Origin of the sequence: Pseudoxanthomonas indica (assembly GCF_900167565.1) — a bacterium.
Classification (GTDB): Bacteria; Pseudomonadota; Gammaproteobacteria; order Xanthomonadales; family Xanthomonadaceae; genus Pseudoxanthomonas_A; species Pseudoxanthomonas_A indica.
Genome location: NZ_FUZV01000001.1, coordinates 228493 through 453917, shown reverse-complemented (window position 1 = coordinate 453917; position 225425 = coordinate 228493). Strand labels below are relative to the sequence as shown.

The following is a 225425-nucleotide window of genomic DNA, read 5'->3' as shown; positions in this document are numbered from 1 at the left end:
CAGCGGGAACTTGAAACCCTGCTTGCTGCAGAAGTTGTCGTGCGATTTTACCGAGTCGCGCGAGACGCCCAGCACGCTGGCGTTGTGCTGCTTGAATTTGGCGAGCAGCGCGTTGAAGTCGATGCCTTCGGTGGTGCAGCCGGGCGTGCTGTCCTTGGGATAGAAGTACAGCACCAGCCATTGGCCGGCATAGTCGGCCAGCTTGGCGCTTTCCCCGCCGGACAGCGCCAGCGGCAGTTTCAGGGTCGCTTTGGGCAGGGCCTTGGCTGCGGTTGCCGTCATGTCAGAACTTCATCGGATCCATGATCGCGTCCAGGTTCAGATGGTCGCAGAATTCGAGGAAATCGTCGCGCAGGGCGGCGATGTGCATGTTGGCCGGCACACCGATGGTCACCTGCGCCGAGAACATCTCCGCGCCGGTCTGCATGGCGCGGTAGCGCGTGCTTTGCAGGTTCTCGATGGTGATGCCCTGGCGATCGAAGAAATCGGCCAGCTGGAACAGGATGCCCGGCTTGTCGGCGGCGACCACTTCCACGATGTACGGCAGCAGGTTGGACTGCACGACCTTGGGGCCGGTGCGGTACCAGATCAGCTTCAGGCCTTCCTCGCGCTCCAGCCGGGTCAGCATGGCTTCCAGCTTGGCCACCGAATCCCAGGAGCCGGTGGCCAGCGCGGTCACCGAGACATCGCGGCCCACGGTGGACAGGCGCGCATCCACCAGATTGCAGCCGCTGTCCGCAATCCGGCGCGTCACCGACAAGAGCGGCGACTCCGGATGCGTCGTATAGGCGTTGATCAGGAGGTGGTTTTCGTTCGGCGACGGCCGGGGCGTGGTATCGGTCAAAGCGGCTTCCGGCAGGACGGCGAGGCTGAATGGCGGGCCGGAGAATGGCCTGCGTGGGATTTAGCATACTTGCCCGCGCTTTCAAGCCGCAAGTAACATCACGGGGTGCGCGGCGTTCCGCGCGATTTCCACATATAAAGGCAAGCGCTTGTCTCTCTCCGGCAGTATCACCGCCCTGGCCACGCCGTTTACCGACGCTGGCGAACTCGACCTCGATGCCTGGCGCCGACTGCTCAAACGGCAGTTGGACGGTGGCACCCAGGGCGTGGTGGTGGCCGGTTCCACCGGAGAAGCGGCGGCCTTGTCGGATGACGAGTACGAGCGGCTGATCCGCAGCGCGGTGGAAGTGCTGGGCGGCAAGGTGCGCATTCTGGCCGGCACCGGCCAGATGAATACCGCCAAGACCATCGCCATGACCCGGCGCGCGCAGTCGGCCGGCGCCGAGTTCGCGCTGGTGGTCACGCCTGCCTACGTGCGTCCAACCCAGGCGGGTTTGATTGCGCACTATCGCGCGGTGGCCGAGCAGGGTGGCTTGCCGGTGGTGCTGTACAACGTGCCGGGTCGTACCGGCTGCGACCTGTTGCCGGAGACGGTGGCCCAGCTGGCGCCGCATCCGCACATTGTCGGTATCAAGGAAGCACGCGCCGAACCCGAGCGCATGCAGGCCTTGCTGGCCTTGCGTAGCGAGGGTTTCGCAATTTTCAGCGGCGATGATCCGACCGCCGGGCGGGCCATGCTCGCCGGCGCCGACGGGCTGGTGTCGGTCGGCTCCAATGCCTTGCCGCGCACGTTCCGTCGCCTCTGCGATCAGGCGCGTGCCGGCGACGCGGCCGGCGTAGCCGAACTGGATGGGCAGTTGCAAGACCTTTACGTCTTCCTGGGAGTGGAGTCCAATCCCATCCCGGTCAAGGCGTTGTTGCAGCGCCAGGGCATCGGCCAGGGTCTGCGCCTGCCGCTGCAGGAACTTTCGTCCGCCCACCAGGCCAGCGCCGATGCGCTGGCGACCGTGGCCGGACACCTCGAAGAGCAATCCAGTCGCGTAGAATCCGCGGCCTGAACCCAGGAGATGTCCATGCGTTTGTCCCCTTCGCTTTCGCGTCCGCTTGCCCTCGTGCTGCTGGCCGTTTCTGTCGCCGGCCTCTCGGGCTGCAAGTGGTTCAGCAAGAAGGACGCCAAGGGCGACTACGCGCTGAGCCCGGAAATGCGTCCACTGGAAGTGCCGCCGGATCTCAACCTGCCCTCGTCGGCTGGCGCCATGCAGTTGCCCAACACCGCCTCGCAGGTGCGTCCGAGCCAGGGCGCGCCGACGGCTGCCTCCAACACCGGCTTCAATCTGGCCGGCAGCCGCGATGACGCCTTCACCAAGGTCGGTGACGCGCTGGGTGGCATCGAAGGCGTGACCGTGGCCAGCCGTGCGCAGTTGCTGGGCACCTACGATGTCGACTTTGAAGGCGCCAAGTTCCTAGTGCGCATCGTCGGTGTCGAAGCCGGCGCCTATGTCTCGGCGGTGGACCCGCGTGGCCTGCCGGCCACTGGCGAAGCACCGGTCAAGCTGATTGCGGCACTGAAGTCCAAGCTGGGCGGCAACTGAGTCCAGCCGCCGGCTTCGGCCGGCCACAAAAAAGGCGCCGCAAGGCGCCTTTTTTTGTTCCGGCAGAGTGAGCGCGTGGCGCTCGCCGCTGTCGTTGCAGCAGGCCGATCAGCGCTCCAGCAAGGGCAGCTTGTCGGGCTTGCCGTCCCACTCGGCCGCTTCCGGCAGGGGTTCCTTGCGGGTGGTGATCACCGGCCAGGCCTTGGACAGCTCAGCATTCAAAGCCACGTACGCCTCCTGGCCCGCCGGTACATCGTCTTCCGGATAGATCGCGTTGATCGGGCACTCCGGCTCGCACAAGGTGCAGTCGATGCATTCGTCCGGGTCGATCACCAGGAAATTGGGACCTTCGTGGAAGCAGTCCACCGGACAGACTTCCACGCAGTCGGTGTACTTGCACTTGATGCAGTTCTCGGTGACGACAAAGGGCATGGCACGCGATACGAGACAGGAAACGTGACAAGTTTAAAGGAAGCGCCGATCACGCGCTTGCGACGGGCCGTCGCAAGCGCGCGCGCAGGATCGCGCGCAGGCAGGCAAGGCCGGATCCTGTAGGAGGGGGCTTAACCAGACATGCGTCTGTTTAAAACCAGCCCCGAAGCCAGGAAACTCGGAGAGACCCGATTACCTGCCATTGCAAAGTTCTTATGTCGACCTGGGGACTGAGTGTGGATGTGGAATGCGGCTTGGGTTCCTGGCTTCGGGGCTGGCCTTTAACAGACGCATGTCTGGTCAGCCCCTCCTACAAGGCGAGCCTGGCGTGGCGGAGCATTAGTTTCGCCAGTAGAACAACCTGTGACAGTTCGCCATATTTATCCCGAAAACGAAACAATGGATGATCCTCCCCACGTTTCCACCACTGGAGTCAGCCCCATGATCACCCTGCGCCCCGCCCGCGAACGCGGCCACGCCAACCACGGTTGGCTGGATTCCTGGCACAGCTTTTCCTTCGCCAATTACTTCGACGACCAGCACGTCCACTGGGGACCGCTGCGGGTGATCAACGAGGACAAGGTCGCTGCCGGGCAGGGCTTTGGCCAGCATGGTCACCGCGACATGGAGATCATCAGCTACGTGCTGGAAGGCGCGCTGGGCCACAAGGATTCGATGGGCAACAGTTCCAGCATCGTGCCCGGCGACGTGCAGCGCATGAGCGCCGGCACCGGCGTGCAGCACTCCGAGTTCAACTACAGCCAGGACGGCACCACCCATTTCCTGCAGATCTGGATCATCCCCAATCAGCAGGGCGTGGCGCCGTCGTATGAAGAACGCAAGTTCTCCGCCGAGGAAAAGCAGGGTCGCCTGCGTTTGGTGGCCAGCCCCGATGGTGCCGACGGCTCGGTGAGCATCCACCAGGATGCACGCCTGTATGCCGGCTTGTTCGACGGCGACGAGCAGGCGCAGCTGACGCTGGCCGAGGGCCGGCTGGGCTACGTCCACGTGGCCCGCGGCGAGGTGGAAGTCAACGGCCGCGCCCTGGCCGCCGGCGACGCGCTGCTCTATGACGGCGAACCGCTGGTCACCGTCCGCGCAGGTCGTAGCGCCGAAGTGCTGGTGTTTGATTTGCCGCGGCAGTAGCGTCCGCTGCGTGCCGCCGGTGAGCCTGCGTGAGCCTGGACGGACCCGCGGACCCGCGGACCCGCACGCCGACCGTGCAACCGGGCCGCCAGCATGCGCTGGCCCCAAAACAGAAACGCCGGCCCAGGGCCGGCGTTTCATGTTCCTGCAGACCACCGATGGCGCTCCCTAGGGGGCTCGAACCCCTGTTTTAGCCTTGAGAGGGCCACGTCCTAACCACTAGACGAAGGGAGCGTTTGGGTGTTGTCGGCGAAGCACATTAGTATATGCGTCCACCGTGGCGGCGAGCAATGCCGATCACGGGCGAGCCACACTTCCCTACGGACCCGCCACTATTACCCCGAACATCGCTCTGCGCATCATCCCGCGCGACCAGCACCCGATCTCGCGCAAGGACATCAGTCCAAACGCACTGCGGGTGCTGTACCGCCTGCGTGATTCGGGCTACGCCGGCTATCTGGTAGGCGGAGCGGTTCGCGATCTGCTGGTCGGCGGCCATCCCAAGGACTTCGACGTGGCCACCAACGCCACGCCCGAGCAGGTCAAGCAGCTGTTCCGCAATTGCCGCCTGATCGGCCGGCGCTTCCGCCTGGCCCACGTGGTGTTTGGCAACGAGATCATCGAAGTCGCCACCTTCCGCGCCAACTCCGATGATGGCAGCGGCGATCGCGAACTGGACAACGGCCGGCTGGTGCGTGACAACGTCTACGGCACGATTGAAGACGACGCCGTGCGCCGCGACTTCACCGCCAACGCGCTGTACTACGCCATCGAGGATTTCTCGGTGCGCGACTACACCGGCGGTTTCGAAGACGTGCAGGCGCGCACGCTCAAATTGATTGGCGATCCCGAACAGCGCTATCGCGAAGACCCGGTGCGCATGCTGCGCGCGGTGCGGCTGGCGGCCAAGTTGAACTTCCAGATTGATCCGGCCACCGCCGAACCGATCAAGCCGTTGGCGCCGCTGCTGGGCGATGCCGCGCCGGCGCGGCTGTTCGAGGAAATCCTCAAATTGTTCCTGTCCGGCAACGCCGTGGCCAGTTTCGAAGGCTTGGAGCGCTTTGATTTGTTGCGCGTGCTGTTCCCCGAAACCGCGGCCGCGCTGAAGTCCAACCGCAGCGGCGCCTTGCGGCGGATGTTGCTGGAAGGCCTGGCCGGCACCGACAAGCGCGTGGCGCATGACGAGCCGGTCTCGCCGGCGTTCCTGTTCGCGCTGCTGCTGTGGCCGGCCTACTGCCGCGCGCTGATGAGCCTGCAGGCCGAAGGCGTGCACGCCGAGGAAGCGCAGCGTCGCGCCGCCGATCGGGTCACCCTGCACCAGCTCAACACGGTGGCGCTGCCGCGCCGCTTCTCGCTGCCGATGCAGGAGATCTGGCTGCTGCAGACCCGCTTCGCACAGCGCCAGCGCAAGCGCGTGCTGCGCCTGCTGACCCACCCGCGCTTCCGTGCGGCGTTCGATTTCCTGGTCCTGCGCCTGGCTGCTTCCGGCGAACATGCCGATGACGTCAGCTTCTGGCGCGAAGCGCAGTTGCAGTCACCCGAGGTGCTGGCCACCTCGCTGACCAGCACGGGCGGCGTGGGTGAAGAGGGCGAAGGGGCCACCCGCCGTCGTCGCCGTCGCCGTCGCCGCACGGGCGCCACCTCCGCCGAATGAGCCAGGCCGTCATCGCCTATGTTGGCCTGGGCGCCAACCTGGGCGACCCGGCCGCGACCGTGCGCGCCGCCGCGCAACGCCTGGCCACGCTGGACGACAGCGACCTGCTCGGGCTCTCGCGCCTGTACCGCACGCCGGCCTGGGGCGTGGAAGCGCAGCCGGACTTCATCAATGCCGTGGCCGGCCTGCGTACTTCGCTGGCGCCGCTGGATCTGCTGGCCCGTCTGCTGGACATCGAGCGCGAGTACGGCCGGGATCGCACGCGCGAGCAGCGCTGGGGCCCGCGGACCCTGGACCTGGACCTGCTGCTCTACGGCGATTGCGTACTGGACGTGGCCGGCTTGCAGCTGCCGCATCCGCGCCTGCACGAGCGCGCTTTCGCACTGGTGCCGCTGCTGGATCTGGACGCCGAGGTGTTGATTCCCGGGCAGGGCCGCGCACGGGATGCAGTGTCCGTACTCGAACAGTCGAATATCCAGCCGTTATGAGGGGATAATGCATCCCCATGAGCAGCCACGCCGATAGCAAGCCCTGGACCGTTCCCGCCCTGGCCGAGGCCAAGCGCCAGGGACGCAAACTGGTGATGTTGACCGCCTACGACGCCAGCTTCGCGCGCGTCTTCGACGCCCACGGCGTCGACCTGATCCTGATCGGCGATTCGCTGGGCATGGTCGTTCAAGGCCATGACTCGACCTTGCCGGTCACGGTCGACCACATCGTCTACCACACCGCCGCCGTGGCGCGTTCGTTGAATCGCGCCTTGCTGGTGGCCGACCTGCCGTTCCAGTCCGACGCCACGCCCGAACGCGCGCTGGATGCCTCCATCGCCCTGCTGCAGGCGGGCGCCGAGATGGTCAAGCTGGAAGGCGCCGGACACAAGCTGGAGGTCATCCGCTTCCTCAGCGAGCGCGACATTCCGGTCTGCGCGCATCTGGGCCTGACCCCGCAATCGGTGTTGAAGTTCGGCGGCTACAAGGTGCAGGGTCGAGACGAAGCCGCCGCACGCCAGCTCAAGGCCGATGCCGCTGCCGTCGCTGCGGCCGGCGCCTCGTTGCTGGTACTCGAATGCGTACCCTCGGCGCTGGCCGCCGAGATCACCCAGGCCATCGGCATCCCCACCATCGGCATCGGCGCCGGCCCCGGCTGCGATGGCCAGGTGCTGGTCCAGCATGACTTCCTCGGCATCGACACCGGCCATCGCCGGCCCAAGTTCGTCAAGGATTTCCTGGCCGAGGGTGGTTCCATCGCCGGCGCCGTGCAGGCCTACGCCGCCGCCGTGCGCGATGGCAGCTTTCCCGACGCGGCCCATTCCTATTGAACGCGCTGCGCGACCCGGACACCCACATGCTTGAAACGATCACCGAGCTGGACGATCTGCGCGCGCGCGTGCGCCAGTGGAAGCGCGAAGGCTTGCGCGTGGCGCTGGTGCCGACCATGGGCAACCTGCACGCTGGCCATTACTCGCTGGTGATGCTGGCGCGCCAATACGCCGATCGCGTGGTCTCCAGCGTGTTCGTCAATCCCACCCAGTTCGGTCCCAACGAGGACTTCACCCGCTACCCGCGCACACCCGAAGCCGACATGACCGGCCTGGCCGGCGCCGGCTGCGACGTGCTGTGGCTGCCGACGGTGGAATCGATGTATCCCTACGGCGTCGAACTCGCGGCCAAGGTGCACGTGCCCGGCGTCAGCAGCCTGCTCGAAGGCGCGCATCGCCCTGGCCACTTCGACGGCGTCTGCACGGTGGTCTCGCGCCTGTTCAACCAGGTGCAACCCGACGTCGCCGCCTTCGGCAAGAAGGACTACCAGCAACTGGCGGTCATTCGGCAGATGGTGGCCGACTTGGCATTCCCGATCGAACTGCTGCCCGGCAGCATCGTGCGCGAAGCCGATGGCCTGGCGATGAGCTCGCGCAACCAATACCTGACCACTGACGAACGTCCGCGCGCCGCCGTCATCCGCCGCGTGCTGATCGCCATGCGCGAAGACAGCGTGGCCGGCAAACCGCGCAGCGAGGTCGAAGCCGACGCCCGCCGGCAATTGGGCGAAGTCGGCTTTGACGTGGACTATTCCGTCGTACGCCGCCCGGATTTGAGTGAACCGCAAGACGGCGAAGCCGGCGCACGCGTGGCGCTGATCGCCGCCAAGCTGGGCCGCACGCGCCTGATCGACAATATCGAGTGGTAAGGGTGGGGGGCTGCCCCCACGCGCACGCGTGTCCAAGCGTGTGCCCGTTGCGACCAATTTCAATCCAATCCGGCCAACACACGCAAGCAAACACGCGCTGATAAACTCGCGCATTCCCGACGCTTCCCGTGTAAGCCCCATGCACCTCAGCCTGCTCAAGACCAAGATCCACCGCGCCACCGTCACCCACGCGGAACTGAACTACGAAGGCTCGATCGCCATCGACGGCCTCCTGCTCGACGCCAGCGGCATCCGCGAATTCGAACAGGTGCACATCTGGGACGTCACCAATGGCGCACGCTTCTCCACCTACGCCATCCGCGCCGACGAAGGCAGCGGCATCATTTCGCTCAACGGCGGCGCCGCCCGCCACGTGCAGATTGGCGACCTGATCATCATCGCCGCCTTCGCCGGCATGAGTGAAGCAGAGGCGGACGCGTTCCAGCCCAAGCTGATCTACGTCGATGCGGCCAACCGCATCACCCACACCAACTCCAGCATCCCCAAGCAGGCCGCATGAACAACGCCCCGGGTTTTGACGCACTGCAGTCCCACGCCACGCGCCTGCGCGGCCAGTCCCTGCCGGCCTTGATTGCGCAGGACCCGGCGCGTGCGCGCGACTTCGCCCTGCGCGAAGGCGCGCTGTACTTCAATTTCGCCCGCCAGGCATACGACCGCTCGGCGCTGGAATCCCTGATTGGCCTGGCGCAGGCACGCGATCTGGCCGGCGCTTACCAGCGCCTGTTCGACGGCGAGCAAGTCAACGTCACCGAAGGCCGCGCCGCGCTGCATACCGCCTTGCGCGGTGATCTGTCGACGTCCGCCACCGCTCGCGCCGCGCATGCGCAGGCACTGGAAGTGCAACAGCGCATGGCCGCGCTGATCGCGCAACTGGAAGCCAGCAACGTCACCGATATCGTCAGCGTCGGCATCGGCGGTTCCGATCTGGGCCCGCGGCTGGTGGCCGACGCCCTGCGCGGCCCGCTGCCCGGTCGCTTCCGCGTGCACTTCCTGTCCAACGTCGACGGCGCGGCGGCGCAACGCGTGCTGGCGCCGCTGGATCCCTCGCGTACCGCGGCCATCCTGATCTCCAAGACCTTCGGCACCCAGGAAACCCTGCTCAACGGCGGCATCCTCCGCGACTGGCTCGGCGGCAGCGATCGCCTGTACGCGGTGAGCGCCAATCCGGAACGCGCTGCGGCCGCGTTCTCGATCGATGCCGCACGCGTGCTGCCGATGTGGGACTGGGTGGGCGGACGCTATTCGCTGTGGTCGGCAGTGGGATTGCCGATCGCGCTGGCCATCGGCATGGACGGCTTCCTGGGTCTGCTGGCCGGTGCCGCCGCCTTTGACGCGCATGCCTTGAACGCGCCGCTGGCCGACAACATCGCCGTGCGTCATGCCCTGACCGCCATCTGGAACCGCAATGCGCTCGGCCATGCCGCGCATGGCGTGATGACCTACGACCAGCGCCTGGCCTTGCTGCCGGCGTACCTGCAGCAACTGGTGATGGAAAGCCTGGGCAAGTCGGTACGCCTGGATGGCAGCGCCGTCGGCGTGGACACCGTGCCGGTCTGGTGGGGCGGGGCAGGCACCGATGTGCAGCACAGCTTCTTCCAGGCCCTGCACCAGGGCACCGGCATCGTGCCGCTGGATTTCGTCGGCACCGTGCGCAATGACGATCCGTACGCGGAAAACCATCTGGCGCTGATGTCCAACCTGCTGGCGCAGACCGAAGCGCTGGCCAACGGCCAAGGCAGCGCGGATCCGCATCGCGCCTACGCCGGCGGCCGTCCGAGCACGATGATCCTGCTCGATGCGCTGACGCCGCATTCTTTGGGTGGATTGATCGCCATGTACGAACACAGCGTGTATGCGCAGTCGGTGCTGTGGGGCATCAACGCCTTTGATCAATTTGGCGTGGAGCTGGGCAAGCAGCTGGCCAATGGCTTGTTGCCTGCGCTCAAGGGTGAAGTGGCGGCGACGGATCCGGTGACCCAGGTGTTGCTCGAAGAGCTCCGCGCGCGTAAATGACGCAACCCCTCCTACAATTTCTCCTGCCTCGCGCGTTGCTCGTGCTGGGCGATCGCCCAGGCGACGTGTTCGCGAACGATGTCTGATGGGTCATCGCGACGCGAGGCCAAGGCTGCCTGCACCTCTGGCGTCGTCGGCGCATTCCCCAGCGCCACCGCGATATTTCGCAACCAACGCTCGTGGCCGCTGCGGCGGATCGCCGAGCCTTCGGTGCGGCGCAGGAACTCCGCTTCGTCCCAGGCGAACAGCTGCGGCAGGGTCGCGGTATCCAGGTCATTGCGTGCGCGGAAATCCGGCTCGTCAGTGCGCTGGGCGAACTTGTTCCAGGGGCACACCAGCTGGCAGTCGTCGCAGCCGAAGATGCGGTTGCCGATGGGCACGCGCAGCTCTTCCGGAATCGATCCGGCATGCTCGATGGTCAGGTAGCTGATGCAGCGGCGCGCATCCAGTCGATACGGCGCGGTGATCGCCTGGGTGGGACAGATGTCGATGCAACGCGTGCAGGTGCCGCAGTGCGCACTGGCAGGCGCATCCACCGGCAGCGGCAGGTCGACGTAGATCTCGCCGAGGAAAAACCACGAGCCGCCGTCCTTGTCGATCAGGCAGGTGTGCTTGCCAATCCAGCCCAGGCCGGCATTGCGTGCAAGCGCGCGTTCCAGCACCGGCGCCGAATCGACGAAAACGCGGTGGCCGAACGCACCCACTTCCTGCTGCAGGCGATCGGCGAGCTTCTGCAGGCGGTTGCGCATCAGCTTGTGGTAATCGCGCCCAAGCGCGTAGCGCGCCACGTAGGCGCGGCTGCCATCGGCCAAGGTCTGCCAGGCTTCGTCGCCGTCGTTGCGGCCGTAATCCAGGCCCACTGAAATGACCCGCAGCGTGCCAGGCAGCAACTCATGCGGACGGCTGCGCAGATCGCCATGCCGCGCCATCCAGTCCATCGATCCGTACAGCCCCTGGGTCAGCCAGTCGCGCAGGTGATCTTCGTCCGCGCCCAACTCGATGTCGGCGATGCCGCAGCGCTGGAAGCCGAATTCGGCCGCCAATGCGCGCACCCGCGCGGCGAGCGCGGTGTAGTCGATGGTGGTGGCGAGGGCGGGGGACATGCGGGAAGTATAGAATCCGCCGCATGTCCGGCAGCTTTCCCTTGTACGACACCCTGGCCGCGCGCGGCCTGGATGAGCGCGCCACCGCGCTGGTGGGCGGTGACGCCTTCGAGCTGATGCAGCGCGCCGGCCAGGCGGCCTGGCGCCATCTGCTGGAATCCTGGCCTCACGCGCAACGCATCGTCGTGATCTGCGGGCCCGGCAACAATGGCGGCGATGGCTACGTGCTGGCGCGTGCGGCCCTGCGTTCCGGACGACGGGTGAGCGTGGTGCATCTGCGCGAGCACGTGCCGCGCACGCCATCGGCACAGCGCGCCTGCACCGAATACGTGTCGGCGGGAGGCCATGTCGATCTTTTCGAAGACACCCTGCCGGCGGCGGATCTGCTGGTGGATGCCTTGTTCGGCATCGGCCTGTCGCGTGCGCCGGATGCGGCCACCGCACGCCTGATCGGCGCACTCAATCAGCAGACCGTGCCGGTGCTGGCGCTCGACGTGCCCAGCGGGGTGGACGCGGATCGCGGCCAGGTGCCCGGCGCCGCCGTGCTGGCCACGCGCACCTTGCAGTTCATCGCCGAACATCCGGGCCTGCGCACCGGCGCGGCGCTGGAGTACACCGGCGCGTGCATGCTCGATGATCTGGATGTGCCGCTGGAAGCCTTCGAATTCATCGCGCCCTCCGCCCATGGTTTGCGCCACGAAGCCCTCGCGCGCTGGTTGCTGCCGCGTCGACGCAACACCCACAAGGGCGAATCCGGGCGGGTGCTGTGCATCGGTGGCGACCATGGCAGCGGCGGCGCGATTGCGCTCTGCGCAGAAGCCGCATTGCGCGCCGGATGTGGCTTGCTGCGCGTGGCCACGCGCAGCGATCACGTCGCGCCGATTCTGGCGCGGCGTCCGGAAGCGATGGTGCGCGCGGTCGAATCCGGCGCGGATCTCGAACCCTGGCTGACCCAGAGCGACGTGATTGCAGTGGGGCCCGGCCTGGGTCAGGGCGAGTGGGGGCGTGCGCTGTTCGCACTGGCGCTGCGTGGCAGGCACCGCTTCGTGATCGACGCCGATGGCCTGAACCTGTTGGCCGAATCCAGCGCCGTCGACGTCAGTGGCGCCATCCTCACGCCGCATCCCGGTGAAGCCGCGCGCCTGCTGGGCGTGGACACACAGGATGTGCAGCAGGATCGCTACACCGCCGCACAGGCGCTGGCCAAACAGTTTGATGCGGTGGTGGTGCTCAAGGGCGCCGGCACGATCATCGCCGCGCCCGGTCAGACGCCCAGCGTGATCGACGCAGGCAATCCCGGCATGGCGGTTGGCGGAATGGGCGACGTGCTCACCGGCGTGATCGCTTCGTTGTTGGCGCAAGGTCTGCCGGCGTATGAAGCCGCCTGCGCGGGCGCCTTGCTGCACGCCCTGGCCGGTGACGCCGCCGCGCGCGAGGGCGAACGAGGATTGCTGCCGTCGGATCTGTTGCCGCTGCTGCGCAGGCTGGCCAATCCGTAACGCTCATCCGTCTAGAATGCCGCCATGGACGTGCTGAATTTTTCCCTGCCCGACAGCGATGCCACCGATGCCCTTGGCGCGGCGATGGCGCATACGCGTCCCGCGCGTGCGGTAGTGCATCTGCAAGGCGACCTTGGCGCAGGCAAATCCACGCTGGCACGCGCGCTCTTGCGCGCACTGGATGTGCAGGGCGCGATCCGCAGTCCTACCTACACCCTGGTCGAGCGTTATCCGATTCGCGATGGCGAAGCCTGGCATCTGGATCTGTATCGCATCGGCGACAGCGGCGAACTCGATTTCCTCGGCCTGGACGAAGACAGCGCCACGTTGTGGCTGGTCGAATGGCCGGAGCGCGGCGGCGCGCACCTGCCGGCGCGGGACCTGCTGGTGCGGCTGGAGGTGGTCGGTGCTGGCCGGGAAGCCACGCTGCAGGCCTTCAGCGAGGCTGGACAAGCCTGGTTGCGGGCGCTGGCTACCCGGCCGGTGGAGGCTGGAGCGGCGATCCCCTGATCGCCATTTGCCGGGATCACCTGTCTCCCCGGTGTAGGAAGATCCGCCAGGTCACGGATAAATAAGGGGATCCTTATTGCAATCCTGGCCGGTTGGTGCTTGAATCCGCCGCATGAGCCTGCGGAATGCCCCCCTCCGACCGCTGTTTGCCGCCTGCGTGGCGGGCGCGCTGGCGTCGGCGTGCGCGTTTTCCGCGCTGGCGGGCGAAGTCAGCCAGGTCGAAGTCAGCACCGGCGCCACCGGCACTCGCGCGGAAATCCAGCTGCAGGGCAAGGGCGAGTTCAAGACCCTGAGCCTGCATGGCCCCGAGCGCCTGGTGGTGGACCTGCCCGCATCCTCGGCCGCACGCGGCCTGAAGATGCCTGCGGCCAGCGGTATCGTCACCGCAGTGCGTACCGGCCAACCCAGCCCGGGCACGCTGCGCATCGTGTTTGATCTGGCCGCGCCGATCACCGCGTTGAAGCCGCGGGTGGAAGCGCAGGCCAGTGGCGCGCGTCTGGTCATTGAATGGCCGGGCGATGCGCCCGCAGGCAGCACGGCCAGTCGCACCCCGGCGACCGCGAGCCCCTCATCCGAATCAGCCAGCACCAGCGCGACTCAAGCGCGCGCGCCTGCCTCTGCCAACACGGCGACGGCAAGCCCAGCCGCCACCAATGCGCCGGCGACCGCCAGCGTCGATCCCGCCGAAGCCGCGCGCGCCACCGCCGCACTGACCAACCGTGTGGTCAGCCAGGCGGCGCAACCGACCGCGCAACCCGCTGCCAGCCCTACGGCTGCGCCGGCAAACGCTAGCGGCGCCACGGCCCTGGCCATCCTCAACGGACAAGCGACCAGCGCCGCCGCACCGGCCGCTGTCGCGACGGCGCCCGGCAGCACCGGAGTCACACCTGCGGGCGTGCCCTATACCGTGGCCACCGGCAAACCTGCGGCCAGCGAATCCACCGAACCCGCGCCGGCCACCACCCCGCGCGTGGCCATGCAGAGCGGCATGCGTCCGCTGATCGTGGCCATCGATCCCGGCCATGGTGGACAGGATTCCGGTGCGATTGGCCAGGACGGCACCTACGAAAAAAATGTGGTGCTGGCGATTGCGCGCGAACTGGCCAAACAGATCAACGCCACGCCCGGCATGAAGGCCTATCTGACCCGCGACAGTGACGTGTTCATTCCGCTGCCGCAGCGCGCCCGCCGCGCGCGTTCGGCCAATGCGGACATCTTCGTGTCGATCCACGCAGACGCCGCGGAAAACCGCGGTGCGCGCGGGTCCTCGGTGTACGTGCTGTCACTCAAAGGCGCCTCGTCGCAGCGCGCCCGCTGGCTGGCCGACAAGGAAAACGCCTCCGACCTGATCGGCGGCGTGCCACTGCAGAAGGTCGACAACACCCTCTCCTCGGTGCTGCTGGACCTGGCGCAGAGCGGCCATATGCGGGCCTCGGAAGATGCGGCCAACCACGTGCTGGATGGACTCAAGCGCGTGGGCAACAACCACAAGCCGAACATCGAACGCGCCAACTTCGCGGTGCTGCGCACCTCGGACATGCCGGCCATGCTGGTGGAGACGGCCTTCATCTCCAATCCGGAAGAAGAGCGCCGCCTCAAGGACCCGGCCTACCAGCGCAAGGTGGCCGCGGCCGTGCTGGATGGCGTCAACACCTACTTCACCCGCCAGCCGCCGCCCGGCACGCTGTTCGCCGCGCGTGCCCGCGCTGAAGCCGAAGCCCGCGACCTTGCCGCCAATGGCGGAGCCGCGCCGTAACTTGCTGCGCAAGTTACCCCAAAGTTTGCTTTGCAAACTTCGGGCCCCGGCTATGTGCCTCCATACCCCCATTCGCGGCTGCGCCGCGAATCGCCCCCCCTAACTAAGGGGGCTGGTTCTTGCTCGGTGGGCTCCCCAACGTGGGAGACGTTATTATCGCGACAGTCATTCCTTTGCGACCCTTGTCGATCTTCCGTGCCGATTCGCCCGCTGCCCGACACCTTGATCAACCAGATTGCCGCGGGCGAGGTAGTGGAACGGCCGGCGTCGGTGGTCAAGGAACTGGTGGAGAATGCGCTCGATGCCGGCGCGCGGCGAGTGGACATCGATCTGGAAGAGGGCGGCATCCGCCTGATCCGGATCCGCGATGACGGTTGCGGCATCGCCGCCGAAGAGTTGCCGCTGGCGCTGTCACGGCATGCCACCAGCAAAATCGCCTCGCTGGATGATCTGGAAGCGGTAGCCACCTTGGGATTCCGTGGTGAAGCCTTGCCCTCGATCGCCTCGATCAGTCGCTTCTCGTTGAGCTCGCGCCGCGCCACCGATGCGCATGGCGCGGTGCTGCGCGTGGATGGCGGCAAGGCGGCGGCCGTGGCGCCGGCGGCGCATGCCATCGGCACCACGGTGGAAGTGCGTGACCTGTTCTACAACGTGCCGGCGCGGCGCAAGTTCCTGCGCGCGCCGCGCACCGAACTGGGTCATATCGAAGAGTGGTTGCGCTCGCTGGCGCTGGCGCGCCCGCGTATCGATCTGCGGCTGGCGGTGGATGGCAAGCCCGCACGCCGCTATCGGGCCGAAGCCGACAACCCGGGCGCGCGCGTGGCCGAGGCGCTGGGGCCGGAGTTCTTCGGCCAGTCGTTGCGCATCGAACACAGCGCCAGTGGCCTGCATCTGCACGGCTGGATTGGCGCGCCGCCGTATTCGCGCGCGCTGGGCGATCAGCAGTATCTCTACGTCAATGGCCGCGCCGTGCGCGATCGCCATCTCGGCCATGCCGCCAAGAGCGCCTACAAGGAGGTGCTCTTCCATGGCCGGCAGCCGGCTTACGTGCTGTTCCTGGAACTGGATCCGCTGCGGGTGGACGTGAACGTGCATCCGGCCAAGCACGAAGTGCGGTTTCGCGATGCGCGCCTGATTTACGACTTCGTGCTGGGCGCCTTGCGCGAAGCCCTGGCCGACAGCCGCGCGCAGCACGCCGCGGCCATGGCGATGCCACGCGATCTGCACGCTCACGGCGGCCACGCGTTGCCTGCATTGTCGCCGGGCCGAGTGGAGGACACCCGCGCCTTCTATGTGGCCCTGTACGGCGAGGCCAGCGTCAGTGCGGGGTTACCGGCGCCGCATCCGCCGCGTGCGGACGAATCGCTGCCCCCGCTCGGCCACGCCTTGGCGATCCTGCATGCGCGTTACCTGCTGGCGCAGGATGCCCGCGGCCTGCTCGCCATCGATCTGCACGAGGCGCATCGTCGCGCCAGCCTGCTGCGCCTGCGCACCGCGCATGCCGGCGTCGGCCTGAGCCCACAACCGCTGCTGTTGCCTTTGCCGTTGCGGGTGGATGGCGAACGCGCCGCACGCGCGCAAGCCATGGTCAGCCGGCTGGCCGCCGTCGCGGTGGTGCTGGAGCGCACCGGCGACCAGGAGGTGCAGCTGCGACAGGTACCGGCGTTGCTGATTGACGCCGATCTGCCTGCGCTGATCGATGCGCTGCTGGCACTGCCCGAAGACGCGCCCGAGCAGGCACTATTGCAGACCCTGGCCACGCACCTGCCGCTGCCGCAGCGCGCACTGACGGTGGCCGAAATGAACGCCTGGCTGCGCGATATCGAGCGCAGCGATGCCGACGCGGCCGGGGACGCCGCGCTGGTGCGGCGATGGACCTTGAACGAAATGGATGGGGCAGGCGGATGAGTCGAGCGACAACATCGAGCAGGCGGAAACAGACCACGCTGGCGGTGCTGCTGGTAAGCATCGCCGCGGTACTGGCCGGCTGCGGGCAGGACGACAACAAGCACGCGGAGCAGAAGCCGGCACTGGATCCGGCGTTCCTGGTCGCGCAGAACGACTGGCGCGCGCAACGGCGCGATGATCTGCTGCGGCCGGATGGCTGGACCAGCCTGGTCGGGCTGCACCAGATCCAGCTCAAGGCGCATTACGTCGGCACCGGCCCCGGCAGCGGCATCCGCCTGGCGGTGGGGCCGGACAAGCTCGGCATGATCACCGATGGCGTGGGCCATGTGCGCTTCACTCCGGAAAAGGGTGTGCCAGTGACCTTCAATGGCGAGCCGCTGACCAAGGCGATCGATCTGGCCGATGATCGCCAGCCGACGCCCGGCGTGATTGGCTTCGACGAGGGCAAGGGCCTGCTCAGCGTGATTGAGCGCGGCGATCGCCACTATCTGCGGGTCAAGCATGCCGATGCGCCCAGCCGCCTGCAGTTCACCGGCATCGGCTATTGGGACGCTGACCCGAGCTGGCAGGTGCAGGCCCGTTACATTCCGCATCCGGCCGGCAAGACCTTGCCGATCATGGATATCATCAGCGTGGTCACGCCGTCGCCCAATCCGGGCGCGGTGGAGTTCGAGCGCGACGGCAAGACCTACCGGCTCGAAGCGCTGGGCGAACCCGGCGGCGAGTTGTTCTTCGTGCTGGCCGATCGCACCAGCGGTCACGGCAGCTATCCGGCCGGGCGCTTCCTGGATGCGCCGGCGCCGGTCGATGGCAAGGTGACGCTGGATTTCAACCAGGCCTACAACCCGCCGTGCGCGTTCACGCCGTTCGCCACCTGTCCTTTGCCGCCGCCGGAAAACCGGCTGGACCTGGCCATCACCGCCGGCGAGAAACAATACCTCCCGCCCAAGCAGAAGAAATCCTGAGGAGCCGTTGCCGATGAGCCACACCTGGAAGTGTCGAGTCGCAGGCATGCTGCTGGTCGCGTTGGCCGTGCCGGCCTTCGCACAGGTTCCTGCCGCCAAGGCGGCTGCCACGCAGGCGAAGGCCGCGCAGGCGCAGCAGGCGGCATACGTGCCTCCGGTGCCGTTGCTGTGGAAGGTGTCCGATGCCGACAACGCGGTCTATCTGCTCGGCTCGTTCCACATGCTGCGCGCCACCGACTATCCGTTGTCCAAGGAAGCCGAAGCCGCCTTTGCCGACGCCAGCTCGCTGATGCTGGAAATCTCGCCCGAGGAAGCCGAATCGCCCGAGTTGCGCAAGGCGATAATGGAAGCGGCATTGCGCCGTGACGGCAGCAGCCTGGCCAACGAACTGGGCACCGACACCTGGACGCAGTTGCAGGCCTGGGGTCAACGCAATGCCATGCCGCCCGAAGCACTGTCGATGTTCGAAACCTGGTTCGTCGGCCTGACCATCAGCCTGGTGGAAATGAGCAAGCAGGGCCTGGACCCGAAACTGGGCCTGGATCAGCACTTCATGGACAAGGCGCGCAAGGCCGGCAAGCCTGCGATGGGCCTGGAAAAGGCGGCGGAGCAGATTGGCCTGCTCGACGGCATGGATGCGCAGGAACAGCGCCAGCTGGTCAAGCAGTCGCTGGAGGAAGCGGACAAGGGCCCGGAATACACCGAACGCCTGCACCGCGCCTGGCGCAACGGCGATGCCGATTTCATCTGGCGCGAAACGGCGTTGGAACTCAAGCGTGAATTCCCGCGCCTGTATCAACGCATCAACGTGGATCGCAACAACCACTGGCTGCCGCAGATCGAGCAACGGCTCAAACAACCGGGCCGCGACAACACCCTGGTGGTGGTCGGCGCGTTGCATCTGCTCGGCAGCGATGGCGTGGTGGAAAAGCTGCGCGCCAAGGGATACAAGGTCGAGCGCCTCTGCTCGACCTGCAAGCCCTGAGTCATGAGCCAGGACCCCGCCCGGATCTACCGAGCTTCGGTAGACGCGCTCAACCGGCGCGACTGGGCGGGGGCCTTGCGGCTGGCGCAGCCGCTGTCGGCCGCTTTTCCGCAACATGCCGGCGTGCACTTCGTCGCCGGCGTGGCGGCGCTGCAACTGCGGCGCATGGACGCTGCGCACGCACACCTGGCGCAGGCGACCCGACTCAATCCCGAACGCGCCGACTACGCCGCCCAATTCGCCCGCCTGCTCGCCACCATCCATCGCCAACGCGAAGCCGTGGCCGAAGCTGATCGCGCACTGGCGTTGAGCAACGGCCAGCCTGATGACCCGATGGTGCTCGACATCCTCGGCGTCATCTACACCCAGGCACACGAAGCCGAACGCGCCGCACAAGCCTTCCAACGCGGCGTCGCCAGCCTGCCCAACGAACCGCGCCTGCGCTTCAACCTCGCCGCGACCCTGACCTTCGTTGGCGACGTCGAAGGCGCCGAGCGCGAATACGAAGCCTGCCTGCGCCTGCAGCCGCGCTACTGGAAGGCCTACCTGTCGCTCTCGCAACTGCGCCGGCAGACACCGGCCGACAACCATGTGGCGCGCTGGCAGAACGCACTCGCGCAGATCGGCAATGACGTCGAAGGCGCCTTGTGCGTGAACATGGCGCTGGAGAAGGAGTTCGATGATCTCGGCGACCCGCGCCAGGCATTCGCACACCTGAGCCAGGGCAAGGCGGCGTGGCGCACCCGCCTCAATTACGACAGTGCGCGGGACGCGGCGATGTTCCAGGCCGTGATCGATCAATTCCCCGAGCCGCCGCCCGACACCGACGGCAGCGATTCGGCCGAGCCGATATTCGTCTTCGGCCTGCCGCGCACCGGCACCACGCTGGTGGATCGCATCCTGTCCTCGCACGGCAGCGTGCACTCGGCCGGCGAGTTGAACCATTTCGCCGTGGCCGTGCAGGCGCAAGCCGGCCTGCGCGCGCGTTCGCTGCACGAGGTGCTGCTGCAACTGCGCGGACGCAGCATCGACTGGCGCGCACTCGGCCAGGCTTACCTGGCCAGCACCCGGCCCGGCACCGGCCACACCCCGCACTTCGTCGACAAACTGCCGCACAACTTCCTCTACGCCGGCTTCATTGCGCGTGTGTTTCCAAACGCGCGGATGATCTGCCTGCGCCGGGATCCGATGGACAGCTGCTTCAACAATTTCCGCCAGCTGTTCAACCTGGAATCGCCCAACTACGACTACTCCTTCGACCTGCTCGACTGCGGTCGCTACTACCTGCAGTTCGACCGCCTCATGGCGCACTGGCGACGCGCCCTGCCCGGGCGGATTCTCGAAGTCGCGTACGAGGACATCGTCGAAGCACAGGAAGCCACGACCCGCCAGCTGCTCGCCTTCTGCGGACTGCCCTGGGACGACGCCTGCCTGGCCTTCGAACGCAACACCGCACCCGTGGCCACCGCGAGCGCGGTGCAGGTGCGCTCACCGATTTACCGCAGCTCACTGCACAGATGGAAACGCTACGAAGAACACCTGCAGGCACTCAAGGACCTGTTGCAGGCCGGTGGCATCGAGCTATGGAACAGCCCGTGATGTCAGGTCGGGGCGTGCCAGGGCAGGCTCCATCTCGATGCAATCCACCGGACACGCCGGCACGCACAACTCGCAGCCCGTACACAGCGCATCAATCACCACATGCATGTGCTTGGCCCCGCCGATGATCGCATCCACCGGACAGGCCTGGATGCACTTGGTGCACCCGATGCAATCCGCTTCCACCACCACCGCCACCATCGGCGGCTTGTGCAGCCCGCGCGATCGGTCATAGGCCAGCACCGGCGTACCGAGCACACGCGCCAACGCGCGCGCACCCTCATCACCTCCCGGTGGACAATGGTCCGTGGCGGCTTCACCGCGCGCCATCGCCTCCGCATAGGGCCGACAGCCGTCATAGCCGCATTGCCCGCATTGGGTCTGCGGCAGCAAGCGATCCAGGCGTTCGACGAGGGGCAGGGTGCCGGTGGCCATCGCGCTGGATCGATCAATCACGCGCCGCGATCAGCGAACCGGCATGCCGGGCAGGGCGCTGGCGTCGGCATCCAGCAGCGCCAGCGCGCCGCCGTCGAAACCCGCCGACAGGATCATCCCCTCGCTCAGACCGAAACGCATCTTGCGCGGCGCCAGATTGGCGATGAACACCACCTTGCGACCGACCAGCGTTTCCGGCTCGCCATAGCTGGCGCGGATGCCGGAAAAAATCTGCCGCTTGCCCAACTCGCCGGCATCCAGTTCAAAGCGCAGCAGCTTGTCCGAGCCTTCGACGAACTCGCACACCAGCACCTGGCCGATACGCAGATCCAGCTTGGCGAAGTCGGCGATGTCGATGTACTCGCTGGCGCCCGCGTCCGACTTCGCTTCGGCCTTCGCTTCGGTCTTGACCGGCTTGGCAGCCGTTGCCGGCGTGACGGCGGTGGGTGCGGATTGCAGGGTGTCTTTCGAGGCGTCGGTCATGGCGTCAATCAGTTTCGGGTCGATGCGGGTGAACAAGGCGGAATAGGCGGTGATGTCGATGCTCTGGAACGAGGCGTGCGCACCGATCTTCGCGAACGGCAGTGTCTGCTCGCCCAGCGACAGGAAAGCCAGCGCCTTGCGCGTGGTGACCGGCAGGATGGGCTGCAGCGCAATCGAGATGTCGCGGAACATGCTCAGCGCGGCAAACAGCACGATGCCCAGATCGGCAGCGCGCTCGGGATCCTTGGCCAGCGCCCAGGGGGCGGTGCGCGCGACGAATTCGTTGGCGCTGTCGGCCGCGGCCATCACTTCGCGGCAGACGCGGCCAAAGTCGTTCTGCTCATAGTGCTTGACCGCACGCTGCAGTTGCGCGGCGACGGCGACCAGGGTGGCGATGGCGTCGCCTTCCATGCTGGCTTCGCCCGGCGGCGGCAGGTTCTCGCTCGCCGCAGCCACGGTAGCGGCGATGAGCTGCTGTTGTTGCGGCGTGATGCTCAAGCGGCCGCCGAAATTCTTGCTGGCGATACCGGCACACCGGCTTGCGAGGTTGACGTACTTGCCCACCAGATCCGCATTGACGCGGGCGATGAAGTCGCCCAGGTTCAAATCCAGATCGTCCACGCCGCCCGAGGACTTGGCCGCGTAGTAGTAACGCAGTGCTTCCGGCTCCAGGCCCACGTCCAGGAAGGTCCGCGCCATCACGAAGGTGCCGCGCGACTTGGACATCTTGGCGCCGTCCACGGTCAGGTAGCCATTGACGTGCAGGCGCGTCGGCGCGCGATGGCCGCTGCCGTGCAGCACCGCCGGCCAGAACAGACCATGGAAGTTGACGATGTCCTTGCCGATGAAATGGTGCAGCTCGGCGTCGCTGCCGGCGCGCAGGTAGGCGTCGAAATCGATGCCCTCGCGCTCGCACAGGATCTTGAAGCTGCTCAGGTAACCGATCGGCGCATCCAGCCAGACGTAGAAATACTTGCCGGGCTGGCCGGGGATTTCGAAACCGAAGTAGGGCGCGTCACGCGAGATGTCCCAGGCGCGCAGGCCACCTTCGGCATCCAGCCACTCCATCAGCTTGGCCTTGACGCCGGGCAGCGCCACGTCGCCGGCCAGCCAGCCGCGCAGGAAGCCTTCGAACTGGCCGACTTCGAAGAAGAAATGCTCGGAGTCGCGCATCTCCGGGGTGGTGTTGGACAGCACCGAGCGCGGCTCTTTCAGGTCGGTGGGTGCGTAGGTGGCGCCGCACACTTCGCAGTTGTCGCCGTATTGGTCCGGCGTGCCGCAATTGGGGCAGGTGCCCTTGATGTAGCGGTCGGGCAGGAACATGCCCTTGGCGGCATCATAGAACTGCGCCACGTTGCGGCGACCGATGTGGCCGTTCTTCTCCAGCGCGGTATAGAAGGCCTCGGTCAGCGCGCGATTGGTCGGCGAGTGGGTCGAGTCGTAATGATCGAAGGCTACGCCGAAGGCGGCGAAGTCGCGCTCGTGGCTGGCCTGGGTGCCGGCGATGAAGGCTTCCGGACTGACTCCGGCCTTCTCCGCCGCCAGCATGATCGGCGTGCCGTGGGTGTCATCCGCGCAGACGAAATGGACGGTACGGCCGGCCAGGCGGCGGGCGCGTACCCAGATATCGGCCTGGATGTAGCCCACCAGATGACCCAGGTGCAGCGGGCCGTTGGCGTAGGGCAGGGCGGTGGTGACAAGCGCGGGGTGATTCATGGCAGACCGACTGCGGAAAGACCGGGGATTATCGCATGTGCCAAAAACAAAGCCCCGCGGCGTGGTCCACGCCGCGGGGCTGGTCTGGCACCGGAGGGCGCTGCGCGCTTTATTCCTTCTGCCAGGTCTGCGCGCGGCAGATGAAGGCGATGCAGCCGGACACGTCCAGCTTCTGGCCACCGGCCTGCAGTTCCATCTTCGACTTGTAGGTCTTGCCGTTGGCCGGATCCAGGATGGTGCCGCCGGCCCATTCGTTGGCGCCGTCGGCCTTCAGGCCCCACAGGATCACCATGCCCTTGACCGGCTTGTTCTTGCGCTCGCCATCGCACTTGTCGCAGACCGGATTGGGGCCGCGATCCGAGCTCAGCACTTCCACGACCTTGCCGGCCAGCGAGCCATTGGTGGTGGGGTAGATCTCGACGATAGATTTGACCTTGCCGGTCTTGTCATCGATGGTTTTCCAGCGACCCACCGCAGCATCGGCGGCGGACGCCCCCAGCGAAGCGGCCAGCAGCGGCAGGGCCAGCAGGGCGGTGGTCAGAATCTTGCGCATGTTCCCCTCCCAGGGAGTTTGATTGAATCCGGGCAGGCCCGGGAATGTGATCTTTATACCGCATCCGCTGGAGTATGGAAGGGAGGGGAAGCGTGGCTTCAGCGGCCGGCCTGCATCCGCGCCACCAGCTGACCGGCGATCACCGGATAGCTGAAACGTTGCTCGACAAAGGCGCGGCCGGCGACCGCCATGGCCGCGCGGGCGGCCGGGTCGCACAACGCCAGGATGCCGCGCTTCCAGGCGCGCGCATCGCCCGGCGGCAACAGCAGCCCGCTGCTGCCGGGGATCAGGGTTTCGGGCACCCCGCCGATGTCACTGCCCAGCACCGGGATGCCGCAGGCCTGCGCTTCGATCGATACGCGGCCGAAGGTCTCCGGCGCCAGCGAGGGAAAGGCCAGCATCGAGAAGGCGCTGTAGTAGCGCTCGGTATCGTCGACCAGGCCGGTGAAGCGGTGGCGATCCGCATGCGGCAGGAAGGCGGCGGCCGAGCGCAGCTCACCGCCGCCGTCTTCGCCCACCCACAGGCAATGCACGCGCGGATCGCGCGCCATCGCCAGGGCCGAAGCCTCCAGCAACGTGTAGATGCCCTTGCTGCGCATCCGCCCGCAGTAACCGACGACGATTGCGTCCTGCGGAATATCCAGCTCCGCCAGCACCTGGGCGCGCACCTGTTCGGCATGTTGGAAGCGCCTCACATCCACCGGGTTGTGCAGCACCTGCACGCACTGGGCATCCATGCCGTGGTCGGCATACACAGCACGCGCATAGTGCGAGACCGCGAAATACGAATGCGCCAGCCGCGGCAGCCAGCGGCTGGACAGCGGATTGAGTGCGGTCACGCTGTGGCGGAACAGCGCCACCGGCACCTTGGCCATCCGCCCGGCCAGCACCAACGGCCAGTAGTCCTTGCCGAAATTGCCAATCAAGGCATCAGGCCTGAAGTCGCGGATGGCGCGGTGCAGGCGCGCATGTGCACAGGGATCGATCACATTGCGGAAGCGTCGCCGATGCAGCGGCACGTTGGCACGGGCCAGTTCCGCTGCGATGAAGCCACGCGGATCCACCATCGCTTCCACGCCATGGCCCTGTTCCTGCAGCGCCTGCGCCAGCGCGGTGAAATGCACTTCCGCACCGCCGTGATCCGGCGAGGAACCCACAAACAGGAACTTCATGGGCTATGCCTCAGCTTCGACCGGCTTCGTAATCGGTCAGCACGCGCAAGGCGAAGCTGGGCAACAGGTGGCGATAGCTCACCGGCACGCGCGGCAGCCGCCAGGCGTCATCGCCGCCACGGGCGCGTCCGCGACGGGTGGTGGTGGCGGCGGCGAATCCGGCCGCCTTCACCCGCGCCACCACGCGATCATCGACGTCGCCGTAGGGGTAGCAGAACTGGGTAATCGCACTGCCCAGCAGATCCTGCAGCAGCTCGCGGCCACCGAGGATTTCCTCATCCAGCTGCGCATCGCTGCAGCGGGTCAGATGCGGATGGCGCCGGGTATGCGCGCCCACTTCCATTCCGGCTTCCTGCCAGTGACGCAACTGGGCGATCGTCATCAGCGGCTTGTGCACGCGCAGCAGGCTGGCATCCCAGGTGTTGAAGCGGCCGACCGCGTCGCTGACCACGTAGCAGGTGGCGCTGAAGCCGTGCGCCTGCAGCACGGGCAGTGCGTGTTGCAGGTTGTCGCGGTAACCGTCGTCGAGCGTGATCACCGCCACCCGGCCGTGCAGATCGCCACGCAGGTAGGGCATGGCCCGATCCATCGACATGCCCTGGTAGCCCAGGCGCCGCAGCAGCCACATCTGTCGTGCGAACGAGGATGGCTGCACGTACAGACTGCGGTGCGAGCGCAGCTCGCGCGGTGGCCGCGCGATGTTGTGGTACATCAGGATCGGAATGGCCGTAGCGGGAGGCGTATCGGCGTTGCGCGGCGCGGACATGGACGATGACGGGCGGGAGGAAAGGTCCGCGATGGTCGAATCGCCACGCCGGCCTGACCATGAACCTGCCGCGCGCGTTGTGAGTCGATTTCACAGTCGAACGGCTGAAATCCGCTTGCATTCGGATCCGTGCCTGCATCCGTCATGGCAGGACGGCAGGGCCCGTGCCCATTACGAAACTTGATGAAGTTGAAATGTGAGGTAGTGCCGGGCCGCGATGCCCGCCCCGGCAAGCGCGCCGGGCAGCGGACTGCGCAAAAAGAAACCCCGCCTTGCGGCGGGGTTTCGTCACACTTCGATGGCTTGCCGACCGGGCTTACTGGCCGAACTTGTAGCGCGCTTCCACGAAGAACGAACGACCGTAGGCGTTGTACACATTGCTGTTGTACGGCTCGCTTTCGGTGCCGGGAAAGTTGCTGGCCTGGTTTTCCGGGGTCTTGTCCAGCACGTTGTTGACCATGAAGGAGAACTCCAGGTTGTCCAACGCCGCGTAGTTCACGCTCATGTTGTAGGTGATGTATGGCGCCCACCAGCCGGCCTTGGCGCCCGCGCTGTTGACGAAGTCGAAGCTGCGACCGGTGTAGGCCTGGTAGTTGGGCGTCTTGCCCAGGCGGTTGGCGTAGACGGTGGTGGTCCACTTGTCCTTGGCCCAGGCCACCGACAGGTCCGCACGGGTCTTCGCATACGCGTCGTAGACCCACATGTAGTACGGATCGCGCAGCAGATCGATTTCCGGATCGCCCGGCAGCGGGGTCACGGTGTGGTCCAGCGTGTTGGTGTAGTTGCCGGCGAACGACAGGCTGCCGAAGCTGCCCACGTCCACCATGTAGTTCACGCTGGCGGTGATCGCGCGCAGCTTCTGCTTGGCCACGTTGACCTTGGGCGTGTAGATGCTTTCAATCGCACCGTTGGTGTCACGCGTAATCCAGCTCAGCGCGTTCTGGCAGCTCGGCGAACCGGCATCCAGTTGGCCGCTGTTGCAGTAGTACTCCAGCAGCGACAACTGGTCGGCGCTCTGCAGGTCGACTTCGTTGCGGATGTCCCACGAGAAGTAGTCCAGCGACATCGACAGGTTGCGGGTCGGCGCCCACACCGCGCCCACGTTCCAGACATCGGCGGTGATCGGCTCCAGATCCGGATTGCCCGACTGCGTGCCGAAGAACTGCTCGGAGTCGTAGTCGCACTGGTCGGTATTGCCGGGCAGGAAGCCAGCATCGGCGCAACGGGTGTAGTCGGTGACCGAGTCGTAGTAGCCGCTGATGCCCTGGAAGGTGTCGGACAGGGTCGGTGCGCGGAAGGCCGTGCCGTACTTGCCGCGCAGCAGCAGGCTTTCGACCGGGCGGTATTCCAGGCCGATGCTGTAGGTCGGCTTGTCGACCGTATTGCCATAGGCGTCGAAGGCGTCATAGCGGCCGGACAGCGTGACCGTCAGCGGTTCCCACACCGGCAGGCGCAGTTCGCTGGTCACCGCATAGCGCGTGCGATGGCCGGCGCCGCTGACCGAGGTGGTGCCCCAGACTTCCGATTCCAGCGTGACCGGGTCGGGGATCAGGCGCGGATCCGGCGAGTAGTCCCAGCCCTGGTTGCCGCCTTCCACCACCACCGCCAGGCCGGCGTCGCCGCCCGGCAGGGTGAACAACGCGCTGTTGGTGAACTGCGCGCGCAGCATGTTGTCCCAGGTCTTGCTCTTGGTGTTGGTGAAGCCGGAGAAGCTGGCGAAATCGGCCGGGCTGATCGGCTGGTAGAACGCCGCATAGTCCGGACGGAAGGTCGGGAAGGCGCCATACACCGGATCCGGACCCAGATCCGGGCCCAGCACGTGCTCTTCGAAGTAGGCGTTGATCGGATCGTTCCAGCGCGCCCAGCTGCGTTCCTTCAGGCGGTACTCGGTGCGGCTTGCGCTCAGGTCGTAATCCCACGCGCCCCAGGTGCCCTTGCCACCGAAGGTGATGGAGTAGGAGTCGCTCTTGTCGGTGCTGTTGATGTCGCGGAAGCCCTGGCCACCCACGTCTTCCGGGGCGAAGCCGCGCTGCAGGTTCACCAGCGCGTCCAGATCCGGATCGTAGTAGTAGCCGTACTTGGCGCTGGTGCCCCACCAGGTGTAGCCGGCACCGACGTTGTACTCGGTTTCCTCGTGGCTGTAGAGCAGGTCGCCGTACAGCTGGAAGGTGTCGCTCACGTCAAAGGTGGCGTGGGTGTAAACCTGTGCCGCGTCCTTGCCGTTGGCGATGGTGCGGTAACCCGGGCTCAGGAACGAACCGCAGTACTGGCCAAAGCCGGCACGCTCGCGCAGGCCGGTGCTGCCGCCGAATTGACCGGTGGTGTTGGCGCAGTTGTTGGGATCGGCGAACACATAGCCGTAGTTGTCCGGATTGGCAAAGCCTTCGGCGGCGAAGTTGCTGTAGCCGTTGACCAGGAAGTCGCGGCCGGCCACCGGCGCCGAGTAGCCGTGGGTGTTGTACTGCTTGGTCAGATCCCGCTGGTAACCCCAGATAGGATCCTTGGTCTCGGCCTGGATGCCGGCCAGCACATTCAGGCGACCGTCCATGCCGACGAAACCCTTGGCCAGGCTGACGCGGAAGCTGTCGCCGCCGCCATCGCTGGTGGCGCCGCCGCGCACGCTGAGCGCGCCGCCTTCCATGTTCTTCTTCAGGATGATGTTGATGACGCCGGCGATGGCGTCCGAGCCGTACAGCGAGGACTGTCCACCGGGCAGGATTTCAATCCGCTCGACCAGATCGATCGGAATGCCGCTGATGTTGTTGAAGGTGTCGCTGCCGTTGTACAGGGCCGGATAGTTGGCCATCGGCCGACCATCGATCAGGTACTTGGTATAGCCCGGATCCAGGCCGAACATGCTGACCGTCTCGGCGCCCTGGGTGAACGAGGCCGAGCTCTGGCCGCCCTGCACGCCGCCAGTGGAGAACGAGGACTTCTGCAGCACATCGGCGACGCTGGTGAAACCGCGCGCCTTGATGTCTTCGGCCGAAATGGTGGTGACCGGAGTGAAGTTCTCCAGCTGGGTCTTGGGGATCAGGGAACCGGTGACGGTCACCTTGTCCAGATTCGTGGCGTCTTCGGCGGGGGCCGGGGCGGCGTCCTGGGCGAACGCGGCGGGGGCCAACAACGCGGCCATCAGCGAGACCGCCAGGCGGCTCCGCTTGAGAGTATTGACGTGCATGGGGTACTTCCTGGAAACAGTGTTTTGGCGCGGTCGGAGCGCTGTTCCTTCAGCACGGCCGCATGGCTTTGCATCCGTGAAACGTGAAATTAACATGCGTTTAACTGAACTCGTAATTGACGTTACTAAACAGGGCCAATAGGGTCAGCCAGGATTCAAGAATGTGTTGGTTTCGTTTGCAACTGACTGCTGTGCAAGGGATTTCCGCTTCGCTGGACCAGCGGGGCAGACGCAATCTCCAGGGCTCCGCGTCGCCCAGGACGGCGCCTTCATCGCCGACAGCACGTGCCAACGCTGTGTCTTGAACTCACCTTCGTGGCTGATCCACATCAAAGGCCCGGTGGCGACATCGCCTAAACTGGCGCCCTTGCGCATGTAGTCCGCGCGTTTCGTCTTCCGCCTAAAGCCCCCATGCAAGCCACTTTCCCCAGCGGGCGCGTGCCCGCCCATGCCGTGCAAGGCACGCTTTCCCCGTCACCCCGCGTCCGCAATGTCATCGCCGTCGGTTCCGGCAAGGGCGGGGTGGGCAAATCCACCACCGCGGTCAACCTGGCCCTGGCCCTGCACGCCGAAGGCGCGCGCGTAGGCCTGCTCGATGCCGACGTCTACGGCCCCAGCATTCCTGCCATGCTCGGCCTGTCCGGCCGCCCGGACAGCCCCGACAACAAGTCCATCGAACCCATGCGCGCCTTTGGCGTGGAAGCGATGTCGATCGGCCTGCTGGTGGACCAGGACACGCCGATGATCTGGCGCGGGCCGATGGCCACCTCGGCGGTGATGCAGTTGTTCAACGACACCCTGTGGGGTGATCTGGATTACCTGCTGATCGATCTTCCCCCGGGCACCGGCGACATCCAGCTGACCCTGGCGCAGAAGATTCCGGTCGCCGGCGCGGTCATCGTCACCACCCCGCAGGACATCGCCACGCTGGATGCGCGCAAGGCGCTGAAGATGTTCGAGAAGGTGGAAGTGCCGGTGCTGGGTGTGATCGAGAACATGGCCGTACATACCTGCTCGAACTGCGGCCACAGCGAACACCTGTTCGGCCAGGGCGGCGGCGAACGCATGGCCGCCCAATACGGCGTGGCCCTGCTCGGCGCGCTGCCGCTGGACATCGCCATCCGCGAACAGGGCGACGCCGGCCAGCCAGTGGTGGTGGCGGCGCCGGAATCGGCTGCGGCCCAGGCCTATCGCGCCGCGGCGCGCGCGCTGGCGGTGGAACTGGACAAGCGTCCGCGCGCCAAGTCCTCGATTCTTTCGTCCCTGCTGTGAAGCCCCGCCGCGTCCGGCCCGGTTCCGGGCAGGGCGCGCGCACCCCTACAATACGTCTTTCGGCCGCACCGGCCCTCCAGGAACCCTGCATGAGCATCAAGAGCGACCGTTGGATTCGACGCATGTCCGAGCAGCACGGCATGATTGAGCCGTTCGAGCCCGGGCAGGTCAAATCCGTCAACGGCGAGCGCATCGTCAGCTACGGCACCTCCAGCTACGGCTACGACGTGCGCTGCTCGCGCGAGTTCAAGGTGTTCACCAACATCAACTCGACGATTGTCGATCCCAAGCATTTCGATCCGGGCAGCTTTGTCGACATCGAATCCGATGTCTGCATCATCCCGCCCAACTCGTTTGCGCTGGCGCGCACGGTGGAATACTTCCGCATCCCGCGCGACACCCTGGTGGTCTGCCTGGGCAAGAGCACCTACGCGCGCTGCGGCATCATCGTCAACGTGACCCCGCTCGAGCCGGAGTGGGAAGGCCACGTGACCCTGGAATTCAGCAACACCACGCCGCTGCCGGCGCGCATCTACGCCAACGAAGGCGTGGCGCAGATGCTGTTCTTCCAGTCCGATGAAGTCTGCGAAACCTCGTACAAGGATCGCGGCGGCAAATACCAGGGACAGACCGGCGTTACGCTGCCCAAGACCTGAGTCCGGCGGCGCGGTTGCCCTCATCCGCCCCTGCGGGGCACCTTCCCCCGCAAGCGGGGGAAGGGACTAGCTCCCTTCCGCTCGTGGAAGCCAAGCTTTGCTCCTTCCCCTGCTTGCGGGGGAAGGCTGGGGTGGGGGCAAGACGCTCGCGATAGCCCAACAGAAAAACCGCCAGACCCTTCAGCGCAACGCGATCCGCCAGCGCTCGACTTCTTGGGCCAGCGCCTCACCATCAAACCGCTGCGCACTCCCCGCGCCCCACACAGGTCCCGGCCAGGAAGCATCACCTGCATGCCGGCCGACCAGATGCACATGCAGTTGCCGCACGATGTTGCCGAGCGCGCCGATGTTGAGTTTTTCCACGCCGGCCTGCGCGCGGATCAAGGCGCCGGCCTGGTTGATCTCCGCCAACAGCAGGCGCTGCTGGCCACCGTCCAGATCCAGCCATTCGCTCACGCCGGCCACGCGCGGCACCAGCACCAGCCAGGGGTAACGACGATCATCCATCAGTCGCACCTGCGACAGCGGGCCGTCGGCGATGAACACACTGTCGGTGGCCAGGCGCGGATCCAGTTCGAAGTCGCCGTGGCTCATCGCAACTGCTCCGCGAAGAATTCCAGGCTGCGCGACAAGGCCAGCTTCGCACTCTCGGCATCGTAGATGTCCGGGCTGACATCGCGATTGAACGCGTGTCCGCTGGGGTAGGTGTAGACGGGAGCATCCGGCAGCTTGTCGCGATGCAGCTGCACCACCTCGGGCGGAATCGAAGTGTCGTGATCGCCGAAGTGGAAGATCACCGGCGCCAGCGGTGCGGAACCGGCGGGCATCGCTTCCAGGAAAGGCTTGTTGCGCGCGCCGTAGTAGCTGACGCTGGGCAGGCCCAGCTTGAGCGCCGACAGGAAGGCCACCGAGCCGCCCCAGCAGTAGCCCACGACGCCGACCTTGCCGGCCGAGGCCAGCTCGAGCGCCGCGGTCGAGACCACGTCCAGCGCCGCATCCAGCCCGATTGTGTTGACCAGTTCGCGGCCGCGATCATGGGCGGATTTGTCGTAGGGCAGTTCAGTGCCCGGTTCCAACAAATCGAAAAAGGCCGGCGCCAGCACCGCATAGCCGGCCTCGGCATAGCGGTCCGCCACCGAGCGGATGTGCGGGTTGACCCCGAAAATTTCCTGGACCACCACCAGGCCGCCGCGCGGCGCGCCCTCCGGCAGGGCCTGCCACGCCTGGACGCTGCCGCGTGCGGTATGCAGATCAATCCACTGGCCCATGGGCGGCGGCTCCTTCAAGTCGGGGACGGGCATTGTCGCCCATCGCCGGACGCCGCACCGTCATGAGCGCGCGCCTGAACGCCCGGGTCAGAGCGGGCCGGAGCGGGAGGGTATAATTCGCGCCCCTCGCCAGCGCCGCGTCTTCGCGCCCAGCCCGCCCCATGTCCCTGCAGAACCCCAAAGTGGGCTTCGTCAGCCTCGGCTGCCCGAAAGCCCTGGTCGACTCCGAACGCATCCTCACCCAGCTGCGCGTGGAGGGCTACGACATCGTGCCCACCTACCAGGATGCCGACGTGGTGGTGGTCAACACCTGCGGCTTCATCGATGCGGCGGTGACCGAATCGCTGGATGCGATTGGTGAAGCGTTGGCGGAAAACGGCAAGGTCATCGTCACCGGCTGCCTGGGCAAGCGTCCCGAGCAGATCCGCGAAGCGCATCCGGAGGTGCTGTCGATCAGCGGCCCGCAGGACTACCAGAGCGTGATGGAAGCGGTGCACACCGCGCTGCCGCCCAAGCACGATCCGTTCCTGGACCTGGTGCCGGACTACGGCCTCAAGCTGACCCCGCGTCACTATGCGTATCTGAAGATTTCCGAAGGCTGCAATCATCGTTGCAGCTTCTGCATCATCCCCTCGATGCGTGGCGACCTGGTCTCGCGCCCGGTCGACGAGGTGTTGCGCGAAGCCGAGCGCCTGGTCAAGGGCGGGGTCAAGGAACTGCTGGTGGTCTCGCAGGACACCTCGGCCTACGGCGTGGACCTGAAGTACGCCGAGCGCACCTGGCGTGACCGGACTTACGCCACCCGCATGAAGGCGTTGTGCGAAGGCCTGTCCGAACTGGGCGCGTGGACACGCCTGCATTACGTCTACCCGTATCCGCACGTGGACGACGTGATTCCGCTGATGGCGGAAGGCAAAATCCTGCCGTACCTGGACATCCCGTTCCAGCACGCCAGCCCGCGCATCCTCAAGCTGATGAAGCGTCCGGGTGCGGTCGACAAGACCCTGGAACGCGTGCAGCGCTGGAAAGCCATGTGCCCGGACCTGACCCTCCGCTCGACCTTCATTGTCGGCTTCCCCGGCGAGACCGAAGCCGAGTTCGAATCGTTGCTCGATTTCCTCGACGAGGCGCAGCTGGATCGCGTCGGCGCCTTTGCCTACTCGCCGGTGGACGGTGCGGCCGCCAATGCACTGCCGGATCCGGTGCCGGAAGAAGTGAAGCAGGAGCGCCTGGCCCGCTTCATGGAAAAGCAGGCGGCGATTTCCGCGGCACGCCTGGAAGCCAAGATCGGCACCGTGCAGCGCTGCCTGGTGGACCTGATCGAAGACGATATCGCGGTGGCTCGCTCGTCGGCCGATGCGCCGGAGATCGATGGCCTGGTGCATATCCAGAATGGCGCCGAAGCAGGGCTCAGGCCGGGCCAGTTCGTCGACGTGGAGATCACCGAGAGTGACGAGCACGACTTGTTTGGCGATGCGGTGATCAAGCAGGCGCTGCCGGTCGTTTAAGAGCGCCCTCATCCGCCCCTGCGGGGCACCTTCCCCCGCAAGCGGGGGAAGGGACATGCGGTTATGCGCTTCCTGGCTCCATCCCGGCAAGCGGGGGAAGGGACATGCGGTGATGCGCTTTTTGGCTCCTTCTCCCGCTTGCGGGGGAAGGTTGGGATGGGGGCAGGACGCTCGCGGGATGCATGCGTCAGCTCGTTTCTGAGACGACCGTCAACGCTTCCGCGTGTCGCGTCGTCGTCGCCTCACTTCGCACTCACTGCCCGACGTGGTATGCAGGGGTCTGATTCCCAGCCCGCAAGGGCCGAGGACGGATTCCCACGATGAGAGTACGCGTTGCGCCTCTGGGTGGCGGCTACCTCGTATACGCCGACGACGATGACGGCCATCCGCCAGCCGCCGACGTCAACGTGATCGAGACCGCAGGCATCCGGGGCAAGACGCTCATCGAATCCGCCATCAAAGGCCCGGGCTACCTCCTGCTCGATCGCCGTTCCGGCTATCACCTGCTGCAGCACGTGGGTGCCATCCATCATTCGCATGCGGTCAGGCATGCACGTTCGCGGATGCCGCCATCGTTGCGCGCACGCATCATGCGCAGCCGGCCGGCGGCAGTGCCGCCCGCAGCGGTGATGCTGGATCTGCACGCAGGTGTGGGCAAACCGGCGGAAGGGGACGCCGGACCGGATGAACCGGAGACCCCCGTCGCGATTCAGTACGCGACGTCGACGACGTAGAAGCGGGTCAAACCGCCCGGCAGCTGTGCTTCGAACTCATCGTCAACGCGTTTCTTCAGCATCGCCCGCGCCAGCGGCGAGTCGATGCTGATCCAGCCTTTGCCGGCATCGGTTTCGTCCGGACCGACGATGCGGTACTTCGCGGTTTCGCCGGTGGCGACATTCTCCACCTCCACGCGCGCACCAAAGAACACCGCTTCCGCATCGCTCGGCGCCGCGTCCACCACCCGCAGCGCTTCCAGCCGCTTGCTCAAGTAGCGCACGCGCCGATCGATTTCGCCCAGCTGCTTCTTGCGATACGTGTACTCGGCGTTCTCGGAGCGATCCCCCTCGGCTGCCGCGGCCGCCAGCGCCTTGACCACGTCCGGACGCCGCACGCGCCACAAATCATCCAGTTCCGCCTTCAGCCGGTCATGCCCCTCGCGGGTGATCAACGCCGTGCTCTTCTCACCCGGGGGACGCCAACGCGACATCAAACGACTCCGCTGTTCAACGCTTGCCGCCGAAGATGCTGCCCATGATCCCGCGCAGAATCTGCCGGCCCAGCTGGTTGCCCACCGTGCGCGCGGTCTGCTTGGCCATGGTTTCGACCATGCCCTGGCGACGCTTGGTGCCAAACACCGCGTCCTTGACCGACTGGCCAAAGCCGCCGGCATCGGGATCTTCCTCGGCGGTCTTGGCCTTGGGCGCATTGGCCGCCTGCAAGGTGGCGTCGGCGCGCTTGGCCAGCAGCTCGGCAGCCGATTCGCGATCCACGCGGGTGTCGTATTTGCCGCCGACCGGGCTGTTGCCACGCACCTGCTGGCGCTCGGCATCCTGGATGGCGCCCATCCGGCAACGCGGCGGCGCAATCAGGGTCTGCTGCACCGGCGCCGGCACGCCCTTGTCCTGCAAGGTGGAGACCAGCGCTTCGCCGGTGCCCAGCTGCGAGATCGCCTTGGCCACGTCGAGCTTGGGATTGGGCACGAAGGTTTCCGCCGCTGTTTTCACTGCTTTCTGATCACGCGGGGTGAACGCACGCAGCGCATGCTGCACGCGATTGCCCAGTTGGCCGAGGATGTTGTCCGGCACGTCATCGGGGAACTGCGAGCAGAAGTACACGCCCACGCCCTTGGAACGGATCAGACGCACCACCTGTTCGATGCGCTGCTGCAGCGCGGCCGGCGCGTCGTCGAACAGCAGATGCGCCTCGTCGAACACGAACACCAGTTTGGGTTTGTCCAGATCGCCCACTTCCGGCAGGGTCTCGAACAGCTCCGACAACAGCCACAGCAGGAAGCTGGAGTACAGGCGCGGTTTGAGAATCAGCTGATCCGCGGCGAGGATGTTGATCACCCCGCGGCCATCCAGGCTGGTGCGCATCAGGTCGACCAGTTCCAGCGCGGGCTCGCCGAAGAACTGTTCGCCGCCTTCCTGTTCCAGTCGCAGCAGCGAACGCTGGATGGCGCCAATCGACTGCGCGCTGACCAGGCCGTAGCTGGTGGAAATGTCCTTGCGCTCATCGGCCACAAGGCCGAGCAGGGCGCGCAGGTCTTCCAGATCCAGCAGCAACAGGCCGCGGTCATCGGCCAGCTTGAACACGATGTCGAGCACGCCCGACTGGGTGTCGTTCAATTCCAGGATGCGCGCGAGCAGGGTAGGGCCCATCTCGCTGACCGTGGTGCGCACCGGGTGGCCGCGTTGGCCCCACAGATCCCAGAACACCACCGGGTTGGCTGCCGGCGCGTAGTCGCTCACGCCAATGTCCTGCGCGCGCTGCAGCACCTTCTCGTTGCCGTCGCCGGCCACCGCCAGCCCGGCCACGTCGCCCTTGACGTCGGCCAGGAACACCGGCACGCCCAGGCGCGAGAAGCCTTCGGCCAGGGTCATCAGGGTCACCGTCTTGCCGGTGCCGGTGGCGCCGGCCACCAGCCCGTGGCGGTTGCCGAACTTCGGTTGCAGCACTACCGCCACATCGTCAGTGATGCCCTTGCCCAACAGAATCGGATCCATGTGATTGCCTTGCTCGCGTCGATGGCGCGATTCTAGCGGTGTGAACCGGTGGGCGGAGCGTGACCGGCGTGGCTTGCCCCTGCCTGCATCGGGCCGGTACCCTGCCAGCTTCCCGTTTTCGCCGTGCTGCTTGCTGATGTCCGTATCGAAATCCTGCTTGCTCGTCGGGTCGTTGTCGATCCTGGCGCTGTCCCTGTTGTCCACCGCCCCGGCCTGGGCGCAGCGCGTATCGGCGCGAGACCAGGCCGCCATAGAAGGCCTGAACACGCGCATGGCCGCAGCCGAGAAGCGCTACCGCGACGGCCTGCGCCTGGTGGCCAACAGCGACGTCAAGGGCAAAGCCGAGACCGACGCCGCGCTGGAAGACATGGAGGACGTGCTGGACGCCTGCTACAAGCAGCGCGGCTGCCAGGCGCATACGCTGCTGGCCACCTACAAGCGCCTGCTCAAGGACACCGTCGACGCCAATGACGACGGCATGGGTGATGAAGGCGAGGACGTGTCCGTGGATCCGTTCGACGACGGCAGCGATCACACCCAGGCCGGCGCACAGGCTGCTCCGCAAATTCCCGAAGCCGAACGCGCCGCCTACCTGCTCAATGATCAGCGCCATGCCTTCGACAAGATGGTCGAATACAACCCGGCCGTGCAGGCGGGCATCCGCCGCTGGCTCACCGACATGCGCCCGGCGCTGATCACCAGCTACGAGAACTACCAGAACATGCGCGCCGAGATGTATCCGGACTGGGAGCGCAGCAAACTGCCCGAGGCGCTGTTGTTCGGCATCATGGCCAAGGAATCCAACGGCCGCGTGCACGCCACCTCGCGAGCCGGCGCCGCCGGGCCGCTGCAGTTCATGTACCACACCGGCCGCCGCTTCGGCCTGGGGCCGGATGGCACGGGCTTCGATACGCGCTACGACCCGGGTTCGGCCGGCGAAGCCAGCGCCGCCTACATGAATGAGCGCATGCGCGAACTCAACAACAACATCGAGTTCGCCCTGGCTGCCTACAACGGTGGCGAAGGCCGCGCCGGTCGTGTCTACCGGCAGTATCCGGGCCGCAGCTTCTGGGATGACGTGGTGTACGCGCAGTTCCCCGGCGAAACCCGTGACTACGTGCCGATGGTGATCGCGGCGGCCTGGTTGTTCCTGCATCCCAAGCAGTACGGCCTGGAATTTCCCAAGGTCAATGTGCAGCCGGCCACGCTGCGCTTGAGCCGTGACAGTTCGATTTACGAGCTGACCATCTGCCTGGGCAACGGCGGCACCCGCGATGGCTTCATGCGTACCCTGCGCAACCTCAACCCGCGCTACGAGGCCGAAGCCTGGATTTCCGCCGGCACTTCGCTGCGCGCCAATAACAAGATTGTGGCCCTGTACAACCGCTACTGCGTCAGCGGTCCGCGTGCGGATCTGGCGCGCACCCTGGTACGTGCCGATCCCAACGCGGCGATCAAGCGCAGTGCGCTGCCCGGGGTGGTGGCGGTGGGCGATGTCACCCCGGTCGAAGGCGTGCCGACCACCGTGGCCACCGGTGACCCCAAGCCGGCGCAGCCCAAGGCCAAGCAGGCGCGCGACTATCGCGTCGCCAAGGGCGATACACTCGGCCGCATCTCGCAGCGTTACCAGTGCGATCTCAAGCAACTGGCCAAGAGCAACGGCATCAAGGGACCGGCGTACAACGTCAAGCCGGGACAGCAGATCACCCTGACCAGCTGCAGGAAATAACCCCATGACCGACCTGGCCGCCCGCTCCCGTAAGTTCATGTGGTGGCGGCCCTTGGTCGGCATCAGCGCCTTGCTGGCGATCCTGGGCGCCGAAGCGGTGGGCCTGCTCGGCCTGCACTATCTTTTCAAACCACTCACCACGCTGCTGATTGCGCTGATGGTGTGGCGCTTGCCGGCGCATGAGCCGGTGTATCGCAGGGCCGTGTTGATCGGGCTGCTGCTGTCGCTGCTGGGCGATGTGTTCCTGATGCTGCCCGGGGACTGGTTCGCCTTCGGCCTGGGCAGTTTCCTGCTCGCGCATCTGGCTTATCTGCGTGCGTTGCGCTCGCGCGGGGCGTGGTTCAAGCCGGTGCTGCCGCTGCTGGGTTACGTGCTGATTGCCGGAGGCGTGCTGGCTTATCTGTGGCCGCATGTGCCGGGTGAACTGAAGGCGCCAGTCGCGGTGTATGTCATCGCGCTGGCCGCGATGGCGGCGCAGGCGGCCTGCGTATTCCATGCGCGGCCCGGCATTGCCGCGCGTTCCGCCGCCTGGGGTGGCCTGTTCTTCGTGGTCTCCGATGCCCTGCTGGCCATCGACAGGTTCGCCTCGCCGATCCCGCATGCGGCGGCGTGGGTGCTGGCGACGTACTGGCTGGCGCAGTGGAGCATCGCGCGCTCCGTCAGCGTCACGCGTGACGGGGACTTTGCGCCACCGCCGTAACGTAATAGCCTGCGCGCTGGACCTTGGCTTGGGGGAAGCCAATGAACGAGCAGGATGCCGGCGCGCTGACAGCGCCCGTGGTTACCACCGCCGCACCACGCCCACCGGCTCCCGCCTGGCTGTTGCGCCTGTGCGGCTGGCTGGCCTGTCTGTGCTACGTGGGCGCATCACTGGTGGTGATCGTCTCGCTGGATCTGGCCTTGTCGGCTCGCCAGACCTTCTTCCTCGGCGTGATGGGCCTGCTGGTCATGCTGTGGATCTCCGTGGTCGTGCATGAGGTGGGCCATGCCTGCATGGCTCGATGGACCGGCATGACCCTGCTGCGGATGGCATGGGGACGCATCGACATCCTGTTTCTGCGCCGCGGCTTCAAGCTGCGCTGGGCGCCGCGCACGTCCGGACGGCTCGGCTATGTCTACGCGGCACCGCCGGTTGGCATGCGGTTGGGCGCTCGCCTTCTCTGGGTGCTGGCCGGCGGCGCACTGGCCAACGGCATGGCGGCGCTGCTGGCTTTCGTGCTGGCGCTGGCGGCGGGCGTGGACGAGAGCGCGCTGGGCGCGAGCCTGATGGCGTTCGCCGTGCTCAATGTCTGCCTGGCCGTCGCCAACCTGTTGCCGTACGAGCGGCCCGCCATCAGTGATGGACTGCAAATACTGCAGGTGCTGCGCGCGGACAAGCATGCCTTGCCGGATCCGATTACCCGCACGATCGCCTGTTCCGTTGCCGGCGAAGACTTTCCGCCCGGGCTGGTCGACGAGGTGGCGACGCTGGGACCGCAAGGTCAGCTGCTCGCCTGCCTGCTGCGCATGAAACTGGCGCAGCTGGACGGCGACTGGAATGCGGCGATTGCCCAGGGCGAGCAGCAGGCGCGCATCGAATCGGCCGTGCCGCCGGCAATGCGCAAGAACGTGCACGGGCTGACCTCGTTGCTGCGCTACGAACTGGCGTTTGCCTGGGCCATGCGCGAACGGGATGCGCATTTCGAAATCACGCTGCCGCGCGATCGCGACACCGAATGGACCTCGCCGCAGCTGCGCCCACGCTGTCAGGCGCTGGCGGCGGCGCTGGCGGGTGATGCCACCCGCATGGAGTCGTTGCTGGACCGGGCCCGTCTACTGGCAGAGAACAGCCGGGAACGCTCGGTCGCAATATGCGAAGCCCGTCTGGCCCAGCACATCCGCGCGATGTGCGCGGAGGGGGCAGCGCCTCAATCGACCCGCTTGGCCAGCGCCTGACCCAAGCGCACCGGCGACTCCGCATGCAGGGCCGGGTCCAACTCGGCCACGCCCGGTGGCAGCAGCACGATCACGGTGGAGCCGTAGTTGAAGCGCGCCATCTCGGCGAAGCGCTCCAGGATGATGCCCTTGCCGCGATAATCCTTGCGCTGGATGCGATCACCGTAGGCAGGAATTTCTTCGCCGCTCCACACGGTTTCCACGCCGGAGACCAGCAGCGCGCCGACCATCACCGACACCATCGGGCCGAAGTCGGTGTCGAAATGGCAGACCAGCCGTTCGTTGCGCGCGAACAGGCCGGGCACATGCGCCACCGCGGCGGTGCCGACGCTGAAAAGCCGGCCGGGCACATGCACGGTCTCGCGTAGCGTGCCCGTCCAGGGCATATGCACGCGGTGGTAGTCGCGCGGTGACAGATACACCGTGGCGAACAGGCCATTGCGGAACGGCTCGGCGTCGGCGGCATCGCCCAGCAGTTCGGCGGCGGTGAATCCCTGGCCCTTGGCCTGGAAGATGCGGCCGTCCTGGATCGGTCCGCACTGGCTGATATGGCCGTCGGCCGGCATCAGCAGCGTGCGTGGGTCGGCATCGGCCACGCGCGCGCCCGGCTTGAGCGCGCGGGTAAAGAACGCATTGAAGCTGGGGTAGGCGGTGGGGTCCGGTTGCGCGGCTTCATTCAGATCCACGCCGAAGCGCTTGACCACCGCATCAATCAACCACTGCTTGACCGCCGGCGAGGTGGAATACGCCAGCTTGCGCGCCAGCGAGGACAGCCAGCGATGCGGCAGCACATAGGTCAGTTGGGTCAGCAGACTCATTTGGCGGTGGTCTCGGTCAGCGCCTGCAGATCGGCGGCGATGTCGGCGGGTTTGAACGGCGGCCGGATCATGCCGACCATGCGGCCCTGCGGATCCAGCACGGCGATGTTGGAGGAGTGATCCATGCTGTAGTCGTCGGGATTCTCGTCGAAGTGCTTGCCCGGCACCTTCATGAAGACAAAGCCCAGCGACTTGGCGAAGTTTTCCAGCGTGGGCAGATCCGCCGTGGCGGCCAGCGTGTCCGGATGAAACGCATGCGCGTACTCGCCAATCTTGGCCGGGGTGTCGCGATCCGGGTCCACCGACACGAACAGCACGCGCGGGCGGATCGACTCGGGCATGGCCTGCCACGGCTTCTGTGCCTGCGCCAGCTCGGCCAGCGTGGTCGGGCAGACATCGGGGCAGAAGGTGAAGCCCAGGAACACCAGCGTCCAATGGCCTTTCAGCTCACCGTCGGCCAGTTGCGTGCCATCGGACTGGCGCAACGAGAACGCCGGCAGGGGCCGCGCCTGCGGGAACAGGGTGACCGCGCGCGTGGCCGGCCAAGCCTGCACCGGGGTGGCCGGGCCGAAGAATTTCTGCGCGGCCAGCAGGCCGAGGCCAGCGGCCAGGGCGAGCAGCAGGATGATCCCGACTTTCTTGTTGAACATGGGGGCAGAGGCCTCGAAGAGTGCGGCAGGCTGGCGCGGGGCCAGCATCGCGGACCGGACATGATACCGGCGCGGTCCCTGTTCAGCGCCTATAATCGGCCCCGAATCCAATTCCGCTTCCCCCAAGCTGACCGCCATGACTGCCGACGCAGCCGACGAACTGCACACCCTCATCGACCTGATCCGCTACGGCGCCAGCCGCTTCAACGAAGCCGGGCTGACCTTTGGCCACAGCTACGACAACGCCATCGACGAGGCCACGCACCTGGTGCTGCATACCCTGCACCTGCCGCCGGATCTGGGGCCGGCCTACGGCCAGGCGCGCGTGACCCGTGCCGAGAAGGCCAAGGTGCTGGCGTTGTTCGATCGCCGCGTGGCCGAGCGCGTGCCGGTGGCCTACCTGACTGGCGAAGCCTGGTTTGCCGGCCTCAGCTTCAAGTCCGATGCGCGCGCGCTGGTGCCGCGCTCGCCGATTGCCGAGCTGATCGAAAGCGGCTTCGAGCCCTGGCTGGGCGGCCGCGAGGTCAACCGCGCGCTGGACCTGTGCACCGGTTCGGGCTGCATCGCCATCGCCATGGGCCACTACAACCCGGACTGGCAAGTGGACGGCGTGGACATCAGCGATGACGCGCTGGCGCTGGCCGGCGAGAACAAAATCCGCCTGCACGCCGATAACGTCACCCTGCTCAAGTCGGATCTGTTCGGTAGCCTGAGCGGCCGCCACTACGATCTGATCGTCACCAATCCGCCCTACGTCACCAACGACGAAACCGACGCGCTGCCGCAGGAATATTCCTACGAGCCCGAACTGGGCCTGCGCGCTGGTGACGATGGCCTGGATCTGGTGCTGAAAATCCTGCGCGACGCGCCGCTGCATCTGAGCCAGGAAGGCCTGCTGATCTGCGAAGTCGGCGAATCCGAACACGCACTGGTGCGGCTGCTGCCGGAAGTCGAATTCGCCTGGATCGAATTCAAGGTGGGGCAGATGGGCATCTTCGCGGTCGAATGCGCGGACCTGATCAAGCACAACGCCCGCATCCGCGCTCTGGCCGACGCCCGCCGCTAACAGGAATCCGGACCCACGTGAGCAGCAACAGCTTCGGACAACTCTTCACCGTCACCACCTTTGGCGAGTCGCACGGGCCGGCGATTGGCTGCGTGATTGATGGCTGCCCGCCGGGACTGGCGATCACGCCGGAAGAATTCCGCCACGATCTGGAGCGCCGTGCGACCGGCAAGAGCCGCCATACCTCGGCGCGGCGCGAAGCCGACGAGGTCGAGATCCTCAGCGGCGTGTACGAAGGCCGGACCACCGGCACGCCCATCGCGCTGCTGATCCGCAATACCGATCAGCGCAGCAAGGACTACGCCAACATCGCCCAGCAGTTCCGTCCGGGCCACGCCGACTACAGCTACTGGCAGAAGTACGGCATCCGCGATCCGCGTGGCGGTGGTCGTTCCTCGGCGCGCGAGACCACCATGCGCGTGGCGGCGGGCGTGATCGCCAAGAAGTGGCTGCAGCAGCGTTACGGCGTGCAGGTGCGCGGCTATCTGGCGCAGTTGGGTCCGGTGACGCCGCGCGCTTTCGACTGGGATGCGGTGGAACAGAACCCGTTCTTCTGGCCCTGCGCCGAGCAGGTGCCGGAGCTGGAAAGCTACATGGACGCGCTGCGCAAGAGCGGCGATTCGATCGGCGCGCGGGTCAACGTGGTCGCCGACGGCGTGCCCGCCGGCTGGGGCGAGCCGATCTACGGCAAGCTCGATGGCGAGCTGGCGGCCGCGCTGATGAGCATCAACGCGGTCAAGGGCGTGGAGATTGGCGACGGCTTTGCCGCCGTGACCCAGAAGGGCACCGAGCACCGCGACGAGATGAGCCCGCAAGGCTTTCTCAGCAACCATGCCGGCGGCATCCTCGGCGGCATCGCCACCGGCCAGCAGGTCACCGCGTCGATGGCGCTCAAGCCCACCTCCAGCCTGCGCCTGCCGGGGCAGACCGTGAACGTGGAAGGCCAACCCGTGGAAGTGATCACCACCGGCCGCCATGATCCCTGCGTAGGCATCCGCGCCACCCCGATCGCCGAGGCGATGATGGCGCTGGTGCTGATGGATCAGGCGCTGCGCCATCGCGCGCAGTGCGGCGATGTCGGCGAAGTACCGCCGCATGTCCCCGGAACCCGCGGTGGCTGAGAGCCGCCCGCGCGTCTGGGTATCGCAACCGCTGTTCGATGATGTGATCGGACGGCTGGACGAGTACTTCGACGTGCAGTCCACTGCGCAGGTCAGCGAGTACGCGGCCGGCGAAATCGCCGCGCACCTGCGCCAGGCGCATGGCGCGGTGGTGACCCTCAACGAGCGCATCGGCACGGCTGAAATCGCCGGCGCCGCCCACCTGCGGGCGATCGCCAATGTCGGCGTGGGCTACAACAACCTGGACATCCCGGCGCTGAGCGCGGCCGGCATCATCGCCACCAACACGCCGGACGTATTGACCGAGACCACCGCCGATTTCGGCTTCGCGCTGCTGATGGCCACCGCGCGCCGCATCACCGAGGCCGAACGCTGGCTGCGCGCCGGCCAGTGGCAGCAATGGTCGTTCAGCAGCATGCTCGGCTCGGATCTGCACGGCAGCACGCTCGGCATCCTGGGCATGGGCCGGATCGGCCAGGGCATCGCCCGCCGCGGCGCCGGCTTCGGCATGCGGGTGCTGTACCACAACCGCAGCCGGCTGCCGGCCGCGGTGGAAGGCCAATGCCAGGCCAGTTACGTGGATTTGGACAGCTTGCTGCGGCAATCGGATCATTTGCTGCTGGTGTTGCCGTATTCTCCGGAAGTCCACCACCTGATTGACGCCAGCGCGCTGTCGAAGATGAAGCCCTCCGCCACCCTCGTGAACATTGCCCGCGGCGGCATCGTCGACGAAGTGGCATTGGCCGCGGCGCTGGCGCAGGGTCGCCTGGCGGGCGCAGGCCTGGATGTCTACGAAGGCGAGCCGCAGGTGCGTCCGGAACTGCTGGCGCTGGACAACGTGGTGCTCACCCCGCATATCGCCAGCGCCAGCCTGGCCACCCGCCGCGCCATGGTGACGCTGGCGGTCGACAACCTGATCGCCGCCCTCGGCGAAGGTCCGCAGGCAGGCCGTCCGGCCACGCCCATCAATGCTGACGTCATTACCGGCAAGACCATCGCGACCAAACGATAGGGAGCCTCTGGCCGTGCCTGGAGGTTCCCCGAACACAGCCCCCCATCGCTGTCCGCTGTTTTCATCCACTCATTCGCGAAACTTTCCATGACTTCCCAGAACCGCAGTTTCAACGTCGCTGTCGTCGGTGCCACCGGCGCGGTCGGCGAAACCATGTTGTCCATCCTGGCCGAGCGCGATTTCCCGATCGGCAAGCTGGTGGCCCTGGCCTCCGAGCGTTCGGCCGGTGGCGAGGTCGAATTCAAGGGCGGCAAGATCGCCGTGCAGGACCTGGCCACGTTTGATCCGGCCGGCATCGACATCGCCCTGTTTTCCGCAGGCGGCAGTGTCTCCAAGGAGTACGCGCCCAAGTTCGCCGCCGCCGGTGCGGTGGTGATCGACAACTCCTCGGCCTTCCGCTACGACGATGACGTGCCGCTGGTGGTCAGCGAAGTCAATCCGGAGCAGGTGCAGAACCGTCCGCGCGGGATCATTGCCAACCCCAACTGCTCGACCATGCAGATGCTGGTGGCGCTGGCGCCCATCTACCGCGAGGTGGGCATCGAGCGGATCAACGTGGCCACCTACCAGTCGGTCTCCGGCGCCGGCCGTTCGGCACTGGAAGAGCTTGGCCGCCAGACCGGCGCGCTGCTCGGTTTCCAGGATCCGGATCCGCAATGCTTCCCGGTGCAGATCGCCTTCAACCTGATCCCGCACATTGACGACTTCCTCGACAACGGCTTCACCAAGGAAGAAATGAAGCTGGTCTGGGAGACCCGCAAGATTCTCGGCGACGACAGCATCCAGGTGAATCCCACCGCCGTGCGCGTGCCGGTGTTCTACGGTCATTCCGAAGCGGTGAACGTGGAGACCAAAACCAAGATTACCGCCGACGAAGCGCGTGCGTTGTTGCGCAGCTCGCCCGGTGTGGAAGTGGTGGATGATCGCGAAGCCGGCGGCTATCCCACCCCGGTTACCCATGCCTCGGGCACGGATCCGGTGTACGTGGGTCGCATCCGCGAGGATTTGTCGCACCCGCGCGGCCTCAACCTGTGGATCGTCTCGGACAATATCCGCAAGGGGGCGGCGCTCAACGCGGTGCAGCTGGCCGAACTCGTCGCCAAGAATGGCTGAGCAAGGCGCGGACCCGCTATAGTCCCCGCCATTGCGAGGAGAGGGGTGGGGTGATGCCAAGCAGGCGACATCGTTGGCGTGCCGTGGCCGGGTTGGCACTGATGCTGTTGAGCAGCTCGGTGCTGGCGCTGGGCCTGGGCGAGATCCGGGTGAAGTCCTCACCCGGACAGCCGCTGCTGGCGGAAATCCCGATCATCTCCACCGAGCCGGGCGAGCTGGAGCAGTTGCGCGCCCAGCTCGCTTCGCCGGCCACGTTTGAACGCGTGGGCTTGCCCAGGCCACAAGGCCTGGTCGGCGATCTGGAATTCAATGTCGCCCTGGACGATGCCGGGAGACCGGTCATCCGCGTCACCAGCCAGGCACCGGTGACGGTGTCGGTGGTGAACTTCCTGATTGAAGTAGACTGGGGCCAGGGGCGTCTGGTCCGCGAGTACGCGGCGATGGTGGATGCACCCTCGACCGTGGCCGCGGCCTCGCAACCGGCCATCGAGGCGCCGCAGGTGGCGCGCGACAACGTGATTGAACGTCCCGCCGCAGCGGCGACCAGCGAGCCGCCGAGCGAGCCTGCGCCCGTCGCACCGACGCCGGAAGCGGCGCCCGATGCGCGCGTGGCGAGCGCACCGCCAGCACCGGCGCCAGCCGCACCTGCACCTGCACCGAGCTTTGACGGCGGCGACAGCCTCACTGTCGCTCGCGGCCAGACGCTGTCGCAGATTGCCGCGCAAGTGGCCAGCGGCTACAGCATCGACCAGACGATGATCGCGCTGCTGCGTGCCAATCCCGAAGCGTTCATCCGCGGCAACATCAACCGGCTCAAGCAGGGCGCGGTGTTGCGGGTGCCGCCGTCCGGCGATGTGGCGCAGTTGGGCGAAAGCGAAGCGGCGGCGCTGGTGCGCAGCCAGATTGCCGAATGGCGGCAGGCGCGCCGGCCGATTCCGCAACCGGCGGCGATCGCCAACAACGAACCGACCACCACGGCCGCGCCCCGCGTAGCCGATGCACGTCTTGAAATCGCTCCGCCGTTGGCCAGTGCGGCCACGCGGGCGGGAACACAATCCGGCGTCGACGCCGGCGGCGAGGGCGACATGCTGGCAAACGAACAACTGCAACAGAGCAAGGAAGAGCTGGCTGCGCGCGATGCCGAAGTGCAGGAACTGCGTTCGCAGGTGGCCGAACTGGAAAAACTCAAGCAACAGCAATCCAAGCTGATTGCGATGAAGGACAGCGATCTGGCGGCCGCACAACAGCGACTGGAGCAGAGCAACGGTGCCACCGCCGGCACCCCGATCTGGGTGTGGGCTGGCTGGGGCCTGCTGATCATCGGCGCGCTGGCCTGGATCCTCAGCAGCCGGCGCAAGCGCGTGGCGCCCACGCCGGCCAAGCCGTCCAAGGTGTTCGGTAACGCCGAACTGGCCGCGGCCATGCCGGCCCGCGTCGAGCCCGCCACGGCCACCCCGGCGGCAGCGGCTACGGTCAGCGACGAGCGCGTCGAGCCCGTACTGGCAACCGCGCCGGCGGCAGCGGTCGCGTCCGCATCGGCGGCGGCCGCCAAACCGGCCAAGGCCGCCAAGGCACCTGCCGCGCCGGCCAAGCCGACCTGGCATTCCGGCGATGCCGTCGCCAGCGTGGCGCCGCTCAATTCGTCACCGGCCGGGCGCGAGCGCCTGGAACTGGCGATTGCCTATCTGGATCTGGGCGACACGGTCACCGCGCGCGATCTGTTGAATGAGGTCGTGGCCGGCAACGATGACGTGGCCCGCCAGGAAGCGCTGCAACTGCTGCGCGAGCTGGGTTGATCGGCTTGGGTGATGCGGTCTGATGCGGTACGCACTGGCAGTTGAGTACGACGGCGGTGAATTCCGCGGCTGGCAACGCCTGACGGCTTCGGGCACGCGTGACGATCAGAGCAGCGTGCAGTCGACTCTGGAGAACGCCTTGTCGCGCCTGGCCAATGCGCAGGTCGACACGATCTGCGCCGGTCGCACCGATGCCGGCGTGCATGCGCAATGCCAGGTGGTGCACTTCGACAGCGACGCCGCGCGCGATCCGCGCAGCTGGGTGCTGGGCACCACCGCCAATCTGCCACCCGCGGTATGCGTGCGCTGGTGCCAGCCGATGCCGGAGGATTTCCACGCGCGCTTCTCGGCGCGCGCACGCCGCTACCGTTATCGGCTGGTCAACCGCATGGTCCGCCCGGCGCTGAATCGCCAGACCCTGAGCTGGGAACGCCGACCGCTGGATGCCGACGCGATGCATCGCGCCGCGCAGGCCTTGCTGGGCGAGAACGACTTCAACGCCTTCCGCAGCGTGCAATGCCAGTCACCGCACGGCTTCCGCAACCTGCATTCGATCCGCGTGGTGCGCGAAGGCGAGCAGGTCTACGTGGACGTGCAGGCCAACGCGTTCCTGCATCACATGGTGCGCAACATCGTCGGCTCGCTGCTGGTGATTGGCCGCGGCGACCAACCGGAAAGCTGGATGGCCGAATTGCTCGCCGGCAAGGACCGCACTGTCGCCGGACCCACCGCCCCGCCGGACGGCCTGGTCTTCGTCAGCCCGCTCTATCCCGCGCACTGGAATCTCCCCGCCGAGGTAACGCTGCCGGAAGCTCTGTCCTCCCCATCCCGCTAACCGCGTAAATTCCTCCCAACGACCTGATTTCCCGCCCATGCCCACCCGCATCAAATTCTGTGGCCTCACCCGTGGCGAAGACGTCCGCGCCGCGATTGAACTGGGCGTGGATTACCTGGGCCTGGTGTTTGCCGCACGCAGCCCGCGCCGCCTCTTGATTGGCCAGGCGCGCATGCTGCGCGAGCTGGTGCCGGAAGAAATCGGCGTGGTCGCGTTGGTGATGGACAACGGTCCGATCGAAGTGCAGGGCATCGTCGAGCATGTGCGTCCGGACCTCCTGCAGTTCCATGGCAGCGAGGACGATGGTTTTTGCGCGGGCTTCGGCGTGCCGTACTGGAAAGCCATCGCCATGGGCGGCGCCGAAGGCAACGCGTTTGCCGCGATGGCGGGCTATCCGGGCGCGAGCGGCTTCCTGTTCGATGGCCATGGCGCGGGCGAGCAGGGCGGCAGCGGCAAGCGCTTTGACTGGAAGCAGACCCCGCAAGGCCTGGATCGTCCGTTCCTGCTGGCCGGTGGCCTGTCACCGGAGAACGTAGGCGTGGCCATCTGCACCGCGCATCCGTGGGGCGTGGATGTGTCCAGCGGCATTGAATCGGCGCCGGGCATCAAGGATGCGGAGAAGATGCGCCTGTTCGTCGAAGCCGTGCGTCACGCCGATCAGGGCTGAGCGAGTTCCCGTTGCAGCCATGCGGCCAGGCGCGGAATGCGCGGGTCGGCGTTGCCACGCGCAGCGGCCAGCCACCATTGGCCGGTGGCGTCACTGAAACCCCATGGTGCGACCAACCGGCCTGAGGCCAGGTCGTCGGCCACCAGAGGCTCCGGTGCAATCGCCACGCCCATGCCGGCGATGGCGGCTTCCAGCAGGTAATAAAGATGTTCAAAGCCCGTGCCCAATTGCAGGCGTGCCGGCTCCAGGCCGTGTTGCCGCAGCCAGTTGGGCCAGGCCTGCGGGCGCGAGGTGGTATGCAGCACGGCTTCTTCCAGCAAGCGCGAGGTCGGCGCCTGCGCCAACGCGGCATGGCCGGCGTAACGCGGACTCAGCACCGGACCAATCCGCTCGCTGCCCAGCACATGCACCTTCCACTCGCGCGGCGCCGGCGGCTCGGCCACCAGCAGCGCGGCATCCAGGCCGGTCAGGCCGGCATCGAAGTCGCGCTCCTGCGCCGACAGATGCAGGGTGATGTCGGGCAGATCCCGCGCCAGCCGATCCAGTCGCGGAATCATCCAGCGCGCCAGCACGCTCGCCGGGCAACCCAGCACCAGGGCGCTGGCCTGCGGCCCGCGACGCAGCGCGGCTGCGGTATCGCGCAGGCGCACGAACGCGGCCTGCGCGGCGTCCTGCAACTGGCGACCGGCGTCGGTCAGGCGCAGCCCGCGTCCTTCGCGCACGAACAGGGCCACGCCCAGGTCGTCCTCCAGCAAGCGCAGTTGGCGGCTGACCGCGCCATGGGTGACATGCAACTCGCGCCCGGCCGCGCCCAGGTTGCCCAAGCGGGCCACGGCCTCGAAGGCGCGCAGGGCGTTCAGCGGTGGCAGGTTTCCGACCATGTCCTGTGAGTTTATCTGACAGAACCTTCAGAAAACATCGATATTGGCCGAACAACCTGTGCGTTAAGCTATCGGCTCGTCCCCGCTCCGCCAGTCTCCTGCCATGTCCAGCTCCCTGCGCGACCCCTCCCTCGCCGGCATCACCGATTTCCACGCGTACCCGGATGCGCAGGGGCGCTTTGGCCGGTACGGCGGCCGCTTCGTGGCCGAGACCCTGATCGGCCCGCTGACCGAACTGGCGGCGGCATACGACCAGGCGCGCCAGGATCCGGCCTTCATCGCCGCCTTCGATCATGACCTGAAGCATTACGTCGGCCGCCCCAGCCCGATCTACGAAGCCACCCGCCTGTCACGCGAAGTCGGCGGCGCGCGCATCCTGCTCAAGCGCGAAGACCTGAACCACACCGGCGCGCACAAGATCAACAACACCATCGGCCAGGCCCTGCTGGCCAGCCGCATGGGCAAGCCGCGGATCATTGCCGAAACCGGCGCCGGCCAGCACGGCGTGGCCAGCGCCACGGTGGCGGCGCGGCTGGGCCTGGAATGCGTGGTGTACATGGGCGCGACCGATATCGAGCGGCAGAAGATCAACGTCTACCGGATGAAGCTGCTCGGCGCCACGGTGGTGCCGGTCACCTCCGGCTCGGCCACGCTCAAGGACGCGCTCAACGAGGCCATGCGCGACTGGGTGACCAACGTGCACGACACCTTCTACATCATCGGCACCGTCGCCGGCCCGGACCCGTATCCGCGCATGGTCCGCGACTTCAACGCCATCGTCGGCCGCGAGGCGAGGGCGCAGATGCTGGAGGACTATGGCCGTCTGCCGGACGTCATCACCGCCTGCGTGGGCGGCGGCAGCAACGCCATCGGCCTGTTCCATGCCTTCCTCAATGACCCGCAGGTACGCATCGTCGGCGCCGAAGCGGCGGGCGACGGCATCGAAACCGGCCACCATGCGGCCTCGATTGCCGCTGGCCGGCCGGGCGTGCTGCACGGCAACCGCACCTATGTGCTGTGCGACGACGACGGCCAGATCATCGAGACCCATTCTGTCTCCGCCGGCCTGGACTACCCGGGCGTGGGGCCTGAACACGCCTTCCTGGCCGACAGTGGCCGCGCCAGCTACGTGGGCGTGACCGACGAGGAAGCCCTAGCCGCTTTCCACCAGTTGGCCCGAACCGAGGGTATCCTTGCCGCGCTCGAGTCCAGCCACGCCGTGGCCCAGGCCATCAAGCTCGCCCGGGACCTGCCGCGCGACGCCCTGGTCCTGTGCAACCTGTCCGGACGAGGCGACAAGGATGTGCATACCATCGCCGCGCGCGAGAACCTCAATTTCTAAGGCAGTGCAATGACCGATCAGAACACCCCGCAGCAACCGGCCCAGGCGTCGAACGAGAACACCCTCGATCCGGCCTTCTTCACCTGCGTCAACGAATACCTGGAACTGACCAACAAGCAGTCCAAGGAACAAGGCCTGAAGCGCATCAGCGTGGCCTCGCTGTATGCCGCCGCCCGCTTCAACTCGCACGTCTACCTGTCGTTCGAAGGCGACGCCGCGGGCTCGCGCAAGGATTTCCTCGACTACATGACCAACATGTACCGCCGCATGCTCAACGAGCACCTGGATGCGCTGGGCGCCGAGCGTGGCGTCAACGTCGGCGAATCCGAACTGGCTGCCGAGTACGAAGCGTTCCGCACCCAGGCGGGCAATGCCGGCGAAGAAGACAAGCCCGCATGAGTCGCTTCGATCAGCGCTTTGCGGCTTTGCGCGCCAGCGGACGCAAGGCGCTGATCCCGTTCATCACCGCGGGCGATCCCTCGTTGGAGGCCACCGTCCCGGTGATGCACGCCCTGGTGGAAGCCGGCGCCGATGTCATTGAACTCGGCGTACCGTTTTCCGATCCCATGGCCGACGGTCCGGCGATCCAGCGCAGCTCCGAGCGCGCGCTGGCCCGCGGTGCTGGCCTGCGTTACGTGCTGCAGGTGGTGGCGGAATTCCGCCAGCGCGATGCGGCCACGCCGGTCGTGCTGATGGGGTATCTCAACCCGGTGGAAATCCATGGCAGCGAGCGCTTTGCCGCCGCCGCCGCGGCCGCGGGCGTGGATGGCGTGCTGCTGGTGGACCTGCCGCCGGAAGAGTCCGCCGAGACGCGCGAAATCTTCAACCGCCATGGACTGGCGCTGATCGCGCTGGCCGCGCCGACCACCTCCAACGAACGCCTGGCCATGCTCTGCGATACGGCCCAGGGCTATCTCTACTACGTGAGCTTCGCCGGCGTGACCGGGGCCTCGGATCGGCTGGACCCGGCGGCGGCAAGCGAACGCCTGCGCGCCATCCGCGCCCAGGCCCAGGCACCGGTGGCGGCAGGCTTCGGCATCAAGGACGCGGCCAGCGCTCGCGCCATGTCGGTGGATGCCGACGGCGTGGTGGTCGGCAGCGCCTTGGTGACCACCCTGGCCGATGCCAGCGTGCCCGCCGACGCCGCCGCACGCGCGTCCGGCTTCCTCGCCCCCTTGCGGCAAGCGCTCGACGCAGCCTGATCGCTCCCGTCCGTGGCCCATACGCAGGCCCACGGGGAGAAGCGGAGTGGCCTGCTAAACTGGTCCATCGGCCACTCCGCGGGGATGGGCCTCTGAATGGGATAGTCGAAAACGCATGAGCTGGCTCAGCAAATTGATGCCGTCGGGCATCCGCACCGAGGGCGGTGGCGCCAAAAGCAAACGCAGCGTGCCCGAAGGCCTGTGGGAAAAATGCGACCGTTGCGGCGCCGTCCTGTACCGGCCGGAGCTGGAAGAAAACCTGGAGGTCTGCCCCAAGTGCAACTTCCACATGCCGATCCGCGCACGCGCGCGCCTGGCCGCCCTGTTCGATCCGGGCAGCACCAGCGAAATCGGCGCCGAGTTGGGCCCGGTGGACGTGCTCAAGTTCAAGGACCAGAAAAAGTACGTGGACCGCATCAAGGCCGCGCAGAAGAGCACCGGTGAGCGCGACGCCTTGGTGACCCTGCAGGGCCAGATGAAGGGGCGCGATCTGGTCGCCAGCGCCTTCGACTTTGCCTACATGGGCGGTTCGATGGGCTCGGTGGTCGGCGAGCGCTTCTCGCTGGGCGCCGAACGCGCGCTGGAAATCGGTTCGCCCTTCATCTGCTTCTCTGCCAGCGGCGGTGCGCGCATGCAGGAGAGCCTGTTCTCGCTGATGCAGATGGCCAAGACCTCGGCCGCCCTCGGCCGCCTGCGCGAAGCGGGCCTGCCGTACGTGTCGATCCTGACCCATCCCACCACCGGTGGCGTGTCGGCATCGTTTGCGATGCTGGGCGACATCAACATCGCCGAGCCCGAGGCCCTGATTGGCTTCGCTGGTCCGCGCGTGATCGAACAGACCGTGCGCGAGACCCTGCCGGAAGGTTTCCAGCGTTCGGAGTTCCTGCTGGAACACGGCGCGATCGATCAGATCTGCGACCGTCGCGAACTGCGTGACCGGCTCTCGGACCTGCTCGCGTTGATGATGGGTCAGTCCAAACCCGTGGACAGCCTGGAAGTCACTTCATGACCCGCAAGTATTTCGGCACCGATGGCATCCGTGGACGGGTCGGGCAGAGCCCGATCTCGGCCGACTTCGTGCTGCGCCTGGGCAATGCCCTGGGCCGCGTGCTGGCGCAGGAAGAAGGTCGCCGCCCGACCGTGGTGATTGGCAAGGACACCCGCATTTCCGGCTACATGTTCGAAGCCGCGCTGGAAGCCGGCCTGGTCGCCGCCGGCGCCGACGTGCAGCTGATGGGCCCGATGCCGACGCCGGCCGTGGCCTTCCTGACCCGCACGCTGGGCGCCGATGCCGGCATCGTCATCAGTGCCTCGCACAATCCGCACTACGACAACGGCATCAAGTTCTTCTCGGCCGAAGGCGAAAAGCTCGACGACGCCACCGAGGCGGCGATTGAAGCCGCGCTCGACGGCGAGTTCGTCACCGTCGATTCCGAGCGCCTGGGCAAGGCCATCCGCAGCCGCGACGTGGTTGGCCGTTACATCGAATTCTGCAAGGCCAGCGTGCCGCGTGGCTTTGATCTGCGTGGCCTGAAGATCGTGCTCGATTGTGCGCATGGCGCCACCTACCACATCGCGCCGTTGCTGTTCCGCGAACTGGGCGCCGAGGTGGTGACCATTGGCGCCGAGCCGAACGGCGTCAACATCAATGCCGGCGTGGGTTCGATGCATATCGACAACCTGGCCAGCAAGGTGCGCGAAATCGGCGCCGATCTCGGCATCGCCTTCGACGGCGACGGTGATCGCGTGCTGATGGCCGACGACCAGGGCAATGCGGTCGATGGTGATGATCTGCTGTACGTGCTGGCCAATGCCTGGCAGGCCTCTGGCCGTTTGAAGGGCGCGGTGATCGGCACGCTGATGACCAACTACGGGCTGGAGCGCGCGCTGGCCCAACTGGAAATTCCGTTCCTGCGGGTCAAGGTCGGCGATCGCTACGTCCACCAGGGCCTGGTGGAAGGCGGCGGCGTGCTCGGCGGCGAAACCTCCGGCCACCTGCTGTGCCTGGATCGCGCCACCACCGGCGACGCCATCGTCAGCGCCCTGCAGGTGCTGGAAGTACTGAAGCAGCAGGGCATCTCGCTGCGCCAGGCGCTGTCGGGCCTGTCCAAGGTGCCGCAGAAGACCGTCAACGTGAAGCTCGCCAACGGCGCGCGTCCGACCGAGGCCGCGAGTGTGCAGGCGGCGTTGGCGCATGCGCAGGCGGCGGTGTCCGGCCGCGGCCGCGCCTTCCTGCGTCCGTCCGGTACCGAGCCGGTGGTGAGGGTGACGGTGGAAGCCGATGACGATGCGCTGATGCAGAGCACCCTCGACGCCCTGGCTGATGCCGTGCGCAGCGCCGCTGCGCACTGACGTCCCTCGATGAAGTCCGGGCGTGGGCCGCTGGCCATGCGGACCCGCGCCCCACCTGTTGGAGCAAGACATGAGTTCCCGTATTCCCACCCTCGACATCACCCGCTTCGACACCGACCGCGAAGCCTTTGTCGGCGAACTCGGCGCGGCGTATCGCGAATGGGGCTTTGCCGGCATCCGCAACCACGGTATCGCCCAGGCCGACATCGACGCCGCCTACGACGCGTTCAAGCGCTTCTTTGCCTTGCCCGACGAAGCCAAGCGCAAATACCACGTGCCGGGCAGTGGTGGTGCGCGCGGCTACACGCCGTTCGGCGTGGAGACCGCCAAGGACTCCAAGCACTTCGACTTGAAGGAGTTCTGGCACATCGGTCGCGAGATTCCGGACGACTCCCCGTATCGTCAGTTCATGCCGCCCAATCTGTGGCCGGCGGAAGTACCGGGTTTCCACGAACACGGCTATGGCCTGTACCAGGCACTCGACCAGCTGGGTGCGCGCGTGCTGGCGGCGCTGGCGCTGCATATCGGCCTGCCGGAAGACTACTTCCGCGACAAGACCCACTTCGGCAATTCGATCCTGCGGCCGATCCACTACCCGCCGATCACCGCCGACGACATCCCCAACGTGCGCGCCGGCGCGCATGAGGACATCAACCTGATCACCTTGCTGGTGGGCGCCAGCGCCGCCGGCCTGGAAGTGCGTTCGCAGCAGGGCGAGTGGGTGCCTTTCACCTCCGACGCCGACACCATCGTGGTCAACATCGGCGACATGCTGCAGCGCCTGACCAATCACGTGTATCCGTCGACCACGCATCGTGTGGTCAACCCGCCGGGCGAGCAGGCGCGCCAGCCGCGCTACTCGGTGCCGTTCTTCCTGCACCCCAATCCGGATTTCCTGATCGACGTGCTGCCCTCGACGATCAGCGCCGAGAACCCTTCACGCTATCCCGAGCCGATCACCGCCCAGGGCTACCTCGAAGAACGCCTGCGCGAGATCAAACTCAAATGATTGTGTGAGACCTCCAAATTGCAGGAGGGGCTTTACCAGACATGCGTCTGTTGAAGGCAGCCCCGACAAAAAGGCCCGCGTTGCGGGCCTTTTTGCTGTCTCCGTCCCCGAGCCATAAATCGACCCAAGCCCATCAAGCGCGCCGAATCTTCGAGGAATTCCTCCGCATCAACCCCAGCCGCGCATGATCCGACAGATGCCGCGCCACCCCATGCAGCAGTTTGTAGCGCCACCCCGGCACCACCACCACGCGATTGCCTTCCACCGCGTCCACGCCCGCGCGCGCGACGTGGTCGGCCTGCAGCCACAGGCTGCGCGGCAGGTGCGACATCATCTCGCGGGTGCCGGTGACGTCGTGGAATTCGGAGTAGGTGAAGCCCGGACAGAGCGCGCAGACCTTGAGCCCGCGATCGGCGTTTTCCTGTGCCAATGATTCGCTGAACTTGATCAGGTAGGCCTTGGCGGCGGCGTACAGCGTCTGCCCGTTGGAGCCGGGCGCCAGGCCGGCAAATGAGGCCACGTTGAGGATGCGTCCGTTCGGAAACGCACGCAGCGACGGCAGCAGACGCCAGGTCAGTTCCGACACGGCGTGGATCATTACCTGCAGGAACGCCGCATGCGCGTCCCACGGCTGGCTGGTGTAGCGGCCAATCACGCCGTAGCCGGCGTTGTTGACCAGGATCCGCACCGCAAGCCCGCGTTCGCTGATCGCGTTGCAAAGTTGCGCCGGCGCGTCCGGCTCGGCCAGATCCGCGCGAATGATCTCCACCGGCACCTGCGCGCGCAGTTCGTCAGCCAGGGCCTGCAAGCGATCCTCACGGCGCGCGGTGAGGATCAAGGGCACGCCACGACGCGCGTACTCGCGGGCGATTTCCGCACCGATGCCGCTGGAGGCGCCGGTGATCAATGCGTAGCCATCAGCAGGCGAGGGCATGCGGTTTCCAGGTGTGTGGGCCCGGCGAGTGTCCGGTCGCAGGCTTGCACGCGCAAGCGCTTGGGCTATCCTTGCCGGCCGAATGGACAGGAATTGGTCTTATGCGTCGCAAGATCGTGGCTGGCAACTGGAAGCTGCATGGTGATCGCAAGTTCGCGTATGCCCTGATGGATGAAATTGCCGCCGGCCTGCCCCTGGGCGATGTGCGCATCCTGATCCTTCCGCCCTTGCCCTATCTGGGCGAGCTCACCGAGGACTACGCGCCGCAGGGCATGCTGCTGGGCGCGCAGGACGTGAGCAGCAATGAAAAGGGCGCGTATACAGGCGAGGTCTCGGCCTCGATGCTGGCCGACGTGGGCGCCACCCATGGCCTGGTCGGCCATTCCGAGCGCCGCCAGTACCACCACGAAAGCAACGAGCTGGTGGCGCGCAAGTTCCTGGCCGCACACAACGCCGGCCTGACCCCGGTGCTGTGCGTCGGCGAAACCCTGGAACAGCGCGAAGCCGGCGAGGGCGAAGCGGTGGTCGGCGCGCAGCTGTCGGCGGTGCTGGAGCTGGTGGGCGTGGCGGCCTTCGCCCGCGCCGTGGTGGCCTATGAGCCGGTCTGGGCCATCGGCACCGGCCGCACGGCCAGTCCGGAGCAGGCCCAGGCGATGCACGCCTTCCTGCGTGGCGTTGTGGCGGGGCACGATGCTAGAATCGCCGATTCGCTGCCCATCCTGTACGGGGGCAGTGTCAAGCCCGACAACGCCACGGAACTGTTTTCGCAGCCCGATGTCGATGGAGGGCTGGTAGGCGGCGCGTCGTTGGTGGCGCGCGATTTCCTCGCCATCGCGCAGGCGGCGGCGACGCGGGGCTGACCCGCGGCCCGGCCGGGCCGGGTCGACAAACTGTTTCGGGACGATTTTTCAGATGATGCTGATCCTCAATGTGGTCTACGTGCTGATCGCCATCGCGATCATCGCGCTGGTGCTGATGCAGCGTGGTTCGGGTGCGCAGGCCGGTTCCGGCTTTGGCGCCGGTGCTTCGGGCACGGTGTTCGGCGCGCGCGGCGCGTCCAACTTCCTTTCCAAGAGCACCAAGTGGCTGGCCATTGCCTTCTTCGGCATCACGCTGTTCATGGCCTGGCATGCCGCGCATCGCGCCACGCCGACCCAGCAGCAGCTGCCCAGCCTGATGACCGACGTGACCACGCCGGGCGCTGCCGCGCCTGCCGCCGGTGAATTGCCGGCCCAGACCTCCACCGTGCCCAGCGTGCCGCTGGCCCAGCCGGCACCTGCTGCCGCTGCACCGGCTGCCCCGGTCGCCGCGCCGACCGCGCAGCCGACTGAACAGGCTCCGGTGCCGCCGGCGGACAATGCCGCCAAGCCTGCGAGCCAGGACGACTGATCTCCGGCTACAATGTCGGCCCGCGGGATGTCGTCCCGCGGCAAGTTTCAAAGCCCAGGTGGCGGAATTGGTAGACGCACTACCTTGAGGTGGTAGCGGCGAAAGCTGTAGGGGTTCGAGTCCCCTCTTGGGCACCATATTGGCTGGCGGACGCAACATCGCGTTGACTGCACGGCATGCAATCCAGAAAAGCCCGCGTCAGCGGGCTTTTCTTTTGCGCTGCAACGGCGCGAACGTGAGTAAATCGTTTACTAGCCCATTCATCGAACGGTACAATCCCGCCGATTCATTTACCGCCCAGGTACGAGTGACGGAAGGGGCGGCACCTCCGCCAACCGCGCGTACCACGCGGCTCCCCCAGCGGCATGCAATTGCCCCGCACCAGAGACACGCCCAGCGTGACGATGGTGCAGGGCAGGTAGGACAAGAAGAGAATCGCGAGTGATCGCCAACTATCTGCCGACCCTGTTGTTCCTCCTCGTCGCCACCGGCATTGGCGTCGCGCTGATCGTGGTGGGACGCCTGATTGGCCCCCGTCGCCCCGACGCGCAGAAGCTCTCGCCTTACGAGTGCGGCTTCGAAGCCTTCGAAGATGCGCGCATGAAGTTCGACGTGCGCTACTACCTGATCGCCATCCAGTTCATCGTCTTTGATCTGGAAATCATCTTTATCGTTCCGTGGACCCTGGTCTTCCAGGAGCTTGGCGCACGCGCACTGGTCACGATGGGCCTGTTCGTCGGCATGCTGTTCCTCGGCTTCATTTACGTTTGGAAGAAGGGAGCGCTCGAATGGGAGTGATCCAGACCCTCGATCGCCTGATGACCAACCCGATCCCGGAAGGGCGGGTGGACGACATCCTGCGGCCGGAAGGCGACAACCCGCTGCTCGAAAAGGGCTACGTCACCACCAGCGTCGACGCGCTGATGAACTGGGCCCGCACCGGCTCGATGTGGCCGATGACCTTTGGCCTGGCCTGCTGCGCGGTGGAAATGATGCACGCCGGCGCCTCGCGCCTGGACCTGGATCGCTACGGCGTGGTGTTCCGCCCGTCGCCGCGCCAGTCCGACGTGATGATCGTGGCCGGCACGCTGGTCAACAAGATGGCCCCGGCGCTGCGCAAGGTCTACGACCAGATGCCCGAGCCGAAGTGGGTGATCTCGATGGGTAGCTGCGCCAATGGCGGCGGCTACTACCACTACTCCTATTCGGTGGTGCGCGGCTGTGATCGCATCGTGCCCGTCGACGTCTACGTGCCGGGCTGCCCGCCCACGGCCGAGGCGCTGGTCTACGGCATCCTGCAGTTGCAGAAGAAGATCTGGCGCACGCAGACCATCGCGCGCTGATCCGCAAGCCCGCAGCGCGGCCACATCGCGTTGCGGGAACCCGCTCCAACCGTCCCTACTTTCGAGAGCACGCTACGCCCCATGGCCGAGCAAGCTGCAAACTTCACTGACCAACTGCGCGCGCGTTTCGCTGACGGCGTGGTCACCGTGGCCGAGCCACGCGGCGAAGTGACCCTGGAGGTGCCGTCGGCCTCCTGGCACGACGCCTGCCGCGCACTGCGCGACGAGTTCGGTTTTGAACAGGCCGTGGACGTCTGCGGCGTGGACTACCTGGGCTACGGCAGCGTCGAGTGGGACACCTCCGACGTGTCCTCCGAAGGCTTCAGCCGCGGCGTGGAAGGCTTCGGCCCGGGTCGCTTCAACTGGGAACAGCGCCCGCGCGGCGCCGGCCCGGAACATCGCTTCGCGGTGGTGGTGCACCTGCTGTCGTACCAGCACAACCGTCGCCTGCGCGTGCGCTGCTACGCGCCGAATGACGAACTGCCGGTGGTGCGCTCGCTGACCGATCTGTGGATCGGCGTGAACTGGTTCGAGCGCGAGGCGTTTGATCTGTACGGCATCGTCTTCGAAGGTCATCCGGACCTGCGCCGCATCCTGACTGACTACGGTTTTGTCGGCCATCCGTTCCGCAAGGACTTCCCGCTGATCGGCAATGTCGAAGTCCGCTACGACGAAGAAAAGAAGCGCGTGATCTACGAACCGGTCACCTCGGTGGAGCCACGCGTGGGCGTGCCGCGGGTGATCCGCGACGACGCGCGTTACCAGACCGCCGCCGGCGAGCAGGCCGCGCGCGAGGGCAACAAATGAGCACCGTCCAGCAATCGCACCAGGCGTTCGCGAGCAATCCTGCCGAAGCCAGGCAGGAAATCCGCAACTACACCCTCAACTTCGGTCCCCAGCATCCGGCCGCGCACGGCGTGCTGCGCCTGATCCTGGAGATGGACGGCGAGACCGTGATGCGCGCCGACCCGCATGTGGGCCTGCTGCACCGTGGCACCGAGAAGCTGGCCGAGTCCAAGCCGTTCAACCAGTCGATCGGCTACATGGATCGCCTCGACTACGTGTCGATGATGTGCAACGAGCACGCCTACGTGCGCGGCATCGAGAACCTGATGGGGATCGAGGCGCCGGAACGCGCGCAGTACATCCGCACCATGTTCGACGAGATCACCCGCATCCTGAATCACCTGATGTGGATCGGTTCCAACGCACTCGACCTGGGCGCGATGGCGGTGATGCTGTATGCCTTCCGCGAACGCGAAGAGCTGATGGACTGCTACGAAGCGGTCAGCGGCGCGCGCATGCACGCCACGTACTACCGCCCGGGCGGCGTCTATCGCGATCTGCCGGATCGCATGCCCAAGTACAAGGAATCGCCTTGGCGCAAGGGCGCCGCGCTCAAGCGCATCAATGGTGCGCGCGAAGGTTCGCTGCTCGACTTCCTGGAAGATTTCACCCGCGAATTCCCCAAGCGTGTCGATGAGTACGAAACCCTGCTTACCGACAACCGCATCTGGAAGCAGCGCACCGTCGGCATCGGCGTGGTCTCGCCGGACGACGCGCGCGCCTGGGGCATGACCGGCGCCATGCTGCGCGGCTCGGGCATCGCCTGGGACCTGCGCAAGAAGCAGCCGTACGCCAAGTATGCCGAGATGGATTTCGACATCCCGGTCGGCGTCAACGGCGACTGCTATGACCGCTACCTGGTGCGCGTGGAAGAAATGCGCCAGTCCAACCGCATCATCGCCCAGTGCGTGAAGTGGTTGAAGGCCAACCCGGGCCACGTGATGGTGCAGAACTTCAAGGTCGCCCCGCCCAGCCGCGAGGAAATGAAGGACGACATGGAAGCGCTGATCCATCACTTCAAACTTTTCAGCGAAGGCTATTGCGTGCCCGCCGGTGAAACCTACTCGGCGGTCGAAGCGCCCAAGGGCGAATTCGGCGTCTACCTGATCTCCGACGGCGCCAACAAGCCGTTCCGGGTCAAGCTGCGCGCACCGGGCTTCGCCCATCTTTCGTCGATGGACGCGATCGTCCGTGGACACATGCTGCCGGACGTCGTGGCGATGATTGGTACTTACGATTTGGTATTTGGCGAGGTGGACCGATGAGGGCCACGGGTAATTTCGTAGCGGCGCAGAACGTCGATCCGCTGGTGGCGTTGAGCGACAAGACGCGCGCGCACATCGATCATTGGCTGACCAAGTTCCCGCCGGACCGCAAGCGTTCGGCGGTGCTGCAGGGTCTGCACGCGGCGCAGGAACAGAACGACGGATGGCTCAGCGACGAGCTGATCTCGGCCGTGGCCAAGTACCTGGACCTGCCGCCAGTGTGGGCCTACGAGGTCGCCAGCTTCTATTCGATGTTCGAGACGGAAAAGGTCGGCCGCAACAACGTCGCCTTCTGCACCAACATCAGCTGCTGGCTCAATGGCGCCGAAGACCTGGTCAAGCATGCCGAGAAGAAGCTCGGCTGCAAGCTCGGTGAATCCACCGCCGACGGCCGCGTCTACTTGAAGCGCGAAGAAGAGTGCGTGGCCGCCTGTTGCGGCGCGCCGGTCGTGGTCATCAATGGCCACTACCACGAGAAGCTGACCCCGACGCAGGTCGACGAACTGCTGGACGGGCTGGAGTAAGCCATGGCACATCATCCCCACGCATCCGAAGGCTATGGTCCGGTCGGCCCCGCGCCGAAGGAACACCAGGTCGTCTACACCACGCTGCATTTCGACAAGCCCTGGTCGTACGAGAACTATCTCAAGACCGGCGGCTACAGTGCGCTGCGCAAGATCATCGAAGAGAAGATCCCGCCGGCCGACGTGGTCGAGATGGTCAAGCAGTCCGGCCTGCGCGGCCGTGGCGGCGCTGGCTTCCCGACCGGCCTGAAGTGGAGCTTCATGCCCAAGGGCGACATGCAGAAGTACATCCTCTGCAACTCCGACGAATCCGAGCCGGGCACCGCCAAGGATCGCGACATCCTGCGCTTCAACCCGCACGCGGTGATCGAGGGCATGGCGATTGCCTGCTATGCCACCGGTTCGACCGTGGGCTACAACTACCTGCGCGGTGAGTTCCACCACGAGCCGTTCGAGCACCTGGAAGAAGCCACCGCCGAGGCCTACAAGAACGGCTGGCTGGGCAAGGACATCCTGGGCTCCGGCATCAACATCGACATCTTCAACGCGCTCGGCGCGGGCGCCTACATCTGCGGCGAAGAAACCGCGCTGATGGAGTCGCTGGAAGGCAAGAAGGGCCAGCCGCGCTTCAAGCCGCCGTTCCCGGCCAACTTCGGCCTGTACGGCAAGCCGACCACGATCAACAACACCGAGACCTATGCCTCGGTGCCGGCGATCATCCGCAACGGCGCCGAGTGGTTCCTCAACCTGGGCAAGCCGAACAACGGTGGTCCGAAGATCTTCTCGGTCTCCGGCCATGTCGCGCGTCCGGGCAACTACGAAATCCGCCTGGGCACGCCGTTCTCGGAACTGCTGGAAATGGCCGGCGGCATCCGCAACGGCCACAAGATCAAGGCCGTGATTCCGGGCGGATCCTCGATGCCGGTGCTGCCGGGCGAAGTGATGATGGGCCTGACCATGGACTACGACAGCATCCAGAAGGCTGGCTCCGGCCTGGGTTCGGGTGCGGTGGTGGTGATGGACGAGACCACCTGCATGGTCCGCGCCTGCCAGCGCATCGCGCGCTTCTACTACAAGGAAAGCTGCGGCCAGTGCACGCCGTGCCGCGAAGGCACCGGCTGGATGTACCGCATGCTGACCCGCGTGGTCGACGGTAAGGCGACGCTGGAAGATCTGCAGACCCTGAAGGCGGCGGCCGGCCAGATTGAAGGCCACACCATTTGCGCGTTCGGCGAAGCCGCCGCATGGCCCGTGCAGGGCATGCTGCGTCACTTCTGGCACGAGTTCGAGTACTACATCGTCAACGGTCGCTCGATCGTCGACGGCAAGCTGGAGGCTGCTGCGGCATGAGCGCGCAACCCGTCAATCCCGACCTTCCGCCGGATCACGTCACCGTCTTCATCGACGGCGTGGAAATGGCCGCGCCGAAGGGTTCGATGATCATCCAGGCCGCCGACAAGGCCGGCATCCCGATTCCGCGCTTCTGCTACCACGACAAGCTGGCCATCGCGGCGAACTGCCGCATGTGCCTGGTCGATGTGGAAAAGATGCCCAAGCCGGCGCCCGCCTGTGCCACCCCAGTGATGGACGGCATGAAGGTGCAGACGCGCAGCGAGAAGGCGTTGAAGTCGCAGCGCAACGTGATGGAGTTCCTGCTGATCAACCACCCGCTGGACTGCCCGATCTGCGATCAGGGCGGCGAATGCGAACTGCAGGATCTGTCGCTGGGCTATGGCCGTTCGGTCAGCCGTTTCCAGGAACGCAAGCGCGTGGTGCCGGACGAGGACATCGGTCCGCTGGTCGCCACCGAGATGACCCGCTGCATCCAGTGCACGCGCTGCGTGCGCTTCACCGCGGAAATCGCCGGCACCTACGAGCTGGGCGGCATGTACCGCGGTGAAAACCTGCAGATTGGCACCTACGACGGCAAGCCGCTGACCACCGAGATTTCCGGCAACGTCATCGACGTCTGCCCGGTCGGCGCGCTGACCAACAAGGTGTTCCAGTTCCGCGCCCGCCCGTGGGAACTGATTGCCCGCGAATCGGTCGGCTTCCATGACGCCATGGGTTCCAACCTGTTCCATCATTCGCGTCGCGGCCAGGTGCTGCGTTCGGTGCCGCGTGACAACGAAGCGGTCAACGAATGCTGGCTGTCGGATCGCGATCGCTATTCGCACCAGGGCCTGTACGCCGACGACCGCGCGGTCAAGCCGTTGCAGAAGGTTAACGGCGAATGGAAGGAAGTGTCGTGGGCCGAAGGCCTGGCCGCTGCCGCGGAAATCCTGCGCGCGAATCGCGGCGATGACCTCGGCGTGCTGGTCCACCCGGCCACCTCGAACGAGGAGGGCGGTCTGCTCGCCCGACTCGCCGACGGCCTGGACACCGGCAACCTTGATCACCGCATCAACAACCGCGACTTCTCCGACGGCGCCGTGGCCGAAGCATTTGCTTCGCCGCTGGCCGAGATCGAGAAGGCCGATGTGATCGTGGTGTTCGGCAGCAACATCCGCCACGAACTGCCGCTGCTGCACCAGCGCCTGCGCAAGGCGCAGGGCAAGGGCAGCAAGATCCACGTGGTCAACCCGGTCGATTTCGACTTCGCCTTCGGCATCGCCGGCAAGCACATCGTGGCGCCGTCGAAGCTGGCGGGCGCTTTGAACGATGCGGCGCTGCGCGAGGTCGTGCAGGCCGGTCGCCACACGGTGTTGCTGGTCGGTGGCATCGCTGAAAACCATCCGCAGGCCGCCTCGCTGCGCGCTGCCGCACGCGAATTTGCCGCCGCCACCGGCGCCAAGCTGTGCCGCATTCCGCAGGGCGCCAATGCGCTGGGCCTGACCAGGCATGGCGTGCTGCCGTCGCGTCGCGACGTGGCCGGCATGTTCGCCGAGCCGCGCAAGGCCTATGTCATCTACGGCATCGAAGCCGGTCTGGACTTCGCCGATACGCCGGCCGCCGCGCGCGCACTGACTGCAGCGAAAGTGGTGGCTTTCAGCCACTTCGCCTGCAAGTCGACCCGCGACTTCGCCGATGTGATCCTGCCGATTGGCGCGCTGCCGGAAATCGAGGCCACGCTGACCAATTTGAATGGCGATGAGCAACGCACGCAGGCCGCCGGCAAGTTGCCCGGCGATGCGCGCGAAGGCTGGCGCGTGCTGCGCGCCCTCGGTGGCGAGCTGCAACTGCCGGCATTCGAATTCACCGACCTGGCTGGCGTGCGTGCGCTGATCGGCGCGCGTGCCAGCGTGACCCTGGCGCCGACCGCTGCGGCGACGCAGGACGGGGAAGGCCTGGAACTGGCGGTCAGCGCGGCGATCTACCGTACCGACGGCACGGTCCGACGTGCCGAAGCACTGCAGGCGCACCCGCTCAACGTCGGCGCGCGGGTGGTGTTGAATCCGGCCGATGCACAGTCGCTGGGCGTCAACGAAGGCCAAATGGTCAAGCTTGGCGCCAGCCAGGGTACGGCCACCTTGCCGCTGGTCATCGATGCCCGCGTGGCCGCGGGCGCTGCCTGGATTGAAGGTGGCTACGGCGCAACCGCGCCGCTGGGCGCCGGACGCGTGACGGTGGTGAGCGCATGAACGAGTTGTTGATCAATGCCGTCGGCCCGTTGCACGCCTGGCTGCTGAGCCTGGGCGACATCGGCGTGGTGCTGTGGATCGTGCTGAAGATCCTGGTGATCGCCATGCCGGTGATCATTTCGGTGGCCTTCTACGTGGTCTGGGAGCGCAAGCTGATTGGCTGGATGCACGTGCGCCACGGACCGATGTACGTGGGCATGGGCATCTTCCAGGCCTTCGCCGACGTGTTCAAACTGCTGTTCAAGGAAATCATCCAGCCCAGCAGCGCGCAGAAGACCATGTACGTGCTGGCGCCGCTGATCACCCTGGCGCCGGCGTTCGCCGCCTGGGCAGTGGTGCCGTTCGACGCCAAGCTGGTGCTGTCCAATGCCAACGCCGGCCTGCTGTACCTGCTGGCGATGACCTCGCTCGGCGTGTACGGCATCATCATCGCCGGCTGGGCGTCCAACTCGAAGTACGCCTTCCTGGGTGCGATGCGTTCGGCCGCGCAGGTGGTGAGCTACGAAATCGCGATGGGCTTTGCCCTGGTCGGCGTGCTGATTGCCGCCGGCAGCTTGAACCTGAGCGAGATCGTGATGGCGCAGGCTGGCAACAACGGCTTCCTGGAATGGTTCTGGCTGCCCCTGTTCCCGCTCTTCATCGTCTACTGGGTGTCGGGCGTGGCGGAAACCAACCGTTCGCCGTTCGACGTGGTCGAAGGCGAATCGGAAATCGTCGCCGGCCACATGGTCGAGTATTCGGGTGCGGCGTTCGCGCTGTTCTTCCTGGCCGAATACGCCAACATGATCCTGGTGAGCTTCCTGGTCTCGCTGTTCTTCCTGGGTGGCTGGCTGAGCCCGCTGCAGGGTTGGATCACCGCCGACGTCTCGCCCTGGATCAACTGGATCTGGGTGGGCGGCTGGCCGTGGCTGCTGCTGAAGGTGTTGTTCTTCGCCAGCGCCTACATCTGGTTCCGCGCCAGCTTCCCGCGCTACCGCTATGACCAGATCATGCGGCTGGGCTGGAAGGTCTTCATTCCGTTGACCATCGTGTGGATCGCCGTCACCGCGCTGATGGTGTTCTTTGGCGTGTTCGAGAAGGGTGTCTGAGGCAATGAACAAAGTCGTCCATTACTTCAAGAGCCTGATGCTGCTGGAGCTGCTCCAGGGTCTTGCGCTCACCTTGAAGTACACCTTCAAGCCCAAGTACACCGTGATGTACCCGATGGAGAAGTTCCCGCAGTCGGTGCGCTTCCGCGGCCTGCATGCGCTGCGACGCTATCCGAACGGCGAGGAGCGCTGCATCGCCTGCAAGCTGTGCGAAGCGGTGTGCCCGGCGTTGGCCATTACCATCGACTCGGCCCCGCGCGAAGACGGCACCCGCCGCACCACGCGTTACGACATCGATCTGTTCAAGTGCATCTACTGCGGTTTCTGCGAAGAGAGCTGCCCGGTGGACTCGATTGTCGAAACCCACGTGCTGGAGTACCACTTCGAAAAGCGTGGCCAGAACATCGTCACCAAGCCGCAGCTGCTGGCGCTGGGCGATCGGCTTGAAGCCGAAATCGCCGAACGCCGCGCCGCCGACGCCGCCTTCCGCTGAGGTCAGAAATGGATTGGCTCAATATCGCTTTCTGGATCTTCGCTGGCATCGCCGCCGTCTCGGCGGGTGCGGTCATCAGCGTGCGCAACCCCGTGCATGCGGTGCTGTGCCTGATCCTGACGTTCTTCTCCGTGGCCTGCATCTGGCTGCTGGTCGGCGCCGAGTTCCTCGGCGTGGCCCTGATCCTCGTCTACGTGGGCGCGGTGATGGTGCTGTTCCTGTTCGTGGTGATGATGCTGGACATCGACGTCACCGCGTTGCGTGAGGGCTGGGTGCGTTTCCTGCCGGTCGGCATCGTGGTCGCCGTGGCGATGCTGGTGCAGATGGTGACCCTGATCGGGGTCAAGGCACGCAGCGCCGCCGCCTTCCCGGACAACGCCGCCGCCGCCGCCGCCGAAGTGTCCAACACCGCCTGGCTGGCGCGCACGCTGTTCACCAAGTTCCTGCTGCCGTTCGAGTTCGCTGCGGTGATCCTGACCGTGGCCGTGGTCGCGGCGGTCATGCTGACCCTGCGCAAGCGCGAAGGCACCAAGACCCAGAATCCGTCGGAGCAGTCGCGCGTGAAGGCGAGCGATCGCATCCGCATCATCAAGATGCAGGCCGAGGTGCCGGTGCGCGAAACCGCCACGCCCGAAGCCGGCGAAGGGGAGGCCAAGCCATGATTACCCTGGGTCACTTGCTGGCGCTGGGCGCCGTGCTGTTCTGCATCAGCCTGGCCGGCATCTTCCTCAACCGGAAGAATGTCATCGTGCTGCTGATGTCGATTGAACTGATGCTGCTGTCGGTCAACCTCAACTTCGTCGCCTTCTCGCGCGAACTGGGCGATGCGGCCGGGCAGATCTTCGTGTTCTTCATCCTCACCGTGGCGGCTGCCGAAGCCGCCATCGGCCTGGCCATCCTGGTCACCCTGTTCCGTACCCGGCGCACGATCAACGTGGCCGAAGTCGACACGCTCAAAGGCTGATGATCCCCATGATTGCTGCGGAAACCATCGCCGCTCTGCCGGCCGCCGTCCTGCCAGGCATCTCCATGAAGGTGCTGCTGGCGATCGTGCTGGCCCCGTTGCTGGGCAGCATCATCGCCGGCCTGTTCGGTCGCCAGGTGGGCCGTGCCGGCGCGCACAGCGTGACCATCCTGGGCGTGGCGGTGAGCTGCGCGCTGTCGATCTACGTGCTGTTCCAGCTGGTCGGGCAGGGCGCTTCGCCGTTCAACCAGAACGTCTACACTTTCTTCCAGGTGGGCAACATCAGCGGCCACGTCGGTTTCATGATCGACAAGCTGACCGCGATGATGATGGTGGTGGTGACCTTCGTCTCGCTGCTGGTGCATGTGTACACCATCGGCTACATGGCCGAAGACCCGGGCTACCAGCGCTTCTTCAGCTACATCTCGCTGTTCACCTTCAGCATGCTGATGCTGGTGATGAGCAACAACTTCTTGCAGCTGTTCTTCGGCTGGGAAGCCGTCGGCCTGGTCTCGTACCTGCTGATCGGTTTCTGGTTCAAGCGACCGACCGCGATCTTCGCCAACCTCAAGGCGTTCCTGGTCAACCGCGTCGGCGACTTCGGCTTCCTGCTGGGTATCGCCGCGGTCCTCTTCATGTTCGGCACGCTGGACTACGCCACCGTCTTCGCCAACGCCACCTTGCTGGCCGGCAAGGCGCTGCCGGTGTGGTCGGGCACGCTGCACGTGTTCGGCGTCAGCTACCAGGTGCTGGACGAGCCGATGATCTGGTCGATGGCCACGGTCACCTGCATCTGTTTGTTCATTGGCGCCATGGGCAAGTCGGCGCAGGTGCCGCTGCACGTGTGGCTGCCGGATTCGATGGAAGGTCCGACGCCCATCTCGGCGCTGATCCACGCGGCGACGATGGTCACCGCCGGCATCTTCATGGTCGCGCGCATGTCGCCGCTGTTCGAGCTGTCGCAGACGGCGCTGGACTTCGTGCTGTTCATCGGCGCCACCACCGCCCTGTTCACCGGCCTGATCGGCATCGTGCAGAACGACATCAAGCGGGTGGTCGCCTATTCGACGCTGTCGCAGCTGGGCTACATGACGGTGGCGCTGGGCGTGTCGGCCTATTCGGCCGCGGTCTATCACCTGATGACCCATGCCTTCTTCAAGGCGCTGCTGTTCCTCGCGGCGGGTTCGGTGATCATCGGCATGCATCACGAGCAGGACATGCGCAAGATGGGTGGCCTGCGCAAGTACATGCCGATCACCTGGATCACCAGCCTGATCGGCACGCTGGCGCTGGTCGGCACGCCGTTCTTCTCCGGCTTCTACTCGAAGGACACCATCATCGAAGCGGCCAAGCATCACCACGAACATGCCGGCGAAGTGGCCAAGCAGATTGCCGACATGGGCATGATGGCGCAGAGCTTCAGCGGCCCGAGCGAGTGGGTGGCGTCGTACGGTTACTGGGCGGTGCTGCTGGGCGTGTTCGTCACCAGCTTCTACAGCTTCCGTCTGCTGTACCTGACCTTCCACGGCAAGGAACGCTTCCGCGATGCGCACGCCGCGCATGGCGATGATCACCACCATGGCACCGCGCACGACGAAGCCGAGTCGCACGCCGAACCGGTTGCCGCCGACGCCCATGCGCACGATGACCAGCACGGTCACGACGACCACGGCCATCACGGCGCGCACGAGCCGCACGAGTCGCCTTGGGTGGTCACGCTGCCGCTGATCCTGCTGGCGATCCCGTCGATCTTCATCGGTATCTTCACCATCGGTCCGATGCTGTTCGCCACCGACTGGACCGGCCATCACGAGCGGCTGCCGTTCTTCCTCGGCGCGATCGACTTCATCACGCCGAGCTCGGACACGGTCGGCCAGCTCAAGGAAACCTGGCACGGCCCGTGGCAGTTCGCGCTGCACGGCATGCAGGCAGCGCCGTTCTGGCTGGCACTGGCCGGTTTCGCCGCCGCCACCGTGCTGTACCTGGTGCTGCCCCCGAGCGTACCGGCGCGCATGCGCGCCAGTCCGCTGGGTGCGTTCCTCACCAACATCCTCGACAAGAAGTACTGGGCTGATCACCTGTGGATCGGCGGTTTCGCCGGCGGCGGCGTAAAGCTGGGCAAGGCCTCGCGCGCCATCGACACGCATGTGATCGACGGCGTGGCGGTCAACGGCAGTGCGCGCCTGGTGGACCTGGCGGCCAACCTGTTGCGCCGCACCCAGTCCGGCTTCCTGTACCACTATGCCTTCGCGATGATCCTCGGCCTGATTGCACTGTTGGCCGTGCTGATTCGCTTCTGGCAATGAACACCCTGGCAAAAATCTCCCTGGCGAAGAACTCCCTGGCATTGATTGCCCTGGCGCTGCACTGAACGGATAACACACGTGTCGAATTGGCCTCTGCTAAGCATCCTGATCTGGCTCCCCATCCTGGGTGGCGCCTTGATCCTCGCCCTGGGCAACCAGCGCGCCAGCCTCGCCCGATGGGTGGCGCTGGGCGTGTCGGTGTTGACCCTGGCCGCCAGCGTGCCGCTGCTGACCGGGTTCGACTTCGCCAACCCGGGCATGCAGTTCGTCGAGCGCCATGCCTGGGTGCCGGCGTTCAACATCTGGTATGCGCTGGGTGCGGACGGCATCTCGGTCGCGCTGATCGTGCTGACCACCATCACCACCGTGCTGGCGTTGATTGGCGCCTGGGGCTCGATCGACAAGCGCGTCAGCCAGTACGTGGCCGCCTTCCTGTTCCTGGAAGGCCTGATGATCGGCGTGTTCTGCGCTCTGGACGCGATGCTGTTCTATGTCTTCTTCGAAGGCATGCTGATCCCGATGTTCCTGATCATCGGCGTATGGGGCGGCCCGCGTCGCATCTACGCCTCGATCAAGTTCTTCCTGTACACCTTCCTCGGGTCGGTGTTCATGTTGATCGGCCTGATCTACCTGTACCTGAAGAGCGGCAGCTTCCTGCTGGCCGACTGGTACGCGCTGCCGCTGGGCGCCAAGGAGCAGACCTGGCTGTTCTTCGCCTTCCTGATCGCCTTCGCGGTCAAGGTGCCGATGTTCCCCGTGCATACGTGGTTGCCGGATGCGCACGTGGAAGCGCCAACCGCCGGTTCGGTGATCCTGGCCGCGATCATGTTGAAGATCGGTGGCTACGGCTTCCTGCGCTTCACCTTGCCGATCGTGCCGGACGCCGGCTATGAGTGGGCCACGCTGGTGATCATCCTGTCGCTGATCGCGGTGGTTTACGTGGGCCTGGTGGCGCTGGTGCAGGACGACATGAAGAAGCTGATCGCCTATTCGTCGGTCTCGCACATGGGCTTTGTCACCGTCGGCATCTTCATCGCCTTCGGCCTGATCCGCGACTACGGCAACCTCGACGGCGCCCGCCTGGGCCTGCAGGGCGCGATGGTGCAGATGATTTCGCACGGCTTCGTCTCGGGCGCGATGTTCTCCTGCGTCGGCGTGCTGTACGACCGCATGCACAGCCGCATGATCAAGGACTACGGCGGCGTCGCCAACGTGATGCCCTGGTTCGCGGTGTTCTTCGTGCTGTTCGGCATGGCCAACTCGGGCCTGCCGGGCACCAGCGGTTTCGTCGGCGAGTTCATGGTGATCGTGGCCACCTTCCAGAAGAACCCGGTCTACGCCTTCCTGGCCGCACTGACCCTGATCATCGGCGCGGCGTACACGCTTTGGCTGGTCAAGCGCGTGCTGTACGGCGAAGTGGCCAACTCGCACGTGGCCGAACTCAAGGACATCAACATGCGCGAGACCATCGTGCTGGGCGTGTTTGCCATCGGCGTGCTGGCCATTGGCCTGTATCCCAAGCCGCTGACCGACCTGATGGAACCGTCGATTGCGCAACTGGCGATGCAGCTCGCCAACAGCAAGCTGTAAGGAAGAATGATGACCTCCTCGATGCTCCCCGCCGCCACCGACCTGCTGCCGCTGTTGCCGGAAGTGGTGCTGCTCGCCGGCGCCTTCACGCTGCTGATCCTCGATTTGTTCCTGAGCGAACGCCAGCGCGTGATCACCCACGGCCTGGCGCTGCTGACGATCGCCATCTCCTTCTGCATGCTGCTCACCGACGTCGGCGGCAGCGGCACCGTGTTCAACGGCATGTTCGTACGCGATGCGATGGCCAACCTGACCAAGCTGGCAATCCTGCTGGTCAGCGGCCTGTCGCTGGTCTACGCCTGGCCGTACCTGCGCGAGCGCAAGCTGTATCCGGGCGAAGTGCCGGTGCTGGTGATGTTCGCCACGGTCGGCATGATGATGATGGTCTCGGCCGGCAGCCTGGTGATGGTCTACCTGGGCCTGGAACTGCTGGCGTTGTGCTCGTACGCACTGGTCGCGCTGAACCGCGAAGACGGCCTGTCGTCGGAAGCGGCGATGAAGTACATCGTGCTGGGCTCGCTGGCCTCGGGCCTGCTGCTGTACGGCATGTCGCTGACCTATGGCGCCACCGGCACGCTGGATCTGCCCGGCATCTACGCGGCGGTGGAGACCTCGCCTGACCGCACGTTGCTGCTGACCGGCATGGTGTTCATGGTCGCCGGCGTGGCGTTCAAGCTGGGCGCCGCACCGTTCCACATGTGGCTGCCAGACGTCTATCAGGGCGCGCCGACGCCGATTGCCTTGTTCATCAGCTCCGGCCCCAAGCTGGCGGCGTTCGCGATGGCCTTCCGCATCCTCGAAGACGGCGTGGGTCCGTTGAGTGGGCAGTGGCAGTTGCTGCTGGCGATCCTGGCGGCGGCGTCGATGATCATCGGCAACCTGATCGCCATTGCGCAGACCAACCTCAAGCGCATGCTGGCGTATTCCACGGTCTCGCACGTGGGCTTCCTGCTGGTCGGCTTCGCCGGCGGCGGCGAAACCGGTTATGCCTCGGCGCTTTTCTATGCGATCAGCTACGCGATCATGTCGGTGGCGGCGTTCGGCGCGATCATCGTGCTGTCGCGGCAGGGCTTCGAAGCCGACCAGATCGACGACTTCAAGGGCTTGAACGCACGCAATCCGTGGCAGGCCGGCCTGGTGCTGTGCGTGATGGCCTCGCTGGCCGGCGTGCCGCCGTTCCTGGGTTTCTGGGCCAAGTTGGTGGTGCTGGGTGCGGCGCTGAAGGGGGGCCTGTTGTGGCTGACGATCGTCGGCGTGGTGTGTGCCGTCATCGGTGCGTTCTACTACCTGCGCATCATCAAGGTGATGTACTTCGATGAGCCGGTGGGCGAGCGCCAGGCGCCGCGTGCGGATCGCATCGTGCCGCTGGTGTTCGGCGTCAATGCGCTTGCGTTGTTGGCGTTGGGCATTGCGTGGAGCCCGATCATGGCGTGGTGCCAGCAGGCCTTCGCCGGCTGAAACCTGAGTTTTTGTTGTGGTGATGGTTGCGTTATTTCGGCGCAGCCCTCATAATTCCGCTTCTGCTGCGGGGTGGAGCAGTCTGGCAGCTCGTCGGGCTCATAACCCGAAGGTCGCAGGTTCAAATCCTGCCCCCGCTACCACAGAATGAAGAGTGACCTTTGCTCCGGTCTTCTTCGAAAAAACAGGACGGTGATCTCGGCAACGAGGTCGCCGTTTTTGTTTTGGGCGTTTGCTTTCGGTTCCTGGTTCTTGCGTTCTGGCCGAACCTGCTGATGGGTTGGCTGTTTGAAAAGCAGGGGGGGAGGGTACAGCGAGGTGCCTGGCCCCGCCTGGACACATCGCGGCCCTTCGGTTGTCGAGGGTGCTAGTAAAAAACAGGGTCAGAGTACGATTTCGGGTCCTTCCATCGCTCCGTTCCGGTGAAGCGGGGAGGCTTGGGTGGGCCGCAGCGAAGTGGGTAGCTTTGAGTTCCCGTCTGCGCTCTGCCCCCATCCCAACCTTCCCCCGCAAGCAGGGGAAGGAGCAAAGGCCCACCTTCGTTTTGCCATGCAATCGCATGAAGGGATGCAGGGGAGTGGGAGCAGGCCACGCGAAACAGGGATCGGACCGCTACTAGGCCACCCTGTTTCAGACGAGGGAGCGTTTCCGAGCCCTGTTTCGCGTGGCCTGCTCCCGATCTAACGGAGGCAAGGCTTTTCCGCTCCAATCGCCTCGGGTTTGCACCCCCGCTGTGCAGCGGCTATCATTTGCGGCTTCCGCGGAAGGCAATGCGAACCGGCTCATGGAATCGGGCCAGATCCTGCTTCTGCACCTAGCTTCCCGGGTGGGAAAGCCTTGAAAACAGGCTCTCGCACCCCAAGCTCGGGCTCGCAGCGACGAAGTTTCAGTCGCTGCACCGGAATCCAGCGCATCGGACAAGGGGCCCACCGGGCCCCTTGTTGTTTTTGCACCCTCCCTTTTTTGGGACACCTGGCAAAGGTCATTGCGTGAGCGACAAGTCCACCCAAATCTCGGAACTGCTGAGCCCGACCGTCCAGGCGCTGGGCCTGGAGTTGCTGGGGATCGAATACCTGCCCGCACCGGGCGGCGCCACCGTGCGCCTGTACATCGACGTCCAGGAAGCCGAACGCGAGACCCGCCACGTCAATATCGAGGACTGCGAGGCGGTGAGCCGCGAAGTGTCCGCCCAGTTGGACGTGGAAGACCCGATCACCGGCAACTACACGCTGGAAGTCTCGTCTCCCGGCGTCGACCGCCCCCTGTTCACCCTGGCCCATTTCGTCCGCCACGTGGGCGAGTCGGTCAAGGCCGTGCTGAAGCTGCCGCAGGACGGCCGTCGTCGTCTGCTGGGCAAGATCGTCCGCGTCGATGGGCAGGACATCCTGCTCGATCTCGACGGCCACGATCTGCTGGTGGCGTTCGACAATATCGACAAGGCGCGGCTGGTCCCCGACTGGGCCGCGTTGGGCCTGGCGCCCGAAAAACCCGGAGGCGGCAAGAAGAAGGCCGACTCCAACCCGAGCAGTGCCAAGAAGCCAGCCCCCGGCAAGAAAGCCGCGCGCAAGCCCTCTGGCAACAAAAAACAATCCAACAAACCGGCGGCAAGCAAGCCGCGCGCGGAGTGAATGATGAGTAAGGAACTTTTGCTGGTCGTGGATGCGGTCGCCAATGAGAAGGGCGTGCCGCGCGAAGTGATCTTCGATGCGATCGAAGCCGCATTGGCCTCCGCCGCCAAAAAGCGCTATTTCGATCAGGACGTTTCCGTGCGCGTGTCCATCGATCACAAGGACGGCAGCTACGAGACTTTCCGTCGCTGGGAAGTCGTGGCCGACGACGTGGTGATGGAATCGCCGGATCGCCAGATCCGCATGATGGACGCCGAAGACGAAGCCGAAGGCGCCGAACTGGGCGACTGGATCGAAGAGCAGATCGAAAACCCGGACTTCGGCCGCATCGCCGCCCAGGCCGCCAAGCAGGTGATCGTGCAGCGTGTGCGCGAAGCCGAGCGCCAGCAGGTGGTCGATGCCTGGACCGATCGCGTGGGTGAGCTGGTCACCGGCGTGGTCAAGCGTGCCGAGCGCGGCAACATCTATGTCGACCTGGGCGGCAACGCCGAAGCCTTCATCCCCAAGGACAAGGGCATCCCGCGCGACGTGCTGCGCGCCGGTGACCGCGTGCGTGGCTACCTCTTCGACGTGCGTTCCGAGCCACGTGGCCCGCAGCTGTTCATCAGCCGCGCCGCGCCGGAATTCATGATCGAGCTGTTCAAGCTGGAAGTGCCGGAAGTCGGCCAGGGCCTGGTGGAAATCAAGGCCTGTGCACGCGACCCGGGCGACCGCGCCAAGATCGCCGTGCTAGCGCACGACAACCGCACCGATCCGATCGGCGCCTGCATCGGCATGCGCGGTTCGCGCGTGCAGGCGGTGTCCAACGAACTCAACGGCGAGCGCGTGGACATCGTGTTGTGGAACGACAACCCGGCCACCTTCGTCATCAACGCGATGGCGCCGGCGGAAGTGCAGTCGATCATCGTCGACGAAGAAAAGCATTCGATGGATCTGGCCGTGGCTGAAGATCGCCTGGCCCAGGCGATCGGCAAGGGCGGCCAGAACGTGCGCCTGGCCAGCCGCCTGACCGGTTGGCAGCTCAATGTGATGACCCAGGATCAGGTTGCCGCCAAGTCCGAAGCCGAGCAGGTCGTGGCCCGCCAGCTGTTCATGGACAAGCTGGAAGTGGACGAGGAAATCGCCGCCATCCTGGTCGCCGAAGGCTTCAGCACGGTCGAGGAAATCGCCTACGTGCCGGTCGGCGAACTGCTGGCGGTGGAAGGCTTCGACGAGGACATCGTCGAAGAGCTGCGCGCCCGCGCCCGCGACGCGCTGCTCAACGAAGCGCTGGCCGAAGAAGAAGTGCTGGAAGAGAACCAGCCGGCCGACGACCTGCTGGCCCTGGCCGGCATGGACGAGGAAACCGCTTATGCGTTGGCCAGCCACGGCGTGCGCACCAGCGAAGACCTGTCCGACCTGGCCGCCGATGAAGTGGTCGAGTTCGGCATCGAGGGGTTGGACGGGGAACGCGCCGCCGCGCTGATCCTGGCCGCCCGCGCCGAGGAGATCGCCCGCCTGGAGCGCGGCGAATGATTCGGCGATGAACACCGCCCTGGACTCAGCAGGGCTTAGAATTCCCACCCTTGAAAAGGGGCGTTCCTCTGCAACAGGCGAAGGAGCGCACCACAGAAACTAGGACTCGAATGTCGCAGCAAACCACCATCCGCAAGCTCGCTGAACTGGTCAACACGCCGGTCGAGAAACTGCTGGAACAGCTCGCCGAAGCCGGCATGAGCTTCAGCGGTCCCGACCAGGTCGTGACCAGTACCGAAAAGATGAAGCTGCTGGGCTTCCTTCGCCGTACTCACGGCAAGACCGAAAAGCCGGCAGAAGAAGTCGACGCGCCCAAGAAGATCACCCTGAATCGCCGCAAGGTGCAGGAAGTGACCGTGGCTGCCGGACGCAGCAAGACCACGGTGAACGTGGAAGTGCGCCAGAAGCGCACCTACGTCAAGCCGTCGGAAGTGGATACCAGCCCTGCGGCATCCGCGGCCGAGCCGGATCCGGAACGCGCCGAAATCCTGCGCAAGCTGGAAGCGTCCAAGCAGCGCAACCTGAGCGAACAGCAGCGCCTGGCCGAGACGGATCGCCGTCGCGCCGAGGAGCTGGAAGCCAAGCGCAAGGAAGAAGAGGCCGTGCGCGAAGCCGCCCGTGCCGCTGAAGAAGCCGCGCGCGCCGAAGCCGAAGCCGCGGGTGAAACCGCCGCGCCCGCGACCGGCGCCGCCGGTGAGCGTGCGGCCACCACGCCGCGTTCGGGTGGACACCACGTCGCCAAGCAGGTGGTGCGCAAGGACCCGCCGCGCACCGACGACCGCAATGCCGGCGCCGCCGCTGCCAAGCACAAGACCCGTGGTTCCCACGCCATGGTCAGTGGCATCGAGGACGATGACGCCGCCAGCCGCTTTGCCGGCCAGCTGCATCTGTCGGCCGCCGAGCGCGCGCGTCGCACCACCACCCGTGGCAAGCCCAAGCCCAAGCGGCACATGGAGCAGAGCCGGGGTGGCGGTGGTGGTGCGCATGGCTTCGAACGCCCGACCGCGCCGATCGTGCGCGAAGTGGCGATTGGCGAAACCATCACCGTCGCCGACCTGGCCAACAAGCTCGCGCTCAAGGGCAGCGACGTGGTCAAGGCGATGTTCAAGATGGGCGTGATGGCCACCATCACCCAGACCATCGATCACGACACCGCCGCACTGGTGACCGAAGAACTCGGCCACAAGGCCGTGCGTGCCGATGCCAATGACGCCGAGACCGAACTGCTGGCGCACACCGAAGATCAGCAGGGCGACAAGATTGCGCGTCCGCCGGTGGTCACCATCATGGGCCACGTCGATCACGGCAAGACCTCGCTGCTGGATTACATCCGCCGCACCAAGGTCGCCACCGGCGAAGCCGGCGGCATCACCCAGCACATTGGCGCGTACCACGTGGATACGCCCAAGGGCACCATCAGCTTCCTCGATACCCCGGGCCACGCGGCGTTCACCGCCATGCGTGCGCGCGGCGCCAAGCTGACCGACATCGTGGTGCTGGTGGTGGCGGCCGACGACGGCGTGATGCCGCAGACGCGCGAAGCCGTACAGCACGCCAAGGCGGCCAAGGTGCCGCTGATCGTCGCGGTCAACAAGATGGACAAGTCCGACGCCGATCCGCTGCGGGTGAAGAACGAACTGCTGGCCGAAGAAGTCGTTGCCGAAGATTTCGGTGGTGACACCCAGATGGTGGAAATCTCGGCCAAGACCGGCATGGGCGTGGATGCGTTGCTGGATGCGATCAGCCTGCAGGCCGAACTGCTGGAACTGACCGCCGTGCGCGACGGTCGCGCCAGCGGCGTGGTCATCGAATCCTCGCTGGACAAGGGCCGTGGCCCGGTCGCGACGGTGCTGGTGCAGCAGGGCACCCTGAAGAAGGGCGACTACCTGGTGTGCGGCATCCAGTACGGCCGCGTGCGCGCACTGTTCGACGAAACCGGCAAGCAGCCGGATTCGGCCGGTCCCTCGATTCCGGTACAGGTGCTGGGTCTGTCGGGCGTGCCCGATGCCGGCGATGACTTCGTGGTGGTCGAGGACGAGCGCCTGGCCAAGGACGTGGCGCAGCAGCGCGACGCCAAGCGCCGCGAATCGCGCCTGGTCAAGCAGGCCGGCAACCGCATGGAAGACATCCTGGCGCAGATGGGCCAGGGCGAAGGCCAGCAGGTGCTCAACCTGGTCATCAAGGCCGACGTGCAGGGTTCGGTGGAAGCGCTCAAGCAATCGCTGGTGGGCCTGTCCAACGACCTCATCCGCATCAACGTGATCAACGCCGGCGTCGGCGGCATCACCGAATCCGACGCCAACGCCGCGGTCACCGCCAAGGCCACGGTCATCGGCTTCAACGTGCGTGCCGATGCCTCGGCCCGCCGCATCATCGAAGCCAACGGCGTGGACCTGCGCTACTTCTCGATCATCTATGACGTGATCGACCAGGTGAAGCAGGTGGCGTCCGGCTTGCTGGGCAAGGAGATCCGCGAAGAGATCATCGGCACCGCCGAGGTCCGCGACGTCTTCCGCAGCTCCAAGTTCGGCGCGGTCGCCGGTTGCATGGTCATCGAAGGCGTGGTCAAGCGGAACAAGCCGATCCGCGTGCTGCGCGACAGCGTGGTGGTGTTCGAGGGCGAACTGGAATCGCTGCGCCGCTTCAAGGAAAACGTCGAGGAAGTGCGCAACGGCACCGAATGCGGTATCGGCGTGAAGGCGTACAACGACGTCAAGCCGGGCGACCAGATCGAGTGCTTCGAGCGCATCGAAGTCCAGCGTACGCTGTAATGCTGCAAGCGCAGGCGGCTTCACCGCCGCCTGCGACTCCATCTCTACTTACTGCAGTACTCAATGCCCAAGAAATCCTTCCACCGCACCGATCGTGTTTCCGCCCAGCTCCGCCGGGAATTGGGCACGCTCGTGCACGAAGCCGTCCGCGAATACGGCCTGCCGTCGGTCAGCGTCTCCGACGTGGAAGTGACCCGCGACATGGCGCATGCGCAGGTCTACGTGACCGCGCTGTTGCCGGAGCGTTCGGCCGACGCCATCAAGGGCCTGAAGGAACTGGCGCGCGAACTGCGCATGGAACTGGCGCGCCGGGTCAAGATGCGCCACGTGCCCGAGCTGCACTTCCACTACGACGATTCGGTGGATCGTGGCGAGCGCATCGACCAGTTGCTGCGCGACCTGCCCGAACACAACGACAACGACGATTCCGAGGCCTGAGCGGCGCATGCCCGCCAAGTTTGAGTTCCGGGCACTGGACGGCCTGTTGCTGCTGGACAAGCCGCAAGGCATGAGTTCCAACGCCGCCCTGCAGGCGGCTCGCCGACTGTTCCGCGCCGAGAAGGGTGGCCATACCGGCAGCCTGGACCCGCTGGCCACCGGCCTGCTGCCCCTGTGCTTTGGCGAGGCGACCAAGATCGCCGGCCTGCTGCTGGGCGCGCACAAGGCCTACGAAACCACGGCCGTGCTCGGCGTCACCACCGACACCGACGATGCCGAAGGCGCGGTGCTGCGTGAACGACCGGTCCCCACGCTGGACGCCGGCCTCATCGAGGCCGCACTGGCACCGTTGCGCGGCGCCATCCGCCAGCGTGCGCCCATCTATTCGGCGCTCAAGCAGGGGGGCGAGCCGCTGTACGCCAAGGCCCGCCGGGGCGACGACATCGAGGCGCCGGTGCGCGATGTCCACGTGCATCGGCTGGAACTGATGGATCTGGACATGACCGACCCGGCCCGGCCGCTGCTGCGGCTGCGGGTGGAATGCGGCTCCGGCACCTACGTGCGCAGCCTGGTCCGCGATTTGGGCGAGACCCTGGGCTGTGGCGCGCATGTGGCGGTGCTGCGGCGGCTGTGGGTGGAGCCGTTCCGGCAGCCGACGATGTACACCCTGCAGGATCTGGTGCGTATCGCCGGCCAGGGAGACGAGGCCTTGCTGGCCTGCCTGCTGCCGGTGGAGCAGGGCCTGAGCGACTTTCCCAGCGTCGTGCTGAGCGCCGACGAGGCCCGCCGCTTCGGCATGGGCCAGCGCCTGCACCAGCGTGGCGCGGCCTGCGACCTGGTCACCGTATTGGCCCCGGATCGGCGTGCCTTGGGGCTGGCGCAGATAGATGAAGGCGGTTCGCTGGTGCCGCAGCGCTTGTTCACCTGGGCCGTCGTCCGCCCGTCCAAAGCGCTGCACGGCGAATAAAACCTTGTTTCAAAAGGCCTTGGCGGCTACACTTCGTCGCCGGTTTTACACCGGCATTCCTTTCGTTCACGGCGAGCCACGCGGTGCTCCGGTTTACTTCGGTATCCCCCGGCGTTCCTGCAGGCCCCGCATCTCCAGAGAATAAGCATGTCCATCGATACCCAGAAAATCATTGAAGACAACAAGCGCGGCCCCGCCGACACCGGTTCGCCGGAAGTCCAGGTCGCCCTGTTGACCGGCCGCATCGAACAGCTGAGCGGTCACTTCAAGACCCACAAGAAAGATCACCACAGCCGTCGCGGCCTCCTGCAGTTGGTCAACCGTCGCCGTAGCCTGCTCGACTATCTCAAGAAGAAAGACAACGAGCGCTACAAGGCCCTGATCGAAAAGCTCGGTCTGCGTCGCTGATGCAAGTCCCCACCGCGGCGCAGCAATGCGCCGCGGTTTGCATTTGAGGGAAGCAAAAGTTTCCCTTCTGCAAGTTCCATAGAAGCAACCTGACCGGTTCTCCGGTCCATCCGTCCGCGGCAAGGGCTGTGGACGGCCCAACATCCGATAGGCAATAGTCAAGGAATTCATCCTCGTGGCAAAAATCACCAAAACCTTCCAGTACGGCAAGCACCAGGTCACCCTGGAAACCGGCGAAATCGCCCGCCAGGCCGGCGGTGCCGTCATCGTCAAGTTCGATGACACCGTGCTGCTGGTCACCGCCGTGGCGGCGAAGTCGGCCCGCGAGGGTCAGGACTTCTTCCCGCTGACGGTCGACTACCAGGAGAAGTTCTACGCCGGCGGCCGCATCCCGGGTGGCTTCTTCAAGCGCGAAGGTCGCGCGACCGAAAAGGAGACGCTGATCTCGCGTCTGATCGATCGCCCGCTGCGTCCGCTGTTCCCGGAAGAATTCCGCAACGAAGTGCAGGTCATCGCCACGGTGATGTCGCTGAACCCGGAAATCGACGGTGACATCCCGGCCCTGATCGGCGCCTCCGCCGCCGTCGCCCTGACCGGCGCGCCGTTCAACGGCCCGATTGGCGCCGCCAAGGTCGGCTACATCAACGGCGAATACGTGTTGAACCCGACCGTCAGCGAGCTGAAGGACTCCAAGCTGGAGCTGGTCGTCGCCGGTACCTCCAACGCCGTGCTGATGGTGGAATCCGAAGCCGCCGAGCTGTCCGAAGACGTGATGCTGGGCGCGGTGATGTTTGGCCATCGCGAAATGCAGAAGGTCATCAACATCATCAACGAGCTGGTGGTCGAAGCCGGCACCAAGAACTGGGACTGGGCCGCTCCGGCCAAGAATCAGGCGCTGATCTCGGCGCTGAAGGAAGCCGTGGGCACGCAGCTCGACAGCGCCTTCCAGGTGCGCGACAAGCTGCAGCGCCGCGACGCCATCGCCGCCATCAAGAAGGACGTGCTGCAGTCGCTGGCCGGCCGCGCCGAAGCCGATGGCTGGGTCACCGGTGAGCTGTCGAAGGAATTCGGCGAGCTGGAATACCAGACCATGCGTGGTTCGGTCCTGGCCACCAAGGTCCGCATCGACGGCCGTGCGCTGGACACCGTCCGCCCGATCACCTCCAAGGTCAGCGTGCTGCCGCGTACCCACGGCTCGGCGCTGTTCACCCGCGGCGAAACGCAGGCCATCGTGGTCACCACGCTGGGCACCGCGCGCGATGGCCAGGTCATCGACGCCGTCTCGGGCGAGTACAAGGACAACTTCCTGTTCCATTACAACTTCCCCCCGTACTCGGTGGGTGAAGCCGGCCGCATGATGGGCCCGAAGCGTCGCGAAATCGGCCACGGCCGTCTCGCCAAGCGCGGCGTCCTGGCCGTGATGCCGACCCTGGAAGAATTCCCGTACACCATCCGCGTGGTCTCGGAAATCACCGAGTCCAACGGTTCCTCCTCGATGGCCTCGGTCTGCGGCAGCTCGCTGGCGCTGATGGATGCCGGTGTGCCGATCAAGGCGCCGGTGGCCGGCATCGCGATGGGCCTGGTGAAGGAAGGCGACAACTTCGTCGTGCTGTCGGACATCCTGGGTGACGAAGATCACCTGGGCGACATGGACTTCAAGGTGGCCGGTACCTCCAACGGCGTGTCCGCGCTGCAGATGGACATCAAGATCGAAGGCATCACCGAAGAGATCATGAAGCAGGCGTTGCAGCAGGCGAAGGCCGGCCGTTTGCACATCCTCGGCGAGATGGCCAACGCACTGACCGCACCGCGCTCGGAGCTGAGCGACTTCGCTCCGCGCCTGCTGACCATCAAGATCCACCCGGACAAGATCCGCGAAGTGATCGGCAAGGGCGGCGCCACCATCCAGGGCATCACCAAGGAAACCGGCACCCAGATCGACATCCAGGATGACGGCACCATCGTCATCGCGTCGGTCAACGCCGCTGCCGCGCAGGCTGCCAAGGCCCGCATCGAGCAGATCACCTCCGACGTCGAGCCGGGCCGCATCTACGAAGGCAAGGTCGCCAAGATCATGGACTTCGGTGCGTTCGTCACCATCCTGCCGGGCAAGGACGGCCTGGTGCACGTCTCGCAGATTTCCAGCGAGCGCGTGGAAAAGGTCAGCGACAAGCTGAAGGAAGGCGACGTGGTCAAGGTCAAGGTGCTGGAAGTCGACAAGCAGGGCCGTATCCGCCTGTCGATCAAGGCCGTGGAAGAAGGCGAGGGCGTGGTCGAATAAGCCACGCACTCCCAGGCGACACAAAAAAAGCGGGCTTCGGCCCGCTTTTTTTATTCCAGCATGGCGCCTGTCAGGGACGCCACGCCTGATCGGGGCGACGAAGAAGCACGCACGTGGCGACCAGCATCAAGCCAAGCCAGCCAGTGCCCAACAGCCCCAACATCAGCAAGCCGCCCATGCCCAGCGCTTGGCCGGGAGGGGCAGTGATCAAGGCACTCAGTTGCCAGCAGACGGCAACCAGGAGTACGCCAACAATAATTCCCAGGATGGAGCGGATCACGGATACGGCCTCGGTTTGACACGGCGGATGCGACGGCAACCGTCGCCAGCCGGTGAACCTAGTGATTGGATCGCGTGGGAATCAACGCACAATTATAGGTTCAGGCGAACCCGTTGGGGCACCGTTCTGCTGCATTGCAGGAAAACAGCCACGACTTTCGCCATGGGCGCCCGGACCGGATCGGGTGGTATGAAGCAGGGCTGCGGTACCACCACCCGCCAGGAGCCTGCCATGACCACCCGCCGTGACCTGATCAAACTCTCCGCCATCGCCGCCGCTGCCGCGGCATTCCCGCCGCTGGCCTGGGCCTCCAAGCCCGGCCCGGTCGCCAAGGCGGACAAGCCGCTGAACATCCTGATCCTCGGCGGCACCGGCTTCACCGGACCGTTCCAGGTCGATTACGCGCTCAAGCGCGGACACAAGATCACCTTGTTCAACCGCGGCAAGCGGCCCTCGCCGGAATGGCCGGGTGAAGTGGAGCAGCTGCACGGCGACCGCAACACCGGCGATCTGAAGTCGCTGGCAGGGCGCAAGTGGGATGTCTGCATCGACAATCCGACCAGCCTGCCGTTCTGGGTGCGTGACGCCGGCCAGGTGCTCAAAGGCAACGTCGACCACTACCTCTTCATCTCCACGATTTCCGTCTACGCCGATGGCTCCAAGCCCGGCATCAATGAAGACGCGCCGCTGGCCCAGTACAAGGGCAAGGATGCGATGGCCGAGACGCAGGAAAACCTGCGCGCCGACATCGAAAACCTGTACGGCCCGCTGAAGGCGCTGAGCGAAGCCGAAGCGCACAAGCAGTTCGGCAAGAACGTCACCATCGTGCGGCCGGGCTACATCGTCGGTCCGCGCGATGAAACCGATCGCTTCACCTACTGGCCGCATCGCATCGCCCAGGGCGGCGAAATGCTGGTCCCCGGTGACGGCCAGGACCCGGTGCAGATCATCGACGGCCGCGATCTGGGCGAATGGATGATCCGCCTCGCCGAAGCCAAGACCTATGGCGTGTTCAACGCCGTGGGCCCGAAGGATCTGCTGCCGATGGACACGATGCTGCGCGAGAGCGAGAAAGTCGTCGGTGGCAAGCCGACCTACACCCACGTCACCCCGGAATTCCTGGAAGAGCAGAAGGTCGGTGAAGAACTGCCGATCTGGGTGCCGCGCCAGGCCGGCCCGTACGCCGGCTATGGCCAGGTCAGCAACGCGCGCGCCATCGCGGCGGGCCTGACCTATCGCCCCTACGCGGTGACCGTGGCGGATTTGATGACCTGGTTCCGCAGCCAGCCCGCCGATCGCCAGGCCAAGCTGCGTGCGGGCATCACCCGCGAGCGCGAAGCCGAGCTGCTGAAAGCCTGGCACGCCAGGAAGGCGTAATCCGGGACTCAGTGCTCGACAAGCCGCATCTCGGCCAACACCCGGCCGGCCTGATCGGCCAACTCGGCGAAGCAGGCGGAAATCGTAGCGCGCGATATTTCGATGTCGCGCGCATCGGAAAACTCGACCTGGGCCAGCGCCGCATAAAAGTTGAGCTGCGCGATCAGGCGCACCAAGGCCTGGTAGCCGGCCGGACTGAGCGCGTAGGCGGCGGTGGAATTGCGGGACTGCGATGACATGGACTTCCTTGAGAGGCGCAACGAGGCAGGTTGCGCCATCGAGTCTTGTAACTCGCTCCCATGCGTGTCAACGCACGTTGCAAACTGGGGAAAAAAACAGGGGTCAGAGTGCCAATTTCCCAGGTCCAAGATCATCGTGGGTCATCGTGGGAAATTGGCACTCTGACCCCTGTTTTTCGGTCAGCGCTCGCGACGTGTGATCATCCGATCCACCGGCCCGCGCCGCTGCCAGTCAGGTGTCTGCGTCGCTGCTTGATGCGACGAAGCTTCAGCGGCCTGCGCCACCATCGCCGCTGATGCGCCGCTTGCCGCCGTCATCGGCAGGCTCTGCGCCGCCGCCATGTTCACCGCCAGATCCGTGCCCTGCACGATCCCCAGCGGGCTGTAGCCACTGTAGGCCGGGAACACCGTGCTGAGGTTCAGATTGCCCATCCGCCGCACCAGGATCTCGGAGAACACCCGCCGATAGTCGGTGGTCACCGGCACATCGCCAAAGGTGGGCGATAGGGTTTCCGGATTCAGCCCCGGCCAGGTGCCGTAGAAACGCCGGCCGTTGACCGGACCACCCAGCACCAGCAAGGGATTGCCATAGCCATGATCGGTGCCGCCGTTGGCATTGGCGCGCACGCGGCGACCGAACTCGGACTGCACGATCACCGTCACCCGCGCCATCTCGCCGCCGGCATTCAAATCATTGAAGAACGCGGTCAGCGCCTGCGACAGCTCGGCAATCTTGTTCTGGTAGTAGTGATAGCCGCTGCCGGCCGTGCCCTGGCCCTCGTGCGTATCCCAGCCGCCCAGATCGAGGGTGGCGTAACGCAGGCCCAGGTTGAAGCGGATCGACTGCGCAATCGTCCACAACTGCTGGGCGAAGCTGCCGGTCGGCCAGGCCGCGGGCAGCGCGCCATAGGTCTGCTGCTTGATCAGGCGCAAGGCCGCATCGGCGCGATTGCCATTCTTCTCCAGCGCCGAATTGCCCATCCACAGGCTCGCCAGCGTCTCGTTGACGCCGCGCAGGCCGGCTGGCGAATCCGGCCGCGTCATCTGCCAGCCCCAGGCGCCGGCATTGAGCTGGAAGTCCGAGGCGCTGCTCATCGTCAGCGCGGCGGTGGAGGCCATCAAACCGGCCGGTTGCGTGCCACTGATGCCCAGCGCCGGCATCGTCGCCGCCGGCGTGCCGGCCGGACGACTGTCCCAGGCGCGCGTCATCCAGCCACTGCCGGTGCCGAACTTGCCGGGCGTGCCCAGATCGATCGACAACTGCGCATCGAAATGACTGCGCGTCACCGTGGTGCTCATGCCGGCCGCGTGCACGATGGCCAGGCGACCGCTGTTCCAGAGATCGCGCAGGCCGGTGGCCGAGGGATGCAGGCCGAAACCGGTGGCCGCATTGGTGCTCAGGGTCAGCGGCAGGGCGCCGTAAGTGCCCGAGGCTGCAATCGCCAGATCCGGCCGTGCCTGCTCGTAGAACGTACGGTCATCGCCGCTGATCGGCACCACCAGGTTCAGGCCGTCCATACCACCGCGCAGGAACAGATGCACGACGGTGTCGTAGGGATTGACGGCTGCGGCGGCGTCTTCGGAAAACAGCATCGTCGAGCCGGTCGCGCCGACTACGGCGGCGGCGCCACAGCCTTTGACGAACTCACGACGGGTCAGGGTGAATCGGCTCATCGCGATGACCTCAGCGGCTCATGAATTCGGGGGACATCAGGATCAACGAGACCATGCTGCGCAGGCGCTGCTGGTTGTAGTGCGCTTTCAGGTCATTGCCGGCCCAGGCATCGGTATCGGCAATCACATAGCTGCCCGCGTTACCGTTCTGCGCCATGAAATTCACCAGCGTCTGCTTGCGCGCGGCGTCCGGCTGGTAGCCGAGCAGGCGATTGCACCAGAAGGTCACCAGGTTGTTGGCCGTCCACGAACTCACCCCGCTGCGGGTGGTGGCGAGGATCGGACTCAGCGGGCTGCTGCCATTGCTGGTCTCGGTCATCCAGTTGAGCAGCTTCCACGTCATCGCATACGAATTGGCGCCCGACCACGCCTGCGCGGTGTCGGGATAGCCATTGGGTGCGGGCCAGTTGTACGGCACGTGGCCGGTGAAACCGAAGCGCCACATCAGGTCATCGCTCTTGCCGTCGCCGACCGCCACCGTCCAGTCCAGGCCGAGCGCGCGCATGGCGGCCACGGTGGCTTCGAACGGACGCCGGTTCTTCAAGCCCCAGCTGTTGAGGAAGTCCTCGGAATTGAGGATATGCCGCAGCACCCGTTCAATCTGATCCGGCTGCTGCCAGTTGGCGCGGAAGATCACCGCCGCGCTGTCGATCAAGGCCTGCTTGGGGGTGTCGCTGACAAAGCGGCGGATCAGCTTCTTGCAGATGAACTTGGCCACCCGCGGATGGCTGGCCAGCCGATCCAGCACGTCGCGCCCGTCTTTCATCGCCGGCTGTTCGGGATAGATCAACATGCCCAGCAGAAACTTGGGTCCGGCGTCGTGCCAGGACTGGCGATAGACGAAGGTGCCGTCGTTCTCGGTGGGAAATTCCCAGTGCCCGTTCTTCGCCGACCAACCGGTGAACGCGGCCGAGGTCTCGTACACGTCGATATCGGTGTAGCCAATCGGGTAGTTGGGGTCTTCCGGGCAGGGCGGCACCTGGAAGGGATCGGTGAAGCCCAGGTAGTTCTCCGCGCCAAAGGTGTGCAGCTCCAGCAACTCGCGGGCGAAGTTCTCGTTGGGGCCGGAGCGCGAGTTGTTGAGGTTGTCGAGGAAGTAGAGCATCGCCGTGCTCTTGGCCACGGCTTCGAGCATGCTGCGGAAATTGCCCTTGGCATTGGCGCGGATCACATCGCGCGTGTAGTGCGGATACACCGGCCCGGCGCTGAATTCGGTCCCCAGCACATTGAAGTGGTCATGCCAGAAATTGACCAGCAGCTCGCGCAACTGCCGGCGCGAGTAAGTCGCACGCACGAACGCCGAGCGCTGCACTTCGTTGGCCGGGCGCATGCGCACGTTGTATTCCGGATCCGGCGCCACGTGATCGGCCCACAACTGCTGCAACGACTTGCCCAGCGTGCTGTAGCCGGCAGTGGTCAGGCGGGTTTCGGTGGCGCTGTCATCGATGGCGTTCCAGTCCAGCTGCCAGTCGACCCAATTGGCCAGCCGCTGCTTGTCGCTCGTGCCCAGCGCATTGAACTCGGCCAAGCTCGTAGGGGTCACGCCATAGCTCAGTCGATTGAGCACGCGCACGGCAAACGGCGGCGCTGCCAGTTTGAACATCCTCGGCTGGCTGAGGTCTTCCGCCCGTTGACCCTCGTCGGGGTGGGCGGAGTCGATGCGGGGTGCGAAGGCCGGCGCATTGCGTCCGCCGTAAAGATCCTGCTGGCGCGCGCGGGCGGCGGCCATCACCGCGTGGCGCGGGAGCGGCGCGCTGGTTTCCCCGTCGGCGCGGCGAGGGTTCGGATGGCCGGCCAGTGAAGCACGGCTGCGGTAAGCGGTCCGACGGACCGGTGTGGTTCGACGAGTCATGCGCGATATCCGGGATTCCCCAATCCCGCGCAGTATTCGCCAAGCCGAGTCCGCTGACTGCGAACTGGTGCACGGTGTGGGGTTGGCGCCAAAAACCGGGGCCCGACTCGTTGGGCGCGTGAGCCGGGGCCAGGTCCCTGCTGATCGGGCCTGGAATCCACATGGCCTCGATTTGAAACTCTACGAGTAAGGGCTCCAGTCCCGATCAGCAGGAACCTGCCCCCGCTCTGAGAGGCCACCTTTAGTCCATCAAAAGCAGGTGGTTTGTTTGCCGGCTTCGGCTCGGTTTGCCTCGGCTTCGGCTTTGCTGTGCTTGGCTTCGCTTTTGCTTTTCGATCAGGCGACGAGATTTGTAGAGAGCGGGAGCAGGCCCTGCGAAACAGGGACTGGAGCCCTTACTCGTAGAGTCTCAGCTCGAGGCCATGTGGATTCCAGGCCCTGTTTCGCAGGGCCTGCTCCCGCTAACAAGCAATGCATCCCGCGATATCAAACCCACCCGGTCGCATAAAACAGCCCGATCACCACAAACACCGCCAAGGTCTTGATCACCGTAATGGCAAAAATGTCCTTGTAAGACTGCCGATGACTCAAACCAGTGACCGCCAATAGCGTAATCACCGCTCCGTTATGCGGCAACGTATCCATGCCGCCCGAGGCCATCGAAGCGACCCGATGCAACACCTCCATCGGAATCCCCGCCGCCTGCGCATTGGCGATGAAACTCTCGGCCATCGCCGCCAACGCAATGCTCATACCGCCCGAGGCCGAGCCCGTAATACCCGCCAGCGCCGTCACCGAGATCGCCTCGTTGACCAGCGGATTGGGGATCGCCTGCAAGGCATTAGCCACCACCAGGAAGCCGGGCAGGGCGGCAATCACCGCGCCAAAGCCATACTCCGAAGCGGTATTCATCGACGCCAGGAGCGCGCCACCAATCGCATTGCGCGTGCCCTCGGCAAAACTGGCCACCACCGGCTTCCACGCAAACAGCAGCACACTGGCGATGCCGATCAACAACGCGCCTTGCACCGCCCAGATCGCCGCGACCTTGGACACTTCCTGCGTCACCGGCGCCGGGTTGCCGATCACCGCCGGCACGAACGCGTGGCTCTCGCCATACCACCCCGGAATCCACCGGCCCAGCAGGAAGTTCGCCACCCCCACCAACACCAGCGGCAGCAGTGCAATCAACGGATGCGCGAGCTTGTCGCCGCGGAAGGGCTCGGGTTCGTTGCGCAGCTCACCGCCGTAGCCTTCGCCCACCCGCAATGCCACCCGGCGCCGCCATTCCAGATAGCTCAGGCCCAGCAACAGGATAAAGACTGCGCCCACCACACCCAGCACCGGCGCGGCCCAGGCAGTGGTGCCGAAGAACGAGGTGGGGATGATGTTCTGGATCTGCGGCGTACCCGGCAGCGCATCCATGGTGAAGGTAAACGCACCCAGCGCGATGGTGCCCGGGATCAGCCGCTTGGGAATATCGCTCTGGCGGAACATTTCCGCGGCAAACGGATACACCGCAAACACCACCACGAACAGCGACACCCCGCCATAGGTCAGCAGCGCGCACACCAGCACGATCGACAGCATCGCCCGCTGCCGGCCGACCAGGCGGATGGTGCCGGCCACAATGGCCTTGGAGAAGCCGGAGATCTCAATCAGCTTGCCGAACACCGCGCCCAGCAAAAACACCGGGAAATACAGCTTCAGGAAGCCGACCATCTTGTCCATGAACAAGCCGGTGAACATCGGCGCCACCAGCGAAGGATCGGTCAGCAGCACCGCGCCCAGCGCCGCGATCGGCGCGAACAGGATCACGCTGTAGCCGCGGTAGGCCACGAACATCAGGAAGCACAGCGCGGCCAACACGATCAGGAAAGACATCCAACGCTCCTCGGCCTGGCGCCGGGTAGGGGTGCGTCCGGCCGGGCCGGATCAGGTGCGGCGAGTATTCCGCAGCGGCTTTCCACGCTCCCACTGTACGAAGGTACGATGCCGCTTCGTTCGCGGTCCCCATAGCCTTCCCCAGCATCGGCGGCATGTGTCCGCCTTCGCGTCATTCCTTGAGGGAGGGGAGACCCATGAAGCGCAAGTCTTTGAGCACGGCCATTGCCGTTGTCTTGTTGGCCACCACCGCACCGGTTTGGTCGCAGGAAGCCGCCACCACCGGCACGCAAGCCACCACGCTGGACTCGGTCACGGTGACTGCGCGCAAGCGCGAGGAAACCCTGCAGGACGTGCCGGTGGCGGTGACCGCGTTCACCTCCGAGGCGCTGGACAAGTTGAATGTGCGCGACCTGGGCGATCTGGATACGCAGGTGCCCAACCTGACCATCTACGCCGCGCGCGGTTCCACCAGCACGGTCACCGCCTACCTGCGCGGCATCGGCCAGGCCGATCCGCTGTGGGGCGTCGATCCGGGCGTGGGCATCTACCTGGATGACGTCTACATCGCCCGTCCGCAGGGCGCCCTGCTCGATGTGTTCGATGTCGAGCGCATCGAAGTGCTGCGCGGCCCGCAGGGCACGCTGTACGGCAAGAACACCATCGGCGGCGCCATCAAGTACGTCTCGCGCGGCCTGGGCACCGAACCCGAAGGCTTCGCCTCGGTGACGGTCGGCAGCTACAACCAGCTCGACGTCAAGGCCGGTCTGGGCGGTGCGATTGGCGGCGCCGACAGCGGCCTGCGTGCGCGCGTGGCGGTGGCCAGCATGAATCGCGACGGCTACGGTGAGAACACCACCAACGGCCAGGAAGTCAGCGACAAGGAAATCAACGCCGCCCGCCTGCAACTGGGCGCCTATGCCGGCGACAACGTCGACGTGCAGTTCGCCTTCGACTGGATGGGTGACAAGTCCGGCATGCGCGGCGCGCAGATGCTGGCGGCCAATCCGCTGGCGCCGGCCTATCCGCCGCTGTCGGATCGCTACGACATCCGCAGCGGCATGCGCAATGTCAACGACACCGACATGAAGGGCGGCTCGGTCACCGTCAACTGGCGCGCCAGCGAGGACTGGACCTTGAAGTACGTGCTGGCCAAGCGCGAGTCCGATACCGAGACCAACATCGACTTCGACACCACCCCGCTGACCCTGGTCGACGTGCGTGCGTTCTACAACGACAACCAGCTCAGCAACGAACTACAGGTCAACTACGACGGCGGCGGTCGCGCGCGTGGCGTGATGGGCCTGTACGCATTCGATGGCGATGCCGGTGGCCAGGTGCTCAACCATTTCTGGAATCCGGCACTGCCGCCGGCGCTGACCAACCCGCTGTACGGCGATACCCAGGGCGTGGTCAACACCAAGAGCTATGCGGTCTATGCCGACTGGACCTTCGATCTGGCCGAGAAGTGGAAGCTCGACGTCGGTGCGCGCTATACCGACGAAGACAAGCACGCCATCGCGCTCAACCGCTTCTACACCGACCTGAGCTACAGCACGAGCTGGGGCACGGCGGCCAATTTCGACAAGACGGTGAACTTCAAGAACTTCTCGCCGAAGGTCTCCATCGACTACCAGATCACGCCCGACATCATGGTCTACGCGCTGGCCACGCGCGGCTTCAAGTCCGGCGGCTACAACATCCGCGCCAACACCACCGCGGTGCCGCGTTCGGGCGAGCCGTTCGATGACGAGCAGGTCGACAGCTACGAGATCGGCAGCAAGATGTCGCTGCTGGATCAGCGGATGTTCCTCAACCTGGCCTACTTCTACAACAAATACGAAGATATCCAGCTGTCGGTATTCACCAGCTACACGCTTCCCAATGGCAGCCAGAGCTTCTTCGGCGACTTCACCAACGCCGGCAAGGGCCACGTGGAAGGCCTGGAAGTGGAGTACCAGTACCTGCCGACGCGCAACTGGATGATCAGCGGCAACCTGGCCTGGCTGGACGCCAAGTACGACGAGTTCATCAGCAGCGGGGTCGATATCGCCGACACCCAGAAGTTCACCAACGCCCCGGATTTCTCCGGTGCGCTCAACCTGGAATACCGCACCGACCTGGCCAGTGGCGGCAACCTGTCCGCGCGCGTCAGCTACGCCTACCAGAGCGAAGTGTGGCCGACCACGGATCTGAGCCCGGCGATCAAGCAGGACGGCTATGGCCTGGTCAACGCCGGCGTGATCTGGAAGATCGACAATGCCTGGTCGCTGTCGCTGCAGGGCACCAACCTGGCCGACAAGGAATTCCGCACCACCGGTTACAACATCCCGGCCTATGGCGTGCTGACCGGCTTCTATGGTCCGCCGCGCCAGGTGTCGCTGACGGCACGCTGGGATTTCTGAGAAGGTGGCGCGCAGCGCCGGATGAGGGCGCCCTCGGCGCAGGACACAACGCCGTGGAGATCCTGTCTTCGGCCGGCCCCCACCCCAACCCTCCCCCGCGCGCGGGGGAGGGAGCTGACGTGGACTCCTTGCCCCCGCAAGAACTTTCGCACTTTGATTTATCCTTCGGCGATGGGGATTGGCGACAAACTTCGCAGCATTGAGCACACGCCCGTCGGCGTCCGGTTCGTATGCTGAACTTCTGGCTGGTCGCGCTTGCCAGCCTGGCCTGGCTGGGCCTGATGTTCGGCATCGCCCTGCATGGCGAGCGCCGTCCGGCGGTGCTGGCGCAACACTGGCGCCACATCTACGCCCTGTCGCTGGCGGTGCACTGCACGTCGTGGACCTTCTACGGCACGGTGACCCAGGCCGCACGCTATGGCTGGCCGCTGCCGCCCACGTTCCTCGGCGCGATCCTGTTCTATGCGCTGGCGGTCGCCTTCATGATGCGGCTGGTGCGACTGGCGCGCGAGACCAACGCCACCTCGCTGGCGGATCTGATCGCCACGCGGCTGGGCAAGGATGTGCGCCTGGCCGCCACCGTCACCCTGGTCGCCGCGCTGGGCCTGATTCCGTACATCGCACTGCAGCTCAAGGCGGTGACGATGAGCTTTGCGATGCTCACCTCGAGCACGCAGGGCAGCGACGGCCTGCAGCCGATCTGGCGCGACAGCGGCCTGTACGTGGCGCTGGCGATGGCCTTGTTCGCGATGTTGTTCGGCACCCGCCGGGCCAGCGCGGCCGAACACAACCGCGGGCTGGTGCTGGCGATGGCGTTCGAGTCGCTGTTCAAGCTGGCGGCGATGCTGGCGCTGGGCCTGTTCGTCTGGCTGGAAGTACGCGCCATGCCGGCGCTGCCGCCGCTGCCGACGCCGCCTTCAGCCGGCGGCTTCGCGCCGCTGGTGCTGCTGGGCGCGCTGGCGATGTTCATCCTGCCGCATCAGTTCCACGTCGGCGTGGTCGAATGCCGCGATGAAAGCCACGTGCGCACGGCGCGCTGGCTGTTTCCGCTGTACCTGATCCTGATCGCGCTGCCCGGCCTGCCGTTGGCGCGCGCCGGCAGCGCACTGCTCGGCGACAGCGTTCCTTCCGACATGTACGCGCTGGCGCTGCCGTTCGCGCAAGGGCACCAGGGCCTGGCCCTGTTCGCTTTTCTGGGTGGCTTGAGTGCGGCCACCGGCATGGTGGTGGTCAGCACACTCACCCTGAGTCTGATGATCGGCAATCACTGGTTTGCCCCCGGCCTGCTGCGCGGCGTGTGGTCGCGTCGCGATGGCGGCGATCAACGCGGCGCGCTGCTGGCGCTGCGGCGCGGCGGCATCGCCGTGATCATGCTGTTCGCCTGGGCCTACAGCCGGCTGGTGACCACCAACGACGCGCTGGCCGACGTGGGCGCGGTGTCGTTTTCGGCGCTGGGCACGCTGGCGCCGGTGCTGGCATTTGCCGTGTGGCGACCACAGACGCCGCCACGTGCCGCCACCCTGGGCGTGGTCGCCGCGTTCCTGGCGTGGGCGTGGGTGATCCTGGTGCCGACCCTGCTCAGTGCCAACCAGCTGGATCCGATCTGGCTGCGCGAAGGACCGTTCGGCCTGGCCTGGCTGTCGCCGCTCAACCTGTTCGGCCTCAGCGGCTGGAGTCCGCTGGCGCGGGCAGTCGGGGTGAGCCTGTTCGTGGGCACCGTGGTGACCCTGCTGGCGATGGCCTGGCGTCGCGATACGCCGTATCGCAGCCTGCGCAATCTGGATCGGCAGAGCCTGTGGGACGCCGGTCGCCGCTTCCTGCCGCGCGAACGGGTGGATGAAGTGCTGGCCGGCGCGCCGCGCGTGGGTCCGGTGCCGTTGCCGATTGAAGCGCAGTTGGAGCGCGAACTGGCGGCGGTGCTCGGTTCGGCCTCGGCGCGTCTGCTGTTGGACGCCGCGCGCCGCGAGAACGCGGATCTGGAAACGGTGGCGGCGATTGTCGGCGAGGCCTCGCAGGATCTGCGCTTCAACCAGCAGGTGCTCGGCGCGGCCTTGCAGAACATGAGCCAGGGCATCAGCGTGGTCGATCGCGAACAACGCCTGGTCGCCTGGAACCGGCGCTACGTGGAGTTGTTCGGCTTCCCCGACGAGTTCCTGCAAGTGGGCCGGCCGATCGCCGATCTGACCCGCTGGGCGCTGCAGCGCATGCCGCACCGTGGCCATGACGAACGCGCGCTCGAACGGCGCCTGGCTTACATGCGCGCCGGCACGGCGCACCTGACCGAGCGCGTGTTTCCCGACGGCAGCATCGTGGAAATTCGCGGCAATCCGATGCCCGGCGGTGGCTTCGTCGCCACCTACACCGACGTGACCGCTTCGCGCCATGCCGAGCGCGACCTGATGCGCGCCAACGAAACCCTGGAGCAGCGCGTCGCCGAACGCACCGAACTGCTGGAAACCGCCAAGCGCGAAGCCGAACACGCCAACGATGCCAAGAGCCGCTTCCTGACCGCGGTCGGCCACGATCTGCTGCAACCCCTGCATGCCGCGCATCTGTTCACCGACGCGCTGGCGCAGCAGCTGCCCGACGCGCATCAGCGCGACGGTCTGCGGCAGATCCGCGGCGCGCTGGATTCCACCTCGGATCTGCTGTCGGGACTGCTCGACATGTCGCGGCTGGAAGCCGGTGGCCTGGTGCCCGAGCCGCGCGATTTTCCCCTGGCCGAAGTGCTGGAACCGCTGGCCTCGGAATTCGGCGTGCTGGCCGCCGAACACGGCCTGCGCCTGCGTCTGCGTCCGACCCGCGCGTGGGTGCACAGCGATCCGCAACTGTTGCGGCGCATCCTGCAGAACTTCCTCGCCAATGCGATCCGCTATACCGCGCAGGGCAGCGTGGTGCTGGGCGTGCGCCGGGAAGGCGGGCGGCTGCGCGTGGAGGTGCTGGATACGGGGCCGGGGATCGCCGAGCAGGATCGCCAGGTGATCTTCGAGGAATTCCGTCGTGGCGAAGACGCGGGCGGGCAAGGCCTGGGGCTGGGCTTGTCGATCGCGGATCGCATTGCATGCCTGCTGCAGGCGCCGTTGGATCTGCGCAGCCAGCCTGGGCGCGGTTCCAACTTCAGTGTCAGCCTGAAGCGCGCACAGACACCGCTCCAGCATGCTGCCGCACCCACCCCGGGCCTGGCGCGCGCGGGTCTGGCTGGGCGCCGGGTGCTGGCGGTGGACAATGATCCGTTGGCGTTGTCCGCTTTGCGCAGCACGCTGGAAGGGTGGGGCTGCGATGTCGTCGCGGTGGGCGAGGGTGTGGCCGCGGATCACGCTCATGGCGAGCAGGCCGCCGATGTCTGGCTGTTCGATTACCACCTGGATGATGGTGATACGGGGGTGGCGTTGTGGCAGCGTTTGAGTGATCGCTTTGGCGCGCGGCCGACGCTGATTCTCACCGCCGACCAGACGGATGTCGTTCGTCGTGCGGTGCTGGATGCGGAACTGTCGTTGCTCGCCAAGCCGGTGCGTCCGTTGGCTTTGAAGTCGGTGCTGGACCGGATGATGGCTTCTGTGCGGTGAGTGCTCTTCAGGTCAAGGCGAAGAGCGCAGGGCTCTGGGCTGCTTGTGAGTGGGACCAGACCCTGCGCAACCGCGCCTGGAATCCACATGGCCTCGATCTGAAACTCAACGTGTAAGGGCTCCAGTCCCGGTTGCGCAGGGTCTGCTCCCACTCTCGACAAATCTTGCGGGCTGATCGAACAGCACAAGCCGAGCCATGGCAAAAGCGACAAGCAGACCACCTGCTTTCAATGGAACGAAGGTGTTCTGTCCTGGCGGGGTCAGGCCCCTCGAAACAGGGACTGGAGCCCTTACCAGGAGAGTGTCCGGTAGAGGCCATGTGGATTCCAGGCCCTGTTTCGAGGGGCCTGACCCCGCCCCCAAGCCACCAACCCGCTTAAGCATTTCGCGTCACAATGCAGATCCACACGCAAACTCCAGCGCTCGGTTACCAAGAAAATGCCCTACACCCCCATCGTCGCCACCCTCGGCTACATCCTCTCCAAAGATCGCCAACAAGCCCTGCTGATTCACCGCAACGCACGCCCGGGCGACCTGCACCTGGGCAAGTACAACGGCCTGGGCGGAAAACTGGAAGCCGACGAAGACGTGGTGGCCGGCATGCGCAGGGAGATCCAGGAAGAAGCCGGCATCGACTGCACTGAGCTGACCCTGCGCGGCACCATCAGCTGGCCCGGCTTCGGCAAGCACGGCGAAGACTGGCTCGGCTTCATCTTCCTCATCACCGAATGGACCGGCACCCCCTACCAAAGCAATCCCGAAGGCACCCTCGAATGGGTGCCGGTGGACAGGATTCTCGAACTGCCCCTGTGGGACGGTGATCGCCACTTCCTTCCGCTGGTCTTTGATGACGATGCCCGCGGCTTCCACGGCGTCATGCCGTACCGCGACGGCAAGATGGTGTCCTGGCAGTACTCGCGGATCTGAGTCCGGCGGCGGGCGTCGCGTGCGAGCGATGCAACCGGAGCGTGCACTTCGGCATTACGTCAAGCGATTTTGTTCTGGTCAAAAACTAGCCAACCCGCTTGACAGGCTTGTCGCCGTTGGCGATTCCATGCTTATCCACATGTTTGCCCAACAAGCATCCACATGGGCTGTGGAAAACCCTGCTTTCGCTGTCACAAACAGGTTCCACCGCGTGGAACTGCATTGATGACACTATGGTGAAAAATTCGCCAACCTTGTTGACAGCCTTGTGCCGCAAAGGCTGCCGATGGTTATCCACATGTTTGTCGAATTTCCATCCACATGCCGTGTGGACAAGTAGACCGGCGGGTCAGGGCAGTCAGCTTCCTCTGGCAAGCACCCGGGTCGCGCCACCGGCATGGGCGCCGGAGCGTCGCTTTACAGGGCTTCGATCTGACGCGCCGGGTCGCTGAGTTCCAGCTCGCGCAGGATCACGCTGGCCTGGGTGCGGTTGCGTACGCTCAGGCGATCGAAAATGGCCGACAGATGCGCCTTGACCGTGCGCTCCTGCACGTCCAGGCGATCGGCAATCTGTTTGTTCAACAGGCCCTGGGCGACCAGGGTCAGTACCCGGAACTGCTGCGGCGACAGGCTGGCCAGGCGCGCGGCCAGGTCGGCGTCGTGTTGCGAGGATTGCGCGCGTGCCACCGTGGCGCGCAACGAGGCCGGCAGCCATTGTTCGCAGGCGAGCACGCTGCGGATGGCGTCGCGCAGGTCGTCCAGGCCGGCGCTCTTGGGCAGGTAGCCGGCGGCGCCATGGTCGAGGGCGCGGCGGACCACGCGCGGGTCGTCGTTGGCCGAGACCACCACCACCGCCACCGCCGGGAACTGCGCGCGGATTGCCGCCAGCCCGGCCAGGCCGTGGTTGCCGGGCATGTGCAGATCCAGCAGCACCAGGTCGATGTCGTCATGCGCTTCCAGCGCGGCGAGCACGCCGTCCAGCGATTCGGCTTCCAGCACCTTCAGCGCCGCCACGGCGTCGGCCGCGGCGCCACGCAGGGCGGCGCGGAACAGCGGATGGTCGTCGGCAATCAGCAGGGTCGGCATCAGGCTTACTGTACGGTCCAGCCGCCGTCGACCACGATCGTCTGGCCGGTGATGTTGCGCGCGGCCGGCGAGGACAGGAAGGCGGTGATGCCGGCCAGTTCGTCCATTTCGATGAACACGCCCTTGGGCATCGGCTTGAGCATGATCTGGCTGACCACTTCGGCTTCGGGAATGCCGCGGGTGCGCGCCTGATCGGCGATCTGCTTGTCCACCAGCGGTGTCTTCACGTAGCTGGGGCAGATGGTGTTGATGGTGATGTCGCTGTCGGCGGTTTCCAGCGCGATCACTTTGGAAAAGCCGACCAGGCCATGCTTGGCCGCCACGTAGGCGCTCTTGTACGGGCTGGCCACCAGCGCATGGATGCTGCCGATGTTGATGATCCGGCCAAAGCCGCGCTGGCGCATGCCCGGCAGCAGGGCCCGGGTCAGGCGCGCCACGCCGACCAGCATCACCTGGATCAGGAAGTCCCATTTCTCCATCGGGAAGTCTTCCAGCGGCGAGACATGTTGCAGGCCGGCGTTGTTGACCAGCACGTCGACCGGGCGCGAGATCGCCGCCAGCGCGGCGGTGATGCTGGCTTCCGAGCTGACGTCCAGTTGCACCGCCTCGGCCGAGCCGCCGTCGGCGACGATCTTCGCGGCCACCGCCTGCGCGGCGTCCAGGTTGAGATCGCTGATGATCACGTGGCGGCCGGATTCGGCCAGCAAGCTGGCCACGCCGGCGCCGATGCCGCTGGCTGCGCCGGTGATGAGGATGGAATGGGTCTGCATGATGTCTCCGGAAGCCGTGCGGGTGGGGTGCGCAGGCACGGCGACTAGCGTAGCAAGGCCGGGCCCGGACCACTTGGTACCAAAGTACGATGACGCTGGCAGGGGCACAGGCTAACGTCACGGCATTCTGCGGACAGATCCAGGACAGACGATGATGCGCAACAGCCTGATGGCCACGCTGGCCCTGGCATTGGCGGCCTGCAGCAGCATGCCGTCGCGGACCCCGCAGGAGCAGACCGTGTATCAAGCACAGCGCATCACCGAGCATCGCGGCAGTGACGATCTGCTCAGCGCCGGACTGGGGCTGGACGGCTTGCGCGCGATGACCCCGCCCGCGTTTGCCGATGCGGCCGCGCCGACTGCGCTGGAACTGCGCCGGCGCGCGATCTGGAACAACTGGCGTGGCATCGCCGATCTTTCGCTCACCGGCGGTTACGGCCAGGTCTATGGCAGCGTGGCCGGCGCGCCGGGCCGCGAATACAGTGCCTTGCTGCGCTTGCCGCAGGCCCGGCAGCCGCACCGGGTGGTGCTGCAGGCGCCGGACAACTTCGACACGGGCAAGCGTTGCCTGGTGGTGACGGCGTCGTCCGGCTCGCGTGGCGTGTACGGCGCCATTGCCGTGGCCGGGGCGTGGGCGCTGCCGAAGGGCTGTGCGGTGGTGTACACCGACAAGGGCGCCGGCACCGACTACTTCGATCTGGATGCGCAGGTGGGTGTGGGCGAAGACGGTCGCAGCGTCGCGCTGGAGCAGGGTGAGCTGGCGTTCGCGCCGGATGCGCCGGTCGGCGCCAGCGGCGTGGCGTTCAAGCATGCGCATTCGCAGGACAATCCCGAGGCCGACTGGGGCCGGCATATCAAGCAGGCGGCCGAGTTCGGCCTGGCCATGCTCGCACAGGCCTATCCGCAGGCGGCGCCGTTCCGCTTCGACAATACCCGGGTGATTGCGGTCGGCATTTCCAATGGCGGTGGCGCGGTGCTGCGCGCGGCCGAACTGGAAGGCGACTGGCTGGATGCGGTGGTGGCGGGCGAGCCGAACGTGCAGGTGGAAGGCGCGCCTTCGCTGTATGACTACACCACCGAAGCGGCCTTGCTGATGCCGTGTGCGCAGCTGCATCTGCCGGCCGATGCGCTGCCACAGCCGCCGCTGCGTGCGCAGGTGGAACCGTTCTGGACGGCGCGCTGCGCGTCGCTGAAGTCGGCAGGCCTGATCAGCGGTGATTCCCCCCAGGCGCAGGCCGCTTCGGCTTACGAACTGATGCGCGCCAAAGGCTGGACCGACGCCGCACTCACCGCGGGCGCGCTCAGTACCGGTTTCGATCTGTGGCGTGCGATCGCGGTGACCTACGCGTCGGCCTACGGACGCTTCGGCGTGGCCGAGCATCCGTGTGGCTTCTCCTTTGCCGCACAGAATGCGGACACCCGCGCGCGCGCGGCCACCCCGGCCGAACGCAGCGTCTGGTGGTCCGATGGCTCGGGCATTCCGCCGGGTGCCGGCGTGGGCCTGATCGACGGCAAATTGTCGGCGCCGGATTTCACCTTCAACGGCCTGCAGTGCCTGCGTGCGCTCAACAGCGGCAGCGATGACGCGGCACGTCGCGTCCAGCAGGGCATCGCGCAGGTGCGTGCCGGCATGCCGCGCAAGGGCTTGCCGATCATCGTGGTGCATGGCCGCGATGACGGTTTGATTCCGCCGGCTTTCACCAGCGATCCCTATGTGGCCCAGGCCAAGGCGGCGGGCAGTGCCGTGAGCTACTGGCAGGTGCAGCACGCGCAGCACTTCGATGGCTTCCTTGCGCTGCCGGCGTATGGCGCGCGCTACGTGCCGTTGCTGCCGTACGTGTACGCCGCGCTGGATCGCGTCAGCGCGCAGCTGGACGGGCAGGGCGCGGCCAGCGATCGCGAGATCGCCGCGCAGCCGCGTGGCGCCGGTGCGGTGAGCGCCGAGCAGCTGCAGCTGCCTCGCTGACCGCGCGGGCGGGCGCAGGGCGCCTGCCTGCCACGACGCTTCACCCTTCACCCGCCAGCGCTTACCCTGTGGGCAGCTCATCCGCAGGCAAGGTCATGGCGCGCCACTTCTCGATGCTCCGCGATTTCCAGCTGGCCGACTGGTTCACCCTCGGCAACGCGTTCTGCGGCACCGGTGCGGTGTTCGCGGCGATGCGCTTCCTGCAGGAAGGGATCATCCGCGACCTGATGATCGGCATGGCGCTGATCCCGCTGGCTTTCATCTTCGATGCGCTCGACGGGCGCGTGGCGCGCTGGCGCAACCAGGCCTCGGTGCTGGGGCGCGAGCTGGATTCGCTGGCCGATGTCATTTCCTTTGGTGTCGCTCCTGCCGCGCTGGCCTATGCCTGCGGCATGCAGGGCGGTTGGGACTGGCTGGTGCTGTCCTACTTCGTGGCGTGTGGCGTCAGCCGCCTGGCGCGCTACAACGTCACCGCCGAGTCGCTGTCCGGCGAGGACAGCAAGGTCAAATACTTCGAGGGCACGCCGATCCCGACCAGCCTGCTGCTGGTGGTGGTGCTGGCAGTGGCCGCGTACCTGGGCCATATCGGCCCCGAACTCTGGCTGGGCGGCTGGCGCCTGGGGCCGTGGCTGCTGCATCCGCTGGTGCTGCTGTATGCGCTGTCGGGCACGCTGATGATCAGCAAGACCCTGCATATTCCCAAGCCCTGACGCGCCAGCGTCATGCAAGCAACGCCGGGGCTGGCTAGAATCCGTTGAAACGGAGGACACATGGCCGATTACGCACCCCCCGGCGCCGGCGATTTCGATGCGATGGCCCGGCAGTACTGGAACCTCTGGGGCGACGCCCTGCGCCAGTGGAGTGGCGGCGCGCCTGCGCCCACCCCGGCGCCAGGCTGGCAACAGGCCTTGGACTGGTGGTCCAAGCTCGTGCCCGGCGGCGCGCCGGGTGTGGACGATGTCGTGCAGCGCTTCCGCCATCAGAGTGGCGACTGGTTCGGGCAGATGCAGCAGCTGGCGGCGCGCTTCGCCGGCCAGGACGCTTCGGCCGCCGACGTCGCCCAAGCCTGGAAGCAGATGCTGGGCGTGGACCTGGGCCATGGCCCTTGGCGCGATTTCCTCGGCGGCCTGCAAGGCGGCGGCAGCGGCGGTTTCGACAGCTGGTACCGGCAGGTGCGCCCCTACATCGACAACCTGCAGCGCGAAGCCGAGCGCTGGATGCATCTGCCCACCTTTGGGCCGATGCGCGAACACCAGGAGCGCTGGCAGGGCCTGGCGCAGGCGCAGCAGGATTACCAGCGCAGCCTGCTCGATTACGAACAGACCATGCTGCATGTGGCGCAGCTGGCCTTGGCGCGCTTCGAAAGTCTGCTGGCCGCGCGCGCCGAGCCGGGCCAGCAGGTCACCAGCGCACGCGCGCTGTTCGACCTGTGGATTGACGCTGCCGAGCAGGCCTATGCCGAAGTGGCGCTGTCGCCCGAGTTCCGCCGCGTTTACGGAGCGCTGACCAATGCGCAGATGCAGCTGCGCCTGGCGGTGACCACCGAGATCGAACAGATCTGCCTGCAGCTGGGCATGCCCACGCGTACCGAGGTGGATTCGGCCTATCGCAAGATTGCCGATCTGGAACGTCGCCTGCATCGGATGGAGCGGCGCGGCAAGGCGGAAGCGGCAACGCGGCAGGCCAATGCGGCGCCGGCGCGCAAAGCCGCGGCACCCGTGCAGGAATCGCCGCGCCAGCGTCCGGTGGAAGCGGATTCCGGCGAGCGGGTCGCGGCCAGCGTCAAACGCACGGCCGCGCCGCGTCGCGCTACAGCGGACAAACGCAAGGCCGCCGTCAAAGTCTCCAAAGCGAAGCCGAACACCGGCAAAGCGCGCGTGGCTGCACGTTCGGCTGCTCCGGCCAGCAGGACCGCAACGGCGCCGGTCGCCGAAGCAAAGCCGGGCAAGGTGGCTAAACCCGCCACGACCGCCAAACCCGGCAAGTCCGCGCCGGTGGTGTCGATGAAAGACTGGGTGGCGCGTTATGCCGGCGACGAAGACAAGAAGCAGGCAGGCAAGAAGCAGGGACGCCGTAAATGAGAAGCCCCTTGAACATCAGCGTCGACGAACTGGCGCAGGAAGCCCTGACCACCCAGCACAAGCTGGCCGCCGGCCTGAAGACGCTGCCGGAAGTGGAAGACGTCCACTACGGCGCCACCGCCAAGCAGGAAGTCTGGCGCGACGGCAAGGTGGTGCTGTATCGCTTCATCGGTGAAAAGCCAGCCACCGCCAAAGTGCCGCTGCTGATCGTGTATGCGCTGGTCAATCGTCCCTACATGGTCGACCTGCAGGAGGATCGATCGCTGGTCAAAGGCCTGCTGGCACTGGGCGAGGACGTGTACGTGCTGGACTGGGGCTACCCGGATCGTTCGGATCGTTTCCTGGAGTTGGGCGACTACATCCAGCGCTACATCGACGGCGCCGTGGATTACCTGCGCGAACAGTTCGATCGCGACGCCATCAACGTGCTCGGCATCTGCCAGGGCGGCGCGTTTTCGCTGTGCCATGCGGCCTTGAACCCGGACAAGATCAAGAACCTGATCACCATGGTCACGCCGGTGGATTTCCATACCCCGGACAACATGCTCTCGCACTGGACCCGCGAGATGGATGTGGATCTGTTCGTGCAGGCAATGGGCAACGTGCCGGCCGACATGATGAATGCCTGCTACCTGATGCTCAAACCGTTCAGGCTCAACCTGCAGAAGTACGTGGGCCTGGTGGATCTGCTGGATGACCGCAAGGGAATCGAGGATTTCCTGCGGATGGAGAAGTGGATTTTCGACTCCCCGGATCTGGCCGGCGAAGCCTTCAGGCAGTTCATCACCCAGTTCTACCAGCGCAACGGCTTCGTCAACGGCGGCATCGAGATTGACGGTGAGGCGGTGCATCTGGCCGAAGTGACCATGCCGGTGCTGAACATCTTTGCCGAGCAGGATCACCTGGTGCCGCCGGATGCCTCGCGCGCACTGGCGCGGCTGGTGGGCACCGACGACTACACCGAGTTGAGCTTCAAGGGGGGGCACATCGGCATCTATGTCTCCAGCCGCGCGCAACGCGAAGTGCCCAGCGCGATCCACCAGTGGCTGGCCGAACGCGCGCGTTGAGGATCATGTCACCCATGCGCCTGCTTGCGACGTCCTGTCTGTGGCTGCTGTGGCCCCTGCTGGCCGATGCGGCCCCGTCAGCCCAGGCCCAGCGCGAAATCCGCGGGCTGATGGATGCGTTGTCGCAGTCGCAGTGCAGCTTTCAGCGCAATGGCAGCTGGTATCCCGCCGACAAGGCGCGCGCGCATCTGCAGCGCAAGTACGATTACCTGCTCAAGCGCGACCTGGTCGACACCGCCGAGCAGTTCATCGATCGCGCCGCCAGCCGCAGCAGCATGAGTGGCAAGGCCTACCGGGTGCGCTGTCCGGGCCAGGCCGAGGTGGATGCCGCCAGCTGGTTTGGCGGACGCCTGAAGGCGTTGCGGGATTCAGGCGGCGCGGCGCACTGAAGCGTAGACTGCCGGCGACCACCCCGGGGAGCCATGCGATGAATGCCGTGACCAAACCCTTCGCCCGTTCCTTGAACGACCGCATGCTGGCCGGGGTCATGGGCGGTATCGCCCACCGCTTCGGCTGGAATTCGACCCTGCTGCGCGTGGTGTTCGTGATTGTCTCGATTGCGTCGGCGGCCTTCCCGGGCATCCTGGTCTACCTGATTCTCTGGCTGCTGATGCCCAACGAAGCGGATTGAGCGATGCGGCCTGTCCTGCGTTGGCCCCTGGCGATCGTCGGCGCGCTGTGGGCATTGCCCAACACCCTGATTGGCCTCGTCGCCGGCAGCCTGGCCCTGCCATTCGGCGCGCGGGTGCGCTGGAGTCGGCGCGAATGCGCCCTGGTGTTTCATTCGTTTCCGTGGGGGCCGGGCGGGGCGATCACCTTCGGCAACAGCATCCTGCATACGGGCGCCAGTCTGGATACGCCCTGCAAACCCTACCTGTCGCCCGATGAGGGTTGCACGCTGGCGCCGATCCGCATTGGCGATCACGAGCGCGCGCATGTGTTCCAGTACATGGTGCTGGGGCCGCTGTTCCTGCCGGTGTACCTGGCCTTTGGAGGAGTGAGCGCACGCAATCCGTTCGAGCGCGCGGCGGATCGTTACGCGCTGACCGGGCGCGGCTGGTGGCCGGGCTGAGGCTGATTGGCTGACCGGCTGTTGCTTTTCACATCCTGCTCGCAGCGCAGGGCATAACCTGCACGTGTCGAAGGTTCCTACGGCCAATGACCGGAACGAACCGACGAAGGAAGGCCCAGCCCTCCGGGAGCATTCCCGGAATGACTGGGCCTTCTGCATTTTGGGCGCCGCCAGCAGACCCGGCGGCGCGCAGAGGGTCAGCTGGCGCGTTTACGTGCCGTCTTGCGGGTCGCCTTTTTCACCGCTTTCTTTGCTGGCGATTTGCGCGCGGTCTTCTTGGCCGCTTTCTTCGTGGCCTTCCTGGCTGGTGACTTGCGCGCGGTCTTCCTGGCCGCCTTCTTCGTGGCCTTCTTCGCAGGTGACTTGCGCGCGGTCTTCCTGGCCGCCTTCTTGGTGGCCTTCCTGGCTGGTGACTTGCGCGCAGTCTTCTTGGCTGCCTTCTTCGTGGCCTTCTTGGCGGTCTTCTTGGTGGTCTTCCGGGTCGACTTGCGGCCGCTGCCCTTGGCGCCGCCGTCCTGCTTGTTCACCGTGGCCCAGGCAATGCGCTCGGCGGCTTCTTCCGAACGACCTTCCTTGCGCTCGCTTTCCTCGATGTGTTCGGCCTGGCGCTTCTGTTTGTCCGAGTAGGACGATTTGTCACCACGTGGCATGGGAGCCTCCGCATTCTGCTGACGGTGGGCCGAACTTAGTCGCCGCGCCGTCGCTGCAGGATGAAGAGATCAGCGTTTGTCGAGGCGATCGAAGGAGAACAGCTTCGCCAGCGGATGCGCACGGCGTTCGATCCTGGCGCGCAACAGTCCGGCGCCGATCTGGCTGTAGGTGATGCCATTGCCGCCGTAGGCCATCGCGAAGTGCACGCGCGATCCGTGTTGTGGGTGCGGGCCGAAGAACGGCAGGCCGTCCCTGGTTTCGGCGAACGTGCCGGCCCAGGCAAACGCCGGGCGCATGTCCAGCTGCGGGAACAGTTCCAGCACGCGGGTGGCGAGCTTGGCCGCTTTCTTCTTGACCCGTGCATCGCGCCGCGCAGGCACGTCGACGGCGTCGTCCTCGCCGCCCACCACGATGCGGTGGTCGCTGGTGCTGCGCAGGTAGATGTACGGGCGGGCGGACTCCCAGACCATCGTGCGCTTCAGGAAATCCAGGGCCGCCGGATCCTGCGGGTCGGTGACAAAAGCATAGCTGCTTCGATTCTGCGCGACCTTGCGGTCGAGCCACTGTTGGCTGGCATAGCCGGCCGCCACCACCACCTGTTTGGCGCGTACTCGCTGGCCCTGTTCGGTCCACAGCAGTACGTGGCGCGGTTGCGCCTGCAGGCGCACCATCGCGCTGCGGTCAAAGACGCCGCCGCCGCGTTCGGCCACCCGCTGCAGCAGGCGATGGGCCAAGCGGTAAGGGTCGACCCAGGCGGCCTGGCTGCTCAGCAAGGCCGCCGGGGCATTGAGGCCGAAGCGATCGCGCACGGCATCTCCGGGCAGGTATTCGAGCTTCAGCCCGATGTCGCGGCGCGCGGCATGTTCCTGCGCGAGCACGCGCGCATGGCGCCAGCGGCTAGCCAGGTACAGGCTGTCGGCGCGCTGGTAACCGACGTCACGCAGCTCGCGCGCGAGCACGCCCAGTTCGCTGACAGCATCGGCGCAGGCCAGGTAGGCGAGGGCGCCATCGGCTTGGCCGTACTGCTTGATCAGATCGATCAGGTGGGTATCGATTTCGTATTGCAGCAGCGCCGTGCTGGCGGCGGTACTGCCCCAGCCGATGTCGCGCTGCTCCAACACCAGCACGTCATGGCCGGCATTCTGCAGATGGTCGGCGATCAGTGCCCCGGTGATGCCCCCGCCGAGTATGGCGATGTCGCAGTCGCGATCCTGGTCGAGCACGGGAAACGCGCGCATCAGGCCGTTCTTGACGGCCCACCAGGGGTAACCACTTTTCAGATCCAAGCGCGGGCTCCCCGCCTTGCGCTGGACACGCCGCGTGGGGCGGCGTGTTGACTCATGGGCGCGGCAAAGCGCCCTGCAGGAACAGGTCGACCGACATCAGCGCCTGCGCCTTCAGCTCATCGGCGTCTACATGATCCACGAAGCCACTGGCGATGCGGATGATCACGTTGCCGAACATCATCATGTAGAACACGCTGGCCGCGGCATCGGCAGAAGCCAACTGCAGGCGACCGGCGTCCATCTGTTGCTGGAAGTAGGTGGTCAGGATACCGCGCACTTCGGCCACGGACTGCTCGAAGAACCAGTCGCGCAGGCCCGGGAACGACTCGCCCTCGCCAATCACGATGCGATAGACCACCCGCGATTCGGTCTTGCCCATGGACACGGCGATGCGCAGGGCAATTTCGCGCAGGGCTTTTTCCGGGGGCATGTCCGCCAGGTTCATGTCGCGCAGGATGCCGACGTGGCTGTCGAGACGGCGTTCAAGGATGGCGTGGGCCAGGCCTTCCTTGTCACCGAAAATCCGGTACAAGGTGGCCAGGGAGCCGCCGGCGCGGGCGACAATCTCGCTGAGCTTGGCGTGCTGGTAGCCCTTCTCGGCGAAAACTTCGGTGGCTGCGTCCAGGAAGCGTTCGGCGCGCATCTCTCCGCGTTTGCAGAGTTCGATGTTGCGCCTGCTGCGCAGGACGGTGCTGGAACTGATGAGACGTGATGCTGTGGTGCCGCGAAAATCGGTAGATGTGCTCACTGGCTGTACCGGTGGTAGTTGGCTGGAGCCCCGCAGGGCCAATGGTCAACCGCCCGAATGTGTCCCCTCGTTGTCAACTGCCATTTGGCAGGCATGACCCACATTCGTTTCGTCTCGTACTGATTCGATTCAGGTATAGCACAACTTTTCGGGGACACCCAATATTTTTTTTACTTTGGGCCTCAAATCGACGGAATCCCGTATTCATCTCGTCGGATCGTGCCCGGTTTGGGGTTAGCGCTATCGGCCGGCCGATGGGGTTGCGATAGTTTTGGGGGCTGGCCGGTGCCGGTCCATCCCCCGGAAGCCTCCGTCCGGAGGTCATGCCGGGGGCGGCTGGACCGGAATCGCCGAGATCGACCGGCGCAGGTCGTGCAGGGGTTCCTGCGGCACGGTGATCAGCCCGGTGCTGGGCCGGTCCAGGTCCAGGACCAGGGTGCCGGCCAGCGCGATCAAGAGCAGCAGCAAGGTGGTCGCGCGCCGTTGCGAGCCCCGCTCGTAGCCCACCAGGGCCGCCGCGATCAGGGCAAACAGCAGCAGCATCCGCAGGATGCGGGCCGGGATGTGCGCCTGGCGTTCGGCGTGGCGGGCGGCGGCCAGGTCGATGGCCTCGTTGGTGGTGGTGACGAGCAGGGAACCGCGCGGCGAATCGCCATAGGGCGCCACTACCCGCATCAGCAATGACCACAGCTCGCCCTGCAGCACCTCGGTCTTGGCGAATTCCGCGTTCTCGGCCCACCCGCTGGCGCCCTCGCCGTATTGGATACGGGCGTCCACGTAGCGGATCAGGAGCGCCTGCATCTGCGCGCGGTCCTGCTGCGCGAGGAGGTCGGTCCGCAGCCAGGTCGTGCCAATCGCATTGGCTTCCTGCACCACCAGCTGCCGGCGGCTCTCGTAGCGGTTCAAGGCGATGGAAAAGGAAAACCCAATCAGCAGCGCCAGCATGCCCAGCACCGAGTTCATCGCGAAGGTGTCGTCATTTTCCTCGCGGCTCGGCTTGAGCCTGCGCCGGGCCACGTAGCCGACTTCGCGCGCCGCCACCAGGGCGATGAACAACAGCACGCCGATCAGCCACAGCGGCATGGAAAGGAAGTCGAAGGACGTCAGCGACACGGCGGGCCTCCTGGGCAGATGCGGCGCCGGCCAGGTCGATGCCGCCGCGCCGATCGCAACGTTAGCGAAAGGGCGCGGCATCAGTGCTCAGTAAATGTACTGGACAAAAAAAGGAGGCGCGCCGCGCCTCCCACCCTCAATGTATATAACGCCGGGGGGCTTGCAGCAAGCCCCGGCGCGTGATGCAGCATCGCCGGCCTGTCGCCAAGGCAGCCAAGCGGAGTAATGCAATGACGCAAGAGCCGATCTACTACCACGGCACCCGGGCCGATCTGCAGCCGGGCGATCTGATCACGGCCGGCCATGCCTCCAACTTCGGCAAGCGCAACCAGGCCAGATTCGTCTACCTGACCGCGACCCTGGATGCGGCCATCTGGGGCGCGGAACTCGCCGTGGGCAGCGGGCGCGGGCGCATCTACATCGTCGAGCCGACCGGCGAAATCGAAGACGATCCCAATCTGACCAACCAACGCTATCCCGGCAATCCCACCTTGTCGTACCGTTCGCGTCAGCCCTTCCGCGTGGTCGGCGAGGTGAAGGAATGGCAAGGCCACAGCCCGGAACGGTTGCAGGAAATGCATGATCGCCTGGCGGTCTTGAAAGAGCAGGGCATCGAGGCCATCGAGGACTGACTTCCACCCATTGAGGAACTCCGGCCCATGCACGATGATCTGCAACGCTTTGTCGAGGCACAGCAGCAGGTGTATCCGGTCGCCTTGAGCGAAGTCGGGCAGGGCCGCAAGCGCACGCACTGGATGTGGTACATCTTCCCGCAGTTGCGTGGGCTGGGTCGCAGCGCGATGGCGCACACGTACGGCATCCGCGATCTGCAGGAAGCCAGGGACTATCTCGCGCATCCGGTGCTGGGCGCCAGGTTGGAAGAAATCACGCGCGCGGTGGTGCGTTCGGGCGTGGCCCCGCGCGAGATTTTCGGCGATGTCGATTACCTGAAGTTCGTCTCGTGCATGACCTTGTTTGCGCGCGCTTCGAATCCGGAATCGGTGTTCGCCTCGGCGCTGGGAAAACTCCCCGGACCTGACCACCAGACCGAGGTACTGCTGGCACAGGCGGACTGAGGTGCGACCGGCGCCATCGACCTGCATCCGGACACGTCGATGCCCCAGGCAGAATCCCGTCGCAGCGGCGGGGCCGTGACTTCCGGGCGGTGACAGCGGGCAGGCCCGGCGTTCCAATGCAGCCTGCCTTCCCGGAGCATCGCCATGGCCCTGGCCCGATACGCCTTCACCCTGCTAGCACTTGCTGCGTTGCCCGCGCATGCCGCCACGCCCGCGGAGGAAGGCGAACAGATCCGCAGCGCCGATGCGCAGTTCTGGCGGGCCTACAACGCCTGCGACACCGCTGCGATGGACCCGCTGATCTCGCAGGACGTGGAGTTCTACCACGACAAGGGCGGGCTGACCCTGGGCCGCAAGGCGCTGGTCGATTCCATCCGCAACAACCTGTGTTCCAACCCGGACTTCCACCTGCGTCGCGAGCTGGTGGAAGGCAGCCTTGAATTCCATCACCTCAACGGCGGTTACGGCCTGCTGTCCGGCACGCATCGTTTTTACGTGTTGGAAACCGGCAAGCCCGAACGCCTGGATGGGCAGGCGCGCTTCACCACGCTGTTCAAGCTCAAGGACGGCGCGTGGCAGATGCACCGGGTGTTGAGCTATGACCATGGGCCGGCCCAATAGGCTCACCCGTCACCCGCGCAAGCTGCGTCGCCCCCGCGCCGCTTCCATCCGGTGACGGCCCGCCAGGTCGATGCTGCGTGCCTTCACCGTCCGCAGGAACAACCATTCGCTGCTGACCTTCTGCGGCGTCACGTCGACCATCATGTAACCGCGCCGGCTGGTGTCGGCCCAGACCAGTTCCGGATTGGCTTCCACGAAGGCGCGGGCGACGCGCGCGGGATCCGCGCCGATGGATCCCTCCATGCCGTTGGACGTCACCGCATGACCGGCGAACTCGACGCCTGCCGGTTGCCCGTCCTCCTGCAACGAATACGCCCAGGCGTTGTGGCTGTCGCCCGACAGCATCACCAGATCGGCATCGGCCTGTTGCGCGGCGCGCAGCAGGCGTGAGCGCGCCTGCGGGTAGCCATCCCAGCGATCCATCCACATCGGCACACCGAGTTTGGACGCGCGCACATCGCGCTTGAACTTGGCGACGGTCTTCTCGCCCGCTTCCGGCCGCACCCAGTCGGGCAGGGACGCAGGCATCAGGGTGCGCCCGATGATCGTGGCCATGCCGAGCAGTTGCCATGTGGAGGTACGCGCGTTGTCGCGCAGTGCCTGCGCCAGCCACAGCTCCTGCTCGCTGCCGAGCATGGTGGCGGCGGGATCCTGCCAGACGCCATCACGGAACTGTGCCAGCGCCACGTCCGGATTGCCGGCCTGATGGGCGGCGGCCAACTCCGCGCCGGGTGGGCGGGTACGCGCCAACAGCCGCGACTCGGTGCGGTACAGGGTCGCGAGGCTGCCGATCGGATAGGCCTTCCACGGTTCTTCCGATACGGGCAGCCATTCGCGATAGGCCTGCACCGCCGCCGCGCGGCGGGTATTCCAGTCGCCATCGGCATCGGGCTGGTGGTTCTGCGCGCCGCCTTCCCAGCTGTCGTTGGTGATCTCGTGGTCGTCCCACAGCGCGACCATCGGCGCCAGCTGGTGCAGCTTCTGCAGGTCCGGATCAGCGCGATAGCAGGCGAAGCGCAGGCGGTAGTCGAGCAGGCTGATCATCTCGTGATCGTGCGCCGGCAAAACCTGGCGCGCGGCGACGCGATCCTTGTCCTTGTACGCACCGATGCCGTATTCGTAAATGTAGTCGCCGACGTGCAGCCACAGATCCAGATCCTCGCGGGCCGCCGCATGCGCGTAGGCGTTGAACCAGCCCATCGGCAGGTTGGAACAGGAAAACACCGCCAGGCCGAAGCGATCCACCTGGCCCACTGGCAGGGTGCGGGTGCGGCCGACCGGCGACATCGATCCATCCGGCGCGATGAAGCGATAGAAGTAGCGCGTGCCCGGTTGCAAATCCGCCAGCCGGATCTTGGCGGTCCAGTCACGCCAGCCGCCGGTGCGCACGCTGCCGCCGGCAACCACGCGGGTAAAGCCGGCATCCAGCGCGATTTCCGCACGCAGATCCACTTCGTCCACGCCTGCGGCAGGCACGTAGCGCGTCCATAGCAGCATGGCGTCGGCGGCGGGTTCGCCACTGGCCACGTTGTGGGTGTAGCCCTTGGCGGCAAAAACGTCGGCGGCGATGCTGCGGCCGAGCGGCAGCATCAGCGCGCCCAGGCCGATGCTGCCGCCGATGATCAGGCGGCGACGATCCAGTTTGAGGCTCATGGCTTGGCCTCCGCCGCGACGGGCACGAAGGGGTGCGAGGCATCGCCACTCCAGCGCATCAACTGCAGCACCGCGCCGTGCGCGCCTTTGCCGCCGGTGTTGGTTGCCAGCAGGTACTGGCCCGGGCCCACGGGTTGGAAGCCGACATCGGCCTTCTGCTGCCAACCGCGAATGCCGGTCGCGGCGTCATGCAGACCGTCATCGGCCAGGCTCAGCACGCTGGCCTGCTCCCAGCCGGAGCCGTTAGCGGCAGGCACGCCCGGCAAATCGGCCGCGCGCGGCGGGATGCGGGCATCGACCGCAAACAGGCCGTAATTGGGGAACGCTGCCTTCTTGCCGCGATACACGCCCAGCCACCAGCGCTGCCGTGCATCGTCGTAGGCCAAGGTCTGCACGCCGTAACTGGTATTGCCCGTATGCAGGAAATACTTGCCGCGCAGATCCACCGGCCCACTGTGATGGGGCGAGGCTTCCGTCAATGGCTGAGCGAATTTGCCCCAGTCGCTGACGTCGTACTGCAACAGCACCTGGTGATCGTTGTCGCTGCGTGCGGTGTTGGCATAGATGCCGTAGGCGACGGTCAGATAGCGCGGGCCATCCGTGCGACCAAATGCCGGGCCGAAGCCAACGCCATCGATGCCCGAGCAGCCGTAGCGGTGATCCGCGGTGTCGGCGACGTTGCCGTCGAAGCGACCATCACCATCGACATCGGCGGTGTAGTCCTTGGCCACTTCGGCCAGGTAGACCGTCTGCATCAGATCGCTGCGGCTGGCCTGCATGCCGATGCGGTCGATGCGCGACACATCGATGACGGCGATGTAGAAGGCCTGGTCGTCCTTGTATTCCAGCGAGCCGTAGACCTTGCCGTCGGCGGCGTTGAAGTCCAGATCGCCCAGGTGCCCCGTCCACCCTTGCAGCGTGCCGACCAGCGTGCCGTCGAAGGCGACCTTGGCCAGCAGCGTGGTGAAGGAGTAGTAGACAAAGCCGTTGCGCTCATCCACGGCGATGCCCTGCACGTGGCCGGCGTCCCAGCTGCCTGCCTCCTGGACCAGGGGCAGCGCCGGCGTCGTAGATTGTCCGGCGTAGGCAGGGACCACCGGCGCGCAAGCGAGCATGACCCCGACGAGCAGCCTCGGCATGCCCATGCGCGCCTGCCATCCCGCGCCGACACTGCGGCGCCGTTGCCACCAGTAAGAGGTGGCCATGTTCAGAAGCTCGCCTTGATGCCGAGATTCCACATCGAGCCGTACACCGTGTACTGCTGCACGCGGCTCTTTACGTTGGAGTAGATGATGTCCGGCTCGTTGAAGATGTTGCGGCCGGCCAACTGCAGTTCGACGTTCTTGCTCAGCTTGTAGCTGGCGCTGATGTTCCAGAGCTCGCGCGAGGTGTGGTACAGGATGCCGTTGTTGGCGGTGGTGGGCGTGTTGCTGAGCGCGCTGACCCGGTAGTCGCCCTGGCGGTTGCCGTTGATCTGCAGATCGAAGCGGCCATAGTTGTAGCGCACGCCCCAGTTGGCGATCTGCTCGGGCACGTTCTGGCGTTCGCCATCCGGTCGCACCGAAGTGAACGAACCATACAAGCTCAAACCACGCAACGCGCCCGGCAGGAAGGTCAGCTGCTGGCTGTATTCCAGGGTCAGGCCTTCATTGGTGCTCTTGCCCGGCACGTTCTGCGCGCTACGAAAGGTGTAGCCGGCGTACTCGTCCGGATCGAAGCCGACGTCTTCCGGATCGACCGTGATGCCGGTGACCTGCATGTCGGTCATGTCCAGCTTGTAGTACGACAGGCCGACAATGCCCGACGGCTCCAGGTAGTACTGCAGGCTGGCGTAGTACTTGGTGGAATGCTCGGGCTTGAGCTCGGGATTGGGCACGGTGACGATCTGGGTGTCGTCATTGACCGAGACCACGCCGCCCAGGTTGCCGTAGTCCGGGCGCAGGATGGAATCGCTGAAGGCCAGCTGGCCCACCAGCTTGTCGGTGAAGTCGTACTTGACGCCGCCGCTGTAGAACCAGTCCGCGTACTCGCCATGGCGGGTCGAGGTCTGGCCGTTGTGGTACTGGTACATCAGGCCTTCGACGGTGCTGACCGACAGGCCGGCGGCGGTGACTTCGCTGACCGGGCGCACCATGGCGATGCGCGCGGCGGTCTGGGTTTTCTCGTAGCGCACGCCCAGGTCGAAGCGGGCGTCGCCGATGCGGGTCTGCGCCTGCAGGTAGCCGGCATCCACCTGTTCCTGGATGCGCTTGTTGTTGTCGAACTGGCGCTTGAGGTTGCCCACCGTGTCCGGCACGAAATACTCCGGGTGATCCCGGTAGATGTCGTACATGGCGTAGTGGCTGTCGGCACGCCAGTTCTGCTGGTTCATGTTGCCGGCGTTGAAGCCGATGATGCCGAACTGGTAGTTGTGGGTCCACGGGATCACCGCCGCCGGATCACGCTGGCTCAGATCACCGTTCGGGCCCACGTACTGGAACTGCTGGTACGAACCTTCGTTGGTGCGCCAGTCGTTCTTGCGGCTGCCCAGGCCACCCATCAGGGTCACCGGCAAATCCTGGACGGTCAGCTGCTTCTTCAGATCCAGGTAGCCGCCATATTGCTCGTTCTTGGCGTCCGACTCGGCGGTGCGGATGTTGTTGCCGATGTCCGCGTCGAGGTTGAAGTTGCTCGGATCACCCCAGGGCCGGCCGGCGGTCTGGGTCAGCTGCCAGGCATTGGACGATTCGTTGGGCCGATCCAGGGTGAAGCCGATGCCGGTCAGCCAGCTGTCGGTGCGCTGGAAAAAACCCTTGCTGTTGTCGCGGAAATTGAATTCCGAACTGGAGTAGCTGCCACGCAACGTGGCTTCCAAGGTGTCGCTCTTGAACTCCAGCTTGGGCGCCAGCGTGTAGGTGGGCGTGCCGGCGTAGCGGTGCGAGTACTCGGTGCGGATGCGGGTGTTGGTGCCGTTGGGATTGACCACGATATGGGTGGGCGTGGAATCCGGCGTGGCGTAGGACGTGGTGGCGGTACCGAAGTACAGGTACTGGTACTGGTTGAAGTACTCCACGTCGTAGAACGAATAGGTGCTGCGCAGCGACAACACCAGCTCGTCGGTCAGCTGGAAGTCGGTGCTCAGGTTGGCGGCGGTGCGGCTGGTCATCTTCGGACCGGGGCGCCACATGACGCGATACGGCAGCACGCGGCCATCGGCCAGGTAGGACCAGTCGGTCTGGATGCGATCCTGCTGCACGTAGTTGGCGTTGTAGCTGGTGTTGAACTCCACGCCGAACCGGCCGTCCAGGAACACGTCGGCATAGCCGAACTGACCGGAGGGATAGATCGTGGAGTGCTTCTTGTCGTCGGGGAAATACTTGCGCGACAGGGTCGAGTCGGAGGTGCCCACGGCGCCCAGCTGGAACACCAGCTGGCGGCCGGTGCGATTGAACGCGTACTTGCTGCGCAGGTTGATTTGCCCACCCGGCGAGTCGGCGTCCATGCTGGCCATCAAGGTGTTGTTGAGTTCGATCGACTCGATGCCGGTGATCGACATCTGCTCGAACGAGTTCTGCCGGCCGGAGTTGTTGTTGGAGGTGGCGGTGGCCATGCGCGCGCCATCGATGGTGAAGGTGGAGTACTTGGGATCGAGGCCGCCGATGCGCACGGCGGTGGCGTCCACTTCGGTGTAGTCCAGCGAGATGCCCGGCATGGATTTCATGAACTCGCCGACATCGCCCATGGTCAGCGCGCCGTAGTTGTCGGCGGCCACCACGTTCTTGGCGTTCATCGCGGCGCGGCGTTCCATCAAGGCGCTGGCAGTGCCTTCGCGCTTGGCGGTGACCTGGATCATGTCCATCTCGGTGGCATCGCCACTGCCGGCGGCGGGGCCGCTGTAGGCGGGCACCTTGAGCGCGACATCAAGCGTGGTGATCTGGCCGGCCACCACGTTGGCCACGCTGCGCGCCTCCTGCAGGCCGGTGTACTTGACCACGATCGTGACCGTGCCCGCCGGCACGCCACTCAGGCGAAACACGCCGCCATCGCTGGAGTAGGCGACGATGGCCGTGCCTTCCACGCGGATCTCGGCATTGCGCACGTATTCGCCGGTGGCGGTGTTGAGCACGCGCCCGCGCACACCGCCGGTGCTGGTCTGCTGCGCGCTGGTGCTGCGTGCGGCGGCGCCGCTGGCGCTCTGCAGCAGGATGACGTCGTTCTCGTCCGAGCCGATGCTCAGGCCCGTGCCCTGCAGCAAGGTGGCCAGCGCCTGGCGTGCATCCATCTCGCCGACGATTGCCGGGGTCTGCAGACCTTGCAGCGATTCGGCCGGTGCGACGATTTGCAGTTGCGCCTGGCGGGCCAGTTCGGGGATGGCCGTCACCGCGGGTTGCGCGGGCACGTTGAAGCTACGTTGCTGGGCGATGGCCGGTGTCGCCAGCACGGACGCGATGGCGGTGACCAGCAGGGCTCTCTTGCAAGCATTCATGGCGTGGGTTCTCGTAAGCGGAAAGTGACAGCACTGAGAACCAAGAGGCGTGGCGGAGGTAGGCTCCGCTATCCGTCAAAAAAATTTAATGTTTGCGCTCGAGCACGATGCGTTCGCCATCCTGACGCACGTCGGCATCGAAGACGTCGGCAATGGCGTGGCTGAAGCCGAGTGGATTGTTGGCGGCGAACAAACCGGCGACGTGCAATTTGGCCAACTGCGGATCGGTGATCACGATCGGGGTATCGCTGTAACGCGCGAAGATATCGGCCGCCTGCGCCAGGGTTTCGCCTTGCAGCGCGATCTTGCCTTCGCGCCAGGCCAGTTCGCGGCCCATCTGGCTGCTGCCCAGCGGACTGACGCTCCATGCCTGTGCCGCGTTGGCCGGCAGCGAGACGCCGGTGTTGGAGGACAGGGGCAGCGGCAACGAGGGCGCCGCCGCCAGCAACAGCTGGCCACGCTGCACCAGGATCTGGGTGGGCTGGTGCGCCAGCTTGCGGATGAGGAAGGTGGCCGAATCAGCCTGCATGCGCCGGCCGTCCACTTCCACCGAGGTGGGCAGGGCGGTGCTGCTGCGCTCGACGAGCACTTCGCCGCGCAGGATGCGGATGCGCCGCTCGCCTTCGTCTTCGAACACCTGGATGCGGCTGTCGGTGTTGAGTGTCACCGTGGTGCCATGGCCCAGCGGTACCGTGCGCATCTCGCCCTTGGCGGTGGCGTAGGCGGTGGGCATCTGCAGTGTGGCCAGCAAGGTCACCGCGGTCAGCAGCGATGCCGCGATGGCGCCGCCCCACGGCACCCAGCTGCGACGCTCGCGCGGCCTGGGTTGTGGCGTCGTAGTCGTCATGGCGGCTTGAAAACCGGCCGGGTCGAACCGTGGCCCCAGCGCCTGCGCCGATTCGCTGCGCAGCCACAGCGCCTTCGCACGCAGGTAGGCGCCGCGACGGCGACGGTCGCCCGCCAGCCATGCGTTGAGCTGTTCGGTATCGCTGGCCGAAGGCGGCGCACGGTCCAGCCGCGCCACCCACTGCGCTGCGATCCGATCAATGTCCCGGCTGGTTTCGCGCTCTTCCATTGGCACGCCTTTTTTCCCGCTCCAGCTGTTTAGAGGTTTTGGCGGGTGGGTTTCCGCCACTGGCGAACCAATCTCCCAACCAGCGGATGCCGCGGACGATATGTTTCTCCACGGTGTTCTCCGACAGTCCCATGCGTTCGGCGATGTCGCGCTGGGCCAGGCCGTGCACCCGGCGCAGCACGAAGGCCTCGCGCGTCTGTCCCGGCATGCTGGCGATCACTTCGCCCAGCCGGCGCAGCTCGTCATGGGCGATGGCGCTCTGCTCTGGAGTGGCGGCGGCATCGGCAAATTCGATCCGGCCCAGATCCTCCACTGCCAGGATCGGCACGATGCGTGCCCGCCGGATGTTGCGCACCAGCAGCGAATGCGCCACCTGGAACAGGTAGGCGCGCGGATTGAGGATGTCCTCGACGCTGTCGCGCTCGGCCAGCACCGCGTAGCTTTCCTGCACCAGATCATCGATGTCGAACGCGGCCTGCGCGCGCCGATGCGCCAACCAGCCACGCAGGGCGGGTTCGTGCGGCAGGATGTGGCGCAGGAACCAGTGTGTCCGTGCAGCGTCATCCACAACGGTTTTGCTGTTGCTCCCAACAGCCGACGATTCCGACACCCAGCTTTCCCCGAGACCCCGCAGGCAAACGATCCGGCGAGGCTAGGGCATCGGTATGACAGCGGTGTTGCAGGTCGGGTGGGCTTACACCTGGCGGCGGCACTCCACGCTCACGACCTGGCCCGTGTCGGCCACGTCCACGATGAGAATCGTCGACTCGTCCATGGCGCTGCGTTGCGAAGGCGAAATGCCGCAGTGCTGATCGTGCACTGCCCGATCCAATGGTGCGGGTTGCGAGGTTGCATCGCGCGTATCCCGCAGCAGGTTCCAACGCGCCAGGGCGAAGGTGACCAGCCAGGCCACCAGCAGCAGCACGACCGACAGGAAGGGCACAATGTCGCGGACCAGCTCACCCTTGGGCCAGGGCGGCGGCGCATGCGCGACCCCCAGCCCGTCCAGCGCGGCATACAGCAGGGCCAGCCCCAGCAAGCGCAGCAGATACAGCAGGTAGAGCCAGGCCAATACGGTCAGGGCGACGTCGCGCAATCTGATCGTCCATGGTGTCGGTGCGCCTTCAATCAGTGGAGGCCATTTCATTCGCGCAACCCCCGGTCCGGACTGATCCAGCGTCCGCCCTGGCGGCGGCGCAGCAGCGCCAGCGGCAGGCCGACGATCGCAGCCAGTGCCTGCAGCACCCAGAACACCAGCGGATACCACACGATCCAGAACAGCTTGCGCATGATGCCGGGCTCGAAGCGGCGATCCAGCGCTGCGGCGACACCGGCCTGCAGCAGGTAGTGGATGGCCAGGATCAAGCCGAACTGGCCCGGCAGGAAGCCAATGCCATGCAGGCCGACCCAACTGCCAACCCCGAACGAATGCACCAGGGCCGCGAGCAGCGCAATCAGCGTGGCATAGGCCCACACAATCGAGACCGCCCAGTTGATCCAGATCGGCCACATGCGGCTGCCGTGACCGCGCAGCATCCGGGGCAACGCGCGCAACGCCACGCCGGCGCCACCTTCGCTCCAGCGCAGCCGCTGTCGCCACAGGCCGCGCAAAGTCTCCGGCGTCAGGATCCAGGCCAAGGCCTTGGGCTCGAAGGCCATGTGCCAACCCGCCATCTGCAGGCGCCAGCTGAGGTCGACGTCGTCGGTGATCGAATCGACCGACCACCAGCCCGCGTCGTGCAAGGCGCGCTTGCGATAGGCGCACACCGCGCCCGAGGCGGTGAACAGCGCGCCGTAGATGCTCTGCGCGCGCTTGATCAAGCCGACGATGCTGGAGAACTCGCCGACCTGCAGCTGGCCGAGCAGGGTGGTGCGGTTGCGGATGCGCGGATTGCCGGTGATGCCGCCAATGCGCGCATCGTTCTGGAAGCGGCGGATGAACCAGGTGAGCGCATGTGGATCCAGCAGGGTGTCGCCGTCGATGCAGACCAGAATTTCGTGCCGGGCCACCACAGCGCCGGCGTTCATCGCGCTGGCCTTGCCGCCGTTGCGCGCCAGGTGCACCACGCGCATCTGCGGAAAGCGCGCGGCGGCGGCTTCCAGGCAGGGGCCGGTGTTGTCACGGGAACCATCGTTGATGGCGATGACTTCGAAGTCGGGATAGGCCACGCGCGCCAGCGCACTGAAGGTCTCTTCCACCTGATCCTGTTCGTTGAAGCACGGTACCAGGATGGACACGGGCGGACTGCGTTGCAGCGGTGGCGGCGTGGCAAACGAAGGCTCGCCGCGCTCGCGCAGCAGGTGGAACAGGATCGCGCCGATCGCCCAGTACCAGGCCATCACGAACGGATAGCCGAAGCAGAGCAGGTCGATGATCAGCTCGGCGTCTTTCCAGCTCATGGCGCATACCCCGGCGGGAGCGAGTCGCGAGCGGAAAATTCGGGTGCGATGGAGAGGGGAGGCAGGCCTGAGTGAGGATAGTCGGCCTGCCAGCCAAACTCCGTGCCGCCCTGCGCCTGGAACGCACGGATGGACCGCACGAAAAGCGCGGGAGCAGCCGGTGAGTCGGCGCTCCACAGGATGCCGGTGCGGCGCGACAGCGGAGCATCCAGCACGAACGCAGGCGAGCGGCCTGGCGCCTGCAGCCGACGTGCCACCAGGGTAAGTTCGGCGATGCCGGACGCGGGCAGCTGCGCTGCCGTGTCCGGCGCCAGCCAGAACAGTTCCAGCCCGGGCCGTGCGCGCTCGGCGAGGCGGAATGCCTGCAGCGCCAGCGCATCGCCGCCAACGCCTTCGACCTGCGCAATCGCGTCGCGGCGTTCGCGCACGTCCCAGGGTGCATCGTCCGGGCGCGCCGGATACAGGACAGGTGCCTGCATGCCTTCCAGCAACAAGGCGTCGAAGGGCACATGGCTGGCCAGGTCCGCATACAACGCCAGTACCTGCCGGGAATCGCCGAGCGTGGCCAGCGCCGCGGCATGTGGCAGCCTCGCCACGATCTGCACGCCGGCTCGTGCGCTCATCTGCGCGCTGAAGCGGGACAGCAGGTCCTGCTCCACGGGTACCTGCGACGTCGGGAACCAGGCGCTTTGCACGCGGCCATCGTTGGACAGGCTCACCGCGTCCAGCAGGACATGGGTGGCGCCCAGGGCGACCAGCTGTTCAATCAACTGGCCCAGCTTTTGATTGGTGGCCTCGGCATCGGCGCCGACGAAGCTTTGCGGATCCACTTCGACCAGTCGCCGCGCCGGTGGCCACGGTTCGGCCATGCGCAGGTCGTGGATCATCAAGCCCAGATTCTTGTCCCCGGCCGGCATGAATCGACTGATGTGCAGTGGGTGCGCGGCGTCGGCGGGCCCGCGCGCCAGCGTCAGTGCGAACTGGAATCCGAGGCTTGATGCCTCCTCCAGCGCCGCCTGGTTGTAGCGGCCGTAGGGCCATACCAGCGCACGCGGCGCCCTGCCAAGTTCCTGCTGCATGCGGGTGCGTGCACGGACCAGGTCGGCGCGGATGCGCGCGCGGAATTGCGCGTCGGTCTCGTAACGGCCGTGCGCGTACTGCCGTGTCTGCGCGGCAGGCAACAGGTTTCCCTGCGGATTGGCCGGCAACAATGCATGCAGACCCTGGCTGTGCGAGGCGAACTCGATCAGGCCGGAGGCCTGCATCTCGCGCGCCTGCGCCCAGGTGATGAAATGGGAACGTGGCACACGCTGCTGCCCATACTCGACACTGTCGCCCGCCGGGGTGTCCATCCAGTCACCCACCAGCGCGGCCACGACGGGCGTCCGGTAAGCCAGCGCCAGCGGATACACCCGCGTGTAGAGGCTGCGATAGCCGTCGTCCACGGTCAGCAGCACCGCGCGTGGCGGCAACGGCTGCAGACCGCGTCGGGCGCGTTCGATGTCGTCGAGCGAAATCGCGGTCCAGTCGTTGCCGGCCAGCCATTCGAAGAACCCGCCCAACTGATCGCTGGTGACGCCGTCGTCGTCGAGCTCGGCCGGATTGTCCACCACGTCATGCAGGGCGATGGCGACGAAACGCTGCGGCGCGGGGGGATGTGCGGCGACTTTGCCGGCCATCAACGTTGCCAGCAGCAAGGCAATCAGCAACAGGGCAGAGTGCGTTCGGACCATGGCTAGAACCGCTGCTCGAAACGGATGAAGGCGGTGAGCGAGCGCTCGGCGTCGCCGTCGTAAATATGCCTGGCCCAGGCAAACCCGTATTCCCAGGCCGTGCGCGGATCGTGGCTGTAGGTCTGCGAATACTCCACGCCTCCCACATCGCCACTGCCGAAGCCGGACTGCCAGTAGCGCCCGTAGTTCGCCAGCACTCGTTGCCGCAGGCTGCGCTGGTAACGCCGCCAGATCAGGTGCCTCACGTCGACACCGAGGCTGAAGGACGCATCGCGTTCGGGATTGAAATAGGCGGTATCGCGCAGGGAATTGCGCGAGGCGTACAAGGTCGGATGCAGCAACACGTCCAGGCCTGGCTGGTTCACGATTCTGCCGAGATAGTCGGCCGTCGCCTGCCAGCGGCGGTTGCCATCACTGAAGTCCAGCAGGGCGGTTGAGAACGATGCGACGTGCTGATCGTCCCAGGCATGGGCGATGCGCACGCCGTAGGCATCTGCGCGCACGCCGGCCTGGATAGCGCGCAACGGCGTGTCGGCGGAGAACCGTTGCAGATCCGCAGCCAGGGTCCAGTGATCATCCGGTTGCCATTGCACGCTGGCGTCGGCACCGCCGTGCTCGAGCAGGCCCTGATTGGACCAACCAATCAGTTCGAAAGACAGGTCGGACCAACGTCCTTCGATGCCTGCGCCGTAGCGATTGCGGGTCAGGGTTTCGTGGTCCGGTTTGTCCACCTCGCGCTCGGCGGCGGCCAGCAATCGCCAGTTCTCGCGCAAGGGCGGCGAGTACAGCCGCAGCGCACCGGTCATGCCGCTGCCGGGGGCCGTGCTGCCGCCGCCTTCTGCACGTCGTGGCGCAAACGACAGCAGCACCTGCGCGTCGTTGTGCGCGCTGACCTCGTCCTGCAGCCGCCGCACCTGCGAGTGCGTCGGCCGCGCTAGCGCCATGCGTTCGATCCGCGCCGCCGCCGACGCCCAGTACCCGCGCCGCCACTCCGCGTTCGCCAGCTCGAACTGCGCCGTCGGGTCGGCCGGCGCCAGGCTCCATGCCACCAACGCCTCGTGGTGTGCTTGCCGGGGCCAGCCGCGGGCCGCGGCGATTGCGCTCATCTCCCATCGCAGCGACGGTGAGGCAGGTGCGGCATCCAGCAGCGGGCGTACCCGTTGCCACGCCTCCAGTGGCATGTCGGCGTAGCGGCGGACCTGCGCGGCCAGCAGCTGTGCGTCGAGCCAATCCGCATCCGGTTGGGTGGCCGTACTGGCGCCGACACGCTTGCGCGGCGCGCCTTCGGCCGCCAGCGCATCTGCGGTGGCGAAGGCAGCGGCAAAGTCTTCGGTTTCCACCTGCGCATAGACCAGGCCCACGCGTGCCTGGCGATTGGCCGGATCCGCTTCGAGTACGGCGAGATAGCTGGCGAGTGCCTGTTCCGGCCGTTCCAGCGCAAGCTGCGCATCGGCTTGCGCCAGCCGGACATAGGCCGGCAGCGGCGCGGCGCGTTGCAAATCTTCGGCCAGCGCCAACGCTTCGGACCAGCGTTCGCGATTGCGCAGCGCCACCACCAGATCGCATAGCGACCGTCGTTCGGCTTCACGGTCGGGGGGCGTGGCGCTGCGTGCTTCCGTGGCCAGGCGTTGCAGGAGCGCGATGGCGGCGTCGGTTTGCGCGAACGGTTGCGTCGGATCGGGTTCTTCCACCTGTGCACCCCAGCGCACCCGCTCGGCAGCTTGCCCGCCGCGCACGGGGAATCCCGGGGTTTCCAGCACGTTTGCGGCAGCCTGCGGCGCGCCGAGCTGCATCAGCACATCGGCCAACGCGTTGCTGGCTTCGCGATTGGCGGGTTCGCGCGCGTGTGCAAGCGCGAATTTCTTCAGGGCCAGATAGCGGTCGTCATCGCGCAGCGCCGAACGACCTTCCTGCATGAGCTGCGACACGCCGGTTTCGTCCGCCCAAGCGAGCGGGGCAACCCACCCGGTCGCCGCTGCAAGGCACCACGCTAATGATCGGAGTGCGCCGTCCATGACCCTGGGCCTGACCGCGGCGCGATTACATAAGGGCCAGCAGCGTTAGGCGGGTGTGAAGCGCGGGCGGCGGTTTCGTCGCTTCATGCGGAGAAGGAAAATCGGCAGATGTGGTTACTCCACCACACCAGCGCGCGCCGACAACGCTTTCGCCGCAGCTGTGCCTTTGCGTTCGCTGTAGCGATCCACAAGATAGTCGGATCGGCCACGCACGAGCAGGGTGAACTTCACCAGTTCCTCCATGACATCCACCACGCGGTCGTAAAAAGGCGAAGGCCGCATGCGACCGTCGTCGTCGAATTCCTGCCACGCTTTCGGCACGGACGACTGGTTGGGGATCGTCAGCATGCGCATCCAACGGCCAAGCAAGCGCAGCGTGTTGACCACGTTGAAGGATTGCGAACCGCCACTGACCTGCATCACCGCCAGGGTCTTGCCTTGGGTCGGTCGAACACTGCCTTCTTCCAGCGGCAACCAGTCAATCTGGTTCTTGAACACGCCGGTGATCGCGCCGTGGCGTTCGGGTGAAACCCAGACGTGGCCGTCGGCCCACAGCGCCAGCTCGCGCAGTTCCCGCACCTTGGGATGATCCTTGCCGACGCTGTCCAGCATGGGCAGCTCATGCGGATCGAACATCCGCGTCTCTGCGCCGAGCCGACGCAGAATGCGCTCGGCTTCGAGCGCCAGTTTCCTGCTGTAGGACTGCGGGCGCAGCGAGCCATACAGCAGCAGGATGCGTACGGGGGTGTCGTGGTCAGTGGCAGCGAGTAACTCGTGACAGGGGCCGGGCAGCAGGTCCGGGTCCAGGTTCGGCAGGAGGGGTGAGGGCGGTTGTGGGTTCGTATCCATTCGATTATTCTAGAACTATGGAAACGAATCAGGCAATCACCGCACTCACCGCCCTCGGTCACGTCACCCGCTTGTCCGCGTACCGCTTGTTGGTCGAAGCGGGCAGCAACGGCCGCATGGCTGGCGAAATCGCCGAGGCGCTGTCGGTGCCGGGCGCGACGCTGTCCTTCCACCTGAAGGAACTGGTGCTGGCCGGGCTGGTGGAATCGGAAAGCCGGGGGCGCAACGTCTGCTACCGCGCCAACTACGCGGCAATGAACGGCCTGGTGCAGTACCTGACCCACAACTGCTGCGGCGGCGAGCAAGCCGACTGCGAACCGACCCGAGCCATCGACTGCGCCTGCTGAGCGCCCACAGGAATCCCCATGAAGCGACGAGTGCTTTTCCTCTGCACGGGCAATTCCGCCCGTAGCGTATTGGCCGAGGCGACCTTGCGAGCCTGGGCCGGCCACCGATTCGAAGTCTTCAGCGCCGGCAGCAAGCCCACCGGCCAAATCAATCCGTTCGCGCTGGACCAACTGGCTGCCGAAGGCATTGCGACAGCAAACCTGCGCAGCAAGTCCTGGGACGAGTTCGCAGACGCGGACGCAAAGCCGCTGGATCTGGTGATCACGGTTTGCGACGCGGCGGCGGCTGAGACCTGCCCGGTGGTGTTCGGCGACTTCATCCGCGCCCATTGGGGATTGTTTGATCCGGCCGATGTGCAAGGCGATGCGGTGGCGAAGGCGGACGCCTTCCGCCAGGCTCATCGCATCATCCAGGCGCGCTTGCTGGCGTTCCTGGCGATACCGGCTGACGTGTGGGACGACCGCGCTGCCTTGAAGGCCGCATTGGACAAGGTGGGTTTCGTCGAGCCGGAGGACGAGCGTGTCGCATGAGCCGGGCTCGATCGGAATTTTTGAAAAGTACCTGACCCTGTGGGTCGCGCTGTGCATGGCCGGCGGCATCGCGCTCGGTCATGTGGCGCCAGCCGCGTTCGCCCGTTTGGGCGCGATGGAAGTGGCGCAGGTCAACTTGCCGATGGCCGTGCTGATCTGGGCGATGATCCTGCCGATGTTGTTGCGCGTGGACTTCGGCGCCATGCGCGATGTCGGCCGGCACTGGCGCGGCATCGGCGTCACGCTCTTCATCAACTGGGCGATCAAGCCGTTCTCGATGGCGCTGCTGGCATGGATCTTCCTGCGCCACGTGTTCGTCGATTGGCTGCCCGCGGATCAAATCGATTCCTACGTGGCCGGGCTGATCCTGCTGGCGGCGGCGCCGTGCACGGCGATGGTGTTCGTCTGGAGTCACCTGTGCCGCGGCGATGCCAACTTCACCCTGAGCCAGGTGGCATTGAACGACGTGATCATGGTGGTGGCGTTCGCGCCCATTGTCGCGTTGTTGCTGGGGCTGTCGTCGATTTCGGTGCCGTGGGCGACCTTGGCGCTGTCGGTGGGCCTGTACATCGTGGTGCCGGTGATTGTGGCGAGCGTGCTACGCCGCTTGCTGCTGGCCAAGGCGGGCGTGGCTGGACTCGATCATGTGCTCGCCTCGCTGCAACCCGTCTCGATGGCGGCGTTGTTGCTGACGCTGGTGTTGCTGTTCGGATTCCAGGGAAAGCAGATCATCGAACAGCCGCTGGTGATCGCGTTGCTGGCCGTGCCGATCCTGCTGCAGGTGTACTTCAACTCCGGCCTGGCTTACCTGTTGAGCAGGAAGCTGGGGGTTGAACACGCAGTGGCAGGGCCATCGGCGTTGATTGGCGCCAGCAATTTCTTCGAGTTGGCGGTGGCCGCATCGATCAGCCTGTTCGGCGTGCACTCCGGCGCCGCGCTGGCCACGGTGGTGGGCGTGCTGATTGAAGTGCCGGTGATGCTGTCGGTGGTGCAGGTAGTGAACCGGAGCCGGGGCTGGTACGAAGCCGGGAGGTCGGCAGCCGCATAAAGAAAAACCCCGACAAGCCGGGGTTTTCTTTATCTGGTGCCGAAGGTGGGACTCGAACCCACACGCTTTTAAGGGCGGCGGATTTTGAGTCCGCTGCGTCTACCATTCCGCCACTTCGGCAAGGTCGGGGAGTATAGCCGAGCCGATGCCCGCAGGACAGCCTCAGACCACGCGATCGGTGCCGAGCAGGCGCTCGCCGCGCGTCTGCCAGCCGTTGCCGCCGGGCAGGCCTTCTTCCGGCGTGTAGATGCCGCAGCGGACCATGGTGCGCTGGTAGACATGCAGCGACACCGCGATGGCGTTGTCGCTGGGATTGCGGATGGTGTGGTACTCGTGCGGCGGAATCAGGCTGCCGGCCGAGCCGGTGCCGGCTTCGATGGTGCCGGCGGCGACAAAGCGGTAACGCTGATCGTCGTGTTCGGCCAGCTCGTACTGGGTGATTTCCAGGCGACCGCGCCAGACGCCTTCCACGCACCACATGCCCGAATGGTCATGGATCTTGGTGCCCTGGCCGGGGCCCCAGGTCATGGCGATCACGCTGTAGCCATGCTCGGGGCTGGTGTAGATCTCGCGGCGGGCGTAGTGATCGGCAATCGGCTCCAGCACGCAGCCGGGCAGGGAGACCGATTCGTCGCAGATCAGCGAGCACAGCGACTTGCGCAGGGCGTCGGTGATGGCGCGGTCATCGCCCAGGGCGACGGCGGCATCGATCGAGGCGATCAGTTTTTCCTGGCCGGGAAAATCGAGGGACATGGACGCAATCCAGAAGTGAGTGCGCTCATTCTAAGTGCGCCGGGCCCAAGCGCGAAGCGCCGACCGCCTGAACAGGGCAGTCGCGCCGATCCGGTCACAGCTTCGCCAGGAATCCCGCCACCGCCGGGGCAAAGCGCTCGAAGTCGACCAGGAAGGCGTCATGCCCCTGCGGCGATTCCAGCGGTACGAACTCCGTCTGCGCGCCACCCAACGCCAGGCCCTGGGCAATCTGCTCCTGCTGCTGCAGCGGGAACAGGATGTCGGTGACCGCGCCGATGGCCAGCGCCCGTTCCACCCGGATCTTCGCCAGCCCCTGCATGACGTCGCCGCCGGCGTACTCGGCCAGGTCGAACCAGTCCATCGAGCGGCTCAGGTACAGGTAGCAATTGGGATCGAAGCGGCGCACGAACCGCCGCGCATGGCCTTCCAGGTAGCTTTCCACCTGGAACTCCAGGCCGAAGGGCTCTTCGTCCGGACGGTCCGATTCCAGCCGCACCCGGCCAAAGCGGCCATCCCATTCCAGCGCCGAGCGGTAGGTGATGACGCCGAGCTTGCGCGCCATCCGCATGCCGGACTCGGGATAGTGGTCGTCGTCGTAGTGGCCGTGGTTCCAGGCCGGATCCAGGCGGATGGCTTCGCGCTGCAGCGAACGGATGGCGATCGAGAACGGCAACGCCTGCGCGCTGCCGGAGATGTTGATGTGCGAACGCGCCGCGCCGGGATGCAGCAACAGGTAGGCCAGCGCGGTCATGCCGCCCATCGAGTTGCCGATGATGCAGGCCAGAGTCTCGATGCCCAGCGCCTGCACCACGGCATGCGCGGCGCGGGCGCCGTCTTCCACCGACAGTTCGGGGAAGTCGAGCTGATACAGCGCCCCGGTCTGCGGATTGATCGACGCCGGGCCGGTGGAGCCCTTGCAGCTGCCCAGCGAGTTCACGCAGATCACGAACCAGCGATCCGTATCAATCGCCTTGCCCGGACCCAGCATGGCTTCCCACCAGCCTTCCTCGTCGTTGCCGGCGTTGCGCGCGGCGTGCGCGTCGGGCGACAGGCCGGTGACGATCAATACCGCGTTGTCGCGCGCGGCGTTGAGCTGGCCCCAGGTTTCGTAGGCGACACGCGCGCCGTGCAGTTCGCCGCCGCGCTTCATCGGGAAGGGCGAGGGCAGGGCATGGAACAGCGTGGCTGGCGGGATGAATTCAGTCATCGCGGCAGTTTAGAGGGCGGCTGCGGTGCTGGCGAGCCGCGAAGGCGACGCCCCGGTGCAGAGCGCGCGGCCGACGGCAGGGGCCGTCGGTGCGGCGGGCATCAGGGGACGATGCGATCAATCGTCAGCACGACTTCGCCCGCGTCGCCGGCCTTGACCGCGATGGCCGAGGCTTCCAGGTCACCGGACTTGGCCATCACGTCGCCGGCCTTGGAGACCCGCGCCACCAGTTCCACTTCCTGCACCTGCGACAGCTTGAGGGTCGGCATCGGGCTGTCGGCATCGCTCAGGGCGACGCTGGCCGGCAACTCGCTGGCCGTCAGGCGCTTGGCCGCCACCGGCATCGGCGGGCCACCACGCTGGCGGGCGAACACGAAGACCGTGTCCTGGGCGCCGACCTTGTCCTTGAGTTCCGGCGCGATTTCCACGCGTGCGCGCAGCAGCACCGGGCCGGTCGCGGCATCGATGGCTTCGACCGGCGGCGCGGCCAGGGCCGGCAATCCGGCTTCGGCGCGGGCCTCGTTGATCTGCGCGCGCAGGGTGGTGGCGGTATTGCCATCGACGCCGGCGAGCAGCGGCTCCCAGGTCTTGGCCGCTTCGGCCGGCTTGCCTTGCTGACGCTGCGCCACGCCGAGGAACCAGCGGGCGCGCTGGTGTTGCGGCGCGATGGTGAGCGCGCGCTCGAGCAGGGCCACGCCTTCGGCATCCAACTGCTTGCGCGGATCCGCGTACAGGCGGGCCTGCGCATTCTCGACCAGCACGTCGGCATCGTCCGGCGTGATCTTCAGCGCCTTGGCGAAGGCGGCCTGGGCATCGGCGTAACGCTCCATGCTCAGGTAGGTGCGACCGAGCAGGCGCCAGCCTTCCACCTCGTTGGGATTACGCGCGAGCGCGTCTTCCAGTTGCTTGACCGCGGTGTCCAGGTCCTGCGGCATTTCCGCGGTGGCGGATTGCGGCTGCAGGTCCATGGCGGCCGGGGTACCGACCAGTCGATACAGGGCAATGGCGCCCAGTCCCAGGGTGACCAGCGCGGCCAGGAAAATCGGGCGTGAGCTTTTCCACAGCGGAAACAGCACGGCCACCAGCGCGACCACCGTGATCAGGGCGGCGAGTGCAGCAAACAGATTCATCACCACTCCTGCTCATCGTTGGCGGGCGGAACTTCGCGTTGCGAGCGGCGGCGCACGATGTTGACCACCACCACGCCGCCAATCAGCACCAGCGCGGCCGGACCAAACCACAGCAGCCAGGTGCCGGGCGCCACATCGGGCTTGTACAGCACGAACTCGCCGTAACGCTCGACCAGGAACTGCTTGATCTGCGCATCGTTCTTGCCCTGGCGCATCAGGTCCAGCACTTCGCGGCGCAGGTCATGGGCGATCTGCGCATTGGAATCGGCCAGTGACTGGTTCTGGCACATCACGCAACGCAGTTCGGCGGTGAGCCGGTGGAAGTGCGCTTCTTCCGCATCATCGCGGAACACCAGCGGGGTGGGGTCGCTGGCCTGCGCCAGCACCGCGCCGGTGGCCAGCACACTGGCCAGAACCAGCAGGCCGGTGGCCAGCCAGGCGTGCGCCTGCGCGCGAACGGGCGACATCATCGCTTGCCCTCGGCCTTCTCGAGCGCGGGAATCAGCTCGTTGGCAAGGATGTCATCGGTGACCGCGCCGACATGCTTCCAGCGCACGATGCCCTGGCCATCGACCAGGAAGGTTTCCGGCGCGCCATAGATGCCCCAGTCGATGGCGGTGCGGCCGTCTTCATCGGCGATTACCAGCATGTAGGGATTGCCGAACTGCTCCAGCCAGCGCAGTGCTTCGCCGCGCTCATCCTTGAGGTTGTAGCCGATGAAGCGCACGCGCTTGGTCAGGGCGAACTTGGTCAGCACCGGATGCTCGACCCGGCATTCCGGACACCAGCTGCCCCAGACATTCATGACGTAGGGCGCGCCAGCGAGATCCTTGTTGCTGATGCGCACGTTGGGATCGTGCAGCACCGGCAGGCTGAAGGCCGGTGCGGACTTGCCGATCAGCGGCGACGGCAGCGACTCGCGATCGGCGCGCCCGGACTGCTTGACGCCGTAGGCCAGCAGCACCATCAGGCCGACAAAGAACAGGCCGATGATGACGGCGGCAAACACCAGCGCACCACGCGACTTGGGCGGCACGGCAGGAGGCGGCGTGCTGGAAGAAGGGTTCGAAGGATCGTTCATGCGCTGCGGGTCTCCGGTGTGCGGCGGAAGCGCTTGTCGGCAGCGGTGATGAAGGCGCCCAGCGCCATCATCAATGCACCCAGCCAGATCCAGCGCACGAATGGCTTGATATGCACGCGTACCGCCCAGGCGCCATTGCCCAGCGGTTCGCCCAGCGCCACGTAGACATCGCCGAACAGGCCAGGGCGAATGCCGGCTTCGGACATTACCTGGCCACCGCTGGCGTAGGCACGCTTTTCCGGGTGCAGCAGCACCAGCTCGCGATCGCCGCGCAGCACGCGCACATGGCCGCGATCGGACAGGTAGTTGGGGCCCTGGGTCTCGTCGACGCCTTCAAAGCGGAAGGCGTAGCCACTCATCTCCAGCGTCTGCCCCGGCTTGAGCGCCAGTTCGCGCTGCACGTTCTGCGCTTCCACCAGCAGCGCGCCGACCACGAACACCGCAATGCCCAGATGCGCCAGGATCATGCCGAGCATTTCCGGGGTGAGCCGACCATTGCTGCGCAGGCGCGTCCACAGGAATCGCAACGTGCCCAGCGCCACCCACGCACCACCAAGCGCACCGGCTGCGGTTTTCCACGCGCCCTGCGGGGCCATGAAATAGGCGGCGACCGCGACCAGCAGGGCCAGGCCGGCCCACGGTGCGAGCATCGCCAGCGGCTTGCTGGCCTGTTCGCGCTGCCAGCGGGTCAGCGGGCCGAACGGCACCAGCAGCACCAGCGGCGCCATCAACACCAGGAACAGCAGGCCGAAGTAGGGCGGGCCCACGGAAATCTTGCCCAGATCCAGTGCATCGGCAATCAGCGGATACAGCGTGCCCAGCAGCACCATGCCGCAGGCCGCGGCCAGCAGCACGTTGTTGGCCAGCAGCAGGGTCTCGCGCGAACTGGCGGTGAACGGCGCGCCTTCGCTGCGCGGCGCACGCAAGACGTACAGCAGCAGCGAGCCGCCAATCACGATGCCCAGGAAGGCCAGGATGAAGACACCGCGCGACGGATCCGCGGCAAACGCATGCACGCTGGTGATCACGCCGGAACGGACCAGGAAGGTGCCCAGCAGCGACAGCGAGAACGCGGCGATCGCAAGCAGCAGGGTCCAACCGGCAAAGCTGCCGCGCTTTTCAGTGACCGCTTGCGAATGCAGCAGCGCCGCACCCACCAGCCACGGCATGAAGCTGGCGTTCTCCACCGGATCCCAGAACCACCAGCCGCCCCAGCCCAGTTCGTAATACGCCCACCAGCTGCCCAGGGCGATGCCGATGGTGAGGAAGCCCCACGCGACATTCGTCCACGGGCGCGTCCAGCGCAGCCAGCGTGCATCGACGTGACCATCGAGCAGGGCGGCGATGGCGAACGCGAACGGCACCACGAAGCCGACGTAGCCCATGTAGAGCATCGGTGGGTGGATGATCAGGCCGGGGTCCTGCAGCAGCGGGTTCAAGTCGCGGCCTTCGGCCGGCACCATCAACAGGCGCTCGAACGGATTGGACGTAAGCAGCAGGAAGGCGGTGAAGCCCAGGCTGACCAGGCCCATCACGCCGAGCACGCGCGCCACCACCGGCTGCGGCAGCTTGCCGGAGAACAGCGCCACTGCCGTGGTCCACAGCGCCAGCACCAGCACCCACAACAACAGCGAACCTTCGTGCGAACCCCATACCGCCGAGTAGCGATACATCATCGGCAGCAGGGTGTTGGAATTGCTGGCGACGTACTTGACCGAAAAATCCTGCACCACGAAGGCGTGGGTCAGCACGGCGAAGGTCAGCAGCAGCAGTACGGTCTGGCCGTAAGCGGCCGGTCGCGCCAATGCCATCCAGTCGCTTTTGCCGCGATGCGCACCGGCCAGCGGCAGGATGGCCTGCACGGCGGCCACCAGCAGCGCCAGGATCAGGGTGATTTGGCCAAGTTCGGGGAGCATGCGTTCAGTACATCCAAAGTGGGAGACCCGCACTCGCCGGGCAGTGAACCATCGGGAAAGCGGACGCCGGCCTGTGCGCGACGCCGCGGCGAATCAATTGGCCGACCCCGACGCCGCGGCATCCGCCGGCGTCTGCACATCGTGCTTCTGGTGCGCCTTGCCCATCTTGTCCGCCACTTCCTTGGGCATGTAGGTCTCATCGTGCTTGGCCAGCACGTCCTCGGCCACGAACACGCCGTCCTTCATCGAACCAGTGGCCACCACCGCCTGACCTTCGCGGAACAGATCCGGCAGGATGCGGTCGTACACCACCGGCAACTGCGCGTCGCCGTCGGTGACGCGGAAATGCGCTTCCAGCGAACCGGACTCGCGCTTGAACGATCCTTTTTCGACCATGCCGCCCAGGCGGAAGCGCGCATGTTCGCCGGCTTCGCCGCGCAGCACTTCGGCCGGCGTATACAGGTAGGCCACGTTGCGCTGCAGCGCCATGGCGATCAGGGTGGCGGCGATAGCGGCAGCTACCACCAGCAGCAACACCCAGATCAGGCGGCGGCGGCGGGTGGGATTCATCGATTCAACTCCAATGGCTCGGCCGGCGGCGCCGACCTGGCATCGCGCGCGGCGCGCAGGCGCGCGGCACGCAGTTCACGCCGGATCTGCAGTTGCGGGACGATGACGTCCCACAGCAGCACCGCGGCGAATACGGCATAGGCGCCGATCACGTAACCCAGGTAGTTCATGGCTTGCCTCCGGCCAGCCGCGCCACCCAGTCCTTGCCCAGTTCGCGCCGCAGGTTGTCAGCGCGTGCGCGCGCCAGCAACGAGCCGGCAAACCAGAACTTGGTGGCCGCCACCATCAACCACAGCGGCAGCAGCATGCTGGCATCCATCTTGGAGCCACCCATCAGGCTGATGGTCTGGCCCTGGTGCAGCGAATTCCACCATTCCACCGAGTAACGGATGATCGGCAACAGCGCCACGCCCACGATCGACAGCAGGCCGGCGGCGCGCGCGGCGGCGCGGCGATCATCGATGGCGCCATACAGGCCGCTGACGCCCAGATACAGGAACAGCAGGATCAGTTCGGTGGTCAGGCGCGGATCCCAGTCCCACCAGGTGCCCCACATCGGCTTGCCCCAGATCGAACCGGTGGCCAGGGTGATCAGGGTGAACGCCGCGCCGATCGGCGCGCAGGCCATGGCGAGGATTTCGCACAGCTTGATCCGCCAGACCAGGGCGATGGCCGAATAGAACGCCATCAGGCCGAACACGAACAGGCTCATCCACGCGGCCGGCACATGGATGTAGAGGATGCGGAAGCTGTCACCCTGCTGGTAGTCGGCCGGCGCCACGAACAGGCCCTGCCACAGGCCCAGACCGAGCAGGATCAGCGCCGCCAGGTAGCACCAGGGCGTCCAGCGCGCGGCGAAGCGATCGAAGTAGGGCGGCGAGCCGAGTTGGTGAAACCAGCGGACGAGGGGATTCATGGCGTGCGTTGGGGCATCCAGTGGGATGCTGGCGCGGCTCTGTTCTGTGGATTCCGCCGCATTTTCCCAGACTGGGGCGACCGAGCCAAGCACGGGGCTGCGACCCAGCGTCGCAGGGCAATGGCCGGGTTCAGGCGCGTGGCAGCACGCCTTCGAGGAAGATTGAGACCGCTTCGCGCGCCTCCTGCTGGATGCGTGGCAGATCGGCCGCGCCAATCTGGCCGTTGACCGAGCGCAGGATGACGCCGCCGAACACCATCATGTAGAAGCGGTTGGCCGCCACGCTGGCATGTTCCAGCACCAGCCGGCCGGCCACGCGCTCGCGCTCGAACCAGGCGCTGAGCCGGCGCTCGGCCGGCGCCACGCCGTGCTCCATGAACCAGTCGCGCAGCTCCGGGAAGTTGAGCCCTTCGGCGATCACGATGCGATGGGTGACGATCCGGCCGGGCGAAAGCGTCTCGGCGACCATCCGCTCGGCGGCTTCGGGCAGCGCTTGCGGTGGCGGAAGCTGCGAGCCGTCGAGCAGATCCAGGCTGGCGCCAAAGGCGGCGATGCTGCGATCCATGATCGCCAGCGCCAGACCCTGCTTGTCGCCGTAGGCGCTGTACAGCGTGGAGAGCGAGCCCCCCGAACGGGCGACCACATCGGTCAGCCGCGCATCGCGATAGCCTTTTTCCAGGAACACCTCGGTGGCCGCTTCGAGGAAGCGCTCCACCCGCTGCTCACCGCGGCGATAGAAATCCGGGCGCGGGCGTTGCGGGCGGGCAGGGCGCGGCAGCGCCGGGGATCCGTCGGTCATGCGCTCAGTTCAATGCAATGCGGATGGCGGCGGCGGCCGTCAGCGGCGCCAGCACCAGCGCGAGCACCAGACCCGCGCCGAGCAGCAGCAACGCGCCGCCTGCATCCAGGCCCTGGGCACTGGCGGCAACGCTGCCGGCGCCAAACACCAGGATCGGCACGTACAGCGGCAGCGCCAGCAATGCCACCAGGATGCCGGAGCGACGCATGCCCACGGTCAGCGCGGCCACCACCGCGCCGAGCAGGCTCAACAACGGCGTGCCCAGCAGCAGCGAGACCAGCAGGATCGGCAATTGCGCGCGCGGCAGATGCAGCAGTTCGCCCAGCAGCGGCGTCACCAGCACCAGCGGCAATGCAGTGGTGGCCCAATGGGTCAGCACGCGCACCGCCACCAGCCAGGCCAGCGGCACCGGAGCGAGTATCCATTGCTCCAGCGAGCCGTCTTCGGCATCGCCACGGAACAGGGTGTCCAGCGACAGCAGGCCCGCCAGCAGCACCGCCACCCACAGCACCGCCGCCGCGACCTTCGCCAGCGCCTGCGGTTCTCCGCCCAATCCCAGTGCAAACAGCACCACCACCAGCAGGGCAAACAGGGCCGGCTGCGCGGCATCACCGCGGCGCCGCCACAACAAGCGCAGGTCGCGCAGGATCAAAGCCGCAGCGGCGCCGAACAAACCCGGTGCGGTGGACATCGGCGCGTTCATGCCTCACCTCCCAGATGCAGCATGCGGGTCTGCACCGGCGGCGCCGCATAGGCGCCATGCGTGGTGACCAGCGCCGCGCCGCCACCGCGCAGATGCGCGGAAATCATCCGGTTGACCAGGTTGATGCCCTGCAGATCGAGGTTGGCGTAAGGCTCGTCGAGCAACCACAGCGGTGCAGGCGACAGCCACAGGCGGGCCAGTGAAAGACGTTTCTTCTGGCCGGCCGACAGCTGCCGCGCCAGGCTGTCCTCGTAACCGCCCAGGCCGACCATGGCCAGCGCGTTGCCCGGCATCTGGCGTGCGCGGCGACCATGCAGGCCGCAGAGGAAGTGCAGGTTTTCCAAGGTGCTCAGATCGGCCTTCAAGGCTGGCAGGTGGCCCAGATACGCAATCGCATGCGAGCGCTGCGAAGCATTGGCGGGGCGTCCGTCGATATCGATATCGCCCTGGTCCGAGCGCAACAGGCCGGCCAGCACCCGCAACAGCGTGGTCTTGCCGGCGCCGTTGCCGCCCTGCACCAACAGCGCCTCACCGGCGTCCACCGCGAAGTCCAGCGGGCCGAACACCGGTTCGTCATTGCGCGTGAAGGTCAGGCCGCGCGCTGCAAGCAGGGGCGGATGGGCGTGGCTGAAATCGGTCATCGAAACGGCAGAAGCCTGGCGGCAGTGGGCGGCACAACAGCGCGCATTGTAAGCGGGCGGGGCCCCCGGCCGGGCCGGTGGGTGCCTTCAATGCGGACTTTCTGCATCAAACAAGGGCCACAACAGCTGCAGGCCCACCGGCAGCCGGCGGCGCCAGAACAGCAGGCCGCCCTGGCGAAAACGCCGCGCCAGCGCGCTGGCCTGGCTCAGGCTCAGGTCGCGGATCAGCCAGCCGGGTTCGCGCCAGCGACCCTGATCATCGCTGGCCTCGGCCGGACGGATGGGCCAGCCATGGCAGTCCAACAGCTGCTCCAGGCGCCGCGCGGCCAGCGCGTTCTCGTGCGCGCTGGCCTGTCCCGGTGGCGGATTGAAGGCGGTGACCAGCGCATAGGTGCTGCCCGGCCAACGGCGCTCCAGGTCGGGAGCGGGCCGGTCCACCTGCAGGGTGCAGGCGTGCCGACCAAGCTGGACGCGGTAGCAGGCCGCCTGCCATGCGGCCTGCAGGCGCTGTCTTTCCGTGGGCGGAACGCTGTAGCGATGCATGCCGCATCATCGCCTTGCACCGGCATTGCGTACACTCCCTGTCCCCCGTGGTTGCCGGAAAGGCGGATGCACCTTCAGACCAAATTGCCCAAGGTGGGCACCACCATCTTCACCGTGATGTCGCAGCTGGCCGCCGAACACGGCGCGGTCAACCTGGGCCAGGGCTTTCCGGATTTCGCGGTACCGCAGCGCCTGATCGACGAACTGGACCGCGCCATGCGCGCCGGCCACAACCAGTACGCGCCGATGACCGGCGTGCCGGTGCTGCGCCAGGCGATTGCCGACAAGCAACTGCGCTGCTACGGCCGCCAGGTCAATGTCGATACCGAGATCACCATCACCAGCGGCGCCACCGAAGCGCTGTTCAACGCCATCCACGCGGTGGTGCGTCCGGGCGAGGAAGTGATCGTGCTGGACCCGGCCTACGACAGCTACGAGCCGGCGTTCGAGCTGGCCGGCGCGAAAGCCGTGCACGTGGCGCTGGACCCGCAGACCTTCGCGGTCGACTGGGACCAGGTGCAGGCGGCCATCACCCCGCGTACCCGCGTGCTGATCATCAACAGTCCGCACAATCCCTCCGGCGCCATGCTCGCCGAAGCCGACATGCGCCGGCTGATCGAAATCCTGCGCGGCACCGAGATCGTGCTGATCTCCGACGAAGTCTACGAGCACATCGTGTTTGACGGCCGCCGCCACGAGTCGGCCCTGCGTTATCCGGAACTGGCCGAGCGCGCCTTCGTGGTGTCCAGCTTCGGCAAGACCTATCACTGCACCGGCTGGAAGATCGGTTATGCGATTGCGCCGCCGGCCTTGAGTGCCGAGTTCCGCAAGGTCCACCAGTACAACGTGTTCTGCACCTTCTCCCCGGCCCAGCATGCGTTTGCCGCGATGATCCGCGACGAGCCGGAGCACTACGAGCAGCTGGGCGCGTTCTATCAGGAAAAGCGCGATCACTTCCGCGCACAGTTGCTCGGCACCCGGCTCAAGCCGTTGCCGGTGCCGGGCGGCTATTTCCAGCTGGTGGATTATTCGGCGGTGAGCGATCTGCCGGACATCGAGTTCGTGCGCTGGCTGACTATCGAGCACGGCGTCACCGCCATTCCGCTGTCGCCGTTCTACGACAACCCGCCGCCGGGCCAACGCCTGGCGCGGCTGTGCTTCGCCAAGAACCAGGCGACGCTGGACGCGGCCATTGAACGCCTGAAGAAGCTGTAGGGGTGTCGACCATGCACGATTTGCGCATCTCCCTCATCCAAGGCGAAACCCGCTGGCACGATCCGTCCGGCAACCGCGACTACTACGCCGGCCTGATCGCACCGCTGGCGGGGCAGACGGATCTGGTGATCCTGCCGGAGACCTTCACCAGCGGCTTCAGCAATGACGCCATCGATCGCGCCGAAACCATGGACGGCGAAACCGTCGCCTGGATTCGCGCGCAGGCGCGCCAGCTCGATGCCGCCGTCACCGGCAGCGTGCAGCTGCGTGCCGAAGGCGGCGTGTTCAATCGTCTGCTCTGGGCCACGCCCGATGGCGAGCTGGCGTACTACGACAAGCGCCATCTGTTCCGTTACGCCGGTGAACACAAGCGCTATGCCGCCGGCAGCGAGCGTTTGTCGGTGGAATGGAAAGGCTGGCGAATCAATCCGCAGGTCTGCTACGACCTGCGCTTTCCGGTGTTCTGCCGCAATCGTTTCGATGTGGAGCGGCCGGGCCAGCTGGATTTTGATCTGCAGATCTTCGTGGCCAACTGGCCGGCGGCGCGGGCCCATGCCTGGCGCACCTTGTTGCGCGCGCGCGCGATTGAAAACCTCTGCTATGTGGCGGCGGTCAATCGTGCCGGCACCGATGGCAACGAGCTGACTTATTCGGGTGACAGTGCGGTGATCGATTTCCTCGGTCAGCCCGTGGCCGAGCTGGGGCCGGGCGAAGGCATCAGCACCAGCGTCATTTCCGCCGAGGCCTTGCAGCAGCATCGCGAGCGCTTCCCGGCGATGCTGGATGCGGATCGCTTCACCCTGGGCTGACGGCCGGCAGGATCTGGCAGACCGCCTGACACAGCGTCAGCACCTTGCCTTCGCCATTGCGCGCTTCGCCACGCAGATGCAACTGGTTGCGCGTGCGCTCGACCAGTTCGGCCGTGCAGATGATGTGGGTTTCTGACGGGGGGACCGGACGCAGGTACTGCGTATTCAAAGCGGTGGTCACGCTGGGCGGGGCAATCAGATACGAGAACGGACCCAAGGTGTTGTCCAGCGCCGCGACGATGAAGCCGCCTTGCATATGCCCCATCGGATTCTGGTAGCGCTTCAGTACCGGGAAACGCAGGCGTAACGACTGACCTTCGATGTACTCCAGCACCTCACCTTGCATATCGACCAGGCAGGGCGGCGGAATCTGCAGGGGCACGCCGGCAGGCAGACGCGCGCGGAGCAGGGCATTGATGTCTGGCACGTCGCTCATCGGGTAAAGCTCAGCTCAAAGGACACATGGAAAGGTGCGCGCGGCGGCGGCTCCAGGAAGCGACCACTCAACTCGTGCTCCACGCATTGCGCCAAGGCCGTGTCGCCCTGACGCCAGGTACGGACAATCTTGCCCCGCGCATCCAACTCGGCCACCACCACAAAGGCAGTGGTGTCCGGATTGGGGCTGGCGCAGTCGGCAACCGCGGTGTCCAGCTGGCGCGATTGCGCCTGCTGGATGTTCGCGCGTTGGGTCACGGTCAGCGTCGCTTCGTCGGCATCGGCCGCACGCTTGGCGGCGTTGAAATCCACTGACGTGCTGGCCTGCGCCAGCGCGCGAGATGGTGCAAAGACAACCGCCAGTAACAGCGCGGCAACGACAGCGCCGGCCAACGTGAAGCCGATGCGCATCACGGCTGACCCTGGGCCGGCGCCGGAGCGGCAGGCGCCGACGGGGCGGCCGGCGCTGCCGGCGCAGCGGGCGCCTTGGGCGGATGGATGCGCAGCAGCTTGCCGTTGTCCTCATCGGTCAGCACATAGATCGCACCGTCAGCGGCTACGCGCACATCACGCACGCGCTCGCTGTTTTCGCTCAGCAGGCGTTCTTCACCGACGATCTTGTCGCCGTCCAAACTCAGGCGGATCAAATTGCTCTCCGCCAGCGAGCCCAGGAACAGGCTGTTGTTCCAGGGCGAATCCGCATGCCCGGTATAGAACGCCATGCCGCTCAGGCCAGGCGACTTGGCCCAGTAATGGAACGGCTGCTCCATGCCTTCCTTGACCTGGCCCTGCGCTTCGGGAATCGGCAGACCGGAGTAGTTGATGCCGTAGGTGATGATCGGCCAGCCGTAATTCTTGCCCGGCTGCGGATGATTGAGTTCGTCGCCGCCGCGCGGGCCATGCTCGGATTCCCACAAGGTGCCGGTGCGCGGATCGAATGCCAGTCCCTGCATGTTGCGGTGGCCGTAGCTCCAGATTTCCGGACGCGCGTTGGCCTGGCCGACGAAGGGATTGTCCTGCGGCACGCTGCCATCCAGGTTCAGGCGCACCAGCTTGCCCTGCAGCTTGTCCAGCTCCTGCGAGGTGGGGCGATGGTTGCGTTCGCCCTGGCTGATGAAGATATGACCCTGGCCATCAAAGGCCAGCCGCGAGCCGAAATGCGCTTCACCATCGAGCTTGGGCAGTTGCTGGTAAATGCGCTTGACCTCGGTGAGCGCGCCATCGCCCAGGATCGCCGTGGCCACGGCGGTGCCGGCCAGGCCCTTGTCGCCAGCTTCGGCATAGCTGAGGAAGATGCGCTTGCTGCTGGCGAAGTCCGGCGCCAGCACCACGTCGAGCAGGCCACCCTGGCCTTCGGCGAACACCGCCGGCACGCCGGTGTACGGCGCGGAGATCGCGCCGTCGGCGCCGACGTGGCGCAGCTGGCCGCTGCGCTCGGTGACCAGGAAGCCGCCCTCCGGCAGCAGCGCCACCGACCACGGATGATCCAGGCCAGCCGCGATCTGCTGGACTTCAATCGCGCCCAAGGTGCTGGCCAGACTCTTGGCAGCGACCGGTTGCGCGGGTGCGGGCTGCGCTGCGGCCGGAGTGGCGGCTTCGGGCGCGGGCGAGCAGGCGACCAGCAACACGGCGAGGGTGGTGGCCACGGCAAGACGGGACTTCAAGGGCATCGGGAGCTCCTGGGGGAATGGGACAACGGGGCGGCTGCCGGACAGCCAGCGGACCGGTCAACGGTAACCGGCCGCCTGCAATTCGAACAGCTCCGCATAACGGCCACCTGCGGCCATCAGCTGCTCATGGGTGCCGCTGGCTTCCAGTCGGCCTTCATTGAGCACAAGGATACGATCGGCCATGCGTACGCTGGAGAACCGGTGCGAAATCAGCACGGCGGTGCGATTGTCCGACAGTTCCTTGAAGCGCTGGAAGACCTCGAACTCCGATCGCGCATCCAGCGCCGCGGTGGGTTCATCCAGAATCATCACCTGCGCATCGCGCATGTAGGCGCGGGCGATGGCGATCTTCTGCCATTGACCGCCGGACAGATCCACGCCGTTCTTGAAGCGCCGGCCGATGATCTGGTCGTAGCCCTGGGGCAGGGTGGCGATCACTTCATCGGCCATCGCGCGCTGCGCGGCATGGCGGATGCGTTCCTTGTCGTCCATCGCCTCGACCAGGCCCACGCCGATGTTTTCGCCGGCGGTGAGGTGGTAGCGCACGAAGTCCTGGAAGATCACGCCGATGTTGGCGCGCAGCTCGTCGATGTCGTACTCGCGCAGATCCCGGCCATCGAGCAGGATGCGGCCTTCGTCGGGGTCGTACAGGCGGGCGAGCAACTTGACCAGGGTGGTCTTGCCGGCGCCATTCTCGCCGACCAGCGCCAGCACCTCGTTGGCACGCAGTTCGAAGTCGAGCGCACGCACCGCCCAGCGTTCCGCGCCCGGATAGCGGAAGCCGACATTCTCGAACACGAAGCCGCGCGCGATCGGACGGGGCACCGGCACCGGGTTGGGAGGCGAAATGATCTCCGGCTCAATCTCGAAGAACGAAAACAGATCGTCCAGATACAACGCTTGGCCCGCGACCTGCGAAAACCCGACCAGCAGGCCTTCCAGCAACTGGCGCAGGCGCAGGAAGCTGCCGGCCAGGAAGGTTAGATCGCCGATGCTGAAGTCGCCGCGCACCGTGCGCCAGGCGATGTAGCCATACGCCACGTAGTAGCCCAATGTGCCCAGCGCTGCCAGCAAGGTGCCCCACAATGCCCGCCGCCGCGCCAGCGCGCGGTTGGCCAGGTAGAACTTGTCGGCCAGGCGGCGGTAGCGATCGATCAGGAAGCGGTGGAGGTTGAAGATCTTCACCTCTTTGGCGGTTTCCACGCTGGCGCCGGTCTGCCGCACGTATTCCAGCTGGCGGCGTTCGGGAGTCCAGGCGAAGTTGAGCGAGTAGCCCAACGCATTGAAGTGCGCTTCGCCGACAAAGGCCGGAATCAACGCCACCGCCAGCAGCAGGATCAGCCAGGGCGCGTAGATCACCAGGCCGGCGGCAAAGGTCACCACGGTGATCGCATCCTGCACCTGGCCAAACAACTGGCTCATCAGGTTCATCCGGCCCATGGTCTGGCGGCGCGCGCGATCCAGCTTGTCCTGCAGATCCGGGTCTTCGAAATCCTCCAGATCCAGCCGCGCGGCATGCTCCATCAGGCGCACGCTGGTGGCGTTGGTGAACAGTTCGGAGAGCAGGCCGTCGCCGTAGCTGATCAGCCGGCCCAGCAAGTCCGAACCGATGGCCAGGCCCAGTTCCAGCGCCAGCAAGCCGGCGAGGGTATCGAGCTGGCCGCTGTGCCAGGCGTCCTCGATTCCGGCAAACCCGGCGCCCACGCCCACCAGCCGCACGGCCTCATCGATGATCAGCTTGCCCACATACAGCGTGGCCACGGGCAGGAAGGCGCGCACCAGCCGCAGGCCCATCGTGGCCAGGGTCAAGCCGGGGCTGGTCTTCCAGATCTGGCGCAGGAACGGTGGCAGGTTGCGCAGCGCATCGACGCGCTCGCGCAGGCTGTTGCTGCGCGCCGCCGCCTGGGCGCGCGTGTCATCCGTGGCGGCAGGTTCGCGTTGGGCCATGCCGCATTGTGCGGGATGGACAAGGCAAATGAGTGAAAGCGGCCGACCCGGCGACGGCGTCGCCGGGCCGCGCAGGCGCAGCTAGAAGCGATAGGCCACGCCAAAACGCACGCCGGCATCCTGGAAATCGAAATTGCCGCGGAAGTTGTTCTTCTCCGCCTGCGCATCGATATGGCTGATGGTGTAGTCCAGGCTGAAGCCGAAGCGCTCCCACGGATACCACTCCACACCGGCGCGGCCGAAGGTCACATCGGCGTCGACACTCTCGACATTGGCCGAGAAGTAGCCCACGTCGGCGGAGACGCGCCATTGATCGGCAGGGGTCCAACGCCAGCTGCCGCCGATGGTGGGCGCTGGCAGGTCGGCCGAGACTTCATTGCTGCGGCTGTTGCTGACCTGGTTGCCGCCGCTGTCCACCTGCACGGACAAGCCCAGATTGATGCTGTACCAGACCAGGCCCAGGCGCGGGCCCAGCGCCCAGTTCTCATGCGAGGCGGCCCACCAGACGTAGTTCAGTTCGTACGCCTTGAAGTCGTACTCGGCGCGCACTACGGCATTGGCTTCGTACAAGGTGTCGTTGAATTCAAACTGGCGCTGCAACTGGCGGGTGTTGTCCAGATCATTGCGGTAGTAGCCGAAGCCGAACTCGTGATGATCGAAAGGTCGCCAGCTGGCGCCGATGTAGGCGATGGCCTTGTTGTCATCCAGGCCCAAGTCCCGGTCCAGGTTGATCTCGTTGCCGCGGGCGGTGTCGCCATCGGCGCGCACGTCGGTATCGAAGCGATTGAGGTAGCCGGCGACACGGACGTTGAAAACGTCCAGCGGCTCCACCGCATGGGCTGGCAGGGCCATCCCGGCGGACAGGGCCAGGCCCGACAGGGTCAGGACAAATCGCGATGCGGACGACATACAGCCTCCACAAACACTGCCGCTGGTTGCGGCCCGCGCAGTCTAAGCCCGGCCCAGCGCCCGGTTCTATAGGCCTTTGGGCCAGCAAGGCCCGGCCTGGCGGGGTGCCGGCAGGCATACGACCAAAGGGCCATCGGGACGGCGGCCGCGGCGGGGCTCTGCGGGCGCCGGATCGCCTAAAATAGCCGGCTCCGCCCGCGACCTTCCGGCAGCCAGCCCCGCCTCATGTCCTCGATCAAGCAAGAAGATCTCATCCAGTCCGTCGCCGACGCGCTGCAGTACATCAGCTACTACCACCCGGTGGACTACATCCAGAACCTGGCCGCTGCCTACGAGCGCGAGGAGTCGCCGGCTGCCAAGGACGCCATCGCCCAGATCCTGATCAACTCGCGCATGTGCGCCGAAGGCCACCGGCCGATCTGCCAGGACACCGGCATCGTCACCGTGTTCCTGGAAATCGGCATGAACGTGCGCTGGGACGACGCCACCATGGGCGTGGAAGACATGGTCCACGAAGGCGTGCGCCGCGCCTACAACGATCCGGACAACAAGCTGCGCGCCTCGGTGCTGGCGGATCCGGCCGGCAAGCGCATCAACACCAAGGACAACACCCCCGGCGTGGTCAACGTCAAAGTCGTCCCGGGCGATACCGTGGACGTGATCGTCGCCGCCAAGGGCGGCGGCTCGGAAGCCAAATCCAAGTTCGCCATGCTCAATCCTTCCGACTCGATCGTCGACTGGGTGCTCAAGACCGTGCCGACCATGGGCGCTGGCTGGTGCCCGCCGGGCATGCTGGGCATCGGCATTGGCGGCACCGCCGAGAAGGCGATGCTGCTGGCCAAGGAAGCGCTGATGGAGCCGATCGACATCACCGATCTGCAGGCGCGCGGCGCCAGCAACCGCGCCGAAGAGCTGCGCCTGGAGCTGTACGACAAGGTCAACGCGCTCGGCATCGGCGCGCAGGGCCTGGGCGGCCTGACCACGGTGCTGGACATCAAGGTCAAGGATTACCCCACCCATGCGGCCAACCTGCCGGTGGCGCTGATTCCCAACTGCGCGGCCACCCGCCACGCGCATTTCACCCTGGATGGCAGCGGCCCGGTGATGCTGGATCCGCCCTCGCTCGAGGACTGGCCGGAGCTGACCTACGACGCCAGCAAGGGCCGTCGCGTGAATCTGGATACGTTGACGCAGGCCGATGTGGCCAGCTGGAAGCCCGGCGAAGTGTTGCTGCTCAACGGCAAGCTGCTGACCGGTCGCGATGCCGCGCACAAGCGCATGGTCGACATGCTCAACAAGGGTGAGGCGCTGCCGGTGGATCTGCGCGGCCGCTTCATCTACTACGTGGGTCCGGTGGATCCGGTGCGCGACGAAGTGGTGGGCCCGGCCGGTCCGACCACGGCCACGCGCATGGACAAGTTCACCGAACAGGTGCTGGCGCAGACCGGCCTGCTGGGCATGGTCGGCAAGGCCGAGCGCGGTCCGACCGCCATCGAGGCGATCAAGAAGCACCAGTCGGCCTATCTGATGGCCGTGGGCGGCGCGGCCTATCTGGTGTCCAAGGCGATCAAGGCCGCCAAGGTGGTGGGCTTCGCCGATCTCGGCATGGAAGCCATCTACGAGTTCGACGTGCAGGACATGCCGGTGACCGTAGCGGTGGATTCGCAGGGCACCTCGGTGCACACCACCGGGCCGCGCGAATGGCAGGCGCGGATTGGCAAGATTCCTGTAGTGGTTGCATGAATTTCCCGCAAGGCCCGCGCAAGCGGGCCTTGTCGTATTTCCCGTTCACTTCGTAGCCCGGAGCCCGCATGTCCACGCCCACGCTGTTCTATTCCCCCAGCACCGCCAGCCTGGTCGTGCACTGGCTGTTGATCGAGCTGGATGCGCCACATCAGTTGCATGAGCTGGATTTCGACAAGGGCGATCAGAAGGCGCCGGAGTATCTGAAGCTCAACCCGGCCGGCCGCGTACCGGCACTGGTCGTGGACGGGCAGGTGATTACCGAAGCCGCCGCGATCCTGCTGCACCTGGCCGATACGCATCCGCAGGCCAAGCTGGCGCCGACGCCTGGCTCGATTGATCGCGCGCATTACTACCAGTGGATGTTCTTCCTGGCCAACTCGCTGCAGCCGGCTTACCGGCAGTGGTTCTATGACGATCAGTCGGCTGGCGAGGCGCATTACGACATCAGCCGGGATCAAGCCCGCCAGCGCATCGAAGGTGCCTGGCAACGCGTGGCCGATCACCTGCAGGCCAACGGGCCTTTCATGATCGGTGAGCAACTGACCGTGGTCGACTTCATGACCACCATGCTGATGCGCTGGTCGCGCAACATGCCCAGGCCCAGCGACAGCTGGCCGGTGCTCAAAGCCTATGCGGATCGCATGAAGCAGCGGCCGGCGTTCAAGGAAGTCTATGCGCGCGAAGGGTTGACTGACTGGATGTGAGCTGGCGACCAAAGCCAGGATGCTTCCTGATCGGGCAGGTGGATCCGCTTCAGCTCCTTCCCCCGCTTGCGGGGGAAGGTTGGGATGGGGGCAGAACGAAGACGTGATCGTTGAGTACCCGTCTTCGTTCTGCCCCCACCCCAGCCCTCCCCCGTAAACGGGAGAGGGGGTTTTACAACGCGTCGGCTTTCGCCTTCTCGGCCAATTCCGGCGGCAGCAAATCCAACACGGTCTCCGAAGGCCGGCACAGCTTCACGCCCCAGGGCGACACCACGATCGGCCGGTTAATCAGGATTGGATGGGCGAGCATCGCTTCGATCAGCGTTTCATCGCCGGTGCCGGGCGCATCCAGCCCCAGTTCGGCATGCAAGGCTTCCTTGCTGCGCACCACCTCGCGCACCGGCGTGCCCATCTGATCAATCAACCCGGTCAGTATGCTGCGATCGGGCGGCGTCTGCAGGTATTCAATCACGGTAGGTTCGATGCCGGCCTTGCGCAGGAACGCCAGCACATTGCGCGACGTGCCGCAGGCGGGATTGTGGTAAATCGTGACGCCATCGCCGGGGATGGCCATCAGTACCACTCCAGCAGCGAGATGCCCAAGCCGATGTAGGTGGCCTTGTGGTTGTAGTCGATCAGGCTTTCGCCATACCCGTGGAAGGCCTGCACGTGGCCGCGGAACGTGCGGTTGATCGGGAAGCCCCAGTCGAACTGCAGCGCACCATGCGAGTCGTCGCCGCCGCGCAGCGAATGGCGGCCCAGCAAGGTCACCTCGTGGCCGTTCTTGCTGTAGGTGATCATGGCGTCGCCGCGGCCGATGTAATCCTCGATGTCCGGATTGTCATCGTCATTGCCGTCCGGAATGCGATACCAGGGACGGACCACGAACGCCCAGTTCTCCCGATCCAGGCCAGCGCTGAAGATCACCCGGTTCCAGCTGCGCGACAGCGGATCGGTGCGGCCGTTGGACTGGTGGTTGAAGCCCACGCTCATCATCCGTCCCTTCCACCCGGCGATGCTGTAGTTGTTGCGGAACACCAGCATCACTTCCGGTTCGTAGTTGGTTTCGCGGAAGGGCCGTGATTCCTCGCCGTTGTAGACCTGCCAGCGCGAGCTCTGGGTATAGGCGCCCCACAGATCGCCATTGTCGCCAAAGATGTTCTCGGCGAACTTGGTCTTGAAGCTGAGCTGGAACTTGGCCTCGGTGTTGTCCAGCGGCAACGGCTCGGTGACGGCATTGCGCGGATTGGGCGACGTCGGCCGCTCGTTGACGTCGCTGGTCCAGAACACCGGCATCAGATAGAGCGGCTTGTAGCCGCGCAACTGGAACACGCCCAGCTTGGAGTCCCTGGCCAGCTCCCAGCGGCTGTCCAGCAGAGAACCCTTGCCGGCATTGGCGATGGCGTCCTGCAGCATGGGATCGTCGGTGCGGAACCACGCGCCGACGCGTCGGCGCGTGCGTTCTCCCAGGCTGGTGTTTTCGCTTTCCGCGGCCTGCTTGCGCTCCTGCTTGGCCTGCTCCTTCTGGTATTCCAGGCTGGTCTTGGCGGCCACTGCCTGTGCATCGGCGGTGGTCGTGTCGCGGGCTTGCTGGCGGAACATCGAGTCGTAGCAGATCAGGCGGGCACTGTCGGCTTCGATTGCAGCGCAGGCTTCCGGCGTGGCGGCTTGCGGCTGTGCTTCCTGGGCGCTGAGCGGGGCGACGGCCAGGCTCACTACAAAGGCGGTGGTCAGGAGGGTCAGAGGGCGTGGGGTCATGGGAACGGGCGCGGAGGAGTCGAAGGAATTGTGCATGAGGCCGATGACGCGGATCAGAACAACCACGCCAGAACAAAATAACCGAGCATGGCAAACGCCAGGCCCAGTTTGAGCACCACGCCCAGGACGATGCCCAGCCATGTGCCCAGACCCACTTTCGTGGCCTGGCCGACTTCCCGGCTGTGCCAGTACTCGCCCAGCAATGCACCTGCAAACGGACCCACGAACAAGCCCAGAATGCCGAAGAACATGCCCACCACAGTGCCGACGGCGGCGCCCAACAAGGCCTTGCTACTGGCGCCGACGCGTTTGGCGCCGACCACAGTGGCGAAGAAATCCACAGCCACCGACAGCGCCGTAAGCAGGCCCAACACGGTCAGGGACAGCCAGCCGATGCGCTCGAAGCCATCGGCCCAGGCCGCCACCAGCATCCCCGCGAAAACCAGCGGCAAACCGGGCAGGGCGGGCAGGACCACCCCGGCCAGGCCGACGAGGATCAGCACCAGCGCCAAAGCGTAATACAGCCACTCAATTTGCATCGGTGAAATTCCTTTTAGAATCAGTAAATTATGGGATAGCAAGGTCACCCGTCGGATGTTTGCATTTTCACAGATTGCGGGTTACTGTGCGGCCGCTGTGTTTGCCAAGGTCACCGTGAATCGTGGCCTAGATGCGGTAGATCCATCGATCCGCTACATCGTTTGTACCTCGCTTCCTCCTTGCAACCAGCCGCCGAGAGGCGTAACCACCACCCAGTTCCAAGGAGCAAGTAGATGGCTGACCGTGAAACCGGAACCGTTAAATGGTTCAACGATGCGAAAGGCTTCGGCTTTATCAGCCGTGAAAACGGTGAAGACGTGTTTGTGCATTTCCGCGCTATCCAGACCCAGGGCTTCAAGAGCCTCAAGGAAGGTCAGAAGGTGAGCTTCACCGTCGTGCAGGGCCAGAAGGGTCTGCAGGCCGACGCAGTCGAACCCGTCTGAGTATTGGCGCCAGGCTCCCCGGTCGCTGACCGGATGCAAAGAAAAAGCCCGACTCGCGTCGGGCTTTTTTTGTCCGCCGGCTGGCGCAATCAGCGCAGCACGACCTTGCCGTTCTGCACGCGCACGTAGGTGTTTTCGCGGATGCCACCCAGGTCGTGCTGGTTGATCGTCACGCGACGACCATCGTCGAGGCGCACGGTGATGTTGTAGGTATCGCCGGTGGTGCGCTTCTGGATGGCATTGCCCGCCACCGCACCTGCCACGGCGCCTGCCGCAGTGGAGACATTCTTGTTGCCCTCGCTGCCGCCGGTGCTGTTGGAGATCGCCCGGCCCGCCACGGCGCCGACGATGCCGCCGAGCACCGCGCCGGTGGCCGAAGGTGCGGACTTGCCCGAACCCACCACATCGATGCGTTCAACGATGCCGCAGTCCGCGCAATAGGAAGAAGACGGCGAGGTGTAGCCGCCGTTGTTGTAACCGCCACTGCTGTAGCCGGGCGAAGAAGTCGCGCAGCCCGCCAGGGCAATGGCCGAAGCGGCACCGATAGCAAGCACACGAAGTTTCATGAGTCCTCCTGGTCCAGACGTCCGATGGATGACCGGCCTTGATGCTCCGGTTCGCCGCCATCGTCGCGGCACGCATGTGAACCCGATGACAATTCAACGCGTGTCGCGATGGCGACACGTGTTTGCGTCAGCCAAAATTCAGCCGCGGAAATCCTGGTGGCAGCCCTTGCAGCTTTCCTTCACCTGCTCACCCAACTGCTTGGCGATGGCGCAGTTGGTGGGTGGCGTGGCGAGCGCGGCATCCAGCTTGCCGCGGAACGTGCTGGCGTGCTCGACGAAGCGTTGATCATCGCGGTACTGCGGAAACGCCAACTCCAGATCATTGGCCATCGCGCGCAAGGTGCGCACGTGCGGAACGGTGTCGGTGGCGGCGCAGCGATTCTGCGCCACGCTGTCGCCCAGCTGGCCGGCGTGCTTCTGCATCACGTGCATCACGCTGTCGGGGAAGGGATCATGCCGCGCCTGCAGCGCTCGCATCGCCATCACCGTGCAAATGGCGCCCACCACCAGGCCAAGCAGGAACAGGAACAGGTAGCGGGATGCAGTTGAGGACTTGGTAGGCGGCTGGCTGGCCATGCGGCGGGCTCCGGGTTGGGTTTGGCCGGTATGGTACGACGGGGATCACGGCCGGCACCATCGCCCGCTTACAATGAGCGCATGAAAAAAGTCCTCAAGGATCGTTTTGCCGGCATCGACCGACTGTACGGGCAGGGCGCGGTCGAACGCTATGCGCAGTGCCGTGTTGCTGTAGTCGGCCTGGGCGGCGTGGGCTCCTGGGTGGTGGAAGCGCTGGCGCGCTCGGGCGTGGGCCACCTCAGCCTGATCGATGCCGATGACATCTGCGTCTCCAATACGAACCGACAGCTTCCCGCGCTGGAAGGCCAGTATGGCCGCAACAAGGCCGAGGCCATGGCCGACCGTTGCCGCGCCATCAATCCGGAAGTGGAGGTGGAGGTGGTTCCGGCCTTCCTGACCGCCGGCAACCTGGAAGCGCTGCTGGACCACAACTTCGATCTCGTGCTGGATGCCTGCGACAGCTTCCGCACCAAAGTCGAAATGATCGCCTGGTGCCGGCGTCGCAAGCTGCCGATACTGGTTTCGGGATCGGCGGGGGGACGCACCGACCCGACCCAAATCCGTCTGCGCGATCTCTCGCGCACCGAGCACGACGCCTTACTGGCGCTGGTGCGCAAAAAATTGCGCGCGGAGTTCAATTTTCCCAAGAACCCGGATCGCTACTTCGGGGTCACCGCGGTGTACTCATTGCAGAACGTGCGCTATCCGCAGGCCGATGGCAGCGTCTGCGGCCTGCGCCCGCAGTTGGGAGCCGATGCGGCTTTGAAACTGGATTGCGGTGTGGGCCTTGGCGCGGCCACCCACATCACCGGCGCGTTCGCCTTCGCGATGGCGGGCAAGGCGCTGGAGATGCTGCTCAAGGCCGTGCCGCCCGCTGCGGATTGATTTTCAGGACAGGGCTGCCGCCAGGCCGCCACGCCGTTGTTCCCGGCGTCTGTGCACCAAGGGGCTGATGCCGAACCATCGCTGATGCGCACGACTGAATGAGGCGGTACACCGGTAGCCCAATTCCTGCGCCACTTGCGTCACGCTCAAGTCGGACTGCAGTAGCAGGTGTTCGGCAAGGTCTCGGCGCATGTTATCCAGCTCGACCTCGAAATCCATGCCGGCCTGCTTCAAACGTCGCTGCAAGGTGCGTACGCTCATGCCCAATGCGGGCGCCACCTGCTCCAGATTGCAGCGGTGTCGCGGCAACAGGGCGTGCATATGCTGCAGCATTTCCATCCGCAGCGAGTCGGGCGATCCCGAATCGGCATGTGTATCCAGGTAGAAGCGGATGATGGCATGCAATTCGGGATCCGCTTGCGCGCAGGGACGCGACATATCGTCGACATTCAACGCTACGGCATTGTCACTTTGCGAGAACAGCACCGGGCAACCGAAGTACTGCCGGTACAGCGACGCCTGGGAAAGCGGTTGATGACGCAGCCACACGGCCTTGGGCTGACACGCGTCATTGCTCATCTCGCGTAGCAGCAGGCACCCGTGCAACAGGGATTTTTCCACCAGCTGTGGCAGAGCCAGGCCGGCCGCCAGATTGTTCTCGAACACCAGCAGCGTTCGCGTGCTGTCGGAAGGCGACAAGGAGAACCGGATCGCACGGCTGTGCATGTGCAGGTAATCCAGCACCGCGGCAAGCCCTTCGCCCACGGTATTGGCAGTGAGTGCCAGATTTCGCAAAGGGCCTATCAGTCGAGAACCCTGCCGGTTTGCCAGCTCCATGCCGAGATGCGGCATGTCGATGGCGTGAGCCGTTTCGTTCAACAATTGCGCCAGGTGCCGGTAGCCTAGCGTGCCCTCATGGCGCGCGGCCGCATCGGCGCGAACTCGGTAACGATCGAGATAGTCCTGCGCGCACGCGCCGCGTTGTTGCACGACGTCGTCGAATTCGAGCAAGGCCGAGCCTCGTACGCTATCCATGTCGTTCTCCGTGCATCGTTCGCGAGTCTTTACCTGCCAGCACAGGCGTACAACATTATGGAGTGTGCAACTGCGTCTGAGCTGTGGTTCGTCTCATTTTTATGGACTGTAAGCGACCGAATCCACGCCAGTATGACTTCAAGCATGGCGTCAAATGGCAATCGGTTGGCATGAAATGCCAAATCAAGAACACGCACAAACCGACAGACTTTCCTTTTCCTGGTCGAAGGCCACAGTGTGGATTCGATCGCCCCACCTGTACGAGAAGGATTGCTATGAAAGCTCCCCACACATGGCTCACCGGGCTTGGCATCGCCGTGCTGCTTGGCGTTTCCAGCCAAGCTGCAACGGCCGAAAACAAGCAACCCAAACCTGCGTCGGCGGCCACTCAGGCCGCCAACGCAGCTGTGCAACGGCAACTGCCATTCAATGACAAGAGTGATTTCGAGGATGCCCAGCGTGGTCTGATCGCCCGGCCGGAGATCCTCACCATCAAGGATTCCGCCGGAAAAGTCGTATGGGATCTGGAGTCTTACAAGCAGTACATCGGCCTGGACAAACCGGCACCGGATACCGTCAATCCCAGCTTGTGGCGCAATGCCCAGTTGAACATGGTCAACGGCCTGTTCAAGGTCACGGATCGCATCTATCAGGTGCGTGGATTCGACCTGTCCAATATCACTTTCATCCAGGGCGATACGGGCTGGATCGTCTTTGATCCGCTTATTTCGGCCGAAACTGCGAAAGCCGCGTTGGATCTGGTGAACGAAAAGCTGGGCAAGCGCCCGGTCGTGGCGGTCCTGTACAGCCACTCGCACATCGACCACTACGGCGGCGTCCGTGGTCTGGTCGATGAAGCGGATGTCAAGGCGGGAAATGTCAAGATCATTGCTTCGACCGGGTTCACCGAGCATTCGATCAGCGAAAACGTGATTGCCGGTAACGCCATGGCGCGCCGTGCCGTGTACATGTACGGCGCACTGCTGCCGCGTAACGCACAAGGCGGCGTCAGTGGTGGCCTGGGCATGACCACCTCCACCGGCCGCGCGACGCTGATCGAACCGACTGTGCTGGTGGATCACACGGGCCAGGTATTGACCGTCGACGGCATCAAGATGGTGATGCAGTACACGCCGGGTACCGAGGCGCCGACCGAGTTCAATATTCACTTTCCGCAGTTCAAAGCCATGTGGATGGCCGAGAACACCACCAACACGATGCACAACATCCTGACCCTGCGCGGCGCACAGGTGCGTGACTCGGCGAAGTGGGCGAGCTTCATCGACGAGAGCATCCGCCTGTATGGCGCAGATACCGAAGTGAAGTTCCAGGCCCACCATTGGCCGATGTGGGGTGGGCAGAAGATCGTCGACTACTGGAAGAAGCAGCGTGACATGTACAAATACATGCACGACCAATCGGTCCGCCTGATGAACGAAGGCTACACAGGTGAAGAAATCTCCGAGATGATCAAGCTCCCGCCGGAGCTGGATAATTTCTGGGCGAACCGTGGCTACTACGGCAGCCTGAGGCACAACTCGCGCGCCATCTATCAGCGCTACATGGGCTGGTATGACGGCAACCCGTCCGACCTCAACAACCTGCCGCCGGAAGATGCTGCCAAGAAGTACATTGCCTACATGGGCGGCGAAGAGGCGGTGCTGCAGCGTGCACAGGCTGACTTTGATCGCGGTGAGTACCGCTGGGTCGCCGAGGCGCTGAAGCACGTCGTATTCGCCAACCCGAACAGCGCACGCGGCAAGGATATGTTGGCCGATGCCTATGAGCAGTTGGGTTACCAGGCCGAGTCCGGCCCGTGGCGTTCGATTTATCTGCAAGGTGCTTACGAGCTGCGCAATGGCGTGCCGAAGGCCGGTGGTACGGTTGCCGCCAGCCCGGACACCATCCGCGCCATGCAGCCGGAAATGCTGTTCGACTACCTGAGCGTGCGCCTGAACGGCCCGAAGGCCGCTGGCAAGATGATCAATCTGGACATGGACTTCACCGATCTGGGCAAGCAGTACGGCCTGACCGTGGAGAACGGTGTGCTCAACTACGCCAACGGCCATACGCCGAAGGCCGATGCCAGCATCGTTCTGACCAAGGCCGCGCTGGATGACGTGATGCTGGGCAAGGCCACGTTCGACCAGCAGATCAAGGACGGCAAGATCAAGATCAACGGAGACAAGCAGAAATTTGCCGAGTTCCTGGGTCTGATGGACACCTTCAACTTCTGGTTCAATATCGTCACGCCGTAAGCGAGACGGGCAAGGACGCGCCAAGGCACCGCTCCCAAGGGGGGCGGTGCCTTTTTTTGTCCTGGCGCGAAGAAACTAGCCCGGTAGCGCGAACAGGCGCTGGGCGTTCAGGCGTGTGGCCTCGGCAACACCAGCGGGGTCTACGTCGCGCAACTTGGCGATTTCGTCGCAGACGTGGGCAAGTCGTGCAGGTTCGTTGCGCTGGCCGCGGATGTGCGCGTCGGGCTGATCGGGTGCATCGGTTTCCAACAGCAGATACTCCAGTGGCATCTGGCTGGCCAATCGCCGCAAGCGCTGCGCCCGCTCATAGGTCACCGGCCCACCGAGGCCGATCAGGAAGCCCAGCTTCCACAGTTGCTGAGCCTGTTCCTCGCTGCCGGAAAAACTGTGCACGACGCCGCGCAGACCGCCGACGCGCCGGAACGAGCTGATCACCGCATCGACCGCGCGTCGCGCATGCACAATAACGGGCAGGTCAAAATCCCGCGCCAACAGCAGTTGTTGATCGAAGTAGCTTTGTTGGCTGTGCTGATCCAGACCCTCCACAAAATAGTCCAGGCCGCATTCGCCCACCGCCACCGCACCTTCGTCCTGCAGCCATCGGCGCAGCTCCTGCAGATGTTCCGGACGATGCTCGGCCAGGAAGATGGGATGCAGGCCGTAGGCCGGAAACAAGCCAGTGTTCGTGCGGCAGAGATCGCGCAGCTTGGGCCAGCCGGCGGCGTCCACGGCCGGAATCACCTGTGCGGTCACCCCGGCATCGCGTGCCCGCTTGATCACCGCTTGGCGGTCGTCATCGAATTCCGAGGCATCCAGGTGGCAATGGCTGTCAATCAACATGTTCAGCGCAGACGCGATCCCGATTCGATGGCCGGCGGTTCGGGATCCTTGCGACGCTTCCAGTTGGCCAGGAGTATCGTGCCCAGACCGAACACCAGTTCGTCCAGGAAGGGAATCGGATCCAGCCCCGGCGGCAGCAGGATGCTGAAGATGAAGAGCGCCGCCGTCAGTTTGAACAGGGTGGGATAACGCAATTTGCGCGCCCATTCCAACATCGGCAGAAGCAGCGGGGTTGCCATGGTCAATTCTCCGGCGAATGGCATCTCAGCGGGCACGCTAACACGCTCGGCACGAATGTGGAGTCGTTCACAATTGGGACGACTTGGTATGCATTTTACGGGGCTTGGTTCAGCTTCGTAGTGGTGCAATGATGCGCAATGTAACCCTTGGGCTGAGCCCAATATGGAGGCTGCGATGAAGAACAACACCACCATGATTCTGGTCGCTGCCGGCGCGCTGCTTGTAGGCGGCGTTGCCACTGCCGCCTTCCTGAAGGGCGGAGACAAGGCGGTGACCACGCCTGCGGGCGAAAGCGCGTCCCTGACCGACCCGGCGCTGGCTGCAGAAGACGCCAAGGTCGAAGATGCGGCCATCCCGGCCGACACCCTGCAATACGCCGACGTTCTCAACGTCAAGCCGGTGACCACCCCCGAGAAGCTCTACGCCACCGTGATTGGCACCGAGCCGGTGCGGGAGACCACCACCACCACCACCCCGCATGAGGTCTGCCAGGACGTGCAGGTGCAGGAACGTCTGCCCGAGAAGGATGGCAACGTCGGCGGCACGGTCGCCGGTGCGGTGATCGGCGGCATCCTGGGCAACCAGGTGGGTGGCGGTCGCGGCAAGAAGGCGGCCACGGCGGCTGGTGCGGTCGCGGGCGGCGTGATTGGCAACCAGGTCGACAAGCGTCATGTCGGCGGCCAGGTCGTGACCCGCACCGAGCGCCAGTGCCACACCGAGAACGCCAGCTCCGAGTCCTCCCGCGTGACCGGCTACAACGTGACCTACCGCAACGCCGATGGCACCACCGGCACGATGCGCATGGGCAGCAAGCCGGGCAGCCGCATTGCCATGGGCAATACCGAGAAGGTCGTGGGCTATGACGTGACCTACCGCTACGACGGCCAGGAAGACACCGTGCGCCTGGACGACAAGCCGGAAAGCGATCGCCTGCCGGTGATCAATGGCAAGGTGGTCACCCAGACCGCCTCGGCCGGTGGCAGCAAGCAGGGTTGACCGGTTTTGGGGTCGCCCAGCCGGCCCGCTGACAAATCCACGAAGTAACCCCAGAAAGGCCGGCGAAACGCCGGCCTTTCCTTTTCGCTACGCGGCTACCGGGGTTGGCCGGCCGACGAATACAATGCGAGGCTGTCCGCATCGGCGCGAATCCGCATGGCCCTGAACCCGTACGACCTGTTTGACGTCCGCTCCCTGCTCTCGGAAGAAGAACGCGCGGTGCAGGACACCGTGGCCCGTTTCACCGACGAGCGCGTGCGCCCGATCATCGGTGACGCCTTCGACCAGGCGCGCTTTCCGAAGGAACTGTTGCCGGAAATCGCCGACCTGGGCCTGCTGGGTTCCTCGTTGCCGGAAAAGTACGGTTGCGCCGGCCTCAATGCGGTCAGCTACGGCCTGATCTGCCAGGAACTGGAACGCGGCGACAGCGGCATCCGCAGTTTCGTCAGCGTGCAGTCCTCGCTCTGCATGTACCCCATCTACGCCTACGGCAACGAAGAACAGCGCCAGCGCTGGCTGCCGGACATGGCGGCGGGCAAGGTCATCGGCTGCTTTGGCCTGACCGAAGCGCACGGCGGCTCGGACCCGGCCAACATGAAGACCCATGCCCGTCGCGACGGCGATGACTGGGTCATCAACGGCTCCAAGATGTGGATCACCAACGGCAACCTGGCCGACATCGCCATTGTCTGGGCGCAGACCGACGAAGGTATCCAGGGGTTCGTGCTGGAGAAGGGCATGGCCGGTTTCAGCGCCCAGGAAATCAAGCACAAGATGAGCCTGCGCGCCTCGGTCACCAGCGGCTTGTTCTTCGACAACGTGCGCGTGCCGGACGCCAACCGCCTGCCCAACGTCAAAGGCCTGAAGGGACCGCTGGGCTGCCTGACTCAGGCCCGCTACGGCATCACCTGGGGCCCGATTGGCGCCGCCATCGCCTGCCTCGACGAAGCGCTGAACTACTCGAAGGAACGCATCCTGTTTGACCGCCCCGTCGCGGCCACCCAGAGCGCGCAGATCAAGCTGGCCGAGATGGCCCGCCGGATCACCATGGCGCAGCTGCTGTCGCTGCAGCTCGGTCGCCTCAAGGATGCCGGCACCATGGTGCCGCAGCAGGTCTCGCTGGCGAAGTGGAACAACTGCCGCATCGCCATCGACATCGCGCGTGAATGCCGCGACCTGCTGGGCGGCGCCGGCATCACCACCGAACATGCGGCCATCCGCCACGCCCTGAACTTGGAATCGGTCATCACCTATGAAGGTACCGAGACCGTGCACCAGCTGGTCATCGGTCGCGAATTGACTGGCATCAGCGCGTTCTGATCCCGACAGGACGGAGCCCGCTGGCTTCGTCCTGTCCTCCATCGCCGGCACGCTGTCCATGAGCCTGTTCGATCTGCAACTGGAAACCGAACGCCTGCTGCTGCGGCCCCCGCGGCGCGAGGACTACGAACCTTGGGCGGCATTCGTGGCCGATGAGGAAGCCATGCGCCACCTCGGCGGCATCCAGGCGCGTTCGCCGGCCTGGCGCAGCCTGGCCACCATGGTGGGCAGCTGGCAGATGGAAGGCTTTGGCATGTTCTCGGTCATCGAGAAGGCGAGTGGCCAGTGGGTCGGGCGGGTCGGCCCGTGGAATCCGGTCGACTGGCCTGGCACCGAAGTAGGTTGGAGCATCGTGCGCACCGCATGGGGCAAAGGCTACGCGCCGGAAGCGGCGATCGTCAGCACCGACTGGGCCTTTGCCACGCTGGGTTGGGAGAAGGTCATCCACACCATCGACCCGGCCAACGCGAACTCGCAGGCCGTGGCGCGCAAACTTGGCTCGACGCTCTTGCGCGTGGGCGAGTTGCCGCCGCCGCATGCCGGCAAGCCGATTGAAATCTGGGGCCAGTCACGCCAGCAGTGGCTGGCGCGGCGCCACTCGACAGCGGACAACGCGTGAGCTTGCCCCGCCAGCATTCCGCCAGGGTTGTCCGGTTCCTCTCGAACGTCTGCAGAGATCGCGCACATGTCCACTGACTCCGTCACCGTCCACGGTTACTCCACCTCCGGAAATTGCCACAAGGTCCGCCTGGTCTTGGAGCAGGTCGGCCGCCCGTATCAGTGGATCGAAGTCGACAGCCCCAACGGCGCCACCCGCACCGCGGCTTACCTGGCGAAGAATCCCAACGGCAAGGTGCCGATGCTCGAACGCGCCGACGGCGCGGTGCTGACCGAGTCCAACGCCATCATCTGTTGGCTGGCCGAGGGCACGCCGATGATGCCGACCGACGCCTGGCAACGCGCGCAGGCCTTGAGCTGGCTGTTCTTCGAGCAGTACAGCCACGAACCTTACGTGGCGGTCGCGCGCTTCGTACGTGGCTGGACGCCGATCGATTCCCCGCGTCGCGCGGACCTTCCGCGTCTGATTGAACGGGGCGAACAGGCGTTGGCGGTGATGGAACGGCACCTGGGCCGGCATAAATGGTTCACCGGTCCGGGGTACGGCGTGGCCGATGTCGCGCTGTTCGCCTATACGCATTGCGCTGCTGACGGTGGTTTCGATCTTGGCAAGTTCCCGGCTGTAGAAGGCTGGCTGGCGCGGGTCGGTCGGACGCCGCATTTCGTTCCCATGCCGCTCCCTCACGACGACGTCCGCACCTTGCTCGCGCAGCACTGACCTCCTTCCAGAATTCCCATGAGTCGCGGGCCAGGCCCGTCAACCGGATAACCCATTCCATGAGTCAACCGATTCCCGCCCGCATGAAAGGCCTCAACCGCGCCGAGATCTGCGACGTCAACTTCGTCGAATTCGTCAAGCAGTGGGACGGTCCCACGCAGGCGCGTCCGGCCGATGCCGCTGCGGTGCTGGCGGGCAGTGCGCTGGATGCGCGTGGCTTCTTCGAACTGCTCGAATCGCAATTGATCTCGCGCCATCTGGACTTGATGGCGCGCGTGCTGCGCGTGCAGAACAAGGTCTTCTACACCATCGGCAGTTCGGGTCACGAAGGCAATGCGATGGTGGCGCGGCTGACCCGGCATACCGATCCGGCCTTCCTGCATTACCGCAGTGGCGGCTTCATGGCCGAGCGCTTCCGCAAGTTGCCGGGCATGGACCCGGTGATGGATTCGGCGCTGTCGTTTGCCGCCAGCGCCGACGATCCCGCCTCCGGTGGCCGCCACAAGGTCTGGGGCAGCAAGCCGTTGTGGGTGCTGCCGCAGACCTCGACGATTGCCTCGCACCTGCCGAAGGCGCTGGGCACGGCTGTGGCCATCGAGCAGGGCCGTCGCCTGGGCCATGCGCTGCCGATTCCGGAGGACAGCATCGCGATCTGCTCGTTCGGCGACGCCTCCAGCAACCACGCCACCGCGCAGACCGCGTTCAACGCCGCTGCCTGGACCGCCTACCAGAAGCTGCCCGCACCGGTGTTGTTCGTCTGCGAAGACAACGGCATCGGCATTTCGGTGAAGACCCCGACCGACTGGATTGCGCGCAACTTCCGCCATCGCAGTGACCTGGACTACTTCTTTGCCGACGGCCTGGATCTGGCGCAGGGCTATGGCCAGGTGCAGGCGGCGGTGGAGCATTGCCGTGGCAGCCGCCGGCCGACCTTCCTGCACCTGCGCACCACCCGCATCATGGGTCATGCCGGCACCGACTTCGAAATCGAGTGGCGGCCGATCGAGGAACTGGTCGCGGTCGAAGCCACCGACCCCTTGCTGCGCAGCGCGGCGATTGCGCTGGAGTCGGGCGTGCTGTCGCGCGATGAGCTGCTGGCGCTGTACGAACAGGTGCGCAAACGCTGTTTCGCTGCCGCCGAGCAGGCCGATCGCACGCGCAAGATCGAGACGTTGGAGGAAGTGATGGCGCCGCTGGCGCCTTATTCGCCTGACAAGGTCGCGGCCGAAGCCAGCCGTACCGCACCGCACGACAAGCGCGTCGCCGCTTTCGGCAGCGAAGAGAAGCTGCCGGAGAAACTGCCGCCGCGTCATCTGGCGATCCAGATCAACAACGCCCTGCATGATCTGTTCTGCAAGTATCCCGAGACGCTGCTGTTCGGCGAAGACGTCGCGCAGAAGGGCGGCGTGTACACGGTGACCAAGGGCCTGCAGAAAGCCTTCAAGGGCGGTCGCGTGTTCAACACGCTGCTGGACGAGACGATGATCCTCGGCCTGGCCCAGGGTTACGCCAACATGGGCATGCTGCCGCTGCCGGAAATCCAGTACCTGGCGTATTTCCACAATGCCTGCGACCAGATTCGCGGCGAAGCAGCCAGCCTGCAGTTCTTCAGCAATGACCAGTACCGCAACCCGATGGTGGTGCGCATTGCCGGCCTGGGTTACCAGCGTGGCTTTGGCGGGCATTTCCACAACGACAATTCCATTACCGCGTTGCGTGACATTCCGGGCCTGGTCGTGGGCTGCGCCTCGCGTGGCGACGATGCGGCCACCATGTTGCGCACGCTGACGGCGCTGGCCAAGGTCGATGGTCGGGTGACCGCCTTCCTTGAACCGATCGCGCTGTACATGACCAAGGATCTGTACGAAGCCGGTGACGGCCAGTGGCTGTTCCCGTATCCGGCGCAGGAACAGGCCATGACCCTGGGCGAGGGCCGCGTTTACAACGATGACGCCGACGACCTGGTGATTTTCAGCTATGGCAATGGCATTCCCATGAGCCTGCGCGCCGCCCGCAGCATCGAGGCCAAGCATGGCTGGAAGGTGCGCGTGGTGGATCTGCGCTGGCTGGTGCCGCTCAACGAGGCTTTCATCGCCGAGCAGGCGCGCAGCGCCAAGCGCATCCTGGTGGTCGATGAGGGCCGACATTCGGCCGGGGTGGGCGAGGGCGTGATCACCGCGATCGCCGAAGCCGGCTTCGGCGCGCGTCCGTTCCAGCGCGTCGTCGGCGCCGATACCTACACCCCGCTGGCCGGCGCCGCGTTCCTGGTGCTGCCAGGCGATGACGACATCGTTGCCGCCGCCGACCGCCTGGCCTGACCCGGGGCGACCGCCCCCCCTGCTGACGTCCTTCCCCGCAAAGCGGGGAAGAGAGCTCGAGCCCTTCCCCGCAAAGCGGGGGAGTGAACTCGAGCCCTCTCCCGCATAGCGGGGGAGGGTTGGGTGGGGGCAAGCCGCAGCCGATACGCCTGCCGCACGTTAATCTGGTGCCAACTCCCCCCAGCCGGCGCCCCCATGTCCACTCCCACCATCGCCGTCATCATCGGCAGCCTGCGCAAGCAGTCCTACAACCGGCAACTGGCGCGAGCAGTTGAACGCCTCGCGGGTGATCGCTTTGCCTTCCAGACCCTGGGTATCGGCGACCTGCCGCTCTACAACCAGGATTTCGATCAGGATTTCCCGGCCAGCGCCCTGCGCTTCAAGAACGACATCGAACAGGCCGACGCCTTGCTGTTCGTCACCCCGGAATACAACCGCTCCATCCCCGGCGTGTTGAAGAACGCGATCGACGTGGCCAGCCGCCCCGGTGGCAGCAAGACCTTTGCCGGCAAGCGCGCCGGCATCATCGGCATGTCGCCGGGTGCGCATGGCACGGTGTCCTCGCAGCAGCATCTGCGCAACGTCCTGGCGGCGGTGGACGTGGCCGTGCTGCCGCAACCGGAAATCGCCCTGCAGTACCGCGAGGGCCTGTTTGACGACAACGGCGACATCGTCGATGAGCGTGCGCGCAAGCGCCTACTGCTGTTCCTCGAACGTTACGAGGCCTGGCTGCGCTGATTAGCGTGGCAGCAGCGCGCCCATCCGCCGCCACAGGCTCTGATCGACCGGACCATCGTCGACCAGGCTCGCCGCCAGCGCACGCCGGAACGGCGACAGGCGCTGGCCGGTGCGCAGGATGGCCTCGCGCGCGGCGCGCATGGGTCGGCGATCATCGGTGAACACTTCCACCACCGCGCGCGTGGCGAGGTACAGCGGTCGCGTGCCGACGCGATGGCGGCGCTCGTAGCGCTGCAGCAGCGCGGCATCGCCCAGATCCCGGCCCTGCGCCAGTGCGGTGCGGGCCAGGTCACGCAGCCGCTCCACGCTCGCCAGGCCCAGGTTGAAGCCATGCGCGGTGACCGGATGCATGCCCACGGCAGCGTCGCCGGCCAAGGCGAAGCGGGGGCCGACAAAGTTGCGCGCATACACGCCCACCAGCGGGTAGGCGTGGCGCGTACTCGCCAGTTCCATCCTGCCCAGTCGCTGGTCGTAGCGTTGTTCGATCTCGCGGGCGAACGCCTCTTCCGACAAATCCATCAGCCGGTGCGCTTCGCTGCCGGACACCGTGATCACCGCAGAGGCCAGATGCTCCTGCAGGGGCAGCAGGGCCAGCGTCTGGCCGTGGCCAAACCATTCCCAGGCGGTACCGTGGTGCGGCTGCTCATGGCGCATGCGGCACACCAGCATGGTCTTGCCGAAGTCGTGGTGGTCCGCAGTCAGGCCCAGGCTGCGACGGGTTTCGGAAAAGCGGCTGTCGGCGGCGATCAGCAGCGGCGCGCTCAGGCTCAGGCCGTCCTGCAACTCGACCACGGCGCAGCGTTCGGTGGTGTGCACGGAAGCGACCCGCGCGTCGAAGTAGGATTGCAGCCGCTCGTGACCGCGCACGTTTTCCCACGCCGCCTGGCGGATGCGGTGGTTGGGCACCAAGATGCCCAGCTGTTCGTGACCACTGAACTGGCCATCCACGTCCATGCCACGTTGCGAGCGTCCGGTCAGTACCTTGGCCGCGCGCAGCGGCGAGACATCTGCCGGCTCCAGGCGCTGTGACAGGCCCAGTTCCGCCAGCAGGCGCATGGACGCATGGGTGAGGGCAATTTCTCGGCCATCGAATGCCGGTGCGGCGATCGACGCTTCGCTTTGCCGTTCGATCAGGCCGACTCTCAGACCCAGTTCGCAAAGCGCGCTGGACAGGCACAGGCCGACCGGACCGGCGCCGATGATCAGAACGTCAGAATGCATGGCGATTTCCGCGCAAGAGGACTGCAGCGCAGTCTAGGCATCCACGGCGGCGACTCATTGACCTGAATCAAACCGCCTGCGCTCAGCGGATCAGGCCACCTGGCAGCGGGTGTTCGCTGACGGTTACGCTGTCGACCGAGAGCGGCGCCATGCTCACTTCCAGCGGCATCACCGCCAGCGCCCAGCAGCCAGAAGAGTCGTCGGCGCCGGCACAGACGACTTCGCCCACGTCGCGGCTGCCATCGGACACCGCCGCGCCAATGGCCAGGGCGGCATCGGCGTGCAACAGGCGCAGGCCACGCTTGGCTTTGCCGAGGAAGTGCGTGCGGGCCACGATTTCCTGGCCGGGATAGCAACCTTTCTTGACGCTGTAAGCCTGCAAGCGATCAAGTGACAGCTGCTGCGGCGTCCATTGTTCCCGCTGCGCCGCGCCCAGGCGGGGCACGCCATCGCGCAGATCGCGCTGCAACCACTCACCCTCATCCACGCCGAGCGATGCCTGTCCGGCCTCGCCCAGCCACCAGTAACGCGCCGCGCTGTCGCTGCCGCGGTCCAACACCAGTGCGCCGTCGCGCTCGCCGAAGCGGCCACCCACGGCGTCCGGCCTGGCATCGGCCACCCCATGACCGCCGGCCACGACCAGTTCCGGGCGCGCCTGGATCTTCACCTTTCGTCGAAAGACAAAGCGCTGCAGGGGCGCGACAAAGTCCTCGGCGGGCAGGTCGGGCAGCACCGCCCAGAGCGTATCGGCGTCGCGGCGAATCAGCGCAAACAGCGCAATCACGCGGCCCTTGGGCGTCAGCCAGGCGTTCCACTGCCACTGGCCGGGCGCCAGCGCGCTCACGTCGTTGGCGAACTGCGCCTGCGCGAAAGCCACGGCGTCAGGCCCTTGAAAGCTCACGACGGTATGGTCGGGCAGCGCCAGCAAAGGCGTCGGAAGTGGGCGAAGGTTGTCAGGCAAGGGGGCGAGGATTAAAATTTTGTGCGTTGCGAGAATCTCATGATAGGCCAAACACCCCCCGAGCCCACGCCCGAACCTGGAACGCAGTCGTCCGAGAACGGCACGACCACGCCAGGTGGGCAGGCTGCGCCACAGGCGCCGCTGGCCAGGGAATTCGGGGGACGTGACGGGTTAGAACCCACCCGCTATGGCGATTGGGAAAAAAACGGACGCTGCGTCGATTTCTGACACGCAGCTTTAGCCAACGCGGTCTGGTGACCGCCCAGCCGAGAAAGAATCAGCGAATGGCGACACCTCAACGTCCGCTTTCCCCCCATCTGCAGGTCTACCGCTGGCAGATCCAGATGGCCACTTCGATCCTGCATCGTGGCACCGGCATCTTCCTGGCCTTCGGCGCGCTCATCATTGCCGCCGGCCTGATGGCGTTGATGCTCGGGCCTGACGCCTGGAACTGTTTCCGCGACGTGGCAGGCGCCTGGTACGGCCAGGTGTTCTTCTTCGCCTGGACCTGGTCCTTCGCCTACCACCTGTGCAACGGCATCCGCCATATCGTGCAGGACTTCGCGGTGGGCTACGCCATTCCCACCTTCGTGCGCAACAGCTGGCTGTCGGTGATTGGCAGCCTGATCATCACCGCGCTGATCTGGGCCTGGGTGCTGATGGGAGGTGCCGTATGAGCAACAAGTCGCCGCGTTACCGCACCCCGCTCAAGAACGTGGCGGGGCTGGGCTCCGCCAAACTGGGCACCGCGCATTTCGTCTACCAGCGCCTGACCGCCACCGCGCTGGTCCTGCTCAGCATCTGGTTCCTGGGCTTTGCCCTCAGCCTGATCGGCGCCGACTACGTCGCCGCCACCGAAGCGGTGTCCAAGCCCTGGAACGCCGTGCTGCTGGTCGGCTTCCTGATTGCCAGTTTCTGGCATGCCCAGCTCGGCCTGCAGGTCGTGCTGGAAGATTACGTACACACCTCGCTGCTGGCCCTGGCGGTGCAAACCACCGTCAAGTTCGTCGCCGTGCTCGGCGCGATCGTCAGTGTTTTCGCCGTGGCCCGCATCGCGCTGGGGAATTGATTCAATGTCCGCTTACAAGATCACCGAACACAAGTACGACATGGTCGTGGTGGGCGCCGGCGGCGCCGGCCTGCGCGCGACCTTCGGCCTGGCCGCCAAGGGCCTGCAGACGGTCTGCTTGACCAAGGTCTTCCCGACCCGTTCGCACACCGTGGCCGCGCAGGGCGGTATTTCCGCCGCGCTCGGCAACATGGGCGAGGATGACTGGCGCTACCACTTCTTCGACACCATCAAGGGTTCGGACTGGCTGGGCGACCAGGACGCCATCGAATACATGTGCCGTGAAGCGATTCCGGCCATCATCGAGCTGGAACACTACGGTGTGCCCTTCAGCCGCACCGAAGAAGGCAAGATCTATCAGCGCCCGTTCGGTGGCATGACCACCCGCTACGGCGAAGGCCCGCCGGCACAGCGCACCTGCGCCGCTGCCGACCGCACCGGCCACGCCATGCTGCACACGCTGTACCAGCAGTCGCTCAAGCATGACGCGCGCTTCATGATCGAGTACTTCGCTCTCGATCTGATTTTCGACGAGGAAGGCGTCTGCCGCGGCGTGCTCGCGCTGGACATGGCCGAAGGCTCGCTGCACCTGTTCCGCGCCCACGGCGTGGTGCTGGCCACCGGCGGTTACGGCCGCGCCTACTTCAGCGCCACCTCGGCCCACACCTGTACCGGTGACGGCGGCGGTCTGGTGATGCGTGCCGGCCTGCCGATGCAGGACATGGAGTTCGTGCAGTTCCATCCCACCGGCATCTACGGCGCCGGCTGCCTGATTACCGAAGGCGTGCGCGGCGAAGGCGGCATCCTGCGCAACAGCAACGGCGAGCGCTTCATGGAGCGCTATGCACCGCACTACAAGGATCTGGCCTCGCGCGACGTGGTGTCGCGTTCGATGACCATTGAAATCCGCGAAGGCCGCGGCGTCGGCGAGCACAAGGATCACATCCTGCTCGATCTGACCCACCTCGGCCCGGAAGTGATCAACGAAAAGCTGCCCGGCATCGCCGAGAGCGCACACATCTTTGCCGGTGTGGACGTCAGCAAGCAGCCGATTCCGGTCATCCCGACGGTGCACTACAACATGGGCGGCATCCCGACCAACTACCACGGCGAAGTGGTGCGCAAGGTCGGCGACAACCCCGATGCCGTCGTGCCCGGCCTGTACGCCATCGGCGAAGCCGCCTGTGTGTCGGTGCATGGCGCCAACCGCCTGGGCTCGAACTCGCTGCTGGATCTGGTGGTGTTCGGACGTGCGGTGGCCAACCGCTGCGCCGAGACCATCAAGTCCGGCGCGTCGCACAAGCCGCTGGCCGGCGATGCCTGCGACAAGGCGCTGTCGCACCTGGACAAGCTGCGCAATGCCAATGGCGACACGCCGACCGCGGTCATCCGCGATCGCATGCAGCGCACCATGCAGTCCGACGCGGCGGTATTCCGCACCAGCAAGACGTTGCAGGAAGGCTGCGGCAAGATGGACGAGATCTTCCAGTCGTTCCAGGACGTCAAGGTCAGCGACCGCTCGCTGGTCTGGAACTCGGATCTGATCGAAACCTACGAACTGCACAACCTGCTGCTCAACGCGGTCGCCACGATCAACTCGGCCGAACAGCGACACGAGAGCCGCGGCGCGCACGCGCACGAGGACTTCCCGGATCGCGATGACGTCAACTGGCAGAAGCACACCCTGGTCAACGTCGACGAGCAGGGCAAGTGCAGCTTCGACTTCCGCCCGGTGCACATGTACACGTTGAGCAAGGACGTGGATGTGGTGCCGCCGAAGCCGCGCGTTTACTGACCGGGAGACAAGACCATGGCCGAATTTGCACTCCCGAAAAACTCGCGCATCCAGAAGGGGAAGCACTTCCCCGCCAAGGATGCCAAGCAGCCGCGCACCTTCAAGGTCTACCGCTGGAATCCGGACGACGGGCAGAACCCGCGCGTGGATACCTACGAGGTGGATCTGGCCGCCTGCGGTCCGATGGTTCTCGACGCGCTCATCAAGATCAAGAACGAGATCGATCCCACGCTGACCTTCCGCCGCTCCTGCCGCGAAGGCATCTGCGGTTCGTGCGCGATGAACATCGACGGCACCAACACCCTGGCCTGCACGCGCGCCATCAGCGACTGCGCCAAGGCCGAAGTGCCGATCTATCCGCTGCCGCACATGAGCGTGGTCAAGGATCTGGTGCCCGACCTGACCCATTTCTACGCGCAGTACGCCTCGATCAAGCCGTGGATCCGCACGCAGACGCCGGCCCCGCCGGATCGCGAGCGCCTGCAGTCGCCGGAAGATCGCAAGCACCTGGACGGCCTGTACGAGTGCATCCTGTGCGCCTGCTGCTCGACCTCGTGCCCGAGCTACTGGTGGAACGGCGAGCGTTACCTGGGCCCGGCGATCCTGCTGCAGGCCTACCGCTGGATCATCGACTCGCGCGATGAAGACACGGGTGCACGCCTGGACGATCTGGAAGATCCGTTCAAGCTCTACCGCTGCCACACCATCATGAACTGCGCACGGACCTGCCCCAAGGGCCTGAATCCGGCGCTGGCGATTGCCGAAATCAAGAAGCTGATGATGGAGCGCCGGGCGTAAGTCCCGACGCCGGACAGCCGCGTTGCGCGAGCGCGCGGCAGTCGATGCCTGTCATGAACGATCACGCCATCGAACTCAAACGCGTGCGCTGGCGCTGCCGGCGCGGCATGCGTGAACTCGATCAGCTGTTCGAACGCCATCTCGAACACTACTGGCCGGAAGATTCCGAATCCCAACGCGGGGTTTTCCTACGGCTTCTGGATTGCGAAGACGACAAACTCTGGCGCTGGTTCATGGGCTATGAGCAGTGTCCCGATGGCGAACTCGCCGCACTCATCGAGCGTATCCGTCAGCTGCCGGCTTGACTGGCAGCCGTCGCGTCAACTGCAGGCCTCGCTGATCCTGCTCGGCCTGCTCGCCGCCATGGCGATGCTGGGCAGCAATGCGCCGTCGGTCCTGCGCTGGCCCATCGGCATGCTGGCCTTCGCATGGGGACTGGTCTGTGCCAGGTGGGAGGCGCGCCGACCGCGGCCATGCTTCGTCCTGCCCGGAGGTAACGAACCGCCCAGGGTGGACGGGCAGGCGGTGCGCGACCTGCGGCTGAGCCGGCGTGGCCCGCTGACTGTGCTGGCCTGGCAGGACCCGACAGGACGCTGGCGCCATCGCAGCTGCTGTCCGGACAGCCTGTCCCGGCAGGCACGGCGTGAACTCACGCTGGCCGCGGAAGACTGGCGCGTATCGCGGAGCCGCCGGTCAATGGCACCATAGCCGGCACGAACACCACCGCTCAGGGTCTAATGTTCAACCCCATCCCCGTCGCCATCGGCTTGCGTTACCTGCGGGCCAAGCGCCGCAACGGCTTCATCTCCTTCATCTCGCTGGCCTCGATGATCGGCATCGCCCTGGGCGTAGCCGTGCTGATCACCACCTTGTCGGTGATGAGCGGCTTCCAGCGGGAAATCCGCGACCGTCTGCTGCAGATGACCGCCCACGCCACGGTCAGCGGGGCAGGCGAGGCCATGACCGACTGGCCGCATGCGGTCAAGATCGCCATGGAAGATCCACGCGTGGCCGGCGCCGCGCCGTACGTGGACGTGCAGGCCATGATCAGTGGCTTCGCCGATCCGCAGGGCGCGCTGGTGCAGGGCGTGGTGCCGGCGCAGGAAGGGAATGTGTCGGTGCTGGGCCAGAAGATGAAGGCCGGCAGCCTGGATTCCCTGCAGCCCGGCGAGTTCCACATCCTGCTGGGGCAGGAGCTCGCGGCCTGGTTGCGGGTCGGGGTGGGCGACAGCGTGGTGGTCACCGCCGGCGATTTCCAGGGCACGCCGATGGGCGCGATGCCCAAGATCAAACGCTACACCGTGACCGGCATTTTCTCGGTGGGGCATAACGACATCGACCGCAATCTGGCCGTCGTGCACATGCAGGATCTGCAACGGGTGCTGCGCATGGGCGACGGCGTCACCGGCGTGCGGCTCAAACTGCACGACATGGACAAGGCGATGGTGGTGGCCCGCGACCTGGTCTACAGGCTCGGCCATGTGTACCGGGTCAGCGACTGGCAGAGCCAGAACGCCAACCTCTACCAATCGCTGAAAATGGAAAAGACGGTGATGGGCATCCTGCTCTCGCTGATCATCCTGATGGGCGCGTTCTCGCTGGTGAACTCGCAAGTGATGCTGGTCACCGACAAACAAGCCGACATCGCCATCCTGCGCACCCTGGGGCTGACCCCGCGCGGGGTAATGCAGGTGTTCATGGTGCAAGGCTCGTTGATCGGCATCATCGGCACCGTCGCCGGCGTGATCGGTGGCATCACGCTCACCATGAATCTGGAGCGCATCCTGGATCTGATCGAGAAGGTCTTCCACGTCACCCTGTTGCCTTCCGACGTCTACTACATCACCGGCCTGCCGTATGACCTGCAGGCCAGCGATGTCATTACCATCGCCTGCGTCGCATTGATCATGGCGTTCCTGGCCACCTTGTATCCGGCCTGGCGCGCGGCGCGTACCCAGCCGGCGGAGGCGCTGCGCTATGAGTAATCCCTCCGTCATCCGTGCCGAAGCGCTGGCCAAGACCTACGCCGAAGGCAAGTTGCACACGCCGGTCTTCGACGGCCTGGAGTTGCGCGTGGAGGCGGGCGAAACCGTCGCCATCGTGGGCGCGTCCGGCGCCGGCAAGAGCACCTTGCTGCATCTGCTGGGCGGCCTGGACACGCCGACGGCGGGCGAGGTCTACGTGGCCGACAAGAAGATGTCGTCGCTGTCCGACGCCGCCCGCGGCAAGCTGCGCAACCAGGCGCTGGGCTTCGTCTACCAGTTCCATCACCTGCTGCCGGAATTCACCGCGCTGGAAAACGTGATGATGCCGGTGATGCTCGGCGGCGCCGATGCCCGCGCAGCCGGCGACAAGGCGCGTGCGCTGCTTGAAGCCGTGGGCCTGGGCCATCGCATCGAACACAAACCGGGCGAGCTGTCCGGTGGTGAGCGTCAACGTGCGGCCGTCGCACGCGCACTGGTCAATCGTCCGGCCTGCGTGCTCGGCGATGAACCCACCGGCAACCTGGACGAGAAGACCGCGGCGACCGTGTTCGACCTGATGTTGGAATTGAATCGCGCGCAGAAGACCAGTCTGGTGCTGGTCACGCATGACCGCCGGCTGGCGCGTCGCCTGGATCGCGTGCTGGAACTGCACGAAGGCAAGCTGCGCGCCTTGGCCGCGTCGGACGTCTGATCAGAAAACCCTGAGCCGCGCGCGCGGCATCGCCTGATACCGCGCGCCATCGGCGACTTCCACACTGCGAGGCATGCCTTCGCAGTCGCCCCTTCATCGCCCCGACGTCCGCACCGTGCCCCCGTTTGGGCCCGCCTGTGCGGCCGCCTTGCTGACCGGCACCGGACTCTGCCTGCTGGCGCCGGTGCTGCCGCCGGTCACGGCGAGTGCCGGGCTGTGCGTTTTGGCCCTCTACCTATGGGGCCGGCGCTGGCGTGCCCGTTGGTGCGGCGCCTTGTTGTTCGGCTTCGCCTGGACCGCGCTGCACGGGGCGCTGGCCCTGCATCGACAGCTGCCGCCGCTGCTGGAGAAGGAAGAACTGGTGGTGACCGGTCGTGTCAGCGGACTGCCCAGCCATGGCGCGCGCCAGACCCGTTTCGACTTCCAGATTGAATCCGCGGATATCACCGAACGGCTCGATGGACGCCGGGTGATCCTGTCGTGGTACGACGACCATGACGCGAAGATGCCGGGGCCGCGCGTGCGGCTGCGCGCCGGCGAGCGCTGGCGGTTTGCGGTCAAGCTGCGTGCGCCGCGCGGGCTTCGCAATCCGGGCGGCTTCGACTCGGAACGCCACGCCGTGGCGCAACGAATTGCGGCTACGGGCTACGTGCGCAAGGCGTTCTCCGCGCGGCGACTGGGCAAGGCGCGGGGTCTGATGGCGTGGCGCGAACAGATGTCGGCGCGCATCGGGCAAGGCGTGCCAGCGTCGTCATCGCGATTCCTGCGCGCATTGGCGCTGGGCGACACGCGCGGCCTGACCGACCCTGATTGGCAGGTGCTGCGCGCCAGCGGCTTGACCCATTTGATCGCCATCTCGGGTTTCCATGTCGGCATGGTCGCGGCGGCGCTGGCTTCGCTGGTGGGTCTGCTGTGGCGAGTCGGCGCCTGGCTTCCGCGCCACCTGCCACGTCCGCAAGCCATGGCGATCGCCTCGGCGTTCGCGGGGTTGGGCTATGCCGCGCTGGCCGGCTTCGCACTACCGACCGTGCGCACGGTGCTGATGATGTCGGTGTGGGCGCTGGCCCGGCTCGGGCGACGCCCTGCCACGGTGGGACAGGCGCTGGCCCTGGCCTTGTCGGCGGTGTTGCTGTTCGATCCGCTCGCGCCGCTGACCGCCGGCTTCTGGTTGAGTTTTGCCGGGGTGGCCTGGCTCGCCTGGTGCCTGCCTGATGATCAGACGTCACCGATGTGGCGGAGCTTTCTTTCCGCACAGGCGGTGGCGACCGTGGGGCTGCTGCCGCTGTCCGTAGTCCTGTTTGATCAAGCGTCGCTGCTTGGACCGTTTCTCAACCTGTTGGCGATTCCCTGGTGGACGCTCGTAGTGGTGCCCTTGTCATTGCTGGCGCTCGCGCTGGAATCCATCGCACCGGCGGCGGGCCTGCCGATCTGGCGATTGGCCGCGGCCTGTTTCGATGGCCTGTGGCCGCTGATCGAAGCCTGCGCGCGATCCCGTCTTGCCTTGTGGTGGCTGCCGGAAGCGTCGATCGGGGCGTTGCCGCTGGCCTTGCTCGGAGCGCTGTGGCTGCTGTTGCCACGCGGTGTGCCGGGCAAGCCTCTGGCCCTGCTGTTGTGGTGCCCGCTGCTTTGGCCGAACCGGCAATGGCCGGCCCGGGGCGAAGTGCAGGTGGCGGTCATCGACGTGGGGCAGGGCTTGTCGGTGCTCGTGCAGACGCATCGCCACCGCCTGCTCTACGACACCGGTCCGGCCACGCGCGACGGCTTTGATGCAGGTGAGCGCGCGGTCGTGCCTGCACTGCGCGCCTGGGGGGTGTCCGAACTGGATCGCATGGTGCTCAGTCACGGCGACAACGATCATGCCGGTGGGCAGGCCAGTGTGCATGCCGCCTTGCAGGTGGCCGACAGCCTGGCGCCCCCCGGCATGCCTGCGCTGTCGCCTCGCTTGCCTGCGCCGGTGCGGCCCTGCGTGCGGGGACAGGCATGGCGCTGGGACGGCGTGCGCTTTCGCGTGCTGCATCCCGACGCCCACTTCCCCTATCTGGGCAATGAAGCCAGTTGCGTGCTGCGCATCGAGACCGTCCACGGCAGCGTGTTGTTGACCGGCGATATTGGTCAGGTCATCGAGCGCGAACTGCTGCGCAGCCAGCCCCGCGCGGTGCGCAATGAGGTCGTGGTGGTGGCTCATCATGGCAGCGGAGGTTCGTCCGACCCGGGCTTTGTCGCGGCCAGCCACGCGCGCCTGGCGCTGGTCGCCAGCGGCCATGGCAATCGCTTTGGACACCCGCGCCCGGAGGTGGTCCAGCGCTGGCAGCAGGCGGGGGCCGAGGTGCTGGATACGGCGCGCTCGGGCGCCATCCAGGTCTGGCTGGGGGCGGGGGGGCTATCCGTTCGTGAACGCCGTCACGCCCATGCCCGCTGGTGGGATGCCGTAGAACGCCAACAGCAGTGGCAAAGTGAGCCGGAAAACCCCCGCAAAAGCCTGCCGGGCAGGGGAGGTGATTCACTCTAGGCTATTCTATCGGCCGGTGAGGAACGGCCCGATGGGCCCGAGGACGTGGACGTGCTGGAACTGGTCAAGGCGGGCGGCTGGCCGATGATTCCCCTGCTGTTGCTGGCCGTGTTGGCGTTGGCCATCGTGGTGGAGCGCTTCTGGAGCCTGCGTCGCAAGGAAATCATGCCGCCGGGTCTGGGCGAGGAAGTCCGCAACTGGGCCGTGCGCGGCCAACTGGAGCCCGCCCATATCGAATCGCTGCGCCGTACCTCGCCGTTGGGCGAACTGCTGGCCGCCGCGCTGGATGTGCGCAACCGTCCGCGCGAGCAGATTCGCGAACGCATCGAAGACACCGGTCGCCATGTCGTGCACCGGATGGAGAAATTCCTCAACACGCTGGGCAGCATCGCTTCGGCCGGCCCCTTGCTGGGCCTGCTGGGTACGGTGGTCGGCATGATCCAGATGTTCCTGGGCATCCAGGACAGCGGCCTGGGTGACGTCAACCAGCTGGCCGGCGGCATCGGCAAGGCGCTGGTCTGCGCGGCCACCGGCATGATCGTGGCGATTCCCGCGCTGTGGGCGCACCGCTACTTCCGTGGCCGCATTGGCGGCTACATCGTCGAGATGGAGAAGGAAGCAGGCGCCTTGGTGGACGCTCTGGAATCCCGTCACCTGCGTCCGGCCCCGCGGCCGGCCGCCAGTCCGTCCACCGTCGGCGCCAACGGCTGAACCCCATGCGGATTCGTGACGACCGCGCCCACGAGGAGCCGGAGATCAACCTCGTTCCGCTGATCGACGTCATCCTGGTGCTGATCATCTTCTTCGTGATCACCACCACGTTCGATTCGCGCTCGATGTTGCAGCTGCAGTTGCCGAGCGCCAAGGGCGAGCCGGTGGCCGCGCAAGCCAAGACCCTGAGCGTGTTGATCAACGCCGATGGCCATTACTTCGTCGATGAGCGCGAAGTGCTGCGCACCGACGTGGACGCGCTCAAGCAGACCATCGAAGAAGCCGCTGACCAGGATCGCGACCGTCCCGTACTGCTGCGCGCCGATGCGCGCACGCCGCACCAGGCGGTGGTGACGGCCTACGACGCGCTGGCCCAGGCGGGCTTCCGCAAGATCCAGATCGCCACCGCGCCGGAGGCGAAGCGGTGAACGCCGAGCCGCATTCGGCCTGGGTGACCTATCGGCGCTTGTTGAGTTTTGCGCGGCCGTATCGCGGCCTGTTGTCGTTGGCGGTGGTGGCGGCGCTGATTGAAGCCGGCGTCAGCGGCGCCTTCGCCAAGATGATGGGCTACATCACCAACACGACCTTCGTCGAGCGCGACCTGGACAAGGTATGGATCCTGCCGGCGGTGATCATCGGCTTGTTCCTGGTGCGTGGCGCGGCCGGCTATGTCACCGACATGTCGATGGGGCGTGCGGCCAGAAGTATTGCGCGTGACCTGCGGGTCAAGGTGTTGGGCAAGTATCTGCGCATGCCGGGCGCGCGCTTTGATTCCGAGCCGGTGCCCTCGATGCTGGTGCGCCTGGGCTCGGATTCGGATCAGGTCGCGCAGGCGGCCGTCGATGCGATGAAGGTGATGATCCAGCAGGCGCTGCAAGCCATCGCCATGCTGGCGGTGATGTTGTGGACGAGCTGGCAGGTGACCATTTCGATCCTGATCCTGGCGCCGCCGCTGGCGTGGATCATGGACAAGGTCGCCAAGCGTTATCGCCGCATCAGCCATCGCATCCAGGAAAGTGGCGGACATCTGCTGCAGGCCGCGGATCAAAGCCTGACCGGCCAGCAGGAGGTCAAGATCTACGGCGCCCAGGCCGAAGAGCTGAAGCGCTACAAGGCGCTGGCCGACACCAACCTCAAGCTCTCGATGAAGGTGGAATCCACCAAGGGAATTTCCACGGCAGTGGTGCAGATGATGGGCGCGGTCGGCCTCTCCGTGCTGCTGCTCATCGCCGGCTACGAAGCTCAGGCGGGTCGACTCAACGCCGGCGACTTCATCACGCTCATGCTGTCGATGACCGCCATCATCCCGGCGCTCAAGCAACTGACCAATGTGCAGAACATGGTCCAGCGCGGCGTGGCCTCGGCCGAACGCCTGTTCTCGGTGCTCGATGCGCCGGACGAAATCGATACCGGCCGCCGTCATCTGGAACGCGCGCAGGGCCTGATTGAATTCCGTGACGTCACCGCCCGTTACCCCGGCCAGGTGCGCCCGGCCTTGCAGGACGTCAGCTTCATCGCCAAGCCCGGCACAGTGACCGCCATCGTCGGCCGTTCCGGCAGCGGCAAGTCCAGCCTGATCAAGTTGATTCCGCGCTTCTACGAACCGGAGTCCGGGCAGATTCTGGTCGATGGCCATCCGCTGCAGGAGTACGCGCTGGCGGACCTGCGCCGGCAGATCGCGCTGGTGGGCCAGCAGGTGATGCTGTTCGACGGCAGCATTGCCGAGAACGTGGCCTACGGCGAAATGCAGCAGGTCCCGCCGCAGGCGCTGGAGCGCGCGGTGGAAGGCGCCAACGCCATGGAGTTCGTGCGCGAACTTCCCGAAGGCCTGCAGGCGCCGGTCGGACCCAAGGGTGGCCGCCTGTCCGGTGGCCAGCGCCAGCGCCTGGCGATTGCGCGGGCGATGCTCAAGGACGCGCCGATCCTGATCCTGGACGAAGCCACCGCCGCGCTCGACAACGAGTCCGAGCGACTGGTGCAGAACGCCCTGCAGAAGCTGATGCCGGATCGCACGACGCTGGTCATCGCCCATCGTCTTTCCACCATCGAGCATGCCGATCAGGTGCTGGTGATGGACCAGGGCCGCATCGTCGAGCAGGGCACACACCTTGAGCTGCTGGCGCGCGATGGCCTGTACGCGCATCTGCATCGCATGCAGTTCCGCGAAGGCGAGGGCGAGTGAGCGGCGAACCCAAACCGCGCACGCCGCCAGCGTGGTGGTTCTCCGACAAGACACCACCCTGGCACGCGCGCTTGCTGGCCCGCATCTACGCCGGCGCGGTCGCGCTGCGCATGCGCCTGTTGCGCATGGGCGTGCTGCGCACGCATCGCCTGGCCGTGCCGGTGATCGTGGTGGGCAACGTCACCGTGGGCGGCACCGGCAAGACGCCGCTGACCATTGCCCTGGTGCAGCGCCTGCGCGACGCCGGCTTCACTCCCGGCGTGGCCAGCCGTGGCTACGGCCGGCAGGATGAATCCACGCCGGCCTGGGTCGATGCCGATACCGCGCCCGAGCTGGGTGGCGACGAACCGGTCCTGATCGCCCGTCGCACTGGCGCACGCGTGCGCGTCGACCGCGATCGCGTGGCCGCTGGCCGTGCCCTGATTCAGGCGGGCTGCGACGTGATCCTGTGTGATGACGGCCTGCAGCACTACCGCCTGCAGCGCGACATCGAGATTGAAGTGATCGACGGCCAGCGCCGCTATGGCAATGGCCAGCTGCTGCCTGCCGGCCCGCTGCGCGAACCGGCCGAGCGCGGCGCGCGCTGCGATTTCCGCGTGCTCAATGGCGGCGAGCCTGGTTTCGGCGAATGGCCCATGCGCCTGCAGCACGATCTGGTCCAGCCCATGCGCGGTGGCCGCGCGCGGCCGCTGGCCAGCTTCGCCGGCCAGCGCGTGCATGCCGTGGCAGGTATTGGCCACCCGCAGCGTTTCTTCGAGATGCTGCGTACGCAGGGTATCGGCGTGGTGCCGCATGCCTTCGACGATCATCATGCTTACCGTGCGGCCGATTTTGCTTTTGGCAGCGAACTGCCGGTGCTGATGACCGAGAAGGACGCGGTGAAATGCAGTGCCTTCGCCAAGGACTGGTATTTCAGCGTGCCCATCGCGGCGCAGCTGCCGGAGGCCTTCTGGGTGGGATTGCTCAGTCGCCTTGCTTCGATCAGGGAGCCCACATGAGTCTGGACTTTGTCGTCGCCATTCCCGCCCGCTACGCCGCATCGCGGCTGCCGGGCAAACCACTGCGGCTGATTGGCGGCGACCCGCTGGTGCTGCACGTGGCGCGACGCGCGCTGGCGGCCGGCGCGCGTGCGGTCTGGGTGGCCACCGACGACGATCGCATCCGCCAAGCCTTGCAGGGCACCGGCGTGGAGGTGGCGATGACCGACCCTGCGCATGCCTCCGGCAGTGATCGGCTGGCCGAATGCGCCGACATCGCCGGCTGGTCCGATGACACCCTGGTGGTCAATCTGCAAGGCGATGAGCCCTTCGCACCGGCAGCGGGCATCCGCGCGGTGGCGCAGGCGCTGGCCGACAGCGGCGCCGAAATGGCGACGCTGGCCGTGCCGATCGAGGACGCGCCGACCCTGTTCGACCCCAACGCGGTCAAGCTGGTCCGCAATGCCAGCGGCGATGCGCTGTACTTCAGCCGCGCGCCGATTCCCTGGCATCGCGATGGTTTCGCGGCCGACCGCACGGTGCTGCCAGCCGGCCAGTGGCTTCGCCACATCGGCATCTACGCCTACCGCGCCGGCTTCTTGCGCCGCTACACCCGCTTGCCGCCCGGGCTGCTGGAGCAGGCCGAGTCGCTGGAACAACTGCGCGTGCTCGAAGCAGGCCATCGCATCGCGGTGGCGCTGACGCCCGAGCCGTTTCCGCCCGGCGTGGACACGCCCGAAGATCTGGCCCGCGCCGAGCGCTTGTGGGCGGCCGGCGCATGAAGCTGTTGCTGGTCTGCCTGGGCAACATCTGCCGCTCGCCGATGGCTGAAGGCGCGGTGCGGCATGCCTTTGAGCAGGCCGGATTCGGCGACCGGGTGGAAGTGGACTCCGCCGGCACGGGCGACTGGCACTGCGGTGAACCGCCGGACCGCCGCGCCATCGCCTGCGCGCGCGAATACGGCGTGGACATCAGCGGACTGCGAGCACGCCAGTTGAGCGCGCAGGACTTCCACGACTTCGACTGGCTGCTCTGCGCCGATGCGCAGAACCTGCGCGACGCCCTGCGGATTGCCCCGGCCGGGCTCGAGCACAAGGCCGTGTTGCTACTGGACTGGGCCGGCATCCAGGCGCAGGGCGTGGTCCCCGATCCCTATACCGGTAGCCGCGAAGACTTCCACCATGTCTGGCGACTGGTCGATTCGGCCGCGTCAGCGGCGGTCCGTCGACTTTTCTCCTCCTGAGAGTCCGGCATAATCGGTGACGACCATGACCGCCGCCACCCTCGCTCCCGAACTGCCGCAAGGCCTGCCCTGGCTCAATGCGCCCTCCGGCTCGTTGCACGAGCAACGCGGCCGCATCGTCGCGCTGGCCTTCGTCAATGCCGCGTCCACCTGGTGCGGCCAACGCCTGAATGATCTGGCCGTGCTGCAGGCGCGCCATGTCGGCCGTCTGCAGACGCTGGTGGTGAACGTGCCGCGCTTCGACAGCGAGCGCGATCCGCAGACCTCGCTCAAGCGCCTGCGCCGGCACGGCATCAGCTTTCCGATTGCGCACGACGTCAACTGGGCCACCTGGCAGGCTTTCGGCATCGAGAGCTGGCCCACCGTGTTGTTGATTGACGGCGAAGGCGTGATTCGCCAACGCCTGGTCGGCCTGGAGTCGCAGGCCGAACTCGAGCGCGCGGTTGCCGGTCTGTGCGACGCGCTCAATGCACCGCCCGATGACGATCTGCGCGGAACCCGCGAGAGCCATCCCGAGCCGCGCCTGCCATTGCGGTTCCCGACCGGTCTGGCCGCCACCGCGGATCGTCTGTTCGTGGCCGACAGCGGCCACAACCGCATCCTCGAGTGCAACCATGGTGGCCGCGTACTGCGCCAGTTCGGCATGGCCGGCGCCGATCTGGTCGACGGGGAAGGCGCGCAGGCGGCGTTCCGCAATCCGCAGGGCCTGGCGGTCGTGCGCGAATCGCTGTACGTGGCCGACACCGGCAACCACGCCTTGCGCCGCATCCATCTGCCGACCGGCTCGGTGGTGACCCTGTGCGGCAACGGCCGCGCCGGCGAAACCGTGGACGGAATAATCACTTCGCCGCGATCCGTGGCCTTGAACGCGCCGCTGGCGTTGGCGGCGGGCGGCAACAACCAGATTCATATCGCCATGGGTGGCGACAACCGCATCTGGAGCTACGACCTGACCACGCACGAGCTGCGTTCGCGCGCCGGGTCGGGCCAGCTGGACGTGCGCGACGGCAGCGGGCCCATGGCGGCCTTCGCCCAGCCGACCGCGTTGGCGGCCGTGCACCAGACGCTGTACGTCTGTGACGCGCTGGGCTCGGCCATCCGATCGTTGCAGGTGCGCAACGACACCGTGCAGACGCTGGTGGGGCAGGGCCCCTGGTCCTTCGGCGCCGAAGACGGACCGCGCGATTCGGCGCAGCTGCAGCATCCGCAGGGCATCGCGGTCAGTGCCGACGCGCCGCAGTTGTGGATTGCCGACAGCGGCAACAGCAGCCTGCGCATGTTGCGCCTGGGTGGCGGTGAACTGAGCACCGTCGCCCTGCCGCGGCCGCTGCACGGACCCACCGGCCTGGCCCTGCAGGGCGGCGTGCTGTGGATCGCCGAAACCGATGCCCATGCCGTGCTGCGCTATGACATTGCCAGCGGCGAACTGAGCCACGTGCCGATCGACGAATGAGCGGTCGCCGTACCCCCGCTGCAGGCGAGTCCGGATTCGATGGTAAGGCATTCGCTTCCGGCCTGAGCCTGGCGCCTGGCGTTTACCGCATGTATGCGGCCGACGACAGCCTGCTGTATGTCGGCAAGGCCGGCGCGCTGCGCAAGCGGGTGGCCAGCTATTTCGCCAACACCCCCAAGACCCCGCGCATCCATTCGATGGTGGCGCAGATCGCGCGCATGGACGTGACGGTCACCCGCACCGAGGCCGAGGCCCTGCTGCTGGAAAACCAGCTGATCAAATCGTTGCTGCCGCGCTACAACGTGCTGCTGCGCGACGACAAGAGCTATCCCTACGTGCTGCTGACCCAGGAAACCTGGCCGCGCATCGCCTTCCATCGTGGCCCGCGCAGCCAGGCCGGCCGTTACTTCGGCCCGTACCCCAGCGCTGGCGCGGTGCGCGAATCGCTCAACCTGATGCAGAAGCTGTTCAAGATCCGCAACTGCGAAGACAGCGTGTTCCGCAATCGCTCGCGGCCCTGCCTCCAGTACCAGATTGGCCGCTGCAGCGCGCCCTGCGTGGCGCTGGTGGAGGAGGGCGCCTATCGCGAGTCGGTGCGTCAGGCCGGCCTGTTCCTGGATGGGCGCAGTGACGAGTTGAGCGGCGAACTGAGCAAGGCGATGGAAGTGGCCAGCGAGCGCCTGGAGTTCGAGGAAGCCGCGCGCCTGCGCGATCTGATCAGCACAATGCGCAGCCTGCAGGCACGCCAATACGTGGATGGCCATGCCGCCGACCTGGACGTGCTGTCCTGCGCGATGCGCGGCAGCACGGCCTGCGTGCTGTTGCTGGCGTTCCGCGATGGCCGCAACCTGGGCACGCGCACCTTCTTTCCCAAGACCAATGGCGAAGAGAGCGCCGAGGAAGTATTGGGCGCCTTCGTCTCGCAGTACTACGGCGAACAGATACCGCCGCAGGAAATCGTGCTGGATCGGGAGATTCCCGACAGCGAGCTGCTGGAGGCCGCCTTCACCACCGCGGCCGGCCGCAAGGTCCAACTGAAGTGGAACGTGCGCAGCGAGCGCGCCGGCTATCTGGATCTGGCGCGCCGGAATGCCGAGATTGCCCTGGTCACCGAGATCACCAGCCGCGGCGCGCAGACCGCGCGCAGCGAGGCCTTGAAGGAACTGCTGAACCTTGCCGAGCCGGCGCAGCGGATTGAATGCTTCGACATCAGCCACACGATGGGCGAGGCCACAGTGGCCTCGTGCGTCGTATTCGACGCCAACGGCGCGGTGCGCTCGCAGTACCGGCGCTTCAACATCACCGGTATCGAGCCGGGTGACGACTACGCGGCCATGCATCAGGCGCTGGAGCGACGCTTCCGTCGCGCGGTGGAAGAGGGTGGCGTGCTGCCGGATGTGTTGCTGATTGATGGTGGCGCCGGGCAGCTGGCGCAGGCGCGCGGGGTGCTGGCGGATCTGGGCATCACCAGTGTGGTGATGGTCGGTGTGGCCAAGGGCGAGGAGCGGCGGGCCGGACACGAGACGCTGGTGCTGGCCGATGGGCGTGAAGTCCGGCCGGGCGCGGCGTCACCGGCGCTGCAACTGATCCAGCAGGTGCGCGACGAAGCGCACCGCTTCGCCATCACCGGCCACCGTGGCAAACGCCAGAAGGCGCGCATGACCAGCAAGCTCGAGGATATCGCCGGCATCGGCCCGCGCCGGCGCGCCAGTCTGCTCAAGCATTTTGGCGGCCTGGCCGGCTTGAAAGCCGCGGGCGCCGACGAAATCGCGCGCGTGGAAGGCATCAATGCCGCGCTGGCCGAGCGAATCTACGCTAACCTGCACGGGTTGCCGGCGCCTGTGACGGGAAGTGAGTAGACCGCGAATGAAGTTGACCATCCCCACCTGGCTGACACTGCTGCGGATCGTGTTGATCCCGGTGTTGGTGGTGGTGTTCTACCTGCCCTACAAGTGGACCAACTTTGCCGCCGCCTTCATCTTCGTGCTGGCCGCGGTCACCGATTGGCTGGACGGCTGGATTGCACGCCGCTACCACCTGTACTCGGCCTTTGGCGCGTTCCTGGACCCGGTGGCCGACAAGTTGATGGTGGCGGTGTCGCTGTTCCTGATCGTCCAGGACAACCCCACCATGTGGATGGCCATCTGGGCCGCCGTTATTGTCGGCCGCGAAATTGCCGTCTCCGCCCTGCGTGAATGGATGGCCGAACTGGGTCAACGCGCGCGGGTCAAGGTGGCCACCATCGGCAAGGTCAAGACCATCGTGCAGATGGTGGCGCTGGGCTGCCTGCTGTACGCGTCCACGCCGGGGGCGCTGGACCGTCACGACATCTGGCTGGGTGAATGGATTTTTCATCTTGGCGACTGGCTGCTCGCAATTGCCGCTATACTTACGTTGTGGTCTGGATTTCAGTACCTGCATGCGGCCTGGCCGATTCTGCGGGCCGACGAGAAAAAGGCAGTTGACAGTTCTCGTAACACTGATAAAATTTCCAACTTCACCCCGCGGGAATAGCTCAGTTGGTAGAGCACGACCTTGCCAAGGTCGGGGTCGCGAGTTCGAGTCTCGTTTCCCGCTCCATATTCAGAACACAACCCCGTTCGCGGGGTTTTGTTTTGTAGGGCGCTTGAAATGGCGCCCGGATTGCGCGAGTCTCGCGCAGTCGCCATCGGCCTGGTGGCAGAGTGGTTATGCAGCGGACTGCAAATCCGCGTACGCCGGTTCAATTCCGACCCAGGCCTCCAAATCGATTCGAACAAGAGACCCGCGCCAGCGGGTCTTTTGTTATGGTCGCCCGGTTTCCATCTGCAGCCGGCTGGTGCACGCTATGCCCACCCATTGCCCGGATGGCGAAACAGGTAGACGCATCGGACTTAAAATCCGCCGGCCGCAAGGCCATCCCGGTTCGATTCCGGGTCCGGGCACCAACACGCGGCGCGCGTACCGAAGAAATACGGTTGGCGGCTGCGTAGTTTTTCAGATGGCATCGCCACCCGTCGAAGCGTCAGACTGACTCCTGCAGCACGGGGAGAATGGGGCTTACTCCCCGACAGGGCGCCTCCTTGTGCGAATTCCGCTGCGTCGGGCGTCGAGATCCGAGGAATCTTCCATGCGCAGATCTTCCTTCATTGCGTCCTTGCTAGTGCTGGCGAGCGCCATCGCAACGACTGGCGTGTGCCAGACCCAGGACACATCCAGTGCGACGGGCGAAATGGATGCGCAGCAGCGATTCCAGGCGCTGGACGCCGACCATGATGGCCTGCTCAGCAAGTACGAGTACGACAGCGATGTGCTGATGGCGGTGGCGGATGCCAATCGCGATGGTCTGGTTTCGCCGCAGGAACTGGAACAGGCGCTGGGCCCTCAGGCCCCCGGCACCAAATCGATGGCCAGCAGGATGATTGCGGCCGATATTGACCGCGACGGCCAGCTCAACGAAGACGAGTTGAGGAATGCCATGGAGCTGCGCTTCAAGTGGCTGGACCGCAACGCCGACGGCAATCTGGATCTGGAAGAAATGCGCGCCGGCTATGGTGTTCGCGTGCGGCCGTGAGGCAGTCGCACCTCAAGATTTCCTGGCGAGCCTCGACCCACTGACGTACGGGTTGCCGCGCACATACCAGCGCCAGGGATGATCCTTGGCTTGCGAAATACCGATGCGGGGCCCGGCGACGGGATCGAGCGGTGGCGGCGTCCCGTCATCGAGCACGCGAAATCCGCGATCCCCTTTAATCAAGTCGGCGCCATCCTGTCCACCGGTGATGCCCATCGCCTGGGCCAGACGGGCAGGGCCGCTGCCGATGTCCTTCAAGCGCGCCGGGTTTCCTCGCGCCTCACGCATGGCCTCCAATCCTGCCACGGGTTCGATGGCCCGCAACAGCACGCCCCAGCCCTGGCCTTCTTTGCCGCAGACGGTATTCGCGCACCAGTGCATGCCGTAGGTGAAGTAGACATACAGGTGCCCGGCGGGGCCGAACATGGTGGCGTTGCGTTTGGTGGGGCCACGGAATGTGTGCGCGGCGGGATCCTCGGCACCGCAATAAGCCTCGACCTCGACGATGCGGCCGGCGCGGCCGTCATCGCGGGCAATGATCTTGTTCAGCAGGTCGGGTGCAACCACGCGCGGATCGCGCCTGAAAAACCGACGTGGAAGCGTTGTGCCCGGCCATCGTGTACTTGTCATCGCGCCCTCGCTGTCAGTGACAGAGTGCCAGTCCACGACGCTCGACTTGTGAATGAAACAGCCAACGCCGCGCGGCTGGTAGCCCCGCTTGCGGCGGGGGTACTATGCCCTCCAGCCATGTGCTACTCCGCCCAAATTACCGCCCACTACAAGAAGTTCGTGCGCCAGCACGGCGCCATCATGGGCTTGAAGGAATTCACCGAGCTGCTGCTGGCCGACAGCAAGAAGAAGGGCAAGGGCAGGATGCCCAAGGCGATGGAGGAATGGTTCCGCGATGCCGACTCGCCGCAGGAGCGCGATATCTGGAGCCTGATCCAGGCGCAGCGGCAGGTGCGCGAGCTGGAGCTGCAGCAGGAGATGTTCAAGCAGGCCAAGCGCCTGGCGGATGCCGAGCGCAGCCTGCAAACCAAGAGCACCAAGAAGGCGCAGGATGACCAGCGCATTGCGCGCAGCAAGGTGGAAAAGCTGCGCGGCGATCTGGCCGACCTGCGCCGGCACGAGACGCAGGCACGCGACTTCCGTTTCTTTCCCGGCAACTACGCGCCATTGCTGGTGGCGGAGAACGATCAGCTGGTGGTCTACCCGATGCGCTACCAGTGCAGGCTTCCGGGTTGGACGGAGACCATCGAGCGCAAGTATCCGGGTACCTACAACGCCCGGCGCGATTCGCTGGCCAAGTCCTGGAGCCTGCTGTTCGGCCATCAGCATGGCCTGCTGATCGTTGATACGTTCTACGAGAACGTGCAGGGCGCCGATGGCAAGAACCAGGTGCTGCAGTTCACTCCGCGCACGGGTGAGCCGATGCTGGTGCCGTGCCTGTGGAATCGCTCCGTGGATCCGAGAGGCGAAGAGCCCGATCTGCTGTCCTTTGCCGCCATCACCGACGAGCCGGAGCCCGAAGTGGCCGCCACCGGCCATGACCGCACCATCATCAACCTCAAGCCCGAACATGTGCAGGCGTGGTTGCACCCGGACCCGGATCAGTTGGACGAGCAGTACCGGATTCTGGATGACCGCCAACATCCGTATTACGAGTGGCAGGAAGCGGCTTGACGCCGCCCCAACCGCCGCCGTATCTTCCCCTCCGTCGAAGGTATCCATCTCTTCAACCCGATGAAGCGATGGATTTAATAGGGAAGCCGGTGCGGACCTTCCAGGTCCTATTCCGGCGCTGCCCCGCAGCGGTATTTGGAAACGAACTCCGTCATCAGCACTGGCCCGCAAGGCCGGGAAGCGACGGACAGTAGGCCGCCACGCATCCGCGTGGACCCGTCCATGAGCCCGAAGACCTGCCTCGGCCGGAAGACCCGCGTCTTCCGCTGACCTGGATTCCCGAGGGGGGAAGGCCGGTGCCTGGCGGGCCGCGTGCAAGCCAGCCTCGCCATATCCCCGTTCTGGAAACCGGATCGCCCGAGGGGGCGAAGGTCGCTGGCGTCGTGGCTGCGCGGATGACCTTCGCGTGGGTCGATGCGGTTCCTTCGTTCCTCATCCGACCACGAATGAGGATCTGTCCATGAGCACCACCCGCAATTCCGGCTTCCCGCGCATCGGCGCCCGCCGCGAACTCAAGCAAGCCCTGGAAACCTGCTGGCGCGGCGAATCCAGTGCCGAAGACCTGCAGCGCACCGCTCGCGAACTTCGCCATCGCCACTGGCAACTGCAGGCCGACGCCGGCATCGACATCGTGCCCTGCAACGATTTCTCGCTGTACGACCAAATGCTCGATACCGCGTTCCTGTTCGACGCCATACCCGACGACTACCGCGCGCTGGCTGATCGCGATCCGCTCGCCGGCTACTTCGCCCTCGCTCGCGGCCACCAGAAAGATGGCGTGGATCTGCGTGCGCTGGAAATGACCAAGTGGTTCGACACCAACTACCACTATCTGGTGCCGGAACTGCACGCCGCCCAGCAGTTCCGCCTGCGCGGCGACAAGCCGCTGGCCGAGTTCCTGGAAGCCAAGGCGGCCGGTCATCACGCGCAGCCAGTGCTGCTGGGGCCGGTGAGCTTCTTGTGGCTGTCCAAGTCGGTGGATGGCAGCGACCGGCTTGAACTACTGGATCGCCTGCTGCCGGTCTACGCCGAGCTGCTGAGCCGCCTGCACCAAGCCGGCGCCGATTGGGTGCAGGTCGACGAACCCTGCCTGGTGCTGGATGCCGATCCGCGCCTGCAAGCCGCCTGGCAGCACGCCTACGCCGTGCTCGCGCAGCAGCCACGGCCCAAGCTGCTGCTGGCCAGCTACTTCGGCAGCGTCGGCGACAATCTGGATCTGGTCAGCGGTTTGCCGGTGGAAGGCCTGCATCTGGATCTGGTGCGCGGCGTGGATCAGCTCGATGCCCTGCTGCAACGTTGGCCACGTGGCCGAGTGCTCTCGGCCGGCCTGATCGACGGCCGTAATATCTGGCGCGCCAACCTGGACCACGCACTGGTGCTGGCGCGTTACGCGCAAGGCCATGTCGGCGCGGAGAATCTGTGGCTGGCGCCGTCCTGCTCGCTGTTGCATGTGCCCGTCGATGCCGATGACGAAACTGCACTGGACGCCGAATTGCGCGGTTGGCTGGCCTTCGCCAAGCAGAAGCTGGAGGAACTGCGTCTGCTCGGCGATGCATTGCTCAACCAACCACACGCTGACGCCGCACTCGCCCGGGCCCGTGAGCGCCACGAAGCCCGCCGCCGCTCGCAACGCGTGCATCGCCCGGAAGTCGCTGAGCTGCAGGCATCGCTCACCGCCGAATGGTCGCAGCGCCCGGCCCCCTACGAAACACGTCGCGCGCGCCAGCAAGAGCGCCTGCAACTGCCCGCATTCCCCACCACCACCATCGGCTCATTCCCGCAGACCCACGAAGTCCGCCAAGCCCGCGCCCGCCATCGCGCCGGCAAACTCAGCGACGGTGACTACCAGGCTTACCTAGCTAGCGAGATCGAGCGCTGCGTGCGGGTGCAGGAAGAACTCGACATCGACGTGCTCGTGCACGGCGAATTCGAGCGCAATGACATGGTCGAGTATTTTGGCGAGCAGCTCGAAGGATTCGCCTTCACCCGTCAGGGTTGGGTGCAGAGCTATGGCTCACGCTGCGTGAAGCCACCGATCATCTTCGGCGATGTCTGGCGCCCGACGCCGATGACGGTGGCCTGGACCCGGTACGCGCAGTCGCTGACCACGCGGCCGATGAAAGGCATGCTGACCGGCCCGGTGACGGTGCTGCAGTGGTCGTTTGTTCGCGATGATCAATCCCGTGCCGATACCTGCCGTCAGATCTCGCTGGCTCTGCGCGAGGAAGTGCGCGATCTGGAAGCGGCCGGCATAGCCGTCATCCAGATCGACGAGCCGGCCCTGCGCGAAGGCCTGCCGCTGCGTCGCGCCGAATGGGCGAGCTATCTGGATTGGGCGGTGGAATGCTTCCGCATCACCGCCGGGGTGGCGGGCGAGGGCACCCAGATCCATACCCACATGTGCTACTCGGAGTTCAACGACATCATCGAGGCGGTGGCGGCGATGGATGCCGATGTCATCTCCATCGAGACCTCGCGCTCGCGGATGGAATTGCTGGATGCGTTCGTGCGGTTCCGCTATCCGTACCAGATTGGTCCCGGGGTGTACGACATCCACTCGCCGCGACTGCCTGACAGCGCCGAGATGCGTGGCCTGTTGGACAAGGCCAGCGAGGTGTTGGCGGTGGAGCAGATCTGGGTCAATCCGGATTGCGGCTTGAAGACGCGCGGTTGGGCGGAGACCACGGCCGCGCTGCGGGAAATGGTGGAAGCGGCCAAGGCGATGCGCTTGGTGCATGCCTGATTTCGCATTACCCTGCCGTCTCGACAGGACGGCAGGGTAGGGAAACTGTGCTCACCACGATTGCTCGCTACTTCAATCCATCCGAGGCGCAGATTCTCTGCGCGCGCCTGCAAGCCGACGGTATTCCCGCCTCCGTCGCCGATGACCAGCACATGATGGCCAACTGGGCCTTGGCCGGCGCCCTGGGAGGCGCGCGGCTGCAGGTGCCCGAGGCGTTTGCGGAGGCGGCGGCCGAGGTCGTGCGTGCTTACCACGCAGGTGAGCTTGAGCAGGATCTGATTGCAGAGGATCCCAGTGCCGCAGAACGCTGCCCGGCTTGCGGCGGCGAGCGCCTTGAGAAAACCGTGCCGCTGGGCCAGCGGGCCTTGCTGCTGGCCAGTTGCCTGGCGGTGTCGGTGCCGTTTCCGACCCAGGCGTCGAACTATCGTTGCCTGGCTTGCCAGATGCGCTGGCGGTTCTCCGATATCGAGGCCGCTGGTCAAGTGCGTCAGCCGACCTGAGGCCAGGCCTGCATCCAAATGCCGCCCTGCGGCGTATGTGTCTGTGACGCCGACAGGACGCTACGGATCACTGCGCTACGATGAGCTCGCGCGACAGCCAGGGACCTCCTTCGCCTTTCGAGGCGCTCCGCACCGTGAACACGACCACGCCAGCGCGGGAATTGCAGGATTGGACTGCCGAGATGGCGGCCGTCTCCGGGCAGCGTTCGCGTGAGAGTTTCCTGCGCATCTACGATCACTTCATGCCCCGGGTGTGTCTGTATCTGCGCGGCCTGGGCGTGGCGGAAAGCGTGGCCGAGGAGTTGGCGCAGGAGGCGCTGCTGCGGTTGTGGCAGCGCGCCGGCCAGTACGATGCCGGGCGCAGCGGCCTGTGCACCTGGCTGTTCCGGATCGCGCGCAATCTGCATATCGATCGGGTTCGGCATGAGCCGGGTTGGATCCGGATCCAGGAGGCCATCGAAACCCTGCCGGACGAGCAGGCGCCGCAGGCCAGTTCGGCCGAGGACTACGCCGAGCAGGTCCAGTTGTCGCGTCGCGTCGACGCACTCTCGGCCGTGCAGGCCCGGTTGATCCGCATGTCCTACTTCGAAGCCAAGAGCCACCAGGAAATCGCCGACGAGTTGGGTCTCCCGTTGGGAACCGTCAAATCGCATCTGCGTCGTGCCTTCCAACGCCTGCAGCACGCCATCGGAGACAGCCCATGACGCCGCGCCATCACCTGGACAGCGCCACGGTGGTCGCCTTTGCCGCGGGCACGCTGTCGCCGGCGCTGGCGGCAGTGGCGGCCAGCCATCTGGAAGTCTGTGCGCAGTGCCGCCAGCAGGTGCGGAAGGGCGAACGGCTGGGTGGTTTGCTGTTGGAGCAGCAACAGCCGGGGCATGCCTCGCATGCTCGCCGCGAGTCATTGCGTCAGGACATCCTCGCGCAACTGGATGAAGCACCGGTCGCGCCGCCGGCCAGCCCCTTCCGCAACGCCATCGACGGCCCGCGCGAGGCGGATCCGGATCGTCTGCCGGTGTCCTTGCATGCGTACTTCGGCGAGACCTACAGCGCCTTGCGTTGGCGCTGGATGGGGCCGGGGATGCACATGATCCGCGCGCAGGGCCTGCAGCAGGGCCAGCTGATCCTGCTCAAGATCGCCGCCGGCAAGAGCATGCCCATCCACAGCCACGGCGGCAGCGAGCTGACCCAGATCCTGAAAGGCGCCTACACCGATGCGCTGGGCCGGTTTGCGGTGGGCGATGTGGCGGATCTGGACAGCGAAGTCGAGCACCAACCCGTCACCGTGCCCGGCGTGGCGTGCATCTGCGTGTCGGCGCTGGATGCGCCACTTCGCTTCCCCGGCTGGTTGGCGCGCAAACTGCAGCCACTGATCGGCCTCTGAGCCTGCATCCAAATCGCGCGCTTGCCCGTATGCAGTTGAAAGCAACGGGAGCAGGCCATGACGGTGCAGGCGTCGGCAATGCGGCACAAGCGGTGGATGAGCCTGCGTCGCTGGTTCGACACCGCCGCGCCGGAGCCTGCCGAAGCGCTCGACGACGCGCGCATTGACTGGCTCCGGGTCGTACCTTTCGCCGGCATGCATCTGGCCTGTCTGGCGGTGTTCTGGGTCGGCGTGTCCTGGTTCGCGGTGGGAGTAGCGGCGGCGTTGTACGTGCTGCGGATGTTCGCGATCACCGCCTTCTATCACCGCTACTTTTCCCACCGCACTTTCCAGACCTCGCGCGCCTTGCAGTTCGTGTTCGCGGTGCTCGGTGCGTCATCGGTGCAGCGCGGCCCGTTGTGGTGGGCGGCGCACCATCGCCACCACCATCGCCATGCCGATACACCGGACGACCCGCATTCGCCGGGACAGAAGGGCTTCTGGCGCAGCCACATGGGCTGGTTCCTGACCCGCGGCGGATTCCCGACCCATTGGGCGCGCATTCCGGATCTGGCGGGCTACCGCGAACTGCGCTGGCTGGATCGCTACGACGTGCTGGTGCCGATCGCACTCGCCGCCGCGCTTTATTCACTCGGCGCCTGGCTTGAAGAGGCCGCGCCGCAACTGCACACCAGCGGCGGGCAGTTGCTGGTGTGGGGGTTCTTCATCTCCACCGTGCTGCTGTTCCATGCCACAGTCACCATCAACTCGTTGGCGCATCGTTATGGCCGCCGCCGTTTCGCCACCCGCGATGACAGCCGCAACAACCTGTGGCTGGCGCTGCTGACCTTTGGCGAGGGCTGGCACAACAACCATCACTACTTCCCGGGAAGCGCGCGCCAGGGCTTCTACTGGTGGGAAGTGGACCTCACCTGGTATGGCCTGCGCCTGATGGCCTGGTTGGGACTGGTGTCCGGGCTGAAGCCGGTGCCGGCCTGGGTGATGGCCAAGGCGCGTCGCGGGGCTGCCACGTGAGGCGGCGCATCGCGGTGGTGGGTTCGGGCATCGCCGGACTGGCCAGTGCCTGGTGGTTGTCGCGCCAGCACGCGGTGACGTTGTTCGAACGCGACGCGCACCTGGGCGGGCATACGCACACCCACGATATCGAACTGGATGGCCAACGGATTGCCGTGGACACCGGCTTCATCGTGTTCAACCCACAGCACTACCCGGTGTTGAGCGCGCTGTTCGCCGAGCTGGGCGTGGCCAGCCAGCCGACCACCATGAGTTTTTCCGTGCAGGACGCGCGCACCGGGTTGGAATACAACGCCGGCTCGCTGGCGGGCCTGTTCTGCCAGCGTCGCAACCTGCTGTCTCCACGCTTCTGGGGCCTGTTGCGCGACCTGCGCCGCTTCTACCGGCAGGCGCCGGCCGTGTTGGATCAGCCGGGGGGCGGGCCGACGCTGGGCGAGTATCTGCGTGAGGGTCGCTACGGCCAGGCCTTCATTGAGCAGCACCTGCTACCGATGGCGTCTGCGCTGTGGTCATCGCCGAGTACGGAAGTGCTGGCGTTTCCGGTGCGCTATCTGGTCCGGTTCATGGCCAACCACCAGATGCTGCAGATAAGCGGGCGCACACCCTGGCGGGTGGTGCAGGGGGGCTCGGCCCGCTACGTGGACGCGCTGCGGGCGCGCTGGCAGGTGGACGAACGGGTGAACTGTGGTGTCACTGAGGTGCGTCGCGAAGCGGGGCGTGTATGGATTGAATCGCCGCTGGGCGTGGAGCGCTTCGATGACGTGGTGATGGCTTGCCACAGCGATCAAGCGCTGGCCCTGCTGCAGGACGCCGCCCCGCTGGAACGCGAGGTGCTGGGGGCGATGCGCTACCAGCACAACGAGGTGGTGCTGCATACCGACGAGCGTTTGCTGCCGCGCAACCGCAAGGCGTGGGCGGCGTGGAATGCCTACCTGCCCGCCGAGCCGGGCGCGGCCTGCACGGTCAGCTACTGCATGAACCTGTTGCAGGGCCTGCACGAGGTGCGCCCGCTGATCGTGAGCTTGAACCGCACGCACGACGTCCGCCCGGAATGCCTCCTGCGCACGCTGCAGTATTCGCACCCGGTGCACGACCACGCCATGCTGGCTGCGCAGTCGCGTTGGGCGGAATTGCAGGGTCGGCGCGGCACCTGGTTTGCCGGTGCGTACTGGGGTTGGGGTTTCCACGAAGACGGCATCCGCAGCGCACAGCGCGTGGCGCATGCGATGCGCGAGCGGCATGACCGCGGACATGCCGGCAATGCGGCGCCATCTGCGCAGGCGTTGCCGGCATGAGCGCCAGCGCCATCTATACCGGCTGGGTACGCCATCGCCGGCACGCACCGCAGGCGCATCAATTCCGCTACCGGCTGGCGCAGCTGTGGCTGGACCTGGATGAGGTCGATCAGGTCTTCCACCACCGCTGGCTGTGGTCGGTGGGGCGGCGCAACCTGGCCGAGTTCCGCCGCAGCGATTACCTGGGTGATCCGACGCTGCCCCTGCACGAAGCGGTGCGCCAGCGCGTCGCCAGCGTGCTGGGCCGACGTCCGCGTGGACCGATTCGCCTGCTGACCCATCTGCGCTATGGCGGCTACGCGTTCAACCCGGTCAGCTTCTACTACTGCTACGAACAGGACGGGCAGACGCTCGACTGCATCGTCGCCGAGATCACCAACACGCCCTGGGGCGAGCGCCACGCCTACGTACTGCCGATGGCCACCGCGCAGGCGCGTGGCCGCAGCTGGTGCTGGCAATTCGACAAGGACTTCCACGTCTCGCCGTTCCTGCCCATGGCCTGCGACTACCGCTGGCGTTTCAATCTGCCGGCCGACGAGCTGCAGGTGCATATGCAGGTATCGCGCGAGGGGCAACGCAGTTTCGATGCGCATCTGTGGCTGCGTCGCCGCGCGCTCGACGGCGTGGGCCTGGCCAGCGTGCTGGCCGCCTATCCGCTGATGACCTGGCAAATCATCGGCGCCATCCATTGGCAGGCGTTGCGACTGTGGTGGAAGGGAAACCCGGTGCATGCGCATCCCCACCTGTCGGGTCCACGTCCATGATCCCCAGCATCGATTCGGTGGCGCGCATCGCGCCGACCGCACTGGAACGTTGGCTTCGCCGTCGCTTGCTGGCGAAGCTGTCCGGCCTGCAAGGCGGGCGACTGCGCTTGCGCGACGCCGACGGCCAGTTCGAGCTTGGCCAGGATGTCGGCGAACCGGCGATTGATCTGTGGGTGGACGACCCGGTGTTCTATCGTCAGGTGGCCATGGGCGGCAGCGTGGGCGCGGGCGAGGCGTATATCGACGGCGCCTGGCAATGCAGCGATTTGGTGGCGCTGGTGCAGTTGCTGGTGCGCAACCGCGATCTGCTCGACGGCATGGAGCGCGGACCGGCGCGGCTGGCGGCGCTGCTGCTGCGGCTATGGCATGCGGCCCGGGTCAACTCGCGCACCGGCAGCCGGCGCAACATCGCCGCGCACTACGACTTGGGGAATGCGTTCTTTGCGCTATTCCTGTCGGCGGACATGATGTACTCGTCGGCGATCTTCGCCGATGCCGAGGAGTCGCTGGAACAGGCGTCGCGGCGCAAGCTGGATCGGATTTGCCGCTGGCTGCAACTGGCGCCCGGTGACCGGGTGATCGAGATCGGCAGCGGCTGGGGTGGCTTCGCCGAACACGCCGCCCGCCACTATGGCTGCCATGTGACCACTACCACCATTTCCGCCGAGCAGTACCAGTCGGCGCAGATGCGCATGGTCGCGGCGGGTCTGCAGGAGCAGGTGAGCGTGCTGCAGCTGGACTACCGGGATCTGCGTGGCCAGTACGACAAGCTGGTCTCGATCGAGATGATCGAAGCCGTGGGCGCGCATTACCTGCCGGGCTACTTCGCGCAACTGCAGAAGCTGCTCAAGCCCGGCGGGCTTGCGTTGATCCAGGCCATCACCATCGAGGACCACCGCTATGAGCAGGCCCTGCACAGCGTGGATTTCATCAAGCGGCATGTGTTCCCGGGCAGCTTCATTCCCTCGCTGGAGGCCATCTCTCGTGCGCGGGCCGGGAACAGCGACCTGTACGTGATCGTGCAGGAGGACTTTGGCGAATCCTATGCCTTGACCCTCAACGCCTGGCGGCAGCGCTTCCTGCAGCAGTTGCCGGCGGTGCGCGCGCAGGGCTTCGACGAGGACTTCATCCGCCTTTGGGAGTTCTACCTGGCCTACTGCGAAGGCGGCTTCCGCGAGCGCTCGATTGGCGTGTCGCATCTGCTGATGGCGCGTCCGGGACAGCAGCCACGCGGGAAACATCCGGAGGACAGCCGATGAGCCTGATCGGGGTGGCCTGCCTGGCGGTGGTGATGATGACGGCAGGGTGGCTATGGCAGTGGCGTCACCGGAACATCGGTATTGTCGATGTGCTGTGGGCACTGGGTGTGGGCTGCGCCGCGCTGCTGATCGCCTGGCGTGGCGAAGGTGCGCTCACGCCGAGGATCCTGTTGGCGCTGATGGGGGGACTGTGGGGGCTGCGCCTGGCCGTGCACCTGTGGCGGCGGGTGCGCAGCGAGCCCGAGGATGGTCGCTATCGCCAGCTGCGCGAACACTGGCGGGGAGGGCAGGGCCGCATCTTCGGCTTCTTCCTGCTGCAGGCCGGGCTGGTGGTGCTGTTCGCGCTGCCGTTCGTGGCGGTGGCGGCGAACCCGCGCGACGGATTCAGCGTCTGGTCGTTGGCAGCGGTGCTGGTGTGGCTGGGCAGCGTCGGTGGCGAGGCGCTGGCCGATGCGCAGCTGGCGCGATTCCGCCGTGATCCCGCCCATCACGGCAAGACCTGTCGCAGTGGGTTGTGGCGCTACTCGCGACATCCCAATTATTTCTTCGAGTGGCTGCACTGGTTCAGCTACCTGCTGCTGGCGGTGGGTTCGCCGCGGTGGTGGCTGGCGATCAGTGGGCCGGTGGTGATGTATGTGTTCCTGCGCTGGCTCAGCGGCATCCCGCATACCGAAAAGCAGGCGCTGCGCACGCGGGGTGAGGACTACCGCGAGTACCAGCGCGTCACGCCCATGCTGTTTCCCTGGTTCCCCAAGGATGGCGCGCGCTCGTCGTCGGAGAAAAACCCATGAGCACGACGATGCAGGCAGCCCAGCCGCAGGAAGATGCCGCACGCGGGTTGCTGGGGTTGGCCGAACGTGGCCTGCTGCCGGATCCCTTGCTGCGTATGGGCATCCGCCAGCTATGCCGACAGCGCCTGCGCGAGGAGCGCGAAGGCGGCGTGGAGGCGCAGGCGCAGCGGCTGGCCCGGCGCATCCAGGCGCTGGAGCAGAGTCCCGTCGCCGTGCATGTGGACGCGGCCAACCGCCAGCATTACGAAGTGCCGGCGGCGTTCTTCCAGCTGTGCCTGGGCAAGCGCCTGAAGTACAGCGGCTGCTACTACCCGCGCGGCGATGAAAGCCTCGATCAGGCCGAGCAGGCCATGCTCGAGCTGTATGCGCAACGCGCGCAGCTGGCCGATGGCCAGCAGATCCTGGAGCTGGGCTGCGGCTGGGGTTCGCTGACCCTGTGGATGGCCGAGCGCTATCCGCAGGCGCGCATCACCGCGGTCTCCAATTCGGTGGGCCAGCGCGAGCACATCCAGGCGCAGTGCAGGGCGCGCGGCCTGGCCAACGTGCGGGTGATCACCACCGACGTCAACGAACTGCAGTTGCAGCAGGGCGCCTACGATCGCTGCGTGTCGGTGGAGGTGTTCGAGCACCTGCGCAACTACCGGCAGCTGCTGCAACGGATCGGTCACTGGCTGCGGCCGGACGGCAAGCTGTTCGTGCATATCTTCGTCCACCGCCAGTTCCTGTATCCGTTCGAAACCCAGGGCGAGGACAACTGGATGGGCCGGCACTTCTTCACCGGCGGGCAGATGCCCTCGGCCGACACGCTGCTGTTCTTCCAGCACCACCTGGCGCTGCGCCAGCGCTGGCTGATCGATGGCCGCCACTACCAGCGCACCGCCAACCACTGGCTGCACAACCAGGACCGGCACGCACCTGAAGTGGCCGCAATCCTGCAGCGTTGCTACGGCGATGCCGCGCCGATCTGGCAACAGCGCTGGCGGATGTTCTGGATGGCCTGCGCCGAACTGTTCGGCCTGGACTACGGCCAGCAATGGATGGTGGCCCACTACCTGTTTGAACCGCGCAAGGGAGAAGACTGATGTGGCGACGTCTGCGATTGAGCGTGCTGTCCCTGTGTGCGGCGGTGCTGGGTTGCTCCAGCCAGCCACCGCGTATCCCGCCGGTGCCCCGGGTCGATGTGCCGCGCTTCATGGGTGACTGGTACGTCATCGCGCATATCCCCACCGCCAAGGAAAAAAACGCCTATGACGCGCTGGAGTCCTACGCGCTGCGCAAGGACGGGCGCATCCAGACCACGTTCCGCTACCGCGACGGCAGCTTCGACGCGCCGCTGGAAACCCTGCACCCGGTCGGCACCGTGCGCGACTACGGTAACGGCGCGATCTGGGACATGCAGTTCGTCTGGCCGATCCAGGCCGAGTACGTGATCGTCGATCTGGATCCGGACTACCAGCGCACCATCGTCGGCCGCAGCAAGCGCGACTACGTCTGGCTGATGGCGCGCACGCCACAGATTTCCGAGGCCGACTACCAGGCCGGTCTGAGCAAGATTCGCGCGCTGGGCTATGACGTCAGCCAGATCCGGCGGGTGCCGCAGGGGGCGAACGCGAGCAAGTGAGCGCCTCGCGCGCTCCACCTGACTTCGTTGCCCTGCGCGGCAGCCCGGTGGCCGACAACCTCGTGCTGTCGGCCTGTGCTCCGGATCCGTCAACCACCGACCGGCGTGGCTTCCGGGAACTTCCAGCTGCCGTTCAAGATTTCCGGCTTGGGCCGGTACAGCCGCACGATGTAGTTCCAGCCCGGCGTGATCGGCAGGCAATTCGCCACCTGTCCATCGCAGCCGCCAAATTGCAGGGCGACCGAACCGTCGTCGCCTTTCTTGGCGGTGAGGTTGTTGAACGAATACGCGTTCTGCGGATTGGCCTGGAAGAAGCCCTTGTCGTCATACACCGTGACCGACCAGAACCCGTTGACGGGCACGTCCTTCACCAGCAGCTTGTACACCGTGTTGCCGTCGTTGCGGGCGGGCACGACGTTGAGGTAGGTGGCGTCCTTCTCGGGGTTGCCGCCCCAGGCCGTCGCCACGCCGATCAAGCGGCGTACCGGATCCACGTCCTGCTTGCTGCCGAACATCTTGTTCTTGTCCGGCAGGCTGTCACCCAGCACGGTCAAGGCATCGCGGATCTTGGCCAGGCTGGCCGCATCCCACTTGGGAATCTCGAACTTGCCCGGCCCGCCGGGCTGGCTCACCAGCACCTGATCCTGCAGGGCATGCACGGCCTGCACATCGGCCGGATCATTGGGATTGACCAGGATGCGCAGCGCGGCCAGGGCATAGCGCGTACCGATGCCTTGCCGCGTCAGGCTGTACTTGCCCGGCTTGTACGCCACTTGGTGGGTGTACTGATCCTGGTCGAACACCTGCAGCGAAATGAAACGCGGGCCGGCATCGGGCACGGTGATGGTCACCGGGCCCGCATCCAGATCGAACACGGCTGCCGAATACAGGGTGTCGCGGTTCTGCCGCACCACCCGCTGCTTGTCCAGCGGCGTGAGCTCGCGGAAGTGTTCGAACGTGCCGATGCTGCCGCCGGTCAAGGCGTTGGCAAAGGCCAGGTCGGTTTCGGCACGGGCGAAGTTGTCGGCTGTGACCGGCACCGCATCGGGATCCGGCGCCGGCGTGGCGGCAGGGGCGGGCGCCGTCGCCGGGGCTGGCGTCGCGGCGGGGGGAGTAGCCGCGCTGTCGGCCGCCGCGGGTTCGGCAGCGGGCGTTGCGGCTTCGGGTGCAGGGGTTTCTTTCTGACAGGCCGCCAGCGTCAGGCCGGCGAGGATGGCGACATACAAGGCGATGCGCATGGGAGCTCCCGGGTGCGCGGACGACGGGTCCGGCTGGGCCAAGCATGCGAAGCCAGGCGCCGGCCCACAAGCGGAAAACAACCGAGCGCAGCTAAGAAAAACTACTTAGCCCTGCCGAGCGCAACGCCAGCTTTGCCGCCGGGCGATGAGAGCGGGTGAGAGCCACGGCCAACGCATCGACACCCTGACTTCCGGGAGTAGGACGGGCATGTACGAAGGGTAATATCGGCAGTAATCCAAGGGGGAACCATGCGCCTGATCGCCCGACTCGCCTGCAGTCTGCTTGTGGTGCCTGCCATGGCCTTCGCCGCCGAGCACGCGCCGCGTGCCTTGCCCGACGCGGCGGCCATCGACGCCGAAGTGGCGCGACTGATGACGGCCACCCAGGCCAAGGGACTGGCGGTGGCCGTGATCGATGCCGGCAAGGTGGTGCATGTGCGCGCTTACGGTCTGCGCAATGCCGCCGGCGATCCGTTGCGCGATGACACCATCATGTACGGCGCCTCGCTGACCAAGGCGGTGTTCGCCTACACGGTGATGCAACTGGCCGAAGAAGGCGTGATTGATCTCGATGCGCCCATCAGCCGCTACCTCGATCGACCCCTGCCCGAATACACCGACACGAAAGGCTACGGTCCGTATGCGGATCTTGCGGGCGACGAGCGCTGGCGCCAGCTCACCGCACGCATCCTGCTCACCCACAGTTCCGGCTTCGGCAACTTCGCCTTCCTGGAGCCGGATGAGAAGTTGCGCTTCCATTTCGATCCCGGCACCCGCTACGCCTACTCGGGCGAAGGACTGATCCTGCTGCAGTTCGTGCTCGAACGCGGACTGGGCCTGGACCTGGGGCAGGAGATGCAGCGGCGGGTCTTTGATCGGTTTGACATGCGCCGGACCAGCATGAAGTGGCGCGAGGACTTTGCCGGCAACCTGGCCGATGGCTGGACGCAGCAAGGCGAACCCGTGCCGCATGACGAACGCAGCCGGGTGCGCGCGGCCGGATCGATGGATACCAGCATCGCCGACATGGCGCGTTTTGCCGCCGCCCATGTGCGCGGCGACGGCTTGAGTGCGCGCAGCGCCGCCGAAATTCGCCGGCCGCAGCGCGCCATCACCACCGCCAGCCAGTTCCCGACCCTGCAGGACGAGTTGCCCCCGGCGCAGCGCCGGGCTGATCTGGCGGCGGGTTTGGGGGTGGTGGTTTTCAATGGACCGCAGGGACCGGGTTTCTACAAAGGCGGCCACGACGACAACACCGGCAATACCTGGGTGTGCGTGCAGGCCAGCCAGCGTTGCGTGGTGGTGCTGGGCAACGATGTGCGTGGCGAGAACGCCTTCCCGGCGCTCATCCGTTTCGTGCTCGGCGAGACCGGCGTGCCGTTCGACTGGGAATACGGCGCCAGGCCCTTCGTCCACTGACGCAGCGCCGGCCTGCACGGTCGCCTCACACGCACCGGCCTAGCCTCGAATGCCATTCCGGCATTCGAGGTTCGTCATGATCAAGTGGGCCATCATCTTCGCCATCATCGGTCTGGTCGCCGGCGTGCTCGGCTTCACCGGCATCGCCGGTGGCGCTTTCGGCATCGCCAAGTTCCTGTTCTGGGCGGCCGTGATCATCGCGGTGCTGCTGTTCGTCCTGGGCGTGACCGTGTTCAAGAAAGTCACGTAGCGCTCGCGCAACCCCAACGCGTAGTCCGGACTCCCTGCCTCGGCGGGGAGTCTGCCGGGACGCGAGGAAGGAGGACGCCATGACGCGCAGTTGCTCCCTGCTGATTGAAGCCGAGCATGTGGAATTGATGGACGGAGACGTGGGCCACCAGGTCGGCGATGCGTTCCGCCTGGTGCACGAGCAGCGCCGCGTCGGCGGCGAAGCGCTCTGGTACTTCTACGCCGTGCCGGCCTTGAGCAAGCCCGAGGCGCTGCGTCGTGCGCAGCAGTGGTATGACTCGCACGGCCATCCGGACTGGCCGGGCCTGGGCTGAGTGTCGCGCATCGCCGCTTTCACCTTGTCCTGATCGCCGCCTCGCAACAATGCAGTCCTGACAAGGACTCCGCCGAGGGAAGCGAGCGCCATGCACGAGACTGTCAATCAAAGTGCCAACCAGCGACGCGCACAGATCCTGCGCTTCCTGTTCCGCTACCGGAATTCGGGACTGTTCTCCGGCGTGGATGCCACTCCGGAGGAATCCGCGCACGCCATACCCGAAGGCACGCCGCAGGAGCTGGCGCAGGATCTGGAAGCGCTGGGTCCGGCCTTCGTCAAGATTGGCCAGATGCTGTCGACCCGGCCCGACATCGTGCCGCCGGCGTTTGCCAGCTCCTTTGAACGCATGCAGGAAAATGTCGAGCCGGTGCCCTGCGACGACATCCGCGAGGTGATCGAAGCCGAGCTCGGCGTGCGCCTGAGCCATGCATTCTCCGAGTTCGACGACAAGCCGCTGGGGACCGCCTCGCTGGCGCAAGTGCATCGCGCCCGCCTGCGCGACGGCACGCCGGTGGCGGTGAAGGTGCAGAAGCCCGGTATCGCCAGGCAGTTGATGGTCGATCTGGATCTGCTGCGCGGCTTTGCCCAGCAGGCGGATCGCTTCACCGACATGGGCCGGCGCGTGCGCTTTGCCGATTGGCTGGAAGAGTTCAGCCGCACGCTGATCAACGAGCTGGATTACCAGGCCGAGGCGGAGAACCTGGAGCGCTTCCGCGAGCATCTGGCGCCGTTTCCGCAGCTGTGGGTGCCGGCGCCGGTCTGGGATCTGACCCGGCGGCGCGTGCTGACCATGGAACTGGCCGAAGGCATCCGCGTCGATCAGATTCCAGGCGTGCGCCGCACCGAGGAGCCGATGGACGATCTGGCCGATGCCTTGCTGCGCGGCTACCTGGATCAGATCTTCGTGCACGGCGAAATCCATGCCGATCCGCATCCGGGCAACCTGCGCATCACCCGCGAAGGCCGGCTGGCGATCTTCGACCTGGGCATGGTCACCAACGTGCCGCCCAAGCGCCGCGACTGCCTGCTCAAGCTGCTGTTCGCCGCGGTCGATGGTCGCGGCGAACAGGTGGCCAACGAGGCCATCGCGGTGGGTACGCGGCTGGAGGACTACGACGAGGAGCGTTTCGTCCGCGAAGTCGGCCACCTGGTCAGTCATTACCACGCCCATTCTCAGACCACCTCGCCCGGTCGGGTGGTGCTGGAACTGGTGCGCATCGCCACCGGCAGCGGCCTGCGCACGCCGCCGGAACTGAGCCTGCTCGGCAAGACCCTGCTCAACCTCGACGCGGTCAGTCGTTGCCTGGCGCCGTCACTGGACGTCAAGGACGTGGTCGAGCGTCACCTGCAACATGTGATGCGGGCGCGGCTGCGGCAGTCGCTGTCCTCGCCCAACCTGGCCAGCGAGCTGATCGAAATCCAGACCCTGCTGCGCGAAGGACCGCGCAAGTTGTCCGATGCCTTGTCGCTGGTGGCCGAGAACAAGCTGCAGATGCGGGTGACCGGACTGGAAGAGTCACGGCTGATGGAAAACCTGCAGAAGATCGCCAACCGCATCTCCGCAGGGCTGGTCACGGCGGCGCTGATTGTCGCTTCCTCGCTGATGATGCGGGTGGAAACCCGCAGCACCTTGTGGGGCTATCCGACCGTGGCCTTGCTGCTGTTCCTGGTCGGCGCCGGCCTGGGCGTGTGCATCGTGGTCAGCGCCCTGCGCGGCGACCGCGCAGCGCGTTCGCGCGAAGAGCGGGCGCCGCGTTAGTGTCCGAATTCCTCTACGTGCTGCCGTGCGCCTACGAAGACCTGGTCAAGCTCGGCATCTCCCGCCAGCCATTGCAACGGGCGCGCGCCTACTCGCCGCGCTGGTTCGAATTCTTCGATCTCGATCATGCGCTGCTGCTGGAAGCCGATGATCGCAGCGAAGTGCAGGCCTGGGAAACCCGGCTCAAGCGCGAACTGCGGCTGAGCAATGCACCGGCGCCGCTGATGGTGGCCGAACTGGCCGCCGGCCATACCGAATGGTTTCGCGGCAGCCATGCCGATATCGCCGCCTTCATGCAGGCGCAGGCCGGGCAGGGCTTTCGCTTGCACATGCCGGCGCGCACATGGTTCCTGCAGGCGCTGGACGCCGAAAGCGATCGGCTGTTTTCCTGGTCCGAGGCGATGCTGCAAAGTCTGGAAGAACTGGGCGACTGTCCAGCCAGCCGGCCCCTGCAGCAGGCGCTGCGTGATGCCTGCGATGCGCAACGGGCGATGGGGCTGCCGCTGGAAGAACGCGTGCCCGATGCGGTACTGACCTGGTATCAGCGCCGCGCGTAACAGCAGATCGTGGCCGGCTCAGTCCGGCGCCTTGGCCGGCACGAAGGGAGACACCGGGTCGCTGGCGGGAAAGGTTTCTTCCAGCGCCTCATCCTGGTTCTCGCTTTCATGATGCTTGCGTTTGCTGCGCTCGTGCGCCGACTCGTCGCAGTCGCGGTTCTCTTCGGGGGCGGGCGGATCCTTGCGATCACGGGTCATGGACGTGCTCCGGGGCGGGATGTCATCAGCATCCTCGCGACGCGATCACTCCGGCGTGAATCCGCAGTGCCGGAGGTCGGCCGGTGGGCGCCGCTTCAGCCGCCGTTGTCGTGTTCGCGCTTGCCGCTCGGATCGGGATAGTCGCGCTCGGGATCACGCCGCCCGGTGCCGCGCGGCACGTCGGGTTGGTCGTGATCCTTCCAGCGGGCGTTGTCATTGCGCAGCTTGTCGGCGGTATGCGGCTTCTTCTGATCGGCTTCGGCATTGTCGTGCGTGGGTTGCTCGGGTTTCATGCGATGACTCCTGCGCGTTCAGCCGTGGAAGGTGACGGGCGTCCGGACCTGGCCAAGGAGCGGACGCCCGCCCTGCAGGTCGGGTGGCAACACGATGGGCTGCTCGGCCACCAGTACCCGCAGGCGGCCGACGCGATCGCGCGCCCAGCGCGCCGACCAGCGCATGCCCGCCGCCACCGAACGCACGGCGACGTTGGCCTGCGGGTTGTCGGGATCCGCCAGCAGGATGTTCACCAGCCAGCCTGAGCGGCAGGGCTGCACCTGGATCAGTGGGCATCCGTGCAGCTCCAGGCGTGCGCCGACCCAGTCGTCGCTGGGTTGCGCCAGCACCCAGTGGAAATCATCAGGCAGTTTCATTGGCAATGCGCGGGTCATGGCAATCACGATGGTGGGGAGCTCCACGTTTTGAGTAAGCAGATCGCGTGCCAGCATGTGAACACCAAGCGATAAGAACTTTGCGCATACGCAACGCTCATCACGCAACAAAGCTTGCAAGCCAGAGGAAATAGTTGCGCGCCGCGCGATCACCACGGCAGGCCGGGAGTCGGATCTCTTGTCGGTGCACTCACCCGCAGCGCGCTAGCGTGCACGCATCCGAACAGTAACGAGGAAGCACGCGTGGCCACTCGAAAAAGCACCGCCAAGCGCAGCGCAAGCAAGCGCAGCCCGACCCAGTCCGCCACTCGCGCGGCGAACAAAAGCCCGGGAAAATCCGCGGCCAAGACCACGGCCAAACGCCAACGCGACGTGCAGGCGCAGACCATGGCACGCAACGCCAAGGCGCCCAAGGCGAAGAAGCAACCGGTCCAGGCCGGCATGCGCCGGCAGCCCGAACCGCCACTGAGCCGGCAGCATCTGGCCAAGCCGGGACGCGAAGCGGACTTGACGATCGCGCCGCGCTATCTGGCCGAAGACTATGTGGGTAGTGGCAAGCTCAACGGCATGGTGGCAATCGTCACCGGCGCCGATTCCGGCATCGGTCGCGCCGTCGCCGTGCTGTTCGCACGCGAGGGCGCGGATGTCGCGGTGCTGTATCTGAGCGAGGATAACGATGCCCGCGAGACCGCCTTGCAGGTGGAAGCCGAGGGCCGGCGCTGCCTGCTGATCAGCGGCGACGTGCGCGACTCGCGCTTCTGCGACCAGGCGGTGACCGACGTCGTGCAGAAATTCGGTCGGCTCGACATCCTGGTCAACAACGCCGCCTTCCAGCAGCACGCCAAGCGCATCCAGGACATCAGCGATGCGCAACTGGCCGAGACGCTGCAGACCAACATCGGCGGCTACTTCCATATGGCGCGTGCGGCGGTCCCGCATCTCAAGCGCGGCGCCAGCATCATCAATACCGGCTCGGAAACCGGCCTGTTCGGCAGCAAGGAGCTGCTCGACTATTCGGCCACCAAGGGCGCCATCCATGCCTTCACCAAGGCGCTGGCCTCGCAGCTGCTGCCGCACGGCATCAGGGTCAATGCGGTCGCGCCTGGGCCGGTGTGGACGCCGTTGAACCCGGCGGATCGCGCGGCGGAGGAAGTAGCCAACTTCGGCAAGGACAGTGACATGGGCCGGCCCGCGCAGCCGGAAGAGTTGTCGCCTGCGTACGTGTTCCTGGCTTCGCCGGTCACCGCGTCCTACATCAATGGCGTGATCCTGCCGGTCATGGGCGGACCCTACGGCTGAGCGTGGAAAACAAAAACGCCGACCGCGCGTCCTTCGACCCGCGGTCGGCGTCACCACCCCTGGCTAGTGGGTATTGCTGCCGGGCGTCGCGTTGCCAGCGGTCTTGCCACCGGTCGTCGCGCCGCTTGCGCTGGTGCTCGCACTGGAGGCGCTGGCCCCCGTGCCGCGACTGCGGCTACCGGCTTCGTTTTCGCTGCTCATGTTCGATCCCGTCGCGGTGCTGCTGCCGGTGGAGCCGGCGAAGCCGCTTGCGGACTCGCGTGAGCCGGAGCCCACCACGCGGATCTCGTTGCGCACATCCTTAACTCCGCTGCAGCTCTCTGCCAGGTTCTCGGCGTGGTGCTTGAGCCAGCGCTGTTCGACCGTCCCCGAAAGGGTGGCCACACCCGCACTCACGGACACCTGGATGTCATCGGCGTCGAGCTGCCAATCGTCGGTCAGGCGTTCGTTGAGGTCTTCGGTGATGCGCTCGTCCGAGCGAGTGTAGCCACGCGGACCACGGCCGCGGAAGTTCTGCTGGTTGCGATCGTTCTCCGAATAGCCGCTGTAATCGCCGGCGCCGCGTGCACGCTGATCGTTCTGCTGGCCGTATCCGCCCCGTCCGTAGCTGCCCTGGCCGTAGTCGGCCTGGCCATAGTTGCGTCCCTGCGCATGGCCACCTTGCGCCTGCGAGCCACTGCGCCAGTTGCCGCTTACTGACGGACCGCCGCGATGGCGCCAATCGCCGCCGGTGTGCGGACGTTGTTGTTCGGCAAAGTGACCGGCGTCGCCGTAGCCCTGATCATCGAAGACATCGCCCTGTTGCGCATAGCGCTGGCTGAAGTCTTCCGGCCCGTAGGCGCGGCCCGGATCACGTTCGCGGCCGTAGCCCTGGCTGTACTCGCCCCCTTCGGCGCGGCCGGGACGGCTGTAGTAGCCACTGTCTCGGTCCTCGCCGAAGCGACCGGCGCCGCGTGCGGCACTGCGTGCCCGGCTGCGGCCGGCGCCGAAGTCGCTGTCGTCGAACGCGCTGCCGTACTCGCGCGGACTGTTGGCGTACTCGCTGAAGCCGGAGCGTTCGCGGCCGCCGTGACGTTGCGAGTAACCGCCCGGGTCATGACCGCCGCGACCGCCGTCGCCGTACTGGCTGCGGACATCGTCATCGCTTTCACGACCGCGCGCCCAGCGTGCGTCGTCGCCCAGGTTGCGCGCCGGGTCTTCCAAGTCCTCCTCGCGCGGGCGTCCCTGCGTGCCGGCCGTCCCGTAGCCTTCGCCATAGCCGCGCCCTTCGCGTTCATTGCGGCGCGGGTCGCGCGATGGACCATATTGCTTGTTGCCGTGGTTCATTTCCTGTCTCCTGTTTTCCAACCAGTCGCGGCTGTTGTTGACCAGCTGCGATGCCAAGTGCCGCAGTTCACCGAGTGCGGCTTTCAGTTCCGTTCCGACCTGCTTGTCATCCATCTGCGTTCTCCGGAATGCATTTCTCTGCAGCAAGTTCCAGAGTCATCGCAATTGGCGTGCCAGTGCGTGGCGGCCGGATTCACACCACGGATTCATGTGCGGAAGCGCGCCTGCGGCGGCTGCCGCAATGAACGAGGACAAGGCCCTTGGCAATCCGCTGCGCGTGGAGGCAATGGCGCGGATCCGCAGCGGGCAGGTTTTTCGCGCCACGGAACTTTGTGCGTTGCGCGGCATGGACCACAGCTGGCCGTTGCAGCGGCTGGGGTCACCAGGCCAACGGCCTGCAACTTGTGCCGGAGTCTGCAGTAACTGCGCGTGCCGGCAAGCGCGTGCACGCGCCAACACCCGGTTACTCCCTGCTGGCCCCGCTGCACAGGCGATCGCGGGCGTCAACGGCGACTGGCACGACTCTTGCGCCTTGCAGTCTGGAACGAGACATCGCGTTCCTTCTCCCATTCTTCACGAGGAAGCATCATGCCCAACGAAAACACGACTGCCCGCAACCCGAATGGTCGCGAGGCGCGCGGATTTGCGGCGATGGACCCGGAGCGTCAACGCGAGATCGCCAGCCACGGTGGACGTGCGGCGCATCGCAGCGGCAACGCCCACGAGTTTGATTCGGCCGAGGCGCGCGAGGCGGGACGCAAGGGTGGGCAGGCGGTCAGCCAGGACCGTCAGCACATGGCCCGTATCGGTGCGCGTGGCGGCGAAGCACGCAGCCAGAACCGACAGAACGCCGCGGCCAACGACAGCGCCGACAGCGACAACAGCTGACGGCCGCGATCAACCCGCCTGGCCAGTCCCGTACTGGTCAGGCAGCTGCGGGTCCGGCGCGGCGTTATGGGACTCGCGCTCCCACTCGGCGAGCAGCAGGACGCACTCGGCCACCGCATCATCGATGCGCAGCAAGGCATCCTGCGCATCCTGCGTCCGCCCTTCCTGTATCGAATCGCGCGCCCATGAGCTTGCGTACAGCACCAGGTTGAGTTGATTGCGGATCTGATGCTGCCAATCAGTCATGGGGCGGCGTCCGCGCCAGGTGATTGTGGATTGTCCTGACACTGACGCCCAAGCTGCGCGCGGCCGCGGTCTTGTCGCCGGCGTGGAAGTCCAAGGTCTTGCGCAGCATCTGCGCCTCCACTTCCTGGAAGGTCATGCCGACGCGGAATTGCACATGGCCGGCATCGTCATTGCTTGCATGCGCGGCCGGACGCCACGCCAGTGGTTGCGGGAACACCCAGTCGTCGGATGAACGCAGATAGGCCATCTCGACCGCCGCCGCCAGTTCACGCACGTTGCCGGGCCAGGGGTGGGCCAGCAGCGCGGCGAGTGAGCGATCATCCAGTCGTTTGTCCTGGCCGCTGCGCTGGTTGAGGCGGGCGATGAAGGTGTTGGCCAGCAGCGCGATGTCCTTTCCGCGCACCCGCAGCGGCGGTACTTCAATCGGATAGCGCGCCAGCCGGAAGAACAGATCCGGGCGCAGTCCGGCCACGCCCTGGTCATCCAGCAGGCGATGGGTGGCGGCGATGATGCGCACGTCCACCGGCACCTCGTTGCTGCCGCCGATGCGCTGCACCACCCCGGTTTCCAGCGTGCGCAGCAGATAGACCTGCAGGGGCAGCGGCATCTCGCCGATTTCATCCAGGAACAGCGTGCCGCCCTGCGCCTGCTCGAAGAATCCCAGATGGCGCAGGTTGGCGCCGGTGAAACTGCCGCGCTCGTGGCCAAACAGTTCACTGGCCAGCAACTCGCCGGGCAGCGCACCGCAATTGACTGCGACAAAGCGTCCATTGCGCCCACTCTGTGCATGCAGGGCCCGTGCGGCCAGTTCCTTGCCGCTGCCGGTCTCGCCGCACAACAGCACGCTGACATCGTGCGGCGCGGCGCGGCTGATTTCCTGGCGCAGGCGTTGCATGGCGTCGCTGTCGCCGAGCAGACCATCGCTTTCATCGCGACGTGCGGCTTCGCGCAGGCGGTAGGCCTGGTTGACCTCATCCAGCAGTCCCATCAACCGGCGTGGTGGCAACGGCTTGGGCAGGAAGGCGGAGGCCGGTGACGAGACAGCGCGGCGCGCATGTTCGATATCGCTGCTGCCGCTGACAAATACGATCTGGCCCTGGCGCTGGCGCGGCAGATGGTCGATCACGTCGAAGCCGGTGCCGTCGGGCAGGTTCAAGTCGAGCAGGGTCAGATCGGGATCGTGATCGGCCAACCAGGGCGTTGCTTCGGCCACGCGCTCGAAGGCATGTGCGCGGAAGCCGCGGCGGCGCGCCATCTCGACAGTCATCGACGCAAAGTTCGCGTCGTCATCGACAATGGCAAAGCAGGGACTTGCCATGGAACCCCGGAAACGGTTGGACGAGATCGCCAGCATCCAAAATCCGTCGTTAGTGCAACGCGAAGTGCCGAGGCCGGTGGCCTCAGCTTTGTGCAGGTGACGTGACGGGCGTGTCGGAGAGTTGTCGGAACCGAGCTGCGTGCTGGGTGCCGGGCTGTGTGTGATCAGCGCGGTTGTTGCGGCAGGCTGCGATGGATCGCGGTGGCGGCGATGGCGGCATGGCCCATTGCCACCGCGATCTGGTTGAGCTCACTGACCACATCACCGGCCGCGTAGACATTTTTCACCGTTGTCTGGTTATGCGCATCGACATTGATCTCGCCCTTATCGCTCAGTTGCGCGCCGAGATCCGCGGCCAGGCTGCTTTCCGGCAGCGCGCCCAGGACCGGATAAATCGTGTCGAAGCGCGAGCTGCTGCCGTCGTCATGCCGCACCTCGCAGCTGCCGTCGCTGGCGCTCAGGCCCGCGCAGGGCAGGGTGATCCGCACCTGGTTCTCGCTGGCGCGCTCGCGCAGTGCCTGGTCGGCCTCGGCGGCTTCGGCGGCGGACAACGGGATCAGGCTGACCGAAGACGAGTAACTGCGCAGGAAGATCGCGTGTTCCAGTCCGCGTTGCAGCGGCGCGAGTACGCCAATATCGCCGTCGGTGGCTTCGTAGGCGTCGCAGATCGCGCACAGGCGGATGGCGGCGCTGGCAATCGCCCCTTCCACGTCCTCCATCTCCGGCACCAGATCGTTGATGCCGGTGGCCAGCAGCACCGTGCGCGCCAGCCAGTGGCGTTCGCCGGCTTCGATGCGGAAGCCCTGCGCATGCGGACGCACGCAATCCACCCGCACCGGTTCGAAGCGGGCGTCATGTGCCTGGGCTTGTTCGCGCAAGCGCTGCAGCAGATCGACGCCGGAGATTCCGTTGGGGTAGCCGGGACAGTTGTGCGTGCGCGGGATCCAGCGTGCCCGGCTCTCGCCGCCGTCGAAGACCAGTACGCTGCGGTGATAGCGGCGCAGGTAGGTGGCGGCGGTCAGGCCGGCCGGTCCGGCTCCGATGATGGCGCAATCCAGCAGGCTCATGCGGAGCAGCGTGGCGATGCGGCTGTCGGATTGGCGTGAAGCCGTGGCGTCGTGCGTTGCGGCGTTCACACGCTCACCGCTGGCGGGGGTGTGAGCTGCACGCCTTTCCACTGTTGCAGGAGTTGGACCATGAAGATGCTCATACCCGCCGCCGTGCTGATGGCCGCGTTGTCGATGACCGCCTGCAATGGCAATCGTGATGGCGACGCCGGCGATGGTGTCAGCGGCGCCAGCGGCCAGCCGGAGGCAACGCCGGCGACGCCGCCTGCCGATGCGCCTGCGGACGCCACAGCCGATGCGAGCCTGGCCAGCGCCAGCGATCCCGCTGCCACCGGCATGGGCGCGGCGGCCGGCGCGACCGCCACCGGCAACGATGCCGATCTGCTCGGCGTGCTGGCCGCGATTGACCAGCATGAAATCGATTCGGCCACCCAGGCCAAGCAGCACAAGCTGTCGGCGGACGTGGCGAACTACGCTGACCTGATGCTCACCGATCACCGCGCCAACCTGGATCAGACCCGCGCCCTGGGCGCGAACGAACAGGCGCCCAAGGCCATGACCCAGGCCGAACAGGGCAAGCAGCACCTGGCCGAACTGGGCAAGAAGCCCGATGCCGAGTATGCCAAGGCGTTTGTCGATGCGATGGTGATGGGACATACCCAGGCATTGGCGGCGTTGGACGAGCAGCTGATTCCCGCCGCACAGGCCGAGCCGGTCAAGACCCATCTGCAGCAGACCCGCGCCAAGGTCGCCGAGCATCTGGAAAAGGCCAAGGCTTTGCAGGCCAAGGGCTGACCCGCGAAACGGGGAGAGCGATGCGGCTCTCCCTGTCACGACGCCGGAATGCCGATCAACCGAGCCGCTGATCCAGGCGGAACGCCACGGTAGGGGCGTACTGCACTTGCGCAAACAACGGATGCTGCGGATTGATCAGCAGGTTGTACTCGTGCGGAATCAGCGAACTGGGGACGCGCGCCACCAGGGTGTTGCCACGGGCCAGCCAGGCATCGCCGAGCGCCTGCACGTCTTCGCGATAGGGGCGTTCCCGCCAGGGCAGATCCGGTCCCAGTTCCAACTCGTGTACCGCCGCCTCCGGCAACTGCAGTTGCAGCAGCTTGAGATCCTCGGTGGGTGAACTCTGCAGGTGCGCGCGGTATTCCAGCAGTGCGGCGGCCGCATGTTCGGAGGCGTAGATGACGGGCGTGGCGCCGCTGGTCCAGCGCGCCGGTCGAACCGTGAGGGCCAGGGTCTGCGTCGGCGCGGGGCCGGCCGTGACCGAATAGGCAGTGAGAGCGGGTGACATGGGACGGGTCACGCAACGGGGCAGCTCAGGCTAAGCGGGCTGGCGCTAAGGCGATGTGGATCGGTCCTTCACACGATGCGCCCACGGCATTGGCTAGGTTTCCAGGCAAGCTCCGCGAGAACCTGATGACGCCATCCGTCCCACGCCACCGCCTGCGCTCACGTCTGTTCTGTCTGCTGCTGATGTGCGCACTGCCCGCTGTTGCCGCCGCCGCCAGTGCGGCCCCGGAGGTAACCGAGGCTGATGACACGCCGACCACGCGCGAAGTGATCGAGCAGGTGAGCGAGCGCGAGTCCGCGCCGCTCTACAGTCGGCGCCTCTGGAGCGCGGCCTCGCGTGACTGGCAGCGCTCCGCACCGCGCGTGCAAGCCGGCTTGCACGCGTTCTGGCAGGCCCTGCGCGATCCGTTCGCCCACGGCGGCGCGCGGGTCTGGATCGGGCTGATCGCGGCGCTGCTGTTCTGGTGCGGTGCGGTCTGGGCCGTGCCACGCCTGACCGCGCGCCTGCGTCCACGCCTGCCGGAGGGACGGGTGCGCCGTTCGTTGCCGGCGTTGTTGAACGTGGTCGGCGTCACCCTGGTCAGCTCGCTGGCCATCACCGGGATCGAGCAGGCCTTGCAGTGGGGCGGCGCGGCGGACGCGCAGGCGCTGGCGATCCTGCAGCCGCTGCTGGCGATGGTGGTGTTTGCCGCTTTCATGATCAGCCTCGGTCGCAATGTGCTGTCCTGCAACGACGGCGGCTGGCGCCTGCCCAACATCCCGGACGAAGTGGCGGCGAGCATGCGCCACGTGCCGCAGATGCTGGCGATAGCGGTGGCGGTGGCGACCGGTCTGGAGATCGTCTCGCAACGTTTCCTGACCACCCAGGGCAGCGCCAGCGCATTGGCAAGCGCCGCGCTCACGCTGTTCCTGTGCACGGTGATGGCCAGCGTGTGGTCGCGGCTGGCGCTGGCGCTGCGCAACGACGTGGCCGAGCAGAGCGACACCCAGCGCGTGGACGAGCGCCACCTGTTCGTCCTGCGCGCGGTGGTGCTGGTCGGCTGGGGCCTGATCATCGCCAGCGTGCTGGCGACGCTGCTGGGTTACTTCGCCGCCGGCAGTTTCTTGATCAAGCAGACGTTGTGGGGCTGCGTGGTGCTGGTGTTCGTGTATCTGCTGGCTACCGCCAGCGGCGATGTCATCGACGCCTACCTGCGCGGCAACGGGCCGGCCGGCATCCGCCTGTCACGCCGGCTGGGGTTGGAGCCGCGCAAGGTCGATCAGATCGGCGCATTGGTGTACGGAGCGGTGCGGCTGCTGCTGATCATCGGTGCGCTGTTGCTGCTGGCCGCGCCCTATGGACTGGGACCGGCGGAACTGTTCGGCCGCCTGCATCCGCGCACGGCGATGATCGCCATCGGCCAGCTGCGCTTTGGCCCGGCCGACGTGGTCAAGGCCTTGCTGGTGTTCCTGGCGGTGATGCTGGCCACGCGTCTGTTCGGACGCTGGTTCTCGCGCCGCTACCTGCCCACCACGCGGCTGGATCCGGGCATGCGCAGCTCGCTGGCCTCGGTGGCCGGCTATGTCGGCGTGGTGGTGGCGATCTCGATGGCGCTGGCGGCGATGGGCATCGGCCTGGAGAAGATCACCTGGATCGCCAGCGCCCTGACCGTGGGCATCGGCTTTGGCCTGCAGGCGATCGTGCAGAACTTCATTTCCGGCCTGATCCTGCTGGCTGAGCGGCCGGTACGCGTGGGCGACTGGGTGGTGGTGGGCGATGCCGAAGGCGACGTGCGCCGCATCAATGTGCGCGCGACCGAAATCACCACCGCCGATCGCACCACGGTGCTGGTGCCCAACTCGGAACTGATCACCAAGGTGGTGCGCAACCGCACGTTGACCCGCTCAGAGGGCCTGGTGAAGATCCTGCTGCCGTTGCCGGCGGCGACCACCGACATCGAGAAGACCTTCGCGATCATCCGCGAGATCATCGCCGCCAACGCCGACGTGCTCAAGCGCCCCGAGCCGGCGGTGATGGTGGAAGAGGTGCGCGACAACGGCAAGGTCTTCATCAACGTATCGGTGTACGTGGAAGGCCCGCGACGGGTGGCGAATGTGCGCAGCGCGTTGCTGTACGAGATTCTACGGCGTCTGCCGGCGGAAGGGGTGCCGTTGGCTTAGAGCGTTCGGGGCTGGCTTGCAACAGACGGATGTCTGGTCAGCCCCTCCTACGGTTCGGCCGGACTGTGCTGCGCTTATTGGCGGATGCACACGGCCAGGCCGGAGGCGCCTTCGCCTTCGGCGAACACGCTGATGCGTTCGCCGACCTTGCGGAACACCAGGTCGAAGCGGCGCTCGCCAATCGGCAGGTCGTTGATGCGCACGTCCTCGATACCGGTGGGCAGTTCCGGGCGGTTGATTTCCACCATGTTCTGCACGCCATCCACCTCGATGCCCAGGCAGGCCTGCAGCAGCATCAAACCCGAGCCTGCGGCCCAGGCCTGCGGCAGACAGGCGACGGGGTAGGCGACGGGCGGTGCACCCTGGCGGCGCGAGAAGCCGCAGAACAATTCCGGCAGGCGCATGTCGAAGTGCACCGCGGCTTCGAATGCGCCGCGCAACAGGCGGGTGACGCCGCCGCGCACGCCGGCGCGGGCGATGCCACTGCCGCACAGCGCGCTGTCATGCGGCCAGGTGGATCCGTTGTGGTACGAAATCGGGTTGTATCGGGCTTCGCCGCGCGCCACCGTGCGCACGCCCCAACCGCTGAAGAACGCCGATGACAGCAGTTGCTCGGCGACGCGGGTGGCGCGCGCCGGTTCGGCCAGACCGGTGTAGAGCAGATGGCCGGGATTGCTGGTGCGCACGCGGCAGAGCTGACGCTCGCCATCGATGGCCAGGCCGTAGAAGCCCATGTCCTCATCCCAGTAATGGGTTTCCACCGCGCCGCGCAGGCGCTCGGCGCGCAGTTGCCAGCCGGCGGCGCGCTCGGGTTGGCCCAGCACCATCGCCAGCTGGGCCATGCCTTGCAGTGCGGCGAAGGCGTAGCCTTGCACTTCCACCAGTGCGATGGGGCCCGGCGCCAGCCGGCCATCGGCATGGAACACCGAATCGCCGCTGTCCTTCCAGCCCTGGTTGGTCAGGCCACCTTCGGCCGTGCGTGCGTAGTCGAGCAGGCCCAGCGGGTTGGCATCGCAGACCCGCTCGACCCAGCCGATCGCCGCTTCCAGCGACGGCCACAGCGACGCCAGGAAAGCGGCGTCGCCGGTGCGCCGGTAATGCGCATGCGCCAGCATCACGAACAACGGCGTGGTATCCACGCCGCCGTAGTACAGGCCAAACGGCAGTTCGCGCAGGCTCGACATCTCGCCCTTGCGCGTCTCGTGCATGATCTTGCCCGGCGCCGCATCGAGGAAGGGTGCGTCCTCCTTGGCCTGGTGCTCGGCGAGGAAGCGCAGCACGCCCTTGGCCAGGCCCGGATCCAGCCACAGCGTTTGCAAGGCGGTGATCACCGCATCGCGACCAAACGGAGTGGAGAACCACGGAATGCCGGCATACGGATACGGGCCGGTTTCCAGCTCGCTGGTCAGCAGCGCCAGATCCGAGCGCGACTGGCGCATCCACTGATCGAACAACGGGCCGCTGCTGAGGATGCGCGCGCCGCGCCGTTGCTTGGTGCGCATGCGCCGGCGCGCCACCGCGGCCTGCTGGCGATAGCGTTCGCGCGAAGGCGGCTCGCCAGTGTCCGAACCGACCTCGATGTAGAAATCCTGGGTCTCGTCCGACTCCAGCGTGAGCAGGAATTCCAGCTCGCCCGGCCCCTGGAAGATCGGCGGCCGCGAGAAGCGGATGAAGCTGGCGCGCTCCACGTCATCCAGACCGACATAGCGGAACACGTAGCCGATTTCGCCCGGTTCCGGTTCCATCAGCCGGCCGCGCGCCGGGCGTTTGCTGCCACGCACTTCGAACATGTCCCAGAAATCCGCCGCCAGCGAGAAGCGCAGCGGCAAGGTCACGCGCGTCTCGCCGTAGTTGACGCAGGTCAGCCGCTCGTACATGCGCTCCTGGCACAGGAAGCGATTGCGGTTGATGTGGATCAGGCCCTGGGGCGTGCCGACTTCATCCAGCGGCGAGAGCGCGCGGTTGGTCAGGTGCGCCACGAACAGCACGTTGTCCTGGGTCACCGCGGAACTGAGCAGGGTCGGGGTTTCCTCGCCCAGCCGCAGCCGGTACGACGACAGCACGCGGGTATCGCTGACGAAAAAGCCTTCGCTGGGGCCGGCGACATCGCCATAGCTGTTGGCCACCAGGAAACTGTCGCCATCCTTGAGCACATAGCGGGTGTACAGCGCGGCATCGGCGGCGGAATCCATCGGCGATCAGGCCTCGAGCATGCGAACGGCGGGGGGATCGAGCAGGGTCTGGTACAGGGTGAGGTATTCGCGGGTCATCGCCGATACCGAATAGCGTTGCTCGAACACCTGGCGGATGCGCTCGCGCGACAGTTCGCCCACGCGCGCCACCGCCTCGGCGGCGCCGGCGATCGAGTCGACGATGTAGCCGGTCACCCCTTCATCCAGCACTTCCGGCACCGCGCCGCAGCGCCAGCCGATCACCGGCGTGCCGCAGGCCATGGCCTCGATCATCACCAGGCCAAACGGTTCCGGCCAATCAATCGGGAACAGCAGCGCACGCGCATTGCCGAGGAACTCGGCCTTGTCGGCGTCGCTGATCTCGCCGATGAACTCGATGCCGTCGTGACCCAGCAGCGGACGGATGGTTTCGCGGAAGTACACGCGGTCGGCGACGTCGACCTTGGCCGCGATGCGCAGCGGCATGCCGGCGCGGCGGGCGATATGGATGGCGCGATCCAGGCGCTTTTCCGGCGAGGCGCGGCCGAGGAACGCCAGGTAGTCACCGCGCGGGTTGGCCGGCGGGGCATACAGATGCTCGGGCAGGCCGTGGTACACCGTGCCCAGCCAGTTGGCCCACGGCATCGGCTTGCGTTGGGCGTCGGAGATGGACACCAGCGGAAAGTCCGGAAAGCGGCGATAGAACGCCGGCAGATCCTTCTTGTCCTGGCGGCCATGCATCGTGCTCACCGTGCGCGCGGCGAAGGGTTCCAGCAGCGGCATCGGCAGCAGATCGATATGCAGGTGGATGATGTCGAACTCCGCCGCACGCTTGCGCAGGTCGCTGAGCATGGCGAAGTGCGCGGCTACCGCCGCCTTCAACGGCGCATCGTCCAGACGCAGGGCGAGATCGCGCCCGACCGCCAGTTGCGCGCGCGTATGCGAATCACCGGAGGCAAACAGGGTGACCTCGTGACCGGCGTCGACCAGCGATTCGGTGAGATAGGACACCACCCGCTCGGTGCCGCCGTACAACTTGGGCGGTACCGATTCGAACAGCGGCGAGACTTGCGCGATCCTCATTGCCAGGGAACTCCATCGGTGGTCGCCAGCGTGGCCTGCGGCTGGCGTGTGTTCTTCTGTGCCGGTTCTGCTGGCGCCGTTGGCGTGCGTGGCGGCGCGGCAGGCGCGCGCAGGGTCTGCAGGAAGCGGCGCGCCCAGTGGCCGACATCGTTGCCGCGCAGGGTGTCCATCATCGTGTGCCAGCGATCCTGGCGTTCGGCCAGCGGCATGCTGCTGGCGGTGTTGATGGCGCTGGCCACTTCATCGATATCGTGCGGATTGACCAGCAGCGCCTGCGGCAGTTCCTCGGCGGCGCCGGCAAAGCGCGACAACACCAGCACGCCCGGGTCCAGCGGCGATTGCGAGGCCAGGTATTCCTTGGCCACCAGGTTCATGCCGTCACGCAGCGGCGTGATCAAGGCCATGTCGGCGGCGCGGTAGAAGCCGGCCAGCACACTCTGCGGAAAGCTGTCGTTGACGTAGCGGATGGGGGTCCAGTCCGGGCGCGCATGGCGCCCGTTGATGTGGCCGGCCAGGCCTTCCAGTTCGCGGCGCAGGCTCTGGTATTCCGGTACGCGGGTGCGGCTGTGCGGGGCTATCTGCAGATACGTCCAGTGGCCGGCGTCCTCGCCCGATTGCAGGTGCCGCTCGAACGCCTTGAAGCGTTCCGGCAGGCCTTTGGAATAGTCCAGTCGATCCACGCCGATGGCCAGCCGCCGTCCCGACAGGCTGGCGCGCAGATCATGGCCGGCCACGCGCGCCTCGTTGGCCTGCGCGGTGCGGATGATCGCGTCCACGTCGATGCCGATCGGAAACGCGTCACTGCGGCAGCGCGGCTGCGTGATGGGGACGTGCTGGGCCTGGTAGTGACGGAAGTTCTGCAGATCGTTGCGGGTCTGGAAGCCGACCAGGTCGTAGGCTTCCAGTGCGCCGAGCAGGGCACGATGGCCGGGCAGGGCGTTGAGCACGTCCGGCGGCGGCAACGGGATATGCAGGAAGAAGCCGATGCGGTTGCCCACGCCCAGATCGCGCAGGCACTGCGCCAGCGGAATCAGGTGGTAGTCGTGCACCCAGATGACATCGTCGCCGCGCAGCTGCTGCGCCAGCGCTTCGGCAAAGACCCGGTTGACCCGCAGGTAGGCGTCGCGCTGCTCGCGGTGATAGTCGACCAGATCGATCCGGTAGTGGAACAGCGGCCACAGCACCCGGTTGGCGTAGCCGTGGTAATAGCCTTCGAAATCGTCGGCCGGCAGATCCACCAGCACGTAGTCCAAGCCACCCTGGCTTTGCTTGCAGATCGGCGGCCGCTTGTCGCTGGCCAGCGTGCCGCTCCAGCCCAGCCACAGGCCGCTGCCCTCACCGATGGCGGCGGTGAGCGCCACCGCCAGGCCGCCGGTCTGTGTCTGTCCGGGCAAGGCCACCCGATTGGACACCATCACCGTGCGACTGCCCGCACGCGCGCCCATGCCCACGATGGCCTCGGCCGTGCTCATGCCGCCTGCTTCCGATCCAGCGAGGCGAACAGCCATTGCCGCACCCGGCGCGGATTGTCCAGCCGGTAGCGTGCGCTGGTAGGACGATCACCGCCCACCAGCACGCTGACGCCGTCGAACGCGTTGACCACGGCGAAGCCGGGTTCGTCGGCCGGATCATCGCCAATGAACACCGGACGTCGACCACGGAACGGCGCTTCTTCCATGAAGGCGGCGATCGCGATGCCCTTGTCCACGCCGATGGGACGAATCTCGATGCCATGCGCGCCAGGATGCAGGCGATGCCCGGCCAGCTGTTCGCGCACGCGCTCGGCGAAGCTCGAGAACGAGGCCGCTGCGTCAGGCGCCGAGCGCCAATGCAGGAACAGGCAGCCGCCCTTGTATTCGACCAGCGCGCCCGGATACTCGGCGGCGATCGCTTCGGCCTGGCGCGCCAGTTCGAGAAAATCCGCGCCCATCTCCGGCGCCGCGTGCGCGCCGCCATGGCCGCGCCGCTCCAGTCCGTGCAGGCCGGCCATCGCGGCAATGTCCAGCGGTGCGAACAGATCATCCAGCGCCTGGATCGATCGTCCGCTCACCAGCGCCACCGCGCCGCCACACAGCTCTGCCAGCTTCGGCAGTGCCTGCATCAGTTGCGGGTCGATACGCACATCGGACGGCGTCGGCGCATGCTCGGCCAGTGAGCCGTCCACATCCAGAAATACGGCCCAATCTTCCTCGATCAGCGGCGGGGCCGCGTCGTCAGTCGATTCACTTCCCATGCTTTGATGCTATGCAACATGGCGTGAGTATGATGTGGATGCGTCTTCATCTTCCTGCAACAACTTTCGCATCGTTTTGACTGCGCGCGCGCGAGGCTGGCGTCATGCCAAGCCCAGGAGAGCGTGCATGCCTGCGTTGGAAGGACAATGGCAAGTCGTGGTCGAAGTGATCTACGCGATGGTGCTGGCCGGTAGCATCGGCGTGGAGCGCGAGATGAAGGATCGGCCGGCGGGCTTCCGCACCCACATGCTGGTCGGTGGCGCCGCCGCGTTCCTGGTGGGCACCGGCGATCTGGTGATGGAAGCGCACATGGACCGCGGCGATGAAACGGTGATGGTCGATCCGTTCCGCCTGGTCGAGGCGGTCATCGCCGGCGTGGCTTTCATCGGTGCAGGCACCATCTTCGCGCAGCGCTCGGCCGGCGTGGTGATCGGCATCACCACCGCAGCCTCACTTCTGATGGTCGCGGTGATCGGCGTGGCCGTCGGCTTCGGTTACTACCTGCTGCCGCTGGTGGTGACGGCGATGACGCTGGCGGTGCTGGTGTTGCTGTCGTGGATCGAGCGGTTGTTGAGTCGGCGTGGCACATCCACGCGCTAGCCAGGGCAATCGATGCACAGGCCTTGCATGCAGGGGCACGTCGCGTTTTTACTTGCCTGCACGCGGCCTCGATGGCACAACAGGGACAACGGATAGTCGACGGTGGACATGGCGAGCACGCGCAAGGACCTTCCGGTGATCCGCTCCAGCAAGGCCGTCGCCTGGTCGGGCCTGTTGCTGGCGCTGGCGCTGGCCTACGTGCTGGGCTATTTCATCCAGCGCGATCGCAATGTGCGCATGGCCGCGGCCGAGCGCCAGGCGCTGGCCCTGGCCGAAGGCACGGCCCGCCTGCTGCATCTTGAACTGCGCAATCTCGAACGCGCCATGGGCGGCATCGCCGGTGACGCCCAGCAGCTGTTCGCGACGGTGCCGGAGGCGGCGCCGCAATTGTTGAGCGAATCGGTCGCCGGCGTGGTCAGCCGGCACGCCGAGCTGCAGAGCATCGTGGTGGTGGACCGCAACGGTGTGGCGATCACCCGCGGCGTGGGCGTGTCGATTCCCGACGACGCCCGCCGCAGTACTCCGCGCGGCGGCAAGCGGCCGCTGTCGTTCGGTCGCCTGCAACGCGCCGATGGCGAATGGGTGTTGCCCTTGCTGATGCCGATGGACGGCGGGCGCTGGATCGTCACGCGCTTGCGGGTGGCGGAAATCCAGCGCGTGATCGGCAACCTCGACACCGGCAAAGAAGGCGTGGTCACCGTGGTCGACGCCCAGGGCACCGTGGTGGCGCGCAGTGACGGCGCCGGCCGTTACATCGGCAAGCGCTATGCCGATCTGCTGGGCGCCAGTGACAGCGCCCGGGTCATCGTCAGGCGCAGCGCAGTCGACGGCGTCGAGCGGATCTCGGCGCGGCTGGCATTGCCGGAGTACCGCCTGCAGGTCAGCGCCGGCCTGGGTACGCACGAAACCCTGCACGACTGGTATCTGCTGCTGGCGGTTGCCGGTTCGCTGTACCTGCTGTATTGCGCGGCCTTCCTGTACCTGTGGCGACATCTGCGCCGTTCGGCGCGTGCGCAGGGCGGGCTGTTGCTGGAGGTCAACCGCGCCGCCGAGCGCCTGCGCCTGGCGCAACAGGTGGGCAAGACCGGCACCTGGTCGGTGCGCCACCCGGGCGCGGAGATCGAATGGTCCGAGCAGGTGTCCGACATCATGGGCCAGCCGGACGATCGCAGCCGCGCCAGCAGCGAAGAATTCTTCGCCATGGTCCACCCCGACGATCGCGAACAGCTGCAACAGCGCTTCGCCGAATCCTGGCGCACGCGCCAGGCGTTCGTCACCGACTACCGGATCATCCGTCCGGATGGCGAAGTGCGCTGGATCGCCAGCCGTGGCGGCGCCTTCGTGCGGGGCGATGCGGATCCGACCATGGCCGGCACGGTGGTCGACATCACCGCCGAGCGGGAAGCGCAGTCGCGCCTGCTCGACACCGAGCGCCGCTACCGCCTGCTGTTCGAGCGCAATCCGCTGCCGTTCTGGGTGTTCGACGCACAGACCCTGCGCTTCCTCGAAGTCAACGAAGCCGCGGTGCGCCACTACGGCTACCGGCGCGAGGAATTCCTGGCGATGAGCATCCTCGACATCCGCCCGGACGAAGATAGCCAGGCCGTGCGCCTGTCGATGTTCGGCGTGCCCAGCGACGAAGGCGAGACCTGGCGGCACGTGAAGAAGGATGGCAGCGTCATCGACGTGCGCGTCTACTCGGCCAGCATTACCTACGATGATCGACCGGCGCGGCTGGTGTTGGCCGAGGACATCAGCGACACCCTGGCCTACGAGCGCGAACTGCATTATCGCGCCACCCACGACAGCACCATCGGCCTGTTCAACCTGCCGGGGCTGAAGGCGTGGGTGCGCCAGCAGGCACCGACGCAATGCCAGTTGATCTACATCCAGTTGCGCGGCATCGAGCCGGTGATCGACAGCCTGGGGCAGGCGGTGGCCACGCGCCTGCTCGATAGCATCGCGAGCCGGCTGGAGGATCTGGCCGCACAGTGGCAGGGGGCGATCGCCTTCGTGCCTGCCGAAGCCTTCGTGCTGGCCGTGCCGGGCACGCCGGCGATGGAAGGGGTGGTGGATGCCTTGCATCTGGCCGTCACCCAGCCGGTGGAGCAGGGCGGATCGGTGCGCACCCTGGAAGCCTGGCTGGGCTGGGCCGAATGCGCCGAGGAGGGCTTCGACGCGACCGCCAGCAAGGCCGCGCTGGCGGCGCATGTGGCGCGCGCCGAGGGCACGGTGTGTCGCCACTTCCGCGCCGACATGGCCACCGCCGCCAGTGATCGGCTGCGCCTGATCGGGCGCATCCACCAGGCGCTGGAGCGGCAGGAGTTCGAGCTGCACTTCCAACCGATCACGCGGGTCGACGAGGCGCGGCCGGCCAGCCTGGAAGCGTTGCTGCGCTGGCCGCAGGCCGGCGGCGGCTTCGTGCCGCCCTCGCAGTTCATCGCGCTGAGCGAGGACGCCGGGCTGATCCTGCCGCTGGGCGAGTGGGTGATGGAAGAGGCGATGCGCTGCCAGCAGCGCCTGGCGCGTGAGGGCTGGGACGACCTGCCGATCGCCATCAATGTCTCGCCCTTGCAGCTGGCGCGCCCCGATTTCGCCGATCGGCTGATCCGCCTGCAGCAGCGCCATGGCCTGCCGCGCGGGGCGTTGCATATCGAAGTGACCGAAAGCGTGCTGCTGGACCGGCCGGACCGCACCGTGCAGACCCTGCGCCAGCTGCAGCGCAATGGCATCTGCACCTCACTCGATGATTTCGGCACCGGCTTCTCCAGCATGGCCTACCTGCACCAACTGCCGCTGGATGCGCTGAAGATCGACCAGACCTTCGTGCGCGGGGTGACCGATGACGAACGCAGCGCCGCCATCTGCCGCGCGTTGATTTCGCTGGGACACAATCTGGGCCTGACCATGATTGCCGAGGGCGTGGAGACCGAGCAGCAACTGGAATGGCTGCGCCGCCATCACTGCGATCAGGTGCAGGGCTATCTGATTGCCCGGCCGATGAAGATGGACGCCTTGCTGGATTACCTGGCTGGCATCCCGCTGCGCAACGCGCACTGACGATCACCGGGCGGCGTGCAGGGCCTGGGTGTCGACCCGTTCGGAGGTCTGTACGCCAGGCAGTTGCTCGGGCGTGGTGCGCACCAGCGCCCAGTGCGACAACAGGCTGCCCAGCATCACGCCGAGCAGCAGGAACGCGCTGCGCGACCACCAGCTCAGCGCAGATCCCAGATATCGGGAATCAAGGCTTCGGCCGATTCGCGGAACCCGTCCTCGAAATTGGGTGGCAGGCCGATCGGGAAGTTTTCGGCGGCGACCTGCAGGCAGGCGGTAAGCCGCAGCCGCACCGGATCTTCCACCGCCTGCATCAGCGTGGACGCCACGTAGCCCATCACCGCGAACTGTCCCTGCAGGCGGCCAAACTGGGTCAGCACCCGCTTGAGAATTTCGTCCTGGCTCTGCAGGCGATCGCACTGGGTCTGCCGAAGATGCAGACACGCGGCTTCCAACTCGGCGATGCGAGCATCGTTGCTGATCCGGGCCATGGGGGCGGTTCTCGGTTGGCATGCGCCTACAGTGACGTGCCGCGCATCAAGACCGCGTCATGGAAAAGCCACTTTCCGCCTTCACGTGCTTTTGCCGCCGTGCCGGTTATCCGATGGACCTTGACCATGGAATCCCAGGAGAGTGGCATGCCCGTTCTGCGTGTGCGTTTGACCGGCAGCGAAACCGATGCCAACGCCGTCATGAGCGTGGTGCATGGCATCGAAGGCATAGAACGGGTGGAAGAGGTCGCGGACCTGATGCCGCACATGGACGACGATGACTCCAGCTCGGCGGGCCTGGTCGATGACCTGGGCTCGGGTGGGGTGCATGCGGTGGAGATCGAAACCCCGGACCGCCGCAGCAGCGAGCAGGTCCGCGAGGTGATCAGCCGCAGTGCCGAGGCGCTGGGCATGGCGGTGGAGTTCGTCGAGGAATTCTGAACCTGCGGCCGGGTCCGCCAGACGCGACGCGCCCTGCACACCCGCCAGTCCATTCTGGGCGGATGAAGATACTGATCGTCTGCGTGGGCAACATCTGCCGCAGCCCCATGGCCGAGGCCGTTCTGCGCCGGCGGCTTCCGGATGGGTTCGCCATCTCCTCGGCCGGCCTGGCCGCGCGGATTGGCGACGGCGTGCATCCCGTCGCTGCCGAAGTGCTGCGTGAGCAGGGCTACGCCGCCGATGACCACCAGGCTCGACAGTTCGAACGCGCGATGATTGACGATGCCGAACTGGTGCTGACCATGGAGCAGCGGCATTCGCGTGCGTTGATGGCGCTCGCACCGACCTTGCGCGGACGCCTGCATCTGCTGGGTCGATGGGATGGACAGCGCGAGATCCGCGACCCCTGCGGGCGTCCGAAAGCCTCGTTTGAAGAGGCATTCGAGCAGATCGAGCGAGCTGCACAGTTGTGGTGTGCACGCATCGCCTGAGCGCTTGCAGAGTCCGCTTGGATGAACCGTGGTTCATGAATACCCCTGCACAGAGCTGATCAAACGCTCTGCGTGCACACGCCTTTCATGCGCTCATCAAGAAGCTGTTCGTAGATTGCCACGGACGAACGATTGGCAACGCGCATCACGCGCAGGACGAGAACGCGCTCGCTTCAGAGCGGCAAGCGCCGGCAGGACGCCGGCAAACAGCAAACCCCACGGGCAGCACAAAACAAGAGGAAGGCTGGATGGAGCACCCCCGAATCATCGCGGCCAGCGCGATTGCGTTGGCAGTGACCTTGTTCGCCATCTTCTCGATGCGTCCCTGGGCGCGCAAAGTGGGGCTGGTGGACAAGCCCGACCTGCGCAAACAGCACAACGGCCGCGTGCCGTTGATCGGCGGCATCTGCTTCTTCATCGGCACGCTGGTGGGACTGGGTTATCTGGGTTACCTGGATCGCTTCGTCATGAGCCTGATGGTGGGCGGTGCGCTGATCGTGGCGGTGGGTGTGGCCGATGACGTGGCCAACCTCAGCGTACGCACGCGCTTGTTCACCGAGTCGGCGATCGTCGGGCTGGTGATCCTCAGCACCGGCTATTACGTCGACAACTTTGGCGGGCTGCTGCCGGCGGATCATTTCCGCATCGGCATCATCGGCATCCCGCTGACGATCTTCGCCGTGATCGGCTTGATCAACGCTTTCAACATGCTCGATGGCATCGACGGCCTCGCCGCGTCGGTGGCGATGGTCTGCATCGCCGCGGTGTTGATGTACGACCGCGCCGGCTGGGCGTTCGTCGGCGTGATGTTCATGCTGCAGATCCTGTTTGCGGCCCTGATTCCCTACATCCTGGTCAACCTGGGCTGGCCCGACGGCCGCAAGGTGTTCATGGGCGATGCCGGCAGCACGATGATCGGCTTCCTGCTCGGCTGGAGCCTGATCTACCTGAGCCACTCGCGCGTCGGCCGGCTGGCGCCGGTGGACGTGCTGTGGTGCGTGGCGCTGCCGGTGATGGACACGCTGGCGGTGATGTACCGGCGCATGCGCCTGGGCCGATCGCCGTTTGGCGCGGATCGCCAGCATCTGCATCACCTGATGATTGATGCCGGGCTGCCGTCGCGGCTGACCCTGGTGCTCATCGTCAGTGGCGGTGCGCTGCTCGCGTTGATCGGCTACCTGCTGCGCAGCGTGCCGGATCCGCTCAACCTGGCCGCGTTTGTCGCCGCCACCGTGCTGTATGTGCTGGGCTTGCCGCGCTTGCTGGATCTGCGCAAGCGCGGGTTCGTGTGGCGGCCCAGTGCGCTGTGGCATGCGCGGCAACCGCTGGCGGCGCACCTGGGCGCCAGTGCCGCACGCGGCTCGTTGATTGCCAGTGGCGAAGACCACGAGCCTTATCCGCATCCGGCCCACGGCGCCATCGCGCCGGTGCGCGCGCTTTGCCTGGTCGCGGCCACGCCCGAATCCTTCGGCGTCGCACCGATCGCGCAACGACTCAATGCCGATGCGCGCTTCGACGCCAGCGTCTGCCTGTCCGACGTGCCCGGCGTGGATGGCGAAGCGGCGCTGAAGCTGTTCGGCCTGCACGCCGATGGTCGCCTGACCGGCGAGGGCGGCGCCGAAGCCATGGCGGCGGGTGTGCGCGAACTGTTCCAGCAGGTCAAACCCGACGTGGTGCTGGTGCCCGGCAACGCGCCGGCCAGTTTTGCCCTGAGCCTGGCGGCGCATGCCGAAGACGTGCCGGTGGTGTGTGTGGACGCGGACAGCCCGGCGGCGGCGCCTTCGCATTGGCCGAACGACGCCAGCCGGCGGATCGTGCAGTCGCTTGCCGCGCTGCATATTGCCGCCAGCGAAGGCACCGGCCAGCGCCTGCTGCTGGAAGGCGTGCCGGCCGAACGAGTGATGGTGCAGGACGCGATCAGCAGCCAGGCGCTGCACGCCGGCATCCAGAGCCTGCGCCAGCAGCCCGCACTGGGCCGTGCC

General features: G+C 66.0%; 215 protein-coding genes, 7 tRNA genes, 2 pseudogenes and 1 riboswitch (2 of these 225 only partly in view). Of the genes and pseudogenes, 140 read left to right on the top strand and 84 right to left on the bottom strand.

The window, feature by feature from the left end; translation table 11 throughout:
- On the bottom strand, positions 1 to 282 hold the 5' portion of the coding sequence (locus tag B5X78_RS02110; RefSeq protein ID WP_079722825.1) for a peroxiredoxin. Its footprint begins 204 nt before the window's first position; the window shows 282 of its 486 coding nt (coding positions 1-282); its start codon is at positions 280 to 282; its stop codon lies off the left edge, out of view.
- A 1-nt stretch (position 283) separates the two neighbouring features.
- On the bottom strand, positions 284 to 844 hold the full coding sequence (locus tag B5X78_RS02105) for a glycine cleavage system transcriptional repressor (protein WP_079722824.1): 561 nt from the start codon (positions 842 to 844) through the stop codon (positions 284 to 286).
- Positions 845 to 992: 148 nt separating this feature from the next.
- Between B5X78_RS02105 and dapA the strand changes: the two genes are divergently transcribed.
- Both dapA and B5X78_RS02095 read left to right on the top strand, forming a co-directional pair.
- Positions 993 to 1901, top strand: a complete 909-nt coding sequence (gene dapA / locus B5X78_RS02100; RefSeq protein WP_079722823.1) for a 4-hydroxy-tetrahydrodipicolinate synthase — start codon at positions 993 to 995, stop codon at positions 1899 to 1901.
- Between the two features lie 15 nt (positions 1902 to 1916).
- The gene (locus tag B5X78_RS02095; protein WP_079724389.1) at positions 1917 to 2435 is read left to right on the top strand and encodes a hypothetical protein; all 519 of its coding nucleotides are present in this window, start codon (positions 1917 to 1919) and stop codon (positions 2433 to 2435) included.
- 108 nt (positions 2436 to 2543) lie between these two features.
- On the opposite strand, the gene fdxA is transcribed toward B5X78_RS02095, so the two are convergent.
- Positions 2544 to 2867 carry a ferredoxin FdxA gene (fdxA, locus tag B5X78_RS02090; RefSeq protein ID WP_079722822.1) on the bottom strand — a complete coding sequence of 108 codons (324 nt, stop codon included), beginning with the start codon at positions 2865 to 2867 and terminating at the stop codon, positions 2544 to 2546.
- Between the two features lie 441 nt (positions 2868 to 3308).
- Between fdxA and B5X78_RS02085 the strand changes: the two genes are divergently transcribed.
- On the top strand, positions 3309 to 4013 hold the full coding sequence (locus B5X78_RS02085; RefSeq protein ID WP_079722821.1) for a pirin family protein: 705 nt from the start codon (positions 3309 to 3311) through the stop codon (positions 4011 to 4013).
- A 159-nt stretch (positions 4014 to 4172) separates the two neighbouring features.
- Here the strand turns inward: B5X78_RS02085 and B5X78_RS02080 are convergent.
- Positions 4173 to 4247, bottom strand: a tRNA-Glu gene (locus B5X78_RS02080).
- A gap of 118 nt (positions 4248 to 4365) precedes the next feature.
- Between B5X78_RS02080 and pcnB the strand changes: the two are divergent.
- From pcnB to pgi, 6 genes and pseudogenes are all read left to right on the top strand, one after another.
- Positions 4366 to 5667, top strand: a pseudogene (pcnB, locus tag B5X78_RS02075) (polynucleotide adenylyltransferase PcnB); the annotation flags it as partial.
- A complete protein-coding gene (gene folK, locus B5X78_RS02070) occupies positions 5664 to 6155 on the top strand; it encodes a 2-amino-4-hydroxy-6-hydroxymethyldihydropteridine diphosphokinase (protein ID WP_079722819.1) in 492 nt (163 codons plus the stop codon). The pseudogene pcnB and the gene folK, both read left to right, overlap by 4 nt.
- 17 nt (positions 6156 to 6172) lie before the next feature.
- Positions 6173 to 6985 (top strand): 3-methyl-2-oxobutanoate hydroxymethyltransferase, encoded by an 813-nt coding sequence (gene panB, locus B5X78_RS02065; protein WP_079722818.1) that lies wholly within the window; start codon positions 6173 to 6175, stop codon positions 6983 to 6985.
- 26 nt (positions 6986 to 7011) lie between these two features.
- The gene (gene panC, locus B5X78_RS02060) at positions 7012 to 7854 is read left to right on the top strand and encodes a pantoate--beta-alanine ligase (RefSeq protein ID WP_079724388.1); all 843 of its coding nucleotides are present in this window, start codon (positions 7012 to 7014) and stop codon (positions 7852 to 7854) included.
- A 139-nt stretch (positions 7855 to 7993) separates the two neighbouring features.
- A complete protein-coding gene (gene panD, locus B5X78_RS02055; RefSeq protein WP_079722817.1) occupies positions 7994 to 8374 on the top strand; it encodes an aspartate 1-decarboxylase in 381 nt (126 codons plus the stop codon).
- Complete coding sequence (gene pgi / locus B5X78_RS02050; RefSeq protein WP_079722816.1) at positions 8371 to 9888, top strand: glucose-6-phosphate isomerase; 1518 nt, start codon at positions 8371 to 8373, stop codon at positions 9886 to 9888. The genes panD and pgi overlap by 4 nt, the downstream gene beginning before the upstream one ends.
- 11 nt (positions 9889 to 9899) lie before the next feature.
- On the opposite strand, the gene queG is transcribed toward pgi, so the two are convergent.
- Complete coding sequence (gene queG / locus B5X78_RS02045; protein WP_079722815.1) at positions 9900 to 10991, bottom strand: tRNA epoxyqueuosine(34) reductase QueG; 1092 nt, start codon at positions 10989 to 10991, stop codon at positions 9900 to 9902.
- A 23-nt stretch (positions 10992 to 11014) separates the two neighbouring features.
- On the opposite strand from queG, the gene B5X78_RS02040 reads away from it, so the two are divergent.
- The 7 genes and pseudogenes from B5X78_RS02040 to B5X78_RS02010 all read left to right on the top strand — a co-directional run bounded on the left by B5X78_RS02040 (position 11015) and on the right by B5X78_RS02010 (position 20213).
- A complete protein-coding gene (locus tag B5X78_RS02040) occupies positions 11015 to 12490 on the top strand; it encodes an NAD(P)H-hydrate dehydratase (RefSeq protein WP_079722814.1) in 1476 nt (491 codons plus the stop codon).
- 24 nt (positions 12491 to 12514) lie between these two features.
- The gene (gene tsaE, locus B5X78_RS02035) at positions 12515 to 13000 is read left to right on the top strand and encodes a tRNA (adenosine(37)-N6)-threonylcarbamoyltransferase complex ATPase subunit type 1 TsaE (RefSeq protein WP_139381353.1); all 486 of its coding nucleotides are present in this window, start codon (positions 12515 to 12517) and stop codon (positions 12998 to 13000) included.
- A gap of 112 nt (positions 13001 to 13112) precedes the next feature.
- Positions 13113 to 14756: an N-acetylmuramoyl-L-alanine amidase gene (locus B5X78_RS02030; RefSeq protein WP_079722813.1), complete on the top strand. Its 1644-nt coding sequence runs from the start codon at positions 13113 to 13115 to the stop codon at positions 14754 to 14756.
- A 195-nt stretch (positions 14757 to 14951) separates the two neighbouring features.
- Positions 14952 to 16583, top strand: a pseudogene (gene mutL / locus B5X78_RS02025) (DNA mismatch repair endonuclease MutL); the annotation flags it as partial.
- Between the two features lie 77 nt (positions 16584 to 16660).
- On the top strand, positions 16661 to 17629 hold the full coding sequence (locus tag B5X78_RS02020; protein ID WP_079722811.1) for a DUF1684 domain-containing protein: 969 nt from the start codon (positions 16661 to 16663) through the stop codon (positions 17627 to 17629).
- Between the two features lie 13 nt (positions 17630 to 17642).
- The gene (locus B5X78_RS02015; protein ID WP_139381352.1) at positions 17643 to 18614 is read left to right on the top strand and encodes a TraB/GumN family protein; all 972 of its coding nucleotides are present in this window, start codon (positions 17643 to 17645) and stop codon (positions 18612 to 18614) included.
- Between the two features lie 3 nt (positions 18615 to 18617).
- A complete protein-coding gene (locus tag B5X78_RS02010; protein ID WP_079722809.1) occupies positions 18618 to 20213 on the top strand; it encodes a tetratricopeptide repeat-containing sulfotransferase family protein in 1596 nt (531 codons plus the stop codon).
- On the opposite strand, the gene rnfB is transcribed toward B5X78_RS02010, so the two are convergent.
- From rnfB to B5X78_RS01980, 6 genes are all read right to left on the bottom strand, one after another.
- On the bottom strand, positions 20196 to 20648 hold the full coding sequence (gene rnfB, locus B5X78_RS02005) for an Rnf electron transport complex subunit RnfB (RefSeq protein ID WP_079724386.1): 453 nt from the start codon (positions 20646 to 20648) through the stop codon (positions 20196 to 20198). The genes B5X78_RS02010 and rnfB overlap by 18 nt on opposite strands.
- 30 nt (positions 20649 to 20678) lie before the next feature.
- Complete coding sequence (metG, locus tag B5X78_RS02000) at positions 20679 to 22847, bottom strand: methionine--tRNA ligase (RefSeq protein ID WP_079722808.1); 2169 nt, start codon at positions 22845 to 22847, stop codon at positions 20679 to 20681.
- 109 nt (positions 22848 to 22956) lie between these two features.
- Positions 22957 to 23400, bottom strand: a complete 444-nt coding sequence (locus B5X78_RS01995) for a DUF2147 domain-containing protein (RefSeq protein WP_079722807.1) — start codon at positions 23398 to 23400, stop codon at positions 22957 to 22959.
- A 98-nt stretch (positions 23401 to 23498) separates the two neighbouring features.
- Positions 23499 to 24572: a glycosyltransferase family 4 protein gene (locus tag B5X78_RS01990; protein ID WP_079722806.1), complete on the bottom strand. Its 1074-nt coding sequence runs from the start codon at positions 24570 to 24572 to the stop codon at positions 23499 to 23501.
- A gap of 10 nt (positions 24573 to 24582) precedes the next feature.
- Entirely contained in the window at positions 24583 to 25338 is a 756-nt protein-coding gene (locus B5X78_RS01985) for a polysaccharide deacetylase family protein (protein WP_079722805.1), read from the bottom strand.
- Positions 25339 to 25654: 316 nt separating this feature from the next.
- On the bottom strand, positions 25655 to 28519 hold the full coding sequence (locus tag B5X78_RS01980; RefSeq protein ID WP_079722804.1) for a TonB-dependent receptor plug domain-containing protein: 2865 nt from the start codon (positions 28517 to 28519) through the stop codon (positions 25655 to 25657).
- 411 nt (positions 28520 to 28930) lie between these two features.
- On the opposite strand from B5X78_RS01980, the gene apbC reads away from it, so the two are divergent.
- Together apbC and dcd are read left to right on the top strand one after the other, a co-directional pair.
- Positions 28931 to 29791, top strand: coding sequence for an iron-sulfur cluster carrier protein ApbC (gene apbC, locus B5X78_RS01975; protein ID WP_079722803.1), 861 nt, complete (start codon positions 28931 to 28933; stop codon positions 29789 to 29791).
- An 89-nt stretch (positions 29792 to 29880) separates the two neighbouring features.
- Positions 29881 to 30447 (top strand): dCTP deaminase, encoded by a 567-nt coding sequence (dcd, locus tag B5X78_RS01970; RefSeq protein WP_079722802.1) that lies wholly within the window; start codon positions 29881 to 29883, stop codon positions 30445 to 30447.
- 180 nt (positions 30448 to 30627) lie between these two features.
- Here dcd and B5X78_RS01965 read toward each other — a convergent pair whose 3' ends face one another.
- Together B5X78_RS01965 and B5X78_RS01960 are read right to left on the bottom strand one after the other, a co-directional pair.
- Complete coding sequence (locus tag B5X78_RS01965; protein ID WP_079722801.1) at positions 30628 to 31041, bottom strand: HIT domain-containing protein; 414 nt, start codon at positions 31039 to 31041, stop codon at positions 30628 to 30630.
- Positions 31038 to 31715, bottom strand: coding sequence for a dienelactone hydrolase family protein (locus tag B5X78_RS01960; RefSeq protein ID WP_079722800.1), 678 nt, complete (start codon positions 31713 to 31715; stop codon positions 31038 to 31040). The genes B5X78_RS01965 and B5X78_RS01960 overlap by 4 nt, the downstream gene beginning before the upstream one ends.
- Before the next feature lie 161 nt (positions 31716 to 31876).
- Here B5X78_RS01960 and rimO point away from each other — a divergent pair, with 161 nt between their 5' ends.
- Together rimO and B5X78_RS01950 are read left to right on the top strand one after the other, a co-directional pair.
- Positions 31877 to 33223 (top strand): 30S ribosomal protein S12 methylthiotransferase RimO, encoded by a 1347-nt coding sequence (rimO, locus tag B5X78_RS01955; RefSeq protein WP_079722799.1) that lies wholly within the window; start codon positions 31877 to 31879, stop codon positions 33221 to 33223.
- Between the two features lie 320 nt (positions 33224 to 33543).
- Positions 33544 to 33957 carry a hypothetical protein gene (locus B5X78_RS01950; protein ID WP_079722798.1) on the top strand — a complete coding sequence of 138 codons (414 nt, stop codon included), beginning with the start codon at positions 33544 to 33546 and terminating at the stop codon, positions 33955 to 33957.
- Here the strand turns inward: B5X78_RS01950 and greB are convergent.
- Together greB and B5X78_RS01940 are read right to left on the bottom strand one after the other, a co-directional pair.
- On the bottom strand, positions 33933 to 34430 hold the full coding sequence (gene greB / locus B5X78_RS01945; RefSeq protein WP_079722797.1) for a transcription elongation factor GreB: 498 nt from the start codon (positions 34428 to 34430) through the stop codon (positions 33933 to 33935). The genes B5X78_RS01950 and greB overlap by 25 nt on opposite strands.
- 16 nt (positions 34431 to 34446) lie before the next feature.
- Positions 34447 to 35949 carry a helicase HerA-like domain-containing protein gene (locus tag B5X78_RS01940; protein ID WP_079722796.1) on the bottom strand — a complete coding sequence of 501 codons (1503 nt, stop codon included), beginning with the start codon at positions 35947 to 35949 and terminating at the stop codon, positions 34447 to 34449.
- 136 nt (positions 35950 to 36085) lie between these two features.
- Between B5X78_RS01940 and B5X78_RS01935 the strand changes: the two genes are divergently transcribed.
- From B5X78_RS01935 to B5X78_RS01925, 3 genes are read left to right on the top strand one after another with little or no spacing between them, the layout of a single operon-like run.
- Positions 36086 to 37678, top strand: a complete 1593-nt coding sequence (locus B5X78_RS01935; protein WP_079724385.1) for a transglycosylase SLT domain-containing protein — start codon at positions 36086 to 36088, stop codon at positions 37676 to 37678.
- A gap of 4 nt (positions 37679 to 37682) precedes the next feature.
- A complete protein-coding gene (locus B5X78_RS01930; protein WP_229730994.1) occupies positions 37683 to 38378 on the top strand; it encodes a lysoplasmalogenase in 696 nt (231 codons plus the stop codon).
- A 41-nt stretch (positions 38379 to 38419) separates the two neighbouring features.
- Positions 38420 to 39613, top strand: coding sequence for a M50 family metallopeptidase (locus B5X78_RS01925; protein ID WP_079722795.1), 1194 nt, complete (start codon positions 38420 to 38422; stop codon positions 39611 to 39613).
- Here the strand turns inward: B5X78_RS01925 and asd are convergent.
- Together asd and B5X78_RS01915 are read right to left on the bottom strand one after the other, a co-directional pair.
- On the bottom strand, positions 39586 to 40431 hold the full coding sequence (gene asd / locus B5X78_RS01920) for an archaetidylserine decarboxylase (RefSeq protein ID WP_079722794.1): 846 nt from the start codon (positions 40429 to 40431) through the stop codon (positions 39586 to 39588). The genes B5X78_RS01925 and asd overlap by 28 nt on opposite strands.
- Positions 40428 to 41081: an SCO family protein gene (locus tag B5X78_RS01915; RefSeq protein WP_079724383.1), complete on the bottom strand. Its 654-nt coding sequence runs from the start codon at positions 41079 to 41081 to the stop codon at positions 40428 to 40430. The genes asd and B5X78_RS01915 overlap by 4 nt, the downstream gene beginning before the upstream one ends.
- Before the next feature lie 136 nt (positions 41082 to 41217).
- Here B5X78_RS01915 and prmB point away from each other — a divergent pair, with 136 nt between their 5' ends.
- The 7 genes from prmB to B5X78_RS01880 all read left to right on the top strand — a co-directional run bounded on the left by prmB (position 41218) and on the right by B5X78_RS01880 (position 48691).
- Positions 41218 to 42147, top strand: coding sequence for a 50S ribosomal protein L3 N(5)-glutamine methyltransferase (gene prmB / locus B5X78_RS01910; protein WP_079722793.1), 930 nt, complete (start codon positions 41218 to 41220; stop codon positions 42145 to 42147).
- 17 nt (positions 42148 to 42164) lie between these two features.
- Positions 42165 to 43268 carry a chorismate synthase gene (aroC, locus tag B5X78_RS01905; RefSeq protein WP_079722792.1) on the top strand — a complete coding sequence of 368 codons (1104 nt, stop codon included), beginning with the start codon at positions 42165 to 42167 and terminating at the stop codon, positions 43266 to 43268.
- A complete protein-coding gene (locus tag B5X78_RS01900; protein ID WP_425478685.1) occupies positions 43243 to 44280 on the top strand; it encodes a 2-hydroxyacid dehydrogenase in 1038 nt (345 codons plus the stop codon). The genes aroC and B5X78_RS01900 overlap by 26 nt, the downstream gene beginning before the upstream one ends.
- An 87-nt stretch (positions 44281 to 44367) precedes the next feature.
- Entirely contained in the window at positions 44368 to 45393 is a 1026-nt protein-coding gene (locus B5X78_RS01895; protein WP_079722791.1) for an aspartate-semialdehyde dehydrogenase, read from the top strand.
- 53 nt (positions 45394 to 45446) lie between these two features.
- Positions 45447 to 47189 (top strand): FimV/HubP family polar landmark protein, encoded by a 1743-nt coding sequence (locus B5X78_RS01890; protein ID WP_425478684.1) that lies wholly within the window; start codon positions 45447 to 45449, stop codon positions 47187 to 47189.
- Positions 47190 to 47211: 22 nt separating this feature from the next.
- Positions 47212 to 48024 (top strand): tRNA pseudouridine(38-40) synthase TruA, encoded by an 813-nt coding sequence (truA, locus tag B5X78_RS01885; RefSeq protein WP_079722789.1) that lies wholly within the window; start codon positions 47212 to 47214, stop codon positions 48022 to 48024.
- Between the two features lie 37 nt (positions 48025 to 48061).
- A complete protein-coding gene (locus B5X78_RS01880; protein WP_079722788.1) occupies positions 48062 to 48691 on the top strand; it encodes a phosphoribosylanthranilate isomerase in 630 nt (209 codons plus the stop codon).
- Here B5X78_RS01880 and B5X78_RS01875 read toward each other — a convergent pair.
- Positions 48682 to 49572, bottom strand: a complete 891-nt coding sequence (locus tag B5X78_RS01875; RefSeq protein ID WP_079722787.1) for a LysR family transcriptional regulator — start codon at positions 49570 to 49572, stop codon at positions 48682 to 48684. The genes B5X78_RS01880 and B5X78_RS01875 overlap by 10 nt on opposite strands.
- 103 nt (positions 49573 to 49675) lie before the next feature.
- On the opposite strand from B5X78_RS01875, the gene trpB reads away from it, so the two are divergent.
- From trpB to B5X78_RS01845, 6 genes are all read left to right on the top strand, one after another.
- Positions 49676 to 50914, top strand: coding sequence for a tryptophan synthase subunit beta (gene trpB / locus B5X78_RS01870; protein WP_079722786.1), 1239 nt, complete (start codon positions 49676 to 49678; stop codon positions 50912 to 50914).
- A gap of 9 nt (positions 50915 to 50923) precedes the next feature.
- On the top strand, positions 50924 to 51313 hold the full coding sequence (locus B5X78_RS01865; protein ID WP_079722785.1) for a DUF3144 domain-containing protein: 390 nt from the start codon (positions 50924 to 50926) through the stop codon (positions 51311 to 51313).
- Positions 51310 to 52116, top strand: coding sequence for a tryptophan synthase subunit alpha (gene trpA / locus B5X78_RS01860; protein ID WP_079722784.1), 807 nt, complete (start codon positions 51310 to 51312; stop codon positions 52114 to 52116). The genes B5X78_RS01865 and trpA overlap by 4 nt, the downstream gene beginning before the upstream one ends.
- A 115-nt stretch (positions 52117 to 52231) precedes the next feature.
- Positions 52232 to 53125: an acetyl-CoA carboxylase, carboxyltransferase subunit beta gene (accD, locus tag B5X78_RS01855; protein WP_079722783.1), complete on the top strand. Its 894-nt coding sequence runs from the start codon at positions 52232 to 52234 to the stop codon at positions 53123 to 53125.
- Complete coding sequence (gene glmM / locus B5X78_RS01850; RefSeq protein ID WP_079722782.1) at positions 53122 to 54468, top strand: phosphoglucosamine mutase; 1347 nt, start codon at positions 53122 to 53124, stop codon at positions 54466 to 54468. The genes accD and glmM overlap by 4 nt, the downstream gene beginning before the upstream one ends.
- Positions 54469 to 54538: 70 nt before the next feature.
- Positions 54539 to 55477 (top strand): isopenicillin N synthase family dioxygenase, encoded by a 939-nt coding sequence (locus B5X78_RS01845; RefSeq protein WP_079722781.1) that lies wholly within the window; start codon positions 54539 to 54541, stop codon positions 55475 to 55477.
- Between the two features lie 133 nt (positions 55478 to 55610).
- On the opposite strand, the gene B5X78_RS01840 is transcribed toward B5X78_RS01845, so the two are convergent.
- Entirely contained in the window at positions 55611 to 56411 is an 801-nt protein-coding gene (locus tag B5X78_RS01840; protein ID WP_079722780.1) for an SDR family NAD(P)-dependent oxidoreductase, read from the bottom strand.
- Positions 56412 to 56512: 101 nt separating this feature from the next.
- Here B5X78_RS01840 and tpiA point away from each other — a divergent pair, with 101 nt between their 5' ends.
- The 25 genes from tpiA to pnp all read left to right on the top strand — a co-directional run bounded on the left by tpiA (position 56513) and on the right by pnp (position 83266).
- Entirely contained in the window at positions 56513 to 57271 is a 759-nt protein-coding gene (gene tpiA / locus B5X78_RS01835; RefSeq protein WP_079722779.1) for a triose-phosphate isomerase, read from the top strand.
- A gap of 52 nt (positions 57272 to 57323) precedes the next feature.
- The gene (gene secG / locus B5X78_RS01830) at positions 57324 to 57800 is read left to right on the top strand and encodes a preprotein translocase subunit SecG (protein WP_079722778.1); all 477 of its coding nucleotides are present in this window, start codon (positions 57324 to 57326) and stop codon (positions 57798 to 57800) included.
- 52 nt (positions 57801 to 57852) lie between these two features.
- Positions 57853 to 57937 (top strand) — tRNA-Leu (locus tag B5X78_RS01825).
- Positions 57938 to 58241: 304 nt separating this feature from the next.
- Positions 58242 to 58598: an NADH-quinone oxidoreductase subunit A gene (locus tag B5X78_RS01820; RefSeq protein WP_079722777.1), complete on the top strand. Its 357-nt coding sequence runs from the start codon at positions 58242 to 58244 to the stop codon at positions 58596 to 58598.
- On the top strand, positions 58589 to 59143 hold the full coding sequence (locus B5X78_RS01815; protein ID WP_079722776.1) for a NuoB/complex I 20 kDa subunit family protein: 555 nt from the start codon (positions 58589 to 58591) through the stop codon (positions 59141 to 59143). The genes B5X78_RS01820 and B5X78_RS01815 overlap by 10 nt, the downstream gene beginning before the upstream one ends.
- An 81-nt stretch (positions 59144 to 59224) precedes the next feature.
- On the top strand, positions 59225 to 59950 hold the full coding sequence (locus B5X78_RS01810; RefSeq protein WP_079722775.1) for an NADH-quinone oxidoreductase subunit C: 726 nt from the start codon (positions 59225 to 59227) through the stop codon (positions 59948 to 59950).
- The gene (locus B5X78_RS01805; protein WP_079722774.1) at positions 59947 to 61254 is read left to right on the top strand and encodes an NADH-quinone oxidoreductase subunit D; all 1308 of its coding nucleotides are present in this window, start codon (positions 59947 to 59949) and stop codon (positions 61252 to 61254) included. Before B5X78_RS01810 ends, B5X78_RS01805 begins: the two co-directional genes overlap by 4 nt.
- Positions 61251 to 61778 (top strand): NADH-quinone oxidoreductase subunit NuoE, encoded by a 528-nt coding sequence (gene nuoE, locus B5X78_RS01800; protein WP_079722773.1) that lies wholly within the window; start codon positions 61251 to 61253, stop codon positions 61776 to 61778. The genes B5X78_RS01805 and nuoE overlap by 4 nt, the downstream gene beginning before the upstream one ends.
- 3 nt (positions 61779 to 61781) lie before the next feature.
- Positions 61782 to 63128, top strand: coding sequence for an NADH-quinone oxidoreductase subunit NuoF (nuoF, locus tag B5X78_RS01795; RefSeq protein WP_079722772.1), 1347 nt, complete (start codon positions 61782 to 61784; stop codon positions 63126 to 63128).
- The gene (gene nuoG / locus B5X78_RS01790; protein WP_079722771.1) at positions 63125 to 65359 is read left to right on the top strand and encodes an NADH-quinone oxidoreductase subunit NuoG; all 2235 of its coding nucleotides are present in this window, start codon (positions 63125 to 63127) and stop codon (positions 65357 to 65359) included. Before nuoF ends, nuoG begins: the two co-directional genes overlap by 4 nt.
- On the top strand, positions 65356 to 66447 hold the full coding sequence (gene nuoH / locus B5X78_RS01785) for an NADH-quinone oxidoreductase subunit NuoH (RefSeq protein WP_079722770.1): 1092 nt from the start codon (positions 65356 to 65358) through the stop codon (positions 66445 to 66447). Before nuoG ends, nuoH begins: the two co-directional genes overlap by 4 nt.
- 4 nt (positions 66448 to 66451) lie before the next feature.
- Positions 66452 to 66940 (top strand): NADH-quinone oxidoreductase subunit NuoI, encoded by a 489-nt coding sequence (gene nuoI, locus B5X78_RS01780; RefSeq protein WP_079722769.1) that lies wholly within the window; start codon positions 66452 to 66454, stop codon positions 66938 to 66940.
- 8 nt (positions 66941 to 66948) lie between these two features.
- Positions 66949 to 67602: an NADH-quinone oxidoreductase subunit J gene (locus tag B5X78_RS01775; protein ID WP_079722768.1), complete on the top strand. Its 654-nt coding sequence runs from the start codon at positions 66949 to 66951 to the stop codon at positions 67600 to 67602.
- On the top strand, positions 67599 to 67904 hold the full coding sequence (gene nuoK, locus B5X78_RS01770; protein WP_079722767.1) for an NADH-quinone oxidoreductase subunit NuoK: 306 nt from the start codon (positions 67599 to 67601) through the stop codon (positions 67902 to 67904). Before B5X78_RS01775 ends, nuoK begins: the two co-directional genes overlap by 4 nt.
- Positions 67905 to 67969: 65 nt before the next feature.
- Entirely contained in the window at positions 67970 to 70210 is a 2241-nt protein-coding gene (gene nuoL / locus B5X78_RS01765) for an NADH-quinone oxidoreductase subunit L (RefSeq protein ID WP_425478708.1), read from the top strand.
- Positions 70211 to 70288: 78 nt separating this feature from the next.
- Positions 70289 to 71800, top strand: coding sequence for an NADH-quinone oxidoreductase subunit M (locus B5X78_RS01760; RefSeq protein ID WP_079722766.1), 1512 nt, complete (start codon positions 70289 to 70291; stop codon positions 71798 to 71800).
- A gap of 6 nt (positions 71801 to 71806) precedes the next feature.
- Entirely contained in the window at positions 71807 to 73258 is a 1452-nt protein-coding gene (nuoN, locus tag B5X78_RS01755; protein ID WP_079722765.1) for an NADH-quinone oxidoreductase subunit NuoN, read from the top strand.
- A gap of 66 nt (positions 73259 to 73324) precedes the next feature.
- Positions 73325 to 73401, top strand: a tRNA-Met gene (locus B5X78_RS01750).
- Between the two features lie 846 nt (positions 73402 to 74247).
- Positions 74248 to 74886, top strand: coding sequence for a ribosome maturation factor RimP (gene rimP / locus B5X78_RS01745; protein ID WP_079722764.1), 639 nt, complete (start codon positions 74248 to 74250; stop codon positions 74884 to 74886).
- 3 nt (positions 74887 to 74889) lie between these two features.
- On the top strand, positions 74890 to 76401 hold the full coding sequence (gene nusA, locus B5X78_RS01740) for a transcription termination factor NusA (protein WP_079724380.1): 1512 nt from the start codon (positions 74890 to 74892) through the stop codon (positions 76399 to 76401).
- Positions 76402 to 76511: 110 nt separating this feature from the next.
- Complete coding sequence (gene infB / locus B5X78_RS01735) at positions 76512 to 79172, top strand: translation initiation factor IF-2 (protein ID WP_079722763.1); 2661 nt, start codon at positions 76512 to 76514, stop codon at positions 79170 to 79172.
- 63 nt (positions 79173 to 79235) lie between these two features.
- The gene (rbfA, locus tag B5X78_RS01730; protein ID WP_079722762.1) at positions 79236 to 79610 is read left to right on the top strand and encodes a 30S ribosome-binding factor RbfA; all 375 of its coding nucleotides are present in this window, start codon (positions 79236 to 79238) and stop codon (positions 79608 to 79610) included.
- 7 nt (positions 79611 to 79617) lie between these two features.
- Positions 79618 to 80577, top strand: a complete 960-nt coding sequence (gene truB, locus B5X78_RS01725) for a tRNA pseudouridine(55) synthase TruB (protein ID WP_079722761.1) — start codon at positions 79618 to 79620, stop codon at positions 80575 to 80577.
- A 147-nt stretch (positions 80578 to 80724) separates the two neighbouring features.
- Positions 80725 to 80985 carry a 30S ribosomal protein S15 gene (gene rpsO, locus B5X78_RS01720; RefSeq protein ID WP_079722760.1) on the top strand — a complete coding sequence of 87 codons (261 nt, stop codon included), beginning with the start codon at positions 80725 to 80727 and terminating at the stop codon, positions 80983 to 80985.
- Between the two features lie 175 nt (positions 80986 to 81160).
- Positions 81161 to 83266: a polyribonucleotide nucleotidyltransferase gene (gene pnp, locus B5X78_RS01715; RefSeq protein ID WP_079722759.1), complete on the top strand. Its 2106-nt coding sequence runs from the start codon at positions 81161 to 81163 to the stop codon at positions 83264 to 83266.
- A 70-nt stretch (positions 83267 to 83336) separates the two neighbouring features.
- Here pnp and B5X78_RS18705 read toward each other — a convergent pair whose 3' ends face one another.
- A complete protein-coding gene (locus B5X78_RS18705) occupies positions 83337 to 83546 on the bottom strand; it encodes a hypothetical protein (RefSeq protein WP_079722758.1) in 210 nt (69 codons plus the stop codon).
- 231 nt (positions 83547 to 83777) lie between these two features.
- Here B5X78_RS18705 and B5X78_RS01705 point away from each other — a divergent pair, with 231 nt between their 5' ends.
- Positions 83778 to 84923: an NAD-dependent epimerase/dehydratase family protein gene (locus tag B5X78_RS01705; protein WP_079724379.1), complete on the top strand. Its 1146-nt coding sequence runs from the start codon at positions 83778 to 83780 to the stop codon at positions 84921 to 84923.
- 8 nt (positions 84924 to 84931) lie between these two features.
- On the opposite strand, the gene B5X78_RS01700 is transcribed toward B5X78_RS01705, so the two are convergent.
- The 4 genes from B5X78_RS01700 to B5X78_RS01685 form a co-directional block, all read right to left on the bottom strand.
- Positions 84932 to 85162 (bottom strand): XAC0095 family protein, encoded by a 231-nt coding sequence (locus B5X78_RS01700; protein WP_079722757.1) that lies wholly within the window; start codon positions 85160 to 85162, stop codon positions 84932 to 84934.
- Positions 85163 to 85342: 180 nt separating this feature from the next.
- A complete protein-coding gene (locus B5X78_RS01695) occupies positions 85343 to 86836 on the bottom strand; it encodes a DUF1501 domain-containing protein (protein ID WP_079724378.1) in 1494 nt (497 codons plus the stop codon).
- A gap of 10 nt (positions 86837 to 86846) precedes the next feature.
- Positions 86847 to 88688: a DUF1800 domain-containing protein gene (locus B5X78_RS01690; protein WP_079722756.1), complete on the bottom strand. Its 1842-nt coding sequence runs from the start codon at positions 88686 to 88688 to the stop codon at positions 86847 to 86849.
- 486 nt (positions 88689 to 89174) lie between these two features.
- Entirely contained in the window at positions 89175 to 90572 is a 1398-nt protein-coding gene (locus B5X78_RS01685; protein WP_079722755.1) for a GntP family permease, read from the bottom strand.
- A gap of 197 nt (positions 90573 to 90769) precedes the next feature.
- On the opposite strand from B5X78_RS01685, the gene B5X78_RS01680 reads away from it, so the two are divergent.
- The 3 genes from B5X78_RS01680 (at position 90770) to B5X78_RS01670 (ending at position 97470) form a co-directional block, all read left to right on the top strand.
- Entirely contained in the window at positions 90770 to 92977 is a 2208-nt protein-coding gene (locus B5X78_RS01680) for a TonB-dependent receptor (RefSeq protein ID WP_079722754.1), read from the top strand.
- Positions 92978 to 93207: 230 nt separating this feature from the next.
- Positions 93208 to 96543, top strand: a complete 3336-nt coding sequence (locus B5X78_RS01675) for a hybrid sensor histidine kinase/response regulator (protein ID WP_079722753.1) — start codon at positions 93208 to 93210, stop codon at positions 96541 to 96543.
- Positions 96544 to 96981: 438 nt separating this feature from the next.
- Positions 96982 to 97470, top strand: a complete 489-nt coding sequence (locus B5X78_RS01670) for an NUDIX hydrolase (RefSeq protein WP_079722752.1) — start codon at positions 96982 to 96984, stop codon at positions 97468 to 97470.
- A 417-nt stretch (positions 97471 to 97887) separates the two neighbouring features.
- Here B5X78_RS01670 and B5X78_RS01665 read toward each other — a convergent pair whose 3' ends face one another.
- Both B5X78_RS01665 and B5X78_RS01660 read right to left on the bottom strand, forming a co-directional pair.
- Positions 97888 to 98556, bottom strand: a complete 669-nt coding sequence (locus B5X78_RS01665) for a response regulator transcription factor (protein WP_079722751.1) — start codon at positions 98554 to 98556, stop codon at positions 97888 to 97890.
- Positions 98557 to 98561: 5 nt separating this feature from the next.
- Positions 98562 to 99326: a 3-hydroxybutyrate dehydrogenase gene (locus B5X78_RS01660; protein ID WP_079722750.1), complete on the bottom strand. Its 765-nt coding sequence runs from the start codon at positions 99324 to 99326 to the stop codon at positions 98562 to 98564.
- 151 nt (positions 99327 to 99477) lie between these two features.
- Here B5X78_RS01660 and B5X78_RS01655 point away from each other — a divergent pair, with 151 nt between their 5' ends.
- From B5X78_RS01655 to B5X78_RS01625, 7 genes are all read left to right on the top strand, one after another.
- On the top strand, positions 99478 to 101292 hold the full coding sequence (locus B5X78_RS01655; RefSeq protein ID WP_229730992.1) for a D-(-)-3-hydroxybutyrate oligomer hydrolase: 1815 nt from the start codon (positions 99478 to 99480) through the stop codon (positions 101290 to 101292).
- A gap of 95 nt (positions 101293 to 101387) precedes the next feature.
- Positions 101388 to 102002, top strand: a complete 615-nt coding sequence (pssA, locus tag B5X78_RS01650) for a CDP-diacylglycerol--serine O-phosphatidyltransferase (RefSeq protein WP_079722749.1) — start codon at positions 101388 to 101390, stop codon at positions 102000 to 102002.
- A 60-nt stretch (positions 102003 to 102062) separates the two neighbouring features.
- Positions 102063 to 103373 carry a class III poly(R)-hydroxyalkanoic acid synthase subunit PhaE gene (gene phaE / locus B5X78_RS01645; RefSeq protein WP_079722748.1) on the top strand — a complete coding sequence of 437 codons (1311 nt, stop codon included), beginning with the start codon at positions 102063 to 102065 and terminating at the stop codon, positions 103371 to 103373.
- A complete protein-coding gene (locus B5X78_RS01640; RefSeq protein ID WP_079722747.1) occupies positions 103370 to 104440 on the top strand; it encodes a class III poly(R)-hydroxyalkanoic acid synthase subunit PhaC in 1071 nt (356 codons plus the stop codon). Before phaE ends, B5X78_RS01640 begins: the two co-directional genes overlap by 4 nt.
- A gap of 14 nt (positions 104441 to 104454) precedes the next feature.
- Positions 104455 to 104829 (top strand): YfeK family protein, encoded by a 375-nt coding sequence (locus tag B5X78_RS01635; RefSeq protein WP_139381350.1) that lies wholly within the window; start codon positions 104455 to 104457, stop codon positions 104827 to 104829.
- A gap of 38 nt (positions 104830 to 104867) precedes the next feature.
- Positions 104868 to 105071, top strand: coding sequence for a PspC domain-containing protein (locus B5X78_RS01630; protein ID WP_079722745.1), 204 nt, complete (start codon positions 104868 to 104870; stop codon positions 105069 to 105071).
- Between the two features lie 3 nt (positions 105072 to 105074).
- Positions 105075 to 105512 carry a hypothetical protein gene (locus B5X78_RS01625; protein WP_079722744.1) on the top strand — a complete coding sequence of 146 codons (438 nt, stop codon included), beginning with the start codon at positions 105075 to 105077 and terminating at the stop codon, positions 105510 to 105512.
- 197 nt (positions 105513 to 105709) lie between these two features.
- On the opposite strand, the gene B5X78_RS01620 is transcribed toward B5X78_RS01625, so the two are convergent.
- The 4 genes from B5X78_RS01620 to B5X78_RS01605 form a co-directional block, all read right to left on the bottom strand.
- Positions 105710 to 106162: a hypothetical protein gene (locus B5X78_RS01620; protein WP_079722743.1), complete on the bottom strand. Its 453-nt coding sequence runs from the start codon at positions 106160 to 106162 to the stop codon at positions 105710 to 105712.
- 69 nt (positions 106163 to 106231) lie between these two features.
- Complete coding sequence (locus B5X78_RS01615; protein ID WP_079722742.1) at positions 106232 to 107449, bottom strand: NAD(P)/FAD-dependent oxidoreductase; 1218 nt, start codon at positions 107447 to 107449, stop codon at positions 106232 to 106234.
- Between the two features lie 52 nt (positions 107450 to 107501).
- Entirely contained in the window at positions 107502 to 108197 is a 696-nt protein-coding gene (locus B5X78_RS01610) for a TetR/AcrR family transcriptional regulator (RefSeq protein WP_139381349.1), read from the bottom strand.
- A gap of 321 nt (positions 108198 to 108518) precedes the next feature.
- The gene (locus tag B5X78_RS01605; protein WP_139381348.1) at positions 108519 to 109391 is read right to left on the bottom strand and encodes a bestrophin-like domain; all 873 of its coding nucleotides are present in this window, start codon (positions 109389 to 109391) and stop codon (positions 108519 to 108521) included.
- A 149-nt stretch (positions 109392 to 109540) separates the two neighbouring features.
- Here B5X78_RS01605 and arr point away from each other — a divergent pair, with 149 nt between their 5' ends.
- From arr to B5X78_RS01590, 3 genes are all read left to right on the top strand, one after another.
- Positions 109541 to 109942 (top strand): NAD(+)--rifampin ADP-ribosyltransferase, encoded by a 402-nt coding sequence (gene arr, locus B5X78_RS01600; RefSeq protein WP_217698629.1) that lies wholly within the window; start codon positions 109541 to 109543, stop codon positions 109940 to 109942.
- A 27-nt stretch (positions 109943 to 109969) separates the two neighbouring features.
- Positions 109970 to 110386: a DUF1810 domain-containing protein gene (locus tag B5X78_RS01595; protein WP_079722738.1), complete on the top strand. Its 417-nt coding sequence runs from the start codon at positions 109970 to 109972 to the stop codon at positions 110384 to 110386.
- A gap of 144 nt (positions 110387 to 110530) precedes the next feature.
- Positions 110531 to 111007 (top strand): nuclear transport factor 2 family protein, encoded by a 477-nt coding sequence (locus tag B5X78_RS01590; RefSeq protein WP_079722737.1) that lies wholly within the window; start codon positions 110531 to 110533, stop codon positions 111005 to 111007.
- Between the two features lie 9 nt (positions 111008 to 111016).
- Here B5X78_RS01590 and B5X78_RS01585 read toward each other — a convergent pair whose 3' ends face one another.
- The 10 genes from B5X78_RS01585 to arsH all read right to left on the bottom strand — a co-directional run bounded on the left by B5X78_RS01585 (position 111017) and on the right by arsH (position 125197).
- Positions 111017 to 112660, bottom strand: a complete 1644-nt coding sequence (locus B5X78_RS01585) for an alkaline phosphatase D family protein (protein ID WP_079722736.1) — start codon at positions 112658 to 112660, stop codon at positions 111017 to 111019.
- Positions 112657 to 113865, bottom strand: a complete 1209-nt coding sequence (locus tag B5X78_RS01580; RefSeq protein ID WP_079722735.1) for a hypothetical protein — start codon at positions 113863 to 113865, stop codon at positions 112657 to 112659. Before B5X78_RS01580 ends, B5X78_RS01585 begins: the two co-directional genes overlap by 4 nt.
- A 2-nt stretch (positions 113866 to 113867) precedes the next feature.
- On the bottom strand, positions 113868 to 117125 hold the full coding sequence (locus tag B5X78_RS01575; protein WP_079722734.1) for a TonB-dependent receptor domain-containing protein: 3258 nt from the start codon (positions 117123 to 117125) through the stop codon (positions 113868 to 113870).
- Positions 117126 to 117210: 85 nt separating this feature from the next.
- On the bottom strand, positions 117211 to 118200 hold the full coding sequence (locus B5X78_RS01570; RefSeq protein ID WP_079722733.1) for a FecR family protein: 990 nt from the start codon (positions 118198 to 118200) through the stop codon (positions 117211 to 117213).
- Positions 118169 to 118768 carry an RNA polymerase sigma factor gene (locus tag B5X78_RS01565; RefSeq protein ID WP_079722732.1) on the bottom strand — a complete coding sequence of 200 codons (600 nt, stop codon included), beginning with the start codon at positions 118766 to 118768 and terminating at the stop codon, positions 118169 to 118171. The genes B5X78_RS01570 and B5X78_RS01565 overlap by 32 nt, the downstream gene beginning before the upstream one ends.
- 126 nt (positions 118769 to 118894) lie before the next feature.
- The gene (locus B5X78_RS01560) at positions 118895 to 119347 is read right to left on the bottom strand and encodes a hypothetical protein (protein ID WP_139381347.1); all 453 of its coding nucleotides are present in this window, start codon (positions 119345 to 119347) and stop codon (positions 118895 to 118897) included.
- Positions 119344 to 120600, bottom strand: a complete 1257-nt coding sequence (gene pgaC, locus B5X78_RS01555; RefSeq protein ID WP_079722730.1) for a poly-beta-1,6-N-acetyl-D-glucosamine synthase — start codon at positions 120598 to 120600, stop codon at positions 119344 to 119346. The genes B5X78_RS01560 and pgaC overlap by 4 nt, the downstream gene beginning before the upstream one ends.
- Entirely contained in the window at positions 120597 to 122333 is a 1737-nt protein-coding gene (gene pgaB / locus B5X78_RS01550; RefSeq protein ID WP_079722729.1) for a poly-beta-1,6-N-acetyl-D-glucosamine N-deacetylase PgaB, read from the bottom strand. Before pgaB ends, pgaC begins: the two co-directional genes overlap by 4 nt.
- Positions 122334 to 122335: 2 nt before the next feature.
- Positions 122336 to 124261: a poly-beta-1,6 N-acetyl-D-glucosamine export porin PgaA gene (gene pgaA, locus B5X78_RS01545; RefSeq protein ID WP_176140750.1), complete on the bottom strand. Its 1926-nt coding sequence runs from the start codon at positions 124259 to 124261 to the stop codon at positions 122336 to 122338.
- Between the two features lie 201 nt (positions 124262 to 124462).
- On the bottom strand, positions 124463 to 125197 hold the full coding sequence (gene arsH / locus B5X78_RS01540) for an arsenical resistance protein ArsH (protein WP_079722727.1): 735 nt from the start codon (positions 125195 to 125197) through the stop codon (positions 124463 to 124465).
- A 17-nt stretch (positions 125198 to 125214) separates the two neighbouring features.
- On the opposite strand from arsH, the gene B5X78_RS01535 reads away from it, so the two are divergent.
- The 3 genes from B5X78_RS01535 to arsB are packed head-to-tail and all read left to right on the top strand — an operon-like array spanning position 125215 to position 127123.
- Positions 125215 to 125544, top strand: a complete 330-nt coding sequence (locus B5X78_RS01535; protein WP_079722726.1) for an ArsR/SmtB family transcription factor — start codon at positions 125215 to 125217, stop codon at positions 125542 to 125544.
- 18 nt (positions 125545 to 125562) lie between these two features.
- Entirely contained in the window at positions 125563 to 126075 is a 513-nt protein-coding gene (locus B5X78_RS01530; protein ID WP_079722725.1) for an arsenate reductase ArsC, read from the top strand.
- Positions 126065 to 127123, top strand: a complete 1059-nt coding sequence (arsB, locus tag B5X78_RS01525) for an ACR3 family arsenite efflux transporter (RefSeq protein ID WP_425478683.1) — start codon at positions 126065 to 126067, stop codon at positions 127121 to 127123. Before B5X78_RS01530 ends, arsB begins: the two co-directional genes overlap by 11 nt.
- A 34-nt stretch (positions 127124 to 127157) precedes the next feature.
- Here arsB and B5X78_RS01520 read toward each other — a convergent pair.
- From B5X78_RS01520 to B5X78_RS01455, 14 genes are all read right to left on the bottom strand, one after another.
- Positions 127158 to 127243, bottom strand: a tRNA-Leu gene (locus tag B5X78_RS01520).
- A gap of 42 nt (positions 127244 to 127285) precedes the next feature.
- Positions 127286 to 127876: a cysteine dioxygenase family protein gene (locus B5X78_RS01515; protein ID WP_079722724.1), complete on the bottom strand. Its 591-nt coding sequence runs from the start codon at positions 127874 to 127876 to the stop codon at positions 127286 to 127288.
- A gap of 94 nt (positions 127877 to 127970) precedes the next feature.
- Positions 127971 to 129083 (bottom strand): homoserine O-acetyltransferase MetX, encoded by a 1113-nt coding sequence (metX, locus tag B5X78_RS01510; protein WP_079722723.1) that lies wholly within the window; start codon positions 129081 to 129083, stop codon positions 127971 to 127973.
- 101 nt (positions 129084 to 129184) lie between these two features.
- Positions 129185 to 130213, bottom strand: a complete 1029-nt coding sequence (locus B5X78_RS01505) for a tetratricopeptide repeat protein (protein WP_139381346.1) — start codon at positions 130211 to 130213, stop codon at positions 129185 to 129187.
- The gene (locus B5X78_RS01500; RefSeq protein WP_079722721.1) at positions 130213 to 130680 is read right to left on the bottom strand and encodes a cytochrome c-type biogenesis protein; all 468 of its coding nucleotides are present in this window, start codon (positions 130678 to 130680) and stop codon (positions 130213 to 130215) included. The genes B5X78_RS01505 and B5X78_RS01500 overlap by 1 nt, the downstream gene beginning before the upstream one ends.
- Entirely contained in the window at positions 130680 to 131294 is a 615-nt protein-coding gene (locus B5X78_RS01495; protein ID WP_079722720.1) for a DsbE family thiol:disulfide interchange protein, read from the bottom strand. Before B5X78_RS01495 ends, B5X78_RS01500 begins: the two co-directional genes overlap by 1 nt.
- Positions 131291 to 133210: a heme lyase CcmF/NrfE family subunit gene (locus B5X78_RS01490; protein ID WP_079722719.1), complete on the bottom strand. Its 1920-nt coding sequence runs from the start codon at positions 133208 to 133210 to the stop codon at positions 131291 to 131293. Before B5X78_RS01490 ends, B5X78_RS01495 begins: the two co-directional genes overlap by 4 nt.
- A gap of 93 nt (positions 133211 to 133303) precedes the next feature.
- Positions 133304 to 133780 (bottom strand): cytochrome c maturation protein CcmE, encoded by a 477-nt coding sequence (gene ccmE, locus B5X78_RS01485; protein ID WP_079722718.1) that lies wholly within the window; start codon positions 133778 to 133780, stop codon positions 133304 to 133306.
- Positions 133777 to 133950: a heme exporter protein CcmD gene (gene ccmD / locus B5X78_RS01480; protein WP_079722717.1), complete on the bottom strand. Its 174-nt coding sequence runs from the start codon at positions 133948 to 133950 to the stop codon at positions 133777 to 133779. The genes ccmE and ccmD overlap by 4 nt, the downstream gene beginning before the upstream one ends.
- Positions 133947 to 134696, bottom strand: a complete 750-nt coding sequence (locus B5X78_RS01475; RefSeq protein WP_079722716.1) for a heme ABC transporter permease — start codon at positions 134694 to 134696, stop codon at positions 133947 to 133949. The genes ccmD and B5X78_RS01475 overlap by 4 nt, the downstream gene beginning before the upstream one ends.
- A 130-nt stretch (positions 134697 to 134826) precedes the next feature.
- A complete protein-coding gene (locus tag B5X78_RS01470; RefSeq protein ID WP_079722715.1) occupies positions 134827 to 135495 on the bottom strand; it encodes a TetR/AcrR family transcriptional regulator in 669 nt (222 codons plus the stop codon).
- 4 nt (positions 135496 to 135499) lie between these two features.
- Positions 135500 to 136198 (bottom strand): heme exporter protein CcmB, encoded by a 699-nt coding sequence (gene ccmB / locus B5X78_RS01465; RefSeq protein WP_139381345.1) that lies wholly within the window; start codon positions 136196 to 136198, stop codon positions 135500 to 135502.
- Positions 136195 to 136839, bottom strand: a complete 645-nt coding sequence (ccmA, locus tag B5X78_RS01460; RefSeq protein WP_079722714.1) for a heme ABC exporter ATP-binding protein CcmA — start codon at positions 136837 to 136839, stop codon at positions 136195 to 136197. The genes ccmB and ccmA overlap by 4 nt, the downstream gene beginning before the upstream one ends.
- An 87-nt stretch (positions 136840 to 136926) precedes the next feature.
- The gene (locus tag B5X78_RS01455) at positions 136927 to 137382 is read right to left on the bottom strand and encodes a DUF3293 domain-containing protein (protein ID WP_079722713.1); all 456 of its coding nucleotides are present in this window, start codon (positions 137380 to 137382) and stop codon (positions 136927 to 136929) included.
- 66 nt (positions 137383 to 137448) lie between these two features.
- Here B5X78_RS01455 and B5X78_RS01450 point away from each other — a divergent pair, with 66 nt between their 5' ends.
- Positions 137449 to 138597 (top strand): pyridoxal phosphate-dependent aminotransferase, encoded by a 1149-nt coding sequence (locus B5X78_RS01450; RefSeq protein WP_079722712.1) that lies wholly within the window; start codon positions 137449 to 137451, stop codon positions 138595 to 138597.
- Between the two features lie 11 nt (positions 138598 to 138608).
- Positions 138609 to 139406: an amidohydrolase gene (locus B5X78_RS01445; protein ID WP_079722711.1), complete on the top strand. Its 798-nt coding sequence runs from the start codon at positions 138609 to 138611 to the stop codon at positions 139404 to 139406.
- Here the strand turns inward: B5X78_RS01445 and B5X78_RS01440 are convergent.
- The 5 genes from B5X78_RS01440 to B5X78_RS01420 all read right to left on the bottom strand — a co-directional run bounded on the left by B5X78_RS01440 (position 139393) and on the right by B5X78_RS01420 (position 144367).
- Positions 139393 to 139842, bottom strand: a complete 450-nt coding sequence (locus tag B5X78_RS01440; RefSeq protein WP_079722710.1) for a PaaI family thioesterase — start codon at positions 139840 to 139842, stop codon at positions 139393 to 139395. The two genes, B5X78_RS01445 and B5X78_RS01440, sit on opposite strands and share 14 nt — an antisense overlap.
- Positions 139839 to 140252 carry a hypothetical protein gene (locus B5X78_RS01435; protein ID WP_079722709.1) on the bottom strand — a complete coding sequence of 138 codons (414 nt, stop codon included), beginning with the start codon at positions 140250 to 140252 and terminating at the stop codon, positions 139839 to 139841. Before B5X78_RS01435 ends, B5X78_RS01440 begins: the two co-directional genes overlap by 4 nt.
- The gene (locus B5X78_RS01430; RefSeq protein WP_079722708.1) at positions 140252 to 141511 is read right to left on the bottom strand and encodes a PQQ-dependent sugar dehydrogenase; all 1260 of its coding nucleotides are present in this window, start codon (positions 141509 to 141511) and stop codon (positions 140252 to 140254) included. Before B5X78_RS01430 ends, B5X78_RS01435 begins: the two co-directional genes overlap by 1 nt.
- 57 nt (positions 141512 to 141568) lie before the next feature.
- On the bottom strand, positions 141569 to 143458 hold the full coding sequence (locus B5X78_RS01425) for an ABC transporter ATP-binding protein (RefSeq protein WP_079722707.1): 1890 nt from the start codon (positions 143456 to 143458) through the stop codon (positions 141569 to 141571).
- Positions 143459 to 143539: 81 nt separating this feature from the next.
- Positions 143540 to 144367 (bottom strand): hypothetical protein, encoded by an 828-nt coding sequence (locus B5X78_RS01420; protein WP_079722706.1) that lies wholly within the window; start codon positions 144365 to 144367, stop codon positions 143540 to 143542.
- Between the two features lie 225 nt (positions 144368 to 144592).
- Between B5X78_RS01420 and B5X78_RS01415 the strand changes: the two genes are divergently transcribed.
- Both B5X78_RS01415 and B5X78_RS01410 read left to right on the top strand, forming a co-directional pair.
- Positions 144593 to 146110 carry a fumarate hydratase gene (locus tag B5X78_RS01415; RefSeq protein ID WP_079722705.1) on the top strand — a complete coding sequence of 506 codons (1518 nt, stop codon included), beginning with the start codon at positions 144593 to 144595 and terminating at the stop codon, positions 146108 to 146110.
- Between the two features lie 68 nt (positions 146111 to 146178).
- A complete protein-coding gene (locus B5X78_RS01410) occupies positions 146179 to 146817 on the top strand; it encodes a glutathione S-transferase family protein (RefSeq protein WP_079722704.1) in 639 nt (212 codons plus the stop codon).
- 172 nt (positions 146818 to 146989) lie between these two features.
- On the opposite strand, the gene arsC is transcribed toward B5X78_RS01410, so the two are convergent.
- Genes arsC through B5X78_RS01395 form a run of 3 tightly spaced genes read right to left on the bottom strand, consistent with a single transcriptional unit; the run spans position 146990 to position 149114 of the window.
- Positions 146990 to 147391, bottom strand: a complete 402-nt coding sequence (arsC, locus tag B5X78_RS01405) for an arsenate reductase (glutaredoxin) (protein ID WP_079722703.1) — start codon at positions 147389 to 147391, stop codon at positions 146990 to 146992.
- Positions 147391 to 148575: a phospholipase A gene (locus tag B5X78_RS01400; RefSeq protein ID WP_079722702.1), complete on the bottom strand. Its 1185-nt coding sequence runs from the start codon at positions 148573 to 148575 to the stop codon at positions 147391 to 147393. Before B5X78_RS01400 ends, arsC begins: the two co-directional genes overlap by 1 nt.
- Positions 148576 to 148628: 53 nt before the next feature.
- Entirely contained in the window at positions 148629 to 149114 is a 486-nt protein-coding gene (locus B5X78_RS01395; protein ID WP_079722701.1) for a DUF456 domain-containing protein, read from the bottom strand.
- Positions 149115 to 149348: 234 nt separating this feature from the next.
- Between B5X78_RS01395 and B5X78_RS01390 the strand changes: the two genes are divergently transcribed.
- Entirely contained in the window at positions 149349 to 149558 is a 210-nt protein-coding gene (locus B5X78_RS01390; protein ID WP_079722700.1) for a cold-shock protein, read from the top strand.
- 89 nt (positions 149559 to 149647) lie between these two features.
- Here B5X78_RS01390 and B5X78_RS01385 read toward each other — a convergent pair whose 3' ends face one another.
- Both B5X78_RS01385 and B5X78_RS01380 read right to left on the bottom strand, forming a co-directional pair.
- Positions 149648 to 150124, bottom strand: a complete 477-nt coding sequence (locus tag B5X78_RS01385) for a glycine zipper 2TM domain-containing protein (protein WP_079722699.1) — start codon at positions 150122 to 150124, stop codon at positions 149648 to 149650.
- A 138-nt stretch (positions 150125 to 150262) separates the two neighbouring features.
- The gene (locus B5X78_RS01380) at positions 150263 to 150700 is read right to left on the bottom strand and encodes a cytochrome c (protein ID WP_079722698.1); all 438 of its coding nucleotides are present in this window, start codon (positions 150698 to 150700) and stop codon (positions 150263 to 150265) included.
- 81 nt (positions 150701 to 150781) lie between these two features.
- On the opposite strand from B5X78_RS01380, the gene B5X78_RS01375 reads away from it, so the two are divergent.
- Positions 150782 to 151585 carry a tRNA threonylcarbamoyladenosine dehydratase gene (locus B5X78_RS01375; RefSeq protein WP_079722697.1) on the top strand — a complete coding sequence of 268 codons (804 nt, stop codon included), beginning with the start codon at positions 150782 to 150784 and terminating at the stop codon, positions 151583 to 151585.
- Positions 151586 to 151588: 3 nt separating this feature from the next.
- On the opposite strand, the gene B5X78_RS01370 is transcribed toward B5X78_RS01375, so the two are convergent.
- The gene (locus tag B5X78_RS01370) at positions 151589 to 152620 is read right to left on the bottom strand and encodes an AraC family transcriptional regulator (protein ID WP_079722696.1); all 1032 of its coding nucleotides are present in this window, start codon (positions 152618 to 152620) and stop codon (positions 151589 to 151591) included.
- A gap of 275 nt (positions 152621 to 152895) precedes the next feature.
- On the opposite strand from B5X78_RS01370, the gene B5X78_RS01365 reads away from it, so the two are divergent.
- On the top strand, positions 152896 to 154878 hold the full coding sequence (locus tag B5X78_RS01365; protein WP_079722695.1) for an alkyl/aryl-sulfatase: 1983 nt from the start codon (positions 152896 to 152898) through the stop codon (positions 154876 to 154878).
- 75 nt (positions 154879 to 154953) lie between these two features.
- Here B5X78_RS01365 and B5X78_RS01360 read toward each other — a convergent pair whose 3' ends face one another.
- Complete coding sequence (locus B5X78_RS01360; protein ID WP_079724374.1) at positions 154954 to 155724, bottom strand: TatD family hydrolase; 771 nt, start codon at positions 155722 to 155724, stop codon at positions 154954 to 154956.
- On the bottom strand, positions 155721 to 155957 hold the full coding sequence (locus tag B5X78_RS01355; protein ID WP_079724373.1) for a DUF6116 family protein: 237 nt from the start codon (positions 155955 to 155957) through the stop codon (positions 155721 to 155723). The genes B5X78_RS01360 and B5X78_RS01355 overlap by 4 nt, the downstream gene beginning before the upstream one ends.
- A 175-nt stretch (positions 155958 to 156132) precedes the next feature.
- Between B5X78_RS01355 and B5X78_RS01350 the strand changes: the two genes are divergently transcribed.
- The 6 genes from B5X78_RS01350 to B5X78_RS01325 all read left to right on the top strand — a co-directional run bounded on the left by B5X78_RS01350 (position 156133) and on the right by B5X78_RS01325 (position 162666).
- Positions 156133 to 156954 carry a glycine zipper 2TM domain-containing protein gene (locus B5X78_RS01350; protein ID WP_079722694.1) on the top strand — a complete coding sequence of 274 codons (822 nt, stop codon included), beginning with the start codon at positions 156133 to 156135 and terminating at the stop codon, positions 156952 to 156954.
- Positions 156955 to 157110: 156 nt separating this feature from the next.
- The gene (locus B5X78_RS01345) at positions 157111 to 158274 is read left to right on the top strand and encodes an acyl-CoA dehydrogenase family protein (protein WP_079722693.1); all 1164 of its coding nucleotides are present in this window, start codon (positions 157111 to 157113) and stop codon (positions 158272 to 158274) included.
- Between the two features lie 58 nt (positions 158275 to 158332).
- Positions 158333 to 158893 (top strand): GNAT family N-acetyltransferase, encoded by a 561-nt coding sequence (locus B5X78_RS01340; RefSeq protein WP_079722692.1) that lies wholly within the window; start codon positions 158333 to 158335, stop codon positions 158891 to 158893.
- A gap of 66 nt (positions 158894 to 158959) precedes the next feature.
- Positions 158960 to 159610, top strand: coding sequence for a glutathione S-transferase family protein (locus B5X78_RS01335; protein ID WP_079722691.1), 651 nt, complete (start codon positions 158960 to 158962; stop codon positions 159608 to 159610).
- A gap of 59 nt (positions 159611 to 159669) precedes the next feature.
- Positions 159670 to 161928 carry a thiamine pyrophosphate-dependent enzyme gene (locus tag B5X78_RS01330; RefSeq protein ID WP_079722690.1) on the top strand — a complete coding sequence of 753 codons (2259 nt, stop codon included), beginning with the start codon at positions 159670 to 159672 and terminating at the stop codon, positions 161926 to 161928.
- Between the two features lie 195 nt (positions 161929 to 162123).
- A complete protein-coding gene (locus B5X78_RS01325) occupies positions 162124 to 162666 on the top strand; it encodes an NADPH-dependent FMN reductase (RefSeq protein ID WP_079722689.1) in 543 nt (180 codons plus the stop codon).
- Here B5X78_RS01325 and ubiM read toward each other — a convergent pair whose 3' ends face one another.
- The gene (gene ubiM, locus B5X78_RS01320; protein WP_079722688.1) at positions 162667 to 163887 is read right to left on the bottom strand and encodes a 5-demethoxyubiquinol-8 5-hydroxylase UbiM; all 1221 of its coding nucleotides are present in this window, start codon (positions 163885 to 163887) and stop codon (positions 162667 to 162669) included.
- An 82-nt stretch (positions 163888 to 163969) separates the two neighbouring features.
- Positions 163970 to 164764: a CAF17-like 4Fe-4S cluster assembly/insertion protein YgfZ gene (gene ygfZ, locus B5X78_RS01315; protein WP_244898544.1), complete on the bottom strand. Its 795-nt coding sequence runs from the start codon at positions 164762 to 164764 to the stop codon at positions 163970 to 163972.
- Between the two features lie 123 nt (positions 164765 to 164887).
- Between ygfZ and B5X78_RS18825 the strand changes: the two genes are divergently transcribed.
- The 23 genes from B5X78_RS18825 to B5X78_RS01205 all read left to right on the top strand — a co-directional run bounded on the left by B5X78_RS18825 (position 164888) and on the right by B5X78_RS01205 (position 183814).
- Positions 164888 to 165076 (top strand): DUF1674 domain-containing protein, encoded by a 189-nt coding sequence (locus B5X78_RS18825; RefSeq protein ID WP_079722686.1) that lies wholly within the window; start codon positions 164888 to 164890, stop codon positions 165074 to 165076.
- A 56-nt stretch (positions 165077 to 165132) separates the two neighbouring features.
- Positions 165133 to 165525, top strand: a complete 393-nt coding sequence (gene sdhC / locus B5X78_RS01305; RefSeq protein ID WP_079722685.1) for a succinate dehydrogenase, cytochrome b556 subunit — start codon at positions 165133 to 165135, stop codon at positions 165523 to 165525.
- Positions 165522 to 165917, top strand: coding sequence for a succinate dehydrogenase, hydrophobic membrane anchor protein (sdhD, locus tag B5X78_RS01300; protein WP_079722684.1), 396 nt, complete (start codon positions 165522 to 165524; stop codon positions 165915 to 165917). Before sdhC ends, sdhD begins: the two co-directional genes overlap by 4 nt.
- Positions 165918 to 165921: 4 nt before the next feature.
- Positions 165922 to 167712 carry a succinate dehydrogenase flavoprotein subunit gene (sdhA, locus tag B5X78_RS01295; protein WP_079722683.1) on the top strand — a complete coding sequence of 597 codons (1791 nt, stop codon included), beginning with the start codon at positions 165922 to 165924 and terminating at the stop codon, positions 167710 to 167712.
- Positions 167713 to 167727: 15 nt separating this feature from the next.
- Complete coding sequence (locus tag B5X78_RS01290) at positions 167728 to 168510, top strand: succinate dehydrogenase iron-sulfur subunit (RefSeq protein ID WP_079722682.1); 783 nt, start codon at positions 167728 to 167730, stop codon at positions 168508 to 168510.
- Positions 168511 to 168563: 53 nt separating this feature from the next.
- Positions 168564 to 168815 carry an FAD assembly factor SdhE gene (locus tag B5X78_RS01285; protein ID WP_229730988.1) on the top strand — a complete coding sequence of 84 codons (252 nt, stop codon included), beginning with the start codon at positions 168564 to 168566 and terminating at the stop codon, positions 168813 to 168815.
- Entirely contained in the window at positions 168766 to 169218 is a 453-nt protein-coding gene (locus B5X78_RS18305; protein WP_139381344.1) for a hypothetical protein, read from the top strand. Before B5X78_RS01285 ends, B5X78_RS18305 begins: the two co-directional genes overlap by 50 nt.
- A gap of 29 nt (positions 169219 to 169247) precedes the next feature.
- A complete protein-coding gene (locus tag B5X78_RS01280) occupies positions 169248 to 170495 on the top strand; it encodes a lipoprotein-releasing ABC transporter permease subunit (protein WP_079722680.1) in 1248 nt (415 codons plus the stop codon).
- Positions 170488 to 171186 carry a lipoprotein-releasing ABC transporter ATP-binding protein LolD gene (gene lolD / locus B5X78_RS01275; RefSeq protein ID WP_079722679.1) on the top strand — a complete coding sequence of 233 codons (699 nt, stop codon included), beginning with the start codon at positions 170488 to 170490 and terminating at the stop codon, positions 171184 to 171186. The genes B5X78_RS01280 and lolD overlap by 8 nt, the downstream gene beginning before the upstream one ends.
- Before the next feature lie 115 nt (positions 171187 to 171301).
- Complete coding sequence (locus B5X78_RS01270; RefSeq protein ID WP_229730986.1) at positions 171302 to 173695, top strand: DNA internalization-related competence protein ComEC/Rec2; 2394 nt, start codon at positions 171302 to 171304, stop codon at positions 173693 to 173695.
- Between the two features lie 51 nt (positions 173696 to 173746).
- A complete protein-coding gene (locus tag B5X78_RS01265; protein WP_079724372.1) occupies positions 173747 to 174406 on the top strand; it encodes a MotA/TolQ/ExbB proton channel family protein in 660 nt (219 codons plus the stop codon).
- Positions 174407 to 174411: 5 nt separating this feature from the next.
- Entirely contained in the window at positions 174412 to 174834 is a 423-nt protein-coding gene (locus tag B5X78_RS01260; RefSeq protein WP_079722677.1) for an ExbD/TolR family protein, read from the top strand.
- Complete coding sequence (gene msbA / locus B5X78_RS01255) at positions 174831 to 176588, top strand: lipid A export permease/ATP-binding protein MsbA (RefSeq protein ID WP_139381343.1); 1758 nt, start codon at positions 174831 to 174833, stop codon at positions 176586 to 176588. The genes B5X78_RS01260 and msbA overlap by 4 nt, the downstream gene beginning before the upstream one ends.
- The gene (lpxK, locus tag B5X78_RS01250; protein ID WP_079722676.1) at positions 176585 to 177586 is read left to right on the top strand and encodes a tetraacyldisaccharide 4'-kinase; all 1002 of its coding nucleotides are present in this window, start codon (positions 176585 to 176587) and stop codon (positions 177584 to 177586) included. Before msbA ends, lpxK begins: the two co-directional genes overlap by 4 nt.
- Positions 177583 to 178347, top strand: coding sequence for a 3-deoxy-manno-octulosonate cytidylyltransferase (kdsB, locus tag B5X78_RS01245; RefSeq protein ID WP_079722675.1), 765 nt, complete (start codon positions 177583 to 177585; stop codon positions 178345 to 178347). Before lpxK ends, kdsB begins: the two co-directional genes overlap by 4 nt.
- Positions 178344 to 178808 (top strand): low molecular weight protein-tyrosine-phosphatase, encoded by a 465-nt coding sequence (locus tag B5X78_RS01240; protein ID WP_079722674.1) that lies wholly within the window; start codon positions 178344 to 178346, stop codon positions 178806 to 178808. The genes kdsB and B5X78_RS01240 overlap by 4 nt, the downstream gene beginning before the upstream one ends.
- Before the next feature lie 25 nt (positions 178809 to 178833).
- Entirely contained in the window at positions 178834 to 180261 is a 1428-nt protein-coding gene (locus B5X78_RS01235; RefSeq protein WP_079722673.1) for a redoxin domain-containing protein, read from the top strand.
- Entirely contained in the window at positions 180258 to 182120 is a 1863-nt protein-coding gene (uvrC, locus tag B5X78_RS01230; protein WP_079722672.1) for an excinuclease ABC subunit UvrC, read from the top strand. The genes B5X78_RS01235 and uvrC overlap by 4 nt, the downstream gene beginning before the upstream one ends.
- A gap of 7 nt (positions 182121 to 182127) precedes the next feature.
- On the top strand, positions 182128 to 182775 hold the full coding sequence (gene pgsA / locus B5X78_RS01225; RefSeq protein ID WP_079722671.1) for a CDP-diacylglycerol--glycerol-3-phosphate 3-phosphatidyltransferase: 648 nt from the start codon (positions 182128 to 182130) through the stop codon (positions 182773 to 182775).
- Positions 182766 to 182841 (top strand) — tRNA-Gly (locus B5X78_RS01220). Before pgsA ends, B5X78_RS01220 begins: the two co-directional genes overlap by 10 nt.
- A 90-nt stretch (positions 182842 to 182931) precedes the next feature.
- Positions 182932 to 183005 (top strand) — tRNA-Cys (locus B5X78_RS01215).
- A gap of 96 nt (positions 183006 to 183101) precedes the next feature.
- Positions 183102 to 183188, top strand: a tRNA-Leu gene (locus tag B5X78_RS01210).
- Positions 183189 to 183370: 182 nt separating this feature from the next.
- Positions 183371 to 183814, top strand: coding sequence for an EF-hand domain-containing protein (locus B5X78_RS01205; RefSeq protein ID WP_079722670.1), 444 nt, complete (start codon positions 183371 to 183373; stop codon positions 183812 to 183814).
- Positions 183815 to 183826: 12 nt separating this feature from the next.
- Here the strand turns inward: B5X78_RS01205 and B5X78_RS01200 are convergent, their stop codons facing one another.
- On the bottom strand, positions 183827 to 184444 hold the full coding sequence (locus tag B5X78_RS01200) for a DNA-3-methyladenine glycosylase (protein WP_079724370.1): 618 nt from the start codon (positions 184442 to 184444) through the stop codon (positions 183827 to 183829).
- Positions 184445 to 184561: 117 nt separating this feature from the next.
- Here B5X78_RS01200 and B5X78_RS01195 point away from each other — a divergent pair, with 117 nt between their 5' ends.
- The 12 genes from B5X78_RS01195 to B5X78_RS01140 all read left to right on the top strand — a co-directional run bounded on the left by B5X78_RS01195 (position 184562) and on the right by B5X78_RS01140 (position 196868).
- On the top strand, positions 184562 to 185497 hold the full coding sequence (locus B5X78_RS01195; RefSeq protein WP_079722669.1) for an SOS response-associated peptidase family protein: 936 nt from the start codon (positions 184562 to 184564) through the stop codon (positions 185495 to 185497).
- A 21-nt stretch (positions 185498 to 185518) separates the two neighbouring features.
- A riboswitch (cobalamin riboswitch) is annotated at positions 185519 to 185755 on the top strand.
- A 202-nt stretch (positions 185756 to 185957) separates the two neighbouring features.
- The gene (gene metE / locus B5X78_RS01190) at positions 185958 to 188240 is read left to right on the top strand and encodes a 5-methyltetrahydropteroyltriglutamate--homocysteine S-methyltransferase (protein WP_079722668.1); all 2283 of its coding nucleotides are present in this window, start codon (positions 185958 to 185960) and stop codon (positions 188238 to 188240) included.
- A 47-nt stretch (positions 188241 to 188287) separates the two neighbouring features.
- Positions 188288 to 188740 carry a putative signal transducing protein gene (locus B5X78_RS01185; protein ID WP_176140749.1) on the top strand — a complete coding sequence of 151 codons (453 nt, stop codon included), beginning with the start codon at positions 188288 to 188290 and terminating at the stop codon, positions 188738 to 188740.
- Positions 188741 to 188820: 80 nt separating this feature from the next.
- Positions 188821 to 189444 carry a sigma-70 family RNA polymerase sigma factor gene (locus tag B5X78_RS01180; RefSeq protein ID WP_079722666.1) on the top strand — a complete coding sequence of 208 codons (624 nt, stop codon included), beginning with the start codon at positions 188821 to 188823 and terminating at the stop codon, positions 189442 to 189444.
- Entirely contained in the window at positions 189441 to 190124 is a 684-nt protein-coding gene (locus tag B5X78_RS01175; RefSeq protein ID WP_079722665.1) for a ChrR family anti-sigma-E factor, read from the top strand. The genes B5X78_RS01180 and B5X78_RS01175 overlap by 4 nt, the downstream gene beginning before the upstream one ends.
- 57 nt (positions 190125 to 190181) lie before the next feature.
- Positions 190182 to 191138, top strand: a complete 957-nt coding sequence (locus tag B5X78_RS01170) for an acyl-CoA desaturase (RefSeq protein WP_079722664.1) — start codon at positions 190182 to 190184, stop codon at positions 191136 to 191138.
- Entirely contained in the window at positions 191135 to 192433 is a 1299-nt protein-coding gene (locus tag B5X78_RS01165) for an NAD(P)/FAD-dependent oxidoreductase (protein WP_079722663.1), read from the top strand. The genes B5X78_RS01170 and B5X78_RS01165 overlap by 4 nt, the downstream gene beginning before the upstream one ends.
- The gene (locus B5X78_RS01160) at positions 192430 to 193197 is read left to right on the top strand and encodes a DUF1365 domain-containing protein (RefSeq protein ID WP_079722662.1); all 768 of its coding nucleotides are present in this window, start codon (positions 192430 to 192432) and stop codon (positions 193195 to 193197) included. The genes B5X78_RS01165 and B5X78_RS01160 overlap by 4 nt, the downstream gene beginning before the upstream one ends.
- Positions 193194 to 194456, top strand: coding sequence for an SAM-dependent methyltransferase (locus B5X78_RS01155; RefSeq protein WP_079722661.1), 1263 nt, complete (start codon positions 193194 to 193196; stop codon positions 194454 to 194456). The genes B5X78_RS01160 and B5X78_RS01155 overlap by 4 nt, the downstream gene beginning before the upstream one ends.
- Positions 194453 to 195247, top strand: a complete 795-nt coding sequence (locus B5X78_RS01150; protein ID WP_079722660.1) for a DUF1295 domain-containing protein — start codon at positions 194453 to 194455, stop codon at positions 195245 to 195247. Before B5X78_RS01155 ends, B5X78_RS01150 begins: the two co-directional genes overlap by 4 nt.
- Positions 195244 to 196329: a cyclopropane-fatty-acyl-phospholipid synthase family protein gene (locus B5X78_RS01145; RefSeq protein ID WP_079722659.1), complete on the top strand. Its 1086-nt coding sequence runs from the start codon at positions 195244 to 195246 to the stop codon at positions 196327 to 196329. Before B5X78_RS01150 ends, B5X78_RS01145 begins: the two co-directional genes overlap by 4 nt.
- Positions 196329 to 196868 carry a lipocalin family protein gene (locus B5X78_RS01140; RefSeq protein WP_079722658.1) on the top strand — a complete coding sequence of 180 codons (540 nt, stop codon included), beginning with the start codon at positions 196329 to 196331 and terminating at the stop codon, positions 196866 to 196868. The genes B5X78_RS01145 and B5X78_RS01140 overlap by 1 nt, the downstream gene beginning before the upstream one ends.
- Before the next feature lie 89 nt (positions 196869 to 196957).
- On the opposite strand, the gene B5X78_RS01135 is transcribed toward B5X78_RS01140, so the two are convergent.
- On the bottom strand, positions 196958 to 198106 hold the full coding sequence (locus B5X78_RS01135) for a DUF1254 domain-containing protein (protein ID WP_079722657.1): 1149 nt from the start codon (positions 198104 to 198106) through the stop codon (positions 196958 to 196960).
- A 258-nt stretch (positions 198107 to 198364) separates the two neighbouring features.
- Here B5X78_RS01135 and B5X78_RS01130 point away from each other — a divergent pair, with 258 nt between their 5' ends.
- The 5 genes from B5X78_RS01130 to B5X78_RS01110 all read left to right on the top strand — a co-directional run bounded on the left by B5X78_RS01130 (position 198365) and on the right by B5X78_RS01110 (position 202406).
- The gene (locus B5X78_RS01130; RefSeq protein ID WP_079724369.1) at positions 198365 to 199525 is read left to right on the top strand and encodes a serine hydrolase domain-containing protein; all 1161 of its coding nucleotides are present in this window, start codon (positions 198365 to 198367) and stop codon (positions 199523 to 199525) included.
- Between the two features lie 76 nt (positions 199526 to 199601).
- Positions 199602 to 199775, top strand: a complete 174-nt coding sequence (locus B5X78_RS01125) for a DUF1328 domain-containing protein (protein ID WP_079722656.1) — start codon at positions 199602 to 199604, stop codon at positions 199773 to 199775.
- 79 nt (positions 199776 to 199854) lie between these two features.
- On the top strand, positions 199855 to 200088 hold the full coding sequence (locus B5X78_RS01120; protein ID WP_079722655.1) for a hypothetical protein: 234 nt from the start codon (positions 199855 to 199857) through the stop codon (positions 200086 to 200088).
- 90 nt (positions 200089 to 200178) lie between these two features.
- Positions 200179 to 201849, top strand: coding sequence for an ABC1 kinase family protein (locus B5X78_RS01115; RefSeq protein ID WP_079722654.1), 1671 nt, complete (start codon positions 200179 to 200181; stop codon positions 201847 to 201849).
- Entirely contained in the window at positions 201849 to 202406 is a 558-nt protein-coding gene (locus tag B5X78_RS01110) for a GIY-YIG nuclease family protein (protein ID WP_079722653.1), read from the top strand. Before B5X78_RS01115 ends, B5X78_RS01110 begins: the two co-directional genes overlap by 1 nt.
- Positions 202407 to 202424: 18 nt before the next feature.
- On the opposite strand, the gene B5X78_RS01105 is transcribed toward B5X78_RS01110, so the two are convergent.
- The 3 genes from B5X78_RS01105 to B5X78_RS01095 form a co-directional block, all read right to left on the bottom strand.
- Positions 202425 to 202604 carry a hypothetical protein gene (locus B5X78_RS01105; RefSeq protein ID WP_079722652.1) on the bottom strand — a complete coding sequence of 60 codons (180 nt, stop codon included), beginning with the start codon at positions 202602 to 202604 and terminating at the stop codon, positions 202425 to 202427.
- A 95-nt stretch (positions 202605 to 202699) separates the two neighbouring features.
- The gene (locus B5X78_RS01100) at positions 202700 to 202897 is read right to left on the bottom strand and encodes a hypothetical protein (RefSeq protein WP_079722651.1); all 198 of its coding nucleotides are present in this window, start codon (positions 202895 to 202897) and stop codon (positions 202700 to 202702) included.
- Positions 202898 to 202915: 18 nt separating this feature from the next.
- On the bottom strand, positions 202916 to 203254 hold the full coding sequence (locus tag B5X78_RS01095; protein ID WP_079722650.1) for a hypothetical protein: 339 nt from the start codon (positions 203252 to 203254) through the stop codon (positions 202916 to 202918).
- A gap of 261 nt (positions 203255 to 203515) precedes the next feature.
- On the opposite strand from B5X78_RS01095, the gene B5X78_RS01090 reads away from it, so the two are divergent.
- Positions 203516 to 204571: an SDR family oxidoreductase gene (locus B5X78_RS01090; RefSeq protein WP_079722649.1), complete on the top strand. Its 1056-nt coding sequence runs from the start codon at positions 203516 to 203518 to the stop codon at positions 204569 to 204571.
- 63 nt (positions 204572 to 204634) lie between these two features.
- On the opposite strand, the gene B5X78_RS01085 is transcribed toward B5X78_RS01090, so the two are convergent.
- Complete coding sequence (locus tag B5X78_RS01085; protein WP_079722648.1) at positions 204635 to 206011, bottom strand: BON domain-containing protein; 1377 nt, start codon at positions 206009 to 206011, stop codon at positions 204635 to 204637.
- 474 nt (positions 206012 to 206485) lie between these two features.
- Between B5X78_RS01085 and B5X78_RS01080 the strand changes: the two genes are divergently transcribed.
- Entirely contained in the window at positions 206486 to 206785 is a 300-nt protein-coding gene (locus tag B5X78_RS01080) for a KGG domain-containing protein (protein ID WP_079722647.1), read from the top strand.
- 9 nt (positions 206786 to 206794) lie between these two features.
- On the opposite strand, the gene B5X78_RS01075 is transcribed toward B5X78_RS01080, so the two are convergent.
- From B5X78_RS01075 to B5X78_RS01065, 3 genes are all read right to left on the bottom strand, one after another.
- Positions 206795 to 207031 (bottom strand): hypothetical protein, encoded by a 237-nt coding sequence (locus tag B5X78_RS01075; RefSeq protein WP_079722646.1) that lies wholly within the window; start codon positions 207029 to 207031, stop codon positions 206795 to 206797.
- Positions 207024 to 208349 (bottom strand): sigma-54-dependent transcriptional regulator, encoded by a 1326-nt coding sequence (locus tag B5X78_RS01070; RefSeq protein WP_079724368.1) that lies wholly within the window; start codon positions 208347 to 208349, stop codon positions 207024 to 207026. The genes B5X78_RS01075 and B5X78_RS01070 overlap by 8 nt, the downstream gene beginning before the upstream one ends.
- A gap of 164 nt (positions 208350 to 208513) precedes the next feature.
- Positions 208514 to 209485 carry an NAD(P)/FAD-dependent oxidoreductase gene (locus B5X78_RS01065; RefSeq protein WP_229730980.1) on the bottom strand — a complete coding sequence of 324 codons (972 nt, stop codon included), beginning with the start codon at positions 209483 to 209485 and terminating at the stop codon, positions 208514 to 208516.
- Between the two features lie 60 nt (positions 209486 to 209545).
- On the opposite strand from B5X78_RS01065, the gene B5X78_RS01060 reads away from it, so the two are divergent.
- Positions 209546 to 210211 (top strand): DUF4142 domain-containing protein, encoded by a 666-nt coding sequence (locus tag B5X78_RS01060; protein WP_079722644.1) that lies wholly within the window; start codon positions 209546 to 209548, stop codon positions 210209 to 210211.
- A 55-nt stretch (positions 210212 to 210266) separates the two neighbouring features.
- On the opposite strand, the gene B5X78_RS01055 is transcribed toward B5X78_RS01060, so the two are convergent.
- Positions 210267 to 210719: an RES family NAD+ phosphorylase gene (locus B5X78_RS01055; protein WP_079722643.1), complete on the bottom strand. Its 453-nt coding sequence runs from the start codon at positions 210717 to 210719 to the stop codon at positions 210267 to 210269.
- Between the two features lie 125 nt (positions 210720 to 210844).
- On the opposite strand from B5X78_RS01055, the gene B5X78_RS01050 reads away from it, so the two are divergent.
- Positions 210845 to 212878, top strand: coding sequence for a mechanosensitive ion channel domain-containing protein (locus tag B5X78_RS01050; protein WP_176140748.1), 2034 nt, complete (start codon positions 210845 to 210847; stop codon positions 212876 to 212878).
- Between the two features lie 74 nt (positions 212879 to 212952).
- Here B5X78_RS01050 and B5X78_RS01045 read toward each other — a convergent pair whose 3' ends face one another.
- From B5X78_RS01045 to otsB, 4 genes are read right to left on the bottom strand one after another with little or no spacing between them, the layout of a single operon-like run.
- Positions 212953 to 215070: an amylo-alpha-1,6-glucosidase gene (locus tag B5X78_RS01045; RefSeq protein WP_079722641.1), complete on the bottom strand. Its 2118-nt coding sequence runs from the start codon at positions 215068 to 215070 to the stop codon at positions 212953 to 212955.
- 6 nt (positions 215071 to 215076) lie between these two features.
- The gene (locus B5X78_RS01040; protein ID WP_079722640.1) at positions 215077 to 216132 is read right to left on the bottom strand and encodes a glycosyltransferase family 4 protein; all 1056 of its coding nucleotides are present in this window, start codon (positions 216130 to 216132) and stop codon (positions 215077 to 215079) included.
- Positions 216129 to 217604, bottom strand: a complete 1476-nt coding sequence (locus tag B5X78_RS01035; RefSeq protein ID WP_425478682.1) for an alpha,alpha-trehalose-phosphate synthase (UDP-forming) — start codon at positions 217602 to 217604, stop codon at positions 216129 to 216131. The genes B5X78_RS01040 and B5X78_RS01035 overlap by 4 nt, the downstream gene beginning before the upstream one ends.
- Complete coding sequence (gene otsB / locus B5X78_RS01030; protein WP_079722639.1) at positions 217601 to 218365, bottom strand: trehalose-phosphatase; 765 nt, start codon at positions 218363 to 218365, stop codon at positions 217601 to 217603. The genes B5X78_RS01035 and otsB overlap by 4 nt, the downstream gene beginning before the upstream one ends.
- 127 nt (positions 218366 to 218492) lie before the next feature.
- On the opposite strand from otsB, the gene B5X78_RS01025 reads away from it, so the two are divergent.
- Both B5X78_RS01025 and B5X78_RS01020 read left to right on the top strand, forming a co-directional pair.
- Positions 218493 to 218966, top strand: a complete 474-nt coding sequence (locus tag B5X78_RS01025) for an MgtC/SapB family protein (RefSeq protein ID WP_079722638.1) — start codon at positions 218493 to 218495, stop codon at positions 218964 to 218966.
- 108 nt (positions 218967 to 219074) lie between these two features.
- Positions 219075 to 222026, top strand: coding sequence for a bifunctional diguanylate cyclase/phosphodiesterase (locus B5X78_RS01020; protein ID WP_079722637.1), 2952 nt, complete (start codon positions 219075 to 219077; stop codon positions 222024 to 222026).
- Positions 222027 to 222181: 155 nt separating this feature from the next.
- Here B5X78_RS01020 and B5X78_RS01015 read toward each other — a convergent pair whose 3' ends face one another.
- On the bottom strand, positions 222182 to 222511 hold the full coding sequence (locus B5X78_RS01015) for a hypothetical protein (RefSeq protein WP_079722636.1): 330 nt from the start codon (positions 222509 to 222511) through the stop codon (positions 222182 to 222184).
- Between the two features lie 147 nt (positions 222512 to 222658).
- Between B5X78_RS01015 and B5X78_RS01010 the strand changes: the two genes are divergently transcribed.
- The 3 genes from B5X78_RS01010 to B5X78_RS01000 all read left to right on the top strand — a co-directional run.
- A complete protein-coding gene (locus tag B5X78_RS01010) occupies positions 222659 to 222952 on the top strand; it encodes a hypothetical protein (RefSeq protein ID WP_079724366.1) in 294 nt (97 codons plus the stop codon).
- Between the two features lie 62 nt (positions 222953 to 223014).
- The gene (locus tag B5X78_RS01005; RefSeq protein ID WP_079722635.1) at positions 223015 to 223443 is read left to right on the top strand and encodes a low molecular weight protein-tyrosine-phosphatase; all 429 of its coding nucleotides are present in this window, start codon (positions 223015 to 223017) and stop codon (positions 223441 to 223443) included.
- Positions 223444 to 223691: 248 nt separating this feature from the next.
- Positions 223692 to 225425, top strand: partial view of a UDP-N-acetylglucosamine 2-epimerase gene (locus tag B5X78_RS01000; RefSeq protein ID WP_079722634.1) — the 5' portion only. The gene runs 621 nt beyond the window's last position; only the first 1734 of its 2355 coding nucleotides appear in the window; its start codon is at positions 223692 to 223694; the stop codon falls past the right edge of the window.

Excerpts from the sequence above, each read along its gene's own strand:
- B5X78_RS02095 (WP_079724389.1), top strand. The coding sequence starts at position 1,917 with ATGCGTTTGTCCCCTTCGCTTTCGCGTCCGCTTGCCCTCGTGCTGCTG.
- fdxA (WP_079722822.1), bottom strand. The coding sequence starts at position 2,867 with ATGCCCTTTGTCGTCACCGAGAACTGCATCAAGTGCAAGTACACCGAC.
- B5X78_RS02085 (WP_079722821.1), top strand. The coding sequence starts at position 3,309 with ATGATCACCCTGCGCCCCGCCCGCGAACGCGGCCACGCCAACCACGGT.
- folK (WP_079722819.1), top strand. The coding sequence starts at position 5,664 with ATGAGCCAGGCCGTCATCGCCTATGTTGGCCTGGGCGCCAACCTGGGC.
- panB (WP_079722818.1), top strand. The coding sequence starts at position 6,173 with ATGAGCAGCCACGCCGATAGCAAGCCCTGGACCGTTCCCGCCCTGGCC.
- panC (WP_079724388.1), top strand. The coding sequence starts at position 7,012 with ATGCTTGAAACGATCACCGAGCTGGACGATCTGCGCGCGCGCGTGCGC.
- panD (WP_079722817.1), top strand. The coding sequence starts at position 7,994 with ATGCACCTCAGCCTGCTCAAGACCAAGATCCACCGCGCCACCGTCACC.
- pgi (WP_079722816.1), top strand. The coding sequence starts at position 8,371 with ATGAACAACGCCCCGGGTTTTGACGCACTGCAGTCCCACGCCACGCGC.
- queG (WP_079722815.1), bottom strand. The coding sequence starts at position 10,991 with ATGTCCCCCGCCCTCGCCACCACCATCGACTACACCGCGCTCGCCGCG.
- B5X78_RS02040 (WP_079722814.1), top strand. The coding sequence starts at position 11,015 with ATGTCCGGCAGCTTTCCCTTGTACGACACCCTGGCCGCGCGCGGCCTG.
- tsaE (WP_139381353.1), top strand. The coding sequence starts at position 12,515 with ATGGACGTGCTGAATTTTTCCCTGCCCGACAGCGATGCCACCGATGCC.
- B5X78_RS02030 (WP_079722813.1), top strand. The coding sequence starts at position 13,113 with ATGAGCCTGCGGAATGCCCCCCTCCGACCGCTGTTTGCCGCCTGCGTG.
- B5X78_RS02020 (WP_079722811.1), top strand. The coding sequence starts at position 16,661 with ATGAGTCGAGCGACAACATCGAGCAGGCGGAAACAGACCACGCTGGCG.
- B5X78_RS02015 (WP_139381352.1), top strand. The coding sequence starts at position 17,643 with ATGAGCCACACCTGGAAGTGTCGAGTCGCAGGCATGCTGCTGGTCGCG.
- B5X78_RS02010 (WP_079722809.1), top strand. The coding sequence starts at position 18,618 with ATGAGCCAGGACCCCGCCCGGATCTACCGAGCTTCGGTAGACGCGCTC.
- rnfB (WP_079724386.1), bottom strand. The coding sequence starts at position 20,648 with ATGGCCACCGGCACCCTGCCCCTCGTCGAACGCCTGGATCGCTTGCTG.
- metG (WP_079722808.1), bottom strand. The coding sequence starts at position 22,847 with ATGAATCACCCCGCGCTTGTCACCACCGCCCTGCCCTACGCCAACGGC.
- B5X78_RS01995 (WP_079722807.1), bottom strand. The coding sequence starts at position 23,400 with ATGCGCAAGATTCTGACCACCGCCCTGCTGGCCCTGCCGCTGCTGGCC.
- B5X78_RS01990 (WP_079722806.1), bottom strand. The coding sequence starts at position 24,572 with ATGAAGTTCCTGTTTGTGGGTTCCTCGCCGGATCACGGCGGTGCGGAA.
- B5X78_RS01985 (WP_079722805.1), bottom strand. The coding sequence starts at position 25,338 with ATGTCCGCGCCGCGCAACGCCGATACGCCTCCCGCTACGGCCATTCCG.
- B5X78_RS01980 (WP_079722804.1), bottom strand. The coding sequence starts at position 28,519 with ATGCACGTCAATACTCTCAAGCGGAGCCGCCTGGCGGTCTCGCTGATG.
- apbC (WP_079722803.1), top strand. The coding sequence starts at position 28,931 with ATGCAAGCCACTTTCCCCAGCGGGCGCGTGCCCGCCCATGCCGTGCAA.
- dcd (WP_079722802.1), top strand. The coding sequence starts at position 29,881 with ATGAGCATCAAGAGCGACCGTTGGATTCGACGCATGTCCGAGCAGCAC.
- B5X78_RS01965 (WP_079722801.1), bottom strand. The coding sequence starts at position 31,041 with ATGAGCCACGGCGACTTCGAACTGGATCCGCGCCTGGCCACCGACAGT.
- B5X78_RS01960 (WP_079722800.1), bottom strand. The coding sequence starts at position 31,715 with ATGGGCCAGTGGATTGATCTGCATACCGCACGCGGCAGCGTCCAGGCG.
- rimO (WP_079722799.1), top strand. The coding sequence starts at position 31,877 with ATGTCCCTGCAGAACCCCAAAGTGGGCTTCGTCAGCCTCGGCTGCCCG.
- B5X78_RS01950 (WP_079722798.1), top strand. The coding sequence starts at position 33,544 with ATGAGAGTACGCGTTGCGCCTCTGGGTGGCGGCTACCTCGTATACGCC.
- greB (WP_079722797.1), bottom strand. The coding sequence starts at position 34,430 with ATGTCGCGTTGGCGTCCCCCGGGTGAGAAGAGCACGGCGTTGATCACC.
- B5X78_RS01940 (WP_079722796.1), bottom strand. The coding sequence starts at position 35,949 with ATGGATCCGATTCTGTTGGGCAAGGGCATCACTGACGATGTGGCGGTA.
- B5X78_RS01935 (WP_079724385.1), top strand. The coding sequence starts at position 36,086 with ATGTCCGTATCGAAATCCTGCTTGCTCGTCGGGTCGTTGTCGATCCTG.
- B5X78_RS01930 (WP_229730994.1), top strand. The coding sequence starts at position 37,683 with ATGACCGACCTGGCCGCCCGCTCCCGTAAGTTCATGTGGTGGCGGCCC.
- B5X78_RS01925 (WP_079722795.1), top strand. The coding sequence starts at position 38,420 with ATGAACGAGCAGGATGCCGGCGCGCTGACAGCGCCCGTGGTTACCACC.
- asd (WP_079722794.1), bottom strand. The coding sequence starts at position 40,431 with ATGAGTCTGCTGACCCAACTGACCTATGTGCTGCCGCATCGCTGGCTG.
- B5X78_RS01915 (WP_079724383.1), bottom strand. The coding sequence starts at position 41,081 with ATGTTCAACAAGAAAGTCGGGATCATCCTGCTGCTCGCCCTGGCCGCT.
- prmB (WP_079722793.1), top strand. The coding sequence starts at position 41,218 with ATGACTGCCGACGCAGCCGACGAACTGCACACCCTCATCGACCTGATC.
- B5X78_RS01900 (WP_425478685.1), top strand. The coding sequence starts at position 43,243 with ATGTCCCCGGAACCCGCGGTGGCTGAGAGCCGCCCGCGCGTCTGGGTA.
- B5X78_RS01895 (WP_079722791.1), top strand. The coding sequence starts at position 44,368 with ATGACTTCCCAGAACCGCAGTTTCAACGTCGCTGTCGTCGGTGCCACC.
- B5X78_RS01890 (WP_425478684.1), top strand. The coding sequence starts at position 45,447 with ATGCCAAGCAGGCGACATCGTTGGCGTGCCGTGGCCGGGTTGGCACTG.
- truA (WP_079722789.1), top strand. The coding sequence starts at position 47,212 with ATGCGGTACGCACTGGCAGTTGAGTACGACGGCGGTGAATTCCGCGGC.
- B5X78_RS01880 (WP_079722788.1), top strand. The coding sequence starts at position 48,062 with ATGCCCACCCGCATCAAATTCTGTGGCCTCACCCGTGGCGAAGACGTC.
- B5X78_RS01875 (WP_079722787.1), bottom strand. The coding sequence starts at position 49,572 with ATGGTCGGAAACCTGCCACCGCTGAACGCCCTGCGCGCCTTCGAGGCC.
- trpB (WP_079722786.1), top strand. The coding sequence starts at position 49,676 with ATGTCCAGCTCCCTGCGCGACCCCTCCCTCGCCGGCATCACCGATTTC.
- B5X78_RS01865 (WP_079722785.1), top strand. The coding sequence starts at position 50,924 with ATGACCGATCAGAACACCCCGCAGCAACCGGCCCAGGCGTCGAACGAG.
- trpA (WP_079722784.1), top strand. The coding sequence starts at position 51,310 with ATGAGTCGCTTCGATCAGCGCTTTGCGGCTTTGCGCGCCAGCGGACGC.
- accD (WP_079722783.1), top strand. The coding sequence starts at position 52,232 with ATGAGCTGGCTCAGCAAATTGATGCCGTCGGGCATCCGCACCGAGGGC.
- glmM (WP_079722782.1), top strand. The coding sequence starts at position 53,122 with ATGACCCGCAAGTATTTCGGCACCGATGGCATCCGTGGACGGGTCGGG.
- B5X78_RS01845 (WP_079722781.1), top strand. The coding sequence starts at position 54,539 with ATGAGTTCCCGTATTCCCACCCTCGACATCACCCGCTTCGACACCGAC.
- B5X78_RS01840 (WP_079722780.1), bottom strand. The coding sequence starts at position 56,411 with ATGCCCTCGCCTGCTGATGGCTACGCATTGATCACCGGCGCCTCCAGC.
- tpiA (WP_079722779.1), top strand. The coding sequence starts at position 56,513 with ATGCGTCGCAAGATCGTGGCTGGCAACTGGAAGCTGCATGGTGATCGC.
- secG (WP_079722778.1), top strand. The coding sequence starts at position 57,324 with ATGATGCTGATCCTCAATGTGGTCTACGTGCTGATCGCCATCGCGATC.
- B5X78_RS01815 (WP_079722776.1), top strand. The coding sequence starts at position 58,589 with ATGGGAGTGATCCAGACCCTCGATCGCCTGATGACCAACCCGATCCCG.
- B5X78_RS01810 (WP_079722775.1), top strand. The coding sequence starts at position 59,225 with ATGGCCGAGCAAGCTGCAAACTTCACTGACCAACTGCGCGCGCGTTTC.
- B5X78_RS01805 (WP_079722774.1), top strand. The coding sequence starts at position 59,947 with ATGAGCACCGTCCAGCAATCGCACCAGGCGTTCGCGAGCAATCCTGCC.
- nuoE (WP_079722773.1), top strand. The coding sequence starts at position 61,251 with ATGAGGGCCACGGGTAATTTCGTAGCGGCGCAGAACGTCGATCCGCTG.
- nuoF (WP_079722772.1), top strand. The coding sequence starts at position 61,782 with ATGGCACATCATCCCCACGCATCCGAAGGCTATGGTCCGGTCGGCCCC.
- nuoG (WP_079722771.1), top strand. The coding sequence starts at position 63,125 with ATGAGCGCGCAACCCGTCAATCCCGACCTTCCGCCGGATCACGTCACC.
- nuoH (WP_079722770.1), top strand. The coding sequence starts at position 65,356 with ATGAACGAGTTGTTGATCAATGCCGTCGGCCCGTTGCACGCCTGGCTG.
- nuoI (WP_079722769.1), top strand. The coding sequence starts at position 66,452 with ATGAACAAAGTCGTCCATTACTTCAAGAGCCTGATGCTGCTGGAGCTG.
- B5X78_RS01775 (WP_079722768.1), top strand. The coding sequence starts at position 66,949 with ATGGATTGGCTCAATATCGCTTTCTGGATCTTCGCTGGCATCGCCGCC.
- nuoK (WP_079722767.1), top strand. The coding sequence starts at position 67,599 with ATGATTACCCTGGGTCACTTGCTGGCGCTGGGCGCCGTGCTGTTCTGC.
- nuoL (WP_425478708.1), top strand. The coding sequence starts at position 67,970 with ATGAAGGTGCTGCTGGCGATCGTGCTGGCCCCGTTGCTGGGCAGCATC.
- nuoN (WP_079722765.1), top strand. The coding sequence starts at position 71,807 with ATGATGACCTCCTCGATGCTCCCCGCCGCCACCGACCTGCTGCCGCTG.
- nusA (WP_079724380.1), top strand. The coding sequence starts at position 74,890 with ATGAGTAAGGAACTTTTGCTGGTCGTGGATGCGGTCGCCAATGAGAAG.
- infB (WP_079722763.1), top strand. The coding sequence starts at position 76,512 with ATGTCGCAGCAAACCACCATCCGCAAGCTCGCTGAACTGGTCAACACG.
- rbfA (WP_079722762.1), top strand. The coding sequence starts at position 79,236 with ATGCCCAAGAAATCCTTCCACCGCACCGATCGTGTTTCCGCCCAGCTC.
- truB (WP_079722761.1), top strand. The coding sequence starts at position 79,618 with ATGCCCGCCAAGTTTGAGTTCCGGGCACTGGACGGCCTGTTGCTGCTG.
- rpsO (WP_079722760.1), top strand. The coding sequence starts at position 80,725 with ATGTCCATCGATACCCAGAAAATCATTGAAGACAACAAGCGCGGCCCC.
- B5X78_RS01705 (WP_079724379.1), top strand. The coding sequence starts at position 83,778 with ATGACCACCCGCCGTGACCTGATCAAACTCTCCGCCATCGCCGCCGCT.
- B5X78_RS01700 (WP_079722757.1), bottom strand. The coding sequence starts at position 85,162 with ATGTCATCGCAGTCCCGCAATTCCACCGCCGCCTACGCGCTCAGTCCG.
- B5X78_RS01695 (WP_079724378.1), bottom strand. The coding sequence starts at position 86,836 with ATGAGCCGATTCACCCTGACCCGTCGTGAGTTCGTCAAAGGCTGTGGC.
- B5X78_RS01690 (WP_079722756.1), bottom strand. The coding sequence starts at position 88,688 with ATGACTCGTCGAACCACACCGGTCCGTCGGACCGCTTACCGCAGCCGT.
- B5X78_RS01685 (WP_079722755.1), bottom strand. The coding sequence starts at position 90,572 with ATGTCTTTCCTGATCGTGTTGGCCGCGCTGTGCTTCCTGATGTTCGTG.
- B5X78_RS01680 (WP_079722754.1), top strand. The coding sequence starts at position 90,770 with ATGAAGCGCAAGTCTTTGAGCACGGCCATTGCCGTTGTCTTGTTGGCC.
- B5X78_RS01675 (WP_079722753.1), top strand. The coding sequence starts at position 93,208 with ATGCTGAACTTCTGGCTGGTCGCGCTTGCCAGCCTGGCCTGGCTGGGC.
- B5X78_RS01670 (WP_079722752.1), top strand. The coding sequence starts at position 96,982 with ATGCCCTACACCCCCATCGTCGCCACCCTCGGCTACATCCTCTCCAAA.
- B5X78_RS01665 (WP_079722751.1), bottom strand. The coding sequence starts at position 98,556 with ATGCCGACCCTGCTGATTGCCGACGACCATCCGCTGTTCCGCGCCGCC.
- B5X78_RS01660 (WP_079722750.1), bottom strand. The coding sequence starts at position 99,326 with ATGCAGACCCATTCCATCCTCATCACCGGCGCAGCCAGCGGCATCGGC.
- B5X78_RS01655 (WP_229730992.1), top strand. The coding sequence starts at position 99,478 with ATGATGCGCAACAGCCTGATGGCCACGCTGGCCCTGGCATTGGCGGCC.
- pssA (WP_079722749.1), top strand. The coding sequence starts at position 101,388 with ATGGCGCGCCACTTCTCGATGCTCCGCGATTTCCAGCTGGCCGACTGG.
- phaE (WP_079722748.1), top strand. The coding sequence starts at position 102,063 with ATGGCCGATTACGCACCCCCCGGCGCCGGCGATTTCGATGCGATGGCC.
- B5X78_RS01640 (WP_079722747.1), top strand. The coding sequence starts at position 103,370 with ATGAGAAGCCCCTTGAACATCAGCGTCGACGAACTGGCGCAGGAAGCC.
- B5X78_RS01635 (WP_139381350.1), top strand. The coding sequence starts at position 104,455 with ATGCGCCTGCTTGCGACGTCCTGTCTGTGGCTGCTGTGGCCCCTGCTG.
- B5X78_RS01630 (WP_079722745.1), top strand. The coding sequence starts at position 104,868 with ATGAATGCCGTGACCAAACCCTTCGCCCGTTCCTTGAACGACCGCATG.
- B5X78_RS01625 (WP_079722744.1), top strand. The coding sequence starts at position 105,075 with ATGCGGCCTGTCCTGCGTTGGCCCCTGGCGATCGTCGGCGCGCTGTGG.
- B5X78_RS01620 (WP_079722743.1), bottom strand. The coding sequence starts at position 106,162 with ATGCCACGTGGTGACAAATCGTCCTACTCGGACAAACAGAAGCGCCAG.
- B5X78_RS01605 (WP_139381348.1), bottom strand. The coding sequence starts at position 109,391 with ATGCCGCGCCCTTTCGCTAACGTTGCGATCGGCGCGGCGGCATCGACC.
- arr (WP_217698629.1), top strand. The coding sequence starts at position 109,541 with ATGACGCAAGAGCCGATCTACTACCACGGCACCCGGGCCGATCTGCAG.
- B5X78_RS01595 (WP_079722738.1), top strand. The coding sequence starts at position 109,970 with ATGCACGATGATCTGCAACGCTTTGTCGAGGCACAGCAGCAGGTGTAT.
- B5X78_RS01590 (WP_079722737.1), top strand. The coding sequence starts at position 110,531 with ATGGCCCTGGCCCGATACGCCTTCACCCTGCTAGCACTTGCTGCGTTG.
- B5X78_RS01585 (WP_079722736.1), bottom strand. The coding sequence starts at position 112,660 with ATGAGCCTCAAACTGGATCGTCGCCGCCTGATCATCGGCGGCAGCATC.
- B5X78_RS01580 (WP_079722735.1), bottom strand. The coding sequence starts at position 113,865 with ATGGCCACCTCTTACTGGTGGCAACGGCGCCGCAGTGTCGGCGCGGGA.
- B5X78_RS01575 (WP_079722734.1), bottom strand. The coding sequence starts at position 117,125 with ATGAATGCTTGCAAGAGAGCCCTGCTGGTCACCGCCATCGCGTCCGTG.
- B5X78_RS01570 (WP_079722733.1), bottom strand. The coding sequence starts at position 118,200 with ATGGAAGAGCGCGAAACCAGCCGGGACATTGATCGGATCGCAGCGCAG.
- B5X78_RS01560 (WP_139381347.1), bottom strand. The coding sequence starts at position 119,347 with ATGAAATGGCCTCCACTGATTGAAGGCGCACCGACACCATGGACGATC.
- pgaC (WP_079722730.1), bottom strand. The coding sequence starts at position 120,600 with ATGAGCTGGAAAGACGCCGAGCTGATCATCGACCTGCTCTGCTTCGGC.
- pgaB (WP_079722729.1), bottom strand. The coding sequence starts at position 122,333 with ATGGTCCGAACGCACTCTGCCCTGTTGCTGATTGCCTTGCTGCTGGCA.
- arsH (WP_079722727.1), bottom strand. The coding sequence starts at position 125,197 with ATGGATACGAACCCACAACCGCCCTCACCCCTCCTGCCGAACCTGGAC.
- B5X78_RS01535 (WP_079722726.1), top strand. The coding sequence starts at position 125,215 with ATGGAAACGAATCAGGCAATCACCGCACTCACCGCCCTCGGTCACGTC.
- B5X78_RS01530 (WP_079722725.1), top strand. The coding sequence starts at position 125,563 with ATGAAGCGACGAGTGCTTTTCCTCTGCACGGGCAATTCCGCCCGTAGC.
- B5X78_RS01515 (WP_079722724.1), bottom strand. The coding sequence starts at position 127,876 with ATGTCCCTCGATTTTCCCGGCCAGGAAAAACTGATCGCCTCGATCGAT.
- metX (WP_079722723.1), bottom strand. The coding sequence starts at position 129,083 with ATGACTGAATTCATCCCGCCAGCCACGCTGTTCCATGCCCTGCCCTCG.
- B5X78_RS01505 (WP_139381346.1), bottom strand. The coding sequence starts at position 130,213 with ATGAATCTGTTTGCTGCACTCGCCGCCCTGATCACGGTGGTCGCGCTG.
- B5X78_RS01500 (WP_079722721.1), bottom strand. The coding sequence starts at position 130,680 with ATGTCGCCCGTTCGCGCGCAGGCGCACGCCTGGCTGGCCACCGGCCTG.
- B5X78_RS01495 (WP_079722720.1), bottom strand. The coding sequence starts at position 131,294 with ATGAACGATCCTTCGAACCCTTCTTCCAGCACGCCGCCTCCTGCCGTG.
- B5X78_RS01490 (WP_079722719.1), bottom strand. The coding sequence starts at position 133,210 with ATGCTCCCCGAACTTGGCCAAATCACCCTGATCCTGGCGCTGCTGGTG.
- ccmE (WP_079722718.1), bottom strand. The coding sequence starts at position 133,780 with ATGAATCCCACCCGCCGCCGCCGCCTGATCTGGGTGTTGCTGCTGGTG.
- ccmD (WP_079722717.1), bottom strand. The coding sequence starts at position 133,950 with ATGAACTACCTGGGTTACGTGATCGGCGCCTATGCCGTATTCGCCGCG.
- B5X78_RS01475 (WP_079722716.1), bottom strand. The coding sequence starts at position 134,696 with ATGAATCCCCTCGTCCGCTGGTTTCACCAACTCGGCTCGCCGCCCTAC.
- B5X78_RS01470 (WP_079722715.1), bottom strand. The coding sequence starts at position 135,495 with ATGACCGACGGATCCCCGGCGCTGCCGCGCCCTGCCCGCCCGCAACGC.
- ccmB (WP_139381345.1), bottom strand. The coding sequence starts at position 136,198 with ATGAACGCGCCGATGTCCACCGCACCGGGTTTGTTCGGCGCCGCTGCG.
- ccmA (WP_079722714.1), bottom strand. The coding sequence starts at position 136,839 with ATGACCGATTTCAGCCACGCCCATCCGCCCCTGCTTGCAGCGCGCGGC.
- B5X78_RS01455 (WP_079722713.1), bottom strand. The coding sequence starts at position 137,382 with ATGCATCGCTACAGCGTTCCGCCCACGGAAAGACAGCGCCTGCAGGCC.
- B5X78_RS01450 (WP_079722712.1), top strand. The coding sequence starts at position 137,449 with ATGCACCTTCAGACCAAATTGCCCAAGGTGGGCACCACCATCTTCACC.
- B5X78_RS01445 (WP_079722711.1), top strand. The coding sequence starts at position 138,609 with ATGCACGATTTGCGCATCTCCCTCATCCAAGGCGAAACCCGCTGGCAC.
- B5X78_RS01440 (WP_079722710.1), bottom strand. The coding sequence starts at position 139,842 with ATGAGCGACGTGCCAGACATCAATGCCCTGCTCCGCGCGCGTCTGCCT.
- B5X78_RS01435 (WP_079722709.1), bottom strand. The coding sequence starts at position 140,252 with ATGCGCATCGGCTTCACGTTGGCCGGCGCTGTCGTTGCCGCGCTGTTA.
- B5X78_RS01430 (WP_079722708.1), bottom strand. The coding sequence starts at position 141,511 with ATGCCCTTGAAGTCCCGTCTTGCCGTGGCCACCACCCTCGCCGTGTTG.
- B5X78_RS01425 (WP_079722707.1), bottom strand. The coding sequence starts at position 143,458 with ATGGCCCAACGCGAACCTGCCGCCACGGATGACACGCGCGCCCAGGCG.
- B5X78_RS01420 (WP_079722706.1), bottom strand. The coding sequence starts at position 144,367 with ATGTCGTCCGCATCGCGATTTGTCCTGACCCTGTCGGGCCTGGCCCTG.
- B5X78_RS01415 (WP_079722705.1), top strand. The coding sequence starts at position 144,593 with ATGTCCTCGATCAAGCAAGAAGATCTCATCCAGTCCGTCGCCGACGCG.
- B5X78_RS01410 (WP_079722704.1), top strand. The coding sequence starts at position 146,179 with ATGTCCACGCCCACGCTGTTCTATTCCCCCAGCACCGCCAGCCTGGTC.
- arsC (WP_079722703.1), bottom strand. The coding sequence starts at position 147,391 with ATGGCCATCCCCGGCGATGGCGTCACGATTTACCACAATCCCGCCTGC.
- B5X78_RS01400 (WP_079722702.1), bottom strand. The coding sequence starts at position 148,575 with ATGACCCCACGCCCTCTGACCCTCCTGACCACCGCCTTTGTAGTGAGC.
- B5X78_RS01395 (WP_079722701.1), bottom strand. The coding sequence starts at position 149,114 with ATGCAAATTGAGTGGCTGTATTACGCTTTGGCGCTGGTGCTGATCCTC.
- B5X78_RS01390 (WP_079722700.1), top strand. The coding sequence starts at position 149,349 with ATGGCTGACCGTGAAACCGGAACCGTTAAATGGTTCAACGATGCGAAA.
- B5X78_RS01385 (WP_079722699.1), bottom strand. The coding sequence starts at position 150,124 with ATGAAACTTCGTGTGCTTGCTATCGGTGCCGCTTCGGCCATTGCCCTG.
- B5X78_RS01380 (WP_079722698.1), bottom strand. The coding sequence starts at position 150,700 with ATGGCCAGCCAGCCGCCTACCAAGTCCTCAACTGCATCCCGCTACCTG.
- B5X78_RS01375 (WP_079722697.1), top strand. The coding sequence starts at position 150,782 with ATGAAAAAAGTCCTCAAGGATCGTTTTGCCGGCATCGACCGACTGTAC.
- B5X78_RS01370 (WP_079722696.1), bottom strand. The coding sequence starts at position 152,620 with ATGGATAGCGTACGAGGCTCGGCCTTGCTCGAATTCGACGACGTCGTG.
- B5X78_RS01365 (WP_079722695.1), top strand. The coding sequence starts at position 152,896 with ATGAAAGCTCCCCACACATGGCTCACCGGGCTTGGCATCGCCGTGCTG.
- B5X78_RS01355 (WP_079724373.1), bottom strand. The coding sequence starts at position 155,957 with ATGGCAACCCCGCTGCTTCTGCCGATGTTGGAATGGGCGCGCAAATTG.
- B5X78_RS01350 (WP_079722694.1), top strand. The coding sequence starts at position 156,133 with ATGAAGAACAACACCACCATGATTCTGGTCGCTGCCGGCGCGCTGCTT.
- B5X78_RS01345 (WP_079722693.1), top strand. The coding sequence starts at position 157,111 with ATGGCCCTGAACCCGTACGACCTGTTTGACGTCCGCTCCCTGCTCTCG.
- B5X78_RS01340 (WP_079722692.1), top strand. The coding sequence starts at position 158,333 with ATGAGCCTGTTCGATCTGCAACTGGAAACCGAACGCCTGCTGCTGCGG.
- B5X78_RS01335 (WP_079722691.1), top strand. The coding sequence starts at position 158,960 with ATGTCCACTGACTCCGTCACCGTCCACGGTTACTCCACCTCCGGAAAT.
- B5X78_RS01330 (WP_079722690.1), top strand. The coding sequence starts at position 159,670 with ATGAGTCAACCGATTCCCGCCCGCATGAAAGGCCTCAACCGCGCCGAG.
- B5X78_RS01325 (WP_079722689.1), top strand. The coding sequence starts at position 162,124 with ATGTCCACTCCCACCATCGCCGTCATCATCGGCAGCCTGCGCAAGCAG.
- ubiM (WP_079722688.1), bottom strand. The coding sequence starts at position 163,887 with ATGCATTCTGACGTTCTGATCATCGGCGCCGGTCCGGTCGGCCTGTGC.
- B5X78_RS18825 (WP_079722686.1), top strand. The coding sequence starts at position 164,888 with ATGATAGGCCAAACACCCCCCGAGCCCACGCCCGAACCTGGAACGCAG.
- sdhC (WP_079722685.1), top strand. The coding sequence starts at position 165,133 with ATGGCGACACCTCAACGTCCGCTTTCCCCCCATCTGCAGGTCTACCGC.
- sdhD (WP_079722684.1), top strand. The coding sequence starts at position 165,522 with ATGAGCAACAAGTCGCCGCGTTACCGCACCCCGCTCAAGAACGTGGCG.
- sdhA (WP_079722683.1), top strand. The coding sequence starts at position 165,922 with ATGTCCGCTTACAAGATCACCGAACACAAGTACGACATGGTCGTGGTG.
- B5X78_RS01290 (WP_079722682.1), top strand. The coding sequence starts at position 167,728 with ATGGCCGAATTTGCACTCCCGAAAAACTCGCGCATCCAGAAGGGGAAG.
- B5X78_RS01285 (WP_229730988.1), top strand. The coding sequence starts at position 168,564 with ATGAACGATCACGCCATCGAACTCAAACGCGTGCGCTGGCGCTGCCGG.
- B5X78_RS18305 (WP_139381344.1), top strand. The coding sequence starts at position 168,766 with ATGGCGAACTCGCCGCACTCATCGAGCGTATCCGTCAGCTGCCGGCTT.
- B5X78_RS01280 (WP_079722680.1), top strand. The coding sequence starts at position 169,248 with ATGTTCAACCCCATCCCCGTCGCCATCGGCTTGCGTTACCTGCGGGCC.
- lolD (WP_079722679.1), top strand. The coding sequence starts at position 170,488 with ATGAGTAATCCCTCCGTCATCCGTGCCGAAGCGCTGGCCAAGACCTAC.
- B5X78_RS01260 (WP_079722677.1), top strand. The coding sequence starts at position 174,412 with ATGCGGATTCGTGACGACCGCGCCCACGAGGAGCCGGAGATCAACCTC.
- kdsB (WP_079722675.1), top strand. The coding sequence starts at position 177,583 with ATGAGTCTGGACTTTGTCGTCGCCATTCCCGCCCGCTACGCCGCATCG.
- B5X78_RS01240 (WP_079722674.1), top strand. The coding sequence starts at position 178,344 with ATGAAGCTGTTGCTGGTCTGCCTGGGCAACATCTGCCGCTCGCCGATG.
- B5X78_RS01235 (WP_079722673.1), top strand. The coding sequence starts at position 178,834 with ATGACCGCCGCCACCCTCGCTCCCGAACTGCCGCAAGGCCTGCCCTGG.
- uvrC (WP_079722672.1), top strand. The coding sequence starts at position 180,258 with ATGAGCGGTCGCCGTACCCCCGCTGCAGGCGAGTCCGGATTCGATGGT.
- pgsA (WP_079722671.1), top strand. The coding sequence starts at position 182,128 with ATGAAGTTGACCATCCCCACCTGGCTGACACTGCTGCGGATCGTGTTG.
- B5X78_RS01205 (WP_079722670.1), top strand. The coding sequence starts at position 183,371 with ATGCGCAGATCTTCCTTCATTGCGTCCTTGCTAGTGCTGGCGAGCGCC.
- B5X78_RS01200 (WP_079724370.1), bottom strand. The coding sequence starts at position 184,444 with ATGACAAGTACACGATGGCCGGGCACAACGCTTCCACGTCGGTTTTTC.
- B5X78_RS01195 (WP_079722669.1), top strand. The coding sequence starts at position 184,562 with ATGTGCTACTCCGCCCAAATTACCGCCCACTACAAGAAGTTCGTGCGC.
- metE (WP_079722668.1), top strand. The coding sequence starts at position 185,958 with ATGAGCACCACCCGCAATTCCGGCTTCCCGCGCATCGGCGCCCGCCGC.
- B5X78_RS01180 (WP_079722666.1), top strand. The coding sequence starts at position 188,821 with ATGAGCTCGCGCGACAGCCAGGGACCTCCTTCGCCTTTCGAGGCGCTC.
- B5X78_RS01175 (WP_079722665.1), top strand. The coding sequence starts at position 189,441 with ATGACGCCGCGCCATCACCTGGACAGCGCCACGGTGGTCGCCTTTGCC.
- B5X78_RS01170 (WP_079722664.1), top strand. The coding sequence starts at position 190,182 with ATGACGGTGCAGGCGTCGGCAATGCGGCACAAGCGGTGGATGAGCCTG.
- B5X78_RS01160 (WP_079722662.1), top strand. The coding sequence starts at position 192,430 with ATGAGCGCCAGCGCCATCTATACCGGCTGGGTACGCCATCGCCGGCAC.
- B5X78_RS01155 (WP_079722661.1), top strand. The coding sequence starts at position 193,194 with ATGATCCCCAGCATCGATTCGGTGGCGCGCATCGCGCCGACCGCACTG.
- B5X78_RS01150 (WP_079722660.1), top strand. The coding sequence starts at position 194,453 with ATGAGCCTGATCGGGGTGGCCTGCCTGGCGGTGGTGATGATGACGGCA.
- B5X78_RS01145 (WP_079722659.1), top strand. The coding sequence starts at position 195,244 with ATGAGCACGACGATGCAGGCAGCCCAGCCGCAGGAAGATGCCGCACGC.
- B5X78_RS01140 (WP_079722658.1), top strand. The coding sequence starts at position 196,329 with ATGTGGCGACGTCTGCGATTGAGCGTGCTGTCCCTGTGTGCGGCGGTG.
- B5X78_RS01135 (WP_079722657.1), bottom strand. The coding sequence starts at position 198,106 with ATGCGCATCGCCTTGTATGTCGCCATCCTCGCCGGCCTGACGCTGGCG.
- B5X78_RS01125 (WP_079722656.1), top strand. The coding sequence starts at position 199,602 with ATGATCAAGTGGGCCATCATCTTCGCCATCATCGGTCTGGTCGCCGGC.
- B5X78_RS01120 (WP_079722655.1), top strand. The coding sequence starts at position 199,855 with ATGACGCGCAGTTGCTCCCTGCTGATTGAAGCCGAGCATGTGGAATTG.
- B5X78_RS01115 (WP_079722654.1), top strand. The coding sequence starts at position 200,179 with ATGCACGAGACTGTCAATCAAAGTGCCAACCAGCGACGCGCACAGATC.
- B5X78_RS01105 (WP_079722652.1), bottom strand. The coding sequence starts at position 202,604 with ATGACCCGTGATCGCAAGGATCCGCCCGCCCCCGAAGAGAACCGCGAC.
- B5X78_RS01100 (WP_079722651.1), bottom strand. The coding sequence starts at position 202,897 with ATGAAACCCGAGCAACCCACGCACGACAATGCCGAAGCCGATCAGAAG.
- B5X78_RS01095 (WP_079722650.1), bottom strand. The coding sequence starts at position 203,254 with ATGAAACTGCCTGATGATTTCCACTGGGTGCTGGCGCAACCCAGCGAC.
- B5X78_RS01085 (WP_079722648.1), bottom strand. The coding sequence starts at position 206,011 with ATGGATGACAAGCAGGTCGGAACGGAACTGAAAGCCGCACTCGGTGAA.
- B5X78_RS01080 (WP_079722647.1), top strand. The coding sequence starts at position 206,486 with ATGCCCAACGAAAACACGACTGCCCGCAACCCGAATGGTCGCGAGGCG.
- B5X78_RS01075 (WP_079722646.1), bottom strand. The coding sequence starts at position 207,031 with ATGACTGATTGGCAGCATCAGATCCGCAATCAACTCAACCTGGTGCTG.
- B5X78_RS01070 (WP_079724368.1), bottom strand. The coding sequence starts at position 208,349 with ATGGCAAGTCCCTGCTTTGCCATTGTCGATGACGACGCGAACTTTGCG.
- B5X78_RS01060 (WP_079722644.1), top strand. The coding sequence starts at position 209,546 with ATGAAGATGCTCATACCCGCCGCCGTGCTGATGGCCGCGTTGTCGATG.
- B5X78_RS01055 (WP_079722643.1), bottom strand. The coding sequence starts at position 210,719 with ATGTCACCCGCTCTCACTGCCTATTCGGTCACGGCCGGCCCCGCGCCG.
- B5X78_RS01050 (WP_176140748.1), top strand. The coding sequence starts at position 210,845 with ATGACGCCATCCGTCCCACGCCACCGCCTGCGCTCACGTCTGTTCTGT.
- B5X78_RS01045 (WP_079722641.1), bottom strand. The coding sequence starts at position 215,070 with ATGGATTCCGCCGCCGATGCCGCGCTGTACACCCGCTATGTGCTCAAG.
- B5X78_RS01040 (WP_079722640.1), bottom strand. The coding sequence starts at position 216,132 with ATGAGGATCGCGCAAGTCTCGCCGCTGTTCGAATCGGTACCGCCCAAG.
- B5X78_RS01035 (WP_425478682.1), bottom strand. The coding sequence starts at position 217,604 with ATGAGCACGGCCGAGGCCATCGTGGGCATGGGCGCGCGTGCGGGCAGT.
- otsB (WP_079722639.1), bottom strand. The coding sequence starts at position 218,365 with ATGGGAAGTGAATCGACTGACGACGCGGCCCCGCCGCTGATCGAGGAA.
- B5X78_RS01025 (WP_079722638.1), top strand. The coding sequence starts at position 218,493 with ATGCCTGCGTTGGAAGGACAATGGCAAGTCGTGGTCGAAGTGATCTAC.
- B5X78_RS01020 (WP_079722637.1), top strand. The coding sequence starts at position 219,075 with ATGGCGAGCACGCGCAAGGACCTTCCGGTGATCCGCTCCAGCAAGGCC.
- B5X78_RS01015 (WP_079722636.1), bottom strand. The coding sequence starts at position 222,511 with ATGGCCCGGATCAGCAACGATGCTCGCATCGCCGAGTTGGAAGCCGCG.
- B5X78_RS01010 (WP_079724366.1), top strand. The coding sequence starts at position 222,659 with ATGCCCGTTCTGCGTGTGCGTTTGACCGGCAGCGAAACCGATGCCAAC.
- B5X78_RS01005 (WP_079722635.1), top strand. The coding sequence starts at position 223,015 with ATGAAGATACTGATCGTCTGCGTGGGCAACATCTGCCGCAGCCCCATG.